General features: G+C 34.1%; 190 protein-coding genes, 6 tRNA genes and 2 pseudogenes (1 of these 198 only partly in view). 76 read left to right on the forward strand and 122 right to left on the reverse strand.

Translation table 11 applies throughout. The features are described from left to right. Positions 1-681 carry the 5' portion of an NADH:flavin oxidoreductase/NADH oxidase gene (locus tag DMB68_RS10175; RefSeq protein WP_110346583.1) on the reverse strand. 393 nt of this gene lie to the left of the window's left edge, so 681 of the gene's 1,074 nt are visible here — the first part of the coding sequence; the start codon lies at positions 679-681; its stop codon lies off the left edge, out of view. Positions 682-881: 200 nt separating this feature from the next. On the opposite strand from DMB68_RS10175, the gene rseP reads away from it, so the two are divergent. The 4 genes from rseP to DMB68_RS10195 all read left to right on the forward strand — a co-directional run bounded on the left by rseP (position 882) and on the right by DMB68_RS10195 (position 2,842). Beyond that, the gene (gene rseP / locus DMB68_RS10180; RefSeq protein ID WP_110346584.1) at positions 882-2,222 is read left to right on the forward strand and encodes an RIP metalloprotease RseP; all 1,341 of its coding nucleotides are present in this window, start codon (positions 882-884) and stop codon (positions 2,220-2,222) included. A gap of 86 nt (positions 2,223-2,308) precedes the next feature. After that, positions 2,309-2,382, forward strand: a tRNA-Asn gene (locus tag DMB68_RS10185). A 39-nt stretch (positions 2,383-2,421) separates the two neighbouring features. After that, a tRNA-Asn gene (locus tag DMB68_RS10190) sits at positions 2,422-2,495 on the forward strand. A gap of 56 nt (positions 2,496-2,551) precedes the next feature. Next, complete coding sequence (locus DMB68_RS10195; protein WP_110346585.1) at positions 2,552-2,842, forward strand: GIY-YIG nuclease family protein; 291 nt, start codon at positions 2,552-2,554, stop codon at positions 2,840-2,842. A 101-nt stretch (positions 2,843-2,943) separates the two neighbouring features. On the opposite strand, the gene DMB68_RS10200 is transcribed toward DMB68_RS10195, so the two are convergent. Continuing rightward, complete coding sequence (locus DMB68_RS10200; RefSeq protein WP_110346586.1) at positions 2,944-3,633, reverse strand: hypothetical protein; 690 nt, start codon at positions 3,631-3,633, stop codon at positions 2,944-2,946. A 265-nt stretch (positions 3,634-3,898) separates the two neighbouring features. Next, positions 3,899-3,978: transfer RNA gene (locus DMB68_RS10205), tRNA-Leu, on the reverse strand. A 294-nt stretch (positions 3,979-4,272) separates the two neighbouring features. On the opposite strand from DMB68_RS10205, the gene DMB68_RS10210 reads away from it, so the two are divergent. From DMB68_RS10210 to DMB68_RS10225, 4 genes are all read left to right on the forward strand, one after another. Continuing rightward, the gene (locus DMB68_RS10210; protein ID WP_110346587.1) at positions 4,273-5,214 is read left to right on the forward strand and encodes a ribose-phosphate pyrophosphokinase; all 942 of its coding nucleotides are present in this window, start codon (positions 4,273-4,275) and stop codon (positions 5,212-5,214) included. 52 nt (positions 5,215-5,266) lie between these two features. Further along, on the forward strand, positions 5,267-5,878 hold the full coding sequence (locus tag DMB68_RS10215; RefSeq protein ID WP_110346588.1) for a 50S ribosomal protein L25/general stress protein Ctc: 612 nt from the start codon (positions 5,267-5,269) through the stop codon (positions 5,876-5,878). Positions 5,879-6,292: 414 nt separating this feature from the next. Further along, positions 6,293-6,967, forward strand: coding sequence for an aminoacyl-tRNA hydrolase (pth, locus tag DMB68_RS10220; protein WP_110346589.1), 675 nt, complete (start codon positions 6,293-6,295; stop codon positions 6,965-6,967). Positions 6,968-7,104: 137 nt separating this feature from the next. After that, complete coding sequence (locus DMB68_RS10225) at positions 7,105-7,716, forward strand: superoxide dismutase (protein WP_035646435.1); 612 nt, start codon at positions 7,105-7,107, stop codon at positions 7,714-7,716. Between the two features lie 471 nt (positions 7,717-8,187). On the opposite strand, the gene DMB68_RS10230 is transcribed toward DMB68_RS10225, so the two are convergent. From DMB68_RS10230 to DMB68_RS10245, 4 genes are all read right to left on the reverse strand, one after another. Then, entirely contained in the window at positions 8,188-10,086 is a 1,899-nt protein-coding gene (locus tag DMB68_RS10230; RefSeq protein ID WP_110347072.1) for an amidophosphoribosyltransferase, read from the reverse strand. Between the two features lie 80 nt (positions 10,087-10,166). After that, complete coding sequence (locus tag DMB68_RS10235; RefSeq protein ID WP_110346590.1) at positions 10,167-11,090, reverse strand: PfkB family carbohydrate kinase; 924 nt, start codon at positions 11,088-11,090, stop codon at positions 10,167-10,169. 227 nt (positions 11,091-11,317) lie between these two features. Beyond that, positions 11,318-11,710, reverse strand: coding sequence for a hypothetical protein (locus tag DMB68_RS10240; protein ID WP_110346591.1), 393 nt, complete (start codon positions 11,708-11,710; stop codon positions 11,318-11,320). Continuing rightward, positions 11,694-12,281 (reverse strand): RNA polymerase sigma factor, encoded by a 588-nt coding sequence (locus DMB68_RS10245; RefSeq protein ID WP_110347073.1) that lies wholly within the window; start codon positions 12,279-12,281, stop codon positions 11,694-11,696. Before DMB68_RS10245 ends, DMB68_RS10240 begins: the two co-directional genes overlap by 17 nt. Before the next feature lie 294 nt (positions 12,282-12,575). On the opposite strand from DMB68_RS10245, the gene DMB68_RS10250 reads away from it, so the two are divergent. Beyond that, positions 12,576-12,923, forward strand: a complete 348-nt coding sequence (locus tag DMB68_RS10250) for a DUF6249 domain-containing protein (protein WP_110346592.1) — start codon at positions 12,576-12,578, stop codon at positions 12,921-12,923. Between the two features lie 58 nt (positions 12,924-12,981). Here the strand turns inward: DMB68_RS10250 and rnhA are convergent, their stop codons facing one another. Then, positions 12,982-13,461 (reverse strand): ribonuclease HI, encoded by a 480-nt coding sequence (gene rnhA, locus DMB68_RS10255; protein ID WP_110346593.1) that lies wholly within the window; start codon positions 13,459-13,461, stop codon positions 12,982-12,984. A 119-nt stretch (positions 13,462-13,580) separates the two neighbouring features. Next, entirely contained in the window at positions 13,581-14,144 is a 564-nt protein-coding gene (purN, locus tag DMB68_RS10260; protein WP_110346594.1) for a phosphoribosylglycinamide formyltransferase, read from the reverse strand. Positions 14,145-14,319: 175 nt separating this feature from the next. Between purN and DMB68_RS10265 the strand changes: the two genes are divergently transcribed. The 5 genes from DMB68_RS10265 to pyk all read left to right on the forward strand — a co-directional run bounded on the left by DMB68_RS10265 (position 14,320) and on the right by pyk (position 18,850). Next, the gene (locus tag DMB68_RS10265; protein WP_007137004.1) at positions 14,320-14,556 is read left to right on the forward strand and encodes an acyl carrier protein; all 237 of its coding nucleotides are present in this window, start codon (positions 14,320-14,322) and stop codon (positions 14,554-14,556) included. A gap of 238 nt (positions 14,557-14,794) precedes the next feature. After that, entirely contained in the window at positions 14,795-16,048 is a 1,254-nt protein-coding gene (gene fabF / locus DMB68_RS10270) for a beta-ketoacyl-ACP synthase II (RefSeq protein ID WP_110346595.1), read from the forward strand. A gap of 8 nt (positions 16,049-16,056) precedes the next feature. After that, positions 16,057-16,797: a ribonuclease III gene (gene rnc / locus DMB68_RS10275; RefSeq protein ID WP_110346596.1), complete on the forward strand. Its 741-nt coding sequence runs from the start codon at positions 16,057-16,059 to the stop codon at positions 16,795-16,797. Positions 16,798-16,922: 125 nt separating this feature from the next. After that, positions 16,923-17,411: an IPExxxVDY family protein gene (locus DMB68_RS10280; RefSeq protein ID WP_110346597.1), complete on the forward strand. Its 489-nt coding sequence runs from the start codon at positions 16,923-16,925 to the stop codon at positions 17,409-17,411. 5 nt (positions 17,412-17,416) lie between these two features. After that, positions 17,417-18,850 (forward strand): pyruvate kinase, encoded by a 1,434-nt coding sequence (gene pyk, locus DMB68_RS10285; protein ID WP_110346598.1) that lies wholly within the window; start codon positions 17,417-17,419, stop codon positions 18,848-18,850. A 155-nt stretch (positions 18,851-19,005) separates the two neighbouring features. On the opposite strand, the gene DMB68_RS10290 is transcribed toward pyk, so the two are convergent. Continuing rightward, positions 19,006-19,866, reverse strand: a complete 861-nt coding sequence (locus tag DMB68_RS10290) for a CPBP family intramembrane glutamic endopeptidase (protein ID WP_110346599.1) — start codon at positions 19,864-19,866, stop codon at positions 19,006-19,008. Between the two features lie 79 nt (positions 19,867-19,945). Continuing rightward, positions 19,946-20,743, reverse strand: coding sequence for a helix-turn-helix transcriptional regulator (locus DMB68_RS10295; RefSeq protein WP_110346600.1), 798 nt, complete (start codon positions 20,741-20,743; stop codon positions 19,946-19,948). A 241-nt stretch (positions 20,744-20,984) separates the two neighbouring features. Between DMB68_RS10295 and DMB68_RS10300 the strand changes: the two genes are divergently transcribed. The 5 genes from DMB68_RS10300 to DMB68_RS10320 all read left to right on the forward strand — a co-directional run bounded on the left by DMB68_RS10300 (position 20,985) and on the right by DMB68_RS10320 (position 30,048). Then, positions 20,985-22,181, forward strand: coding sequence for a C1 family peptidase (locus DMB68_RS10300; protein ID WP_110346601.1), 1,197 nt, complete (start codon positions 20,985-20,987; stop codon positions 22,179-22,181). Between the two features lie 159 nt (positions 22,182-22,340). Then, entirely contained in the window at positions 22,341-23,066 is a 726-nt protein-coding gene (locus DMB68_RS10305) for a metallophosphoesterase family protein (protein ID WP_110346602.1), read from the forward strand. Between the two features lie 43 nt (positions 23,067-23,109). Further along, entirely contained in the window at positions 23,110-23,640 is a 531-nt protein-coding gene (locus DMB68_RS10310; RefSeq protein WP_110346603.1) for a DUF6646 family protein, read from the forward strand. Positions 23,641-24,061: 421 nt separating this feature from the next. Further along, positions 24,062-26,830, forward strand: a complete 2,769-nt coding sequence (locus tag DMB68_RS10315; RefSeq protein ID WP_110346604.1) for a pectate lyase family protein — start codon at positions 24,062-24,064, stop codon at positions 26,828-26,830. 461 nt (positions 26,831-27,291) lie between these two features. Beyond that, positions 27,292-30,048 carry a pectate lyase family protein gene (locus tag DMB68_RS10320; RefSeq protein WP_110347074.1) on the forward strand — a complete coding sequence of 919 codons (2,757 nt, stop codon included), beginning with the start codon at positions 27,292-27,294 and terminating at the stop codon, positions 30,046-30,048. 74 nt (positions 30,049-30,122) lie between these two features. On the opposite strand, the gene amaB is transcribed toward DMB68_RS10320, so the two are convergent. Continuing rightward, entirely contained in the window at positions 30,123-31,676 is a 1,554-nt protein-coding gene (gene amaB, locus DMB68_RS10325; protein WP_110346605.1) for an L-piperidine-6-carboxylate dehydrogenase, read from the reverse strand. A 172-nt stretch (positions 31,677-31,848) separates the two neighbouring features. Between amaB and DMB68_RS10330 the strand changes: the two genes are divergently transcribed. Then, on the forward strand, positions 31,849-32,808 hold the full coding sequence (locus DMB68_RS10330; protein ID WP_110346606.1) for an MBL fold metallo-hydrolase: 960 nt from the start codon (positions 31,849-31,851) through the stop codon (positions 32,806-32,808). Positions 32,809-32,879: 71 nt separating this feature from the next. Here the strand turns inward: DMB68_RS10330 and sufD are convergent, their stop codons facing one another. The 5 genes and pseudogenes from sufD to DMB68_RS10355 form a co-directional block, all read right to left on the reverse strand. Continuing rightward, positions 32,880-34,196 carry a Fe-S cluster assembly protein SufD gene (gene sufD / locus DMB68_RS10335; protein WP_031454042.1) on the reverse strand — a complete coding sequence of 439 codons (1,317 nt, stop codon included), beginning with the start codon at positions 34,194-34,196 and terminating at the stop codon, positions 32,880-32,882. Between the two features lie 47 nt (positions 34,197-34,243). Then, positions 34,244-34,633 (reverse strand): annotated as a pseudogene (locus tag DMB68_RS10340) (four helix bundle protein). Between the two features lie 83 nt (positions 34,634-34,716). Beyond that, a complete protein-coding gene (sufC, locus tag DMB68_RS10345) occupies positions 34,717-35,463 on the reverse strand; it encodes a Fe-S cluster assembly ATPase SufC (RefSeq protein ID WP_110347075.1) in 747 nt (248 codons plus the stop codon). 156 nt (positions 35,464-35,619) lie between these two features. Further along, positions 35,620-37,068 carry a Fe-S cluster assembly protein SufB gene (sufB, locus tag DMB68_RS10350; RefSeq protein ID WP_110346607.1) on the reverse strand — a complete coding sequence of 483 codons (1,449 nt, stop codon included), beginning with the start codon at positions 37,066-37,068 and terminating at the stop codon, positions 35,620-35,622. A 94-nt stretch (positions 37,069-37,162) separates the two neighbouring features. Then, complete coding sequence (locus tag DMB68_RS10355; RefSeq protein ID WP_110305982.1) at positions 37,163-37,492, reverse strand: HesB/IscA family protein; 330 nt, start codon at positions 37,490-37,492, stop codon at positions 37,163-37,165. Positions 37,493-37,823: 331 nt separating this feature from the next. Here DMB68_RS10355 and DMB68_RS10360 point away from each other — a divergent pair, with 331 nt between their 5' ends. Then, complete coding sequence (locus DMB68_RS10360; RefSeq protein ID WP_110346608.1) at positions 37,824-38,750, forward strand: hypothetical protein; 927 nt, start codon at positions 37,824-37,826, stop codon at positions 38,748-38,750. 18 nt (positions 38,751-38,768) lie between these two features. On the opposite strand, the gene DMB68_RS10365 is transcribed toward DMB68_RS10360, so the two are convergent. The 4 genes from DMB68_RS10365 to DMB68_RS10380 form a co-directional block, all read right to left on the reverse strand. Then, positions 38,769-39,626: a hypothetical protein gene (locus DMB68_RS10365; protein WP_124019415.1), complete on the reverse strand. Its 858-nt coding sequence runs from the start codon at positions 39,624-39,626 to the stop codon at positions 38,769-38,771. Positions 39,627-39,639: 13 nt separating this feature from the next. Then, entirely contained in the window at positions 39,640-42,159 is a 2,520-nt protein-coding gene (locus DMB68_RS10370) for a T9SS type A sorting domain-containing protein (RefSeq protein ID WP_110346610.1), read from the reverse strand. Positions 42,160-42,392: 233 nt separating this feature from the next. Beyond that, positions 42,393-44,132 (reverse strand): ATP-binding protein, encoded by a 1,740-nt coding sequence (locus DMB68_RS10375; RefSeq protein WP_110346611.1) that lies wholly within the window; start codon positions 44,130-44,132, stop codon positions 42,393-42,395. A gap of 16 nt (positions 44,133-44,148) precedes the next feature. Next, positions 44,149-44,775: a response regulator gene (locus DMB68_RS10380; RefSeq protein WP_196783698.1), complete on the reverse strand. Its 627-nt coding sequence runs from the start codon at positions 44,773-44,775 to the stop codon at positions 44,149-44,151. A gap of 128 nt (positions 44,776-44,903) precedes the next feature. Here DMB68_RS10380 and DMB68_RS10385 point away from each other — a divergent pair, with 128 nt between their 5' ends. After that, the gene (locus DMB68_RS10385; RefSeq protein WP_110346613.1) at positions 44,904-45,761 is read left to right on the forward strand and encodes an MBL fold metallo-hydrolase; all 858 of its coding nucleotides are present in this window, start codon (positions 44,904-44,906) and stop codon (positions 45,759-45,761) included. Positions 45,762-45,824: 63 nt separating this feature from the next. Here DMB68_RS10385 and DMB68_RS10390 read toward each other — a convergent pair whose 3' ends face one another. From DMB68_RS10390 to DMB68_RS10405, 4 genes are all read right to left on the reverse strand, one after another. Continuing rightward, on the reverse strand, positions 45,825-46,655 hold the full coding sequence (locus tag DMB68_RS10390; protein ID WP_165830120.1) for a T9SS type A sorting domain-containing protein: 831 nt from the start codon (positions 46,653-46,655) through the stop codon (positions 45,825-45,827). Continuing rightward, entirely contained in the window at positions 46,633-47,193 is a 561-nt protein-coding gene (locus DMB68_RS10395) for a hypothetical protein (protein WP_110346615.1), read from the reverse strand. Before DMB68_RS10395 ends, DMB68_RS10390 begins: the two co-directional genes overlap by 23 nt. Positions 47,194-47,361: 168 nt before the next feature. Continuing rightward, positions 47,362-49,149, reverse strand: coding sequence for a leucine-rich repeat domain-containing protein (locus tag DMB68_RS10400; RefSeq protein ID WP_165830121.1), 1,788 nt, complete (start codon positions 49,147-49,149; stop codon positions 47,362-47,364). Positions 49,150-49,240: 91 nt separating this feature from the next. Continuing rightward, entirely contained in the window at positions 49,241-51,421 is a 2,181-nt protein-coding gene (locus DMB68_RS10405; protein ID WP_165830122.1) for a T9SS type A sorting domain-containing protein, read from the reverse strand. A 213-nt stretch (positions 51,422-51,634) separates the two neighbouring features. Here DMB68_RS10405 and DMB68_RS10410 point away from each other — a divergent pair, with 213 nt between their 5' ends. Continuing rightward, the gene (locus DMB68_RS10410) at positions 51,635-53,254 is read left to right on the forward strand and encodes a S8 family peptidase (protein WP_110346618.1); all 1,620 of its coding nucleotides are present in this window, start codon (positions 51,635-51,637) and stop codon (positions 53,252-53,254) included. 80 nt (positions 53,255-53,334) lie between these two features. Further along, a complete protein-coding gene (locus tag DMB68_RS10415) occupies positions 53,335-55,215 on the forward strand; it encodes a M1 family metallopeptidase (RefSeq protein ID WP_110346619.1) in 1,881 nt (626 codons plus the stop codon). An 80-nt stretch (positions 55,216-55,295) separates the two neighbouring features. On the opposite strand, the gene DMB68_RS10420 is transcribed toward DMB68_RS10415, so the two are convergent. Then, positions 55,296-56,234: an L-threonine 3-dehydrogenase gene (locus DMB68_RS10420; RefSeq protein WP_110346620.1), complete on the reverse strand. Its 939-nt coding sequence runs from the start codon at positions 56,232-56,234 to the stop codon at positions 55,296-55,298. A 298-nt stretch (positions 56,235-56,532) separates the two neighbouring features. Here DMB68_RS10420 and DMB68_RS10425 point away from each other — a divergent pair, with 298 nt between their 5' ends. The 4 genes from DMB68_RS10425 to DMB68_RS10440 all read left to right on the forward strand — a co-directional run bounded on the left by DMB68_RS10425 (position 56,533) and on the right by DMB68_RS10440 (position 62,981). Continuing rightward, positions 56,533-57,141, forward strand: a complete 609-nt coding sequence (locus tag DMB68_RS10425) for a hypothetical protein (RefSeq protein ID WP_110346621.1) — start codon at positions 56,533-56,535, stop codon at positions 57,139-57,141. Beyond that, positions 57,134-60,496, forward strand: a complete 3,363-nt coding sequence (gene mfd / locus DMB68_RS10430) for a transcription-repair coupling factor (protein WP_110346622.1) — start codon at positions 57,134-57,136, stop codon at positions 60,494-60,496. Before DMB68_RS10425 ends, mfd begins: the two co-directional genes overlap by 8 nt. A gap of 803 nt (positions 60,497-61,299) precedes the next feature. Next, positions 61,300-62,382, forward strand: a complete 1,083-nt coding sequence (dinB, locus tag DMB68_RS10435; RefSeq protein WP_110346623.1) for a DNA polymerase IV — start codon at positions 61,300-61,302, stop codon at positions 62,380-62,382. Between the two features lie 80 nt (positions 62,383-62,462). Then, positions 62,463-62,981: a PAS domain-containing protein gene (locus DMB68_RS10440; RefSeq protein WP_110346624.1), complete on the forward strand. Its 519-nt coding sequence runs from the start codon at positions 62,463-62,465 to the stop codon at positions 62,979-62,981. A 51-nt stretch (positions 62,982-63,032) separates the two neighbouring features. Here the strand turns inward: DMB68_RS10440 and DMB68_RS10445 are convergent, their stop codons facing one another. The 17 genes from DMB68_RS10445 to aspS all read right to left on the reverse strand — a co-directional run bounded on the left by DMB68_RS10445 (position 63,033) and on the right by aspS (position 79,894). Beyond that, on the reverse strand, positions 63,033-63,806 hold the full coding sequence (locus DMB68_RS10445; protein ID WP_110346625.1) for a Bax inhibitor-1/YccA family protein: 774 nt from the start codon (positions 63,804-63,806) through the stop codon (positions 63,033-63,035). A gap of 162 nt (positions 63,807-63,968) precedes the next feature. After that, the gene (locus DMB68_RS10450; protein ID WP_110346626.1) at positions 63,969-65,360 is read right to left on the reverse strand and encodes an NADH-quinone oxidoreductase subunit N; all 1,392 of its coding nucleotides are present in this window, start codon (positions 65,358-65,360) and stop codon (positions 63,969-63,971) included. A gap of 61 nt (positions 65,361-65,421) precedes the next feature. Beyond that, positions 65,422-66,864, reverse strand: coding sequence for a complex I subunit 4 family protein (locus DMB68_RS10455; RefSeq protein ID WP_110346627.1), 1,443 nt, complete (start codon positions 66,862-66,864; stop codon positions 65,422-65,424). 10 nt (positions 66,865-66,874) lie between these two features. Next, positions 66,875-68,764 (reverse strand): NADH-quinone oxidoreductase subunit L, encoded by a 1,890-nt coding sequence (gene nuoL, locus DMB68_RS10460; protein ID WP_110347076.1) that lies wholly within the window; start codon positions 68,762-68,764, stop codon positions 66,875-66,877. 6 nt (positions 68,765-68,770) lie between these two features. Beyond that, on the reverse strand, positions 68,771-69,091 hold the full coding sequence (nuoK, locus tag DMB68_RS10465) for an NADH-quinone oxidoreductase subunit NuoK (RefSeq protein WP_110346628.1): 321 nt from the start codon (positions 69,089-69,091) through the stop codon (positions 68,771-68,773). Beyond that, a complete protein-coding gene (locus tag DMB68_RS10470) occupies positions 69,091-69,630 on the reverse strand; it encodes an NADH-quinone oxidoreductase subunit J family protein (RefSeq protein WP_110346629.1) in 540 nt (179 codons plus the stop codon). Before DMB68_RS10470 ends, nuoK begins: the two co-directional genes overlap by 1 nt. After that, a complete protein-coding gene (locus DMB68_RS10475) occupies positions 69,631-70,176 on the reverse strand; it encodes a NuoI/complex I 23 kDa subunit family protein (protein WP_165830123.1) in 546 nt (181 codons plus the stop codon). Between the two features lie 180 nt (positions 70,177-70,356). Further along, a complete protein-coding gene (gene nuoH / locus DMB68_RS10480; protein WP_110346631.1) occupies positions 70,357-71,412 on the reverse strand; it encodes an NADH-quinone oxidoreductase subunit NuoH in 1,056 nt (351 codons plus the stop codon). A 2-nt stretch (positions 71,413-71,414) separates the two neighbouring features. Further along, positions 71,415-72,446 carry a 2Fe-2S iron-sulfur cluster-binding protein gene (locus tag DMB68_RS10485; protein WP_110346632.1) on the reverse strand — a complete coding sequence of 344 codons (1,032 nt, stop codon included), beginning with the start codon at positions 72,444-72,446 and terminating at the stop codon, positions 71,415-71,417. Positions 72,447-72,623: 177 nt separating this feature from the next. After that, positions 72,624-73,994: an NADH-quinone oxidoreductase subunit NuoF gene (gene nuoF / locus DMB68_RS10490; RefSeq protein ID WP_110346633.1), complete on the reverse strand. Its 1,371-nt coding sequence runs from the start codon at positions 73,992-73,994 to the stop codon at positions 72,624-72,626. 1 nt (position 73,995) lies between these two features. Continuing rightward, positions 73,996-74,526: a complex I 24 kDa subunit family protein gene (locus DMB68_RS10495; RefSeq protein ID WP_110346634.1), complete on the reverse strand. Its 531-nt coding sequence runs from the start codon at positions 74,524-74,526 to the stop codon at positions 73,996-73,998. An 81-nt stretch (positions 74,527-74,607) separates the two neighbouring features. Further along, the gene (locus tag DMB68_RS10500) at positions 74,608-75,846 is read right to left on the reverse strand and encodes an NADH-quinone oxidoreductase subunit D (protein WP_110346635.1); all 1,239 of its coding nucleotides are present in this window, start codon (positions 75,844-75,846) and stop codon (positions 74,608-74,610) included. A gap of 22 nt (positions 75,847-75,868) precedes the next feature. After that, positions 75,869-76,390: an NADH-quinone oxidoreductase subunit C gene (locus tag DMB68_RS10505; RefSeq protein ID WP_110346636.1), complete on the reverse strand. Its 522-nt coding sequence runs from the start codon at positions 76,388-76,390 to the stop codon at positions 75,869-75,871. A 1-nt stretch (position 76,391) separates the two neighbouring features. Further along, positions 76,392-76,940 carry an NADH-quinone oxidoreductase subunit B gene (locus DMB68_RS10510; protein WP_110346637.1) on the reverse strand — a complete coding sequence of 183 codons (549 nt, stop codon included), beginning with the start codon at positions 76,938-76,940 and terminating at the stop codon, positions 76,392-76,394. 87 nt (positions 76,941-77,027) lie between these two features. Continuing rightward, positions 77,028-77,393, reverse strand: a complete 366-nt coding sequence (locus DMB68_RS10515) for an NADH-quinone oxidoreductase subunit A (RefSeq protein WP_110346638.1) — start codon at positions 77,391-77,393, stop codon at positions 77,028-77,030. Positions 77,394-77,633: 240 nt separating this feature from the next. Beyond that, on the reverse strand, positions 77,634-77,828 hold the full coding sequence (locus DMB68_RS10520; protein ID WP_007137066.1) for a cold-shock protein: 195 nt from the start codon (positions 77,826-77,828) through the stop codon (positions 77,634-77,636). Between the two features lie 317 nt (positions 77,829-78,145). Further along, positions 78,146-79,894, reverse strand: a complete 1,749-nt coding sequence (gene aspS, locus DMB68_RS10525; RefSeq protein ID WP_110346639.1) for an aspartate--tRNA ligase — start codon at positions 79,892-79,894, stop codon at positions 78,146-78,148. 154 nt (positions 79,895-80,048) lie between these two features. Here aspS and DMB68_RS10530 point away from each other — a divergent pair, with 154 nt between their 5' ends. Together DMB68_RS10530 and DMB68_RS10535 are read left to right on the forward strand one after the other, a co-directional pair. Then, entirely contained in the window at positions 80,049-81,044 is a 996-nt protein-coding gene (locus tag DMB68_RS10530) for a TlpA family protein disulfide reductase (RefSeq protein WP_110346640.1), read from the forward strand. 211 nt (positions 81,045-81,255) lie between these two features. Continuing rightward, entirely contained in the window at positions 81,256-81,603 is a 348-nt protein-coding gene (locus DMB68_RS10535; protein ID WP_110346641.1) for a toxin-antitoxin system YwqK family antitoxin, read from the forward strand. A gap of 60 nt (positions 81,604-81,663) precedes the next feature. Here the strand turns inward: DMB68_RS10535 and DMB68_RS10540 are convergent, their stop codons facing one another. From DMB68_RS10540 to DMB68_RS10580, 9 genes are all read right to left on the reverse strand, one after another. Further along, on the reverse strand, positions 81,664-83,220 hold the full coding sequence (locus tag DMB68_RS10540) for a PepSY-associated TM helix domain-containing protein (RefSeq protein WP_110346642.1): 1,557 nt from the start codon (positions 83,218-83,220) through the stop codon (positions 81,664-81,666). 3 nt (positions 83,221-83,223) lie between these two features. Further along, positions 83,224-83,526 carry a hypothetical protein gene (locus tag DMB68_RS10545; protein ID WP_110346643.1) on the reverse strand — a complete coding sequence of 101 codons (303 nt, stop codon included), beginning with the start codon at positions 83,524-83,526 and terminating at the stop codon, positions 83,224-83,226. A gap of 2 nt (positions 83,527-83,528) precedes the next feature. After that, positions 83,529-83,861 carry a hypothetical protein gene (locus DMB68_RS10550; RefSeq protein WP_110346644.1) on the reverse strand — a complete coding sequence of 111 codons (333 nt, stop codon included), beginning with the start codon at positions 83,859-83,861 and terminating at the stop codon, positions 83,529-83,531. Positions 83,862-83,924: 63 nt separating this feature from the next. Then, on the reverse strand, positions 83,925-86,375 hold the full coding sequence (locus tag DMB68_RS10555) for a TonB-dependent receptor (RefSeq protein ID WP_110346645.1): 2,451 nt from the start codon (positions 86,373-86,375) through the stop codon (positions 83,925-83,927). Between the two features lie 225 nt (positions 86,376-86,600). Next, positions 86,601-89,777 (reverse strand): efflux RND transporter permease subunit, encoded by a 3,177-nt coding sequence (locus DMB68_RS10560; protein WP_110346646.1) that lies wholly within the window; start codon positions 89,775-89,777, stop codon positions 86,601-86,603. Positions 89,778-89,872: 95 nt separating this feature from the next. Next, a complete protein-coding gene (locus DMB68_RS10565) occupies positions 89,873-90,940 on the reverse strand; it encodes an efflux RND transporter periplasmic adaptor subunit (protein WP_110346647.1) in 1,068 nt (355 codons plus the stop codon). Positions 90,941-90,949: 9 nt separating this feature from the next. After that, positions 90,950-92,284 (reverse strand): TolC family protein, encoded by a 1,335-nt coding sequence (locus DMB68_RS10570; protein ID WP_110346648.1) that lies wholly within the window; start codon positions 92,282-92,284, stop codon positions 90,950-90,952. A 12-nt stretch (positions 92,285-92,296) separates the two neighbouring features. Then, entirely contained in the window at positions 92,297-92,896 is a 600-nt protein-coding gene (locus tag DMB68_RS10575) for a TetR/AcrR family transcriptional regulator (RefSeq protein WP_110346649.1), read from the reverse strand. 107 nt (positions 92,897-93,003) lie between these two features. After that, positions 93,004-93,525, reverse strand: a complete 522-nt coding sequence (locus tag DMB68_RS10580; RefSeq protein ID WP_110346650.1) for a YceI family protein — start codon at positions 93,523-93,525, stop codon at positions 93,004-93,006. A 258-nt stretch (positions 93,526-93,783) separates the two neighbouring features. On the opposite strand from DMB68_RS10580, the gene DMB68_RS10585 reads away from it, so the two are divergent. The 3 genes from DMB68_RS10585 to DMB68_RS10595 all read left to right on the forward strand — a co-directional run bounded on the left by DMB68_RS10585 (position 93,784) and on the right by DMB68_RS10595 (position 95,976). Then, a complete protein-coding gene (locus tag DMB68_RS10585; RefSeq protein ID WP_110346651.1) occupies positions 93,784-94,758 on the forward strand; it encodes a polyprenyl synthetase family protein in 975 nt (324 codons plus the stop codon). A 10-nt stretch (positions 94,759-94,768) separates the two neighbouring features. Beyond that, a complete protein-coding gene (locus tag DMB68_RS10590) occupies positions 94,769-95,515 on the forward strand; it encodes a hypothetical protein (RefSeq protein WP_124019416.1) in 747 nt (248 codons plus the stop codon). Between the two features lie 107 nt (positions 95,516-95,622). Beyond that, positions 95,623-95,976, forward strand: a complete 354-nt coding sequence (locus DMB68_RS10595; protein WP_110347077.1) for a hypothetical protein — start codon at positions 95,623-95,625, stop codon at positions 95,974-95,976. Positions 95,977-96,101: 125 nt separating this feature from the next. Here the strand turns inward: DMB68_RS10595 and DMB68_RS10600 are convergent, their stop codons facing one another. Together DMB68_RS10600 and DMB68_RS10605 are read right to left on the reverse strand one after the other, a co-directional pair. Further along, positions 96,102-96,308, reverse strand: coding sequence for a hypothetical protein (locus tag DMB68_RS10600; RefSeq protein WP_110346653.1), 207 nt, complete (start codon positions 96,306-96,308; stop codon positions 96,102-96,104). A 364-nt stretch (positions 96,309-96,672) separates the two neighbouring features. Continuing rightward, entirely contained in the window at positions 96,673-97,227 is a 555-nt protein-coding gene (locus tag DMB68_RS10605; RefSeq protein WP_110346654.1) for a hypothetical protein, read from the reverse strand. Between the two features lie 118 nt (positions 97,228-97,345). On the opposite strand from DMB68_RS10605, the gene DMB68_RS10610 reads away from it, so the two are divergent. The 5 genes from DMB68_RS10610 to DMB68_RS10630 all read left to right on the forward strand — a co-directional run bounded on the left by DMB68_RS10610 (position 97,346) and on the right by DMB68_RS10630 (position 104,193). Beyond that, positions 97,346-100,123: a 2-oxoglutarate dehydrogenase E1 component gene (locus tag DMB68_RS10610; RefSeq protein ID WP_110346655.1), complete on the forward strand. Its 2,778-nt coding sequence runs from the start codon at positions 97,346-97,348 to the stop codon at positions 100,121-100,123. Between the two features lie 5 nt (positions 100,124-100,128). Continuing rightward, positions 100,129-100,704: a hypothetical protein gene (locus DMB68_RS10615; RefSeq protein ID WP_110346656.1), complete on the forward strand. Its 576-nt coding sequence runs from the start codon at positions 100,129-100,131 to the stop codon at positions 100,702-100,704. 73 nt (positions 100,705-100,777) lie between these two features. Further along, on the forward strand, positions 100,778-102,019 hold the full coding sequence (odhB, locus tag DMB68_RS10620; protein WP_110346657.1) for a 2-oxoglutarate dehydrogenase complex dihydrolipoyllysine-residue succinyltransferase: 1,242 nt from the start codon (positions 100,778-100,780) through the stop codon (positions 102,017-102,019). Between the two features lie 86 nt (positions 102,020-102,105). Then, complete coding sequence (locus DMB68_RS10625; protein ID WP_110346658.1) at positions 102,106-102,891, forward strand: ThuA domain-containing protein; 786 nt, start codon at positions 102,106-102,108, stop codon at positions 102,889-102,891. A gap of 78 nt (positions 102,892-102,969) precedes the next feature. Beyond that, positions 102,970-104,193 (forward strand): TCR/Tet family MFS transporter, encoded by a 1,224-nt coding sequence (locus tag DMB68_RS10630; protein WP_110346659.1) that lies wholly within the window; start codon positions 102,970-102,972, stop codon positions 104,191-104,193. A gap of 114 nt (positions 104,194-104,307) precedes the next feature. On the opposite strand, the gene DMB68_RS10635 is transcribed toward DMB68_RS10630, so the two are convergent. The 6 genes from DMB68_RS10635 to DMB68_RS10660 form a co-directional block, all read right to left on the reverse strand. Continuing rightward, positions 104,308-105,804 (reverse strand): T9SS type A sorting domain-containing protein, encoded by a 1,497-nt coding sequence (locus DMB68_RS10635; protein WP_110346660.1) that lies wholly within the window; start codon positions 105,802-105,804, stop codon positions 104,308-104,310. 54 nt (positions 105,805-105,858) lie between these two features. Beyond that, complete coding sequence (locus DMB68_RS10640; protein ID WP_110346661.1) at positions 105,859-106,296, reverse strand: retropepsin-like aspartic protease; 438 nt, start codon at positions 106,294-106,296, stop codon at positions 105,859-105,861. Next, entirely contained in the window at positions 106,233-108,896 is a 2,664-nt protein-coding gene (locus DMB68_RS10645; RefSeq protein ID WP_110346662.1) for a CHAT domain-containing protein, read from the reverse strand. Before DMB68_RS10645 ends, DMB68_RS10640 begins: the two co-directional genes overlap by 64 nt. Before the next feature lie 122 nt (positions 108,897-109,018). Beyond that, complete coding sequence (locus DMB68_RS10650; protein ID WP_110346663.1) at positions 109,019-110,971, reverse strand: DUF7849 domain-containing protein; 1,953 nt, start codon at positions 110,969-110,971, stop codon at positions 109,019-109,021. 205 nt (positions 110,972-111,176) lie between these two features. After that, positions 111,177-112,157 (reverse strand): hypothetical protein, encoded by a 981-nt coding sequence (locus DMB68_RS10655; protein ID WP_110346664.1) that lies wholly within the window; start codon positions 112,155-112,157, stop codon positions 111,177-111,179. Between the two features lie 200 nt (positions 112,158-112,357). After that, positions 112,358-112,654: a hypothetical protein gene (locus tag DMB68_RS10660; protein ID WP_110346665.1), complete on the reverse strand. Its 297-nt coding sequence runs from the start codon at positions 112,652-112,654 to the stop codon at positions 112,358-112,360. A gap of 125 nt (positions 112,655-112,779) precedes the next feature. Between DMB68_RS10660 and DMB68_RS10665 the strand changes: the two genes are divergently transcribed. The 6 genes from DMB68_RS10665 (at position 112,780) to DMB68_RS10690 (ending at position 117,423) form a co-directional block, all read left to right on the forward strand. Beyond that, a complete protein-coding gene (locus tag DMB68_RS10665) occupies positions 112,780-113,364 on the forward strand; it encodes an RNA polymerase sigma factor (protein WP_110346666.1) in 585 nt (194 codons plus the stop codon). 2 nt (positions 113,365-113,366) lie between these two features. Beyond that, on the forward strand, positions 113,367-114,092 hold the full coding sequence (locus DMB68_RS10670) for a tetratricopeptide repeat protein (protein ID WP_110346667.1): 726 nt from the start codon (positions 113,367-113,369) through the stop codon (positions 114,090-114,092). A 142-nt stretch (positions 114,093-114,234) separates the two neighbouring features. Next, positions 114,235-115,023, forward strand: coding sequence for a TatD family hydrolase (locus DMB68_RS10675; RefSeq protein ID WP_165830124.1), 789 nt, complete (start codon positions 114,235-114,237; stop codon positions 115,021-115,023). A gap of 63 nt (positions 115,024-115,086) precedes the next feature. Then, positions 115,087-116,223, forward strand: a complete 1,137-nt coding sequence (locus DMB68_RS10680) for a 1-acyl-sn-glycerol-3-phosphate acyltransferase (RefSeq protein ID WP_110346668.1) — start codon at positions 115,087-115,089, stop codon at positions 116,221-116,223. Beyond that, positions 116,213-117,250 carry an asparaginase gene (locus DMB68_RS10685; RefSeq protein ID WP_110346669.1) on the forward strand — a complete coding sequence of 346 codons (1,038 nt, stop codon included), beginning with the start codon at positions 116,213-116,215 and terminating at the stop codon, positions 117,248-117,250. Before DMB68_RS10680 ends, DMB68_RS10685 begins: the two co-directional genes overlap by 11 nt. An 86-nt stretch (positions 117,251-117,336) precedes the next feature. Next, positions 117,337-117,423 (forward strand) — tRNA-Ser (locus DMB68_RS10690). 52 nt (positions 117,424-117,475) lie between these two features. Here DMB68_RS10690 and DMB68_RS10695 read toward each other — a convergent pair. The 8 genes from DMB68_RS10695 to DMB68_RS10730 all read right to left on the reverse strand — a co-directional run bounded on the left by DMB68_RS10695 (position 117,476) and on the right by DMB68_RS10730 (position 132,407). Continuing rightward, on the reverse strand, positions 117,476-118,435 hold the full coding sequence (locus DMB68_RS10695) for a nitrilase family protein (RefSeq protein ID WP_110346670.1): 960 nt from the start codon (positions 118,433-118,435) through the stop codon (positions 117,476-117,478). Positions 118,436-118,499: 64 nt separating this feature from the next. Further along, positions 118,500-119,324: an AraC family transcriptional regulator gene (locus tag DMB68_RS10700; protein ID WP_110346671.1), complete on the reverse strand. Its 825-nt coding sequence runs from the start codon at positions 119,322-119,324 to the stop codon at positions 118,500-118,502. Between the two features lie 449 nt (positions 119,325-119,773). Beyond that, positions 119,774-121,216, reverse strand: coding sequence for a glycoside hydrolase family 30 protein (locus DMB68_RS10705; RefSeq protein WP_231131637.1), 1,443 nt, complete (start codon positions 121,214-121,216; stop codon positions 119,774-119,776). Positions 121,217-121,228: 12 nt separating this feature from the next. Beyond that, positions 121,229-122,953, reverse strand: coding sequence for a SusE domain-containing protein (locus DMB68_RS10710; protein WP_110346672.1), 1,725 nt, complete (start codon positions 122,951-122,953; stop codon positions 121,229-121,231). Between the two features lie 10 nt (positions 122,954-122,963). Beyond that, on the reverse strand, positions 122,964-124,439 hold the full coding sequence (locus tag DMB68_RS10715) for a RagB/SusD family nutrient uptake outer membrane protein (RefSeq protein ID WP_110346673.1): 1,476 nt from the start codon (positions 124,437-124,439) through the stop codon (positions 122,964-122,966). A gap of 10 nt (positions 124,440-124,449) precedes the next feature. Next, positions 124,450-127,392 (reverse strand): SusC/RagA family TonB-linked outer membrane protein, encoded by a 2,943-nt coding sequence (locus tag DMB68_RS10720; protein ID WP_110346674.1) that lies wholly within the window; start codon positions 127,390-127,392, stop codon positions 124,450-124,452. A 260-nt stretch (positions 127,393-127,652) separates the two neighbouring features. Then, complete coding sequence (locus DMB68_RS10725; protein ID WP_110346675.1) at positions 127,653-129,296, reverse strand: DUF6377 domain-containing protein; 1,644 nt, start codon at positions 129,294-129,296, stop codon at positions 127,653-127,655. A 141-nt stretch (positions 129,297-129,437) separates the two neighbouring features. After that, positions 129,438-132,407: a GDSL-type esterase/lipase family protein gene (locus tag DMB68_RS10730; protein ID WP_110346676.1), complete on the reverse strand. Its 2,970-nt coding sequence runs from the start codon at positions 132,405-132,407 to the stop codon at positions 129,438-129,440. A 453-nt stretch (positions 132,408-132,860) separates the two neighbouring features. On the opposite strand from DMB68_RS10730, the gene DMB68_RS10735 reads away from it, so the two are divergent. Further along, entirely contained in the window at positions 132,861-133,205 is a 345-nt protein-coding gene (locus tag DMB68_RS10735; RefSeq protein ID WP_110346677.1) for a hypothetical protein, read from the forward strand. A gap of 260 nt (positions 133,206-133,465) precedes the next feature. Here DMB68_RS10735 and DMB68_RS10740 read toward each other — a convergent pair whose 3' ends face one another. From DMB68_RS10740 to DMB68_RS10750, 3 genes are read right to left on the reverse strand one after another with little or no spacing between them, the layout of a single operon-like run. After that, positions 133,466-135,994, reverse strand: a complete 2,529-nt coding sequence (locus tag DMB68_RS10740) for a TonB-dependent receptor (protein ID WP_110346678.1) — start codon at positions 135,992-135,994, stop codon at positions 133,466-133,468. A gap of 3 nt (positions 135,995-135,997) precedes the next feature. After that, on the reverse strand, positions 135,998-136,894 hold the full coding sequence (locus DMB68_RS10745; protein ID WP_110346679.1) for a FecR family protein: 897 nt from the start codon (positions 136,892-136,894) through the stop codon (positions 135,998-136,000). A gap of 23 nt (positions 136,895-136,917) precedes the next feature. Next, the gene (locus tag DMB68_RS10750) at positions 136,918-137,439 is read right to left on the reverse strand and encodes an RNA polymerase sigma factor (protein ID WP_110346680.1); all 522 of its coding nucleotides are present in this window, start codon (positions 137,437-137,439) and stop codon (positions 136,918-136,920) included. Between the two features lie 365 nt (positions 137,440-137,804). Between DMB68_RS10750 and DMB68_RS10755 the strand changes: the two genes are divergently transcribed. Beyond that, a complete protein-coding gene (locus tag DMB68_RS10755) occupies positions 137,805-138,257 on the forward strand; it encodes a hypothetical protein (protein WP_110346681.1) in 453 nt (150 codons plus the stop codon). A 241-nt stretch (positions 138,258-138,498) separates the two neighbouring features. Here DMB68_RS10755 and DMB68_RS10760 read toward each other — a convergent pair whose 3' ends face one another. The 6 genes from DMB68_RS10760 to DMB68_RS10785 form a co-directional block, all read right to left on the reverse strand. Continuing rightward, positions 138,499-139,275, reverse strand: a complete 777-nt coding sequence (locus tag DMB68_RS10760; RefSeq protein WP_110346682.1) for an SGNH/GDSL hydrolase family protein — start codon at positions 139,273-139,275, stop codon at positions 138,499-138,501. A gap of 66 nt (positions 139,276-139,341) precedes the next feature. Further along, positions 139,342-140,124, reverse strand: a complete 783-nt coding sequence (locus tag DMB68_RS10765) for a DUF3050 domain-containing protein (RefSeq protein ID WP_110346683.1) — start codon at positions 140,122-140,124, stop codon at positions 139,342-139,344. 90 nt (positions 140,125-140,214) lie between these two features. Next, positions 140,215-141,393, reverse strand: a complete 1,179-nt coding sequence (locus tag DMB68_RS10770; RefSeq protein WP_110346684.1) for an acyl-CoA dehydrogenase family protein — start codon at positions 141,391-141,393, stop codon at positions 140,215-140,217. Positions 141,394-141,565: 172 nt separating this feature from the next. Then, positions 141,566-142,273 carry a tRNA1(Val) (adenine(37)-N6)-methyltransferase gene (locus DMB68_RS10775; RefSeq protein WP_110346685.1) on the reverse strand — a complete coding sequence of 236 codons (708 nt, stop codon included), beginning with the start codon at positions 142,271-142,273 and terminating at the stop codon, positions 141,566-141,568. A 78-nt stretch (positions 142,274-142,351) separates the two neighbouring features. Beyond that, positions 142,352-142,876: a ribosome maturation factor RimM gene (gene rimM, locus DMB68_RS10780; protein WP_110346686.1), complete on the reverse strand. Its 525-nt coding sequence runs from the start codon at positions 142,874-142,876 to the stop codon at positions 142,352-142,354. Between the two features lie 15 nt (positions 142,877-142,891). Then, on the reverse strand, positions 142,892-143,464 hold the full coding sequence (locus DMB68_RS10785; RefSeq protein WP_110346687.1) for a 30S ribosomal protein S16: 573 nt from the start codon (positions 143,462-143,464) through the stop codon (positions 142,892-142,894). Between the two features lie 450 nt (positions 143,465-143,914). Here DMB68_RS10785 and DMB68_RS10790 point away from each other — a divergent pair, with 450 nt between their 5' ends. Then, a complete protein-coding gene (locus DMB68_RS10790; RefSeq protein WP_110346688.1) occupies positions 143,915-144,265 on the forward strand; it encodes an RNA recognition motif domain-containing protein in 351 nt (116 codons plus the stop codon). 122 nt (positions 144,266-144,387) lie between these two features. Here the strand turns inward: DMB68_RS10790 and leuB are convergent, their stop codons facing one another. From leuB to DMB68_RS10825, 7 genes are all read right to left on the reverse strand, one after another. Beyond that, positions 144,388-145,443, reverse strand: coding sequence for a 3-isopropylmalate dehydrogenase (leuB, locus tag DMB68_RS10795; protein ID WP_110346689.1), 1,056 nt, complete (start codon positions 145,441-145,443; stop codon positions 144,388-144,390). Between the two features lie 54 nt (positions 145,444-145,497). Beyond that, a complete protein-coding gene (locus DMB68_RS10800) occupies positions 145,498-147,021 on the reverse strand; it encodes an alpha-isopropylmalate synthase regulatory domain-containing protein (RefSeq protein WP_110346690.1) in 1,524 nt (507 codons plus the stop codon). Between the two features lie 41 nt (positions 147,022-147,062). After that, positions 147,063-147,854, reverse strand: coding sequence for a methyltransferase domain-containing protein (locus DMB68_RS10805; RefSeq protein ID WP_110346691.1), 792 nt, complete (start codon positions 147,852-147,854; stop codon positions 147,063-147,065). Positions 147,855-147,959: 105 nt separating this feature from the next. After that, positions 147,960-148,556 (reverse strand): 3-isopropylmalate dehydratase small subunit, encoded by a 597-nt coding sequence (gene leuD / locus DMB68_RS10810; RefSeq protein ID WP_110346692.1) that lies wholly within the window; start codon positions 148,554-148,556, stop codon positions 147,960-147,962. A gap of 114 nt (positions 148,557-148,670) precedes the next feature. Beyond that, a complete protein-coding gene (gene leuC, locus DMB68_RS10815) occupies positions 148,671-150,065 on the reverse strand; it encodes a 3-isopropylmalate dehydratase large subunit (RefSeq protein ID WP_110346693.1) in 1,395 nt (464 codons plus the stop codon). Between the two features lie 493 nt (positions 150,066-150,558). Continuing rightward, positions 150,559-151,479 (reverse strand): helix-turn-helix domain-containing protein, encoded by a 921-nt coding sequence (locus DMB68_RS10820; RefSeq protein ID WP_110346694.1) that lies wholly within the window; start codon positions 151,477-151,479, stop codon positions 150,559-150,561. A gap of 65 nt (positions 151,480-151,544) precedes the next feature. Continuing rightward, on the reverse strand, positions 151,545-152,348 hold the full coding sequence (locus DMB68_RS10825; protein WP_110346695.1) for an SDR family oxidoreductase: 804 nt from the start codon (positions 152,346-152,348) through the stop codon (positions 151,545-151,547). 339 nt (positions 152,349-152,687) lie between these two features. Between DMB68_RS10825 and dnaE the strand changes: the two genes are divergently transcribed. Both dnaE and DMB68_RS10835 read left to right on the forward strand, forming a co-directional pair. Further along, positions 152,688-157,223 (forward strand): DNA polymerase III subunit alpha, encoded by a 4,536-nt coding sequence (gene dnaE / locus DMB68_RS10830; RefSeq protein WP_110346696.1) that lies wholly within the window; start codon positions 152,688-152,690, stop codon positions 157,221-157,223. Between the two features lie 176 nt (positions 157,224-157,399). Next, on the forward strand, positions 157,400-158,350 hold the full coding sequence (locus DMB68_RS10835; protein ID WP_110347080.1) for an outer membrane beta-barrel protein: 951 nt from the start codon (positions 157,400-157,402) through the stop codon (positions 158,348-158,350). Positions 158,351-158,523: 173 nt separating this feature from the next. Here DMB68_RS10835 and DMB68_RS10840 read toward each other — a convergent pair whose 3' ends face one another. From DMB68_RS10840 to DMB68_RS10855, 4 genes are all read right to left on the reverse strand, one after another. Next, on the reverse strand, positions 158,524-159,516 hold the full coding sequence (locus DMB68_RS10840; protein ID WP_110346697.1) for a Gfo/Idh/MocA family protein: 993 nt from the start codon (positions 159,514-159,516) through the stop codon (positions 158,524-158,526). A 372-nt stretch (positions 159,517-159,888) separates the two neighbouring features. Beyond that, positions 159,889-161,997, reverse strand: coding sequence for a prolyl oligopeptidase family serine peptidase (locus tag DMB68_RS10845; RefSeq protein ID WP_110346698.1), 2,109 nt, complete (start codon positions 161,995-161,997; stop codon positions 159,889-159,891). Between the two features lie 144 nt (positions 161,998-162,141). After that, a complete protein-coding gene (locus DMB68_RS10850) occupies positions 162,142-164,349 on the reverse strand; it encodes a TonB-dependent receptor (RefSeq protein ID WP_110346699.1) in 2,208 nt (735 codons plus the stop codon). A gap of 147 nt (positions 164,350-164,496) precedes the next feature. After that, positions 164,497-164,850, reverse strand: a complete 354-nt coding sequence (locus DMB68_RS10855) for a hypothetical protein (RefSeq protein WP_110346700.1) — start codon at positions 164,848-164,850, stop codon at positions 164,497-164,499. Between the two features lie 208 nt (positions 164,851-165,058). On the opposite strand from DMB68_RS10855, the gene DMB68_RS10860 reads away from it, so the two are divergent. Then, positions 165,059-165,760 carry a porin family protein gene (locus tag DMB68_RS10860; RefSeq protein WP_110346701.1) on the forward strand — a complete coding sequence of 234 codons (702 nt, stop codon included), beginning with the start codon at positions 165,059-165,061 and terminating at the stop codon, positions 165,758-165,760. Here the strand turns inward: DMB68_RS10860 and DMB68_RS10865 are convergent. Next, positions 165,755-166,360 carry a hypothetical protein gene (locus DMB68_RS10865; protein ID WP_231131638.1) on the reverse strand — a complete coding sequence of 202 codons (606 nt, stop codon included), beginning with the start codon at positions 166,358-166,360 and terminating at the stop codon, positions 165,755-165,757. The two genes, DMB68_RS10860 and DMB68_RS10865, sit on opposite strands and share 6 nt — an antisense overlap. A 133-nt stretch (positions 166,361-166,493) precedes the next feature. On the opposite strand from DMB68_RS10865, the gene DMB68_RS10870 reads away from it, so the two are divergent. Beyond that, a complete protein-coding gene (locus DMB68_RS10870) occupies positions 166,494-168,962 on the forward strand; it encodes a bifunctional UDP-N-acetylmuramoyl-tripeptide:D-alanyl-D-alanine ligase/alanine racemase (protein ID WP_110346702.1) in 2,469 nt (822 codons plus the stop codon). Positions 168,963-169,031: 69 nt separating this feature from the next. Then, a complete protein-coding gene (mscL, locus tag DMB68_RS10875; RefSeq protein ID WP_110346703.1) occupies positions 169,032-169,415 on the forward strand; it encodes a large conductance mechanosensitive channel protein MscL in 384 nt (127 codons plus the stop codon). 73 nt (positions 169,416-169,488) lie between these two features. Here the strand turns inward: mscL and DMB68_RS10880 are convergent, their stop codons facing one another. Then, positions 169,489-171,057 (reverse strand): T9SS type A sorting domain-containing protein, encoded by a 1,569-nt coding sequence (locus tag DMB68_RS10880; RefSeq protein ID WP_165830125.1) that lies wholly within the window; start codon positions 171,055-171,057, stop codon positions 169,489-169,491. A gap of 328 nt (positions 171,058-171,385) precedes the next feature. Here DMB68_RS10880 and DMB68_RS10885 point away from each other — a divergent pair, with 328 nt between their 5' ends. Beyond that, positions 171,386-172,375, forward strand: coding sequence for an aspartate-semialdehyde dehydrogenase (locus DMB68_RS10885; RefSeq protein WP_110346705.1), 990 nt, complete (start codon positions 171,386-171,388; stop codon positions 172,373-172,375). Positions 172,376-172,495: 120 nt separating this feature from the next. Here DMB68_RS10885 and DMB68_RS10890 read toward each other — a convergent pair whose 3' ends face one another. From DMB68_RS10890 to DMB68_RS10920, 7 genes are all read right to left on the reverse strand, one after another. Continuing rightward, positions 172,496-172,813, reverse strand: coding sequence for a 2Fe-2S iron-sulfur cluster-binding family protein (locus tag DMB68_RS10890; RefSeq protein WP_026982672.1), 318 nt, complete (start codon positions 172,811-172,813; stop codon positions 172,496-172,498). A gap of 61 nt (positions 172,814-172,874) precedes the next feature. Continuing rightward, the gene (locus DMB68_RS10895; protein WP_110346706.1) at positions 172,875-173,360 is read right to left on the reverse strand and encodes a hypothetical protein; all 486 of its coding nucleotides are present in this window, start codon (positions 173,358-173,360) and stop codon (positions 172,875-172,877) included. A 204-nt stretch (positions 173,361-173,564) separates the two neighbouring features. Then, on the reverse strand, positions 173,565-173,804 hold the full coding sequence (locus tag DMB68_RS10900) for a NifU family protein (protein ID WP_017494691.1): 240 nt from the start codon (positions 173,802-173,804) through the stop codon (positions 173,565-173,567). A 98-nt stretch (positions 173,805-173,902) separates the two neighbouring features. After that, entirely contained in the window at positions 173,903-175,033 is a 1,131-nt protein-coding gene (locus DMB68_RS10905) for an Mrp/NBP35 family ATP-binding protein (RefSeq protein ID WP_110346707.1), read from the reverse strand. A gap of 273 nt (positions 175,034-175,306) precedes the next feature. Further along, complete coding sequence (locus tag DMB68_RS10910) at positions 175,307-177,739, reverse strand: ABC transporter permease (protein ID WP_110346708.1); 2,433 nt, start codon at positions 177,737-177,739, stop codon at positions 175,307-175,309. 115 nt (positions 177,740-177,854) lie between these two features. Continuing rightward, on the reverse strand, positions 177,855-178,562 hold the full coding sequence (locus tag DMB68_RS10915; RefSeq protein WP_110346709.1) for an ABC transporter ATP-binding protein: 708 nt from the start codon (positions 178,560-178,562) through the stop codon (positions 177,855-177,857). A gap of 70 nt (positions 178,563-178,632) precedes the next feature. After that, positions 178,633-179,886 (reverse strand): efflux RND transporter periplasmic adaptor subunit, encoded by a 1,254-nt coding sequence (locus tag DMB68_RS10920; RefSeq protein WP_110346710.1) that lies wholly within the window; start codon positions 179,884-179,886, stop codon positions 178,633-178,635. 157 nt (positions 179,887-180,043) lie between these two features. On the opposite strand from DMB68_RS10920, the gene DMB68_RS10925 reads away from it, so the two are divergent. From DMB68_RS10925 to DMB68_RS10935, 3 genes are all read left to right on the forward strand, one after another. After that, positions 180,044-181,393: a sigma-54-dependent transcriptional regulator gene (locus DMB68_RS10925; protein ID WP_110347082.1), complete on the forward strand. Its 1,350-nt coding sequence runs from the start codon at positions 180,044-180,046 to the stop codon at positions 181,391-181,393. A 149-nt stretch (positions 181,394-181,542) separates the two neighbouring features. Then, positions 181,543-182,868: a sensor histidine kinase gene (locus tag DMB68_RS10930; protein WP_110347083.1), complete on the forward strand. Its 1,326-nt coding sequence runs from the start codon at positions 181,543-181,545 to the stop codon at positions 182,866-182,868. A gap of 245 nt (positions 182,869-183,113) precedes the next feature. Next, entirely contained in the window at positions 183,114-184,328 is a 1,215-nt protein-coding gene (locus tag DMB68_RS10935) for a L,D-transpeptidase family protein (RefSeq protein WP_110346711.1), read from the forward strand. On the opposite strand, the gene DMB68_RS10940 is transcribed toward DMB68_RS10935, so the two are convergent. The 5 genes from DMB68_RS10940 to DMB68_RS10960 all read right to left on the reverse strand — a co-directional run bounded on the left by DMB68_RS10940 (position 184,329) and on the right by DMB68_RS10960 (position 188,449). Next, positions 184,329-184,655 carry an MGMT family protein gene (locus tag DMB68_RS10940; RefSeq protein WP_110346712.1) on the reverse strand — a complete coding sequence of 109 codons (327 nt, stop codon included), beginning with the start codon at positions 184,653-184,655 and terminating at the stop codon, positions 184,329-184,331. It abuts the gene before it with no gap. A gap of 116 nt (positions 184,656-184,771) precedes the next feature. Next, entirely contained in the window at positions 184,772-185,410 is a 639-nt protein-coding gene (locus DMB68_RS10945; protein WP_110346713.1) for a LysE family transporter, read from the reverse strand. Between the two features lie 40 nt (positions 185,411-185,450). Then, positions 185,451-186,128 (reverse strand): tRNA (guanosine(46)-N7)-methyltransferase TrmB, encoded by a 678-nt coding sequence (trmB, locus tag DMB68_RS10950; RefSeq protein WP_110347084.1) that lies wholly within the window; start codon positions 186,126-186,128, stop codon positions 185,451-185,453. A gap of 181 nt (positions 186,129-186,309) precedes the next feature. After that, positions 186,310-187,695: an ammonium transporter gene (locus tag DMB68_RS10955; RefSeq protein ID WP_110346714.1), complete on the reverse strand. Its 1,386-nt coding sequence runs from the start codon at positions 187,693-187,695 to the stop codon at positions 186,310-186,312. Positions 187,696-187,957: 262 nt separating this feature from the next. Continuing rightward, positions 187,958-188,449 carry a nuclear transport factor 2 family protein gene (locus tag DMB68_RS10960; RefSeq protein ID WP_110346715.1) on the reverse strand — a complete coding sequence of 164 codons (492 nt, stop codon included), beginning with the start codon at positions 188,447-188,449 and terminating at the stop codon, positions 187,958-187,960. Between the two features lie 415 nt (positions 188,450-188,864). On the opposite strand from DMB68_RS10960, the gene DMB68_RS10965 reads away from it, so the two are divergent. Beyond that, complete coding sequence (locus DMB68_RS10965; RefSeq protein WP_110346716.1) at positions 188,865-189,542, forward strand: hypothetical protein; 678 nt, start codon at positions 188,865-188,867, stop codon at positions 189,540-189,542. 190 nt (positions 189,543-189,732) lie between these two features. On the opposite strand, the gene DMB68_RS10970 is transcribed toward DMB68_RS10965, so the two are convergent. The 5 genes from DMB68_RS10970 to DMB68_RS10990 form a co-directional block, all read right to left on the reverse strand. After that, positions 189,733-190,047, reverse strand: coding sequence for an HPF/RaiA family ribosome-associated protein (locus DMB68_RS10970; protein WP_110346717.1), 315 nt, complete (start codon positions 190,045-190,047; stop codon positions 189,733-189,735). A 123-nt stretch (positions 190,048-190,170) separates the two neighbouring features. After that, on the reverse strand, positions 190,171-193,320 hold the full coding sequence (locus DMB68_RS10975) for a DEAD/DEAH box helicase (RefSeq protein WP_110346718.1): 3,150 nt from the start codon (positions 193,318-193,320) through the stop codon (positions 190,171-190,173). After that, positions 193,317-193,712, reverse strand: a complete 396-nt coding sequence (locus DMB68_RS10980) for a (deoxy)nucleoside triphosphate pyrophosphohydrolase (RefSeq protein ID WP_231131639.1) — start codon at positions 193,710-193,712, stop codon at positions 193,317-193,319. The genes DMB68_RS10975 and DMB68_RS10980 overlap by 4 nt, the downstream gene beginning before the upstream one ends. A gap of 77 nt (positions 193,713-193,789) precedes the next feature. Further along, entirely contained in the window at positions 193,790-194,263 is a 474-nt protein-coding gene (locus DMB68_RS10985) for a hypothetical protein (protein ID WP_110346719.1), read from the reverse strand. Positions 194,264-194,681: 418 nt separating this feature from the next. Next, entirely contained in the window at positions 194,682-197,135 is a 2,454-nt protein-coding gene (locus DMB68_RS10990) for an AsmA family protein (protein WP_110346720.1), read from the reverse strand. A 263-nt stretch (positions 197,136-197,398) separates the two neighbouring features. On the opposite strand from DMB68_RS10990, the gene trxA reads away from it, so the two are divergent. Next, complete coding sequence (gene trxA, locus DMB68_RS11000) at positions 197,399-197,716, forward strand: thioredoxin (protein ID WP_007805142.1); 318 nt, start codon at positions 197,399-197,401, stop codon at positions 197,714-197,716. A gap of 207 nt (positions 197,717-197,923) precedes the next feature. Here the strand turns inward: trxA and DMB68_RS11005 are convergent, their stop codons facing one another. Both DMB68_RS11005 and DMB68_RS11010 read right to left on the reverse strand, forming a co-directional pair. Next, entirely contained in the window at positions 197,924-200,002 is a 2,079-nt protein-coding gene (locus tag DMB68_RS11005) for a tetratricopeptide repeat-containing sensor histidine kinase (protein ID WP_110346722.1), read from the reverse strand. Then, complete coding sequence (locus DMB68_RS11010) at positions 200,003-200,704, reverse strand: LytR/AlgR family response regulator transcription factor (RefSeq protein WP_231131640.1); 702 nt, start codon at positions 200,702-200,704, stop codon at positions 200,003-200,005. It lies immediately after the preceding gene. 205 nt (positions 200,705-200,909) lie between these two features. Between DMB68_RS11010 and DMB68_RS11015 the strand changes: the two genes are divergently transcribed. The 4 genes from DMB68_RS11015 to DMB68_RS11030 all read left to right on the forward strand — a co-directional run bounded on the left by DMB68_RS11015 (position 200,910) and on the right by DMB68_RS11030 (position 205,888). Further along, positions 200,910-201,488 (forward strand): DUF4082 domain-containing protein, encoded by a 579-nt coding sequence (locus tag DMB68_RS11015; RefSeq protein ID WP_124019417.1) that lies wholly within the window; start codon positions 200,910-200,912, stop codon positions 201,486-201,488. A gap of 117 nt (positions 201,489-201,605) precedes the next feature. Then, the gene (locus tag DMB68_RS11020) at positions 201,606-202,079 is read left to right on the forward strand and encodes an SgcJ/EcaC family oxidoreductase (RefSeq protein ID WP_165830126.1); all 474 of its coding nucleotides are present in this window, start codon (positions 201,606-201,608) and stop codon (positions 202,077-202,079) included. Between the two features lie 157 nt (positions 202,080-202,236). Beyond that, positions 202,237-203,031, forward strand: a complete 795-nt coding sequence (locus DMB68_RS11025; protein WP_110346726.1) for a hypothetical protein — start codon at positions 202,237-202,239, stop codon at positions 203,029-203,031. 283 nt (positions 203,032-203,314) lie between these two features. Next, positions 203,315-205,888, forward strand: coding sequence for a M1 family metallopeptidase (locus DMB68_RS11030; protein ID WP_110346727.1), 2,574 nt, complete (start codon positions 203,315-203,317; stop codon positions 205,886-205,888). A gap of 71 nt (positions 205,889-205,959) precedes the next feature. Here DMB68_RS11030 and DMB68_RS23370 read toward each other — a convergent pair whose 3' ends face one another. From DMB68_RS23370 to DMB68_RS11050, 5 genes are all read right to left on the reverse strand, one after another. Then, positions 205,960-206,115 (reverse strand): hypothetical protein, encoded by a 156-nt coding sequence (locus DMB68_RS23370; RefSeq protein WP_165830127.1) that lies wholly within the window; start codon positions 206,113-206,115, stop codon positions 205,960-205,962. A 190-nt stretch (positions 206,116-206,305) separates the two neighbouring features. Beyond that, entirely contained in the window at positions 206,306-206,704 is a 399-nt protein-coding gene (locus tag DMB68_RS11035) for a hypothetical protein (protein WP_110346728.1), read from the reverse strand. Positions 206,705-206,931: 227 nt separating this feature from the next. Next, a complete protein-coding gene (locus DMB68_RS11040; RefSeq protein WP_110346729.1) occupies positions 206,932-207,168 on the reverse strand; it encodes a hypothetical protein in 237 nt (78 codons plus the stop codon). Positions 207,169-207,245: 77 nt separating this feature from the next. Beyond that, complete coding sequence (locus DMB68_RS11045) at positions 207,246-207,863, reverse strand: hypothetical protein (RefSeq protein ID WP_124019418.1); 618 nt, start codon at positions 207,861-207,863, stop codon at positions 207,246-207,248. 10 nt (positions 207,864-207,873) lie between these two features. Next, positions 207,874-209,184 carry a hypothetical protein gene (locus tag DMB68_RS11050; protein ID WP_110346731.1) on the reverse strand — a complete coding sequence of 437 codons (1,311 nt, stop codon included), beginning with the start codon at positions 209,182-209,184 and terminating at the stop codon, positions 207,874-207,876. Between the two features lie 363 nt (positions 209,185-209,547). Here DMB68_RS11050 and DMB68_RS11055 point away from each other — a divergent pair, with 363 nt between their 5' ends. From DMB68_RS11055 to DMB68_RS11070, 4 genes are all read left to right on the forward strand, one after another. Beyond that, positions 209,548-210,474: a DUF58 domain-containing protein gene (locus tag DMB68_RS11055; RefSeq protein ID WP_110346732.1), complete on the forward strand. Its 927-nt coding sequence runs from the start codon at positions 209,548-209,550 to the stop codon at positions 210,472-210,474. An 86-nt stretch (positions 210,475-210,560) separates the two neighbouring features. Continuing rightward, positions 210,561-210,634, forward strand: a tRNA-Asp gene (locus tag DMB68_RS11060). Between the two features lie 463 nt (positions 210,635-211,097). Then, positions 211,098-211,171: transfer RNA gene (locus tag DMB68_RS11065), tRNA-Asp, on the forward strand. 332 nt (positions 211,172-211,503) lie between these two features. Next, positions 211,504-212,169 (forward strand): HAD family hydrolase, encoded by a 666-nt coding sequence (locus DMB68_RS11070; RefSeq protein ID WP_110346733.1) that lies wholly within the window; start codon positions 211,504-211,506, stop codon positions 212,167-212,169. Positions 212,170-212,226: 57 nt separating this feature from the next. On the opposite strand, the gene DMB68_RS11075 is transcribed toward DMB68_RS11070, so the two are convergent. Beyond that, complete coding sequence (locus tag DMB68_RS11075; protein WP_110346734.1) at positions 212,227-212,535, reverse strand: hypothetical protein; 309 nt, start codon at positions 212,533-212,535, stop codon at positions 212,227-212,229. A gap of 275 nt (positions 212,536-212,810) precedes the next feature. Continuing rightward, complete coding sequence (locus DMB68_RS11080) at positions 212,811-213,602, reverse strand: DUF6055 domain-containing protein (RefSeq protein ID WP_110346735.1); 792 nt, start codon at positions 213,600-213,602, stop codon at positions 212,811-212,813. Positions 213,603-213,888: 286 nt separating this feature from the next. Between DMB68_RS11080 and DMB68_RS11085 the strand changes: the two genes are divergently transcribed. Both DMB68_RS11085 and DMB68_RS11090 read left to right on the forward strand, forming a co-directional pair. Beyond that, on the forward strand, positions 213,889-214,119 hold the full coding sequence (locus tag DMB68_RS11085) for a hypothetical protein (RefSeq protein ID WP_110346736.1): 231 nt from the start codon (positions 213,889-213,891) through the stop codon (positions 214,117-214,119). 605 nt (positions 214,120-214,724) lie between these two features. Next, positions 214,725-216,038, forward strand: coding sequence for a tyrosine-type recombinase/integrase (locus DMB68_RS11090; RefSeq protein ID WP_110346737.1), 1,314 nt, complete (start codon positions 214,725-214,727; stop codon positions 216,036-216,038). Positions 216,039-216,137: 99 nt separating this feature from the next. Here DMB68_RS11090 and DMB68_RS11095 read toward each other — a convergent pair whose 3' ends face one another. Then, a complete protein-coding gene (locus DMB68_RS11095) occupies positions 216,138-216,419 on the reverse strand; it encodes a helix-turn-helix domain-containing protein (RefSeq protein WP_110346738.1) in 282 nt (93 codons plus the stop codon). Positions 216,420-216,640: 221 nt separating this feature from the next. Here DMB68_RS11095 and DMB68_RS11100 point away from each other — a divergent pair, with 221 nt between their 5' ends. Next, positions 216,641-217,183, forward strand: coding sequence for a hypothetical protein (locus DMB68_RS11100; RefSeq protein WP_110346739.1), 543 nt, complete (start codon positions 216,641-216,643; stop codon positions 217,181-217,183). Positions 217,184-217,228: 45 nt separating this feature from the next. Here DMB68_RS11100 and DMB68_RS11105 read toward each other — a convergent pair whose 3' ends face one another. Together DMB68_RS11105 and DMB68_RS11110 are read right to left on the reverse strand one after the other, a co-directional pair. Beyond that, positions 217,229-217,402 carry a type I restriction enzyme endonuclease domain-containing protein gene (locus DMB68_RS11105; RefSeq protein ID WP_196783699.1) on the reverse strand — a complete coding sequence of 58 codons (174 nt, stop codon included), beginning with the start codon at positions 217,400-217,402 and terminating at the stop codon, positions 217,229-217,231. Positions 217,403-217,603: 201 nt separating this feature from the next. Then, positions 217,604-219,937, reverse strand: a complete 2,334-nt coding sequence (locus DMB68_RS11110; RefSeq protein WP_110346740.1) for an nSTAND3 domain-containing NTPase — start codon at positions 219,935-219,937, stop codon at positions 217,604-217,606. A 226-nt stretch (positions 219,938-220,163) separates the two neighbouring features. Between DMB68_RS11110 and DMB68_RS11115 the strand changes: the two genes are divergently transcribed. Genes DMB68_RS11115 through DMB68_RS11125 form a run of 3 tightly spaced genes read left to right on the forward strand, consistent with a single transcriptional unit; the run spans position 220,164 to position 224,380 of the window. Beyond that, positions 220,164-222,239: an ATP-dependent nuclease gene (locus DMB68_RS11115; RefSeq protein ID WP_231131641.1), complete on the forward strand. Its 2,076-nt coding sequence runs from the start codon at positions 220,164-220,166 to the stop codon at positions 222,237-222,239. 4 nt (positions 222,240-222,243) lie between these two features. Next, the gene (locus DMB68_RS11120; RefSeq protein ID WP_110346741.1) at positions 222,244-224,004 is read left to right on the forward strand and encodes a UvrD-helicase domain-containing protein; all 1,761 of its coding nucleotides are present in this window, start codon (positions 222,244-222,246) and stop codon (positions 224,002-224,004) included. 46 nt (positions 224,005-224,050) lie between these two features. Continuing rightward, a complete protein-coding gene (locus DMB68_RS11125) occupies positions 224,051-224,380 on the forward strand; it encodes a DUF3892 domain-containing protein (RefSeq protein WP_110346742.1) in 330 nt (109 codons plus the stop codon). A gap of 338 nt (positions 224,381-224,718) precedes the next feature. Here DMB68_RS11125 and DMB68_RS11130 read toward each other — a convergent pair whose 3' ends face one another. Then, positions 224,719-224,991: a helix-turn-helix transcriptional regulator gene (locus tag DMB68_RS11130; protein WP_110346743.1), complete on the reverse strand. Its 273-nt coding sequence runs from the start codon at positions 224,989-224,991 to the stop codon at positions 224,719-224,721. Between the two features lie 118 nt (positions 224,992-225,109). On the opposite strand from DMB68_RS11130, the gene DMB68_RS11135 reads away from it, so the two are divergent. Both DMB68_RS11135 and DMB68_RS11140 read left to right on the forward strand, forming a co-directional pair. Next, positions 225,110-225,844, forward strand: coding sequence for a hypothetical protein (locus DMB68_RS11135; RefSeq protein WP_124019419.1), 735 nt, complete (start codon positions 225,110-225,112; stop codon positions 225,842-225,844). Positions 225,845-225,867: 23 nt separating this feature from the next. Next, positions 225,868-226,542: a hypothetical protein gene (locus tag DMB68_RS11140; RefSeq protein WP_110346745.1), complete on the forward strand. Its 675-nt coding sequence runs from the start codon at positions 225,868-225,870 to the stop codon at positions 226,540-226,542. 58 nt (positions 226,543-226,600) lie between these two features. On the opposite strand, the pseudogene DMB68_RS23795 reads toward DMB68_RS11140, so the two are convergent. Next, positions 226,601-226,936, reverse strand: a pseudogene (locus tag DMB68_RS23795) (tyrosine-type recombinase/integrase); the annotation flags it as partial. Positions 226,937-227,252: 316 nt separating this feature from the next. Next, positions 227,253-228,482, reverse strand: coding sequence for a hypothetical protein (locus DMB68_RS11150; protein WP_110346747.1), 1,230 nt, complete (start codon positions 228,480-228,482; stop codon positions 227,253-227,255). Between the two features lie 655 nt (positions 228,483-229,137). Here DMB68_RS11150 and DMB68_RS11155 point away from each other — a divergent pair. Together DMB68_RS11155 and DMB68_RS11160 are read left to right on the forward strand one after the other, a co-directional pair. Next, the gene (locus DMB68_RS11155; protein WP_110346748.1) at positions 229,138-229,953 is read left to right on the forward strand and encodes a hypothetical protein; all 816 of its coding nucleotides are present in this window, start codon (positions 229,138-229,140) and stop codon (positions 229,951-229,953) included. Between the two features lie 14 nt (positions 229,954-229,967). Further along, positions 229,968-230,549, forward strand: a complete 582-nt coding sequence (locus DMB68_RS11160) for a hypothetical protein (RefSeq protein WP_110346749.1) — start codon at positions 229,968-229,970, stop codon at positions 230,547-230,549. The last annotated feature ends 137 nt before the right edge of the window (positions 230,550-230,686 follow it).

Below are 230,686 nucleotides of genomic sequence, written 5' to 3' on the forward strand. Positions count from 1 at the left end.
TGGCAAATCCGAAGGCCATTCTTTCTGAACGGCTTCTACGATTTCAAGTGTAAAACGGATCCGGTTTTCGAAACTTTCACCATATTCATCTGTTCTGATATTTGTTAAAGGAGATAGAAACTGGTGTAATAAATAACCGTGCGCGGCATGGATTTCGAGAACTTTGTAACCGGCTTCAACCGCTCTTTTGGCAGCATTTTTAAAATCAGAAATCACTTTTTGGATTCCGATTTTGTCTAAAGCCACAGGAAGATAGACTTCATTTTCATGATAAGGAACAGCGCTTGGAGCAACGGTAGTCCAGCCAATATTTGATTCGTCTAATTTTTTATTGCCTAACCAGGGTTCGGAAACACTTGCTTTTCGGCCTGCATGCGCCAATTGGATTCCGGGAACGGCATTTTGCGAAATTATAAATTCGTTGATTGTTTTTAGTTTTTCGATGTGTTCCTCTTTCCAGATTCCAAGATCAGCCGGAGAAATTCTTCCTTCAGGTGAAACAGCTGTAGCTTCCTGAATAATCAATCCGGCGCCTCCGCTGGCACGGCTTCCCAGATGAACCAGATGCCAGTCGTTTGCAAATCCGTCAACTGAAGAATACTGGCACATTGGCGAAACAACGATCCTGTTTTTTAAAGTGATATTTTTTATAGTAAGTGAAGAAAATAATAATGAAGCCATAGAATGTAACTTTTAATGTATTTTTACTACCAATTGACTGAGATAGCGTTTAAAAAGTAAAGTTACAGTATCTGCGTAAAAGTAGAAATTCAAATGTTTATTAATTAACAAACATTTAAAACCTTATGTATTATATTGCGCTCTCAAATTAAAATAGAAACGTTACTTTTGTGCGTTAAATTACGAACTAAAAATACAAAATGGATATAGTTATCAAACTCTCTCAATTTCTATTGAGTTTATCTTTACTTATTATTCTTCACGAATTAGGGCATTTTATTCCTGCTAAATTATTTAAAACAAGGGTCGAAAAATTTTACCTGTTTTTTGATGTAAAATTTTCTTTGTTTAAAAAGCAAATAGGCGAAACAGTTTACGGAATAGGATGGCTGCCATTAGGAGGTTATGTAAAAATCTCCGGAATGATTGATGAAAGTATGGACAAAGAGCAAATGGCACTACCTCCACAGCCTTGGGAATTTCGCTCTAAACCGGCATGGCAGCGTTTAATTATCATGTTGGGCGGTGTTACGGTAAACTTTATCCTGGCTTTTATTATATATATAGGTATGGCTTTTGCTTATGGAGATACCTTTGTGGCAAATGCCGATTTGAAAGATGGGGTTTTGATTGAAAATCCGGTAATGCTTAAAACAGGTTTTAAAACCGGGGATAAAATTTTGGCTATTGACGGAAAGAAAGTTGAAAATTTTGATAATGAGTTAAATATGAACATTATCATGTCTAAACAAGTTCTGATTGAAAGAAACGGTCAACAGCAAACGATAAAAATGCCGAATGATTTTGTGGACCAATTATCTAAACATGAAAAATCGGTGCTTGTAGATATGCGTGTACCTTTTGCTATTAAAGATGTTCCTGCTGAATCTCCAAATAAAGCTTTGAAATCAAAAGATTTAATTGTTTCCTTAAATGGACAGCAAGCTAGGTATTACGATCAGGTAAAAGCGATTTTAAGTAGTAATAAAGGAAAGACTATTCCGGCTGTTGTAATACGTGACTTAAAAGAAACTCCAGTTACGGTTAAGGTTTCTGCAGCTGGAAAATTAGGTGTACTTGCAGGTGGATTAGGAATCGAATCATTAGAGAAATTAGGATATTATAAAGTAAGTACTAAGCATTATAGTTTCCTGGAGTCTATTCCGGTTGGATTAACAAAAGGAAAGGACCAATTAGTAGGTTACGGAAAACAATTGAAAATGATCTTTAATCCGGAAACCAAGGCGTACAAACAAGTGGGTGGTTTTGCAGCAATTTTTAACATTTTTCCTACTTCATGGAGTTGGGAAACGTTCTGGTCAATTACCGCTTTATTGTCAATTATGCTTGGGGTAATGAATTTATTGCCAATTCCTGCCCTTGACGGAGGTCATGTGATGTTTTTATTGTATGAAATAATTAGTGGTAAAAAGCCAAGTGATAAATTCCTTGAGAACGCCCAAATGGTTGGTTTCGTAATACTTATAGCACTGCTTTTGTTTGCAAACGGAAACGATATTTATAAGGCAATTGTCAGGTAAAAAAAATATTTTTTAAAAAGAGTTAAAATATTTTTGAGAAACTAAAAAATCAATTATATTTGCACTCGCTAAAAAGAGCAACAACTTCCTCCTTAGCTCAGTTGGTTAGAGCATCTGACTGTTAATCAGAGGGTCCTTGGTTCGAGCCCAAGAGGGGGAGCAAACTTTTTTTAGCAAACATATTTACCTTTAAGGTGATTCCTCCTTAGCTCAGTTGGTTAGAGCATCTGACTGTTAATCAGAGGGTCCTTGGTTCGAGCCCAAGAGGGGGAGCTTAAAAAAAAGACTATCAGAAATGATAGTCTTTTTTTTTTTTTTAAATTAAAAATATGAATTACGTTTATATTCTTCATTCTTCTAAATTAAGTCGATTTTATACTGGCTTTACAGCAGATTTTGATGCAAGATTAGATTTTCACTTGAATTCAGAGCAAGAACGAAAATTCACTTATAAAGTAGATGACTGGATTGTTTTTCTGAAAATAGAATGCAAATCAAAGTCGCAAGCTTTGGCGATTGAAAAGCGCATTAAAAATATGAAAAGCAAAATCTACATTGAAAACCTATTGCGATATCCTGAAATCATAAATAAATTACTCGAAAAATATAAAGACTGTTAATCAGAGCCCCGAAAGCTTTCGGGGTTGGTTCGGGCCCAAGAGGGGGGCTTAAAAAAAAGACTATTATGTAAATAATGGTCTTTTTTTTTTTAGAACCGATTCTATTTTTTGGTCATTGCAAGAGCTGTATTTTTACTTTCAAACAGTTTAATCATTTCCTCAGCTTTTTCCGGCTGGTTGATTGCCTTTAAGGATTTGGCGCATCGCAAATAAAAGACAGGTTCTAAGCTTTCTTCAAGACTAAATAGCTGTAGATAACATTTAGCCGCAGCTTCGAAATCATTTTCAAAGTAATATTTATCGGCGACCTTTTTAAGCATGTCTGCGGATTTGTATCCTTTGTCTACAACATTGGCATATATGTTTAAAACATCTATGCTTACAGATTTTTTGCTGTGTTCGGGAACTGTAGTCTTAATAGTGACGGGCTGAATAACCTGCTTGGTTTCGGTGGTTGTGATTTTCGAAGGCGCTATAGGGTTAGTGGCTTTTACATATGCTTTTCGGTATATTGCGGTTACGGTTCTGGTGTTGTTTGGTCCCAGGTCGTAGGTATTGACCATGTCAAGTTTTGTAACTTCGTATGTTGTGATTCTTTTTTTTCCGGCAGCAAGATTAATTACTTCTTCGACACAGTAAGCTTCTATAACAAGATCTTCATCGGATTTGTCATCAAACTTTAATGGTGCTTTTCGAATATCTGGATTGGTAATTACCTGGCTTACCTGACCAAAAGAATTCAGCGAAAAAACACTTGCAAGTACTATAAGGTGTATTGCGTAAGTTTTCATGATAATTAAAATAAGTTGAGGCTATATTGAAATTATATAATAAAGGTATTCATTATGTTTTGTTTGTCTTTTACATTAGCGTTTAAGTACTGTTAAAGTCGTTTAAGTGCTTAATTTGGTGTGCTGAGTGTGTTCTTTTTAAAATAAAAATTGTCGAACCGCTAAATTGAATGAAATAATTGAGGTTTTGAATAGAATAACAGGACTTCCGAAGGTATTAAAAAAAAACGAAAAGCCGTCAAAAATGACAGCTTTTCAGTTAATGTACCCGGAGCCGGAGTCGAACCGGCACGGTTTCCCACAGGTGTTTGAGACCAGCGCGTCTACCAATTCCGCCATCCGGGCTTAGCAGACGAAAAAACAATCAAAAATGATTATTTTAACGCAATAGAATAAGTAATTATGAAGTCATAATGTGCTTATTCCTTTAACACGGTGCAAATGTAAAAAATAAAATTAAAAGTTCTACTAAAAATACTCGAAATTTTCCTTTCAGTCTCCAATAAATTTTCTAAATTTGCACCTCGTTAAAACGAAGCACACACAACTAACTACATCCGAGGCAGATACGCGGATTGGCTAAAAAAAAGAATTTAGCCGGACCATGTAGAAAACCAAGGAATAAAACAACAAATTATAATGTCGCACCTAGAACCAGAAGCTAAAATTTTTGCTTGTTCACAAAGTGTTTATCTTGCAGAAAAAATTGCAGAACAATACGGAATTCCGTTAGGAAAAGTAACGATGTCAACGTACAGCGATGGAGAATTTCAGCCATCTTACGAAGAATCAATAAGAGGATTGCGCGTTTTTATCGTGTGTTCAACTTTTCCAACAGCCGATAATTTGATGGAATTGTTATTAATGATCGATGCTGCAAAACGTGCATCGGCAAGACATATTACAGCTGTTATGCCTTATTTTGGATGGGCAAGACAGGATAGAAAAGATAAACCAAGAGTGCCGATTGGAGCAAAATTAGTAGCTAATTTATTAGATGCTGCCGGAGCAACAAGAGTAATGACAATGGATTTACATGCAGATCAAATCCAGGGGTTTTTCGAAAAACCTGTAGATCATTTATTTGCATCAACTATCTTTTTACCATACGTAGAAAGTTTAGGTTTAGAGAATTTAACCATTGCATCTCCGGATATGGGGGGGTCAAAAAGAGCATATGCTTACTCTAAGTTTTTAGAATCAGATGTAGTAATCTGTTACAAGCAAAGAAAAGCAGCCAACGTTATCGATACTATGGAGCTGATTGGTGAAGTAAAAGGTCGTAACGTAATATTGGTGGACGACATGATCGATACCGGTGGAACATTGGCGAAAGCAGCAGACTTAATGATCGAAAAAGGAGCATTAAGTGTTAGAGCAATTTGTACGCACGCTATTTTATCAGGTGGTGCTTACGAAAAAATTGAAAATTCGAAATTAAGCGAATTAATAGTTACAGATTCTATTCCGTTAAAGAGAGAATCAAAGAAAATCAGAGTAGTGAGTTGTGCGCCTCTTTTTGCTGAAGTTATGCACATGGTGCATCACAACAATTCCATTAGTGGAAAATTTATAATGTAGTCTAACTACATAAAGAATTAGAATATTTATTTAATAACTATATTTTTTTACAATGAAATCGATTACAATTAAAGGATCAGAAAGAGAAAGCGTGGGCAAAGTGTCAACTAAAGCCTTACGTAATGCTGGAGCGGTTCCTTGCGTGTTATACGGAGGAAATCAGGCAGTACACTTCTCAGCAGACGCTGCTGCGTTCAAAAACTTGGTTTACACTCCAAATGCACACACAGTTGTGATTGAGCTTGGAAAAGGAAAATCATTCAATGCAATTTTGCAGGATATTCAGGTTCATCCTGTATCAGACAAAATCTTACACATTGACTTCTTTCAATTATTTGATGATAAAGAAATCACTATGGAAGTTCCTGTGAAAATCGTTGGTACATCTAAAGGTGTTCTTGCGGGTGGTGTTTTACGTTTGAACCAACGTAAATTAAAAGTGAAAGCTTTACCAGGAAACCTTCCTGATTTTGTTGAAGCTGACATTACGCCACTTGAAATGGGTAACAAATTGTACGTTACTAAAGTTGGTGCTCCAGAATACAAAGTGATGCACCCTGACAATACAGTTGTAGCTCAGGTAAGAATCTCTCGTGCTGCTATGAAAGCTGCTCAAGAGGCTGCAAAAGCTGCAAAAGCTCCTGCAAAAGGAAAGAAAAAGTAATTTTTTTCAAATCATGCAAGAAAGCATCAATCGAAAGATTGGTGCTTTTTTTTTGGTTCTGAGTTGCTAAGATTCTAAGAAAAGTCTTTGTTTGGCTTTTAGTCAGGTTGAGCGGAGTCGAAGCCCTGCGAAAGAAAATTTGCAGTTTAAACAAAATTATCTAATTGCCACATTTCCAAATTATCTAATTATTTTTAGAAGCAGAAACTCCCGTTTTCATAAGACGTGATGTTCCTGCCATCCGCTAAATCTTTTCCTGGCTAAAGGAGCCAGAAAAAGGATACCACTCCTGTCAGGGCTAGCCAGAAGTTTTGTTTTTATAAAAATCCAACAATCCAATTATCCAATAGGCATATTTTCTAATTATCTAATAAACCAATTGGCATATTATCTAATTAACCCTATTTTTGCCAGATGATAAAATGGATAACAAAACTGTTTTCATCAACACAAAAAGAAGAGAACACAGATTATATGAAACCGGAGGTTCATGAAAACTCAAAAAACAATATAAAAAGCGTGAGTAAAAAATATTTAATTGTAGGGCTGGGTAATATTGGCGCAGAATACGTAAACACAAGACATAATATCGGATTTAAAGTTCTGGATTTTTTAGCCAGAAAAGAAAGTCTTTCTTTTGAAACTGTTAAACTGGGGGCATTGGCTGAATATAAATTCAAAGGAAGAGCCTTTTTTCTGCTTAAGCCAAACACCTATATGAACCTTAGCGGGAAAGCAGTTAAATACTGGATGGATAAAGAAAATATTCCATTAGAAAATGTTCTGGTAATTACAGACGATTTAAACCTGTCTTTTGGAACCATCAGAATCAAGCCAAAAGGAAGCGACGGAGGTCACAACGGACTTAAAAATATCAATCTCGTTTTAAACACACAGCAATACACCCGATTTAGATTCGGAATCAGTGATCAGTTCAAGAAAGGACAACAAGTTGACTATGTTTTAGGTGACTGGGACGAAGAAGAAAAAGCAAAATTACCGGAAAGACTCGAAGTTGCATCAGAAATTATCAAATCTTTCGGTACGGCAGGATTAGAAAATACAATGACAACTTTTAATGGAAAATAGAGATATTAAAAGGAGTTTATTGTTAAAACAACAATTATCAGTTAACTTAATTCAATTATAACGAAATAGAATTTTCTATTCCAAAGTTAAATGTATAAATTTGAATAAATTATTATAAATCATAAAAATCATATATCATGGCTTTTGAATTACCACAATTACCTTATGCATATGACGCATTAGAACCACATATTGATGCGCGTACAATGGAAATCCACCATACTAAGCATCATAATGCGTACACAACAAACCTAAATGCTGCCATTGCAGGAACAGATTTAGAAGGAAAAACAATCGAAAATATCTTAATCAACTTAGATAAATCAAACGCTGCAGTTCGTAACAATGGTGGAGGTTTTTACAACCACAATTTATTCTGGACAGTAATGTCTCCAAACGGTGGCGGATTGCCAACAGGTGATTTGTTAGCTGCAATTGAGGCTTCTTTTGGAACTTTCGAAGAGTTTAAAGCAAAATTTGCTAAAGCGGGAGCAACACAATTTGGTTCAGGATGGGCTTGGCTAACTGTTCAAAAAGGTGGAAAATTAGAAGTTGTAGGAACTCCAAATCAGGATAATCCACTAATGCCAGAAGTTGCTGGTAACGGTGGAACTCCAATCTTAGGAATGGATGTTTGGGAGCACGCTTATTATTTAAACTACCAAAACAGAAGACCGGATTATATTGAAGCTTTCTTTAGTGTAATTAACTGGACAGAAGTTGCAAGGAGATTTGCTTTAGACAAATAGTCTGGAAGAAATAGAATAAAGAGTAAAGAAAAAAGACGGATAGCTACAGGCCATCCGTCTTTTTTGTTATCATATTTTAAAGTATGTTGAGCAATCTTTATTCTTTACTCTATTTTCTTTTTCTATATATAAATAAAAAAGGCGGAATTTCTTCCGCCTTTTTTGCCCCAAATTTACCATATACTTAACCTACTTAATTTTATGGTATATCAAATGTATGGCACTATATTATTTATATCAAATATTTCAGATTAACGGCAATAATATCCGATTAACTGGTTGGTTTTGAAAAATTTAACTTTATTCCAATAAAAAAGGTGAAATTGCTTCCACCTTTTTTGCCCCAAATCTACCATAAACTTAACCTACTAATGTTATGGTTCTTCAAAGATATAGTAGCATTGCAGTTTTCCCAAAAATATAGGATGAAATGCATAAAAATCCGATGAAATGCATTTTTTAACTTTTTATTTAGTATGCTCTTGCGTTTTTTCCTTCATAAAAATTGATAAATGCTCTATTTACAACACGATTTCCACCTGGAGTTGGATAGTCTCCGGTGAAATACCAATCGCCGAGATTTTTCGGACAGGCAATATGTAAGTCTTCTACTTTTTGGAAGATAATTTTTACTTCAGCATTGATTTCGGGAGAGCTTAACATCTCAGCAATTCTGTCTGAAATCTCTTCAGGAGTAAAAGGATCGTAAATTGCAGTTACATAATTTACAACATCGGTATCTGCATAATTTTCCTGAGCTTTACATTTTGCATAGACTTCGTCTACGATATGATATAAATTTCTTTCCTTCAATAGGTCTAAAGCAGCTCTAAAGGCAACAAGCCCTTCTAATTTTGCCATATCAATTCCATAACAATCCGGGTAACGAATTTGAGGTGCCGAAGAAACAATTACAATACGTTTTGGTTTTAAACGATCCATCATTTTAATGATACTCATTTTTAATGTAGTACCACGAACAATACTGTCGTCAATAATAACCAAATTATCTTCTGGTTTAATTACGCCGTAAGTAACATCATAAACGTGAGCCACCAAATCATCACGACTGCTGTCTTCGGTAATAAAGGTTCTAAGTTTAGCATCTTTTATAGCAACTTTCTCCGTACGAATTTTTACTGCCAATAATTCCTGAAGCGTTTCGGCTGTAAGTGTATTTCTGTTTTCTAAAATATAATTGTTTTTTCTCTGGTTTAAGAAATCCTGAGCTGCTTCGACTAAACCATAAAAAGAGGTTTCTGCCGTGTTCGGGATATAAGAGAAAACAGTATTGTCTGTATCGCTGTCAATTGATTCAAGAACGGCAGGTAAAATTAATTTCCCTAAATTTTTACGTTCCTGATAAATTTCAGCATCACTTCCTCTTGAGAAATAAATTCTTTCAAAAGAACAGGCTTTTTTAACGGTTGGCTCCAGAATCTGATTCATGGTAACTTTTCCGCTTTTCTTTATAATTAAAGCGTGCCCCGGATCGATTTCCTTAACACTTTCAAACGGAACATTAAATACAGTTTGAATAACAGGTCTTTCTGAAGCTACAACAACCACTTCGTCATCCTGATAAAAATAGGCTGGACGAATACCCGCCGGATCTCTAAAAACAAATGCGTCGCCGTGCCCTAGTAAACCAGCCATTGCATAACCACCATCTAAGTTCTTTGCTGAACGTGTAAGTATTTTTGCAAGATCCAGACGTTCTGCAATTACCGGAGATGCTTCTCTTTTTGAATAGCCTTCTGCTTTACAGTCCTGATACAATTGCATCACTTCTTTGTCTAAAAAGTGACCAATTTTTTCCATTACAGTAACAGTATCGGCCATTTCTTTTGGATGTTGTCCAAGTTCAACCAGATTTTGGAAAAGCTCCTTAACATTTGTCATATTAAAGTTTCCTGCCAAAATTAAATTACGGTGCATCCAGTTACTCTGACGTAAAAATGGGTGAACGCTTTCAATACTGTTTTTTCCAAAAGTTCCGTAACGAACATGTCCTAAAAACAATTCTCCGATATAAGGAATATTTGCTTTTAATTCTTTTATGTTGTCAGCCAATTCCGGATTTTCTTTTAATTCCTCACTGATACGCTCATTGATTTGTTTAAAAACATCCTGTATTGGCTGCGAATGGTTAGAACGAACTCTGCTGATGTAACGTTCTCCCGGTTCTACATCCAGTTTAATGCTTGCAAAACCGGCACCATCCTGACCACGGTTGTGCTGTTTTTCCATCATCAGATACATTTTCTGAATTCCGTAAAAAGCCGTTCCGTATTTTTCTTTGTAATATTCAAGCGGTTTAAGAAGTCTGACTAAGGCTATACCACATTCGTGTTTTAAAGCGTCGCTCATTGTTTTTGTATTTGTGTGTTGTTGTAAGTTGTCTGTATTGTCGTAATAAAAAAGCCCCGTTTTATCGAGGCTCTTCGGCATTATATTTCTATGTCAAACTGAGTTAACGACTTAAATTGTTGTAATCGAATCGCTACTTCGGCTTTGCTTAATGTTTCCATCCTCTCAGTTCCAAATTTCTCCACACAAAATGAAGCTAAATTTGAACCGTAAATAATTGCATTTTTCATGTTTCCAAATGAAATGTTTTCGCTTTGCGCTATAAATCCTGAAAAACCACCAGCAAAGGTATCTCCTGCTCCTGTTGGATCAAAAACATCTTCTAATGGTAATGCCGGAGCAAAGAATACTTCTCTGTTGTGGAATAAAAGTGCACCGTGCTCTCCTTTTTTGATCACCACATATTTTGGTCCCATTTCCTGGATTTTAGCAGCAGCTTTTACTAATGAATATTCACCTGAAAGCTGTCTTGCCTCTTCGTCATTGATTGTGATAACATCTACACGTTTTATAACGTCCAGTAATTCCGGAAGAGCACAGTCCATCCAGAAGTTCATCGTATCTAAAACTACTAATTTTGGTTTTTTCTCTAATTGATCTAAAACACTGCTTTGTACTAACGGATGCAAGTTTCCTAACATTACAATGTCAGAATCTTTAAAGTTTTGAGGTACTTTTGGTTGAAAGTCAGCTAAAACATTTAACTCAGTTACCAAAGTGTCTCTTGAATTCAGATCGTTGTGATATAAACCGCTCCAGAAAAAGGTTTTTCCGCCTTTTACAATTTCGATACCAGAGATGTCGATATTTTTTGAAGTCAGTAAATCTAAATGTTCTTGTGGAAAATCGTCACCAACTACAGAAACTATAGCCGATTGCAGGTTGAAAAATGAGGCTGATAAACCAATATAAGTTGCAGCACCACCTAATATTTTATCTGTTTTTCCGAAAGGAGTTTCAATCGCGTCGAAAGCAACCGTTCCAACAATCAATAATTTATTCATTTTATGAATTTCGAATTAAGGTGCAAAGATACTTTATAAGTTACAATATTGCAATGGTTTGTAATCTCAAAATTTTCATAAAAAAACAATAACGATTTCGGATAAAAAGTATTGTAAATGAGATAATTAAATTGTGGTATTTTATTAGCCTATAATAAGCTTTTGGTCTTAAATAAGCAATTTTTATTTCCAAATTTTTCTGATTTCATAATAATCTAATAAGCCATTTATAATTGATATTTCTTCGCATAATAATTTTTCAGCAATGGAATTTGAATTAACATCATAACCGGAACAATTAAGATGGCATACAAAGTATATTCAGAAACATGTAACCCTGAAAATATATTAGAATATTCCTTTATATATAGGTCGTTTATTTTTAAATCATAATCATTACCAGTCGCAATTACATAAATAGAGAAAGCAATTAAAACTGCGATAATTATAAACCAGGTTTGTTTTGAAATCAAAGGCTTGTAAACTTTGAGTTTTTTTTCTTCAATAATAGAAACCTGAGCCATTATTTTTGAAGTAAAATCAATTGATGGAGACTGAAGCGTTTCTTCAGACATCATTTTTTCTATAAGATTTTCTATATTTTTATCGCTCTCCTTCATAAAATTGTATTGTTTCTGGTTCTAACTGCTTTCTCAAAATCACGGCCAGTTTCTGTCGACTCCTAAATAGTTTTACTTTGGCATTGTTGGCCGAAATATTCATTACTTTTCCAATTTCTTCCAGACTCTGATCTTCAAAATAAAATAAAGTCAGTAAGAAACTTTCATCACCTGGTAACAAATTTAAGCAATTTTGAATGGTTTGTTTGCGTTCTTTGTCTTCTAAAGCACTCAAAGCATCGTCCATTGTTTTAATTAAATGGGCTGAAAATTCATTTATCGAAATATTATTATCTTCTTTTTTGTTTTTCTTCAAACGATCCAGGCAGGTATTATAGGCTATTTTATAAATCCAGGTCGAGAATTTCGAATCGCCTTTAAATTTACTTAATGAATTATATATTTTGATAAAAGTGTCCTGAGCGACTTCTTCAGCTTCTTCTCTGTTTTTAACCATTTTGAGTGCCAAAGTAAAAATCATATTCTTATAACGATTCACCAATATAGCAAACGCATTTGTCTCGCCCTGCAGAATTTTATCGATATAATGTTGATCAGATATTGTACTCATAATTATATAGGACGGCAGAGTTTTGAAAAAGGTTACAACTAAATTAAAAAAATAAATTTTCAATTCTGAAATTCCAAATTTCAAGTTCTGGTTTTAACGGTATAAAACTTTTTCTACTGCTTTGCATTTTGTAAAAAAATGCATAAAATCCCGAATTTAAATTCCTTTATATGATTAATTTTTAATCTTAGGAATTCGGAATTTAAAAAGTTTGGAATTTATTTCTAATAATCTGTAACCTAAATAAAATTTACCTCGTCATATGGAGTATCAATCAATTAAAAATAAAATATTATGATGGCAGGAATTTTAGTACCACTTAGTTTTTTTCTAATGGTATTCGGTATTGTATATCTCGTTTATTCAACAAGAAACAGAGAGCGCCTTGCGCTTATAGAGAAAGGTGTTGATGCCAGTATTTTTTTTCTGGGTAAAGAAAAAAGTGTTGCGCTCTGGAAAATCATTGTTGTTAATTTAGCCTTTTTATTAATAGGTTGTGGCGTTGGAATCTTTTTGGCGTTACTAATCACAACTTATACTTCTTTAGAGGATGATGCAGTTTATCCGTCAATCATTTTTATAATGGCGGGAGTGGGATTGTTGGCAGGATTTAGAACAGCCAAGGATTTAGATAAGAAATAATAATTTTAAGTTAGTATTTGAATAGCGCAGCCTGAAAATATTTTAGGGTGCGTTATTTTTATTCTATTTTTGAACCAATGGTTTCATAATATTCATCAATAGAAAGCTTCAGCTGCATTGATGCCATAACAGCCAGTTGATCACAGCGTTCGTTTTGAGGATGATTGTTATGACCTTTAATCCACTTAAAATCGACTTGATGTTTACGGTATACAATTAAAAAGCGTTTCCATAAATCGGGATTTTTTCGTCCTGCAAATTTCTTTTTTTCCCAGCCCAGAACCCATTTTTTTTCAACAGAATCCACCACGTATTTAGAATCTGAAATGACGAGAACTTTCATATTTGGATTCTTAAGTTTTTCAAGACCAACGATTACTGCTAATAATTCCATACGGTTATTGGTTGTAAGGCGAAAGCCTTCGTAGAATTCTTTTTTATGCGGAGTTCCAACCAATTCCATTACTACACCATAACCGCCGTTTCCGGGATTTCCTTTTGCAGCACCGTCTGTATATATATGTACTTCGTGATTCATTTTTTTAGACTTCTTAGATTATTGGATTTTTGGACTTCTTAGATTTCAGACTTTTTAGATTTTTCTAAATGAAATAAATCTTGAAGATTTAGTTGAGAAGTCTAACAATCTAAAACAATTTATTGTTCTAAGATAGTCTGAATAATTTCTGGAAAATACTTTTGTTCCAGTTCATGAATCTTTTCTGCAACTGTTTCCGGTGTGTCATCTTCTGTTAAGGCTACATTTTTCTGAAAAATAATACCTCCTTCATCATAATGTTCGTTTACGTAATGAATAGAAATTCCGGTTTCTTTTTCTTTATTGTTCACTATAGCCCTGTGTATGTGCATTCCGTACATTCCTTTTCCTCCATAATTAGGTAAAAGAGCAGGGTGTATATTGATGATTTTATTTGGATATAATTCGATTATGTTTTCCGGGAATTTCAATAAAAAACCGGCAAGAACTATCAAATCCGGGTCGATTTCTTGTATTTTTTGCAGTAAATTTCTTTCTAAAAGTTCGTTTTTTGAGAAGATTTCTATAGGAATTTGATGATTTTTTGCTCTTTCAATAACTTTTGCATTTGGATTATTTGTAAAGACCGAAACGACCTCTGCGATTTTAGTTTCTTTAAAGTGCTTGATAATATTTTCTGCGTTACTTCCTGAACCTGAGGCAAAAACAACAATTTTTTTCATAATCAAATATATTTTGAGACTGCAAAAAACGGAATAAAAAATCAAAATAAATAGTATTAAAAGACCTTTCTTGAAATTAATTTTATAAATTAGTAACACATTTATTAACTAAATAGTTGTTTTAAAATAAAGTTTTTTATTTTTGCCAACAAATTAAATTCTAAAATTAAAGATTATGTCAGACATTGCATCAAGAGTAAAAGCGATTATCGTAGACAAATTAGGTGTTGACGAAAACGAAGTTGTAACAGAAGCAAGCTTCACTAATGATTTAGGAGCTGACTCATTAGACACTGTTGAGCTTATTATGGAATTCGAAAAAGAATTTGATATTCAAATTCCAGACGATCAAGCAGAAAACATTGCTACTGTTGGTCAAGCTATTTCTTATATCGAGGAAGCTAAAAAATAATAAATACACACCCGATTTTTAAAATTCCAATATTTTAAATTCCAAACTCCAATTTTGGAATTTGTTTTTGAAATTTAAGATTTGTTAAAAGTCGGGTGTTATTATTTTTTTGAAATTTAAATTTAGATTGGTACACAATCAAAAGATATATTTATATTGTAATGCCCATGGCTCTTAAGTAAATACTATAGTTAAGAAAGCGTGGGTTTTATTTGTTAAAGACACAAAATACATTTTTATGGCATTAAAGCGAGTTGTTGTAACAGGACTAGGTGCTCTTACTCCTATTGGGAATAATATCCAGGAATATTGGGATGCACTTATTAATGGAGTTAGCGGTGCTGCCCCTATTACGTATTATGATACAGAGAAACATAAAACTAAGTTTGCCTGCGAAGTAAAAAACTTCAATATTGAAGATTATATGGATCGCAAAGAATCGCGCAGATTAGATAAATTTGCTCAATATGCAGTTGCGGCCAGTGATGAAGCTATTAAAGATGCTGGATTAACAGACGAAAATATCGACAAACAAAGAGTTGGAGTTATTTGGGGAGCAGGAATTGGAGGTTTGGAAACTTTTCAGGATGAAGTAATGTACTATGCCAAAGGCGATGGAACTCCAAAATTCAATCCATTCTTTATTCCTAAAATGATTGCTGATATTGCACCGGCACATATTTCTATGCGTAACGGTTATATGGGGCCTAATTATACAACTGTTTCAGCTTGTGCTTCTTCTGCAAATGCCTTAATTGATGCTTTCAACTATATTCGTTTAGGAATGTGTGATGTTATTGTGTCTGGAGGTTCTGAAGCAGCAGTTACTATTGCTGGTATGGGAGGTTTTAGTTCCATGCACGCTTTGTCTACAAGAAATGAAAGTCCGGAAACAGCTTCAAGACCTTTTGATGCTACCAGAGATGGTTTCGTATTAGGAGAAGGAGCCGGAGCATTAGTTCTTGAAGAATATGAACATGCAAAAGCCAGAGGAGCAAAAATTTATTGCGAAATTGGCGGTGGCGGAATGTCATCTGATGCTTACCATTTAACAGCACCACACCCGGAAGGAATTGGTGTTATTGCAGTAATGAAAAACACACTAAGAGATGCCGGAATGAATCCTGAAGATGTTGATCATATCAACACACATGGAACTTCTACTCCTCTGGGAGATGTGGCTGAATTAAAAGCCATAAGCGCTGTTTTTGGTGATCATGCAAAAAATATCAATATTAATTCAACAAAGTCAATGACAGGACACTTGCTTGGTGCAGCTGGGGCTATTGAGGCAATTGCTTCTATTTTGGCTATGCAGCACAGTATTGTTCCTCCAACGATTAATCATACTGTTGTCGACGAAAATATTGATCCGTCACTAAACCTAACTTTGAACAAACCTCAAAAGAGAGAAGTAAATGTTGCCATGAGTAATACTTTTGGTTTTGGTGGACACAATGCTTGTGTATTGTTTAAGAAATTAGCTGACTAGTTTTGTCTATGAATATTATCAAAAAAATATTTTCAAAATCCCGTTCTCAAGAAGACGGGATTTTTTTTGACACTATTCAGAAAATTCTTGGTTTTCAGCCGATTACTATCGAATTTTACAAGAAAGCCTTTACACATCGCTCTTCTAACAAATTAGATGAATCAGGAAATCCAATTAATTATGAGCGACTTGAGTTTTTGGGAGATGCGATGTTAAGTTCTGTCATTGCAGCACATTTATACAATAAGGCACCTAACGGCGATGAAGGTTATTTAACTAAAATGCGTTCAAAAATTGTAAGTAGGGAACATTTGAACGAATTAGGTAAAGATTTAAATTTAGTACGATTTGTAGAAAGTAAAGTGCCTATTCAACATTTTGGTGAAAATATCCACGGAAATATTTTCGAGGCACTTATAGGAGCAATTTATTTAGACCGCGGGTATTCTTTTTGTGAAAAGTTTATTCAAAAAAGAGTGATTATACCGTATGTTGATATAGCAAGGCTTGAAGGAAAAGTTATTAGTTATAAAAGTTTGGTTATTGAATGGTGCCAGAAAGAAAAGAAAATCTTTCATTATGATATTTTTGAAGATAACGGAATTGATGGACAACGTTTGTTTGGTGTTAAATTGAGTATAGACGACAAAATAATTGCAAGGGCAAGAGCAACTTCAAAAAAGAAGGCAGAAGAGAAGGCATCACAACGGGCTTATTTTGCATTTCAGGAAAAAATGGATAAGAAATAACACGAAAAGTAGTGTAATATTCCTAATGCTATAACGTTTTCGTTTATAAATTAACAAAAACATACTGTTCTTAACTATTTAAGCTACGATAGAAATAGTATATTTACAGCTTGATATTTCATGATATGGCGATTCATAGATTGGATTTAGACGAATTTGACGAAATTGATTATTATTTAATGGCAATCCACACTTCTTTAGAAGACTATAGATTGGCCTATTTTATCAATAAAAAGCTTCCGATAAACTTAAGTAAGAGCAAAAACGAGATTCATGCTCAGACTAAGGAAGGTGAGACAAATTTTTCCAGATTCTATTATTATGACACCGATAAAGCCATTTCATGGAACCTGATTCAGAATAAAAATGAAATCATTTCAGTGAGAGCAAATGATTTTCAGAATTTGTTTTCCAATGAAAATAGTGAGATTTCAACAACAATTCATTTACTTCCTGAATTCAAAAAAGTAGATTTTTTCCTGAAAATAGATAATAGTGGTGAGGCTATAAACTTTTCAGAAATACAGCAAAAGCTAAATACAATTGAGAGTATCGCAGCTATTTATGCTGTAGATATCAATAAAATAAAATCAAAAAACAATTTAATTTTTTAAAAAAAATGCTTACAAACAAAAAAACCAAAATTGTAGCCACACTTGGACCTGCATGTGGAACGAAAGAGATCATTAAAGATATGATTGACGCAGGTGTAAATGTATTTAGAGTTAATTTTTCGCATGCTGATTATGAAGGTGTAAAAGAGAAAATAAACATTATTAGAGAACTAAATGAAGAATTTGGTTATACTACGGCAATTCTTGGAGACTTACAAGGACCAAAACTTAGAGTAGGTGTAATGGAAGAAGGGACAGTTGTTAAAGATGGTGATACTCTTACTTTTACAACTGCTGAAGATATTGTTGGAAATGCCCAGAGAGCGTTTATGAAATATCAGAATTTCCCTAATGATGTAAATCCGGGTGAGCGTATTTTGCTTGATGATGGTAAGCTTATTTTTGAAATCGTTTCAACTGATAAAAAAACAGAAGTTGTTGCTAAAGTTATTCAGGGCGGGGAATTAAAATCTAAAAAAGGAGTTAATCTTCCAAATACAAAGATTTCTTTGCCAGCATTAACAGAAAAAGATATTGCTGATGCTATTTTTGCTATTGAGCAAAAAGTGGATTGGATTGCGCTTTCGTTTGTAAAAACTCCTCGTGATTTACAAGACTTGCAGGAATTGATTGCAAAACATTCAGATGTTAAAATTCCAATTGTTGCTAAAATCGAAATGCCGGAAGCTTTAGAAAACATGGATAGGATTGTAGCATATTGTGACGCTTTAATGGTAGCTCGTGGGGATTTAGGAGTTGAACTTCCTGCTCATGAAGTACCATTAGTTCAAAAAGATTTAATTCGCAGAGCTAAAACTGCCAGAATTCCTGTTATCGTTGCTACTCAAATGATGGAAACAATGATTACAAGTTTAACTCCAACAAGAGCAGAAGTAAACGACGTTGCAAACTCTGTAATGGATGGAGCTGATGCGGTGATGTTGTCAGGAGAAACTGCTACAGGAAACTATCCGGTACAGGTTATTCAAAAAATGACTCAAATTTGTGAGGCTGTTGAAAATTCTCCACTAATTCATGTACCACAAAATACACCTCAAATAAAAACAAAGCGTTTTATTACGAAAACAATTTGTCAACAAGCAGCTTTAATGGCTAATACAATTCAGGCAAAAGCAATTTGTACATTGACAAATAGTGGTTACACAGCTTTTCAAATTTCGGCTTGGAGACCATCGTCAGCGCACATCTTAGTATTTACTTCAAACAGAAGAATTTTAACACAATTGAATCTGTTATGGGGAGTTAAGTCATTCTTTTATGATAATGAAAATAGTACTGATGATACTGTAACAGATGTAAACAAAATTGCAGTTGAAAAAGGCTATGCAGTAAAAGGAGATTATTTGATTAATCTTGCTGCAATGCCAATTAAAGATAAAGGAATGGTTAATACCATGAGAGTTTCTGAAATAGAATAGTTTTATAAAAAAAAACATATATGAAAATCCATCCGTAATATCGGGTGGATTTTTTTGTTTCAATTCTTATGAAATAGTACAGGTAATAAATGAAAATCCCCGACAAATAAATTGATCGGGAATTCTGGTGTAATTTATGAAATGCTTAAAAAATGTTATTTTTTCCAGTACGGCCTTATAATTCTGTTTTGTTTATGAATTAAAATTAAGAACATCATTGTTCCAAGCATACAGAAAATAATAGCCTGAATAGATCCTTCAGGGCCAAATTCGCCGCCGGTAATAATTTCTGGGCCTTGTATTTTGGCTTCAAATAAGCTGTTTGTTTTTTCGTTTCCGGATGTAATGGCGCCAAAGATTCCCGATTGTGTAAAGTTCCAGGCAAAGTGTAAAGCAATTGGAAGCCATAAATTACGGCTGTAAATAAAAGCTGCTCCAAATAAAAACCCAGCAGTGGTGATGCATAGACTTGATAGAAAAGTACTGTGGGCATTTGCCAGATGAAAAATACCAAACAGGAGTGATGAAATAGAAAGCGAAATATAGCTTCCAAGTTTTTCTTCCAAAATCCTGAATATAATTCCGCGAACCAATATTTCTTCAATAATAGCTACTGTAAACATAATTGCAAAAGGAATCACAATAAACGAGATTGGGTTGATATTTACAATACTGTAGTAACCATTCAGGTACATCACGAAAATAGTGAGCGATTGTAAAATAAAACTCATTAGGACACCGAAAGATATATTTTTGACAATTCCTTTAGTGGAAAATTCGGTTATAATTCTTTTGTCATATTTTTTAAAAAATAAAATATAGCTGAAAATGCAGGCTGATGAAACAAAAAATCCTTTGAGGAGATTTCTGTAATCTTTATCGAGAGAAGTTAATCCCAGTAATTTTGAAGCAATTTGCTGTCCAATTATAACAACTGTCATAAAAATAAGTAAGGCAAGAATCATCTTGGTTACAGGTGATTTAAATATTTTTTGTTTTCCAGTAAGGGTTTCCATTTAGATTTGGTTTTACGTATTAATTTGAAGCAAATGTAGATTGCTGTAAAACCAAAAAATAGAATGAAATTTGCCTGTCTTATAATTTTTGAAATTGTTTGGGTAAAAATCCGGTTTGGTTTTTAAAAGTTCTGATAAAATGGCTTTGATCAGCAAACCCGCATTCTAGACTAATTTCAGTTAAATTACTTTGATTAGATTGTATCAGTGAAAGGGAACGGTTTATTTTAATGCGGCGCATATATTCACCCAGGGTGCATCCAAAATACCTTGGAAAATGTTTTGATATTGTAATAGGATTAAGCTGTAAAACCTGCGCCAGATCCTTCAGATTAGGATTCTCATTCCAGCAGTCATTTAATAATTCATTTAAACTTTTTACCCAGTACGGACTTTTTTCATATTGGTTCAAGTGCTGATGGGTTTGTAATAATTGAGAAAACAACATCTTTATGTTGTCACTTGAAAAAGTATCTGCAGTAAGCGTTTCTTTAAAAATTTTGAGAATCAAAAATTTTGTAAACGTACTATTCTCAACGGATTTTTCAATTATATCTTCGGTAATTTGAAGTTCTTTAAGAAGATTTTCTTCAATTTCGATATTGATATTTCTGGATGGAAAAAGTGTGTCCTGATTCAAATGCATTTCATCGCTGTGATAAAATAGCAGCGAACCCGGTCCGACAGTTTCGTTGAAATTTTTTCGTTTTTCTGTCGTTCCGCCTTTAAGGAAAAGCGTAATATGTGCATTATTATGTGAATGCCAGCCTTCATACACCTTATTTTGATATTCTGTTTCGACTACTGCAATACCTTGTGTGGTACTAAAAATGGTTTTGGTATTGCCTAAATATTTCTCCTTTTCGAGTTCGTACATTCTTGGACTTCTAAAAGTGTTTATGGAACTAAAATACTATTTTTATTAACAAATAAATCCAAAATACTATTTGAATTTTTTACTGTTTATTTTTTACAGTATTTGTAAGTTTTGGATGCTTAATAAAAACATTGTATAAAGATTAACCAAAAAATAATAGTTTTTTTACTTATTATTTAATTGTTTTGTAACAAAATAAATTTTAGGCTACTAATTAGTCTAACTCTTTAAATCATTGATTATGTATAAAAATACGATGAAATCAGTTTTTGCTGTATCTGCTTTTTTAGTAGGTGTAAGCAGCTGTTTTGCACAAGACATTTTAGTAAATTCACTAAAGCTGAACGCTAGTGATAAAAGCAAAGAAAATTTTAAATTCACTGAAGTAATTAATTTAGGAACCACTTCAGTAAAATTGCAGGGTTCATCAGGGACTTGCTGGAGTTATTCTACCAATTCTTTTTTAGAGTCTGAAATGATTCGCTTAGGTAAACAACCAGTTGAATTGTCTCAAATTTTTTCAGCAAGAAATGTATATGTAGAAAAAGGAAAAAATTATGTACGCATGCATGGTGCTGTTACTTTAGGGGATGGCGGATCTTTGCATGATGTAATTAATATGTATAAAAAATACGGAACCGTTCCGAGAGAAGTTTATACGGGATTGAATTATGGTACTGATAAAAATAAATTTGCTGAAATGGCAGCAATTATCGAAGGGGTATTAGCAGCTGTTGTCAAGAACCCAAATGGCGAATTGACCCCGAGCTGGGAAAAAGCATATGCCTCTGTTATTGATTCTTATTTAGGAAAAGTTCCGGAAAATTTTGCTTATAAAGGAAAAAATTACACTCCTCAAAGTTTTGCAAAAGAAGTAGTGGGAATCAATCCTGATGAATATGTAGAGATGTCATCTTTTACCAGTGCTCCTTATTATCAAAAAACGTTGTTAGCAGTGCCGGATAACTGGTCATTTGATCAGGTTTATAATGTAAAAGTAAATGATATGACGGATGTTATAGACAATGCTTTAAAGAAAGGTTATACTGTTGCATGGGCAACTGATGTGAGTGAGAAAAGTTTTAGCTGGAAAAATGGTGTTGCCTATGTTTCTACTAAAAAATATGATGACATGACGGCCGAAGAAAAGGCTGATATGTTTAACGGACCAAAAACGGAGCCGGAAGTTACTGCAGAGATGCGTCAGGCAGCTTTTGATAATTACCAAACAACAGATGATCATGGAATGCATATTGTTGGTTTGGCAAAAGATCAAACAGGAAAAGAGTATTATATTGTAAAAAATTCATGGGGAGAAACAAATGATTATAAAGGATTTTTATTCGTAACCAAAAATTTTGTAAAATATAAAACTACTGCTTTAATGGTAAACAAAGGAGGCATTCCAGCAGAGATTGCAAAAAAACTTGGGGTTTAATTTCTATAAAAATTCATAATTATCCCGATAACTTATAAACAATGTTTAAAGGTTTATCGGGATTTTGTAATTATTTTAGCAATATAAATTTGATTTATAAGTTAATTGTTAAAAGCATCATTTTCTATATTTTTGTAATTCCTGATTAAATAATTATAAATGAGAACATTTGTTATAGGCGACGTTCATGGAGGTTTACTTGCCCTTGAACAAGTGATGAAAAAAGCTGAAGTTACTGAAAAAGACACTTTAATATTTCTTGGAGATTATGTTGATGGATGGAGTCAGTCGCCTCAGGTAATTGATTATTTGATTGCTCTTCAAAGTAAGCAAAACTGTATTTGTATAAGAGGAAATCATGATGAGTTATTATTAGAATGGCTTAAAAATGCAAAAAACAATGAACTATGGTATCAACATGGAGGAGAGGCTACAGTTCTGGCTTATGAAAAATTAAATAAGGGGGAAAAGCAAGTACATATAGAATTTTTGGAATCACTTGAGGACTATCATCTGGATGAACAAAATCGTTTATTTGTTCATGCCGGTTTTACGAATTTAAATGGAGTTGGCTATGAATATTTTCCAAAATTATTTTATTGGGACAGGACTTTATGGGAAACAGCACTTTCTTTAGATCCAAGTATGAAAAAAGAAGATTTGTATTATCCAAAAAGATTTACATTATACAAAGAAATTTTTATTGGACATACACCTGTTAGCCGTATCGGAGAAACAGTTCCGGTAAATAAAGCGTGTGTTTGGAACATTGATACAGGAGCCGCTTTTAAAGGGCCTTTGACAATAATGAATGTAGATACAAAAGAGTTTTGGCAAAGCGAGCCTTTAAATCAATTGTATTCTAATGAAAGAGGAAGAAATTAAGTTGTAAAATTCTATTTTTGTACTTAAAAATATTTTAAAATTTATGAAAAAAGTTATCACACTATTATTCTTGACATCATTCGGATTTACGCAAGCTCAGCAAGCTTTTAAAGGAAAAGGAGATACTAAAGTTAACCTTGGGGCTAATATACAAGATGGAGGATCAGGAATTCAGGGTTCTGTTGATTTTGGTTTGGCAGAAAACTTTTCTTATGGTTTTGTTGCTTCTTATTTATTAGGAGTTAATGAATTTTCAGGTTTTTATAACGGTGGAACAACGCAATATACTAATGAAAAACCGGATTTTAAAGATCGTTTCGATGCAAAATTCAGAATAAACGCAAACATAGGAAATGTTTTAAAAGTTGATGAAAAGCTGGATATCTATCCAGGTCTAAGTTTAGGTTTGAAAAATTTCGGAGGCCATGTTGGAGGTCGCTATTTCTTTACTGAAGGATTTGGTGTGTTCACAGAGTTAGGTTTTCCAATTGCAAAATACAGTGATGATAATGACTTATTTGATGATTTAAATAATCAGGTTACTTTTAGTTTGGGTGCTTCTTTCAATTTATAAGATAATATAGGAGCACTAATGTCTTTAAAAAGGGCGACAATTTGAAATTTCAATTGTCGCCCTTTTTATTTTCAAATTGGAAATATTAATTTTGTGCAGAAATTAAAAATCATATAGGCAATTAACGAACTTATTTAAAATAGGAATATTCTGTTGTTTGTATTTTTTTATTTTGTATTTCATTTTTTCCCAATTTAAAAACTTCATTTTTATTCCAAGTACAATATTTAAAGGTTCTCAGAGTATTTTGGCTATATCGTTATAGTTGTGATATTAATATTTTTTTATAATAATTTTTACGCTATGTATATTTTTAGCATAAATTTTTTTGTGATTAAAAAAAAATATTTACTTTCGTGTAATCGATTACATTATGTTTTTCGATAACTTAAAAAACTATCTATTTACTTAAACCACAATTATGAAAAGAATTTTACTTTACATGGCTTTGCTATTAGTTTCTCTACAACTTGGAGCACAAACCATTACAAAATCATCCGGATGGCTTGAATCTGCTTTTGTAGAATGGTCACCGGCAGCAGGAGCAGACAGTTATAATGTTTATTACACCGGCGGTGGAGAAACAAACAAAAAAATTGATGAACCGCTTATTCGCAGTTATGGGACTTACTTTCGTGCCGATGTTCCGGGTCTTGCAGCAGGATCTTATACGCTTACTGTAAAACCCGTAACGGCAAGTGTTGAAGGTACTGGTACAACAACATCTGTTTTGACAGTTTTGGCTCAGGATCGTAATGGTTTTGCTTTTCAGGGTGGCCGTATTCCGGGAGCTTATAATTTGAACGGGACATTGAAAAACAATGCTATCGTTTTATATATTACCCAAAATACAAAAAACACGATCTCTCTTGATGTTATAACGGGTTCGAATGGTACAACTAAAACTAAATACACAGGTTTACAAAGTATTTTGGATGGATATAAAAAGGGGTATGATATCCGTCCTTTGGCAATTCGGTTAATTGGAAATATTAGTGATTTAACTTATATGCTTAACGGAGATCTTGTTATTGAAAATAAACAAAATGCCTTAAGCTCAATTACAATGGAGGGTATTGGAAATGATGCTGTTGCCAACGGTTGGGGACTTCGAATTAAAAATGCTTCTAATGTTGAAGTTCGTAACATTGGGTTTATGTTAACTGATGCTGGTGAAGGTGACAATGTGGGATTGCAACAGGATAACGATCATATCTGGGTTCATAATTGTGATATGTTTTACGGGGCAGCAGGCGGCGATGCAGATCAGGCAAAGGGAGACGGTGCTTTAGACGCTAAAAAATCTACCTACATCACGTTTTCGTATAACCATTTTTGGGATTCTGGAAAATCTAATCTATTAGGATTAAGTGAAGGAACTGTGTCTGGATTGTATATTACTTATCACCACAACTGGTATGATCATTCTGATTCCCGTCATCCTCGTGTAAGATATTATTCTGCGCATGTTTATAACAACTATTACGATGGAAATTCAAAATATGGAACTGGATCAACTTTGGGTTCTTCAGTATTTATGGAGTCAAATTTTTTCCGTAACTGTAAATATCCGATGCTTACTTCTCAACAAGGTACTGATAAGTATGGAGGAGCTGAAGGTACTTTCTCCGGAGAAGCTGGAGGAACAATAAAAGCTTTTAATAATGTTATGAGTGGGCAAACTCGTTACGTGCCTTATGACGCAGTAAGTAATCCAATAGAATTTGATGCAATTGAGGTTGCGGACAAATCGCTTCCTATAAGTAACGGTATTAAGTCTAAATTAGGTGCAAATATTTATAATAATTTTGATATTGACCCTTTAATTATGTATTCCTATACAGCAGACAGCCCGGCAGATGCAAAAACAAATACGATGACGTATGCCGGACGCATTGAAGGTGGAGATTTGAAATGGACTTTTAACAACGCTGTTGATGACACGTCATCAGATGTGAATGCAGCATTAAAAACAGCACTTGCAGACTATACTACAAAAATGGTGTCTGTGCAGGGTGAAACTGTAGCTCCTGGAAACCAAACATTAGTTTTAACTACAGGAAATAATGATCAGAGTGTTTCTAGTGGAAATGCAATTGCTAGTATCGTATTTACCTGGGGAGGCGATGCTACTGATGCTTCAGTAACAGGATTACCAAATGGAATTATTGCTACAAAAAACACTACAGCTAAAACAGTAACTCTTTCAGGAACACCAACTGAAACAATGGATTATACGGTTGCTACTACCGGAAGCATTGGTTCTGCAGCTTCTATTTCAGGAACAATTACAATGCTGCCAGCAAGCAGCCAGGTAATTACTTCGACTACTAACAATAATCAGACAGTAACTCTTGGTACAGCTATCGCTCCAATTGTATTAACTTGGAGCGGAGACGCAACTGATGCTGATATTTCAGGTTTGGCTTTAGGCCTTAGTTCTGTTAAGGATGCAGTAGCAAAAACTATTACTATTTCTGGTACTCCTACTGTTGCAGGTTCTGCTACATTCACTGCAATTACAACTGGTGCTGTCGGTACTTCGGTTGCTGTTTCAGGAACGATCATGGTTAATACTGTTCCTGTAGGTGATGTAATTCACAATTATACATTGTCTGGAATGACAAGTAATTTTTATACATTTGAAGGAAGTGCAAAATCTGGCCCTGCACCAACAACATATGAGGGATTATCATTGACAAAGGCTCACAAAATGGATTCAGCTGGAAAAGTAACTTATACTACAACCGGAGTATCAACTCTAACATTAGTTATTTTAAGTGCTAAAACTTCTCCAACTATCAAACTTAACGGCACAGCTTATCCAATTCCTGCTGATGGGGTTATAGTGATCCAGAATGTTCCTGCAGGTTTAAACACCATTCTACAAGGCAATGGGGAATCGCATTTATATTACCTTAAAACCTCATACGCAACATTAGGTTTGGGGGATAATGTCCTGGCTTCAAAATTAGCTGTATATCCAAACCCTGTTTCAGATCAATTGTTTATTTCTTCTGAAGATAAAAAAGTAGAAAATGTTGTGATTTACAGCTTATCAGGGTTTGTAGTGAAAAACATTTCAAATGAGGTTGAATCGGTTGATGTTAGTGATCTTGCTTCAGGAAATTATATTGTAAAATTGACTACAGATCAAGGTACTGCTATAAAGAAAATTATTAAAAAATAATCAAGTATTTAAATTTTAGAAAGGGCTTCCAATGGGAGCCCTTTTTTATTTTTATTATTTAGAAAAGAAGTAGTTAGAAAGAGGTTTTTTGTACTTATTTATAATCTGTCAATTTTAAATAGTAATTTTTTTCTTACCAAATTTCAAACATTTAACATTTTTGAATTTATAAAACAAAAAATATAGTTAACGTTAATATTTGTTAAATCACATTTTTGAAATGATTGTCAGGCTTTATAAAATAAGGAATTTTTAATGTGTGTAATTTATTACATTTAATGCAACAAATTACATTTTAATTATTTAAATCAATTTATTTTATTCAATATGTTTTTTTATTGCAAAAATATTATGAATAATTAAAATTTATATATTTTTGCGTAATCGATTACATTTTATTAATGCATTCGATAAAAAATAAAAACCACTTTTTAAATAACTATCAATTAACCAAACCACAAATGAGAAAAAAACTATTTTTTCTGACTATTTTGTTTGTCTCTATGCAAACATGGTCACAGCAAATTAATGAGGCGTCCGGCTGGCTGGAATCTGCTTTTGTAAAATGGCAACCTGTCAGTAATGCCCAAACGTACAATGTTTACTATACCGGAAACGGTTTTACAGACAAGAAAATTGACAATCAATTAATCCGTAGCTATGGTTCTTATTATCGTGCCGATATTCCCGGTCTTAAAGCAGGAACTTATACTGTAAAAGTTAAACCGGTTATTTCAGGTGCTGAAGGAACAGGTACTACAACCGGTACTCTGAACGTTTTAGCTCAGGATCGTAACGGCTTTGCTTTTGATGGTGGCCGTGTCCCGGGAGGATATAAAGCTGATGGAACCCCAAAAGATAATGCGGTGATACTCTACATTACGCAAAATACCAAAAATACGATCTCAATGGATATTACAGGAGCCAGTACAAATCCATGTGTTGGTTTGCAAAACATTTTGTATGCCATTAAAAAAGGAAAAGATACACGGCCATTTATCATTCGTCTGTTAGGAAATATTACAGATATGACTGTTATGGAAGGTGGAGATGTCGTAATTGAAAATGCCAATAATGCATCAAGTTATGTAACATTAGAAGGTGTCGGGACAGATGCAGTTGCAAACGGCTGGGGTGTGCGTCTTAAATCTGCTTCAAATATTGAAGTTAGTAATATTGGATTTATGAATTGCAATAGTACAGCCGGTGATAATGTTGGAATGCAGCAGGATAACGATCATATTTGGGTTCATAACTGTGATTTGTTTTATGGTGATGCCGGAAGCGATGCCGATCAGATAAAAGGTGATGGGGCATTAGATAATAAATCATCAACTTATATTACATTGTCTTATAATCACTTTTGGGATAGTGGAAAAGCCAGTCTTTTGGGCTTGAGTGAAGGAACTACAACGGGTTTGTATATTACTTATCACCACAACTGGTTTGATCATTCTGATTCCCGTCATCCAAGAGTTCGTTATTATTCTGCACATATTTATAATAACTACTATGATGGAAATTCAAAATACGGAGCCGGATCAACATTAGGTTCTTCTTTATTCATAGAAGGAAATGTTTTCAGAAATTGTAAATATCCGATGCTGACTTCTAAACAGGGAACAGATATTTTTTATGATTCTGAAGGTACTTTTTCTGGCGAAGCCGGAGGAACTATTAAAGCCTTTAATAATGCTATGACTGGGCAGACACGTTATATTCCGTATAATGCGACTAATTACCCTGTAGAGTTTGATGCTATTGAAGCAACAACCAGAGGAGAAATTATCAGCAGCAGTATTAAATCAAAACTGGGTGGTAATAGTTATAATAACTTTGATACTAACACCGCATTGTATGTTAAAAATCTGGTAATCGATCAGCCGGCAACAGCGCAAAGTAAAGTAGTGCAATATTCTGGTCGTGTCTCAGGAGGCGATTTGAAATGGACTTTTGATAATTCAGTTGATGACGCCTCGTCTACAGTAATCACGGCATTAAAATCGGCTCTGACGAATTATACAGGAACATTAGTTTCAGTACAAGGAGAAACAAATGTAGTAAGCAATCAGACGCTGACTTCAACAACCAATAATAATCAAACTGTAACAAGTGGTACAGCTATTAATTCTATTGTGTTTACCTGGGGAGGAAGTGCAACAGATGCTACAGTAACAGGATTACCTGTATCAGGTATTACTTTTGTAAAAAATACGACTTCTAAAACCATTACTATTACAGGAACGCCTACCGCTACTCTTTCATATTCAATTAGTACAGTAGGAAGCGGAACAGCTGCTACAGGTTCAGGAACAATTACAGTTACATCTGCAAGTGCTCAAACCCTTACGTCAACCACGAACAATAATCAAACTGTAACAAGTGGAACAGCAATTGGTTCAATCGTTTTTACCTGGGGCGGAAGCGCTACAGATGCTACTGTAACAGGATTGCCTGCCTCAGGAATTACTTTTGTAAAAAATACTACTGCTAAAACCATTACGATTACAGGAACGCCTACAGCGACTCTTTCATACTCAATTAGCACAGTAGGATCCGGAACAGTTGCTACAGGATCCGGAACGATTACAGTTACAGGTACATCAACCGGAAACCAGATTCATAATTTTACAACATCTGGAAAAACAAGTACATTTTATACCATTACCGGAAATATGAATTCGACTGCAGGTTCTGTAACTTATGCCGGTCTAACATTGACAGCCCGTTTAAAAATAGAGTCCAGTACATCTATTACATACACAACAACTGCTGCTTCGACATTAACATTGGTATTCGATTCTAATTTTACAGGAACAGTAAAAGTGAATAATGTGTCTTATACTGCAGTTTCCGGAGTGGTTACGGTATCGCTTCCTGCAGGGGCTAATACGATAACAAAAGGCTCTGTTGCAAATCTGTATTACATAAAAACAGCATATAGTTCAACGGCACGTATGTCATCAAATAGCTCACTGGAACAAGGGTTAGCTTCAGAAAAACTGATTTTATATCCAAATCCTGTTTCTAATGAATTGAATATTGATTCAGATAAAGCAATTCAAAAAGTGGAAGTGTATAATTTAACAGGAGCATTGGTAAATACACAACAAGGAAATAACAATAGTATTGATATGAGTAATCTTGCCAATGGAAGCTATTTGGTAAAAGTTCATACAGAAGGCAATGTTACTACTAAAATTATCATTAAGAAATAATAACCAACTAACTAACCATTATTTTAAAAATAAAAGGCTTCCAAATCCGGAAGCCTTTTATGATTTATTAATAGCTACAAATCAAATTTTATTCCCTGTGCCAATGGGAGACTTGTGGTATAATTAATTGTATTAGTCTGGCGTCTCATGTAGATTTTCCAGGCATCAGAACCGGACTCTCTTCCGCCTCCGGTTTCTTTTTCTCCTCCAAAAGCACCACCAATTTCAGCTCCTGAAGTTCCAATATTTACATTTGCAATACCGCAATCAGAACCCGTAACGGATAAAAATCGTTCTGCTTCACGTAAGTTGTTTGTCATAATTGCTGACGATAATCCTTGTGCAACGCCATTTTGTTGTTCGATAGCATTATCTACTTCTCCTGAATATTTCATCAGATATAAAACGGGTGCAAAAGTTTCATGTTGAACTATTTCGAATGCGTTTTCTGCTTCTGCAATTGCAGGTTTAACATAACAGCCGCTTTCATAGCCTTCGCCAGAAAGTACGCCTCCTTCAACTATAATTGTTCCGCCTTCTGCTACAACCCTGTTTAAAGCTTTCGCATACATTTCTACAGCATGAATATCAATTAAAGGCCCAACATGATTGTTTTCGTCAAGAGGGTTTCCGATACGTAATTGTTTGTAAGCAGCAACCAGGGCTTCTTTTACTTTATCATAAATACTTTCGTGAATAATTAATCTTCGGGTTGAGGTACAACGTTGTCCGGCAGTTCCAACAGCGCCAAAGACAGCTCCGATAACAGTCATTTTAATATCTGCATCCGGAGTAACAATGATAGCATTATTTCCTCCAAGCTCTAATAAAGATTTGCCTAAACGCCCGGCAACAGCCTGAGCCACTATTTTCCCCATTCGGGTTGAACCGGTTGCAGAAATCAAAGGAATGCGAACATCAGAAGTCATTAATTCACCTATAGTATAATCACCGTTTATCAGACAAGAAATTCCTTCGGGTAAGTTATTTTCTTTAATAACCTGGGCAATTATATTTTGACAGGCAATTCCGCAGAGAGGTGTTTTTTCAGAAGGCTTCCAAATACAAACATCTCCTGAAATCCATGCTAAAGCAGTGTTCCATGACCAGACCGCAACTGGAAAATTAAAAGCTGAAATGATTCCGACAATTCCTAAAGAATGGTATTGTTCGTACATGCGATGTCCGGGTCTTTCAGAATGCATCGTTAATCCGTGTAGCTGGCGCGATAAACCAACAGCAAAATCACATATGTCAATCATTTCCTGTACTTCTCCGTAACCTTCCTGTAATGATTTACCCATTTCATAGGAAACCAATTTTCCAAGAGCTTCTTTATTTTGGCGTAATTTTTCTCCAAACTGTCGAACAATTTCCCCACGTTGCGGTGCAGGAATTAAACGAAATGTTTTAAAAGCTTCTGTAGCAGACTGCATTACTCTTTCATAATCTTCAGGAGCTGACATTTTTACGGATGCAATCAATTTTCCGTCCACTGGCGAGTAGCTGTCTAAAATTTCTCCAGATGAAAAACTTTCTATTCCTGTAGATGTTCCTTCATTTATAAATTTGATGCCCAATTTTTCCAGGGCTTCATTTATTCCAAATTGAGATGCTATTGTTGTCATTGTAACTTTTTTAGTTTAAAATGTGATATTTTAATGTAAAGATATTGTTTTAGGATTGAATTTTCCTTTGAAGGCAAAAGTAAATTTAGCGTTATTTTTTAGGATTTTCATAATTATAAGTCGCTAAATTTGTATTAATTGATGAAATTTGTAACCATAAAAAATGTTATGTATGAAAATTATAAAAATGTTTTCAGTTTGTTTGGTTTTAATATCATTGAATTCATTTTCCCAGAAACTTCAAAAATCAGCTTTTCAGGTTGTTCCTTTGGGAGTTAAGGGCGGAATTGACGAAAAAAACCTTTCGGCCTATTTACTGGCACCTGTAAACACTAAAGATTATATCTGTCTGGATGCCGGAACCATCAATGCCGGAATTGAAAAAGCCATTAAAAATAAAGTGTTCAGAGTTTCAGCAAGCCAGGTTCTGCGAAAATACATTAAAGGATATTTAATTTCGCATGCACATTTAGACCATGTTTCGGGTTTGATAATTAACTCACCGGCAGATTCCTCAAAAACGGTTTATGCCACGAATAAATGTATGGAGATGATGGAAAACCATTATTTTAATGACCAGACCTGGGCTAATTTTGGTGATGAAGGACCTGGTTTTCATATTAAGCGTTATCATTTTCAGACTTTAAATATTGGTAAAGAAACTCCAATTACGAATACGGCCATGACGGTGAAATCTTTTCCGTTAAGTCATGTAAATCCATACGAAAGCACTGCTTTTTTAATTAGAAACAATAATAATTACGTTTTATATCTTGGTGATACAGGTCCGGATGCAGTAGAAAAAAGCAATAATTTAAAAGAGTTATGGACAGCGGTTGCTCCATTAATCCGAAGTAAAGAATTAAAAGGCATTTTTATAGAAGTCTCTTTCCCAAATGAGCAGCCCGATCAGTTTTTATTTGGGCATCTTACACCAAAATATCTGATGGATGAGCTTCATAAATTAGAGGAATTAGCTGGGGAAAATTCTTTAAACGGATTTAAAATAATAATTACACATTTAAAACCACCTGCAAAAAATATTATAAAAATTAAGGAACAGTTGAAAACTCAGAATGATTTAGGATTGAAATTTATTTTTCCTGAACAGGGGAAAAGTTTTGAATTGTAATAAATCAGAGTATAAAAAAACCGACAACATACTTATTATATTGTCGGTTTTATGTTTTTTAAATTAGAATATTACAAATCAAATCCTAAATTCACGCCTAGTTTTGTGGCAATGATTTTAGTGATTCTTTGCTTTAATTCAGGTATTTTAATGCTTTCAATAACAGCATTTGAGAATGCGTACATTAATAAAGCTTTAGCTTCTTTTTGTGGAATTCCGCGAGACTGCATGTAGAACATTGCGGTTTCGTCAAGCTGTCCAATCGTACATCCGTGAGAGCATTTTACATCATCAGCAAAAATCTCTAACTGAGGTTTTGCATTGATTGTTGCTTTGTCGCTCAATAAAATATTATTGCTCTTTTGGAAAGCATTTGTTTTTTGAGCTATTTGGTTAACTAAAATTTTTCCATTGAAAACTCCTGTCGAACGATCAGAGAAAATTCCTTTATAATCCTGGAAACTTTCGCAGTTTGGCTGTGCGTGGTTTACCAAAGTATAATGATCTACGTGTTGTTTGTCATTAAGGATAGAAATTCCGTTAAGCGTACTCGTTAATCTTTCTCCGAAATGGTAAAAGTTTAAGTTGTTACGAGTTAAGTTTCCTCCAAATGAAAACGTATGAACATAAGCGTGGCTTTCTTGTTGTTGCGAAACATAAGTATTGTCTACTAAGTTTGCTTCGCTATTGTCATTTTGAATTTTATAATAATCGACAATGGCACGTTTTTGAGCGAAAATCTCTGTAACAGAATTTGTTAAAACCGGATTTTCATTCAGACTTTGGTGACGCTCGATAATTTGAACATGTGAATTTTCACCCACAATAATCAAATTTCTTGGCTGAACCATTAAAGCAGCTTCATTTCCTGTTGAGAAATACATGATCTCAATTGGTTTATCTGCTACTTTTTTCTTTGGAATATTGATAAAGGCGCCTTCAATTGCAAAAGCAGTATTCAATGAAGTTAAACTGTCATCTTTGCTTGCAATTTGATTGAAGTAGGTATCAATTACCATTTTATATTTTGGTTTGGTCAATGCCGAAGACATCAGACAAACATCGATTCCGTCGTGTGTTGTAGAAGACAAATGCGAACTGAAAACACCGTCAATAAAAACTAATTTATAAGTGTCTATTTCGTGTAAAAAGTATTTTTTTACCTGATTGAATTCGATTGCATTTTCCTGCTTTGGGAAAACCGTAAAGTCATTTTTTAAGATGGCATTTAGCGATGTGTATTTCCAGGCTTCTTCTTTTTTGGTTGGGAAACCTTTATTTTCGAAGTTTTTTAAGGCATTTGTACGTATGTCATGTAAATCTGAATGTACATCGACACGCTCTTCAAAAGCCATAAAAGACGATACTAATTTTTCTTTTAAATCCATTTTGTTTTTGTTTCCTTCGGTGTTTCAGGTTTCAAGTTTCATGTTGCCTATTGAAACTTATTCCCTTTGAAATCTTTTTTATTTAAGTAAGTGATAAAGTTTTTTATTTTACCACTTAAATTTTCATAATCTGTTTTTAAGGCTTCGAATTTTTGTTCTGAAATATATTCAAAATCAAAAACGCGATATAACTGAGATCTTGTTTCTCCGGCTGAACCTTTTGCGATAGATAAAAATTGTCAAAATTCTAAATTTCCATCTCTTTCAAAACCTTCAGCAATATTATCCATTACTGAACCCGAAGAATCTTTTATTTGATTTTTAAATCTGAGATCGGATCTTAACTCTGTATGAACTGCAATAAGATGAATTTCTTTTGCTAATCGTCGAGCTTCTTTCCAAATTTCTAAATCCTCAAATCGTGTTATTGTTGCCATAATTTCTGTCTTTATTTTTAAGTTTAAACTTACAAAATGTAGTTCAGCTTGAAACTAAAAAAACATGAAACCTGAAACAAATTTTAATTTTCTGCCTTAATCCAGTCGTATCCTTTTTCTTCTAATTCGTAAGCCAATTCTTTTCCGCCTGATTTTACGATTCTTCCGTTGTAAAGAACGTGAACGAAATCCGGAACGATATAATCTAGCAAACGCTGGTAATGAGTGATAACAATAATTGCATTTTTTTCGCTTTTAAGTTTGTTTACACCATTAGCAACAATTCTTAAAGCATCGATATCAAGACCAGAATCGGTTTCGTCAAGAATAGCTAATTTTGGCTCTAACATTGCCATTTGAAAAATCTCGTTTCTTTTTTTCTCTCCTCCGGAAAAACCTTCGTTTAGGGAACGAGACAAAAATTTACGATCGATTTCTAATAATTCAGATTTTTCACGAATTACTTTAAGCATTTCGTTTGCCGGCATTTCTTCCTGTCCGTTTGCTTTACGGGTTTCATTGATGGCAGTCTTCATAAAGTTAGTTACGCTAACTCCAGGGATTTCTACCGGATATTGAAACGAAAGGAAAACTCCTTTGTGAGCTCTTTCTTCTGGAGCAAGATCAGCAAGATCTTCTCCGTCAAGAAAAACTTCTCCGTCTGTAACTTCATAGTTTTCGTTTCCTGCAATTACAGCAGAAAGCGTACTTTTTCCGGAACCGTTTGGTCCCATGATAGCGTGAACTTCTCCAGCTTTTACTTCTATATTAATTCCTTTAAGGATTTCTTTATCACCAATCGCGGCGTGAAGGTTTTTTATTGATAACATCTTTTTTTTGTTTAAAGTTTCAGGTTTCAAGTTTTCTGTTATGCTGAAAAAGCGAAACGTTGAAAAATCTTTTTATTTTAATTGATATAAAAAATTCTTTTTTTAATAGTTGTAAAGAACAAAGTTTCAGATCAAAAACCTGAAATTTGAAACTTTTTAACCTACAGATCCTTCTAAAGAAATCTCTAATAATTTTTGAGCTTCAACTGCAAATTCCATCGGAAGTTTGTTTAGTACATCTTTACTGAAACCGTTTACAATTAAAGCAATCGCTTTTTCAGTCGGAATACCTCTTTGGTTACAATAGAAAACCTGATCTTCTCCAATTTTACTTGTAGTTGCTTCGTGTTCTATTTTTGCAGATGGATTTTTACTTTCAATATAAGGGAAAGTATGTGCTCCACAATTGTTGCCCATTAATAAGGAATCACATTGTGAAAAGTTTCTTGCGTTCTCTGCTCTTGGCGAAATCTGCACTAAACCACGGTAACTGTTTTGTGATTTTCCGGCCGAAATACCTTTAGAAATAATAGTCGATTTAGTGTTTTTGCCTAAATGGATCATTTTTGTTCCAGTATCTGCCTGTTGGTAATTATTGGTAACAGCGATAGAATAAAATTCTCCAACCGAGTTATCTCCTTTAAGCACACAGGAAGGATATTTCCAGGTTACAGCAGAACCTGTTTCAACCTGCGTCCATGAAATTTTAGCATTAGTTTCGCATAAACCTCTTTTGGTTACGAAGTTGTAAACCCCACCTTTTCCTTCTTTGTTTCCTGGGAACCAGTTTTGTACTGTTGAATATTTAATTTCAGCATCATCCAAAGCGATTAGCTCAACGACAGCAGCGTGTAATTGGTTTTCGTCACGGCTTGGTGCTGTACAGCCTTCAAGGTATGAAACATAACTTCCGGCATCAGCAATAACAAGCGTTCTTTCGAATTGTCCTGTTCCTGCCTGATTGATTCTGAAATACGTTGAAAGTTCCATTGGGCAACGAACACCTTTTGGAATATAACAGAAACTTCCATCAGAGAAAACTGCTGAGTTTAATGCTGCGTAGAAGTTGTCTTTTTGAGGAACCACAGTGCCTAAATATTTTTTTACCAATTCCGGATGTTCTTTAATGGCTTCAGAAATTGGACAGAAAATAATTCCTTTTTCTCCTAAAGTTTTTTTGAAAGTAGTAGCTACAGAAACAGAATCGACAACAATATCCATAGCGACATTGTTCATCATTTTTTGTTCATCTACAGAGATTCCTAACTTTTTGTACATTTCTAAAAGTTCAGGATCTACGTCATCCAAAGTTTTATTTGGATCAACTTGTTTTGGAGCCGAGTAGTAAGAAATGGCCTGAAAGTCTGGCTTTTCATAACGAACATTTGCCCATTCCGGCTCGATCATTTCTTTCCAGGCACGGAAAGCCTCGATGCGCCATTCGGTCATCCATTCCGGTTCTTCTTTTTTAAGCGAAATAGCTCTAACAATATCTTCGTTTAAACCAATAGGGAACGTCTCAGATTCTATATTGGTATAAAATCCGTATTCATATTCTTTGGTTTCAAGTTCGATTTTTAAATCGTCTTCGGTGTATTTTGACATTTTTTTTTATTGAAAGATTTAAAAACTGAAGGATTTAAAATTTGTGATACTTTCGTAATAATTAAATTCTTCAGTTTTTTGAATCATTTAATTATTAAAGAGAGAATGATTCTCCACAACCACAAGTTCTGCTTGCATTTGGATTATTAAAAACGAATCCTTTTCCGTTTAATCCTCCGGAAAATTCCAGAATTGTTCCGGCTAAATAAAGGAATGATTTTTTTTCAACTGCAATAGTTATGTCGTTGTCTACGAATATTTTATCGTCTTCGCCTTTGGTCTTGTCAAATTTTAAATCATATGACAAACCGGAGCAACCGCCGCTTTTTACTCCTACACGTACGTAGTCATGTGCGGCATCAAAACCATCATCATTCATCAAATCGATGATTTTCTTTTTGGCTGTATCAGAAACTTTTATCATTGTTTATTGTATTTGTATTTTTCTTTCATTTTTAATTCAGATTCAAAAAAATATCAATTTTTTAAAACGCTGTATTTCAATGATGAAATGAAATTATTTGCAAAGATACGACTTAAAAACCTTTTTCCATAGCGGTTCACATTATTATAACAAATGTTAAAATAGATGGAAGTTATTTTGATCGTAAATTATTGATAATGTAATAGATCATTCAATATGCATTTTTTATTGGTTAATTCACAACAATTTAAATAAATAGGTTAAAAAACAGTATATATACGTGCTTTAACGAGTAATTTATTAGTATTTTTGTGCGAAATTAAGAGTTTTTATGAAAAAAAAATTTGCCAGTTTGCGGATAAAAGCACTTCTTGCAGTCCTTTTGGTTTTTGGGTTAGGCGTCACATTTTATGTTTTTAGTAAAGAGACAAAAACATTTTTTTCTGTATCTAATATTGAGAAGGATAAAATGGACAGCATTAATGAATCGAATCAGGCAGTATTTGCTCAAAAAAACATATTAGATTCTTTAAATACTTTAAAGTTAGCTTATGATGTTGCGATGGTTGAAAAAACAGTTTTATCTCAAGAACTGGAATTAGAAAAGAAAAATGTGGAAAATTTAATGGAAATCATTAAAGCTTCAAAAAATCCTTCTATTTCTCAAATACTGATTTACCGTAAACAACTTTCAGATTTAAAAACTTCACTGGCATCAAAAGTAGCAGAGATTAAAAACCTTAAATCCGAGAATAAGAGTTTATTGACTGAAATTGAAAGTCAGAATGAAGTGATGTATCAGCAAAAAGTTAAGAATGATACGTTGGCATCACACCAAAAAAAGCTTGAGTCAACTTTAAAATCGGCTTCAAAATTGGATTTGAATAATTTTAAGGTTGTTGCACTTCACGATAAAAAAACCGGAGAAGAACTGGAAACGGATAAGGCAAAATCCACTAATAAACTTAAGGCGAGTTTTTATATATCAGGAAATTCGGTTGCTAAAACCGGAAAAAGAGTTTTTTATGTTCAGGTTTTAGATCAAAAAAATACTGTTTTAGGTGAAGACAAACTGATTGAATTTGGTAATAATAAAGCGTTGGTTTACAGTTTTATTGTGTCAGCTGATTTTCAGGGAAAACCTGTCAATGTTTATGGGATTTTAAATTCAGACAATGAATTTAAGAAAGGAACTTATTTTGTGAATTTTTTTGACAAACACGAAATAATGGGGAGTACTTCTATCACGCTTAAATAGTGCCTGTTTTTTATTAAATTAATTTATGCGCTGATAAACACGTTTGTTATTTCCGTAAGAAAACATCATTCGGTAGGGTTCAACATAGTAATTTACAACTTGTTCCTGATTATTTTGAGGATTCACAAAATGGAAAGCTTTACCATTTGTATACCATTGGTATTGCTGTACATTAGTACCATAACTTCCCTCGATACTAACCGCATTCGTTCCTCCGACGCTCTTACCTGTCCAGGTTATTGCAGTTCCATCTGCATTGATCCTGAGAAAATAGTCTGTAGAAAATGAGGCATAAAATTCTCCGCTACCACTGCTTAAAACTTCGGTAAAACGCCATTTTCCAATTACTTCCGGATTTCTTTTGTGATTAGAACCATTAGTACCGGATGAATTGCCGTTTGTAATTGTAGTTCCGTTTTCTATAACAATAGAATCTTCATTTCCACCAAAAGTTAAACTGCTTTTATCCAGGTTAAAAGAAAGTACCTGATTATTGAATTCCGGAAATGGTATGGTGCAATTTAGTTTTTGACCAATAAATTTGATTAGTATTGAATATTGTTTTTTGGTATCTTCTTCAGTGATTTTGCCATTACAAATTCCGTTATTTTCTGTAACTTCAATTTTGGCTTTTCTGCCATCTATTATTAAGGACCCATTCACTTTTTTTGATCCAGTTTCAGGAATCAGAGTCAAGAAAATTTCTTTTTGGTTGTGAATTCCGGTAAAATTTCCGGAAAATGTACTGGTTGGGTTCAAGATTGTTTTTGTAGGGTTCATAGGCTTTTTTTTTACTTTTGGAGTAGCATCCTGGCAGGAAAATAACATCAGAGAAAGCATAAAAACTGGGCTTAGTATAATTATTTTGTTTTTCATGGCAAGTTTTTTATTAGTTCTTAACTATTTTCTGCGTGATGGTTTTGCCATTATTTTCAAGTCCTTTTAAAATATAAATTCCATTGGGTAATGCGCTTATATCTGCTGAATCTGAAGTATGAGGAATGTTTCTTTTCTTTCCCAGTATATCGTAAACAGCAATTTCTGTAAGTTCGTGAGAAAAATAAATTTTGCTGCTGGCCGGATTTGGATAAATTGCAAAAGTATTTTTATAAGATTCGGGCAGATCAAGAGTTGTTGTCCCTGATAGTATTCTGGCCACGCGACCGACTGTAACGCCATTGTATAAAATAAAAACCCCGGAAATTAAAATTTTACCGTCTGGGAGAATGATAATATTGTCAACACTGCTGCTTATTCCCTGATTATTGGCTATTCCTGTTCCTGCAACAAATGTAGTATCATGTGTTCCGTCTGTATTGAGTCGGGCAATATTTAGAATAGGAGTTCCTCCATAAGAAGTAATAGTTCCTCCTATTATAATTTTCCCATCGGATTGTATTGCTATTGAGTAAGGATTCGTGTAGGGATTTGTTCCGGTATTGGCAAATAAGAGCTGTTGAGCTACAAAAGTAGGGTCTAATGATCCATCTGCATTAAGGCGTGCCAGTCCTGGTGGAGGACTATTCCCACCTGTAAAACCAACAAAGGTTCCAGAGATCAACAATTTTCCATCCGATTGTATTTTAACAACATCGACATTCCAGTCTATTGAAATTCCTAAATTAAATGATGTGTCAAGTGTTCCGTCACTATTAAGTCGGGTAATACATTGTTTGGGTATTCCTTTATAGTTTTTAAAATTTCCTGCAATTATGATTTTTCCGTCTGTCTGTGTAACTATTGAATAAATAACGTTATCTGGTCCGGCTCCGGGATCAAAAGCGGTATCCAACGTACCATCAGTATTAAGTCGGGCAAACCGGTTTCTTGAAACGCCGTTGTAAGAGGTAAATAGTCCTGAAATCAAAATTTTTCCGTCGGTTTGTACTGCTATTGAATAAATATTGTTATTTACTCCAGTTCCTATGCTGAAAGTGGTGTCAAGCGATCCATCAGTATTCAATCGGGCTATACCATTTCTTGCTATACCATTGTAATTGCCAAATCTTCCTCCAATTAAAATTTTCCCATCGGGTTGTGTTGTAATTGCATAAACAGAACTACTGGGTCCCGTTCCCGTATTAAAAGCGGTATCAAGCGTTCCATCAGCGTTTAGTCGAGCTAGTCTTTTTGTTGCAATACCATTGTAAGAACTGAAAAATTCTCCTGTAATTAAAATTTTCCCATCTGGCTGTACTGCCATACGGCTAATTGACTGATTTGATCCGCTTCCAAATCCTCCCGGGTTTAAGAAAGTAGCATCAATAGTTCCGTCAGTATTCAGTTGCGCAAGTCTGCCTATTAAATTGGTATTCAACGAAGTAAAGTTACCTCCGGTTAAAATTTTGCCATTAGTTTTTACAGTAATAGTAGCAACACTTTCATTTGTACCGGTTCCTGAATCAAATGTGGGATCTAATGTTCCGTCAGAATTTAGTCTTGCAATACTGTTTTTGGCTGTACCATTATAAGTTGTAAATACTCCTCCAATCAAAATTTTTCCGTCGGGCTGAATTGCTATACTTTCAACAGTAGAATTGGGTCCTGTTCCAAGATTAAAAGTGTTGTCTAGCGTTCCATCAGGATTCAGTCGTGCCAAACAGCTTCTAGGTGTAAAATTATACGTTGAAAAGTATCCTCCGATTAAGATTTTTCCATCTGCCTGTAAAGCAATCGTTTCGATTCCATTAGCTCCGTTTCCAGGATTAAAAGTAGTGTCCAGCGTTCCGTCAGCATTGAGGCGGGCTATTTTTTTTCTTGAAATTCCATTAAAGTCCAAAAAATCACCTATAACCAAAATTTTGTCATCGGGTTGTAGGACTATTTCCTTAACGGTACTATCAAGGCCAACAGCAGAACCAAACGATGTATCAAGTGTCCCGTCTGAGTTTAATCTTGCAATATGCTTTCTTGCCACACCATTGTAGGATGTAAAATACCCTCCAATCAAAAGTTTTCCGTCTGTCTCAACTGCAATTGAATTATATGAATTGAAGCCCGATCCTGGTTCAAAAGTGGTATCAAGAGTTCCGTCAGCATTAATTCTGGCAATACGATTTTTAGCCATACCATTATAGGAAGTAAATCCTCCGGCAATTAAAATTTTACTATCCGATTGTAATGCTGCGGCACTAATTGATGCATTGGCTCCGGTTCCTATATTAAAAGAGTTGTCTGTAGTTCCATCAGTATTGAGTCTTGTGATACGGTTTTTTGACTTATAATCATAACTTATAAATTCTCCTGCAATTATGATTTTTCCATCTGTTTGCTCTGTAATGCATTTTACGGTTCCATCTGCTCCTGCACCAATAACAGCATTAAAAGTCTTGTCTATCTCTCCGGATTGGGCAAAAATTCCTTTAATTAAAAAGAATAAAAAAAATATTGTGAGTAGTGTTTTTTTCATAATTCTTTGTTTTAAATCCTTTTATAATCAATTAATTATAGTTGAATGTAAAATTGAATTAAAATGAAATATCTTACAATACGCAATTAAGGGTATTCCCAAAGAAGATTATTATTTGAAAACTGAAATTAAAACTGCACGGATTCACAGTTTTGCAGATGTTCCGATTTTTAGTACTATAAAAAAATACGCTCATTGGCGTATTAGTTTCAATGTGATTTTTTAAAAGTATTTTAAAAAGGTACTTTGATGCTGATTTTCAATCCATTGTTGGATTTTATTGAGATGCTGCCTCCTAAATTGGTTATCCTTTTTTTAATATTGATTAATCCATTTCCAAATTTATTGGTTTCCTGCATTCCTTTTCCGTTATCTTCTATAACAATTAAAAATTCTTTTTTGTCAACAGCCGAAATAGTAAACATTACCTTGTCTGCATCCGAATGTTTTAATGTGTTGTTGAGTATTTCTTTAATAGAGAAAAACAAATTTTTTCGTGCATTTCCGTTTAAAATTTTGGTTGAAATACTTTCAATTTCATTCGAAAAAAGCAATTTTATGTGAGTTCCTTCCAAAAACTTATAGGCATACTGTTTCACATATTCTGAAAAATTCTGGACATTATTGTTGTCTGTATTTAAGGACCAGATAAAGGCATTGAGGCGCTGTGAAATTTCTGAACTGGTGTTGCTGATTTTATCGATCAGTACTTTCTGTTTGTCATTAGGGTCGTAATTTTTTAATAAATTACTGTTGATTAATATACTGCTTAATTCACTGCCAATATCATCGTGAAGGTCTTTGCTTATTTCGTTTTTCTGATCCAGGATTTGTTTTTGTAATTTGTTTTTTCGCCTGATAATTACAATTACCAATACTAATATTAATCCAAAAAACAGGGTTGTAAGAAGCTGTAGGATCTGAATATTTTTTTGTTTATCCAGTTCATTAATTTTGGCCTGAAGTAATTTGTTTTCGCTATTGATGTACTGATCTGTAATGTTTTGGATATAAAGATTCCCGTTTTTATTGATGTTTTTTTCAATTTCCAGTAATTTTTCCTGTGTAGACAACAACAGGCTTTTATCGGGAAGAGACTGAAACCTTGCCAGGGACTGTTCATAAAAAAGTTTTTGAAAAGCAGCATTGACATTATGGTGTTCAATTAATTTTTGACCTTTATCAAAATAATATTTTATTTTTTGAGGTTCTCCCGAAACACATTCCATCAGATTTCCGTAACCCAGTATGGCGGTATCATAAATTCTGGAATTCAGGGAAGTTGCTATACTTTTTTTGAAATAAAATTCGGCTGAATCTTTATTACTCTGCTTCAAAAATAATTCTCCAAAAGTACGTTCTACGTTTGCTATGCATCTTTTGTCGTTCAGGTTTTTAGCAAAAACGTATGCTTTTTTATTATAAATATAAGCGGAATCTAATTGTTGGGTTTTAATTTTTAATTGCGCAATGTCATTATAAATATATTCTTTATTGATCTGGTATCGTCTGTAATGGGAATCTGGTTTAACAGGGAAATGCTTTTTAGCTTTATGAAAAGATTTTTCTGCCTTTGCTATTTTTCCTATTTCATAGAAATTAATTCCTTCTATCAAAAAAGCGTTCGAAAGCCGTAAACTGTCCTTTGCCAGAACAATTGCTTTTTGAGCTTCGTGCAGGCCAAACTGATACAACCCGGAATAATAAAAAAGTTCTGACTGCAGGCTGTTTACCGCATACTGCTGCTCATTATTTGGATTTATCAGAAGTAGTTTTTTAGAATGATTCAGCCATTTTTGCGCTTCTTCAATTTGATCCAGTTCGAGGTAATATTCAGAAATAGTTATGGAGTTGGTTATTTTGCAACTGGCTGTACTGCATGTATGGAATGCCTTTTTTTTATCTGAAATTATTTTCTGTGGAAAAATAAAAGTAAAAGAAAACAGAAAAAATAAAAGACAGTATAATTTCATATTTTCTTCCTTTATATTATCGTTTCAAATATACGTTTACGGCTTCTACTCTTGTGTTTACCTGCAATTTTTCATAAATATGCTGAATGTGTTTTCGAACTGTTCCTGCACTTATTTGAAGGTTGTCAGCCACTTCTTTGTTCATTTTTCCGGTAGCCAGTAATTCTAAGATTTCGTTTTCACGGGGAGTTAATGACATCACACTTTCACTGATGGTTTCAAATTTGGAAAAACTTGCGACCACTTTCCTTGCAATGCTGCTGCTCATTGGACTACCGCCATCGAATAAATCATTGAGGGCGTCGATAATTTTTGTTGGTCCTTCAGTTTTTAAGATATAGCCGCTGGCACCTGCTTTTAAACTTTTAAAAATAATATCATCGTCTTCATAAGAGGTGCACATTAAAAAAAGAAGTTGAGGTTTTTTAGTCTTTAAAATTGATACGCATTCATATCCGCTATATCCCGGTAGATTTACATCCATAAGAACAGCATCGATTTCTAATGAAGGTACCATTTCTATTGCCGTTTCTGCATTTTCAAAAGTGCCTGCAAGTTCATATTGTTGCGTAAACTGAATCATCATTGCCATCGCTTCTCGCAAATCACGGTTGTCTTCAACAATGCCAATTCTTTTTTTCATTTTGCTATTCATTCTTAATCTAACAATATTAAAAATAATAAAACACTTCTAAAATACGCAAATAAGCGTAGTAAAATAAAATCAAACCATTAAATTGCATTGAATTTTGAATTTTAAAAAAGTAAAAAATGAAACTTTATCCCATAGAATCGGGCAATTTTAAATTAGACGGCGGTGCCATGTTTGGTGTTGTGCCCAAAACAATCTGGAATAAAACCAATCCTGCCGATGCTAATAATTTAATTGACATTGCTGCCCGTTGTCTCCTTATTGAAGATGGAAATCGTCTGATTTTAATTGACACCGGAATGGGCAATAAGCAATCAGAGAAGTTTTTCGGATATTATTCGCTTTGGGGGACTCATTCTTTGGATACTTCCTTAGCAAAATATGGTTTTCACAGAGATGATATAACCGATGTTTTTATGACGCACCTTCATTTTGATCATTGCGGAGGTAGTGTACAATGGAATTCAGATAGAACAGGTTACGAGCCGGCTTTTAAAAATGCCAAATTTTGGACAAACGAAAATCATTGGGAGTGGGCAACAAAACCAAATGCCCGTGAAAAAGCTTCTTTCTTAACCGAGAATATTTTGCCAATGCAGGAAAGTGGTCATCTTCATTTTATTGAAAGACCGGAGAGTGGCTTTGGCTTCTCAAAAGAACTGAATTTTGATATTTACTACGTTGACGGTCATACAGAGAAACAAATGATTCCGCATATTCAATATCAGGATAAAACTATCGTTTTTTGCGCTGATTTATTGGCTACTGCCGGACATATTCCGTTGCCGTACGTTATGGGATATGATACAAGACCATTACTCACGATGCCGGAAAAATCTAAACTGCTAAGTGCTGCAGCTGACAAAAATTATTATTTGTTTTTGGAACACGATGCACATAACCAAATTATAACAGTTGAGCATACCGAAAAAGGGGTTCGGTTAAAAGAGGTTTTTACTTGTGAGGAAATTTTATAAAACATAAAAAAAACCATATTTCCAATGACTGAAAATATGGTTTTAATTTTATATAACTTTAATTTATTTGACTATAATTTTTTTAACAATACTAGCTCCTTCATTTTCTAAATAAATGTAATAAATACCATTTTGTAATCCTGCTAAATTAATGTTGTTATTAGTGGTGTTTTTGGTAAACTTCGTTGTGGTCATTAGTTTTCCCAATGCATCATATACAGTTGCTTTTTCAAGAGTACTATTGTCAATATGCAATTCGCCTTTTACAGGGTTGGGATAAACAGCTATTTTGTCAAAAACTGTTTCAGATGTTCCTAGTGTAGGACAACTTAAACTAAAAATTGCTGTTGCATCTTTATATAGATTCCAGTTAGTGTTTGAATAAGAAACATCATCTACTTCAATACAACTTAAAGTAGAATTCGATTTGCAATTTAAATTTGTTAAAACAGTATTTTTTCCGTTTTTTAAATTAAGACTTGTCAATTGGTTAGAATAGCAATGTAAAGTTTCCAAAGCGATGTTTTTAGAAATATCTAATGTTGTTAATGAGTTAGAATGACAATCTAAACTTTTCAAAGCAATGTTTTTAGAAAGATCTAATGTTGTCAATGAGCCGGAATAACAAGATAAATTTTGCAAAGCAGTATTCATACTAAGATCTAATGTTGTCAATGGGCTATAAAAGCATTGTAAATGTAACAAAGCGGTGTTATTAGAAAGATCTAATGATGTTAACGGATTTGAAGAGCAGGTTAATTGTGTTAACGCAGTATTTTTAGAGGTATTTAATGTTGCTAATTGATTATAATCGCAAATTAAGGCTTTTAAAGCAGTATTTTCAGAAATATCTAATGTTGTTAATTTATTATTATCGCAATATAAATTTTTCAAATCCTTTCTTAGAAACATTTAATGTCGTTAATAAATTAAAACTACTACCTAAATCTGTCAAAACAATGTTATTAGAAAGGTCCAATGTTGTCAATGAGTTTGATTGAAAATCTAAATTTTCTAAAGCGGTGTTGTTAGAAACATCTAATGAAGTTAATTGGTTTGATCTGCAATATAAAAATTTTAAGGCTGTATTCATAGACAAATCTAATGTCGTCAATGTATTATAATGGCAATATAAATATTGCAAAGCAGTATTTTTGGAGATATCTAATGTGGCTAACGGGTTATTATTACAAATTAAAATTTTTAAAGACACAAAATTCTGAATCCCTGTTAAATCAGTGATAGAACTATTTGAAATATCAATAGAAGTTAATTTATCAATATTACTAGTCAATACCTGATTATCAGGAGTTCCGGAATCAAGGCCAAGGGCAATCAGTTTGTTTTCAAAATTATTATCCGGGATATTGGTATATTGGGCATAGATAGCAAAATTTGCGAATAATAGGAGTAACAGTAGTTTTGTTTTCATAGGTTAAAATATAATTTTTTAGGTGATACAAATATAATAACGGATATTTTCCTAATAATTTTTTAATGTGAATTTTGCTAAAACGAATTTTAAAAAAAAATATTCTTAAAAAAAATCCCATTTTCATTTAGTAGAAAATGGGATAGTTTCGTTTTTAATGAATTGTAATTATTCCACTATTACTTTTTTAACAGTAGCAGCATCTTTATTGATTAAGTATACATAATATACTCCTTTTGGTAAATCGGATAAGCTGATTGTATTATTAGAATCGCCTGAGTTCAAAGTAAAAGATTTTACCAATTGTCCTAATGTATTGTAAACTGTTGCTTTTTCTAACGAAATATTTGCAATAGTAACTTCTTCTTTTGTTGGATTTGGATAGAGTGTTACTTTATCAAAAACAGAATCTTCAATTCCTAAAGAACAACTTGTAGAATAAGTAGTTGAAGTTTCTTTAATCTTAGACCAGTTGGTGTTTGAAAAAGCGGCATCATCTACCTTAATACAAGCAAGCTGGTTGAGTCCAAGAAAAGAAGTAGCGTAGCTTGCAGCGTTTTTTCCGGTTACATTGAGTATAATCATGTTTTTATTATTTCCGTTTTGAAGATTCAAAAACACCAGAGGATTTGATACAACATATACAATTGTAAGTTTGCTGTTTTTAGATAAATCCAACGACGTAATTTGATTGGAAAACGCAATCAATCGCTCCAAAAGAAGATTATAAGAAAGATTCAGATTTGTTATTTGATTGTTACTGCAATCTAAATTTGTCAGAGATGTGAAATTTTCAATACCCGATAAATCTGTGATGTTACTGTTTGAAAGGTCTAAAGAAGTAACAGCACTTATATCTGAACTGGAAATTTTGCCGTTTAAACCATCGGTATCAATTCCTAAATCAATTAATTTTTGTTCAAATTTTTGATCAGGTAATAATGTATGTGTTGGATTAGGTGAATCACATGAAAGACTAAAATAGGCTTTTTCATCTTTTGCAATTCCCCAATTTTTATTTGAAAAATCAACATCGTCAACCTGAATGCAGGTTAAATTAGGATTATCTTTGAAATTGTCACCCATCCTGGGAAAGTTAGCATTGTTTCCATTCTTTAAATTAAGACTATTCAATTGATTTGAATTACACCATAAATAGTCCAAAGAAGTATGTTTAGATAAGTCAAGACTTGTTAAGAGGTTAAATGAACAAGTTAAACCACCCATTAATAGATTTTTGGAGATATCTAAACTTGTTAACATATTATTGTCACATTCTAATGTGTGTAATTTTACATTTTTAGAAACATCCAGGTTTGTTAATTGATTATTTTTACAAAAAATGTTGGATAATAAAGGATTGTTTGAAACATCTAAAGTGGTTAATTTATTATTGTCGGAAAATAAATGTTCTAAAAGTGTATTTTTAGAAATATCTAAAGCGCTTAATTTGTTAGATTCACAAAAGAGATGTGTTAATGCCGTGTTCTTGGAAATATCTAAACTTGTCATAAGACTTCCTGTAAAATTTAACCAAGTCAAGGCAGTATTTTTTGAAAGATCTATAGAACTGATTTGATTATCAAAAAAATATAATGCAGTTAAAGCAGTGTTTTTAGTGACATCTAAATTTGTTAAAAGGTTCTCTCCAACAGATAAATAATTCAAAGCAGTATTTTTACTGACGTCTATTTCTGTTAAAAGGTTAGAGTCACATTGAAAATTTATTAAAGATGTAAAATCCTCAATTCCGGATAAACTTTTAATCGACTTCGCATCAATAAATAAATCCGTTAAGGAAGCTATTTTTGATGTAAGGACCTGCCCATCAGGTTCTCCTGAATCAATACCCTTTTCTATTAGGGCTTTCTCAAAATTAATATCAGGAATTTTTGTGTATTGGGCATAAATAGAGCAATTAGCTAATAATAGCAGTAAAAGTAGTTTTGTTTTCATAAATTCCATTAAGAGTTTCCGTTTGCAATGATATAAAAAAGTCAGATTTTCATCAACTGAAAATCTGACTTTTAGATTAAAATAATTGTAACTATTCTATTATTACTTTTTTAACAGTAGCATCATCTTTATTGATTAAGTATACATAATATACTCCTTTTGGTAAATCGGATAAGCTGATTGTATTATTAGAATCGCCTGAGTTCAAATTAAAAGATTTTACCAATTGTCCTAATGTATTGTAAACTGTTGCTTTTTCTAACGAAATATTTGCAATAGTAACTTCGTCTTTTGTTGGATTTGGATAGAGTGTTACTTTATCAAAAACAGAATCTTCAATTCCTAAAGAACAACTTGTAGAATAAGTAGTTGAAGTTTCTTTAATCTTAGACCAGTTGGTGTTTGAAAAAGCGGCATTGTCTACTTTAATACAGGCAAGCTGGTTGAGTCCAAGAAAAGAAGTAGCGTAGCTTGCAACGTTTTTTCCGGTTACATTGAGTATAATCATGTTTGTATTATTTCCGTTTTGCAGATTCAAAAATATCAGAGGATTTGATACAACATATACAATTGTAAGTTTGCTGTTTTTAGATAAATCCAACGACGTAATTTGATTGGAAAACGCAATCAATCGCTCCAAAAGAAGATTATAAGAAAGATTCAGATTTGTTATTTGATTGTTACTGCAATCTAAATTTGTCAGAGATGTGAAATTTTCAATACCCGATAAATCTGTGATGTTACTGTTTGAAAGGTCTAAAGAAGTAACAGCACTTATATCTGAACTGGAAATTTTGCCATTTAAACCATCGGTATCAATTCCTAAATCAATTAATTTTTGTTCAAAATGACTGTCTTTTAATGTTATATATTCTACAGTGCAATTGGTATTATAGGTTGCAGTTGCATCTTTAAAAGTGGCCCAATTAGTATTTGAATATTCTGCATCGTCAACCTGAATACAACTTAGATTTGGGTTTTCTGTAAAATTTACCGAATTTCCTAAAAGTAAATTATTGCCATTTTTAAGATTTAAACTCGTCAGGTTGTTTGAGCTTACATCAAGAATTTCAAGCAATGTGTTTTCAGAAATATCTAATGTAGAAAGTTTATTGAATGAAATGTATAGGCTATGTAACTTTTTGCTCTTAGAAAGATTTAAGGTAGTTAAAAGATTTCTGTGCGCAGATATAGATTCGATTGAATCATTTTTTGTCAAATTTAAATCTGTTATTTTGTTATCAGATATTAAGAGATATTGTAGCTTTAGGTTTTTTTCTAAGTTTAATAATGAAATTTTGTTATTAGAACAATCTAAGTCTCTCAGGGAATCATTTTTAGTGAGATTAATAGTAGTCAAATTATTATTCGTACAATCTAAATATCTCAAATCTTTAAAATCTTCAATTCCTGTTAAATCAGAAATATTACTTGATGATACATTCAAAAATGGTTCATATTGGATATTCTCTTTTAAAATTTTTCCGTCAGGAATCCCTTCATCAAAGCCAAGTTCAATTAATTTATTTTCAAAATTAAGATCAGGAATTAAGGTATATAAGATTGGTTTTGGGGCATTATATATTGCAGTAATTTCCTGCGATGTTAAAACGCGATTCCAAATTCCGATGTCGTCTATTGAACCTTCAAAGTAATTATTTGATTTATTCTTTCCTATTCTAAAAAGATTTCCAAACCCATTAGTGTATAAATCGGCAGATCCACTTAACTTTAATTGATTATTTATATACAATGAAAATGTGTTAGTTTCATCATTAAAAACCATAGCAAAAAACGTCCACTCATTGTTAAAATAATCGTCCTGAGATTGAAAAGTTTTAGAGTCAAATTGTATGTCTAAATATCCTTTGCGATAAAAACTGATTTTAAACCAATAATTTGGATCAGATACATTTCCATAGTTCAAAAGACAAAAATCAAGTTCTTCTGATACATATGGGATATCAGCCTGAAACCATCCCGTAATTGTTCGTGATCCTCCTTTCAAAGGATAGTTTTTTACATCGGCCTCTATATTACTGCTTGTTCCATTGAAATAGTAGGCGCTCCTGCGCTGTCCAAATCTATCTTGGGTTTGTTCAACATCTACAGCAATTCCATGAGAACCATTTCCGCTGATATCATTTGCATTTCCATTAAATGGATAATAGGCAAGAAGGCCATCCGAAGGGATATAATCCGGAATATCTGAAGATTGTGCATAAATAGAAAAATTGGCAAGTAAGAGAATAAAAAGTAGTTTTGTTTTCATAAATTTCATTAAGAGTTTCAATTTGCAATGATACAAATTATAAGTGATTTCCTTATTTAATAAATGTTATATGTCCAGTTTATAATTGTTTAGGCTAATTTTAAAATATTTATTTCAGAAACAAAATTCATAACACATTGTTAACAGTTAGTTTTTTGTAACAAAAAAGCATAATTTAGTCCCAACTTTAACTTTTACATTATATATAGATACATGAGCCATATAAAATCACTCAATTTATCTGCTTTTGCATTACTTGTTTTAGCAGGATGCAGCGCTACTTTGCAGGCGCAAGTTTCAACTCAAAAAGAATTTATTACCGCACCTTCAGCTATTGTTAAAAAAGCACCGGTTACTGAAAATGAACTAAAAAGGTGGAGTCATCTTGATCTGATCAAAGATTCTATTCCGGGAATGAGTGTGGACAAAGCATATGCTGAATTATTACAAGGAAAAACAGGTCAAAAAGTAATTGTTGGAGTTGTAGATTCAGGAGTTGATATCGAGCATGAAGATTTAAAGGGAGTAATCTGGACAAATCCAAAGGAAATTCCCGGCAATGGAATCGATGATGACAAAAATGGTTACATTGATGATATTCACGGATGGAACTTTCTTGGAGATGTTGTTGATGAAAACCTCGAAATGACCCGTATCGTTAAAAAAGGCGATGACGGTTCACAGCAATATAAAGATGCACTGGCACAATACACTGAAAAATACGACAAAGCTTTAAAAGATAAGGAACAGGTAGATTTTTTACTGGATGTACACAAAACTATCAAAACAGCTTTAAATAAAACGACTTATAAAGTTGAAGATTTGAATACAATCACTTCTACTGATCCAAAAGTGGCAAGAAGTAAGATGGTAATGACGCAAATTTTCACAAATGCCGGGCCAACTTTTGACCCTGAAGCTGAATTAGAAGATTACAGAGAACATGTTTACAATGAATTAAATTTCAACTTAAACAAAGATTTTGACGGAAGAAAAGTTTTAGGCGATAACGCAGAAGACATTAAAAGTACTAAATACGGAAACAATATTGTGTTTGGACCGGATAAGGAAAAAGCACTTCACGGAACGCACGTTGCCGGAATTATTGCTCAGGTTCGTAACAATAATTTAGGTGGAGACGGTGTTGCCAATAATGTTGAAATACTGACTGTAAGAGCAGTTCCGGACGGAGATGAATATGACAAAGATATTGCATTGGCAATTCGTTATGCAGTAGATAATGGCGCAAAAGTGATTAACGGAAGTTTCGGAAAAAGCTTTTCTCCACAAAAAAAATGGGTATATGATGCTATAAAATATGCAAAGAAAAAAGATGTTTTAATTGTTCATGCTGCAGGTAATGACGGTTATAATATCGATGAAACAAAAAACATTAATTACCCAAATGATTCTGAAGATAACATTAAAGAATTTGCAGATAATCTGATCACAATTGGAGCTATTAATAAGGCTTATGGACAAAATGTAGTAGCAGGGTTTTCTAACTTCGGAAAATTAAATGTAGATGTTTTTGCTCCGGGTGAAGAAATTTATGCAACAATTCCAAACAATAAATATAAATATCTGCAGGGAACTTCAATGGCGTCTCCAAACGCAGCAGGAGTTGCGGCTTTGATTCGTTCATACTATCCAAAGCTAAAAGCAGCTCAGGTCAAAAAGATTTTAATGGATTCCGGAGTGGCTCTTCCTGAAAAAGTGGTTTTAGGTGAAGAGAAACCAGAAGCAGTTTCTGCCACAGAATCATCAAAAACAGCTAAAATGGTGAATGCCTATAATGCTTTATTGATGGCTGAAAAATTGTCTAAAAAATAAAATTTTATCGTTTTTAATAATCTAACTACAAGTTTACAATATCACTTTTGTAAACTTGTAGTTTTTTAAATAATACCGTAATGAAAAAAATTATCCTTCTTTCTTTTTTGAGTTTTGGTTTCCATAATTCTTTTGCTCAAAATACTTCTTATTGGCAACAACATGCCGATTATAAAATGGAGGTATCGATGGATGTAAAAAACTACCAGTACAAAGGAAAACAGGAATTGGTTTACACGAACAATTCTGCAGATACTCTGCGAAAAGTATTTTATCATTTGTTTACAAATGCTTTTCAGCCTGGAAGCGAAATGGATGCACGCCTTCATTTTATAAAAGACCCGGATGGGAGAATGGTGACTAAGGTAAAAGGAGCTGATGGAAAAGAGGTAAAACAAAGCCGAATAGAAAATCTGAAACCAAACGAAATTGGATTCTTAAAAATCACAAACTTCAAACAAGATGGGGCAGTTGCACAAACAAGGGTTTCAGGAACAATCTTAGAAGTAACTTTGGTAAAACCGATTTTACCGAATTCCAAATCGACTTTTACATTAGATTTTGACGGACAGGTTCCGGTACAGGTTCGTCGTTCAGGAAGAAATAATTCTGAGGGAGTTGAACTTTCAATGTCGCAATGGTATCCAAAATTAGCCGAATTTGATTTTGAAGGCTGGCACGCTGATCCTTACATTGCAAGGGAATTTCACGGAGTTTGGGGAAATTTTGACGTAAAAATTACCATTGATAAAGACTACACCATTGGAGGTTCAGGATATTTACAGGATAAAAATGAAATTGGTCATGGTTACGAAGATGAAGGCGTAAAAGTGGTTTATCCAAAGAAAACAAAAACGTTGACTTGGCATTTTATCGCGCCAAATGTACACGATTTTACATGGGCAGCAGACAAAGAATATACGCATGATATTGTAAAAGGGCCAAACGATGTCGATTTGCATTTCTTTTACAAAAACAATCCAAAAACTACTGAAAACTGGAAACAATTAGAACCTTTAATGGTGAAGGTGATGGATTATTACAATCAAAAAGTAGGACCTTATCCCTATAAACAATATTCCTTTATTCAGGGTGGAGATGGCGGAATGGAATATGCCATGTGTACACTAATGTTAGGCAACGGAACCCTTGAAGGAATTTTAGGAACCGCAACGCACGAATTAGGGCATTCCTGGTTTCAGCACATTCTGGCTTCAAATGAATCCAAACATCCCTGGATGGACGAAGGTTTTACAACTTACATTGAAGACATGGCATTAAATGAACTGGCTGGAGATAAAAAAGTTTCAAATCCGTTTAAAGCAAATTATGCGGCTTATTACAGCTTAGTAAATTCAGGTAAAGAACAGCCGCAAACAACACATGGTGACCGTTATGACGAAAACAGACCTTACAGTATTTCATCTTATATTAAAGGAAGTATTTTCCTTTCGCAATTAGAATATGTAATCGGAAAAGAAAATATTGATGCTGCTTTAAAAAGATATTTCAACGATTTTAAATTCAAACATCCTACTCCAAATGATATTAAAAGATCTGCAGAAAGAGTTTCAGGGGCAGAATTAGACTGGTATTTGACAGACTGGGCACAAACAACCAATACAATTGATTATGGAATTAAGGAAGTTGCCGATAATTCAGGAAAAACAACCATTACTTTAGAAAGAATCGGAAGAATGCCAATGCCGATTGATTTAAAAGTGGATTATACAGATGGGACCTCTGAAACGTTCTACATTCCGTTACGAATGATGAATTTCATTAAGCCGAATCCAAATCCAAACCAAAAAAGAACTGTTTTAGAGGATTGGGCCTGGGCACAATCCAATTACAGTTTTACAATTGATAAGAACAAAACGGCAATCAAAAAAATCACCATCGACCCAAGTGGATTAATGGCTGATGTGAAAGGGGCTAATAATGTTTTTGAAGTGAAGTAAAAACTTCAAATTAGAGTATAAAAAAGGTCCCATGTAGAAATTATTCTAAACGGGACCTTTTATTTTAGGATATTGGGTTCTTAGCTTAAATGCTCCAGCATATCTTTTGTCATCGATTCCAAATCAAACTTATAGTTCCAGTTCCAATCTTTTCTGGCATCAGAATCATCAATACTTGCCGGCCAGCTGTCAGCAATTTTCTGACGGAAATCAGGATTGTAAGTGATTTCAAATTCCGGAATGTGTTTTTTGATTTCGGCAGCAATCTCTGTTGGCGTAAAACTCATTGCCGCTAAATTGTATGAAGAATGTATTTTGATTTCTTCAACAGGAGCTTTCATAATGTTGATTGTGGCATCAATGGCATCATCCATATACATCATCGGCATTTTTGTTTCTGCTGATAAAAAACATTCATATTTTTTATCGGCAATAGCCTTATGAAAAATGTCGACAGCGTAATCTGTAGTTCCACCACCCGGCGGGGTTGACCAGCTGATCAGACCGGGATAACGTATGCTGCGTACATCAACTCCGTAAATATTATGATAGTATTCGCACCATCTTTCTCCGGCTTGTTTACTGATTCCATAAACGGTCGAAGGTTCCATAATGGTATATTGCGGTGTATTTTCTTTTGGCGTTGTGGGGCCAAAAACAGCAATACTTGATGGCCAGAATATCTTTTTTATCTTTTTTGATTTTGCCAGGTTCAAAACATGAAATAAGGAGTTCATATTCAAATCCCATGCAAAAGCAGGGTTTTTTTCAGCTGTAGCCGATAAAAGTGCGGCCATTAAATAAATGTCTGTAATGTGATGCACTTCTACAAGATGCTCAATCTGATTAAAATCCAAGGCATTAATTACTTCAAACGGACCCGAATTAACCACATCTGTATTTAATTTCCGAATATCAGAAGCAATCACATTTTCTGTTCCGTACAGTTTACGCAGTTTTACAGTCAGTTCTGTCCCAATTTGACCACAGGCTCCAATGATTAATATTTTTGGATTCATTTGAATAGATTTAAAGAACAAATATAAGGTATTCGTAAATAATGATGCTTTATATAATGTTAAATTATGAATTTAGTAAAAAATAATATCGTTTTTTATTTAATTCGTTTTCGAAAAGCTTTCTTAAATTGGAGTAAAATGGTTGTAAATCAAAATTCATAATTGTAAATTTACTTGTAACTTTGCAGCTTAATGTTTTATCAGATGAAATCGCCATTAACAAAAGTTTGCTCATACAAACGCCAATAAATAAAAAGCGATAACATATGTGAGCATTAAAAAATAAATTTTTACCTATATGAAATATAAAATAGCTCTTTTTCTGCTTTTAGTTTTTATACTGAACTCCTGTCAGAATGAAAATGAAAGACGTCTTGCAGAAAATAAAAAAGAAGCAAAAAAGAAAGAAATTATTTTTAATAATATAAATAAGGAATGGTCATTTATTGATGAGCCAATCAATGAAGTTTCAGAAAAAAACGTAACCGACTGGAAAGAATGGCGCGAATTTTTGAAAGAACTGGGCGGAAAACCAAAAAAGACGATTGGTGCTTTTCAAAAAAAATCTGATGCAATTGCTAAAAAGGCAATGGAATTAAACAATAATATTCCGGCACAATTTGATCAGCCACAAATTAAAAGCCGAATTTCGATTTTGATCACCAAAGTAAAAATGATGGATTTATTCATTCATTTGCACAAAATTCCGGATGATAAAGTCACTTTTTTAATTGGAGAAATCAACAAAGAATTGGTTTCATTACAGAGACAAATGGATAAAATTGTAGAGAAAAGCAAAATTCCACAAGAAGAAGGGGAATCCGATTTTTTAAGAATGCTGGATACTGCACGTGCAATCCCGAATTCAATGCCGCCAATAGATCAAAATTTGCCTAAAGTTGAGTAAAAACGCCTTATATACTATGTATGATAATCTGCCAAAAGCACAGCAGATTGCATCAGATTTACTGGAAGGGAACCAGATAAAAATGCATCTTAGCGGTTTGCTGGGATCTGCAGTGTCCTTTGTAATCCGTTCTGTTTTCAAAAAAACCGAACTGCCTTTTTTAATTGTTTTAGACAACAAAGAAGAAGCGGCGTATTATCTGAACGATCTCGAACAAATGATCGGCGAACAGGATGTATTGTTTTATCCTGCCTCATTTCGTCGTCCTTATCAGGTTGATGAAACGGATAATGCGAATGTTTTGCTTCGCGCTGAGGTTTTAAACCGAATCAATTCCCGTAAAAAACCGGCCATAATTGTTACCTATCCGGAAGCGCTTTTTGAAAAAGTCGTGACGCGCCAGCAATTAGATAAAAACACTTTGAAAGTTTCTTTGAACGATAAAATTTCGATTGATTTTATCAACGAAGTGTTATTCGAATACGAATTTAAAAGAGTTGATTTTATTACAGAACCGGGTGAATTTTCGGTTCGTGGAGGAATCGTCGATGTGTTCTCTTTTTCAAACGATCATCCGTACCGAATTGAATTTTTCGGCAATGAAGTGGACAGTATCAGAAGTTTTGATGTTGAAACCCAATTATCTGTAGAAACGCATAAAAAAATCACGATTATCCCGAATGTCGAAAACAAGATTTTTCAGGAAAACCGTGAAAGTTTCTTAGATTATATCGCTGAGAAAACGGTCATTTTTATCCAAAATACAGACGGGCTTTTTAGTCAGTTAGACAAACAATTCGCAAGGGCAGAAGAAGCTTTTGAGAAACTATCGAAAGAAATAAAACACACCACGCCAGAGCAATTATTTCTGAATCAGGCGTCATTTATAAAAAGATCATTAGATTTTTCGGTTGTAGAATTATCAAAACCGGTTTATAAAACAGCTAAAAAATTCGAATTCCATATTCAGCCTCAGCCATCGTTCAACAAACAATTTGATTTATTGCTGAACAATCTGAGGGACAATCATTTCAACGGATATAAAAATTATTTGTTTTGTTCGAATGAAACACAGGCAAAACGGTTTCATGATATTTTTGAAAGCTTAGACGAAGCTAATTCGGAGAATATCCGAAAGCAATATCATACCATTGTATTGCCTTTATATCAGGGCTTTATCGATGAAGAAAATCAAATAACGGCTTATACGGATCATCAGATTTTTGAGCGTTATCATAAATTCAACATCAAAAATGGTTATTCGAAAAAGCAGAATATTACGCTTAAGGAATTAACCGCGCTTTCGGTAGGCGATTATGTAACGCATATCGATCACGGAATAGGGAAGTTTGGGGGATTACAGAAAATTCAGGTGGAAGGCAAAACGCAGGAAGCCATTAAATTGGTTTATGCTGATAATGATATCGTGTATGTGAGCATTCACTCGCTTCATAAAATCTCAAAATACAACGGAAAAGACGGAACGCCTCCAAAAATTTATAAATTAGGATCGAACGCCTGGAAAATTTTAAAACAAAAAACCAAAGCGCGTGTCAAACATATTGCGTTCAATTTGATTCAGCTATATGCAAAACGCCGTCTGGAAAAAGGTTTCCAGTTTGCGCCGGATAGTTACCTTCAAAACGAATTAGAAAGTTCGTTTATTTACGAAGACACACCGGACCAGACCAAATCGACAGCAGAAGTAAAAGCAGACATGGAAAGCGATCGCCCAATGGATCGTTTAGTATGTGGTGACGTAGGTTTTGGTAAAACAGAGGTTGCGATTCGTGCTGCTTTTAAAGCGGTTGACAACAGCAAACAAGTTGCCGTTTTGGTTCCGACAACTATTTTGGCGTACCAACATTACAGAACTTTTACAGAGCGTTTAAAAGATATGCCGGTTACAATTGGGTATTTAAACCGATTTAGAACCGCCAAACAAAAAGCACAAACCTTAAAAGATTTAGCCGAAGGAAAACTGGATATAGTAATCGGAACGCACCAATTAGTCAACAAAAATGTGGTTTTTAAAGACTTAGGTTTATTGATTGTCGATGAAGAACAAAAGTTTGGAGTTAACGTAAAAGATAAACTAAAAACCATTGCGGCAAATGTCGATACATTAACATTAACAGCAACGCCAATTCCGAGAACTTTACAGTTTTCATTAATGGCGGCTAGAGATTTATCGGTAATTACAACGCCTCCGCCAAATCGATATCCTATTGAAACGAACGTTGTTGGTTTTAATGAAGAGGTTATCCGCGATGCGATTTCGTATGAAATTCAAAGAAACGGACAGGTTTTCTTTATCAATAATAGAATTGAAAATATTAAAGAAGTGGCAGGAATGATTCAGCGTTTGGTTCCAAATGCAAGGGTCGGAATTGGGCATGGACAAATGGAAGGTGCCAAATTGGAAGAATTGATGTTAGGTTTTATGAACGGAGATTTTGATGTTTTAGTAGCAACTACCATTATTGAAAGCGGTTTGGACGTTCCAAATGCGAACACTATTTTCATCAACAATGCCAATAATTTCGGACTATCAGACCTTCACCAAATGAGAGGAAGAGTAGGGAGAAGCAACAAAAAAGCGTTCTGTTATTTCATCTGTCCGCCGTATTCATCGATGACTGAAGATGCCAGAAAACGTATTCAGGCTCTGGAGCAATTCAGCGAACTCGGAAGCGGTTTCAACATTGCCATGAAAGATTTGGAGATTCGTGGTGCAGGGGATTTACTGGGCGGCGAACAAAGCGGTTTCATCAATGAAATTGGTTTTGATACCTACCAAAAAATCATGAACGAAGCCATAGAAGAATTAAAAGAAAACGAATTCAAAGAGTTGTATCCGGAAGAGAACGATATTGAAACCAAGGAATATGTAAAAGATTTACAAATCGATACCGATTTTGAGCTTTTGTTTTCTGATGAATATATCAACAATGTAACAGAACGTTTGAGTTTGTACAACGAGTTAGGTTCAGTTAAAAACGAAGAAGAATTAGTTATTTTTCAAAACAAATTAATTGACCGTTTCGGGCCAATGCCTCCGCGTGCTAATGCGCTGATGAATAGTATTCGCATCAAATGGATTGCCACAAATGTTGGTATCGAGAAACTGGTGATGAAAAAAGGCAAAATGATTGGTTATTTTGTTTCGGATCAACAATCTGATTATTATCAATCTTCGAAGTTTAGAAAGGTTTTGCAGTTTGTACAAAAACAAAGCAGTCTTTGCACCATGAAAGAAAAACAAACGCCAAACGGCTTACGACTTTTACTGACTTTTGAGAATGTAAAATCGACAAAACGAGCTTTGGAATTGATGGAGATGTTGGGTGAATAAATTTTAGAAGCAGAATAACTGAGTTTCAAACACCAACAGTCCCGCTATTCCTTTCAATCTTTTGTGCCGAACCACGGCACAAAAGGATTTCCAGTCCTATCGGGGCTAAGTTAGAGGTTTAGTAATTTTATTGACCTTCTCAAACGTCTTTTTGAAAAGTAAACATAAAAAGTAAACCCGAATGAAAATTTCATTCGGGTTTACTTTTTAAACAATATTAATTTGTGTAATTGTGAAATTTAAAAGTTTTTTACTTTAAAGCTTGCTTCATTGATTACCTGTAACAGTAATTTTCAAAAAGTAAAAAAATCACCTTGTGAAGGTGATTTTAATTGGTCAATTGGTTTTTTGGTTTAGATAGTTCATCATGAACCCAAAATACTTGCATCTATTCTATGCGAGTTTTTTGTTTTCTGATAGTATTTATAGAGATGCCGAGTCCATTATGTTATTTCTTAAGAACTCATGCCTTTCTTTCATGATATTTAATTTTTTTTTCTGCTTGTGATTTTCAATTCACTTTACCAAATGTTTGGTGTAATTCATTTGTGTATGGCAAATATATAAAAATATTTTTCTCAATTATAGATATATAAAAAAACTTATTTTATTTTTTTTATCCGTATTTTTTTTAATAATTAAAATTAATACTTAATTTATTAAGATATTTCAAATGTAGCTATTTCTTTTTTTGATCATGAAAAAACGTCGTTATCAGGAATTAAATAAAAATTTCAATTTACTAAAAAACATTTGATCAGTTTTGATAGCTCAGATTACCTGTTCTTCTTTAAATTTGTATCATGCTTGAAACTCCAATTTATCGAAAAATAATCCATATCGATATGGATGCTTTTTATGCGTCGGTAGAGCAAATGGATAATCCTGCTTTGCGCGGTAAACCTATTGCTGTTGGTGGATCGGAGAATAGAGGAGTCGTTTCTGCGGCTAGTTACGAAGCCAGAAAATTTGGTGTTAGAAGTGCCATAAGCGGTGTTTTGGCAAAAAAATATTGTCCTGAAATTATATTTGTACGGCCTCGTTTTGATCGTTACAAAGAAATCTCATCCAAGATTCATAAAATTTTTCATGAATACACCGATATGGTCGAGCCGCTTTCGCTTGATGAAGCTTATCTGGATGTCACTCAAAATAAAAAAGGGAATCCAAGTGCCTCTTTATTGGCCCAGGAAATCAGATTGCGAATTTTAAATGAAGTTGGAATCACAGCTTCTGCAGGAATTTCTGTAAATAAATTCGTTGCTAAAATAGCAAGTGATTACAATAAACCCAATGGTCAGAAAACCGTAAACCCTGATGAAGTGGTTCCTTTCTTAGAAGAATTGCCTATTAGGAAATTTTATGGAGTAGGAAAAGTTACCACAGAAAAAATGTACCAGCTAGGTATTTTTACAGGTTTGGATTTGAAAAGCAAATCGCTGGAGTTTTTAGAAAAGCACTTTGGCAAATCTGGAAAATTTTATTTCCATGTAGTAAGAGGAATTCATAATAGTGAAGTAAAACCTTCAAGAAATACTAAGTCTGTTGCATCTGAACATACTTTTGATGTTAATCTTACATCTGAAATTTTTATGTTGGAACAGCTTGAAAAAATTGCAGCTTCGTTGGAAAAACGATTAAAAAGATACAATGTTTCAGGAAAAACGGTCACACTTAAAATTAAATACAGTGATTTTACGCAACAGACCAGAAGCAAAACACTACCATATTTTATTGCTGATAAAAGCTTAATTCTTGAAACTGTGGAAGAGCTGTTGTATCAGGAACGAATGAAAGATTCTGTAAGATTATTGGGAATTTCTTTGAGTAACCTAAATACAGAACAAAAAAAAGCGGTAGTCGTACAGTTGAAATTTGCTTTTTAATGGATTTAAATAAGCCTTTAATGGACAAAAACTGAATGTTAGAATTTTTTTTTGGCTACCTTTAGGTATAAATTGTTTTTATGAATTCTGTAAATGATCATGAAGAGTTTTTCGATGAATCTGATGCAAATTTGACTTGCAATTCAGTTCCGATACTTTGTTGGGATTTTCATTATGAATCCATAAATGAACTGAAATCACTTTCTTCTGACATAAAAAAAATCAAACGTATTTCCCGTCAATTTAATTGGAATGTAACTGATTTAAATATAAATGAGCGAATGAAAGATGAGGTCGTTTTAATTACAGATTCAGAATTAAAAATAATTTTTGCTTCTGAGGGAATTTCAAAAATGACAGGTTATACAGAAAAAGAAGTCTTAGGAAAAAGACCAAAAATGTTTCAGGGATTGGAAACTTCCTCTATTATTTTGAAAGAAATCAAAACTGCAATCGAAAAACAAATTCCTTTCGAAAAAACAATTTTAAATTATAAAAAGAATGGTGAAACCTATAATTGTACTATTCATGGTTTTCCTGTTTTTAACCTGAAAGGAAATTTATCACATTTTATAGCTTTTGAAAAAGAAGCAGCATAAAAAAAGCCTTTTTGAATTTCAAAAAGGCTTTTTTTATGTGAGGAAAGAAATTTAATCTCTACTGTATAATTTTGATAATAATCTTAAAAATTCGATGTATAACCAAACTAAAGTTACCATTAATCCCATAGCACCATACCATTCCATAAACTTTGGCATTCTTTGCTGAACCCCTTTTTCAATCTGGTCAAAATCTAAAAACAAGTTTAAGGCAGCGATAATAATTACAAAAACGCTAATTCCAATACTCATCATTCCATTACCGTGATGTACAGGAGTAAAACTTGTAAACATTGAAAATAACCAGGAAATTAAATAATAAGTTGCAATCGCTAATGTTGCTGCAATAACTACCGATTTAAATTGCTCAGTAACTTTTACGATTTTAAATTTATATAATCCAAGACAAACTAAAAATGTAACCAAAGTTGCTCCAACGGCGTTGATTACAATTCCGGGATACATAGCTTCAAAAATAGCAGAAATCCCTCCAATAAACAACCCTTCAAATAAAGCATAACCTGGAGCCAGATAAGGAGAAGCCTGTGGTTTAAATGCAGAAACAATAACTAAAATAAGGGCAACAATGGCTCCACCAATGGTTGGCAGCATTGCATTCATTCCGTTAAATGCCATCCACCATGTCAACATAGCCCCAGCGCATAATAGTAAAAACAAAATAGCTGTTTTATTGATAGTTCCGGATATTGTCATATCCTGATTGTAGTCAATAATTTGTTCCTGTTGCAGGTTTCCAGCTTTTGAAACAGCATTTGATGAAAAACGCTTGTTACTTAAAAATGGATTTTTTGAATTGAAGTTCATAGTTCTAATACATTTAATTGAACTCAAATATATGGAGTTTTTTTCATGTTCAATTGTTTCTGTAAATTTTTTAACATGATTTTTTCTTCTGAATAATTCATTTTAAAACAAAAAATCCATCTTTATATGAGATGGATTTTTTATGTATTCGGGTTGGAAATTTTAATTCAATAAGTCTAAAACTAATGAAGGAAATAAGCCTAAAGCAATATTCAAAGTAATTGATACAATTGCTACGGCATAAATAAGAAACGGTTTTCCGGTACGCTCCTGATTTGGTTCTTTTGAATACATGGCCAATATCAGTTTAAAATAATAACCGACACTAATAATAGAATTAATAACCGCTACAATCACCAAAGTAATATGACCTGCCTGAATTGTTTGATTAAACAAAAATAATTTGGCAAAAAATCCTGAGAAAATCGGAATACCTGCCATTGATAAAAGCGAAGCAGTTAGTATTGCTGCCAACAACGGATTTGTTTTTCCTAAACCATGAAAGTTTGTGATATCTTCGTCATTCTGGTTTTTACATACATATAAAATAACACTGAAAGCTGCAATCCCTGCCAAAGCATAAGCTGCTGTATAATACAGTAAAACCCCTGCTGAAGTTGCTGCTGTCAAGAAAGTCATTAACATAAAACCTGCATGAGAAATTCCTGAGAAAGCCAACATACGTTTTACATTTACCTGACGCAATGCCATGATGTTACCAACTGTCATTGAAGCTATTGAAATAAATATAATAATATTTTCGAAAGTGTTTAAATGATCCTGATTTTCTAATGAAGGAATAAAATTTAATGATGAAATTAATTTGAACAGCGTTGCAATTGCTACTACTTTTGCCAGTGTGCTCATTAAAGCTGTTGTTAATGCAGGAGAACCTTCATACACGTCCGGAGCCCAAAAGTGAAAAGGAACTGCTGCAATTTTAAATAACATTCCGATTGTTACTAAAACCATACCGATTGGGAACCAGATTGGCAATTCGGCAGACAAGGAATATTCACTGATTTCAACTACGTCAAAACTTCCCATAGCACCGTAAATCAAACAAATTCCGAATAAGATAATTCCTGATGCGAATGAACCCATCAAAAAATATTTCATTCCTGCTTCGTTACTTTTAAGATTCAAACGTTCACTTGCAGCAAGTACATATAAAGCAATTGATAGAATTTCGATGCCTAAGAAAAACATGGCTAAGTTTCCAAAAGAAACCATTGCAACACCTCCGGCTAATAAGAATATTTTTATAGCAACAAAATCTGAGATTTTAGTTGGATGATTTTCATAGAAATTATGACTTAAAGCCACTAAGAAAATGGTAAGGATAATAAACAATGATGAAAAGGAAGTAGAGAACTTACTCACGGTGATCATATTGTTATAATAACTTTCTGTTGATCCAAATTCATAAAAGTTAAGTGCCAGGACACCCAATAAACCCAGGATGGTAAATGGAATAATGCCTTTTCTAAAATTTAGAATTTCAAACAATAGGCAAAAAATACCCAATCCTGTTATAGCTATTAATGTATTCATTTTTGTCTTTTTGAGTTAGGATTTCAGTTGAAAACGAATCCTAATTTATTTTTGTTTAAAATTAATTTTTATTGATAACTTGTAAAATTGTTTCGAGACTTGGTGTAATCAAATCTGTAATTGGTTTTGGATAAAATCCGAAGAACAATAAAACAGCAATAATTACGGCAAAAGAAATTCCTTCGCTAAGCGTTACATCTGCAAAAACTTTTGAGTTTGTTTGACCCAGCATTACGTGTTGGAACATTCTCAACATATAATAAGCTCCTAAAATAATAGTTGTTCCGCCTAAAACAGCGAACCAGATATTGATTTGAGATAAGCTGTATAAAACTGTAAATTCTCCAACAAAGTTAAATGTACTTGGTAAAGCAACAGAAGCTAATACTAAGATTAAAAACATGGAAGTAAATTTTGGAGATTGTGTACGAATACCACCTAATTCTGCAATTTCTCTTGTTTCAAATCTTCTGAAAATAACTTCAGCAGCAAAAAATAATCCAACAACCACAAAACCGTGAGCAATCATTTGTAAAACGGCACCACGTAAACCATCAAGAGTTAAAGTGTAAGATCCTGCAGCAATTAAACCAACGTGAGCTAAAGAAGAATACGCTAATAATTTCTTTAAATCTTTTTGTCTCAAAGCAACTATTGAACCGTAAATAACTCCGGCTATTCCAAGAGCGATAAAGATGTTCATGTACTCTTTTGCAGCAAGCGGTGCAATTGGCAATTGCCATCTGATAACGCTATAAAGCCCCATTTTTAGCATGATACCTGATAAAAGCATGGTTCCAACAGTTGGTGCTTTTTGGTACACATTTGCCTGCCATGTGTGGAAAGGAATAATTGGAATTTTGATTGCATAAGCTAAAAAGAAAGCTAAGAAAATCCAGAATTGCTCACACGCAGATAATTCAACTTTATATAAATCTTCAATTAAGAAACTTCCGTTTGCTTTTTGAGATAAATAAATAAAAGCAACAAGCATGAATAGCGAACCGGCAAGTGTGTAAATAAAGAATTTAACCACTGCTTTTCTGCGTTCATCAGCATCTCCGTTACCCCAGATAAGAGCAATGAAGTAAATTGGAATTAAAGCCAATTCCCAAAAAATATAATATAATAAACCATCAGCAGCTAAGAAAGTTCCTGTCATTGCAAATGCCATAAACAAAATCAATCCATAAAAACCTTTAGCATTTTTATACTCATTTCCGAAAGAAGAAAATATGATGATAGGAGTTAATGCCAGAGTTAATAAAACCATTGCAAGGCCAAGTCCGTCAGCATTTAAAGCGAAAGAGATTTTAGGTTGTGTAATCCAAGCGTTAATTACGCTGATATTTTCGCCGGCATTGTAATTATTCAATAGTACAATTGAACATCCTAAAGCAGCTAAACTAAAAAGCAAAGCAACTTTTGAAGCTAGTTTGTCACCGGAAAAATAAGTGGCAAAAGCACCAATTAAGAGTATAATTAATATAGTAGAAACGTTCATAGTTATAATATTATTGAGCTAAAAATATATAGGAAATAATGGCACACATCCCTAAAACAAAAACAAACAGATATAATCCGATACTTCCCGATTGTAATCTCTTTCCTTGAAAAGCAATTTCATTTGCCACTTTACCTAATCCAAAAACAAGAGCAGATAAACCGGTTTCGATATAATCTCTAAAGAATTTAGATAAAACGTTTATTGGCTGTACGAATACTGCGTCGTAGATTTCGTCTACATAGTATTTATTGTATAAAACTTTGCTTAAACCTGTAATGTTTTCATCTGATTCAGGAACATTATCTTGTTTAAAGTACTTAATGTAAGCAATTAAAATCCCTAATAATCCACCTAAAACAGCAACTCCCATTAAAGTATATTCTGTTGCTCCTAAATGATGTTCTTCGCCAGCCACTTTCGTGAAAAGGGGTGCTAAATACTCATTTAACCAGCTATGTCCAGGTAAACTGATCAATCCTCCAAAAGCTGCTAAAATAGCAAGGATGATAAGCGGAATAGTAATTAGTGAACCACTTTCATGTAAATGATGTTTTTGTTCTTCTGTTCCTCTAAATTCTTTGAAGAAAGTTAAGAACATTAAACGGAACATATAGAAAGCTGTCATGATTGAAGCTACAGATCCAACAACATATAATGGAATACTGTGGTGGAAAGCCGTCAATAAAATTTCATCTTTAGAGAAGAATCCTGAGAAAAATGGAACTCCGGAAATGGCCAATGAAGAAATCAACATGGTCCAGAACGTAATTGGCATTGCTTTACGCAACCCTCCCATTTTACGCATATCCTGCTCTCCGTGCAATCCGTGAATAACAGATCCTGAACCTAAGAATAAACAGGCTTTAAAGAAAGCATGTGTGATCACGTGAAATACAGCTACTTCATAAGCTCCAAATCCTAATGCTAAAAACATTAAACCTAATTGAGAAACTGTAGAGTAAGCCAATACTTTTTTAATATCGGTTTGAACTAGTCCAATTGTTGCGGCAACTAATGAAGTGATAGCTCCAATAACTGCAATAACAGTTTGAACATCTGTAGCAAGGTCAAAAACAAAGTTTAATCTTGTTATCATGAAGATACCAGCTGTAACCATTGTAGCTGCGTGAATCAATGCAGAAACTGGAGTTGGACCCGCCATCGCATCCGGTAACCAGGTGTATAATGGAATTTGTGCAGATTTACCACAAGCCCCTATAAACAAACATAATGCTGCAATTGATACATTCCAGGCTATTTGCGGCTCATAATGAATTGTTAGAATCGTTTGCTTTAATTCAGTATAGTCTAATGTTTTAAAAGTATATCCTAAAATAAACATTCCAATCAAAAGACCTAAATCCCCAATTCTGTTCATGATGAATGCTTTTTTTGCAGCATCGTTGTAATCCTGGTTTTTATGCCAGAATCCAATTAATAGGTAAGAACAAAGTCCAACACCTTCCCATCCAATGAACAGCACTAATAAGTTGCTTCCAATTACAAGTGTAATCATAAAGAAAACGAACAAATTCAAATAAGAAAAGAATTTGTGCATGTTTTCGTCATCATGCATGTAACTGATAGAGTATAAGTGAATCAAAGATCCGATTCCGGTTACGAAAAGCAGCCAAAGAACAGATAATTGATCTAATAAAAATCCAAGATTGATTTTTAAGTTACTAATCTGAATCCAGTCAAATAAAGTAACTTCGATTGCTTTTCCGGTTGAAGTTATTTGATCAAAAAGTACAAGAGTAACGATGAAAGAAATTACTACAGCAACAGTTCCGATAATTCCTGAAACTGTTTTTCCTAAGCTTTTTCCAAAGAAAACATTGATTAAAAATCCTAAAAAAGGAGTTAATACTAAAAGTAAAGCTAAATTGGTATCCATTTCCATTTATCCTTTTAAATTTTTTAAATTATCGATACTAATCGAACCTAAATTTCTAAAGATCGAAACTAAAATAGCCAATCCTACAGCAACTTCAGCTGCAGCAACTGCCATCGAAAAGAACACAAAAACCTGTCCCTGTGCATCCTGATGATAAGTCGAAAATGCAACAAATAAAAGGTTTACCGCATTCAGCATGATTTCGATAGACATAAAAACAATAATTGCATTTCGTCTGTACAATACACCAAAAATACCAATACAGAAAAGTACAACACTTAAAAAGATGTAATTTTCAATACCTATTTGATTTAATATATTATCCATTATTTATTTAATTTTTCTTTTTTAGACAATAGAACCGTTCCAATCATTGCAACCAAAAGTAAGATTGAAGCAAATTCAAACGGAACCATATATTCGTTCAGTAATATTTTACCTAAAACCTTAATCGATTGGAAATCTTCTCCGGTTGAGTCATATTCACCAACAATTGGTTTTGAATTAATAAAAATTGTAATTAATACAATAACAATTAAACAAAAAGAAACAATTGCCCCTAAACGTGTAATTCTTGGGCGGTGAACGTCTCGTTGTTCGTTCAGATTCATCAACATAATCGTAAACAGGAACAGAATCATAATCGCACCCGAATAGACTATAATGTGAACAATAGCTAAAAACTGAGCATTCAATAATAAATAATGACCCGCAATAGAAAAGAAACAAATCACTAAATAAATAGCAGAATGAATTGGGTTTCTGCTAAAAATGGTCAGGAACGCTGTAATGACCGTGATAAACGCTAAGAAACAAAATATTACTTGTACAGTAGTTGCGTGAGCAAAATCAGGAATATGTATCATTTAGTTAGCATTATTAAGTTGAGCATTTTTGATGGCCACATCAAGAGGCATCACTAATCTGTCTTTTCCAAAAATGAAATCTTCTCTTTCATAACTGGAAGGAACCAATACTTTCGAAGTCGTCAAATAAATAGCATCTTTTGGACAGGCTTCTTCACACAGTCCACAGAAAATACAACGCAGCATATTGATTTCGTAAATCGAAGCATATTTTTCTTCTCTGTACAAATGTTTTTCATCTGCTTTACGCTCAGCTGCTTTCATAGTAATGGCTTCAGCAGGGCATGACAAAGCACATAATCCGCAGGCAGTACAGTTTTCACGACCTTGCTCATCACGTTTTAGCTGGTGCTGACCACGATACACCGGACTCATTTCACGTACTTGTTCCGGATAATGAATAGTAGCTTTCTTTTTGAAAAAGTGTTTAATGGTAATCAATAAACCTTTAGCAATCGCCACAAGATACAATCGCTCCAAAAAAGTCATCTCCTTGTTAGAGACTAACTTTTTTCTACCCGATAATGATATAGTTTCTATTGACATTTTAATCTATATTTTGTGATTTAATTTGATCATTAAGCCAAATTCAAATCTATTTTATTTTTTATTTAGTAGCTAATCCTGCTATCCGCTGTATTCCCGCTAACAAAAACTACGGCTAAAAAGCCTTGTTTTCTAAAGCGGGAGATGCCGCTCCTATCAGGGCTAGGGGAATCCGGTATTTTAGAACCCTAAGAAAGCAGCGAGATCGTGTCTTAAAATTACGATTCCTGTCACAATAATGTTTGCAATAGAAAGCGGAATCAAAATTTTCCATCCCAAGTGCATCAATTGATCATATCTAAATCTCGGAATCGTCCAGCGAACCCACATGTAGAAAAAGATCCAGAAGCATATTTTGGCAAACAATACTACAATTCCTAATATATTAGCAATGTTTACGCCTGCATTTTCAACCATCCAGTCCATACCCGGATAATTGTATCCTCCAAAAAACAATACTGAAATAATAGTAGCCGAGATAAACATATTCGCATATTCAGCAAATAGATAGAATCCCATTTTCATAGATGAATATTCGGTATGGTAACCACCAATCAACTCAGATTCACATTCTGCTAAATCAAAAGGAGTTCTGTTGGTTTCAGCAAAAGCACAAATAAGGAAAATTAGGAAAGATAAAGGCTGGTAGAAAACATTCCAATTCATTCCGGCCTGTTGTAATGAGATTTCTTTCAAGCTCAAAGTTCCCGTCATCATCAACAAAGCAATCATGGATAATCCCATAGCAACTTCATAAGAAACCATTTGAGATGCTGCACGAACCGCTCCCATCAAAGAGAACTTATTGTTTGAAGCCCATCCGCCAATCATGATTCCGTAAACTCCAACAGAAACAACTCCAAAGAAATATAACAAAGCAATATTGATATCGGTAGCTTGTAATAAAATATCTCTTCCAAAAAGATGTAATCTGTCCCCCCACGGAATAACGGCACTTGTCATCAAAGCCGTACTCATGGCAATTGCCGGACCTACTACAAATAAAAATCGGTTTGGTGTATTTGGGAAAAATTCTTCTTTCGAAAATAATTTCAAACCATCGGCAAGAGGCTGCAATAAACCTCCCCATCCCGCACGGTTAGGTCCTACACGGTCTTGTAAAAAAGCTGCAACTTTACGTTCAGCCCAAGTTGAGTACATCGCCATAATCATGGTAATGGCAAAAACCACAACAATTACAACACTTTTTTCTATAATAAACGCACCATCTACCATCGTTAAGAATTTTGGTTGTTAGTGTTTAATGGAATTTCAGCCATACTAATTTTTTTACGGTCTTCATCTCTACCTAAAAGAATATTCTTTTCAGTATCGATTTGTACTTTTTCTAATTTTTGAGTGTAGTTGTTTTGGTTGATAACAGAATCTTTTTCAAATTCTCTTGGTCCTTCAATAACCCAGTCATTAACGTTTTTATGGTCAAAACGGCAGCTGTTGCAGATAAATTCTTCTACTTCATGATACTCATCTTTACGACCTGTTACACGCTGAATTTCGCCTCCAAACATCCAAACGGTAGTTTTACCGCAGCATCCCGGAGTTGTACATTCTCTATGTGCGTTATAAGGTTTGTTGAACCAAACTCTTGATTTAAAACGGAAAGTTTTGTCAGTTAAAGCTCCAACAGGACAAACATCAATCATGTTTCCGGAGAATTCATTGTCGATAGCTTTTGAGATTCCGGTAGAAATATTAGCGTGGTCACCACGGTCTAATACTCCGTGAACTCTGTTATCTGTCAGTTGATCTGCAACTTGTACACATCTTTGACATAAGATACAACGGTTCATATGCAGTTGAATATTAGGACCAATATCTTCTGGCTCAAATGTTCTTTTTTCTTCGATAAAACGTGATTTTGGATTTCCGTGTTCGAAACTTAAATTTTGAAGATCACATTCACCAGCCTGATCACAAACAGGGCAATCTAAAGGGTGGTTGATCAATAAAAATTCTGTTACAGATTTGCGGGCTTCAGTAACTCTGTCAGAAGATTTGCTGTTTACTTCCATTCCGTCCATACAGCCGGTTACACAAGATGCCATTAATTTTGGCATTGGTCTTGGGTCAGCTTCGCTTCCTTTAGAAACTTCAACTAAACAACAACGACATTTACCGCCGCTGCCTTTTAATTTGGAGTAATAGCACATGGCTGGCGGAACTAAATCCCCTCCAATCATACGCGCCGCCTGCAGGATGGTAGTTCCTGGTTCTACGTCAATACTTTGACCGTCTATGGTTACTTTCATCTCTTTATTATGTTTTTTTAGTTTCAGGTTTAATATTTCAGTGCCGATAGTTATCGGTATTGAAACTAGAATAACTTGAAACTTGAAACTATTTTAAATTTTTGTTGAAAGTCGGAATATTGAAAAGAATTTGCTGTCCTTTTAATATATTAACTTCGTACTTCTTTTATATTTTTATTATACGATTATTTTACCGCCAACCAGATGTTTCACTTGCGAAAACGGTTCAGCAACAAAATGATCTCTGTTTTTTATTTTTTCAGGGAAACGCACGTGGTATTCAAATTCATCTTTGAAATGACGAATAGCTGCTGCTACCGGCCACGAAGCCGCATCGCCAAGCGGACAAATCGTATTTCCTTCGATTTTACTCTGAATGCTCCATAATAATTCGATATCCTCTTCACGGCCATGACCGTTTTCAATACGATGTAATATTTTTTCCAGCCAACCAGTTCCTTCACGGCAAGGTGTACATTGTCCGCAGGATTCGTGGTGATAAAAACGGGCAAAATTCCATGTGTTTCTTACGATACATGATGTGTCGTTGTACACGATAAACCCTCCTGAACCTAACATAGATCCGGTAGCGAAACCACCATCACTTAAAGATTCATAAGACATTAAACGGTCTTCACCGTTTGCTGTTTTGAAGATCAATTCAGCTGGTAAAATTGGCACAGAAGAACCGCCCGGGACCAAAGCTTTCAGAGGTCTGTTTGATGACATTCCGCCTAAATACTCATCAGAATTCATGAATTCATCAACACTTAAGCCTAATTCGATTTCATAAACTCCTGGGTTTTTGATATGTCCTGAAGCCGAAATTAATTTAGTTCCTGTAGAACGGCCAATTCCAATTTTAGCATACTCATCACCTGAATTGTTGATAATCCATGGTACCGCAGCAATTGTTTCAACATTGTTTACAACTGTTGGATTTGCCCAAAGCCCTGAAACTGCAGGGAATGGCGGTTTGATACGAGGATTTCCTCTTTTCCCTTCCAGTGATTCTATAAGTGCAGTCTCTTCCCCGCAAATATAAGCACCGGCTCCACAGTGAACATACAAGTCTAAATCGTAACCTGTACCTAATATATTTTTTCCTAACCAACCTGCAGCTCTTGCTTCGTTGATTGCTTTTTCCAAAATTTTGAAAACCCACATATATTCTCCACGAATGTAGATATAAGATAGGTTAGCGCCCAAAGCAAAACTTGAAGTAATCATTCCCTCGATCAATAAGTGAGGAATAAATTCCATCAAATAACGATCTTTGAAAGTTCCTGGTTCAGATTCATCAGCGTTGCAAACCAAATGTCTTGGTTTTCCTGATTTTTTATCAATAAAACTCCATTTCATTCCCGCTGGGAAACCAGCTCCACCACGACCTCTGATTCCTGATTTTTTTACTTCTTCAACAACTTCGTCAGGAGTAAGGGTTTTTAAAGCTTTTTCTACAGAAGCATATCCGCCGTTTTGGCGATACACTTCGTAGGTCTTAATACCCGGAATATTGATTTTGTCTAATAATATTTTTTTTGACATCTTATTTATCGTGTAATATTATTTTATCATCTCTGCAATCAGCGATTAACTGATCGATTTTGTCTTCTGTCAATTTTTCTTTGTAGAAATCACCCAGCTGCAACATCGGAGCGTATCCGCAGGCACCTAAACATTCTACACCGGCAATGGTAAACATTCCGTCCGGAGTTGTTTCGCCCATTTTGATGCCTAATTTTTCAGAAGTGTAATCCATTAAATTTTCGGCACCATTTAAACAGCAACAAGAAGTCTGGCAGAATTCAAACATGTATTTTCCAATTGGTTTTTGGTTGTACATGGTGTAAAAAGTAACCACTTCGTAAACCTCAATTGGTTTTATGTGTAAAATTTCGGCAACTTTATTCTGCAACTCAATGCTCAGCCAGTTATCATGCGCATCCTGCACTTCGTGCAAAACAGGCAACAGAGCTGATTTTCTTTTGTCTTCAGGATAATGACTAATCAATTCATTGATGCGGGACATCAATGCTTCAGTCATGTTTATTTCTTGTTTGTAATGTTTACGTTCCATTTTTTATTATTTTGAATTTTAAATTTTAAATTCTAAATGTTTTTGGCATTTATAATTTATAACTCAAAATTTATAATTCATTTATGCGTCTAATTCTCCGGCAATAACATTTAAACTTGATAAAATAACAATTGCATCTGATAGTAATGCGCCTTTAATCATTTCAGGATAAGCCTGGTAATAAATAAAACAAGGTCTTCTGAAATGTAATCTGTATGGAGTTCTGCTTCCGTCGGTAACCAAATAGAATCCAATTTCTCCGTTTCCTCCTTCAACCGGATGATAAATTTCTGCAACTGGTACAGGAACTTCTCCCATGACAATCTTAAAGTGATAAATTAGAGATTCCATCGAAGTATAAACATCTTCTTTTGGAGGAAGGTAATAATCCGGAACTTCTGCATGATATTCATTTCCTGCCGGCATTTTATCTAAAGCCTGACGAATGATGCTTAAACTTTCCCAAACTTCTGCATTACGAACACAGAAGCGATCGTAAGTGTCACCTGATTTTCCAACAGGAACAATAAAATCAAAATCTTCGTAAGAGGAGTAAGGATGTGCAACACGGACATCATAATCAACTCCTGCCGCACGCAGGTTTGGTCCTGTAAATCCGTAAGCCATTGCTTTTTCTGCTGAAATAGCTCCTACGTTTACAGTTCTGTCAATAAAAATTCTGTTTCTTTCGAATAAGTTTTCGAATTCTTTCCATGCAATTGGAAATTCTTCAAGGAAAGCATCTATCTTTTTGAAAGCTTCCGGAGACCAGTCTCTTTCAAATCCACCAATTCTTCCCATATTGGTTGTTAAACGGGCACCACAAATTTCTTCGTAAATCTCGTAAACTTTTTCTCTAAATTGAAAAACGTATAAGAAACCGGTATAAGCACCAGTATCTACACCAAGAATCGAGTTACAGATTAAATGGTCTGTAATACGCGCCAATTCCATTACAATAACTCTTAAATATTGAGCTCTTTTTGGAACTTCAATACCTAACAATTTTTCTAAAGTCATCCACCATCCCATATTATTAATAGGAGAGGAGCAATAGTTCATACGGTCTGTAAGAGGTGTAATCTGATAAAAAGGACGGTTTTCGGCAATTTTTTCGAAAGCTCTGTGGATGTAACCAATTGTTGGTTCAGCTTCAAGAATTCTTTCACCATCCATTAATAAGATATTCTGAAAGATACCGTGAGTTGCAGGGTGAGTAGGGCCTAAATTAAGTACAGAAAGCTCGCTTCCGTCTTCGTTTAGTTTCTCCTTTATAATTTTAGCATATCGATGCTCTGGTGATAATAATAGTTCTGACATTTTATAATGTTGAATTATTTATTTAGCAATTTGTTGTTGTTCTTCCAAAGAATCGGTCATCCTTATCTGTTCTTCCGCTGTCTTCCATTGGGAATTCTTTTCTCATCGGAAAAGAAACCATTTCGTCCATATTCAAAATACGTTTTAATTGTGGGTGACCAATAAAGTTTACCCCAAAGAAATCGTATGTTTCTCTTTCCATCCAATTGGAGCTTAAGAAAATATTTGAAATTGATTTGATTTCGGGTTTTTCACCGTTAAGATATACCTTAATTCTGATACGTTTGTTTTCATACCAGTTATGAAGATGATATACTATAGCAAACTGACGTTCTGTTTCATTATCAGGATAATGAATACCACATAAGTCTGTTAAAAAATGAAAGCGTAATTCCGGATCGTTTTTAAGAAAAAGAATCAGGGCTGTAATTTTATCAGCAGACGTTTCGAATGAGTAAATATCTCTTTCCTGTTGAAAGTTAAAAACACTTGAATCAAATGTTTCGATAAGTTTATTCTGAATCAGGTTATTTTCTAAAGCCATCTTATGAAATGTTATAAGAAGCTAATAATTCTTGGTATTCCGGAGAGCTTCTTCGTCTCACAGATTCAGTTTTTACCAATTCTTGAAGTTTCATTACACCGTCAACAATTTGTTCCGGTCTTGGAGGGCATCCCGGTACATAAACATCAACTGGAATTACTTTGTCTATTCCTTGTAAAACAGAATAAGTATCAAAGATTCCACCTGATGAAGCACAGGCTCCAACTGCAATTACCCAACGTGGTTCAGACATTTGTTCGTAAACCTGTCTTAAAATGGGTGCCATTTTTTTAGAAATAGTTCCCATTACCATTAACATATCGGCCTGACGAGGAGAAAAACTCACACGCTCAGAACCAAATCTTGCTAAATCGTAATGTGAAGCCATAGTTGCCATAAATTCGATTCCGCAGCATGAAGTTGCGAAAGGCAATGGCCAAAGAGAATTCGCGCGTGCCAAACCTACAACGTCATTTAGCTTTGTGGCAAAAAAACCTTCACCAACAACGCCTTCAGGAGGGGCAACCATATTTACATTTGAATCGCTCATTTTGTATGTTATTTTGAATTTTGAATTATAAATTTTGAATGTTCAAATAATTTATAATTCAGCATTTATAATTTAAAATAAATATTTTTATTCCCAGTCCAGTGCTTTCTTTTTGATGATATAGAAAAAGCCAACTAAAAGTAAAGCCATAAAAACAATCATTTTCAGCATTCCTTCAATTCCCAGCTCTTTAAAGTTTACAGCCCATGGATAAAGGAAAATAACCTCTACATCAAACAATACAAACAAAATGGCTACAAGGAAATATTTTACTGAAAAAGGAATACGCGCATTACCAACGGATTCTATACCGCACTCAAAGTTTTTATCTTTAGTTTCTGAGGTTCTTTTTGGTCCTAATTTTCCCGAAATAATGATAGTTCCTACCACAAATCCAACAGCAAGGATAAGCTGCATTAAAATAGGAAGATAGCTGTATTGGTCAGATTGCATAAAACTTGGTTTTTTTACTTAAAAATAAGCCACAAAGATAGGTTTCAACTCTGTAAATCACAAGCTAAAAAAGGATTTAAGTATAGCGCTGAACAGGGTTTAAGTGTAATTTTTATTGATTATAAATAATAAATAAAACTTTCACATTTTTTTAACCAGAAAACAAAAAAAAACGTTTCGAAATAAATCGAAACGTTTTAAACCATTCAGAGGCAAAAAAAATAAATTGCTATATTTTTCTTAGATTACTGCTACTTTAGCAGCAACTTTCCCTTTTCTTCCTTCTTCTTCTTCGTAGCTTACACGGTCACCTTCGCGTAATTCTTCCGCGTTAATTCCTGAAGCGTGAACGAAGATGTCCTTTCCTGTTTCTTCGTCTGTAATGAATCCATAACCTTTAGATTCATTGAAAAATTTTACTGTACCTGTACGCATTGTAATTGTAATAATAATTTATAATAAAGCAAATGTAATATATAAATTCATACAAAAGACACTAAGGTGTTAATTTTTTGTAAAAATTATTGATTCACAGTGTTTTCGATATTTATTTTGCATCAAATTTAAGGTGATAATGATTAAATTAAAGATTTTTTATAGCTCTCAAGTGCTGATTATAGTCGGTTTATTGTAATAAACGGACTACTTATTAACTTCTTTATTTTTTTAATTCTTACAAATTTTTTTTTTCAAAAAAAGAGCAACAAATAATTTTATGTTGCTCTTTTGTATATAAATTTTATAAAAAATGATTATAAATCCAATTTGATAGATAATTCTTTTAATTGTGCTTCATCAATTGCTGCAGGAGCATCGATCATTACATCTCGCCCAGAATTGTTTTTAGGGAATGCTATGAAATCTCTAATTGTTTCCTGACCTCCTAAAATAGCTACCAAACGGTCTAAACCAAAAGCTAATCCTCCGTGTGGCGGCGCTCCAAACTGGAAAGCATCCATTAAGAAACCAAATTGTGCTTTTGCTTCTTCTTCTGTAAATCCTAAATATTTGAACATTAACTGCTGAGTAGCCTTATCGTGGATACGGATAGATCCTCCACCAATTTCATTACCATTAAGAACCATATCGTAAGCATTTGCGCGAACCTTTCCGGGATCTGTTTCTAACAGTGCAATATCTTCAGGCTTTGGAGATGTAAACGGGTGGTGCATAGCATGGTAACGGCCGCTTTCTTCGTCAAGTTCCAATAGTGGAAAATCTACAACCCATAATGGTGCAAATTCTTCCGGTTTGCGCAAACCTAAACGGGTTGCCAATTCCATACGAAGAGCAGATAATTGTGCACGAGTTTTATTTGCTGGTCCGGATAGTACAAAAATCATATCACCGGGTTTTGCACCTGTAATTTTTGCCCATTGTGCTAAGTCGGCCTGATCGTAAAATTTATCTACAGAAGATTTAAAAGTTCCGTCATCATTGCATTTTGAATATACCATTCCTGATGCTCCAACCTGCGGACGTTTAACCCAGTCAATTAACCCGTCAATTTCTTTTCTTGTATAATTTCCTGCGCCTGGAACAGCGATTCCGACAACTAATTCTGCTGCGTTGAATACAGGAAATTCTTTATGCTGAGCAAATTCGTTCAATTCGCCAAATTCCATTCCGAAACGAATGTCCGGTTTATCATTTCCGTATGTTTTCATGGCGTAATCGTAGGTAATTCTTGGGAATTTATCTACTTCAATACCTTTTATTTCTTTTAATAAATGTCTTGTCAGTCCTTCAAAAACATTCAAAATATCTTCCTGCTCCACAAATGCCATTTCGCAGTCAATCTGTGTGAACTCCGGCTGGCGGTCTGCACGTAAATCTTCGTCACGGAAACATTTCACAATCTGGAAATATTTATCCATTCCACCAACCATCAAAAGTTGTTTGAAAGTCTGTGGAGATTGTGGCAATGCATAAAATTGTCCTTCGTTCATACGGCTTGGAACAACGAAATCTCTTGCCCCTTCCGGAGTAGATTTGATTAGGTAAGGAGTTTCAACTTCGCAGAAATCTAAATCAGACAGATATTTACGAACTTCCATCGCTACTTTATGACGGAAGAGTAAACTGTTTTTTACCGGATTTCTTCTGATGTCTAAATAACGGTATTTCATTCTGATGTCTTCACCACCGTCAGTTTCATCTTCAATAGTAAATGGAGGTGTAAGAGCGGCATTTAAAATAGTCAATTCAGAAACTAAAATTTCGATTTCACCAGTCGGGATGTTTTTGTTTTTAGCTTCACGCTCAATAACCGTTCCTTTTACCTGAATTACAAATTCTCTTCCAAGTGTTTTTGCCAGTTCGAAAACAGTTTTATCAGTACGGCTTTCATCAAAAATAAGCTGCGTGATTCCGTAACGGTCGCGTAAATCAACCCAATTCATGAATCCTTTATCGCGAGATTTCTGAACCCAGCCTGCAAGTGTAACTTCGGTATTAATATTTGAGGCATTTAATTCGCCACAATTATGACTTCTATACATTGATCAAAATTTTAGACTGCAAAAGTAAACACAAAATTCAAATTAATGTAGAAAAGTAATAACATGATGCTTATAAATTTTAAATATTTTGTTAAGAGGTAAATTTCTCACATGGAATTTCTTTAGATTTGGTCTACTCAAAATAAAATCAATTATGAAAAAAGTTTTTCTTTTAGCTCTGATTATGTTCAGCGTTTTTAATGTTGATGCACAAACAAAAAATAAAATTAAGTTTACGGCTAAAATTGCTAACAGAAACAGTGATACTTTAGTGATACGCGGAGCAAATAATTTTACCCAGGTTATTCCTGTAGATAAAAAGGGAATTTTTGCTGCTACTTTTGAAGCACCGAAAGGGTTTTATCAATTTTCAGACGGGACAGAAGTATCCGGTTTGTATTTAAAGCCAGATTCAGAAATAAATCTGACAATGGACGCTAAACAATTTGATGAAACCATTGTTTATAAAGGTAAAGGAGTTGAGGAAAATAATTTTCTGGCTCAGTATTCTTTAAGCAATGAAAAATTTCAAAATGAGGCATTTTCAAAAGAAGAAGCCGAATTTAGAGCACTATTAGATGCAAAGACAAAGCTGGACAATGAGACTCTTGAAAAAGGAAAATTGGATCCTGAGTTTCAAATGGCTTTAAAAAATTCATTTGCACAATTTAATCAGTATGCAGTTCAGACGTATGAAAGTACTGCTAAAGCAAACAAATTAAAAGGAACAGCTTCTCCGGATTTTGATTATGAAAATTATAAAGGAGGCAAAACAAAACTTTCTGACTTAAGAGGAAAATACGTTTATATAGATCTTTGGGCAACATGGTGCGGGCCTTGCAGGGCAGAAATTCCTTTCCTGCAAAAAATAGAAGAGAAATACCATGGTAAAAATATTGAATTTGTGAGTATTTCGATTGACAAAGCAAAGGATAATGAAAAATGGAAAAAATTCGTTGCTGATAAAAATTTAGGAGGAATACAGTTGTTTGCAGACAAAGACTGGGAATCTGAATTTGTAACGAGTTATGGCGTAACCGGAATTCCGAGATTTATATTGATTGATCCAAAAGGGAATATTGTAAACCCGGATGCTGACAGACCATCATCGCCAGATCTTGAAAAACAATTAGATGCACTATTGAACTAAATTATTTATGAAATTTACAACGTTATCGTAATTTCTGTATTTTTAAAAAAAACCAGTAAAACCAATGCTTCAGCGTTGGTTTTTTTATATCCGGCTGATTTCCAATGTTAAGCTTTTACCCAATGTTATCAAATTGTTAAGCAAAAGTTTTTTTAATGTAAACTATTAATTATATTTGATAAAGATTTGATAACATTTAATACCTAAAGATATGAAAAAGTGTGTAATTTTAGTTGCAATATTGTTCTCTGGAATTTTAGTTGCACAAGAGACAAAACCGGAATTGGAAGCTGTTGGAAACAAAGTGAGAGCTACTTATTACTATGAAAATGGTAAAGTACAACAAGAAGGTTTTTTTAAAGAAGGAAAGTTAGATGGTGTTTGGGTATCTTATGATGAGAATGGCAATAAAAAAGCAATAGCAGAATACACAAACGGATTAAAAACCGGAAAATGGATTTATTTTAACGACAAAAACATTTCTCAGGTAGACTATTCAAACAGCAAAATTAATTCGGTTAAAAACTTAGAAGAAAAAGTTTTAGCTCATACAAATTAATATTTATTTAGTTAAGAAAAAAGGGAGAAAATTTCATTGAAATTTTCTCCCTTTTTGATTTTATAAAATCTTATTTGCTTCTTTTGGTTTTAATGAAAAAGCTGTATAAAGTGTAATTGAGGCTAAAACAATCCAGAAAACATCAATAAAGAAAATCTGAATCTTGTTTTGCAGAAACGAATTCCAAAACCAATTTCCGCTTATAATTCCATTAGCAATTGGAATTATAAATCCTAAAATGCTTCCCGAAATCAAACACCATTTGTTAGTGAACGCATCGTTTCTTTTAATAATAAAAAAGATAGTAAGCAACAGCCATCCGATAAAATAAATGCTGTACAAATTAGATTGGCTTAAAGGATGAAACAGTTTAACTGCAATAAAAGCCAAAGCGGTAATAGGATACATGCTTAAACAGATTGCCAGATAAATACGAACAACACCTTCATTGAAACGACGTTTCTTTTCAGGTATATTTTTCTTATCTCTTGCTATTAACCAAATCATAACTCCTGAAATAATCACAAAACAGGTTATAATTCCTAAAACAAAGCTTACTATTTTTAAAGCATATCCTCCATAATCACCAAAATGAATACGGTATAAAACATTTTTTACAACATCTAAATAATTGTTTTGCGTTTCAGGATTTTTTCTTGCAACTTCTTTTCCATCAGATATACGGTAAACTACTTTTCCTATTCCGGTAAATTTTTTGGTGCTTAACAATTCCCCTTCTACCAAAACATGCATATTGGTATCCCCGTAATTTTGAATCATGACACGGGTTATTTCAAAATCGTTCCAATTGCTTTTTGCTTTCGAAACTAATTGGTCAATACTAAAAGGTGTTGCTAATTTTTTATTGTCAAACTTAAATTCAGGATCTGTGTATTCCAGTTCTTTATATAATTTGTCCTGGTCTCCTTTATAGAGCGCCATTACAGCAGGAGCGACAATTAGAAGTTTAATCATAAAAAAAGCACCAGTCACAGCATAAACAAACTGAAAAGGCAAACCAATCATTCCTAATGCCGTATGAGCATCTGTCCATAATGTTTTAAGCTTTTCTTTCGGACGGAAAACATAAAAATTAGATACAATTTTTTTCCAGTGCAATAAAACCCCTGTTACTATTGCGAATAAGAAAAACAGCGCAATAAAACCGGAAAGATAATACCCTACAGGATAAGGAACCTGAGCAAGAAAATGCAAACGGTATAAAAACTCTCCAAGAGAATATGACTCTTCGTAAGTTGATGTTTTATAGTTTTTTGTGTCTAAATAAAAAAAGCTTCCTTCTTTTTGTTTGGCAGGAGCCAAAGTATCTTTAGTTCCTTCAGCATAAATATTAACTTTTCTTTCGTTACTGTGCTTAGAAATAGTAATATTTCGTCCGTGCAAAATATATTCTTTGTCCAGTTTTTTTAAGGCAGCGTCGTAGTTTAAATCAATTTCCCGTGAAATGGGAGCTGATTCATTTCTTTCCCAATTGATGATTTCATCCCTGAAAAAGGAAAACGATCCGGCAAAAAATATCACAAAAAGCACTACACTGATAACAATTCCGCTAACAGTATGCGTATGAAAATAAATATTATAATTACGATTGCTCATAGTTTATTGTGCGCTTGGATTATAAGTTTGTCCTAAATATATTAAAAGAGAGAAAACTAATGACAGAAATAGGTAAATCAACCAGATTTTCCATCCGTTTTTAGCTAAAAAGGCAACAACCATTAGAGCTACCCAGAGAATAAAGCCGCTAAAAGCCATTGTTATAAGAATATCAGCACGACTAAACCAGCTGGCTAAAGCCAAATGAAATGTCACAGAAACAAAATAGCCGCCCAGAATAGCCGCAGTAATTTTGGCAAATCGTTGCCATTTTGATTTTGTTAGGTATTTAGGATTTGCTGGCATGTTTAAGTGTAATAAAATTCTAATAAAGCAATTATTATAAAAAGAATCAGTAACGATAAACGGCTTACTTTTTTTAAGGGAGTTAATAATACAATTAAACTTCCTACTGCCATAAGCTGAATAAAAAATATTAAGGTTCCGCAGCCCAGAGATTGTGTAAAAAGCCAAAAACCATAAGCAGTCAAAAGTAAAACTAATCCGGTGATTTTGGTTTGTTTTGGATTTTTCTGCATCCATTTTTCAAAACCTAAATCATACGATAAAACAGCTCTTTTTGAAGTATAATATAAGGTGTAAAAAGCTAAAAAAACGATAAGACTTGCTATTGTTATCATAATTTTAAAAATTTAAAAAACACCTCTCTGTATTATTAGAAAGGTGTTTTTATGTTATTTTATTTAGAATCTGTACGTAAAACTTGCTGCAATAGTTCTAGGATCTTTAGGATGTACTGTTGACCATCCGTCATAAATTTCTTTGTTTGCAATATTGTTTAATTTAAGATTTATTCCAAATTTTTCAGCATTGTAAAATAATGAAGAATTCAGCACTACATATTCAGGGATAGTAAATGTTCCTGCAGTAGTTCTGTTCATTATGAGATTATCTCCAATATAATTTCCTCCAAAACCTAACCCGAAACCTCTCAGTACACCGTTTGTAAATTTATAACTTGCCCAAAGGTTTGCCAGATTTCTAGGACCTGCATTTTCAGATCTGTGTCCTACAAAATCAATATCACCTTTTCTTAAAATTGCTTCGTTATAGCTGTACCCTGCGATAATATTTAAGCCATTAATTGGATTGGCAACAATTTCGAATTCTATACCATTATTATCCTGTGCTCCGTCCTGATAATAAGTAACATCAGTAGCATTTGGTCTGATACCGTAAACCATATCCTCGACTTTTATTTCGTAATAACTAAAAGTTGCATATAATTTATCGTTGAAAATATTTACTTTGGTTCCAAATTCAAATTGATTAGCACGCTCAGGGCCAAATGTTCTGTTTGTTCTGATTATATCTCCGTTTCCATCAGTTTGAACATCTTGTGAAGGACTTGTATTTGTAAAACCATTCATGTAGTTTAAGAAAATCGATACTTTATCAATCACCGGCTGAAGAACTAAACCAAATTTAGGAGAAAGAGCTGTTTGATTGTATCCGTCATTTTCAGCATTCATAAAACGATCTGCACGTAAACTAACCATTGCTGATAAATTAGGAAAAAGATCTATCACATCAGAGAAATAAGCACTGTAAACTTCTTGTTTTGTTTTACTGTTACTTCTTGGGCTATTGCCTACTATTGCATCGGATCCTGCTTTAGTTAAATCACCCGTATCACCGTTAGAAGGGCCAAAAACGGCATTAAATGAAGCCAGATCATCTCCTATATAAACGTATCCGTTTCCAAAATAATTTGAACCATAATCAGCAAAAGTTCTTTTATAATAATCTAAACCAACAACTAATCTGTTTCTTAGACTTCCTATTTTAAAATCACCAATAAAATTTTGTTGGATATCAGTAGATTTGTTTTCATTATCCTGATAATTAAAGTAACGAGCAAGGACAATTCCTTCTGTAATAGTAGGAAAAAATTGCGTTCCTTCATAAAGATAGGAATAGTAACCTTTAGATTTTGCAGTACTGTTTGAGAAAATTGTTTGTGATGTCCATTGATCAGAAAGTTTATAATTCATCTGCGCCTGAACATTAAATGAAGGCGTTTTAATGGTTAGCTCATCACTGGTGTAAGAACGCTTATTGTCATATTTTAATTCATTAATATTATGAACTCTTAATGGAAACCCTCTGTCAAAAAACAACATTGTTGGGTTAGTAGTTTCATTGTTCATAAATTCTGTTTGAACAAGAAATGATAATCTGTTGTTTACTTCGTAAGATACAGAAGGTGCAATGAAGAAAGATTCTCTAAAACCGGCATCCTGAAAACTATTTTGATTATTGTATGCAGAGTTTACCCTGAAATTTAATGTTTTCTTTTCGTTTAATGAAGTATTAAGATCAACAGTTGCACGGTTCAAAGCATAGCTTCCGGCAGTATAATTTATTTCGCCCCCAAATCCTTTGTAGGGTTTTTTGGTTGTGGTGTTAATTAATCCCCCGTATGATATTAAGCTGCTACCAAATAATGTTCCGGATGGACCTCTGATAACTTCAATTCTGTCAACATTTGCAGGCTCTAAACTTCCGTTTGTTAAACCTGGAAGTCCATTAACCATTGTAGGCTGAACAGCGAATCCTCTTAAGGCATAATAACCTCCACCATCACCACCACGACCTGTAGAAGCCCAAAGTTGTGTTACTCCCGGAGCATTTTTTAAAGCATCATCAAAATTTGTTACCACTTGTTCTTTTAATACTTCACCTGTAATAGTTGTATATACCTGTGGATTTTCAAGGTTTTTAAGAGGTAATCTTGATACCTGCTGATTCTCTTTACGGGCAAAATGATTTGTTTTGCCTGCGTTGATCAGAACTTCAGTAAGTTCTTCTGAGTTTGAAGTGATGTTGAAGTTTTCAATATACTCCTTACCTTCATTTACAACGATATTTTTTTCTGTAGTTGAAAGCCCAACACCAGATACTTTTATTGTGTAAGTTCCGGGTTTAACATTTTTTATTTTATAATTTCCGGTTTCATCCGTAATTGTTCCCAGGCGGGTACCCTTTAAAACTACAGAAATATTATCTGACGATTCGTTATTGGTTAAAGTAATTTTTCCTTTAATTGTTGCTTTTTCCTGTGCTGTTGCAGTTATTGTAGTTAGCAAAATAAAGAATAAACCTAATAGTGGTATTGTAAATCTTATTTTCATCTTATTTAGAATTGTTTTTGATAGCGCAAATTTAAGTTTTGAATATTAACTGTGCAAACTATTCTTATTTATTCTAAATAAAACACTAATTAAAGGTTAAAATTTATTTTTATTTAAAAAATTAACATCTTAAGCTGATTTTAAGCAAATATTAATATTACTATAAAAAAAAACCTGTTCAAAATGAATGAACAGGCTTTCAATTTAAATCAAATCAACAATTAATTAATGCGTATGTTTAGGGTTAAAACCGTCTTCGCTTAATTCGGTATGCTCGTAATCAGCTACCATTTCAGCTTCATAATCGATTTTATCTCCTTTAGAGAATTTCTGAATTAATTTCTCCATGATATTATAAATTACCGGAACTACAATCAGGGTTAAGAATAAAGAAGAAATCAATCCTCCGATGATTACCCATGCCAAACCGTTTTTCCACTCAGCTCCTGCTCCTGATGCTAATGCAATTGGGAACATACCAAATACCATCGCAATGGTTGTCATCAAGATTGGACGTAAACGAGCGTGGTTTGCCTGAATTAATGCAGTTCTGATTGATTCTCCTGCTGCTCTTCTTTGGTTGGTATAATCGACAAGCATGATCGCATTCTTACACACCAGACCAATCAACATAATAATACCTAAGATTGTAAATATATTTAGTGAGTTGTTTGTTAATGCCAAAGCTAACATCGCTCCAATGAAAGAAAGCGGAATAGCAAACAATACAACGAATGGATGCGCAAAACTGTCATACAAACTCACCATTACAAGATAAACCAAAATAATAGCGGCTAATAAAGCGATTCCTAAAGTACCAAATCCTTCAGACTGGTTCTCCATGTCACCTCCCCAGATGTAATTTACTCCGGCCGGTTTTTTAAGTTTATCCAGTTTTTCCTGCCAAATCCCTACAATTGTTCCAGATGGTACTCCAACGTTTTGTCCTTTTACTGTTACAGAAGCCGATTTGTCTCTACGTTCTAACTGGCTAGGTCCTGATCCTTCTGTAATATCAGCAAACTGAGACAATTTAATTTGTTGACCAGCTGCGTTTATGAAAATCAAATTGCTAACGTCAGTAATACTTTTTCTGTCAAAAGCATTGTATCTGATGTTGATATCGTACTCATATTCACCTGCACGGTATTTACCATCCGTATTTCCACTAAAAGCAGTTTGCATAGTTAAACCAACTGTCTGAAGTGTCAACCCTAAAGCAGCCATTTTATCACGGTCTACTTTTACGTTAACCTCAGGGTTTCCATCTTCAACTGTTAATTTGATCTCTGTTGTTCCCGGAATAGTACGTAATTCAGCTTCAGCTAATTTTGCAAAAGCCATAGCACTTTCTGTAGATGGACCTGTAACGATCAAACCTAAAGTAGCATCTTCAGCAGTTCCTAATATACCAACCGGAACGGTTTTAACTTTTGCGCCAACTAATACTTTTTCAAGTTTACGTTTGATTTTTGCAGCATAAACATTCGCATCATCTGTACGATCTTTTTGCTCGATCATCTTTACGTCAATCTCTGCTTTGTATGCTGTTGCCTGAGATGCACCAAAACCTTCACTTGTTTGTCCTACAGTTGTAATTTGACTGTGAACATACTCTTGTTGTTTTAAGTAAGCTTCTGCTTTTTGGGTCATGAAGTTCGTTTGTTCTAAAGATGCATCTTTTGGCATTTCGATTTGAACTAAAAATTCCCCACTGTCAGATGATGCAAAGAACTCTCCACCAATAAAACCACCACCCATTAATCCGATTGTAGAAGCAAAAAATAATATAATTACAACAACGAAAGTCTTAATGTAATGATCCAGACACCAGGTCAATAAATTAGATACCCAGTTTGTAAAACGAGTTAAATAATCTTCGAAACCAAGAATGATTCTTCCAAATAAATTCTTTCCTTCAATATGCTCTAATTTTCCGAAACGAGAAGAAAGCCAAGGAATAATAGTAAACGAAGCTAATAATGATAACAACGTTGAAATAATTACCGTTACACAGAATTGTGTAATAATATTTGATACCAATCCGGAACTCATCGCGATCGGCAAGAATACTACCACAATTACCAATGTAATCGAAGTTACAGTTCCACCAATTTCGGCAGTTCCATCATAAGACGCACGAATACGGCTTTTACCCATTTCCATGTGCCTGTAAATATTCTCAAGTACCACAATCGCATCATCGACCAGAATACCTACGACGAGGGATAATCCTAATAAACTCATTAAGTTCAAAGTATATCCCATTAAATAAATACCGATAAAAGTAGCAATCAAAGATGCCGGAATCGATACCATTACAATTAATGAGTTTCTGATACTGTGAAGAAAGAACAACATTACAAAAGCTACCAGAATTACCGCAATCAATAAATCGTGAACTACAGAATCTGCAGCTTCTAATGTAAAAATGGTACTGTCCTTTGCAACTTCAAGTTTTAATTGGTTTACTTTATAATCTTTTTCAAGGGTTGCAATAGTTTTTAATAATTGCTCACTTACCGCAACGGCATTAGCATCAGATTGTTTTACGATTTGTAAAACGATTGCACTTTTTTGATCTACACGAGAAATTTTTTCAGCCACTTTTTGAGTATCCTGAACATCGGCAATATCGCTTAAACGAACCTGAATTCCGTTTTGAGAAGAAACAACCAGGTTTCTTAATTCTTCAACATTTTTATATTTACCGGCTAAACGAATTAATATTTTTTGATCACGGGTCTGGATGTTTCCTGTTGGAAAATCTAAATTCGAAGTCAGGATGTTTTGTTGTACCTGCGGAATAGATAATCCGTAACCCTGCATTTTAAGAGCATCAAGGTTTACCTGAATTTCACGCTCTGAACCACCAATGATATTTACCTGAGCAACACCTTGTACTCGGGATAAAATAGGAGCAATTTTTTTGTCAATTAAGTCATAAAATTCTGCTTCGTCCATTTTTCCATTGGCACCAAGTGTCATGATTGGTAAGTCACTCAACGAGAATTTTGTCAGTGCCGGTGTTTTCACGTCATCAGGTAAATCACTAATAATAGCGTTTATTTTTCGCTGCGCATCATTCAAAGAAAAATCGACTTTTGCATTAGATGTCAGCGTAATCGAAACGATAGACAAACTCTCGTACGATTTCGAATCGATTTTCTTTACGTTTTCTAAAGACGCGATCGCATCCTCAATTTTCTTAGTAACTGTATTTTCTACCTCACTTGGAGAAGCTCCGGGATATATCGTAGAAATTGTAATAACGTTTTGTTCAAATTTTGGGATCAGCTCATAGCCCAGTTGGCTGTAGCTGAACAATCCACCAAGGGTCAGAATTGTAAACAATACAATTACCAACGACGGACGTTTTATGGATATTTCGGCTAATTTCATATATTTCTTTTTTAAGTCCTTAGATTTTTAGTTCCTAATCCCTAGTTTTTAATATTACCCAATTCTAAGGACTAGTGACTAAGTACTAATTACTTTTATTTAATAATTTCTACTGTATTTCCGTCTTGTAAGTTAATCTGACCTGTAGTAATTACATTTTCTCCATCAGCTAATCCGTTGATAATTTCTACCTTATCACCTAAAATTCTTCCTGCAGTTACTTTTTTCAATTTAGCTTTACCATTCTCAGCAACAAAAATTTCGTTACTGCTTACACTTCCAACAAATGCATTTCTAGGTACTACCATTAAGTTTTGTTTTTGTTGTTTTGAAGCAAAATTGGCTGTTCCGTACATACCTGCTTTCAGGTCATTATTAGAATTGTTTGTGATTTCAATTTCAACAGGGAAGTTTAAAGATTCGTCCGCTTTTGCAGCTATAAAAGTAATTTTACCTGAAAATGTTTTGTCAGGATAAACACTTGCAGTTATATTAATATTATCTCCTTTTTTAAGACTTGCAACCTGATTTTCGTTAACTGTTACTGTTAATTTTAATTTAGATGTATTTACAATATCAAATAAAGCAGTAGCAGGCATTCCTGTTAGGATAGATCCCGGCTCAATGTATTTTTTATTAATAAATCCGTTGATTGGTGCTTTTACTTTTGTGTCTCCAACATTAATGTTTGCTTGTTTTAAATTAGATTCAGCATTTGTTAAAGCCAATTTTGCCTGATCTAATTGCTGTTTTGTAACTCCTCCGGTTTTAAAAGCGTTTTCGTATCTGCTGTAATCAGATTTTGCATTTTGATAAACCGCCTGAGCTTGTTGTGCACTTACATTAATTACATCACCTCTCATGGTCAATAAAGTCTGGCCTACTCTTACGTAGTCACCTTCTTTAGCCAAAACGCTGATTACTTTTCCTGATTTTTCAGCAGAGAAAGTCAATTCCTGAGTTGGTGCAAAATTTCCGTTTGCAACGAAGTCTAACGAAATTTCTTCTGTTTTTACAGGAGTAACTTTTACTGAAACTGCTGCATTTTTTTCTGCAACGATATCCGTTTTTGCTTTGTTTTCCTTTTTATTGTTGCTTAAAACATATCCAATCACACCCAAAGCTGCGATTATGATTACGATTGTTATAATAGTTTTCTTCATTGTAATTAGTTATTTAATAAGTGATTTTAGTTCGCCTTTTGATTTGATTAGTGATACTTCGGCAATTTTATAATTTAAAACTGCTCTGCTATAGTTGTTTTGAGCTTCCTGATTTGCATTTTCTGCATCTAATAAGTCAGTTAATGATGCTAATCCCTGTAAGTAATTGTTTTTGGTATTGCTTAAAATTTCACTTGCAAGGCGCATATTTTCTTTTTGGTTCTCAATAGTCACAAGATTATTGTTGATTTGCGTCATCGCATTTCTATAGTCCAGGTCAAGTGAAAGTTTGGTGTCTTTCATGTCTTCCTGAAGTGTTCTAATTTCAACATCTGCCTGTCTCACTTTGGCACGGGTTCCAAAACCTGTGAAAATTGGGATGTTTAAATTTAATCCGATAGCAGAGTAGTCAGACCAGTAGACCCCGTCTTTTGGCTTTTTAAACCAAGGCATTTCAGGTCCCTGACCAATATAATTGTAACCTGCAGTTAATGAAAGTGTCGGGTAATATCCGGCTTCAACAGCTTTTTTATTATATACTAAAAGCTCTTCTTGTTTTTTCAAAAGCAAATATTCGGTTCTGTTTTCTGCATTTGGAGTTTCTGTCAATGCTGCTGATGTAGCTTCAAACTCTTCAGAAGGAATTTCAATTTGAGTTTCGATTGGCATTCCCATATAAAACTTTAAAGCATTTTCCTGTAATTCAACCTGATTCTTAACTTGTTGACGCTCTGTATCAATGTTTGAAAGTTTTACAACGATACGGTCTAAATCTATTTTTTTTGCTAAACCATTATCAAATTGTCCTTTTACAATATTATGAACTTTTGTTGTATTAGCATAAGTGCTGTCTAACAAGGTCAATCTGTCACGTTGTACATATACTGTATAATAGTTATTTGCTACTCTTTCAATTACCTGCTCTTCTGTTAATTGATCATTAATCTGATAAAATTCACGAGTAGATCTGGCAGCTCTTAATCCTGTAAAAACAGCCTGGTCAAATATAGCCTGAGTTAAGGATAGTCCTGCAGTTGACATCCATTTTTGGCCAAATGCTGCCTGAATTGTGGTTCCCGGAGCATTAAATGCTGCTCCATCAATAACAGTTGTCTGGAGTATAGCATTATATGTTAAATTTCCGTTTGCAGATATTTGTGGCAATGCTCTTGAACGTATTTCCTGAATTTGATATTCGCTGTTTTCAATCTGCAATTTTGATTTCTTAGCCTCTGCTTTATTTTGAAGCGCATAGGTAAGGGCCTCTTTCAGGGTTAGTGTTTTGACTTGTGCGTTGACCGATAAGCCAATGGTGCACAAAAATATAAGAACGATTCTTTTCATATAGATTGATGATTAAATAATAATTTTTTTAAGTTGTTTTTCTAATTCTACAATTCCTAAAGGAGTCGACATTGCTCTGGTGTGATATTCTAAGGCTTCTAATTCTAATTTTTGCGATTCTTTGTCTGATACTGTTGTTTCATTAATGTAAAAAATTAAAGTGTAATAAAACCTTACATAAACATCAATATTCAGATCTGCTCTATACAATTTTTCACGAATTCCTTTTTCAATATTTTCTCTAAACCATTGGCTGCATTGATCTATTTCGGTAGTCATAAGTTTATGGTAGATTTCAGGATAATGTTTTTTAAGCTGATAGATTGGTGACGAATCCAAACTGTTTGTAAACATTTCGCAAAACATTTCACGGATCTCAAAATTCTCCTGAATGGCATTATTGTTTTTAGCTACAATCGTATCAATGATTTCATGTACCTGTTTATGAACTAAAGTTGTGCTTTCTTCTATTAAAATCTCTTTGTTACAGAAATACTTGTAAATTGTTTTTTTAGAAATACACATTTCTCCTGCAATATCATCCATTGTAACACTTTTAAAACCCAGTTTTAAAAATAGTTCACTTGCTTTTGAAATAATTTTCTCTTTCATTTTAATTTTCACATTGTATTGCAAAAGTAATTAGGAAACTAAAGTTACAAAAAAAGCTTCCAATACATTTGTAATAATTTTACATTAACTTATTCATTACGTAAGATTTATATGCTGAATTCTAAATTTGCAATAAGTTTTATATCTTTTCCCAACGCCAATCCTCCGTTGTGGTTATATGAATTATAGTCTAAACCAAAATCCTGGCGTTTAATATCTCCTTTAATTTCAAAAGCAACTTTTTTCTCTCCGTTATAAGTATTGACACCAATAAATTCTGCGTCAAGTTCTACAACTCGTGTAACATCTTTTATAGTTAAGTCTCCTTTAAAGAAGTTGATATTGTTATTTACTTTTTGAAAAGAAGTTGATTTGAAACTAATAATAGGATGCTCATTTACATTAAACAAATCATTCAGTTGTAAGTGCGTATCAATTTGCTGGAAATTATCAGCTTTATTATTTATGTCTAAAGAAAATTCAACAGAAGCATCTTCAATTTCATTATCATCAATGTTAACATAACCGTCAAATTTATTTGTCGTTCCTCCTAAATAAGCAATTATCGAATGCCTCATTTTAATTAAAACATCTGACTGGCTAGAATCTAAAGTCCATTTTGTTCTCATAAATTTCTGATTTTATTGAGTTTATAGATTACTCCAACTCTTAAGGAAACTTTTTTAGTGTTTTAAGTTTCCGTGTGCAAATATAAACAGGAAACTGAGAACACCAAAAAAGTTTCCATGTTTTTTTTAAAATAATTTTAACGTCTTAAAAATGAGTTAAATTCAGGTAAATTTAAATTCTGTCATCATTTAAATTTTAAAAACAATAATTCGTATTTGAATTGTATCTTTGGGCTTCGTAAATCAGAATTCCATTTTATGCACGATATTAGCCAGTACCAGGATTTTTTCATTAATTATTTAAAGAGTCAAAACATAAGCAAAGAGCCTAAAAATCTTTATGAACCTATTGAATATATTTTAGGACTTGGCGGTAAACGGATGCGTCCGGTGCTAACTCTAATGGCGGCAGAAGTTTTTGATGCCGATTATAAAATAGCACTTCCGGCGGCAATGGCTGTAGAAGTTTTTCATAATTTTTCGCTGGTTCATGATGATATTATGGACGATGCACCGTTGAGAAGAGGGCAGGTTACGGTACATGAAAAATGGAATCTGAACACCGGAATCCTGTCCGGAGATGCAATGCTTATCCTGGCGTATCAATATTTTGAACAATACGAACCAACTATTTTCAGGGACTTAGCAAAATTATTCAGTAAAACAGCACTTGAGGTTTGTGAAGGTCAGCAATGGGATGTTGATTTTGAAACGCGCTCAGATGTTACCATTCCCGAATACCTGAAAATGATTGAATATAAAACGGCTGTTTTGGTCGCAGCAGCCATGAAAATGGGAGCTATTGTAGCCAAAACTTCTGAAAAAGAAGCCGAATTCATTTATGATTTCGGACTCAATTTAGGTTTGGCTTTTCAGTTACAGGATGATTATTTAGATGCTTTTGGAGATCCTGAAACCTTTGGGAAACAAGTAGGAGGAGATATTATCGAAAATAAAAAAACCTATTTGTACTTAAAAGCAATGGAATTTTCTACACCTGAAAAAGTTTCTGAACTGCAAAAATTATTTAGCCAACAATTAGAAGACAACACAGGTAAAATAGAAAAAGCAAAGGGAATTTTTAACGAATCCGGTGCATCAGAAGCCACTCAGAAAGCTATAGAGATGTACACTTTTAAGGCTTTTGAAACGCTTGAAAAAATGAATATCCACACAGAAAAGAAAAATATCCTGAGAAATTTTGGCGAAAATCTAATGGGTAGAAAGGTTTAATATAAGATTTATGGAGGCCATAATAAATAGTCTTTTTTTTGCTGACAGCAATAGTAATGCGAGAATGCAGTTGTTTTTTGCGGCATGTTTCCCTTTTTTTACCCTTTTTGCTTTAGGAATTGATAGTGTTGCGTTTAATCAGTATTATTTTGACGGGCGACAAATTACGAATGTTTTAGCCATAATTTATTTCTCTTTTTTCTTTTGGGTTTCCGGCTCTTATTTAAGGAAACTGATGTTTGTAATGGTTTTTTTGTCTTATATAGGAGAAGTGCTTTTTTGCACTTTACTAGGAATGTACAATTACAGAACAACAGTCATTCCGCTATATGTACCTTTTGGTCATGCGATTGTGTATGCTTCAGGTTATGTTTTTGCACATACAGAATGGGCGGTTAAAAATGATAATATTCTTCGAAAATATTTTGCAGTTGGATTCGTGGTATTGTTTTTATCTGTTGGAATTTTGCTGAAAGATGTTTTTTCATTGATTTTCGGAGTGCTTTTCTTTTGGGTTTTAAAGAGAAAAAAATGGCAGAATTTATATTATTTCATTGCCCTTTGTGTTATATTTATTGAGCTTGGCGGAACTTATTTTCAATGCTGGAAATGGGTGCCGAAAACTTTCGGATTAATTCCGGCAGCCAATCCGCCAATGGGTGCAGTTTTTTTCTACGCAGGAGGAGATGTGCTTTTGTCTAAAATAGTTGATTACTGGAAATTTAAAAAAACAAGTAAAAGTTTTGATTTGCATTAATTTTTAAAATTGCCATTGTAACTGAAATTGCTTTTTGAGGTAACTATTGTCATTGAAATTGAATTTGATTTTTGCCATTGCCATTGAATTTTGAAATTGAAAAACCTATGTACGTTTCTCCCTTAAATACCGATTTGTTATTCGAAGAAGCTCAAAAAGATTCTTTATACCTGAACTTGGTTGAGCAGCTCAATAAAGATTTTAATCTGGCAAACGAGGGAATTGATTTTCCATTAAGTATTGTACCTGGAGAATTAAAAATCCAGCTTCACGAAAAAATCTACCGAATGATTCAGTATAAATTTGCTGAATACCTCAATCTGCTGTATATAATTGATGTTCCTGAAAACGAAATCAAACAGCTCGATGGGTCAGATTTGGTTGTTCTTGCTGAAGAGGTTTCTTTTTTAATACTAAAGAGAGAATGGCAGAAAGTTTGGTTTCGAAATTTTTATAAATAAGTTATTCAGTTATCGGAAGGCGGTCTTATAAAAAAATATGAAAGAGCGTATAAACGTATGCATCTGTATATTTCAATTACAGTTCATAAATTTTGTTATTAGCGCTGAATCTTTCAGATAATTACCTATCTGAACTTTTCAATACGTTTAGTGAATATGTTAGCACCAAAAATAATTGCTCCCATAATAAATGGAACAAAGTGAGAAATTTGCCAAAAAACATCAACATCCGTTTTTAATCCTTGATCTATCATTTGAAATATACCTAAACCAATAAAGAATAAGCAAATGGCAAAAAGTACAAATTGAATTTTATAATTTATTTTAATCATGGTTATGAATTTTAATTAATTATATGAGAGAGTTAGGAAAAGTGTAATTGTGGTCCATCAGTCACACCTCCATTTTTATCTAATGTAATAAAAACCTCATTCAATTTTAAAAAACTAAAGAATTCTTTTTCTTGTCAACTTCCTTTGAATTTTCACAAAATGAATGCTCAAATTCTCAGTTGAATTCGCAAAATGATCGATTTTATCCGAATCAAAAAAAGACCTTAATTCTTTTTGAAAATTTTTTGGTTTTTAATATCTGCCTTTTTAGAATTATTACAACTAAAAATAATTATAAGTTGCAATTATAAAAATATATTTCTTCAATCTTAAATAACTTAGAATCTCAGCATCTCAGAAACTTTTAGAAATACACCCTCACAAAAGGCATAAAAGCAGATCCATACAAGCTTCTGTCATCATTAAATAAAACGTCATATCGTGCACCAATAGTAACACTTCCTGTTCTGTAACCAGCTCCAAGATATAGTGCTGTGTTCCAAAAATTATCCGAATACGACGGAAAACCATTTCTGGCATCATAATCCGTATTAACACGAACTTGTTCTAATTCAGCGGATAATTGAATTTCCGGAATCGGATTTACGAGTGTAATCAGGCTTCCTCCATATACATAAGAATCATAGTAATTTTTTGAAGCTAAATAACCAAATTGAAGCCCAACTCCAACTGAAACAATTTGATTTACATTATAAATAGCACTCGGCATTACCGAAATATCTGTATATCCTGAACCAATTCCAAGACCTAATCCTCCTCCAAATTGTACTTTGTTCCAAAATTGATTATTGTTATCGATTACATTATTCTCTTCCTGTGCAATTGTAACATTTGAAAACAGACTGGCCAGAATCACAAAAAATGATTTGAAAACGATTGAAAGATGAATTTTCTTCATAGTTTAGGCTATTTTTAACAAATTTTTACGTAAAAGTACGTAAAAAAATCATTTAAATAATATCGTTTGTTGTACTTTTGCCATTCTATATAACAAAAAGTATATTCACTCAAATATTATGGATAGGTTTTCATTTTTAAATGCAGCGCATACAGAGTTTTTTGCACAATTATACGATCAATATTTAGTAAATCCAGACAGCGTTGAGCCAAGCTGGAGAAGTTTTTTTCAGGGCTTTGACTTTGGACAAACAACTTATAATGATGAAAATCCTGTGCAAACAATCGTTGAGTATGTAACGACTGGCGACAACACAGATTACAGTAAAGTTTCTGAAAAATTACAAAAAGAATTTAACGTATTGAAATTGATTGATGGCTACCGTTCACGTGGTCATTTATTCACTAAAACCAATCCCGTTCGCGACCGCAGGACATCATCTCCAACTTTGGATATTGAAAACTTCGGATTAACAACTGCCGATCTTTCTACCGTTTTTGATGCCGCTCAGGTTATTGGTGTTGCACCTTGCTCTTTACAGGATATCATTACCCGTCTTAAAGCAATTTACTGCCAGCACATTGGTGTTGAATATATGTACATCAGAAACCCTGGTGTTGTAAAATGGATTCAGGATAAATTAGGGGTTAACAACAATCAGCCTAATTTCTCTACAGAAGAAAAACAAACTATCCTTAATAAATTAAATGAAGCTGTTTCTTTTGAGAACTTTTTGCATACTAAATATGTAGGTCAAAAACGATTTTCATTAGAAGGTGGTGAAACGATTATCCCTGCTTTGGACGCTTTGATCGAAAAAGCTGCCGAAAAAGGAGTGGAGCAATTTGTAATGGGAATGGCGCACCGTGGGCGTTTGAACGTTTTGGCAAACATCTTCGGAAAATCAACTCAGGATATCTTTAGCGAATTTGACGGTAAAGATTACGATCAGGAATACTTTGATGGTGACGTAAAATACCACTTAGGTCTTACTGCCGATAAAAAAACAAGATCAGGAAAAAGCATCAATATCAATTTAGCGCCAAATCCTTCGCACTTAGAAACAGTTGGAGCTGTTATTGAAGGAATCACGAGAGCAAAACAAGATAAATATTATGCAGACGATTTCTCAAAAGTATTACCAATTGCCGTTCACGGTGATGCTGCAATTGCAGGTCAGGGTTTACTTTATGAAATCATTCAGATGGCACAATTAGACGGTTACAAAACCGGAGGTACCATTCATATTGTAATCAATAATCAGGTTGGATTTACTACCAATTATTTAGATGCACGTTCTTCTACTTATTGTACAGATGTTGCCAAAGTAACACTTTCGCCTGTATTACACGTAAATGCTGACGATGCTGAGGCTGTTGTACACGCAGTATCTTTTGCATTAGACTACAGAATGGAGTTTGGACGTGACGTATTTATCGATTTATTAGGATACAGAAAATACGGTCATAACGAAGGTGATGAGCCTCGTTTTACACAGCCGGTTTTATATAAAATTATTGCAAAACATCAAAACCCAAGAGATATTTATGCTGAAAAGCTTTTATCAGAAAGAGTTATTGATGCGAATTATGTAAACACAATTGAAAAAGAATACAAAGCAGATCTTGAACAAAATTTAGAAGCATCCCGTAAAAAGGCGTTGACAATCATTACTCCATTTATGCAAAATGAGTGGAAAGGATTCAAGCAGGTTTCTGATGATGTAATGTTGAAAAAAGTCGATACTTCTTTCGATAAAAAAGGACTGGATTCAATTATAAATACAATTTCAACTTTACCTTCTGATAAGAAATTCATCAATAAAATAAATAAAATTGTTTCTGACAGAAAAACAGGATATGATAACAACACCTTAGACTGGGGAACTGCTGAAGCTTTAGCTTATGGTTCTCTTTTAACAGAAGGATTTGATATCAGAATTTCAGGTCAGGATGTGGAGCGTGGAACTTTCTCTCACCGTCATGCGGTAGTTAAAGTGGAAGATTCTGAAGAAGAAGTAATCTTATTGAACAACATCGAAAACAAAAAAGGAAACTTTGGCGTATTCAATTCACTTTTATCAGAATACGGAGTTTTAGGATTTGATTACGGTTATGCTTTGGCAAACCCGAACGCTTTAACAATCTGGGAAGCACAATTTGGAGATTTCTCTAATGGAGCTCAGATTATGATTGACCAGTATATTTCTTGTGGTGAAGACAAATGGAACAACCAAAACGGTATTGTTTTATTATTGCCTCACGGATACGAAGGTCAGGGAGCAGAACACTCTTCAGCAAGAATGGAGCGTTATTTACAGCTTTGCGCAAGACACAATATGTATGTTGCTGATTGTACAACGCCAGCAAACTTTTTCCACTTGTTAAGAAGACAAATGAAAACGGATTTCCGTAAACCTTTGGTAGTTTTCTCTCCAAAAAGTTTACTACGTGATCCAAGATGTGTTTCTTCAGTTGAAGAATTGGCAAAAGGAAGTTTCCAGGAAACTATCGACGATACTACAGTAAACAAAAAAGACGTAAAAACACTGGTTTTCTGTACAGGTAAATTCTACTATGATATTGCTGCCGAAAGAGAAAACAACGGAAGAAAAGATGTGGCAATTGTTCGTATTGAGCAATTATTCCCTTTACCGGTTGAACAGTTAAAAGCAATCATCGCACAATATCCTAATGCTGATGATTATGTTTGGGCACAGGAAGAGCCTAAAAACATGGGAGCTTACAGCTTTATGTTAATGAACTTTGATCTTGTAAAATGGAGACTGGCTTCATTAAAAGCATATTCTGCTCCGGCCGCGGGAAGTTACACACGTGCAAAACGTCGTCACGCAGATGCAATCAGAATGGTATTCGATAAAAATTTATTCAGATAAAATTTATGAGAAAGATACTTATTCTTGCTTTTGTAATATTATCAATTACGGGTTATTCTCAGGAATTAAGAAAACCAAGTGAAGGTAAAACAATCGTTTATTTTGTGAGATCTTCAGGAATGGGAGCTTTAATAAATTTTAAATATTTTGATGGAGAAAAATATTTAGGTAAATTCAATTATGGTAAATATTTAGTTTATGAATGTGAGCCTGGCAAACATGTTTTTTGGTCCAGGTCAGAAAATACTGATTTTATTGAGGCGGATCTTGAAGCTGGAAAAATTTACATAGTTGATTCTGAAGCGCAAATGGGTGCCATAAAAGCAGGTGTAAAATTAGTTCCTTTTAATCCTAGTCCTGAAAGCTATAAAACGCCTAAGAAATTTGAAAAAAAGAAAGCAGCTATCTTAATAAAATCGATTTCAGAAAAAAAAGAATATGTTGCAACTGAATTAGATTTAAAAGAAGGTGCAGAAGAATACGCAAGCATCATTAAGAAGTCTACAGAAAAATATAATAAATTAAAAGAAAAAGGCGAAGAATTTGCAAAAGTACTTCCTGAAATGTCATACAACAATTAGATAAAAATGTTTCAAGTTTCAGTCCCGATAGCTATCGGGATTGAAACCATAAAAACCTTAAACAAAAACAAAGATGATTTTAGAAATGAAAGTCCCATCACCAGGGGAATCAATAAAAGAAGTTGAAATTGCAACTTGGTTAGTAAAAGACGGAGATTATGTAGAAAAAGATCAGGCGATTGCTGAAGTTGATTCAGATAAAGCTACTCTTGAATTACCTGCTGAAATGAGCGGTGTAATTACATTAAAAGCAGAAGAAGGTGATACAGTTGCAGTTGGCGCAGTAGTTTGTTTAATTGATACTGATGCAGCAAAACCAGCAGGTTCAGCAGCTGCACCAGCGGCAGAGGCTCCTAAGGCTGAAGCTCCAAAAGCAGAAGCAAAAGCTGAGGCTCCAAAAGCAGCTCCGGTTCAGGCTCCGGCAGCAACAAGTTATGCAGCGGGAACTCCATCTCCGGCAGCAAGAAAAATATTAGACGAGAAAAATATTGCTCCGGCTACAGTTTCAGGAACTGGTAAAGGTGGAAGAATCACTAAAGATGATGCTGTAAATGCAGTACCTTCTATGGGAACTCCAACTGGTGGAAGCCGTGGAACTGAGCGTACAAAATTATCAATGTTACGTCGTAAAGTAGCAGAAAGACTGGTTTCAGCTAAAAATGAAACGGCTATGCTTACTACTTTCAACGAAGTAAACATGACGCCAATCAACCAGATTCGTAACGAATACAAAGATGCTTTCAAAGCAAAACATGGTGGTCTTGGTTTAGGATTCATGTCATTCTTTACAAAAGCAGTTACAAGAGCTTTACAATTATATCCTGATGTTAACTCTATGATGGATGGTGATTACAAAATCGCTTATGATTTTGCTGACATCTCAATCGCAGTTTCAGGACCAAAAGGATTAATGGTTCCTGTAGTTCGTAACGCTGAACTTTTAACTTTCCGCGGAATCGAAGCTGAAATCAAAAGATTAGCTTTAAGAGCACGTGACGGGCAAATTACAGTTGATGATATGACTGGAGGAACTTTCACAATTACTAACGGTGGTGTTTTCGGAAGTATGTTATCTACTCCAATCATAAACCCTCCACAGTCAGGAATCTTAGGAATGCACAACATTATCGAGCGTCCAATCGCTGTAAACGGTAAAGTTGAGATTCACCCAATGATGTACGTAGCACTTTCTTATGACCACAGAATCATCGACGGACGTGAATCTGTTGGTTTCTTAGTTGCGGTTAAAGAAGCTTTAGAAAATCCTTTAGAATTATTGATGAACGGTGATGCTAAAAGAGCATTGGAGTTGTAATTAATAGTCCTTTTAATTATAAAAACCCCAAATGATGAAAATCGTTTGGGGTTTTCTTTTTATATTCGGAAAATAAATATCTAAGTATGAAAATAAAACTAATACTACTTACCCTTATATTGGGTTTGAATTTTGTTTGTGCAAATCCGCCAGCTAAAAAACGCATATTAGTTTATACGAAAAACGGTAAAGGATATGTGCATAAAAATATTGCAGCCAGTGTGGGGGCTTTAAAGAAAATTGGCGAAGCAAATAATTTAATTGTTGATGTTTCAGATGATCCTTCGGTAATGACTATTGAAAATTTGCTAAAGTACCGCTGTCTTGTTTTCTCAAATACGTGTAATGATATCTTTGATACTGAAGAACAAAAGCAGGCATTTGCAGATTATATCCAGCGGGGAGGCGCATTTGTAGGAATTCATAGTGCCTCTGATTCTGAACGCTCCTGGCCCTGGTATACCAAAATGATAGGAGGAAAATTTAAAAAACACCCTGCTTTTCAGTCTTTCGAAATAAAAGTAATTGATAAAAACCATCCTTCCACTTCAAAACTTCCTGAAACATGGAAAAAGGAAGACGAGTGCTACTATATGGATGAACTCAACCCCAATATTCAGATCGTATTGGCAGCCGATTTGCGAACGGTGAACGATAATGAAAAAGGAGTTTATCCGGGACGCATTTTTGGGGATTACTTTCCCTTGGCCTGGTTTCATGAATTTGAAGGTGCCAGAGTGTTTTACACCGCTTTGGGACACGATAGTAAAGATTATTCAGATCCTGTATATATTCAGCATCTTACGGGCGGAATTTTATGGGCTTTGGGGAAAAATCCAAAAGAGAAGCTTTCAAAGAAATCAATACAATAACAGGTAAAAAGAATTCTTTAGTTTTATAAAAGCTTTTTAGTTTTAATTTTTTTATTTGCCTAACTAACCAACTCATTTATGTCCTCCAACAAAAAACAAGCTGCAATCGGCTTTATCTTTATTACCATGTTAATCGACATTACCGGATGGGGAATCATTATTCCGGTTATTCCAAAACTGATTAAAGAATTAATACATGGCGATGTGAGCGAAGCAGCTAAATATGGTGGCTGGCTGACCTTTGCTTATGCGATGACACAATTTTTGTTTGCACCTTTAATTGGTAATCTGAGTGACAAATTTGGTCGAAGACCTATAATTTTAATTTCGCTTTTTGCTTTTGCGCTGGATTATATTTTGCTGGCATTTGCACCAACAATTACTTGGCTGTTTATTGGAAGAATAATTGCCGGATTAACTGGAGCCAGTATTTCAACTGCTTCCGCGTATATAGCCGATGTGAGTACACCGGAAAACAGAGCCAAAAATTTCGGAATGATCGGAGTCGCTTTTGGACTCGGATTTATAATCGGTCCTGTGCTTGGAGGTATTTTGGGACATTACGGATCGAGAATTCCGTTTTATGCCGCAGCAGTTTTGTGTTTGCTGAATTTCCTCTACGGATATTTTATTCTGCCTGAATCCTTATCAAAGGAGAACAGAAGACCGGTTAATCTAAAAAGGGCAAACCCGATTGGTGCCTTTTTGAACTTAAGGAAATATCCTTCGCTTTATGGATTGCTGATCGCCTTGTTTTTGATTTACGTTGCAGCTCATGCCGTTGAAAGTAACTGGAGTTATTTTACGATGTATAAATTTGACTGGAATGAAAAAATGGTTGGAATTTCGCTGGGTGTTGTCGGAGTTTTAGTAAGTCTCGTTCAGGGCGGTTTGATACGATGGACCAGTAAAAAAATAGGAAACGAAAAAAGTATCTATATTGGAATGTCTTTATACACTCTTGCCATGTTTTTGTTTGCTTTTGTTTCAGAAAGCTGGATGATGTTTCTCTTTTTGATTCCGTATTGTCTTGCCGGAATCGCAGGACCGTCATTGCGCGCTATAATTGCCGGGCGTGTTTTACCAACAGAGCAAGGAGAAATTCAGGGAACAATTGCGAGTTTGATGAGTGCTGCAACCATTATAGGCCCGCCGGTAATGTCGAGTCTTTTTTATTATTTCACGCATCAGGACGCACCATTTGAATTTCCGGGAATGCCTTTTATACTTGGAGGAATATTGATGATGAGCAGTGGAATTGTTTCTTATGTTTCATTGAAAAAACATTCGAATAACAATTAATCAATTTTATAAATGTTTAAAATCCCAAATTCCAATTAAGGAGTTTGGGATTTATTTATTTTTAGTAAAACTAAATTTTGGAATTTGGAATTTCAGATTTGGAATTTAAATCTTTTATTCTTTTACAATTTTGATAGTTTTGGTTTTTCCTTCAGATTTTACTTTTAGAAAATATACGCCTGTTGAGATATTTGATAAATCAATTTCAGAATGAATGTCGTTTATTTTCTTAAGTAAAACAGACTTTCCTGAAACGGCTGATAGTTCGACTTCATCAATATTAGCAGTGTTACTTAATGACAATTTATTTTTTACAGGATTTGGGTAAAATTTAAAATTTGGTAAAACAAAATCCTCATTTGAAAGTGCTCCGTTTGATTTTGCAGTAACTGCAAGACGCTGGGTACTTTCGACATTGTTGATGGTTTGAGAGGCATAATAAGTTGTCCCGTCAACCAAAACTGTTGTTAATGGCAAATCTGTTTCGGCTTTTTTACTTGTTTTTCCGGTTGAATTTTGAGAACCGTACCATTTTATGTTTTGACCATCTACAACAATATCTGCTAAAGTTTGCCCAGGAGTAAAATCAAAGTTTATTGCGTTTTTACCGTTTATTAGTGGTGATGGTGGATTTACAGAGATTTCTTTTATCAAATAACAGCCAGCATTTTTATCTAATATTACCACAGTGTAAATTCCAGGAGTTAAATTTGAGAATACACTATCTGTAAAAAACTGATTTAAGTTTGGTGAAATAGCATACATATAAGAACCACTACCACCAGCTGCATTGATTGTTATGGTTTGATTTTCTACCGCAGCAGTTGCTGATAAAATTGCGGGCTCCGATATGGTTGCCATATATGGCACAACACACCCATTATCATCTTTTATAGCTATTTTATATGTTCCAGCTGCTAAATTTAAAAAAACATTAGTAGAGACAAATGTTGCCCCTCCGTCAAGAGAGTAAGTATAAGGAGATCTTCCTCCTTTAGCATTAATAGAAATTGAGCCATCATAATCTCCATTACAATTTACATCTGTCTTTGCGTAGGTTGCTTTTAGTGGTTCATCCGTTGTTATAACAGCATTCATAGACATTTCACAGCCTAATGCATCTTTGGTATTAATTAGATATATTCCAGGAACTAAATCAATAAATACATTGATTGGAGAATATGTTCCTCTATTAATTGAATAAGTATAAGGAGCCTTGCCAGCAATACCCTGAACTGTGATTTTTCCTTTTTCATTTCGACAAGATATTTGTTCAATGGTTACTTTTTCAACTACAGAAGAGTATAAAATCAAATTAAAATAATTAGTAGTAACTACTCCATTATTATCAATTCGGGCATAGATAGTTCTAGAAGCTACATTACTGACATAATTCGCCTGGTTTGCAATGGCATTTGTGTTATTTGTAGCATCCTCAAGACTTAAATGATAAGTGACAATTGTTTCAGCAGGGTTCAAATTGCCAATCAAAAGTGTTTTTTGAGAAGTCAAGTTAAATGAAGTATCTCCTGCACAATGCTCAATATCGCTAACCTGTGCATAAAAGAGATTGGTAAATAAAAAAAGTAAAGCAAGTAGAGTTTTTTTCATACGTATAGATTTGTTAAAAACAGGCTTGGCAAATATAGCTAAAAAACTTACTTTTTATTTCAAATACAAATAATGATTATAATAATCAATAATCGCTTTTCCTTCCAGTAAAACATCAGCACCAATGATGCCGTGAACAGGTTTTGCCTTGTATTGTCTCAACGCTTCATTAACGTGCGAAAGATCAAAAATAACCAGACTAAAATCAGTATTTTTCCAGGAACCTATTTGCAGTAAATTTTGTTTGGAAATTTGCGTTTTCATTCCGGTTCCGCCGGCGCCTGCAGCTTTGGTTTTGGATTTTTTTGAAGTTAATTCAAATAGCTCAATGCTTTCATAGCCCACACAAGAGTTAGAAGCACCGGTATCTAAAATAAAATTTCCCGGAACACCATTGATTTTCACTTTAATCAATAAATGCTGCGTTTTCATGATTTTAAATTTGATCTTTTTGTATTTTTCTTTTTTAAGAACCAGGTGAAGATTTTCCATTTTCGATAATGATTGAAAACCAAAAATAAACCAATTACAGTCAATAAACTAATGATGTAATAGATATAGTTGATCGAATTTGTTTCAGTAGAAATTGAGCCATAATAGACAAACGAGCTCCAGTAATAAGGAGATTTTTTTGCGTTCGGAATTGATTTGTCATTCAAGAAATCAAGTTTTGCATTTGTATTGGCTTCAAAATAAGTTTGGTTATTTTGGATGTTTTTATAGAAGTCAGTCATAAAAACCGATGTTGTATAATCGTTTACTTTCCATAACGAAAACAACAGATTCTGCGCTCCTGCAAACTGAAAGCCTCTTGCCACACTCATGGCGCCTTCAGCTTTGTAGAGTTTTCCAATTCCGGTTTCACAGGCACTTAAAACCACTAAATCCAGATTGATGCTCAGATTATACAATTCTGAGTATAAAATTTCCTGATCATAAAATTTGATGCTTGCCGGAGTTTCAATATCGCCTGCAGCAGCATGCGTGCTTAAATGAAGGATCGAATAATCGGAAACGTTATTTTTAAAATTAGAAAAACTCGCATTCGAATTTTCTAAATACTTTCCTTTAAAATTACTGCGGATAGATTCTAATTCTTTCTTTGAATAACTCAATTCAAAAGCCGTTTTTTCGAAAACCGGAAAAACACCCAAAACGGTTTTTTCGGATTTAGAAATGGGTTTGGAATTCAAATAAATATTCGCCGAAGTATTATAAGCTATCTTGAAATCGTTCAGCAAATAATGCATTTTGGCAAAATTTGTTGTCTTAGATTCTTTTGTAATCAATGCTTCAAACGGAAGAAAATTCAAAATGCCATCAGGAACAATGATTAGGTTTTGATAAACCGAATTACCAGGCAATTGTAATAGATTATAAACATTATTTCCAGAACGATTATAACCCGAAATATCATTTATAATTGCATTAGCGTCATTGAAATAATCCAGGAAAAAAAGAATATCAGCTATTTTTCCGTCTCCAATAGGAACTCTGTTTAATGAAATCCGATTATGTTGCAAAGTAAAATAATACAATTTTTCAGAACCCATAAAATAATAAACCATCACGGCTTTGTCATTTTTTAATTTTGAAAACAGCGCTTTTAAATCACAATTTTCCGGAATATAATCTGCATTTTCAGCCTGGATTTTCTTCAGCGAAAGCGTCAATTCGTTTTGCTTTTTAATAAGATTATTTATTTTCGAAATATTTGCAGCATCTCCCTTTTGCTGTTCTTTTAAAATGCTATTGTTTAAGTTTTGAAATTGCTGCAAAAGCTGTTTTTCTTCTGCGGAAGCGTTTTTAATATTCGAACGATAATTTTTTAAAATTCCCGATTTAGTTCTTTCAGACAACTGAAAAGCTTCATTCAGATATTCAGCTTTTCCTTTCTTTTCATATAAAGTATTATAAATCCCAATACATTTTTCAGTTCGGTTTCGGGATCGCAATTGCGATATGATTTTTGAGTTTTCATAAACCAATGAATTCATTAATAAATCTTCAATGTAAAAGGAAAGTTCAAAAGCTTTTAATGCTTTTTTGAGCTGGTTCAGCTGTAGAATTTCTGCCTGCAGATCGATTGCATCTATCAAAACAGTTTCTGCATATAATTGGTTTTGATTTGGCAGAAGGTTTTTAGAATTGTAATCTGGAATTAAAACTTTAAAAACAGCCAAAATCTGCTTTGAACTTTCCTCATATCTTCTTTCATCAAAAAGCAGCAAAGCTTTTTCATAATATAATTTTGCCAATTTTCGTGGCTGTTGATTTTTGGATTCTAAAAACAGTTTTTCAGCTTTTTCTAAATAAGAATTTGCTGTTACAAAGCTTCGTCTTTGACGATTAAGCGCCGCAAGATTTCGATAAGAATTGGATAAAGTTTCGAATTGATTTTTCTCTTTCTGAAGAAATTTTATTGAGGATTCAAAAGCTTTTTCAGCTTTTTCTCTTGTTACGGGGAATAGTAAATTTCCGCCTGAACTCAGTAAATAATTATTGCCCAAATTATTCAATAAAGTTCCTTTCAGGGCATTTGACAATTTTTCAGTTTTCAAAGTGTTTTCCAAAAGTTCAATTGCCATTGAGATCTTGCCCGAACTTTGATAAACATTCGATAAATTCAGAATTGCCGCTATTTTTTGTGATTGATTTTTCTCTGTTTCAGCAATAAAATAATACTGTTTTATAGTATTTTCGGCACTGTCATAATCTCCCAAAACAGTGTATAAATTACCCAAAGGTTTCAGGCAATATTCAATAATGTCGTAATCTTTAAGTTTATATTTCTGATAGATTTGCCATGCTTTTTCATAACTCGAAATCGCATTCTGTGTCTGACCAAACTGATTCTGATAATATCCCTTGTTGCATTTTAAAACCACAATGGCAAGCAATTCGTCTTTGGTTTTTGGCTTTGGATTTTTCCAGAAAGCAGTTTCAGTATTGGTTAAATTTTGAAGCGCTTTCGCGGAAGGGTTTGCAACAAAAATATCTATGACATTGTATATTTTGTCTTCGGGATTTTGTCCAAAAACATTTATACTTAGGCAAAAGAAAATTAAAACATATAAGCGATATAAGTTCATGTAATTTGTTGTGCTTTTTATTTCACAGAGATTCACTGAGGTTTTTCACAAAGATGCACAAAGATTTAAAAATAACTTTGCGAATCTCTGTGTGGTCTTTTCGGATCTCTGCGGAATAACTTTTAAAACCTCCAAATCCCGTACAGCTGGAAATAATTAAAATCCTGTTCAAAGTTGATTACATAACGGGCACCTAAACTAGGTCCGATTCTGGCGAAACCTGCTGTTAAATCAAATAAAAGACCGGTTTTGAAATCAGTAAATGAGTTTTTGACGTTATTATTGGTTGTTTTTGTATCTATTAAAATATTTTCTTTGTCTCCTTCAAAAGTTTCTATTTTTATATCCTGATTCTGCTCTGATGCAACATTGATATTGGCCTGAATTCCGGCTCCGACTCCTATATAATTATTAATGTTGTACCGAATCAAAACAGGGATTTCCCAATTCACATTTTTATTTTCGGTTGTAGTAGTCGTACGTATTAACTGTCTCGTTCCGTTAGCATTGGTGTCAAATGCGGTTGCAATATTAACTGCACTGTTGTATTGGTTTAAAGCATTTACCCATTCTGCCTGCCAGTAAAAGCGATAGGCTTTAAAAGGCGAAATAGTAGCACCCACAAAATAACTCGTTGATTTGTCAAGCCCCGGATAAAAATTATATCCTGCTTTTGCACCAATTGAAATTCCCGGTAAGAATCGCGTAGTGACGTAGTTGGTTATGATAGGTTCATTTTTATCGAAAATAATAGAGGTTCGGCTTTTGGTTTTTACTTTATGAAAGTCTTCACCGAATTTCATCGAATAACGCACAAAACCTTTGGTACTGTCTTTTTCCTTAACGTTTTTTTGTTCGGTTCCCGGAAGGTAGATATTCTTAAACGTAAAAATGATTTGTTTTTTTGTAATGATGGTGTCCAGACAGCTTACGGTTGGTTCTTCGTCTTTTGGGCAAATCGGGCATTCGGGATACATACTTTCGATCTGGAATGTTTTTTTGTCGAACATGTCCGGAATATCGGTTTCTAAGCGAATTTTTCTTGCCGGGCCTTCACCATTGTTTTGAAAACGGGTTTTGAATTTTACTCTTTTAAACCGAACCAGTCTGTAATTCATAAAACTCCCATTCGAACCCATTTTGTTCGGGTCGTGAGAGGTTACGATTTCCATTTCGAGGTTTTTTACTTTATGGTTTTTAAAACTGCGGTTTGGTACAAAAATCCCGCGCATGGTAACCGTTGCACTGGTATCTTTGATCATTTCCGGAGTGGTTTTGAAGGTATAAAAAACATTTCGGGTTTCACTTGGATTGGCATCATCAAATTCCAGAATCGAAACATTATGATAGAGTGTGTTTGCTTCTTTTAAACTTGCCTCTAAATCTTCTTCTGTTGTGGTATTTTTATATTTTTTGAATTTTACAGCGTTGTCGGCAGAAGCAAGATAGGATTTTGTGTCGTCAAGATCATCTACAGAAGCAACTGTGTTTTCTTTTACTTCACGTTCTCCGGCATGTGTTCTGAAATCAACCAATTCGAAATTGTTGTTTTTGAACTGTTTCTCGTTGTAAAAAAGATAGAGTTTGCCATTGGCGACATAATTTTCCAGATTTTGGTAACTTACTACGACTACCATTTCCTGTTCCGGAATTGGGTCGCAGTTTTTTATGATGGCGAATCCGTTTTGGTCAGCGATGGAAGCGATGTCCTGATAAGGATCATTTTCTATTTCATTAACCGCTACTTTTTTTGGTCGTGTAGCAGGAGGTTTTCCGTTGTCGTAATTGTTGGTAACAGCTAATCGGGCGGTATAATTACCTTTGTTTTTATAAACATGTTTAGGCTCTGCCTGTTTGCTGTAATGTCCGTCACCCATTTCCCATAAATAGGAATAACTAGGTTTTGGAGCACCCGCAATTGGAATTAATGGAGGTGTTTCGGGTTTAAAAGTAACCGAATTGCCTTTTTGGATGTAGCTGATATTTGCTCTTCGGGTGATGGTGTCTTTTACTTTGGTTTGCGCCAACACCATTACTGATGATAGAAAAATGAAACAGCATAAAAGTTTTTTCATGGTCGAGGAGGTTTTTTAGCCCTGATGGCAGCGGCATCTCCCGATTTAGAAAAACAAGGCTTTTTAGCCGTAGTTTTTGTTGTCGGAATATAACGGACAGCAGGATTAGCTTCTGAAAATCATCAGAATGAATTTAAAACAGCATTAAATGTAAAAAAAAGTGGTGAGCAAATCACCACTTCTCCCTAAAAAAAGTATTTGAAAGTTACTGAATGGCATTGATTGCGGCTACTAATTGAGCTTCAGATCCTACTGTTGTTTCGGCAAGTGTAAAGCTGTAAACTGCATTTGCTGTTGTTGTTACTCCTTTTATTGCATAACGCCATTGACCATTTTCTTCTGTTGCGAAAATAATGTGACAAGCTAAACCAATTGGAATTTGTCCGTAGTGTTCGCTGAATAATCCGGCAGCTGTATAGGTGTCTAATTGAGCAAGCGCGTTTGTTCCTTCGCCATCATAAGACAGATATACGGCAGAATTAGTGTTGTCGAAACCTTCAGGAGCATCAACCAATATTGTGGTTTTTGCTCTTGGATCACTGTAAAAACGGTCTACATTTGCCCATCCAAAGTTTCCAAAAGTTACATAATAACTGTTTGCTTCTCCCTGAACACCGCCTTTTCCGCCGGCACCGTCTGCACCATCTTTAGCTTCTCTCCAAACTAAGTTATCATCTTCACCAATGTTTCCAAACCATAAAGTCATGGCATTGTCAAAACCTCCTGTTAAACCGGTTGGTACAATAAGGTACATGCCGCATCCGGTAGTTAAGTCCTGTCCGTTTTGTGTCGCTTTGATATAAAACTCACCACCTGAAATTAATAAATTTTTCTTTCCGTCAGGCATTAAACCCATTGTTGGTTTATTGGTTACCAGCATATCCCCTTTATCAAAAAGCTCTACGTATTCAATATCAATTGTTCCGGTTACCGCTACTCCTGCTTTTTTAAGACAATCTCCATTCAGGTTGATCTTAACTCCTTTTTTAGAAGTAAGAACAATATTGCCTGTACCTGCAGTTGCCGTAAAATGTTGTGTTCTTCCTGCTAAAGCTTCATCTCTTACCGCTGCAAATTCTGATGCTGATGGCGGTATAACTTTATCTTCTCCATCACTGTCATCACAGCTTGCAAAAGTTGCCAATGCTAAAAATAATAATCCGATTTTTTTAAAGTTTGTGTTCATGATTTCTAATTTTTATAAATCTGAGCTGATCGGTATCAGTTGGTTTTCAGATTTGGTTGTTAATTTAATTTTTATATTCTTATATCAATTCGGGTTTGATATTGTTACCCTTGTTTTCAAAATTTTATTTTTATTCGTTTTATATCACTATATCAACGGGCTTTAAAAATTGTTACCCCTGTTTTTATTTTTTTTTAAATTTATTTGGAAAGGCACTTTTCTTCAAAAACATTTCCGTCTTCATCGAGTGCAACCAGAATTTGTTTTTTGCGGAGACTGATTAATAAATAAATCCAGACCACTGACCAAAGTCCAAGAGTTGCCAGAACCAAAGCCAGATGAAATGAAGAATCGATTTGTTTTTTTTCTTTGGATAAAACCACATAAGGAAGTTTGTCATTTTTTTCAACTACGATAAATCCGTTGCGAATTTTTTTCGACAATGTTTGCTGGAACTTGGCAAAATCTTTCTCGGTTGTAAATTGATAACTTCCCATTTTTATGTGATTTTAATTCTAAATAACCTTCTATTGCCCTATATCAATTTGTTTTTAGGATTGTTACCCCTGTTTCTGTAATTTTTTTCAGATTCTTTTTTTTACTTTAGCTAATAATTTTCGATATGAAAAAAAGTAAAATACATCCTGACCAAAAATATATTGACGGAATTGGCGCAAATGATTCGGCCATAATTCGTTCTATCTATAAAAATTATGTTCCCAAAGTGGTTTTTTACGTTATGAATAATTCCGGTGACAAGGATCAGGCACAGGATGTGGTTCAGGAAATCATGATTTTGCTTTTTAATCAGGCCAAAGCCAATACTTTGCAACTGACCTGCCCGTTCGATGCCTATTTCTTTTTGTTGTGTAAAAGGAAATGGCTTAACGAATTGAAAAAAACTTCGAACAAAGGGGTAACAATTAATGAAGATTTTGCATCTATCAATGAATCTGCTCTCGATTTGGTTGAACAGGCCGAACAATTTGATGAGAAACAGCAGCTTTTTGACATGATGTTCCAAAAATTAGGAGATAAATGCCAGGAACTGCTTAAACTGAGTTTTGAGATCAAATCGATGGAAGAGGTTGCCGAAAAGCTAAACGTAACGTACGGCTATGTGCGTAAAAAGAAATCGTTATGCGTGGGACAGCTGACACAGTGGATTCAGGAAGCAAAAAATTTTAAATCTCTTAAAAATAATTAGCCATGAACGAAGAACGCTACATATTATTTGATCAATATCTGCAGGGAGAACTGACGATTGAAGAAAGAAATAGTTTTGAAAAGCAAGTTTCAGAAAATGAAGAATTTGCGGCTGAATTCAGGACTTTCAAAGAAGTTTTGGCGCAATTGGATAACAAGTTCGGATACGAGCAGGAAAGAGAAGCGTTCAAAGAAAATCTTTCTGCGATTTCAGATAAACATTTCAATAAAGAAAGACCAAAAGTGGTGTTGATGCGTCCGTGGTATTATGCAGCGGCGGCATCTGTGGCAATTTTATTCGGATTGTTCTTTTTTGATTACCACCAAAACCCGTCTTTTAATGATTATAACCATCCCGGACAAGCTCATTTTACAGAAAGAAGCAATACGAATGCCGATTTGATAGAGGCTGAAAAAACATTTAACAACAGAAAATTCAAGGAAGCGATTCCGTTTTTTGAAGCAGTTCTTAAGAACAAAAAAACTGCGGAAGTTCAATATTATTATGGAGTTTCTTTATTGCAAGCCAATCAATATAAAAAAGCTGAAACAGTTTTTAATGAATTGAAATCAGGAAGTGCTGTTTTCAAAGACAAATCGCTTTGGAATCTGGCTTTAATCAAATTAAAACAAAAAGATTATAACGGCTGTAAACATATCCTGCAGACTATTTCTCAGGAATATGAAGACTATGATGAAGTTCAGGAACTTTTGCGTGCTTTGGATTAATTGTTTCACAGCCATACACAGAGAATTTACACAGAAATTCGCAGAGCTTTAAAATGCTTTGCGAATTTTTTTTTACGAAACTTTGTGATACTGTCCACAATTGCTATTCTTTTAATATTGTCGTAATTTTGACAGCTTTAAAATGATACCCTTGAATTCAACACCTATTATTACCGATACACACACGCATTTATATTCTGAAGAGTTTGATCAGGATCGTGACGAAATGATACAAAGAGCGATAGATGCCGGAGTAACACGTTTTTTTATTCCAGCCATTGATGCCGCTGCCACACAATCGATGTACGATTTGGAGCAAAATTATCCGGATTATGTTTTCCTGATGATGGGCTTGCATCCCACTTACGTGAAAGATAATTATCTGGACGAGCTGAAACATGTGGAAACAGAACTTTCAAAACGAAAATTTTATGCCGTTGGCGAAATCGGAATTGATTTGTACTGGGATAAAACACATTTGAAAGAACAGCAAATCGCTTTTAGAAAACAAATTCAATTGGCAAAGCAGTACAAACTTCCCATTGTGATTCATTGCCGTGAAGCTTTTGATGAAATTTTTGAAATTCTGGAAGAAGAGAAATCAGCTGATTTGTTTGGAATTTTTCACTGTTTTACAGGGACATATGAGCAGGCACTTCAGGCCATTTCCTATAACATGAAATTGGGAATCGGAGGCGTAGTGACTTTTAAAAACGGAAAAATCGACCAATTCTTACACCAAATTGATTTAAAACATATTGTTTTAGAAACCGATTCGCCTTATCTGGCGCCAATTCCATACAGAGGTAAACGCAACGAAAGCAGTTATTTAACGAATGTAATTGCAAAACTGGCCGAAATTTACGACCTTTCAGATACAGAAATTGCAGAAGCAACAACGCAAAACTCTAAAGACGTTTTCGGGATTTAATATCCGGATTACAAAACTTTAATTTTTTTTTTGTTCTTTTGCCCACCTAAATTGATATTTATAATGCAGAAATTTGACGCTATTCGACCATTTTATGATTCTGAAGTAAATGAAGCACTTCATGGAGTTGCCAATCATCCGATGATGAAAACCATGATGAATTTTACTTTTCCGGAATTAAATGATGAAGTTTGGAAAGAACAATTGAAGAAAACTCACTCGATTCGTGATTTTCAATGCAATTTTATTTATCAGACGATTCAAAAGGTACTCGATAAAAGTTCGGAAGGACTTACAACTTCGGGTTTTGAAAAGTTAGAAAAAAACACTCCTTATTTATTTATATCCAATCACCGCGATATTTTACTTGATACGACTTTACTGAATGTTTGTCTTTTCGAACACGGTTTGGTGATGACGGCATCAGCGATTGGTGATAATCTGGTAAAAAAAGCATTTTTAAGCACACTGGCAAAACTAAACAGAAACTTTTTGGTTTTAAGAGGGTTGACGCCTCGCGAAATGCTGCAAAGCTCTAAATTACTGGCAGAATATATGGGGCAGTTACTGCTTCGCGAAAATCGTTCGGTTTGGATTGCACAAAGAGAAGGCCGTACCAAAGACGGAAATGACGAAACCAATCCAGGTGTTTTAAAAATGATCGGAATGGGTTCCGATGAAACCAATATTATGGACTACTTTAAGAAATTAAAGATTGTTCCTGTATCCATTTCATATGAATACGACCCGACGGATGTTTTAAAAATGCCGCAATTAATGGCTGAAGCCAATAATGAAGTGTATGTAAAAGATAAAAACGAGGATTTCATGACCATTTTAAGCGGTATCATGGGAACTAAAAAAAGAATCCATATTTCTGTTGGAGATGTTCTGGATTCTGAAATTGATCAGATTGTTGCTGAAAACGATAATTCCAACAAACAGATTCAGGCTTTGGCTCAGGTAATTGATGATTCCATTTTACAGAATTACCAATTATGGCCAACCAATTTTATTGCCTACGACATTTTAAACGAAACCAATCAATACGCTCATTTGTATAAAGAAAGTGAAAAACAGCTTTTTGAGCGTCGTTTAGAAAAGAGAATAGGAACTGATAATGGTGTTGCAAGACAAGGATTTTTGGCGATGTATGCCAATCCTGTTGTGAGTAAATTAAAATACCAAAATGTCATCTAAAGCTAAAATACTCTTAATTTATACCGGTGGAACCATCGGAATGAGTAAAGATTTTGAAACAGGGGCGCTTAAAGCTTTTGATTTTGGAAAACTGCTCAAAAATATCCCTGAAATAAAACAGCTGGATTGCGAAATCGAAACGGTTTCGTTTGAAAATCCAATTGATTCTTCGAATATGAATCCTCAAATGTGGGCCAAAATTGCCACAATCATTGAGGAAAATTATCATACGTTTGACGGATTTGTAGTGCTTCACGGTTCAGATACCATGTCGTATTCCGCATCGGCATTGAGTTTTATGCTCGAAAATTTAGCCAAACCTGTTGTGTTTACGGGCTCGCAATTGCCAATTGGAGATTTGCGTACCGATGCCAAAGAAAACCTGATTACAGCCATTCAGATTGCGTCGCTTCAGGAAGAAGGAAAACCTGTTATAACTGAAGTTTGTCTGTATTTTGAATACAAATTATACCGCGGAAACCGTTCTTCAAAAGTAAACGCTGAACACTTTAGGGCTTTTACAGCGCCGAATTATCCTGAATTGGTAGAATCAGGGGTGCATCTTAAACTAAACCGACATTTATTTCTTCCAATAAAAACCGATGCAAAACTGATTGTCCACAAAAACCTGAACAATCATGTAGCCATTATAAAAATGTTTCCGGGAATGAGTGAGACTGTTCTGGCTTCAATTTTGGCAACTAAAGATTTAAAAGGAATTGTTCTGGAAACCTACGGCTCCGGAAACGCACCTACCGAAGACTGGTTTTTAAATTTGATTGAAAAAGCGATTAAAAATGGCTTGCATATCGTTAATGTAACACAATGTTCAGGCGGAAGCGTGAATATGGGGCAATATGAAACCAGTACGGCCTTGAAATCTCTGGGCGTGATTTCCGGCAAAGATATTACGACTGAAGCGGCCATCACCAAGTTAATGTATTTATTGGGACACACGGTTACGATTCCGCAAACGGAGTTTAAAACGATTTTTGAAACCGCCTTGCGTGGCGAAATTTCGCTTTAGTAAATAAATAACAGCAAGTATTGAAAGGAATTTTTTAAAAATGCTTTTCTAACTCATTTTTTTTCATGTTATTTGCAAACCAAAATAGAGAGGTGTCCGAGTGGTTGAAGGAGCTAGCCTGGAAAGCTAGTATATGGGTAACTGTATCGAGGGTTCGAATCCCTTCCTCTCTGCGAAAACCTTGTGAAATTATTCACAAGGTTTTTTTATGAGAAATTTTTAGTTTTAACTTTTTCCTTTAGAGTTTAACCACACAACATTTTGTTCAGATTTGTGATCCTGACCAATGATATCCCGATATAATTCTGGTCTTCTTGCTTTAATGTAACGACTGCCTCCGGCCTGAATACACTGTTCAGAAGTGATTATTGCTGTAGTAAAAGAGTCGTCAAAAGAGCGGCATTCGGCTATGATATCTCCAAAAGGATCAACAATCATAGAGCAGCCATTTTTTAAATGATCGTCGTCCATACCAATTGGGTTTGAAAACACAGCATAAATGGCATTATCATAAGCTCTTGCCGGGAGCCATTTCATCAACCAGTCCCGACCTTTCATTCCGTCGAATTCTAATCGTAGTGAAGTGGGGTCTGCTTCACGATTTTCCCAAAGCTGAGGTGCAACAAAACCAGCGCCAGGTCGGGTAGAAGGGGTGCACATCGTTACGTGTGGCATGAAAACGATATCAGCGCCTAAAAGTTTTGTAGCCCGGACATTTTCGATAATATTATTGTCATAGCAAATTAAAATTCCGCATTTCCAGCCGTCAATTTCAAAAATACAATAACGATCTCCCGGTGTGAGATAAGGATTTATAAAAGGATGCAGTTTTCTGTATTTGGCTACTAAACCATTTTTATCCACACAAACATAAGCCTTGAATAAATTGTTGTTTTCATCTTTTTCAAACAATCCTGCCAGAATAACTATATTATTGTTTTTAGCAATTTCGGTGAGTTTTAAAATACTTTCTCCACCCGGAATATTTTCTGCTAAATCCAACATTTGTTCTTTTGACAATTTTCTTGCAAAAGTATATCCGGTGACAGAACATTCATGAAACGAAATTACATCGCAGCCTGCATCAGCCGCTTTTTGAGAAAGTTTTTCAATTACCGATAAATTATAGTTTTTATCTCCACTTTTATTCTCAAACTGAGCTGTGGCTATTTTTAGATTTTTCATTTGCTATTAATTTTAGTCAAAAATAGCGTTCGAAATATTCTGTAAATTGTACAAAACCGACATTCTAAAGTGAACTGCCGGAAAAGGTTTTGATCAGATTATTGGTTAATTTTCCCGTACTGTGTAAATAGGCTGTTGGAGTTAGCCCGGTATGTTTTTTAAATTCCTTAATAAGATGCGATTGATCAGCAAACCCCGTATCATAACAAATGGCTGTAAGATTGGTTTCGTCAGCTTTTTCTTTTAACAGTTTTAGAAAATGATGTAGTCGTATAATATTACCAAATTTTTTAGGATTCAGTCCGACACATTCTTTAAATTTTCTCTCCAGATGTCTTTCAGTGTAGCCGGTGTAATCAACTAGTTGTTTTATGGAGAAATGTCCTTTATTGGCAATAATAAAATTCAATGAATTGTTTATTATTTGATAATTTGAAATCACTTTTTCAGCCGCTAAGGTTCTAAAAAAATGATTTAGAATTTCAATTCTTGCCGGATTATTGTGTTCGGACAATTTCTCTTTAAGAATGGAAGCTTTTTCCCCAAATACATCTTCAACCGTAATGATAGCATCCTGAAATTCATAGGCAGGAATTCCTAATAACTGGTGAATTCCGTGAGGTTGGAAAACGATAATTATTAAAGATATTTCATTGTCAGAATAAATATCCTTAAAACCATTGAGTTGTCCGTATAAAAAAGAATGGGGCAAATATTTTTTTTCTGCGTAATTACCAAAGCCGGATATAAGTTTGTTTTTTAAAGAAAATACAACGCCTGTATTGCCATCAGAAAACAAACGAAGTTGTTGAATAGCAGTTTCTTTATTATCTAAAAAAAGATAATGTTTGATGAAAGGTGATAATTCTTTTGATGGAGAAACTTGCATAAAACGGCCAGGGAATTTATAACAAATCTATAAAATCTTATTTGTTAATACACCACTTCGCTTTAAATTCTACTAATAGAGATTTTTCAAAACCTAAAACTTCTAACTTAGCCCCGATAGTAATGATATCCTTTTGTGGCGGGGTTCGCCATAAAAGATAAAATGGATAGCGGGACTAAGCGTGTTTTGAAAACGGGTTTTCTGCTTCTAAAAAATATAGAGGATAATTATGAAATAAGAATGAAGTGATTTTAAAATCAAACTTTTGACCCCTTCCTCTCTGCAAAACAAAAACCGCAATTTCATCATAAATGAAATTGCGGTTTTTTGCTTTTGTCATTATTATTAGCAGCTTTTAATACTAAAGCTGCTGATTAATTTGATTTGGAACAAGTTATTTACTTTACAGCCAAAAATGACACAGGATGTAAAGCATTTTTATAATTTAATTACCAAACGTAAGTTCCAACTGATCCTGCTGAAAGCATGGTAGAAACGGGTTTACCGCCGGCATTGATATTAAATGATTTTTGTGCTCCGGTATTATTCAAAACGATTACAACAATTTTATTGTCAGGGGTTTTGAAAGCTACATTAGGAAGCTCTACGGATGTATTCGATTCTATACGGGTAGAACCGGTTGGTACAAATTTAGAAGCATGAGCAATGATATAATATGCTGAATTTCTAACTACAGTACTTCCGTTGATTGTAATGGCTCCAAGACATTCTGTACAACCGCCAGGCGTATGAGGATTGTTGTTTGGATCTGCAGCTAAATTCCATTCTAAAACGGTTTTACTCCAGTTTCTTGGTGCACCGATTACTAATTCCCTGAAATGCCATTTGATATCATCCGGAAAGTTTCCGGGTGCCTGAACCCATTGTTCTGTGAAATAAACATTTTTATCCGGATGTGCATTGTGAACCTGACTCATATTTTCAATCTGTCCGGCATACAGGTGGAACGCTGAACCGTCAATAAAGGCTTTAGCAGCAGGATCATTAAGAATAGAAATGGCGTAATTTACATTGTCAAGATTGTGATCAAATAAGATGATTTTCGTAGTAATATTATTAGCCTTAAAAACCGGTCCTAAATTATTTTTGATGAAATCCCTTTGCTCCGGAGCAGTCATAACCATACTTGGATTGTTATGCGGATTTTCCGGCTCGTTCTGAATCGTTATGGCATCAATCGCAATTCCGTTTGCCTGCATCGCCTGAATATATTTTACAAAATAATTCGCATACGATGCATAGTAAGCTGTTGCTAATGATCCTCCAATACTCGATACGTTCGTTTTCATCCAGGATGGTGCTGTCCATGGTGTAGCCAGTAAGATCACATTTGGATTGATTGCTTTAATTTCTTTTAAAACTGGAATTAAATGCGTTAAATCCGGTGCAATTGAAAAATTGGCCTGATTTACATCCGTTTGACCTGCAGGCAGATCATTGTAGGTAAACACAGAAGCATCCAGATCTGAAGCCCCAATACTAATTCTTAAATAACTTACGCCAATACTGTTTTCACCCTGACCAAATAATTCCTGCAATAAACTATTTTTAGCAGATTGCGACATATTGTTAATCAACATGGCACTTCCGCCTGTCAGGGTATAACCAAATCCGTCCATTTTCTGGTAGGTTGTGCCCTCATTAACATTAATAGTGAAATTATTGTTTGTGGTCAAAGGTGTTATTCCGTTAGTCTGCAATTGCAGTAAACTACTTTTTGACGGGGTTGTAAGATAAAATTTTGCCTCTGTAGTCCCAACAACTGGCGGGGCATAATTCGGCATGTCCTTGCTATCGCAGCTATTTTGTAAATAGATGAAGGAAGCGAATAATATAATTTTTAAAGATGTCATTACTTTATTTGATATCATGGTTATGTATATTTATTGTGAAATGAATTCGTACGTTCCAGCCTGATAGGTGTTATTCAATGTTATAGTAACTTTATAACTTCCTGTTGTCGTTACACTTTTAAGATTGGAACCGCCCGAACCGTTAACAAGATTTCCTGTCATTGTATTAGGAGTTGAAGAACCCAAATCAAAATCCCACGGACTGATGAACTTCATGTCATAATTGGCATTTATAGTTCTTGTTGTCGTGTATTTATTTGGATGCTGGTACGTCATCGTATATTCATCACGGGTATCGTAATTTTGCCAATGGAATAATTTAAAGTTATAATAAGTCCAGTTAATTCTGGCCTGACTGAAATCAATACTCAATTTCAAACCTCTGTCACTTCCTACTTTTATTGCGGTATTAGTGGTGTTTAAAGCATTTAATCCTGTAACCTTATCTCCATCTGGCGAACTTGCTACTCCAAGCTGTCCGTTAACAGAATAACTTGTTCCGGAACCATTTGCCTGTGTGTTCAACGTATAATTGACAGAGGACTGCAGCGGAATAAAGTTGGGAGAACTAAATGTATCACCGTCTTTAGTAAACTGCTGTATTGAAACTCCGTTTGCCAAAAGGTAAAGTTCATTTGGAGTAGGAATGTTAACAGGAACAGTATTGTCAATTTCTACGGTGTACGTGTATCCTGTAGCAGAAAGATTTAGTGTTACAAAGTAGTTTCCAACAACTGTAGAATTTAAATCCTGAACCGATGCACCTTGCGATGCAGCTTGTGTTTCCATGATTACTTTATTTGTAGAACCCACTACCTTTTTAAGTAAATAATCCCAGTTTCCGTTCGCTCTGAAAACAAAATTTCCAGGATTTATAAGAGTAAGTGAAGCCTTCCAGATTCCGCCACCCTGATACGTTAATGGCTGATCGCCGCCCCAGCCGCCACTGATTGGGTCTCCTACAACGCTCCATTTGTCAATTTTTAATAAATTGTAAGTATTGTTGTCAAGGTTTACTGATATTCTGTATTGTCCTGATTCTTTAACCGTAATCGGATTTCCGGATTTTACTAATTTATTATTATCAGAACCTCCATACTGATGACAAGGAAGTGCTTTTTCGCTGTAGAATTTATAAGTGTTTCCGGCAGTTAAACTCGTATATATTTCATGAATATTAGATAATGCACCACCTGAGTTTTTAAGACGCTGCATTTCAATAGCATTGCTTAAAACGTTGTTGTTTTCAGTTGCTGTTCCGGAAATGTACAATTTTTTCGGAATCAGTTCTGTCGGGAATCTTTTAAATGAAATTTCGTTTTCGGCGTAAGCCAGTTTATCTAAACTTTTGGCTTTTACAGCCCAGGCTAAAGTGGATAAATCGTTTACAGGATAGCCGCTGTAAGATAAAAATTCATTTATTTTTTCGTAAGAAAGCGATACTGATAAATCTTTTCCACCATTACTGGAAGGGATCTCTATGATCGGTGTATCAAAATCAGCTGAACCAATCGTGTCAAAAACGATTGAGTAGGTGATGGCATAACCCGCCGTAGATTTTGCCGGAAGCCAGCTGAATGTTACTGTTTCATGTGGTTTTGTCTCATCTAAAACAACACTCGTTTCATTTGCCGGCTGTTCAATAACAGCAGGAATCAAATCCCACTTCCCCAAAGCGTCAAGATTATCCTTTTCACAGGAGAAAATGGTAAATGCCAGTATTAGAATGGCAACTATATTTTTAATGTTTTTCATAACTATCTTATTAAAGTGGATTTGGGACTAAAGCTGGATTTCTGTCTAATTCTTGTTGCGGAATCGGAAGCAGGATTTTTGCAGTCGTCATGTTATAGTTAATTTGATTTCCGTTTCTTAAGTCGGTTTCGATAAGGCTGTTCATGGTGGTAACCAATAGATTAAAACGGGCTAAATCATCCCAACGGTGCCCTTCCTGAAATAATTCCAGTCTTCTTTCTTTCAGGATTGTTTGTCTCATTACTTCTTTAGAACTTGTCTGGGCAGCAGTTAATTTTGGAAGTATAACTCTTTCTCTGATTCGGTTAACTTCAGTTGCAGCAGATCCGATATCGTTCAATTCATTATAAGCTTCAGCTTTTAATAAAACCAAATCACCATATCGTAATAAATACTGACGGTTTGTACTTGCAAAACCACTGGCACTTTTCCATTTGTATGCAAAAGGAATTACACTACCCGTAGCATTTCCCCAATATTCATCCACCCACGGAGCCGATTCGTATTTTATAGAAGCATTTTTTCTCACATTATCTGATTGTTCGTCAAATGCTGCAATTAAGTTTTTAGAAGGAGTAACAAATTTTCTCCAGCTGTCTCCCGATACTGATGGGGGCAAAAGCAATTGTGGTCCGTAATTACCTTCGTTTGCTCCTGTATATTGTACTTCGATTATGGATTCGGCATTGTTGTAATCGCTTCCGCTAAAAAGATTATTATAGTTGATTAAAGTATAATGTGCAGTACTTTTTTCCAATGCTATAATATTGTCTAAAACTTTTTGGTAATCCGGATTTGGCTTTTGTGCATAGACTTTTGCCAATAGGGCATGTGCTGCTCCTGAAGTGGCTCTTGCTTTATTGACAGCGGCGTTATCTCCGTAAGTGTCAGGAAGAAATGTTGCGGCTAATTCTAAATCCTCAATTATTTTAGCATATACTTCATCAACAGTATTTCTTGGAATCTTCACACTTGCCGGATCTGCTGAGGTACTGTATTTGGTAACAAGTGGCACTCCGCCCCAAAGTTTTACCAATGAAAAGTAGTGGTAAGATCTTAAGAATAAAGCTTCCCCTTTTATTTGTTTTCTTCTTTCTTCTGTAAAATTTACATCGTTTACTCCATCCACTTTTAGTAAAACTAAATTTGCTTTTGAAATCGCATTGTAAAGATTGCTCCAGTTTTTATACAGTCTTGAACTTGTAGGTGTAATTAGCAATTTATCAACTGCAAAAAGTTCAGGGTTATCTCCTCCGGCATAAGCATTGTCTGCTCTTACATCAGAATAATTAATGTTGTCCCAAACGTAATATTCGGCAGATTGAAATGATTCATACGAACCTGTTAAAGCAGCCTCAATCTGACTTGCTGTATTGTAACCATTAGCACTTGTTTCTTCTGAAATGGGTTGTAAATCCAGAAAATCATCACAGGATGTCAGTGAAAAAAGGGAAACAGTTACAAGTAAAATATATATTTTTTTCATGATTGTTTTATTAGAATGATACGTTAAAACCAAAGATTATAGTTCTGGATTGCGGATAAGTACCGTAGTCAATACCTCTTTCTGTATTGCTCCCGCCAAAAGCGTTTACTTCCGGGTCAAATCCGGAATATTTGGTAATGGTTATTAAATTTTCACCCGTTACGTAAAATCTTAAGTTTTCTAAATTCAGCTTATCGGTGATATTTTTACTAAAATTGTAGCTTAAAGAAACAGCCTTGAATCTTAAATAGGAGGCATCTTCAATAAAACGGGTAGAAATTCTTGAGTTATCCGTATTTCCAAAAGAAGCTCTTGGAATATAAGTGATATCTCCGGGCTGTCTCCAACGGTCTAATACTGCTGTACTCTGGTTTTTTGCATCAATCATACCTTCTGTTTCTATTCGGGTTGCATTTAGCATATCATTTCCATACGAACCTTCAAGAAAGACTTGTAAGCTTAATGATTTATAAGAAAAAGTGTTGTTTACCGAGAAATTGAAATCAGGATTGGCATCACCAATTATTCTTCTGTCATCTTCTGACGGAGTAAAAGTTGATACTCCATTTTTATCGATGTAATAACTGTTTCCGGTAGCCGGATCAACACCTCCGAAAACATATCCGAAGAAACTTCCCAATGGCAATCCTTTTTTAACTAAAACAGCTTCGCCTCTTCCGGAAATTGCTCCCAGATATAATTCTTCTCCGGACAAATTTCCAACCTCATTTCTGTTAAAGGAGATATTAAAACCAGATTCCCATTTAAAGGCAGAATCAAAGTTTACTGTTTTTAATCCTACTTCAAAACCTCTGTTTTGGACTTCTCCAACATTCTGAATTGCTTTATCAAATCCTGATGTTGTAGGAAGAGGGGCATTAAGTAATAAATCAGTTGTCTTTTTTGCATAAGCATCAGCCGTTAATCGTATTCTACCGTTGAATAATTCAAAATCGACACCTACGTTTGCCTGTGTTGATTCTTCCCATTTTAAACTTAGATTTTCTATTGTAGAAGGATAAGTACCTGGTTGTGTTGTTCCGCCAATTGGATAGTTGGCACCTGAACCAATTCTTCCTAAATAAGCATAGTTTGTAATCTGGTCATTACCTACAATTCCGTAACTCATTCTTAATTTTAAGTCACTGATGTATTTGTTGTCCTGAAGAAATTTTTCTTTAGAAATTTTCCACCCCACAGAAACGGATGGAAAATAACCCCATCTGTTGTTAGGACCAAAAACACTTGAACCGTCAGCTCTAAAGTTGGCAGTCAATAAATATTTATCATTAAAACTATAATTTACCCTGCTGATAAATGCCGTGTTTGATTTTTCAGATTTGTCTGCTTTTGCGGCAAAAAGCTCAGAACCGTTATTAGGTGTTTTTATTGATGCACTTGCAAAATTTCGGGTTTCAATACTGGAATTTTCATATTCAAATTTCTGCATTACAGTTCCAAGCAAGGCATCGAATTTATGCTTTTTCAGTGTTTTTGCGTAAGTCAGCGTGTTGTCAAAGATGAAATAATCAGTTTGGTTTGAATTTCTGATTGCCTGTCCTTTAAGTGCTTTTCCGTAACCGGTTCTAAATGGGTCAAGGAACGATTCATAAACTCCGCTTGAATTATCTATTCCGTAATTTGTTTTGAAAGTCAAATCCTTTGAAAGTTTAGCCTGCAAAAACAGATTAGCTAAAAATCGGGTGCTTTTATAACCTCTGTCTAAACCATCTGTACTGGCATATGGATTTTCCCAGTTTTGGAATGGATTATTTGTGAAACTTCCGTCTGCATTATAAATCCCTATTACCGATGGTGTAGTTAATGATCCAAGAAGTACACCGCCGGAATTTACACTGGTGTTGTCTTTAATATCAACATCCGAATATTTGGTATAGGAAATTCTGGTTCCTGCAGAAAGCCAGTTGTTTATCTTTTGGTCTAAATTGATTTTATAATTTATACGTTTCATTTCTGAGCTTCTTACTGCTCCATCCTGAGATAAATAACCTGCTGAAAGGTAGTAATTGGTATCATTGCTTTTTCCTGCAATTGACATTTGATGACTGGTTGAATTACCTGTCTGGAAGATTTCTTTTTGCCAGTCTGTATTTTTGTTATAAAGGTTCCAGTTCGTTGTAAGGCCTAATTCTTCTACTAAATCCCTGTATTGTTCTCCATTTAAAACCGGTAATGTTTTCCATGCCTGAGAAAATCCTGTATAGGTTTCGTACGTAATTCTTGGTTTAGATGAAGTTCCTTTTTTAGTGGTAAGTAATACAACACCATTGGCACCACTTGCTCCATAAATTGCTGCAGAAGCCGCATCTTTAAGAATTGTGATGCTTTCTACGTCTGCCGGATTTATTGATCTTGTGTCAGTTGTTGGTACACCGTCAACCACATATAAAGGTTCGCTGCCTGATAATATTGAACTTGTACCTCTGATGCGGATACTTAATCCCTGCCCGGGTTTTCCGGAACTGTTTAATACCTGGACTCCGGTTGCCTGTCCCTGAATTAAATTTCCAATTTGCGTGTTGGTTCTGTTTTTTAAATCATCACTTTTAATTAGCGATACGGAGCCTGTTAGGTCCTTCTTCTTTTGTGTTCCGTAACCAATAACAACCACATCGTTTAATTTTTCAATATTCTCAACAAGATTGATGTTTACTACGTTTTTACCATTTACGGGTATTTCTATAGTTTTCATTCCAATATAGGAGAAAACTAAAATGGCATTTTTGTCATCAACTTTTAGTGCATAGCTTCCGTCGACATCGGTTCTTGCTCCAAACTGAGTGTTTTTAATCAGGACAGAAGCGCCGGGAATCGGCATTCCAGTTTCATCTTTAACTGTGCCTTTAACTGTCTTTTCCTGTGAAGACATCGTAAAGCTTACCAATGTAAATAATACAGATAAAAATTTAATTTTTTGGGTGGTTAAATTCATAAAAATAATGTGTAAAATTCGGTTGTAGAACTGTTAGTTTTATGTTAACTAAATCATTTAGTTATTACAATTCCAAAAATACATATTGTTAGTGCTGATGAATTTAGGTGGTAATTAAAAAGTGGATTTTTGAGTTGGTTTTTTTTATTTAAAAAACTGTTTAACAATGCTTTGAGTAATTTTATTGTAAAAAAATAAGTGGTTAAAAGTATACTTTTTTTGACTTCTCAACAGGTTAATAGAATGTTAATGTAATAATTTTAGGCTATTTTTTTTACCTGATTCTCAAATTCTTCTCTGTTGATAGCGCTATTCTTAATTTTAACCCTGAAATTATAAATAGTGTTGACCGAGTAACGTAATATTTTTGATATTTTAGAACTATTAGTAATACCCAATCTGATGAGGGCATAAATCCTTAATTCGGTGTTTAAGATCTCATCATTGTTCTTTAATACGATTTGATCTTCTTCTTTTAATAATTTATTGAATTCTGTAATAAAGTTGGGATAGATCTGTAGGAAAGATTCATCGAAGTTTTTATAGAATAATTTTAATTCAGTATCAATTACCTGTTTAGATTTGGTTAAATCTAATAAATCGCGGGACTTGTTGGCTGTGATATATTTGGTAACCAGCTTTCGATACACATCCAGTTTGTCAATGTATTCAGAGTATAAGTTTAAGAAAGTTCCAATATAATGCACTTTTATATCATTAGACTTAGATAACAGCATGTAGAGATTATTCAAATCATCATTTTTGATATTCAGTTCTTTGTTTAATGAATTCAGTTGTTCATTAGCTTCTTTTAAATTGTTTCGGGCAAGAGAAATTTTGTTTTTTTGTTTGTACACATATACAACGACTGCCAGCAATAGCAATCCCAGTAAACTTATTAAAATAAGGAAAGTTTTTAATTTGAATTTTTGTTCGCTGCTTCTTAAATCATACGCTTTTGTAATAGATGTCAGGACGTTGGAAATGTTAACATACCGCAATTGCGAGTTGTAGAACTTCGCATCTTCCATAGAGAAGGAAATGAATTGATGTGCCTGGTCAATATCCTTTTCAGAATATAAAATCATGGCCAGATTAGATAAGGAGGCATTATCCTTTACGTTTGATTTTATGTCTGAAATGGCAGAAAGTATTAAAAACTTCTTCTGATTATCAACATCAGAAAGAAGCTCATAAAGTATGGATCGTTCAAATGTTACCATAGAATATTCTCTGGTGCCAATCTTTGTGTTTTTCAGGCGTTGCGTATTTATTTCCAATGCTTTAGGCAGCTTTCTCTCATCACGATATTTCTTTTCCAGAAGCGCCATGCTTTCTGCAGAACTAAGAGCAATTCTTTTAGAAAGTGAATCCTCATATTTATAATAAAGTTCTCTGTATTCGTTTTTGTTGATTTTTACCATCGTGTAAAAATTCAGGCCCGAATAGGCTTCTTTCTGATTGAAATAGTAAATATTCAGTAAATTGTCGTTGAGATTGGAGCGTTTGATATCTTTGAGAATATCCAGTGCTTCCTTGTATCGCCCTGAATCAACAAGAAGTCTGCTTAACTTTAATTGTGATTCAGATATCTTGTATTTATCCTTAAGTTTCTTCGCTATATCAAGATTTTTTTCAGTGAAAAGTAGTGCCCTGTCAAAACTGTAATATTGGTATTCGTCAATTATTTTGTTGATTATAAAGTACTGATTGTTTAAACTCGCTTTTTCATCTGTCAGCAATGATTTTAGATTTGCGATTTTATCTTCCTTCGTTTTTATATATATTTTGCTGTTACTGATTTCTTTTTGAAGTACGTTTATCAAAGAATCTACTTCGCTGTTAGCATAACCGGTATTCAGCGCAAGAATCAGGATAAGGGCAAAGAGTGATTTGTATTTCATGATGTGGTTATTGAGTCAGAAAGTCTATTTGTTTTAAACTTTTCAAAGTTAATTTTTTTTACTTTTTGAACTATAAAAATAGGCTATAATAAAAAAAAGGAAGTACAATGACTCCCTTTTTTTAACTGAATTATAAAGTTACTATTCTTTAATTATTTTGATGGTTGTATTGCCTTTATCCGAATAAATCTTCACAAAATAGATGCCTGAAGACAGCGAATGAGTGTTTATCGAATTGGAGTTCTTAACCGATTTTACAAGTATTCCGGTTGGGCTATACAATTCTAATTTTTCAATAGTTATATTGCCCGGATGGATTGTCAGTACTTCCTTTACCGGATTTATGTATTGCACTTCCGATTTCAAATGGAATTCGGGATTACCAAGCGTAAAACCCGAACTGTCAATAGTATTCGTGCTTTGGGCAAGATTGGTAAATGGTGTTGCATTTGTTCCGTCTAAAGGAGCGTATAATTCCAAACTGGATTTCAGCATTTGACTGTTGTTCAGGGCGGTAATTTCTTCTGCATTCATTCCCGAACGGTAGAAAAACCAGTTTCTGTATTGCAATGCCACAGGAGCATTAGCCGGATTTATCGAGAATGTTTTTGCTTCCAGATTTTCATCCAATGATCCTGAAAGTGTGTTGTCTGTATACAAAAATGATTTTCCACGGGCATAAAAATGGGTCAGCGTAATTTTGTGCCATTGATTGTTGTTTACTACTGCAGAGCTGGTAATGGTATTTCCAGAAGGCGATGTATACGTTACAGTTCCGTTAGCATTTACTGCTAATGTTCCGACTGCCGTTGTTGGTGTTGTAAATCTGGCAATTGTTCCTGCAGCAGTTAATTTCACGTCAAACGATACCGTAAAGGGATGAATGATATTCTCCGGCGTGAATTTTATAGGACCATAAGACGATGCATTGTTAATCGTTAATGTTGTTGCAGTAGTGATTTGCGGTTGTGGTTTTGACTGATCCAAAGCATCGAATAATGACGGAACCATTGCGTAGAAAAACTCAGTATGTCCGGCATCATTTGGATGTAAGTCATCACTCTTGTAACCTGTTGCCCATTGTCCTGCGCCATTGTCTATTGCACCAAGCATATTAACACTTGGAGCATTCCATTGGTGAATCAGCATATTAATCTGTTTGATATAGTTATAATCCGCAGTATTGTAATCTGCTCTTGTATAGTTGTTCATGATAACCGGAATCTTACCGTTTTGAATTGCTTTGTCAATCAGCAGAAGCATATTATCCCTGAATTGGTCATAGCTTGGCTGACCGTTTTCGTGAATACCTTCGTTACCAAGAGAAAGAGCATAAATAACATATTTGCTGCAGTTTCCTATCAGATCTTTTTCCCATCTGTTTAAAACAGCAACGGTGTTGTTTCCATTTACAGCAAGGTTAGAAGTCGACCAGTTTAGCCCGTCTCCAGATGTGAACCTGCTGTTAAGAAGCTGGCCGTATTTGTATGCATAACCCTGGTTAGAAGTCGCACCCTGACCATTGGAAACTGATGAACCCATAACTGAAATCTTAAGATTGTCAATTTGTGTACACTGAATGTCGTACGTATAATTTCTTAAGTTTAATGTAATCACGAAAGTATTGTACCCTAATCCAATATCCTGAACCGGAATGTTGTAGGTTGTGGCTTGTGATTCCATTATAACACTATTTGCCGAATTTTGTACCTTTTTCAGAATATAATTCCACGATGCATTTGCCTTGAATACAAAACGCGGACTTGTATCAGTATTTACAACATTCATATTTAAAGTTGCTGACCAGATTCCATTTCCCTTATAGCTTAGAGGCTCGTCACCGTCCCAGCTATTGGTAATTGTACTTCCCACAACGCTCCAGTTGATTGGAAGAATCGTGTAGGTATTGGTGTTAAGATTCACCGTAATAAGAACCGGACCAGTTTCTGCGGGATCAATCGCAGGTGCATTTAATGTTAGTGTTCCTGCCGAATTACTTCCGTAAACAGCTCCTGAAATATCCTGCGAAGTATAGAAATTAAATGTTCCTGAAGCCTTTAATGAAGTATAAATCTCATACACATTTGAAACCGCTCCGGACGTTCCGGTAACCATCTTCATTGGAATTGCCGTCGCGATGTTCGTCCCATTTTCCGTCGCTGTTCCGGAGAAATAAAGTGCCGTTCTCTGGTTGGAAACAGTAATTGTTTTTGAATTCGAAACTCCAGAATTCTGAGTGCTTGTCGCTGTTACGGTAACGGTTCCGTTTGTAATGGGCGTAAGAAGGCCATTTGTGCTTATTGTAGCAACATTGATATTGTCTACTGACCAGTTTACATTGGTAATCGTTGCATTTGATGGCGTAACGGCAACCGACATTTGTGAGGTTTGTCCGCTGACATTAATATCATTTCCATTTACAGTAAGTCCGGTGATGTTAACATTTGAGGCTGAATATTCCTCAATACGCATGCAGTTGAGATAGGCAAATCCTCCTGAGATAATTGACATGTTAATTGTTATTACTCCGGATGCATTTGGCGTAAGCAGGGGAGTAGCAAGAATTGTATTCAGGTTTCCTGTTCCTCCGTCACTCGTTTGTAATTGTCCGGTAAAGGTATTTGCTCCTGCAAATGCATATCCTGAAACCCTTACAGCGTTTGTAGGCCTTGACCCGAAGATGTTGAACTTATAGCTCTTTGAAGGATTCAGGTTTGAAATCGTAAGCTGTCCTGTCGTGTTGGCTGAACCTCCGGTTTCCAGATAAAAATAATCCTGTGTTGCTGAGCCAATTGCCAGATCTCCTAAATTGGCTTGTGTAGGCGCTGTCGGTCCATAATTATTAGCGGTATTGATTACAAAATTATCTGTAACCGTCATGGTATAACCTGTGTTTGCGTTTGCGGAATTGACCAGGGAAAGACTCGCTGCCAAAGCTCCGTTTGTAGCATTGTTCCAATAGTTCGCATTAGCATCCGGATTTGCGGTTATTCCTCCACCTGTTCCTCCGGTGGGACCAAAGTCAATGTACATTTTCTGATCTAAAGTCTGTGCATTAATCTGGAAAAAGCCCAGGCATAAACTTACTAGTAAAAGTAATTTTTGTTTCATGGTTATGGTATTTAGTTAGTAAATGAAATCAGATTTAAAACCTGAAATTTCATTTGCTAAGAAAGTTCATAATCCAACCGTAATTATTTTGAGTGGAAAAAAAGTAGTTATTAATGATATTTTTTAAAAGTCAAAATATTGATTAAATGAAAGTTATGTTTTTTTAAGCTTGTCAAAAAAGTATATCTGTTATCATAAAGATTTAACTATATAAAATTTATGAAACAGAAATTATTTGTTAAATGCCTCAATATAGATACTCGTTTTTAGGAATCATTTCTTTGAACTGCAGCCTTATTTCCGAAAATAGAGATACATTTTTCATTTACGTTACGATAGAATTTATGTTGGATTTCAGATATAATAAAATGGTTTTTGTATTTTGTTGTCTTATTACATGCCTGCGAAGTACATCTTGTGTTTCTTTTCGTGCATTTTAAATAATTCTGAACAATGAATAAAAGATACAGTTATCATTTTCGACCGGGTTATCAGTCCAAAGATCTTTTGATTGCTATTTTTGATGGTGCAGAAAATGAAACTTTCAATTCGGATTTTCTAAATGCAATTGCCGAAATCCGGCCAAAAATGATCGATATTCTTGATTTATGGATGAACAATGAAGTTTTAATGACTTTTGATTCTGATGCCGGGCAGTTTACAATTTCAAAAGATATCTGGGGTTTTGCTTTTATCATGGCCGAAAATAATCAGGAGGGTTTGCATCGTATCAATTCGATTTTAGAGCATTCAGTTTTGTTTGAAAAAGTTGAAGTTGATTTTGAAAATTATAAATAGGAAACCCAAACCTCTAATTTAGCCCCGATAGAAATGATATCCTTTTGTGGTCTCGTTTTTTTTACGAGATTACAAAAGATAAAATGGATAGCGGGACTAATGGTGTTTTGAAAACATATTTTCTGCTTCTTAAATTTTAAAACAAAAAGAGAATTGGGTATGAAATAATCATTTTCCAAATTACTTCAAGAAACACTTTTTGACAATAGACAGTAATTTTACACCTGTTTTCCAGATAAAAAACATGGCAATCATCGAAATTACAAAAAGTAAACTCGTACAAAAGCATTAAATGTATTTTCCAGGGCATTGATATTTACCTCTTCGATGGTTGAGTTTTGTGAGTTGATTCGGTAGCTTCGGTTTATGGTTTCTGAGGAATCAAGAAGGTTTTGTACAGAAATTCCAGCCTTGCATTTCATCTTCTCCGATAGCTTACTGGTGAAACTTATTGAGGCATTCAGCTGTAAATAGTCATTGAGCTGGCTGCTGTTTGGGTTTCGATATACAATCATTGGATTTTGGTTTTCATCAAATTCCGGAACACGGGAAGCAGGCTGAGTGTAGAATCTGCCTGACATCCAGCTTCCTCCTAAGGCAAATTGCCAGCGTTTGTTGTCGTAAATAAATCCACTTCTAACCGCATGTGGAACTTCCTGATTGCTTGTAAAGTCCTGATCGTGTAAGCGGTCAAACTCATATTCATTATTGTTGTACTGGTAGGTTACCCAGCCGGTAAAATTGCGCCATTGTTTTTGTACGAGCGTTTCGATACCATAAACGGTATATTTTCCCAAAGTATTGGCAAACTCAAACTCTCCCTGAAATCCCTGGCTTATACTATTGATCCCGCTTACTTTTTTAATAAAGGGCTCTGCAGTAAACAACCATTTACGCTTTTGGAAGTGTGCTGCAAAGGAGAGCTGTGAACTTTTGGTAACCGGAAGATTATCGCCGTTAGAAAGTGTCCATCTTCTTTTTTCCAGACCAAAGAAATTTTCCTGAAAATCAACAATCTGTTGTGTCGTCTGGCTTTTCATTTCGCCCTGTAATTCCAATGCAAAATCTTCAGTAAGATTGTAACGTATTAAAAAACGGGGTTCTGTGCGAAAGGTATGAAGGGTTTGAAAATAATTTTGGCGGATCCCGGCAGTCAGGAAAAATTGCTTATAGTTTGTATCAGCCTGAGCATACACAGCGTGGGAGAGGAGATGTTCTTTACTGTTTTGAAGTTCAAAAGTATTATCGTTATTGGTGTTGTCAATATTCGTATGATTAAGCTGATAGCCCAGCTGGAGTGAGAAATTTTTGCTTCCTGCAATGCTGTGATGTATTCGGAGGCCTTTATCCAGTATTCTATTCTCCTGTTTAAGAATTCGGTTACTTTCTATAAACATATCACGTGAATCAATACTGTAATTGGTGTAATGCAATGTTAATTCAGTTGCATCACCCGATTCCCATTTGGTAGAAAAACAGGCATTTCCGGCTATTGTCTGCTGGTCCAGTTTGCTTCTTTCATCGATAGGTCCATTACTGTCTGCAATACTTTGGTTAACGTTAAGTTCGTTGGAGATTAGGATGGAATTTATCCGAAGTTCGGAACGCTTGCCTATTTTTTGCCTGTACTGACCGGTAATGTCATAGAAATAGAAATCCTCGGAACTTTTATAATCGATATCCTCATCAATAAACAAGTTGGTGATTTTAGTATTCTGGAAAATACGTTTAAAATAACTCTTATATGTGGGCGAAGCAAAATAATCGGTTATGGATCTTCGGGCGCTAAATTGCCAGTCTGCCTTTTCGGAAGTTTTAAATGAAGTATTGAAATCGATATTCAGCATATTGATACCTAAGGAACTTTCGTAGAAATCGCCTGATTCAGGCAGCGTTTCTATAATTACGGTGCCGGATACTGCCTGTCCGTATTGAGCAGGACTTGCATTTTTATAGACAGTAAAGGACTGCGAAAGATTCGGATTTAAGGCAGAGATTAGACCAAAAAAATGTCCTGTCTGGTACAATCGTATACCATTCCAAAGAAACAGGTTCTGGTCGTGTGTGCCTCCTCGGAAACTGATGTTTGAAACGGTTTCATCAAGGCTTACGGCACCGGGTAATTGCTGAATGGTCTGAAACACATCCGGTTCTGTCATGCCCGGAAGTATCCCGGTATTTTTAGATTCGATTTTGTAGCTTCCATCTCCATCTTTTTTAATACCGCGTGTTAATAAATGCATAATCTGTACTTCAGAGAGCTGGGCGATATGAACAGACAGTTCAATTGTAGTTGTTCCTTCTTTTGCAAAGTTGCTTATCGCTACGGTTTTATCATTGTAACCTACATGCGAGATGTGCAGGTTTTTGTCATTGGAACTAAAGAAACAAAAACGACCCTCTGCATCTGATTGTGTGGATTGTTTCGGCCCTAATGCTATCGTAGCAAAGGGAATGGGTTCTTTTGTATCGGCATCTAATAAAAGGCCGCACAATTGTGAAGATTTGACCTTTGCCGGTTTGATAACAATATAATGATCAGAAATGCGATTAAAAACAAGGCCTGTTTCTAAGGCAAGTTTGGCAATGATTTCCTGTGTACTGCCCTGAGGGATAGCAGTAACCGTTGCATTTGCAATATCGTGCTCAATATAATTAAACTTTATATGGTATCTGGACTCAATAGATTGTAAAGCTTCGCGTAAAGATATGCGAGTCCTGTCCTGCTGGGCATTTGATATCCAACAGGTTAAAAATAAGACACATAATAATAAAGCTTTTTTAGACAATTTTTACTTATTCATTAATTCATAACTGCCATTTGCGAGTTGGGTTCTCTTAAGGTTAAAGGTCTCTTCAATAATCTGGAGGGCTATATCTAAATTATCTGCGGGTACAGTTCCAGTATATTCTTTGTTGGTGTGCACTTTATTTGCTTTAATTGTAACATTATATTTGCGTTCTAATTCAGCAGTAACTTCATTGAACAAATCAGCACGAAAAACAATTTGATTGGCTGTCCATTCAGGCTGGCTTACATTTACTTTGTTTACAAGCCAGCTGCCTTTATTTATGGTAACTATTTTGCCAGGGGTAACTATTTCTTCCTTATTTTTTTCACTAACCCTTACCTTGCCTTCATAACAGGCTACATCCATTCTCTTGCTGCGTGACCGCACATTAAATTGTGTTCCTAAAACCTGAACCATTCCGTTTGGTGTTATGACACTGAATTTACTCCCTTTTACAACTTTAAAATAGGCTTCTCCTGTTAGACTAAGCGTTCGGTTTTCTTTCCAGTCTGATTTATCAAAATTGATTTCCGAATCAGAATTCAGGCTGACCTGAGATCCGTCGGGCAATAAAAATGCTTTCTCTGTTCCTCTGGCTGCATAAATGGATGTTTTGGAATCTTTTAAGAATAAAAATCCAATTCCTGTGAATAATAGCAGCATTGCCGCCGCCGCTATCCATTGAAAAGAATGCTTTTGGAACAATGATTTCTTTTTAGGCGCGGCTAAAACGGTTTGCAGCATATTACCTGGTTCTCTCTGCAATACACTCAGTTGTGCGGAATGTTCTTTTATTTTTTCAAACATTTGCCAGTCAATATCTTTGCCCAAAGCCTGTTTTTCTTCTTCAGACAAATCATTGCTAAGCAAACGTGATAAATAATGATCCTCTTTCATAACGTACTATTTTTTGTTTTCAGTTACCTGAAATTTTCTATGTTTTTCTTTAAGGCAAGCATGGCCAGATGAAGCCTTTTTTCTACTGCTTTTACGCTAATTCCTAATGTGGCTGCAATTTCTTTTTGAGGAATCTTATCAATACGGTGCATTAAAAACGCTACTTTTTGTGTTTCGTTAAGATCATCAATTGCTTTTAACAGTTTTTGTCTGAATTGTTCTTCTTCCAATACAAACTCAGGGCTTTCGTTGGTCGCTATAACAGGCTGTGATTGCTGCACATAGTTAAGAACTACTTTTTGATGGGCGACCACTTTTAGCGATTTGTTAAATGCTACCGTGTAGAGATAAGATTTTGCCTTTTCCCATGGAACACTGCTGCAGTTTTGCCATAATTTGATAAAAGCTTCCTGTGCAGTATCATACGCCTGTTCTTCGTTGCCAAATTTATAGTATAGAAAATTACGGAGCGCTCTTTCGTGGCTTTTAAAAAATAGGGAAAAATGATTTTCGCTGCAGGTATTGTAAATTTCTTTTTTAGACATAAATGTATCCTTGATATACCTATAACCTCCGGTCCGGTTAAATCCCTACCAGAAAATTAAATAAATATTTTTGGGTTGGGATGCTGGTATAAATTGGGGGTTAAATTGAGATGCAAAGATAAGGGAACGCTGATTAGCTTTGTTTAATAAAACGAATTCAATAATTAATTTGCCTGATAAGTCTAAAGAGATTTCCACTATTTAAAAGGCTTTCGTAACGATTTTTATTACCGATGAAAAAAAAATAATATTTTTTGGTAGGGATGAGAATAAGCCAGGGGTTATAGATACAGAAGCACGCAAAGACAACGAAACAGTCTTTGTGAATTTAAAAAAAACAGAATATTAAATTAAATTATTTTATCATGACAAAAAAAATTTTTGCATTAGCCCTTTTAGCTGTAAGTGTTTTAACCACTTCTTGTGACAATGAAGATGACAAATCACTTAATACAGATCCTACGCCTGCGACTTCTGTTCTTTCAGTTGGTACCTGGAGAGTTACAAAATTTGAAGATCGCGGAGTTAACAAAACTGCCGATTTTGCCGGCTATAACTTTACTTTTAGCAATGGAAATGTATTAGCTGTAAACGGAAATGACCAAAGCTATTCAGGATCATGGTCGGTTACATCAGATGATGAACGCGATACGCCGCCGGATACAGATCTGGATCTGAATCTTTATTTTGCCAACCCGCAAAGTTTTAGAATTCTTAACGAAGATTGGGATATTATTAGCATTAGTGATACAAAGGTTGAAGTTGCTGATATAGATGATGATGGACCTTCAGACTATTTAGTGTTTGAAAGGAACTAATTTATAATAAGGATTGCAATTTTAATTCTCAAACTCCCGTCGATGATGGGAGTTTTTGCTTTTTCAGATATATCATTAAAAGTATAAATGATTATTTGTAAATTAATGAATAGAATTTCTATATAAGCCCCAATAGAAATGATATCCTTTTGTGGCGGGTTTCGCCACAAAAGATAAAATGGATAGCGGGACTAAAGGTGTTTTGGAAACAGATTGTCTGCTTCCTAAAATTAATAAATATCTAATCCTGCAATGCTATTTTGACTTTAGGTAAAATACGTTCAACAAACGCAGCATAAGCAGATTCCGAAGGATGTAAGCCATCTGAAGCAACTAAATTTGGATTGCTCAGTCCTTGTCTGGTAATGTCAGTAATGTTTACAAAAACTATTGCATTTGCCTTGCAATAATTCTCAGCAAAGGCGTTGTACTGATTTATTTCTGTGGAGATTTTTGTTTTTTGGCTATCGCTTAAATTTTTAGCATAAGGGGTGTAAGCATAGTCAGGAATCGAAACTACGATTACGTTTTTTTTATCGCCTTTTGCCAATGAAATTGCTTTGGTTGCTAATTCCGGAAATTCTTTTTCATACAGCGAAAAATCTCTTCCCTGATATTGATTGTTAACCCCAATTAATAAAGTAACCAAATCATAATTTGATTCGGGTTTCTGAGTGTTTATGGCTGAAATTAAATTTGTGGTAGTCCAGCCTGTAGTGGCAATTACTTTTAATGAAAGGTTAGTATCGGTATAAAACATTTTTAAGCTCGTTTTGAGCTGTTCGGGAAATCGGCAGGTTTCGCAGACGCTTTGACCAATAGTATAACTGTCGCCTAAGGCTAAATAGTTTATTGATTTAGCAATTGGTACAGTTGGAATTTCCGGGTTCGGGACTGTTGTTGGAGGCGTAACAGGCTCGCGCGTAACAGCCGTTTCTGAAGGTGTTTCTTCTGTACTGCAGCTTAAAAGGAATATGGATAGAATAACGACAACTATTTGTTTAAAATGTGGTTTCATAATTTGTTTAAAATTAGATTCGGACTTCTTTAAACAAATAGTTACGTTAAAAGGTGTATTTTGGTTTTAAACCATCTCAGTTTTCATAAGAATTTCTTCTTCAATGGCATTCCAGAGTCCGATGCGTTTTTCTAAAGCCAAAATGGAAACTTCTTCCACATCTGACCATTTTTGAGCATCATCTTCGCATAAATCCGTAATCATTTGCATGGCCATTGGTCCGTGCTCATCTGCATCCAATTCAATATGTCTTTCGAAATAATAAAGTAACTTGCTTAAATCAGTTTCAGGCAGGTTTTTTTGAAAGTTTTTCAGGATTTCCGTAAACATACTTGGAATTAAATCTTCTCTTCCAAAAGTAAACGCAGCAGCAATTTCATGAGGCTTTCCTTGTTCAATAACCCGAAAGGTGAAATCTAAAAATGATTTAATATCCGGATGCAATGAACTTTGTTTTATGGCAACAAAAATATTATGCAGCGAATTTACTTCAGATAAAAACTTGTTGATTCCTGTAGTATCAGCACCACAATCTTCCATAGCCTCAAGATACATTTCGTAATGGCTTTGCCTTCTTCCGTCAATAGTCAAATCAGTTTCTTCAGCAAGAACAATTTCGTTGATTAAATATCTGGTTTCAGGATTTTTTGTTGGAAACCAAGGTGTAGTTGTACAGGTAAGTTTAGCCTGCAAAGCCTTCAATAATGACATAAAGTCCCACACTGCAAAAACATGACTTTCTAAAAAACGGTGTAAGTCATCAATGCTTTGAATTTTATTATACAAAGAATGCTGCAAAAGCACATCCTTTTGAGGCTGAATGCGATTGTTGATGGTTTCAATATTCATAAAAGGTGGTATTTTTTGTAAATATAAAAAAGCTTCCCGATTAGAAGAAGCTTTTTGTATTGATTTTCAATATATTTTAATAGAGACTTATTATTTGAATGCTGAAATTCCGGTTACATCCATTCCGGTTATCAATAAGTGAATGTCGTGAGTACCTTCATAAGTAATCACGCTTTCCAGATTCATCATGTGTCGCATTATCGAATATTCGCCTGTAATTCCCATTCCGCCTAACATTTGTCTGGCTTCACGTGCAATATGAATCGCCATGTCGACATTATTTCTTTTTGCCATCGAGATTTGTGCGGTAGTTGCTTTTCCTTCGTTTCTTAAAACTCCTAAACGCCAGGTTAATAATTGCGCTTTAGTGATTTCGGTAATCATTTCGGCTAATTTTTTTTGCTGTAATTGCGTTCCTCCGATAGGTTTTCCAAACTGGATTCTTTCTTTGGCATAACGTAAAGCTGTGTCGTAACAGTCCATTGCAGCACCAATCGCTCCCCAGGCAATTCCGTAACGTGCCGAATCTAAACAGCCAAGAGGTGCGCCTAATCCGGATTTATTAGGCAATAAGTTCTCTTTAGGAACTTTTACGTTGTCAAAAATCAGTTCACCGGTAGATGATGCACGAAGTGACCATTTGTTATGAGTTTCGGGAGTTGAAAATCCTTCCATACCGCGTTCTACGATTAATCCATGAATTCTGCCTTCTTCATTTTTAGCCCAAACTACCGCAATATCTGCAAACGGAGCATTCGAAATCCACATTTTGGCACCATTTAAAAGATAATGGTCTCCCATATCCTTGAAATTGGTAATCATACTTCCGGGATCAGAACCGTGATCCGGCTCGGTTAAACCAAAACAGCCCATAAATTCACCAGTTGCCAGTTTGGGTAAATATTTCATTCGTTGTTCTTCATTTCCGTATTTCCAGATAGGATACATTACTAAAGAAGATTGTACTGATGAGGTAGATCGTACGCCGGAATCTCCGCGCTCAATTTCCTGCATAATCAAACCGTATGAAATCTGGTCTAATCCCGCACCTCCATATTCAATCGGAATGTAAGGACCAAATCCGCCAATTTCTCCAAGGCCTTTTATAATCTGTTTTGGAAATTCGGCTTTTTGAGCATATTCTTCAATAATAGGAGAAACTTCCCTTTTAACCCATGCACGTGCAGACTCGCGAACCAGTTTGTGTTCATCTGTTAGTAAATCATCAAGATTGTAATAATCCGGGGCTTGAAATAAATCAGGTTTCATGGTACGATAGTTTTATTGTTACAAATCTACATAAAGAAATATAACAAAACTAATAGTTAATGTTGTAAAAATTAATTTAAAATAAAACTATCCAACTTCTTTAGAGGTTGACAAGTAAGTAAATAAGATTTTTTAATGGATTTTGAATCACATGGCGATTAAAAATGAAGGATTACATTTTGAGGTAAAAATCTTTTGTCAATTCAATATATTCCGGTGTATACACATGTCGGTCGATTTCAATAACCAATTCATTGATTTCAGCTTCCTGATTTTCATTTCTGCTAAAAGCGAGTAAACTTCTTTTAATTTCTGAAGTTGGAGTTCCCTTTACGCGTGTAATTTTGGCTGGATATAATTCAGATTCTTTGGCTAAAGCAATAAAGCTTTTTTCTTCTTTGAATGGAAGAATTATAGCAAATATTCCGTTTTCAGATAGGAATAAATCAGCAGCTTCAATCAAATCTTCAAAAGGCATAGCGTCCTGAAAACGTGCCAAATCACGTTGTTCGTTTGATGTTTTATAATCTTCGGAATAAAAGGGCGGATTGGAAACAATCAAATCGTATTCGTCTTCCGGTTCGTCAATAAATTCATCTAATCCTGCATGAAAGCAGAATAAACGATCCCCCCAGGGAGAATTTTCAAAATTTTCTACTGCTTGTTCGTAGGCATCTTCATCAATTTCAAGTGCATCGATTTGCTCTGCATGCGTTCGCTGAGCAAGCATTAGAGCAATAATTCCAGTTCCTGCGCCAATGTCTAAAATACTAAACGGATTATTAGAAATTGGAGCCCACGCACCCAATAAAACACCATCTGTTCCAACTTTCATAGCGGTTTTATCTTGTTTAACAGAAAATTGTTTGAACTGGAACATTTTTTATTGTTTGAATTTAATATAGAGGATTTTTAATTTGTCTAAAAATACCAACAATCTAAGAAGTCTAAAATCTAATTATAAGTACATTTCCACCAATCCTTCTGGCAGATTCATGATAACTTTTTTATTGTCACGATCAATTTTTACCAGAAAATGGTCAATCATCGGAACTAGTATTTCAACTTCACCATTCAGAACTTCAAAAAGTGGCTGGGCAGAAGAATCATTAACAGAAGTTATTTTTCCGAAAACGCCTAAACGCTGATCTTCGATTTCGAAACCGATAACTTCGTGGAAATAGAATTTGTTGCCCGAAAGTTTTGGCAACATGGTTAAAGGAAGATAAACAGCATTGCCAATTAAAGCATCTGCATCTTCTTCAGTATTAGTATCTTCAAAACGAACTCTGAGAAAGTCGTTTTTGTGCAATGAACTTGTTTCAATAAAAAAAGGAACCAGATGTTTGTTGTGATCAACAAACACTGATTCCAGATTTTCGTATAACTCAGGTTCGTCTGTGTCTAAATAGATCAGAACTTCACCTTTGAAACTAAATTTTTTAGCGATTTTACCTAAATAAAAACATTCTTCTTTACGCATTATCGCTAGCTAAAATTATGCTTCAGTTGTTTCGTTATTCTCTTCAGCAGCAGGAGCTTCTTCAGTAGCAGCTTCCGCTTCAACCTCAGCAACTTCTTCTTCAACTGCAGGAGTTGCAGCAGCGATAGCGTCAGCTTCAGCCTGAGCTGCAGCAGCTAAACGTTTAGCATTAACTTCTTGCTCAGCTTTAAAAGCTTTAGCTTTAGCATCAGCTTGCGCTTTTGTTAAACCGTCTTTTTTAGCATCAACTTTTCCAGCTTTAGCTTCTAACCAGGCAGCTAATTTTGCATCAGCTTGTTCCTGAGTTAAAGCTCCTTTACGAATACCTCCATCAAGGTGGTGTTTCAATAAAGCTCCTTTGTAAGAAAGGATAGCTCTGGCAGTATCAGTTGGTTGTGCACCATTGTGTAACCATTTTACAGCGCTATCAAGGTTTAAGTCGATAGTTGCAGGGTTAGTGTTTGGATTGTAAGTACCGATTTTCTCTAAGTATTTACCATCTCTTTTTGAGCGTGCATCTGCAGCTACAACCCAGTAAAAAGGTTTTCCTTTTTTACCGTGTCTTTGTAATCTAATTTTTACTGACATAATCGTATGATTAAATTTTGAGGTACTCGACCTCTGTTAATTAAGGGCGCAAAGATAAACTTTTTTTGTCAATTGTACGTTGAAAACCATATTAAATATGTTTAAGATGATTTTTTCTTAAAGTTTCGTTTTTTGATTTCAATAATTTGCTAAAATAAGATCTGTCCTTCAATTTTATTTATGAAATTATTGCAGTGACTTTTAAATTCAGTGCTGTAAATAAAGGTAAAAGCGATCCAATAACACCAAAAGTAGTTTTTACAGAAAATGTTTTTTATAAAGTGATGGGTAAGTATGTTTAGGCAATCTCTAATAACTTTTAGAATTTGTTGGACTCTGGTTCTGTTGATTCTTTTGAAAAAAATCAAAATAAAAGCATAAATAAACTAATATATAGTAGATTACAGAAAAATAAGACTACATTTGCTACATTATCATAAATAAGTACATATGAACATTTTTGTTGGAAGCCTTCCATTCAGTATTGAGGAAGCAGATTTAAGAGAGTCTTTCGAGGCTTACGGAGCAGTAGATTCAGTTAAAATCATAACTGATAAATTTACTGGAAGAAGCAAAGGATTTGGTTTTGTTGAAATGCCAAATGATGCGGAAGCTCAAAAAGCAATTGATGAATTGAACGGAGCAACTGTTCAGGGTCGTACAATTGTGGTTAATAAATCTGAACCAAAACCTGAAGGTGAAAGAAGAAGCTTCAATAACAACCGTGGAGGTGATTCTCGCGGAGGTTACGGAAACAGCCGTGGTGGAAATGACCGTGGTGGAAACAGAGGAGGATATTAATATTTTTTTCTAAATATAACAAAAGGGATCAACGAAAGTTGATCCCTTTTTTGTTTAAAGTTTTATTTGTTTCAGGTTTCACGTTCCAACAACCTGAAACTTGAAATCTGAAACAAAATAAATTATATGTTAGCAGCCAACCAGTCACCTACTTCTTTGGTACCGTATGCTTTGCCGCCATCAGCCAAATCTTCAGTAACTACTCCGGCTTCTAAAGCTTTGTTTACAGCATCTCTCATTGCTTTTCCTTCTTCCATCAATCCGAAGTTTTCGAACATCATAGCAGCAGATAAAACAGTAGCCATTGGGTTAGCAATATTCAATCCTGTAGCTTGTGGGTAAGAACCGTGGATAGGCTCAAACAAAGATACTTCAGCTCCCATGGATGCAGAAGGCATTAATCCCATTGAACCGGAAATTACAGAAGCTTCATCTGTTAAGATATCTCCAAATAAGTTTTCAGTAATCAATACATCATAAGAGTTTGGCCATTGTACCAAACGCATCGCTACAGCATCAACAAATTCGTAAGAAACCGTAACTTCAGGATAATCTTTTTCCATTGCCTGAACAGTTTCTCTCCACAAACGTGAAGTTTCCATAACGTTTGCTTTGTCAACGCAACATAATTTTTTTGAACGTGTCATGGCTAATTCGAAACCTTTTTTAGCTAAACGCTGTACTTCTGCTCTTGTGTAAACACAGTTGTCAAAAGCAGTGTCGCCATTGTCTTTTCTTCCTTTTTCGCCAAAGTAAATTCCGCCAGTTAATTCTCTTAAGAAAACTAAATCAGTTCCTTCGATTCTTTCTCTTTTTAATGGAGATTTATCCAATAAAGACGGGAATGTAAAAGTTGGTCTTACGTTTGCGAACAAACCTAATGCTTTACGCATTTTTAACAAACCTTGTTCTGGTCTTACTGGTGCAGAAGGATCGTTATCGTATTTTGGGTGGCCAATTGCTCCAAAAAGAACTGCATCAGCATTTTTACAAATTTCATGTGTCGCATCCGGATAAGGTTCACCTACTGCATCAATTGCAGCAGCACCGGTTAAAGCTGGTTTCCATGTAATTTCATGTCCAAATTTTTGTGCAACAGCATCTGATACTTTTACTGCCTGATCAATTACTTCTGGTCCGATTCCGTCTCCGGCTAAAAGGGCTATGTTAAATTTCATTTTATTGATATTATGGGTTTATTTACTATTTTGATTGTTTATTTTATTTCAGTTTTACTGCGTAATAACATTAAGCATTTTTTGAGTTGCAATAATGGCTGCAACAGTCTGATCCGAATCTAATCCGCGGGTTTTGAATTCTTTTCCGTTGTTTACCCATGTAATGATGGTTTCGCATAAAGCATCTGAACTACTTCCGGGAGGAATTCTAACGGCGTAATCAATTAATTTTGGAAGCGTTAATTTTTTGCTCTTGTAAATTTTAGTAAGTGCATTCATGAAAGCATCAAACTGACCATCACCTTGCGCATTTTCTTCAATTATTTCTCCATCAAACTTTAAACACAAAGTAGTTGATGGGCGCATTCCTTTTGAATGGACTAATATATAAGATTCGATTTTAATTTTCTCTTCGTAGGTGTGACTGTCCAAAACATCCGAAATAATGTATGGAAGATCTTCTTTGGTAACAGTTTCTTTTTTATCACCCAATTCAATAATTCTTTGGGTAACCAATTTCAAATCTTCCTGATTTAATTTCAATCCTAACTCCTGAAGATTTTTTTCGATATTGGCTTTTCCGGAAGTTTTTCCAAGGGCATATTTTCTTTTTCTTCCGAAACGTTCCGGAAGTAAGTCATTAAAATATAAATTATTTTTGTTGTCACCATCTGCGTGAATTCCGGCTGTCTGCGTAAAAACATTATCACCTACAATTGGTTTATTGGCTGGAATTCTATAGCCTGTAAATGTTTCAACCAATTTGCTTACAGAGTATAATGAGGTTTCTTTAATATTGATTGTAAAATCCGGCATAAAATCATTTATAACGGCAACTGTGCTTTCAAGTGGTGCATTTCCGGCGCGTTCTCCCATTCCGTTCACTGTTACGTGAAGACCTTTTATGCCTGCTTTTATGGCTTCCATAACATTGGCTACACTTAAGTCGTAATCGTTATGAGCGTGAAAGTCAAAATGAGTATTTGGATATTTTGCTGTGATGGTCGAAATAAATTCAAAAGCCTGTGAAGGAATCAATACGCCAAGTGTGTCCGGAAGTAATATTCTTTTTACAGGTTGCTGCGTTAAAAAATCTAGATATTGAAAAACATATTCTGGGGAATTACGCATTCCGTTACTCCAGTCTTCCAGATAAACATTGGTTTCAATGTTATTCTCTTTTGCTAATGCAATAGCCTGAGCGATTTCAGAAAAGTGTTGTTCCGGTGTTTTTTTTAACTGATGTGTCAGGTGATTCAGAGAGCCTTTCGTTAGTAAATTCTGAACTTTAGCTCCTGATTTTTTCATCCATTCAATAGAAAGACCGCCATCAACAAAAGTCAAAACTTCTATTCGGCTGGTGTATCCTTTTTCTTCGGCCCAGGCCATAATTCCTTTTACGCCTTGAAATTCGCCTTCGCTGACACGTGCCGAAGCAATTTCGATTCTATCAATATTTAATTCTTCCAACAATAATTGCGCAATGGTCAGTTTTTCTGCAGCAGAAAAAGATACTCCAGACGTTTGTTCACCGTCACGGAGTGTTGTATCCATTATTTCAATTTTTCTTTTTTCCATATTGATTTTTCTATATTTCTTTTGAAATTATAGTTGTTATTTTATAGTTTTCCTCTAACTTCATTTAATTTCATCGTCATTGAAAGGGCTGAATTTTCTATCCAGTTATTGTATTCTTCAATTGCCTTTAATCTTAATGTTTCTTCCAGATAGCCTTCTTCGACCATTTGTTTGGAACCGGCAACTTTTGACCAGATTGCTATTTTTGATTTAAAATCCGAATCTGTATTAGTATAAACTTCATCCGAATTTATTTTTTCAATCGAATGAAAACCTGTTTCTTTTAATAATTGAGGTAAATCCTCGGCAATTTTATTATTCATTCCGGCATCTGCTCTCCACTTTAAAAAAGTTTTATAAAACTCCTGCATGCTTTGCGGAGGCAACGGATTCCAGATTAAATTGGTATGATCATAATCTAAAATTGAAATTTGTCCATTTGGCTTTAGTAATGATTTCATTTTTATTAAAGCTGCTTTCGGATTGCTTAACCATTGCAATGTTCTGGCAGAAATAATAAGGTCAAATTTTATCTCAGGATTAAAATCAAATAAATCGACAGCAATTAATTCTAAGCTTGAAACAGATTGATACGATTCTTTGCCGCTATTTATAGTGTTCTCGGTATTGTCTATTCCGACAACTTTACCTTCTTTACCAATATAGTTTGCAATATCTTTAGAAATTGAACCTGTTCCGCATCCAATATCCAGTACGGTAATTCCCGGTTCTAAAATTTGAACTAAATTTCTATAGTCTTTAGCTAAACTTCTGCTGTCAAATATTTTGGTGGCATTTTGTCCGTCTCTTTCAATGTGTTTATTGCCTTTCATCTCGATGAATTATTGAACTGCCGAAATTCATAAAATTGTAAAAAGCAGTTACGAAGCTCAACTTTAGAATTGAAGCTTGCGTAACTGCTTTTGAGTTGGTTGTGTTTAGTAAGGAAGTTTCTCAGCAAATGCCTGAATGTCTTCCTTAATATTTTGTAAATAATCAATGTCATCAAAGCCATTGATCATGTTGTTCTTTTTGTATCCGTTGATGTCAAAAGATTCTTTTTGGCCAGTAGCCAATAAAGTAATAGTTTGTGCAGGAAGATTGATTTCTAATTCTGTTTTAGGATCAGCTTCGATTGCTTTGAAAATAGTTTCTGCAAATTCCGGGCTAACCTGAACCGGTAAAACACCAATGTTTAAACAGTTTCCTTTAAAGATATCGGCAAAAAAAGAAGAAACTACAGCACGGAATCCGTAATCGTAAACTGCCCATGCAGCATGCTCACGAGAAGATCCTGAGCCAAAGTTTTTTCCTCCAACAAGTATTTTTCCTGAATAAGTAGAGTCGTTTAAAACGAAATCTGCTTTTGGAGTATCGTCCCCATTGTATCTCCAGTCTCTAAAAAGATTGTCTCCAAAACCTTCACGTTTTGTAGCTTTTAAGAAACGAGCCGGGATAATTTGATCTGTATCTACGTTCTCAATTGGCAACGGCACTGCGCTGCTGGTAAGTATGTTAAATTTATCGTATGCCATTTTAATTTTAGATTTTTGGATTTTAGATTTTAGATTTCACGAAAAAGAGAATCTATTTTAAACCTAAAAGCAATTTTGTTGAATTTTTGAAATTGTTATTGCAATTGTCATTGACTAGAACAGCTCTCTTGGATCTGTCAGTTTTCCTGTAACGGCAGCTGCAGCAGCCATAATTGGACTTGCAAGAAGCGTTCTTGAACCAGGACCCTGGCGGCCTTCAAAGTTTCTGTTTGAAGTACTTACTGCATATTTTCCGGCAGGAACTTTATCATCGTTCATTGCTAAACATGCAGAACATCCCGGCTGACGCAATACGAAACCTGCTTCAGTTAAAATATCCAAAATACCTTCTTCTTTAATCTGAGCTTCAACAACGTGAGAACCCGGAACTAACCAAGCAGTAACATTGTCTGCTTTTTTTCTTCCTTTTACAATTTCAGCAAAAGCTCTAAAATCTTCAATACGTCCGTTTGTACAGCTTCCTAAGAAAACATAGTCAATTGGTTTTCCAATCATAACGTCGTCTTCTTCAAAGCCCATATAAGCTAACGATTTTTTATACGTTTCTTCACCGCCTTCAACCTGGTCAGCACTTGGAATATGTTTAGAGATACCGATTCCCATACCCGGGTTAGTACCATAAGTAATCATTGGTTCAATATCTTCTGCTTTGATGTTTAATTCAGCATCAAAAACAGCATCAGCATCAGTTTTTAAAGTTTTCCAGTATTCAACTGCTTTAGTCCATGTTTCCCCTTTTGGAGCGTAAAGTCTTCCTTCAAGGAAATCAAAAGTAGTCTGGTCAGGAGCAATCATTCCTCCACGAGCACCCATTTCGATACTTAGGTTACAAACAGTCATACGGCCTTCCATTGTCATTTCTTCAAATACATTTCCTGCATATTCAGCAAAATATCCTGTACCTCCGGAAGTAGTCAATTGAGCGATAATGTAAAGAGCAACGTCTTTTGGTCCAACACCTTTGCTTAATTTACCATTTACATTGATACGCATTTTCTTTGGTTTAGGCTGCATAATACATTGAGTAGAAAGCACCATTTCAACCTCAGAAGTTCCGATACCAAAGGCAATCGCTCCAAAAGCACCGTGAGTAGATGTGTGTGAATCTCCGCAAACAATAGTAGCACCTGGCAAAGTAATTCCATTTTCTGGACCAACTACGTGTACAATTCCATTTTTTTGATGACCTAATCCCCAGTGAGAAATTCCGTATTCTGCTGAATTGTCTTCTAATGCCTGCAATTGATTAGCAGAAAGCGCATCGGCAACTGGTAAATGCTGGTTTATTGTTGGTGTATTGTGATCTGCAGTTGCAAAAGTACGCTCAGGGTATAAAACCTTAACGCCTCTGGCTTTTAATCCTAAAAAAGCAACAGGACTTGTAACTTCGTGAATGAAATGACGGTCAATAAAAAACACATCCGGTCCATCTTCAATTTTACGCACAACGTGTGCATCCCATACTTTGTCAAATAATGTCTTACTCATTTTTTATTTTTTTTAATTGTAATTTCTATAATCACAGCATTATCCTGTTCATTATAATAGCAAAACAAAAGTAAAAAAAGATACAAAGTCGTCAATTTCAATATTTCATTATATACGATACCCAAACTAATTACAAATTGCGAATATGCTTTTATACAATCAATTCATATCAAAAAAATGAAAAGAGAACAGGTTTTGTTTTTCTTTTTCAGCTTAAATTTTGCTTAACTGTTTTTTGTTTTAATAGTTTGCAAATTTATCTCAAAATAGGTATAAAATAGGCTTTTTATTTTGAAAAAATGTAACAAATCGAATAAAAATAGTAATAATTGATAGTTTTCTATTCTATAATGTATAGATGCTTTTGTTGTTTTTTGATTCTTTTTCAGGTATTTTTTACAGGTTATTTAGATTTAATAAACGGTTTAAATACTACGACATCCAAGAAGTGAATTTTTATCAAATTTTAATTGTTTTTAAAAGATTTTAGAAACTAATTTAATGCGTTTTTAAATTCTAACGGGGTAAGACTGGTTTTCTTTTTGAATAGTTTGCTGAAAGATTGAGGATATTCAAAACCCAATTGATAAGCTATTTCAGCTACCGAAAGATTGGTAGTGATCAGGAAATCTTTTGATTTTTCAATTAGTTTGGAATGAATATGCTGTTGCGCATTTTGCCCCGTTAAATTTCGAAGCATATCACTTAAATAATGCGAAGAAACATTGATTTGTGAAGCAAGAAATTCTACAGAGGGTAATCCTTTTTTTAAGGTTTCGGTATTATTTAAATAATTGTCCAGCGTTTCTTCAACTTTCTGCAATAAATCATGGCTGATTGTTTTTCGGGTAATGAACTGGCGCTTATAAAAACGATTGCTGTAATTGAGCAAAACGTCAATATAAGAAACAATTACGTCCTGCGTCATTTCGTCAATCGCAGTGTGAAGTTCGTTGTCGATACTGGTTAATAATCCAATAATAATGGTTTTTTCCCTGTCGGAAAGATGTAGTGCTTCGTTGGTATCGTAAGAAAAGAATCCGTACTTTTTGATGGCTTTCCCTAAAGGATAATTTCGAATAAAATCGGGATGAAAAAGCAAGGTAAAACCTCCATATTTGGCACCTTCTTCGTTATCAGTAAAAATCAGCTGATTGGGAGAAGCAAACATTAATCCACCTTCGTTAAAATCATAATAACCCTGACCGTAGCCCATTTTTCCGTTAGTCGAAAATTTATAGGATATTTTATAAAAGTCAAGCAAAAATGAGCTGTTGTCCAAATCACCATTTATAACAAGCTGTGTATTATCAACCAGACTAATCATCGGATTAAGTGGTTTTGGGAGATTCAATAAACTATGAAATTGCGATATTGAAGAAATTTTTGCAGGAGGGTTATTTTTCTTTTCCATAATATAAATGTATAAAAATTTGAAATACCTTTCAGGTTGCCGAATCTGAAAGGTATTAGAATAAATTATGCTCCTAAAAACTGTTTGCCAAATGCAGCACGAAAAACTTCGTCTCCTTGCTCCAGTCTCTGTTGGTAAAGTGCTTTTGCATCTTCACCAGCTACATATCTCAGTTTGTTTTTTCCGTCTGTAGCAGCTTCGTAAACTACATCGGCAATTTGTTCGGGAGTTGATGCCATTTCAAACATTACTTCGACATTTTCATACAGTTTATTTGTCATCGCTTCATACTCAGGCTGAGCTCCTGTGTCAAGAGAGCCGTGAAGGAACTCTGTTTTGATTCCGCCCGGAGAAACCGTTTTAATATTTATACCAAACGGATTCAATTCGTAAGCCATACTTTCGCTCCAGCCTTCCAGTCCCCATTTTGTGGCGTGATAAACCGATCCTAAAGGAAAAGCAATCAATCCGCCAATAGAAGTTGTTGATATAAACAAACCGCTTTTTCGTTCTCTGAAATACGGAATAAACGCATTCGTAACACGAATTACACCTAATAAATTAGTATCAAGCTGTTTGGTGATTTGTGTGTCGCTGAGACTTTCTAAAGGGCCAATTAAACCATAACCGGCATTATTAAAAACGATATCAATATCGCTTAATTCAATTGCTTTTTCAACCGTAGTTTGTATTTGGTCGTAATTCGTAACGTCCAATGGTAAAAGGGTTACATTTTTTAAACCAGCAAGTTCAGTTTCCTTTTCAGGATTTCTCATCGTTGCAATTACATTCCAGCCTTTTGCCTGAAATAATTTTGCTGTTGCTTTTCCTAAACCTGATGATGCTCCTGTGATAAAAATTGTTTTCATGATTATTATTTTTTTAATTGTTATAATTTGATGAAGCAAAGTTCAGGATACACTACAGTTTAAAAGTGTTCATTTTGGTCTGATGAGTATCCAAAATGAATAATCGGAGTTTTTTAAGATAAAAAAAACGAAATTCAGCTGTTTTTTGAGTTTAGAAAATTAAGATGTTAATTATGCTTTTGTTGATAACTTCGTTTTTCATTCGCTTAAAAAAAAGCGTAAATTTGACTTCCTTCCATTTTTCATAGCGTATTTATTTATGTTTCATGTTGTCAAATGTTTACAATGTGGAAGACTTGGAATTTGGAACTTTAAAATTTGACTTTTCTATAAAAATATATGTATTTAATATTCGATACCGAAACAACCGGATTACCAAAACGCTGGGATGCGCCAATTACCGATTCTGATAACTGGCCTCGCTGTATACAGATTGCCTGGCAATTGCATGACGAAATGGGACAGCTTATCGAGCATCAGGATTATTTGGTGAAACCAGATGGATTTAATATTCCGTATGATGCTGAACGAATTCACGGAATTTCGACTGAATTGGCCGAAGCCGAAGGAATCACACTGGCCGAAGTTTTAGAGAAATTTAATATAGCTTTAAGCAAAACCAAATTTATTGTTGGTCAGAATTTAGGTTTTGACGTGAATATTATGGGTGCCGAATTCCATAGAATGGGAGTAGAGTCTCAAATGAGTTCGATGCCGGTTTTGGATACCTGTACCGAAGTTACTGCTTCGTTATTACAACTTCCCGGAGGTCGTGGAGGGAAATTCAAACTTCCGACTTTAACAGAATTACACAGCTATCTTTTTGATAAACCTTTCGCTGAAGCGCACAACGCAACTGCCGACGTTGAGGCAACTACACGTTGTTTCCTTGAATTGGTAAGAAGAGAAGTTTTTACCAAAGAAGAACTTGATGTTCCTAAAGAATATTTTAAGGAATTTAAAGAAAGAAATCCACAGGAATTTCCTTTAATTGGTCTTAAACACATCAATTTAAAAGCCGCTTCTGATAAAATCAGAGAGCAAATCAAGGCTTTACGAGTTGATGATACCCCAACTGAAGTCTCAGAATCTGCTAAAGCCGATTTTAAAGCGGCAAAATTTGCGCATTTACACAATCATACGCAGTTTTCGGTTCTTCAATCCACAATCGGAATAGGAAATATTGTTTCGGCTACAGCCAAAAATGGAATGCCGGCCGTTGCCATGACCGATACCGGAAACATGATGGGAGCTTTCCACTTTGTAAGCGCTGTTATGAACCACAATAAAGGAGCTTCTGCAAAAAATAAAGCTTTAGTTGAAGCCGGAGAAGAGCCAACGGAAACGGAAGTAAAACCAATCGTAGGATGTGAATTTAATATTTGCGAGAATCATTTAGATAAAACCAAAAAAGACAACGGTTATCAGGTTGTTTTAATGGCTAAAAATAAAGCGGGTTACCACAATTTAGCAAAAATGGCTTCGATTGCCTATACCGAAGGATTTTATTATGTGCCGAGAATTGACAAAAATATAGTCGAAAAATATAAGGGCGATATCATGGTTTTGTCCGGGAATTTATACGGAGAAATTCCGAGTAAAATCCTAAATATTGGTGAAAATCAGGCAGAAGAAGCTTTAGTATGGTGGAAAGATCAATTCGGAGAAGACTTCTATCTGGAAGTAATGCGCCACAATCAGGAAGATGAAAATCGTGTCAATAAAACCCTGATTGAGTTTTCTCAAAAGCATAATGTCAAATTAATTGCAACTAATAATACCTATTATTTAAATAAAGAAGATGCCAATGCACACGATATTTTATTGTGCGTAAAAGATGGTGAAAAACAGGCAACACCAATTGGCCGTGGCCGTGGTTATCGCTACGGACTTCCAAATCAGGAATATTATTATAAGTCGGAAGAAGAGATGAAAAAACTCTTTGCCGATTTGCCCGAAGCGATTATCAACATTCAGGAAATTGTCGATAAAGTAGAAATTTATTCACTTTACCGTGATGTATTGCTTCCAAAGTTTGATATTCCCGAAGAATTTTTTGTTGCCGAAGATGAAGAAGACGGAGGCGTTCGTGGTGAAAATAAATACCTGAGACACTTAACAATGGAAGGTGCTAAAAGACGATATGGAGAAATTACCGAATCGATTCAGGAACGTTTGGATTTTGAATTATTAACAATTTCAAATTCAGGATATCCGGGTTACTTTTTGATTGTTCAGGATTTCATTGCCGAGGCCAGAAAAATGGACGTATCGGTAGGACCCGGACGTGGCTCTGCAGCGGGTTCAGCTGTTGCCTATTGTCTCGGAATTACCAATATTGACCCCATTAAATACGATTTACTTTTTGAGCGTTTCCTAAATCCTGACCGTGTATCGATGCCCGATATTGATATCGACTTTGATGACGAGGGTCGTGGACGTGTAATGGATTATGTAATCAACAAGTACGGTCAAAAACAGGTGGCTCAGATTATCACGTATGGTAAAATGGCAACCAAATCGGCAATTCGTGATACAGCTCGTGTACTGGATTTACCATTGTTTGAAGCCGATAGAATTGCCAAACTGATTCCGGGAATGATGCCGTCAAAATGGAATCTGGCGCGTTTTATTTCAGAAAGTGAAGATGAGGTAAAAAAAGCCCTTCGTTCTGACGAATTTGATAATGTAAAAGAATTAATCGCCATTGCACACGAAGGTGATTTGGCAGGAGAAACCATTCAACAGGCAAAAATCCTCGAAGGATCGATGCGTAACACGGGAATTCACGCCTGTGGGGTAATTATTACACCATCGGATATTACGAATTACGTTCCCGTTACAACCGCAAAAGATTCGGATTTATATGTAACGCAGTTCGATAACTCGGTGGCAGAAAGCGCCGGACTGTTGAAAATGGACTTCCTGGGTCTGAAGACCCTTACACTGATAAAAGATACCGTAAAACTGGTAAAATACAGAACCAATATTGATCTTGATCCCGATACTTTTCCTATTGATGATCCTGAAACATATGCGCTTTTCCAAAGAGGTGAAACAGTTGGAATCTTCCAATACGAGTCACCCGGAATGCAGAAATACATGAAAGATCTTAAACCAACAGTTTTCGGAGATTTAATTGCCATGAACGCATTGTATCGTCCGGGACCTTTGGAGTATATTCCGTCTTTCGTTCGAAGAAAAAATGGGGACGAAGAAATCAAATACGATTTAGATGCGTGTGCGGAATATTTATCAGAAACCTATGGAATTACAGTTTACCAGGAGCAGGTAATGCTTTTGTCTCAGTCTTTGGCAGGATTTACAAAGGGTGAGGCCGACGTTTTGCGTAAGGCGATGGGTAAGAAACAAAAGGACGTACTGGATAAAATGAAGCCGAAGTTTGTGGAACAGGCTTCCGCAAAAGGTCATGATGCTAAAATTCTCGAAAAAATCTGGAAAGACTGGGAAGCTTTTGCAAGTTACGCCTTCAACAAATCGCACTCAACTTGTTATGCGTGGATTGCCTATCAAACTGCATATTTGAAAGCGCATTATCCTGCAGAATATATGGCAGCGGTACTTTCGAATAACATGAACGATATCAAACAGGTTTCTTTCTTTATGGAAGAATGTAAACGAATGGGATTACAGGTTTTAGGTCCTTGTGTCAATGAGTCGTATTATAAATTTACCGTAAATGATGATTACGCTGTTCGTTTCGGAATGGGGGCGATAAAAGGAGTGGGTTCAGGAGCGGTTGCCACAATTGTTGAAAGCAGAAAAGACGGAAGATATAAGTCGATTTTTGATTTGGCGAAACGAATTGATTTGCGTGCAGCCAATAAAAAAGCGATTGAGAATTTAGCTTTAGCCGGAGGTTTTGATTCGTTTGAAGGAACAACCAGAGCACAGTATTTTCATGATGATGGCGACGGAATTACATTCTATGAAAAAGCAATGCGTTACGGAAATAAGTTTCAGGAAAATGAAAATTCATCGCAAGTGAGTTTGTTTGGAGAAGCGAGCGAAGTACAGATTGCTGAACCTGTTGTACCGCCATGCGAAGACTGGAGTACAATGGAAAAACTGGCGAAAGAAAAAGAAGTTGTCGGAATTTATATTTCCGGACACCCGCTGGATGATTTTAGGTTCGAAATGAAATATTTCTGCAACGCAAGACTTGAAGCGTTAAAAAGTATGAATGAGTATGTGGGGAAAAATCTAACATTTGCCGGAATCATTAATAACGTACAGCATCGTGTAGCTAAGAACGGAAAAGGCTGGGCAGCTTTCAATTTAGAAGGCTATGATGAAAGTTATGAGTTTAAGATTTTTGGCGAAGAGTATTTAAAGTTCCGCCATTTCCTGATTCAGAATAATTTTGCTTATCTGAAAATACTAATAAAAGACGGTTGGGTAAATCATGATACAGGCAAAAAAACAGATCCAAGGATGCAGTTTGTTGAGGTGAGGCAATTGCAGGATGTTTTGGAAGCATTTGCAAAAAAGCTAATTCTGTTACTTAATATTAAAGATTTACAGACTGATTTTATTCATAGATTAAGTCAGTTGTTCAATGCGTATAAAGGAGATAACTCAGTTACTTTTGAAATCATGGAATTAGAAAAGATAAAACGTTTGGTCGAGGTCGAAACCCCAACAGATTTTGAAGAAACTGAAGATGCTGTTTTTGAAGAAGAAAATGATTCTGAAGACACTGTTCAGGAAACCAAAATTCAGCAAGTAAATGAAGTAGAAGAAATAAAAGTAGTGACAAAATTAACGATGCCAAGCCGCAGATTAAAAGTCAGAATATCTAATGAATTATTGGATGAGCTAGAAAAAATGCAGATTAATTTCAAACTCAACTAAAATTTAACAGTTAAAATTTAATTGATAATGTATTTTTCAGGTTAAAATTATGCATGCATAGTAATTTTACACTCATTTGGCTTTTATATCAATAATAATGATAATCTGAATGGGAATGTTGTAAAATAAGAAACGCTAATTATTATAATTTTGTATCAAAATTAACTATGAAAATTATGAAAAAGCATCTATTATTAATTGGATTGATGATTTGCTCTATGACCACAATAGCGCAGACAGAAAGTGCGGATAAACCGGAGAGCTGGTATTTTAAATTAGGAGGTTCCTACTTCATTCAGACTGCTGCAACGGAGTTTCCAATCGTAAACGGTCAGGCACCTAATACGGATGTATATGCTGCTAACGGAACTACTTTAATTTCAAGAGAAACAAATCATGGTTCATTTGGAGAAGGTTTTCGTTCCGGATTAACTGCAGGTTACCGTATTTCAACGCGTTTAGGAGTTGAAATGGGGATTAACTATTATTCTAGTGCAGATAAATTGATGGTTGAAACTACAAATCGTTTAATTGCTACTTCGCCAACAAATATTTTTGTAACCGGTGATGCTGTTGGAAAAATCAGAGCCTGGGATTTATCACCTTCATTAGTGTTATTTTTGGGAGAAAATAAAGGTTTTGAGCCTTACACAAAAGTGGGTGTTATTGTTCCGATCCATGGAGATTTGACTATTGAGACTAATCGTGAGTATTATACTGTAGCACCAACCAGAACAACAGTAGCAAAAACATATGCTGAAGATGTAGTAAAACCTAATCCAACTCTTGGTTTTATGGCTGCGATTGGAACTTCATATAAATTAGGTAAAAAACTGGCATTATTTGCTGAAATTGAATACAGAAACTTTACGGTTCACGGAGATACAAAAGAAACTACTGTGTTTACTGAAAACGGAGTAGATAAATTGCATACAGCCTCTACTTTCAGACCAGATGCTTCGTATTCTGCAATTCATACTAATTATGTAGATAAATTAACTACAAGTTCTAATAGTAAAGTAACTAATTCAGCTGGTTTTGACAATACAAAAGCGACTGATGATATTAGTTCTTATGTTGGAATTAGTGGTGTAGGTTTGACTTTTGGACTACGATACAGCCTGTAATTCTACAGAATTTTATAATTTAAAAGAGGATATTTCTACATGAAAATATCCTCTTTTTTTGTTCTTATGAAAACTGAAGCCCTAGCCCTGATGGGAGCGGCATCCTTTTATGCCGGGGTTCGGCATAAAAGATACAGCGGACAGCAGGATACAGCTCCTCATTATAATTATGATTATTTCGAGTTTCTAAATTCTTTTAAAACTTCATCAATAACCCATGAGGTTCTTGCACCGGATGTTCCTTTTGAAGGAGAAATTCCTTCATTGCCCAAAAGCTCCTCTATAACAGTTTCAATAAAAGGCTGCTGAATATGAAGCGGGTTTTCAATTTCGATAGTTTGCTTGTCACCATTTGCATATTCAATTTTAATGGGATCGTCCCCAAAAGTTGAAAATGCTATTTTGCCTTTGTCGCCTACAATTTCGGTAACATCATAACGCTCAAAACTGGCGAAATTCCATATTCCGGTACCGTGAATTCCGTTTTCGAATAAAAAGGACATTGAAACCGAATCTTCGGCAGGGTAAGCCATGAGTTGAGAAGTCGCATGTCCGCGAACGGATTTTATCGGACCTAAAACAAAATCCAAAAAGTCTAAGGTGTGGCATGCCAGATCAACGAAAATTCCTCCACCTGAAATATGTGGTAAAACGGTCCATGGAAGATTGATTTCATCGTCATAACGTTCCTCAAAAGGATGGTATAAAACACAGTTTACATGTCTGATAGCCCCTAATTTTCCTTCGTCAATTATTTCTTTTATTTTTAAAAAACGAGGCAGACTTCTTCTGTAATACGCAACAAACAAAGGAACGTTGTGTTCTTTACAAACGCTGATCATTTCATTACATTCTTCAAAAGTCAGGGCCATTGGTTTTTCAACATAAACCGGTTTTCCTGCTTTGGCACACAAAATCGTATATTCTTTATGTGAAGATGGAGGAGTGGCGATATAAACGGCATCAACTTCGGGGTCGTTGATTAAATCGACAGCATTTGAATACCATTTTGGAACGTTATGGCGTTTGGCGTAATCTTCGGCAAGTGCTGCATCTCTTCGCATTACGGCTACCAAAGCTGAATTTGGTGCTTTTTGAAATGCCGGGCCGCTTTTAACCTCGGTTACGTTTCCGCAGCCAATAATTCCCCATTTTATGATTTTCATTGTTTGTTTTTTTAGTTTTTCAAATTTAAGGCTATTTGAAAAAGTTAGCCACGAATTCACGAATTTATTTTAATCTATTGTCTAAAAATGCTGTGCTGAATTGTCTGAATTACGAATTTATTTCACGCAGATTTAAAATGATTTAAGCAGATGCACACAGATTTTTTATTTTTAATCTGCTTGATCTGCGGGAGTAAAAATTAGTACGATAAAAAGTCATCAATTATTCTTTCTCGCAGATCTAGCGGATTGCACAGATTTTTTTAACCAGAATCTGCTATATCTGCAAAATCTGCGGGAACAATAAAAACAAAGCCACGGATTCACAAAAATAATTCGTGAATTCGTGGCTAAAAAAATACTTTTTAGATCTTACTTTTTAGGTAAAGCTTTAAAACCCATATTGTAAAGCGTGAACGCCTGAATATCTACACTTTCCTGAATAGTTGCAGCAACTGATTTTCCTGCTCCATGACCTGCTTTTACATCAATACGAATCAAAACCGGATTGTCACCAGTTTGTTTGTCCTGTAGTTCGGCAGCAAATTTAAAACTGTGAGCCGGAACTACACGGTCATCATGATCTCCTGTGGTAACCATAGTTGCCGGATACTGAACGCCTTTTTTAACGTTTTGAACCGGAGAATAGCCTTTTAGGTATTCGAACATTTCTTTGTTGTCCTGAGCTGTTCCGTAATCGTACGCCCAGCCAGCTCCTGCTGTAAAAGTATGATAGCGCAGCATGTCCATAACACCAACAGCCGGCAATGCTACTTTAAACAAATCAGGGCGTTGTGTCATAGCGGCACCTACTAATAAACCTCCGTTAGAACCTCCGCGAATCGCTAAGAAATCGGATGAGGTATATTTTTGAGCGATTAAATATTCGGCAGCAGCGATAAAATCGTCAAATACATTTTGTTTTTGCAATTTGGTTCCTGCATCGTGCCATTTTTTACCATATTCTCCACCGCCTCTTAAATTGGCAACGGCATAAACGCCCCCATTTTCCATCCATACAGCGTTTGCAATGCTGAAAGCCGGAGTTAAACTAATATTGAAACCACCATAACCGTAAAGGATTGTCGGGTTTTTACCGTCAAGTTTTGTTCCTTTTTTATAGGTGATAATCATCGGAATTTTTGTTCCGTCTTTTGAAGTATAGAAAACTTGTTTGGATTCGAAATCATCGCTTTTGAAATCTACTTTGGGTTTTTGGTATATTTCAGACTTACCTGATTTTGGCTCAAATGAAAAGATAGTTCCCGGAGTGGTGTAATTGGTAAAGCTGTAGTACAAAGTTTTTTCTTTTTTCTTTCCGCCAAAGCCGCCTGCAGTTCCAACAGCAGGAAGTTTGATTTCACGTACTAATTTTCCGCTGTAATCATATTGCTGAACCAATGAAACAGCGTCTTTTGTATAATTGGCAAAAAAGTAACCGCCACCAGTGGAAGGAGATAAAATATTTTGGGTTTCAGCAATAAAATCTTTCCAGTTTTCCGGTTTCGGATTATTTACATCAACGGTTACTACACGCTTGTTTGGTGCATTTAAATCAGTATCAATAAACAATTTGCTGCCTTCATTTTCTATGATGTTATTGTCGCTGTTAAAATTGTCAACAATAGTAATTATCGGACTGTTTGGTTTGGTTAAATCTTTAATATATAACTCATTTCCGTAGGTAGAATTGGCAGCAGTAATCACTAAATAATGATTGTCTTCGGTAACTGACCCTCCAACATATCTTCTTTTTTGATCTGCTCCAAAAATGACCTTATCCTCTTTTTGTGAAGTTCCTAATTTGTGAAAGTACAATTTATGCTGATCTGTTTTCGCAGATAACTCGCTTCCTTTTGGTTTTTCATAACTTGAATAATAAAAACCTTCATTTTCATACCAGGAAATACCGCTAAATTTTACATCAACCAGAGTGTCTTCCAAAACTTTTTTAGAAATAGCATCAATAATAATAACTTTTCTCCAGTCGCTTCCGCCTTCAGAAATCGAGTAAGCCGCTTTCGATCCGTCTTTCGAAAAATCCAGTCCGCCAAGTGAAGTGGTTCCGTCTTTAGAAAATGTGTTCGGATCTAAAAAAACTTCTTCTTTGCCGTTCTGATCTTTTCTATAAACAACAGATTGATTCTGAAGTCCGTTATTCTTGAAATAATATGTAAATTTTCCTTCTGTAAAAGGAGCGCCTATTTTTTCGTAATTCCAAAGTTTTTCCATTCGCTCTTTTAAGGCATCGCGAAACGGAATTTTATTCAGATAAGCATAAGTAACTTCATTTTCTGCTTTTACCCAGGCACCTGTTTCATCAGATTTGTCATCTTCAAGCCAGCGGTAAGGATCGGCTACTTTTGTGTTAAAGTATACATCAACAGTTTCGCCTTTTTTCGTCTCCGGATATTGAATTTTATTTTGCCCGAATGAAATTCCTGCAGTAGTCATTGCCATTATAAAAATTGTTTTTTTCATAGTTTAAGTTTGTGATTTCTAACAAAAATATAAATTTTTGTTAGAAAAACATTATCTCAAAATGTTAAACCATATAAGTTATATAAGTAAATGTAAGCAAAGCAAACTTAATTCTATTTATATAAATTATATGGTTTTGAATTGTTATAAATTGAAATTTACACCTAAAACAATATTTCTTCCAATGTTCGGGATTCCGTCTGTTTTTAGTCGTGAAAGATGGGCAATATATTCTTTATCGAATAAATTGTTTCCGTTCAGGTTTACATCAAAAGCGGTTTTGCCCAGTTTTACGGTTCCTCCAAAACCAAGATTTACTAAAGTGTAACCTTTTGAAGCGGTTTCAAAACCACTCACATTATCCTGGTCCAAGGTTGAGGAAACATTTATAGAAGCATATCCTTCTTTGAGCCAGTTTTTAATGTTGAATTCGGTTCTAAGTGTGTTGTTCCAGTTGTTGGCAGGGATTAACGGCAAATAATCATCGTTGTCTTTTTTACCTGTTACGGTTTCAAAACTGGTTTCAAAATGCAGCCAGTCTAACGGATGCGGGTGAAAATGCAATCCAATTTCACCACCAAATAATTTTGCATTATCCTGCACGTAGGCAAAAACATCATTATCGTCTAAAACATCTCCGGTTGGCGAAGTGTAAATGTAATTGTTGATGTGATTATAAAATCCGTTTACGAAAAACTCAAAATGTGAATTTTTATATTCTAAATTCAGATCGGTCTGTACGTTTTGTTCGGTTTTCAAATTACTATTTCCAATTTCGTAACGATTGGTACCTTCGTGAACACCGTTTGAAGTTAGTTCTGCTAAATTTGGAGCTCTGAATCCGGTAGCTACATTCAATCGAAGTGTTAATGGTTCTGCCAATTTGGTTTTGTATCCTAAAGAAGCATTGAAACTGTCGAATGATTTGTCCAGAGCTTCAAAATAGCCTTCTTCGCCTTCAGTTCCATGCACTTCAGAAGTAACATTTCGGTTGTCAAAACGCAAACCGGCTTGCAGCACGCTATTGTTCCATTCGTAATTTGCAGTTCCGAAAACACCAAAATCATTTGTAGTCGCATTCGGGATTAAATATTCTTCACCTGAATTTTTATTGGTTTGATGCATTCCCTGAACTCCCAAAATGGTTTCAATTTTACCGAATTTAGGAAAATGGTATTTTGCATTGTAATTAAAAGTATTCAGTTTCATTCTGAGAGCCGCATCGTTGCTGTCTTCAAATTCGCTTCTGTCATTTGAGATATAACCCAAATCAACATCCAGTTTTGAGTTTTCAAAAAAGATTACATTGTTTAAACTAAACAAATGATTGAAAATTCCCTGTCGTGGAAACTGTGTGTCCTTGCTTGAAGATTGTTCAGCGATTCCGTCTTCCGGAATTCCGATATCCAGTTTGTTGTAATTGTATCTAAAAACACTTGAAAAAGTGGAGTTGCTGTACCCGATTCCGGTTTTAAAATCAGTTTCATTGTAACGTGAATTGGTTACGCGATCGCCATCAGCAATTTTATAGTCAGAATGGGTGTTGAAACTTCCGCGTGCTAAAAATTTCCAGTTGTCTGTAGAAGTTTTTAGTCCGATAGAAGAATTGCTTCCTTGTGTATTGGTAAAATATTTTTGACTGAAATTGGCTTTGAAAGTTCCGGCGTCAGCAAATTTTTCAGGATTGAAATATAAAACACCTCCCAACGCATCAGAACCGTACAATAAAGAAGCTGGTCCTTTGATTACTTCGACACTCTCAATTCCGGCATCATTTAAACCTAAACCATGTTCGTCTCCAAATTGCTGGTTTTCGATGCGAACACCCTGAGAATAGACTAAAACACGATTTCCGCTCAATCCGCGAATCACGGGTTTTCCAATCGAAGTTCCCGTAGAAATCTGAGAAACTCCCGGAATTGTCGCCAGACCTTCAATCAAAGTTGAAGTTCCTTTTTGCTGTAATGTTTTAATACTTTCGTGATCAATTTTCATTACGTTTTGCGATTGCAGTTTGTTAAAAGGAGTAGAAACCACAACTTCATCCATTTCTAAAATGGATTCTAAAAGTGTAACATCGAGTGTGTTTTCTTTGGTTAATTTAGCGATGGTTTTATTCTGATTAGAATATCCAACATAAGAAAAAGCAAGGCGTAAAGTTCCGTTTGGAAGATTTTTTAGTTCGTATTTTCCGTTTTCGTCTGTTGTAGTTCCTTTGTGTAATTCGGGAGTGTAAACAGAAACACCCGGTAATGGCTGATTTTGATTGTCGGTAACAGTTCCTGAAACCGAATTTTGAGCAGAAAGAATGCCCGAAAACCCCAAAATAAGGGCTATTATTATTTTTTTCATTTGAAAATGATTGCTATAATTAATTGATTTTTCTTTTAAATCAAATCAAAGAAACGTGAAGTCTGCTGAATTTTCACAGAATGAAAATCAGTAAACCTGACTGAGTTTTGAATTCAATAAAAGTGTTTTGTTTCGGATAATCGAAACTTAAGAAACTATAGCGGAAGGAGGTCCCCGAAGCGCGTATAAACTTCCTGAAAAGGAAATAATACTTTCAGAAAAGCCAAAGTAATAAGGGATTTCCTGATGATTGCTGAAAAATTGAAATGAAAAATTTTCAGGTGTAATGTAACTTCCAAAAGAAAAATGACAAACAAAACAAGAATCATCGTTATGATGCTGATGTGTAATTTCGCCATTTGCATCATTATAATTATGATGGCATTTTTTTTCTGAAAGCTGTTGCGAGATATGTTCATAACTGTGGATGGACTGAAACAGTATTGAGAACAATACCATCAATCCCAAAGAAAAACCGGTTATGAGCTGTCTTCTTTTCATTATACGGCAAAGGTATAAAAGGGAAATGTAAAAATCTTTGGTTTTTGGGCTTTTTATTGAAAATAGTGCAACAAAATATTTTTATAAAGAATGAAAACAGAATAATTGTATTATAATCGCCTCATCAAATATCATTATATTATATTTGTGTGTCCAATAAATGAACCTCAAAAACGTTTATCTGAAATCTCTTTAACTCAAACACACTATGCGATTATTATTTAGTTGTTTATTTCTAATATCGTTTTTCAATGTTTTTTCACAAGAAGAAAAACCTGAAATTAAACCTGTGGTTAAAATTGACTCTTTATACCGGGAAGATCAGTTTTATGTTTCTGTTACTTACAATCTGTTGGCAGACGCACCAGAAGGCATCAAACGTGATAAATTTTCAGCCGGAATTTCAGCAGGCTTTTTGAGAGATATGCCTATTAATAAAAAAAGAACATTTGCTATTGCAGCCGGTTTAGGATTAACGTATCAGAATTATTTTCAAAATTTAACCATTTCAAAAGATGGTTCCGGAGCATTAATTTACGGTGTTAACGATTATAATGAATTTGTTTCAAACAGATTCAGGCAATATTTAGTAGATGTTCCAATTGAGTTCCGATGGAGGAATTCGACTTATGAAAGTTACAAGTTTTGGAGAATTTATACCGGTTTAAAATTTAGTTATGTTATCTCCAGCAGATCTGTCTTGGATGATGGTGAAAACACGTATAAAATCAACAATAATCCGGATGTCAATAAGTTTCAGTACGGGGCTTATATTTCTGCGGGTTACAATACCTGGAATATTTATTTTTATTATGGTCTGAATCCTTTGTTTAAAGATGTTAAAACGGTTTTAGGAGAAGATGTAAAGATGAAAACTATGAGCCTGGGCCTTATTTTTTATATCTTATAGCCACAAATACAGAAATAAAACCTGTGGAAGAATTCCGATTATAAATCCAATAAACAATTCTTTGTAAGTATGTGCATTCATTTCTAAACGTGATGATGCAGTAATTCCGGTCAGTAAAATCAAAAGAGCAGGCCAATAGGGGTTGTGCATTTGCAAATGCATATTCATTCCAATTACAAAAACGGTAAAACCGCTAATAGCCATCATATGCAGGCTTGCTTTTATTTTAAAAAGCGAATAAATCAAAGCTATAATGGTACTGAATAATCCAGCCAGGAAAAAGAAATGCAGCTCAGGGTAACGATCAATAAGAATGCTTCTTTTTACCAGTAATATAAATAAAAAACACTGTAAAATTAAAGGTATTATTCGTTGGGAAGTCTCATGTATCATGACCGATTTTACATTACCAGTTGTTCGAAGCAGTAAGAAAAACAATAGCGGAACGATAACGGTAATAATCAGAATTTGAAATAAAACAAAGTATTTTTCCTGAATGGTGAATACATCATCCTTGTAAAAAAGATAGAATAAAGTGGCATACATCGATATAAAAATCGGATGCAATATATAGGAAAATAGAGGAAGTATTTTTTTCAAAACGCAGTAATTTGAGGTGTTAAACAAATATAATTGAAATATAAATACGTTTTTGTAAACGCTTTGTTTTTTAAGAAAATCACAACTTTTTTTCGGTCTTTAATGTTTAAATTTGAAAAAAAGAAACTTCTAAATGAGTGTAAACTTAAAAAGCCTTGTTTCGGTTCTTCACGCCGAATGGAACGGCTCAGATACAGCTGTTTTTATTGATCATATTTCGATAGACAGCCGTTCACTGCAAAACGGTTCGCAAACTTTGTTTTTTGCATTGTCGGGTGTCAATAATGACGCACATTCTTATATTTCAGAATTGATGGAAAAAGGAGTGCAGAATTTTGCAGTTGAATATATTCCTGAAAATTGTGAAGGCAAAGCTAATTTCTTAGTCGTAAAATCGACTTTAGAAGCGCTGCAGAAATTTGCGGCTCATCACCGAAATCTTTTTGATTTTCCTGTTATTGGATTAACGGGAAGTAATGGTAAAACAATTGTAAAAGAATGGCTTAACTTCTTATTAAGCCCTGATTATAATATTATCAGAAGTCCTAAAAGTTATAATTCACAGGTTGGAGTGCCGCTTTCGGTGATTGCGATTAATGAAAAACATAATTTGGGTATTTTTGAAGCGGGAATTTCGACGGTCAATGAAATGGACAAATTGGAAGAAATTATCAAACCCACCATCGGAGTACTCACCAATATTGGAACTGCACATGATGAAGGTTTTTTAAATTTAGTACAAAAGATTGATGAAAAATTGCTGCTGTTCAAAGAATCTCCTGTAATAGTTTACCAGAAAAATGAAATAGTAGATTCCTGTTTATCCCAATTTGCGGCCGAATATATGCTGCATCCCCGAAAACTTTTTTCATGGAGTTATACAGATCATACGGCCGATGTTTTTATTTCGAAAAAAGAAAATAAAAGTGAAATAACAAACATTCAGTATCAATATAAAAACGCAAAATATGATTTAAGAATTCCTTTTAGCGATTCGGCTTCAATAGAAAATGCGATTTCGTGTTTATTGGTTTTGCTTTATTTTGAATACGATGTTGAAACGATTCAAAATCGCATACAGGGTTTGTATCCGGTCGAAATGCGCCTGGAAGTCAAAAACGGAATCCATAACTGCAGTATTATTGATGATAGTTACAGTTCCGATTTTCAGTCCCTTAAAATAGCGTTGGATTTTCTCGAAAGCCAAAAAAAGAACGCCTCTAAAACGGTTATTTTATCAGATATTTTTCAAAGCGGATTTTCAAACGAAGAATTGTATTCTAAAGTTTCACACTTAATTGCAGCTAATAAAGTCAATCGTGTTATTGGAATTGGTTCAACCATTTCATTATTTAAAGACAAATTTTCAAATTGTATTACCTATCAAAATACGGCCGAATTTATCCATGATTTTGAGAACCTGAATTTTGTTAATGAAACCATTTTAATAAAAGGAGCAAGGTCGTTTCAGTTTGAAGAAATAGTATCTTTACTGGAAGAGAAAACCCATGAAACCATTCTTGAAATCAATCTCAATTCGATTAGCCATAATTTAAATTTCTTTAAATCTAAATTAGCCAATGATGTTAAGATCATGGTCATGGTAAAAGCATTTGGTTACGGAAACGGAGGATTGGAAATTGCCAAATTATTGGAACATCATAAAGTGGATTATTTAGGGGTGGCTTTTGCCGATGAAGGAATTTCACTGAAAAGTGGTGGAATAAAATTACCCATCATGGTTCTAAATCCCGAATCAACCAGTTTTTTATCAATTATTCAGTATCAGTTAGAGCCTGAAATTTACAGCTTAAAAGGCTTAAATGCTTTTTTGAAAATTGCCCGTGAAAAGAATTTAAAAGACTTTCCTATTCATATCAAACTCGACACCGGTATGCATCGTCTGGGTTTTGAAGAAAATACAATTAATGAATTGATTGAAACTTTAAAAGGAAATTCAACCGTTCGTATTCAGAGTATTTTATCGCACATGGCCACAAGTGATGATATGAAACATTATGAATTTGCACTTTCTCAGATTCGATTGTTCGAAAAACTGTCTTCAAAATTAATGAATGAATTAGGTGTAAATCCAATTCGTCATATACTGAATACTTCCGGAATTAGTAATTTTCCGGATGCACAATATAATATGGTGCGACTGGGGATTGGACTTTATGGGGTCTCCAATGACTCTTCAGAACAAAAATATCTGGAAAATGTTGGAACCTTAAAATCGATTATTTCTCAGGTTCGAACAATTCCAGCCGGAGACAGCGTTGGTTACGGACGCAGATTTATGGCTGAAAAAGAAACTAAAATTGCGACTATCCCGATTGGTTACGCAGACGGAATCTCAAGATTATGGGGTAATGAAGTAGGTTATGTAACGATTAAAAATCAAAAAGCATCCATTGTAGGAAGTGTTTGCATGGATATGCTGATGGTAGATGTAAGCAAAATTGATTGCAAAGAAGGGGATTCGGTTATTATTTTTGGAGAAAGTCCAACTGTAACAGAGATTGCAGATGCTTTAAAAACCATTCCTTATGAAATTCTGACCAGTATTTCGCAACGTGTCAAAAGGGTATTTTTTAGATAGAATTAAGGAATTTTGAAGAAAATTACGTATTTTCGATATTCATTTATTTAAAAACTAAACAAATCAGATATGGGATTTTTTTCAGAATTTAAGGCATTTGCAATGAAAGGCAATGTAGTTGACCTTGCTGTTGCTGTAATTATCGGAGCTGCTTTTGGTAAGATTGTAAGTTCATTAATTGATGATGTAATTACGCCATTGATATTAAAACCTGCTTTAGAGGCTGCTCATTTGTCAAGTATTGAGCAATTAACCGCTTTCGGAGGTGTAAAATACGGAATGTTTCTTTCGGCGGTAATTAACTTTGTAATTGTGGCATTTGTTTTATTCCTGATTATTAAAGGATTAAATAATCTTAAAAAGAAAGAAGAGCCAGCACCGAATCAACCAGCGGCGCCTACTCAGGAAGAACTGCTTACTCAGATTAGAGATCTTTTGAAAAATAAACAATAATACAATATACCGCTACACTAAGTCTAACTTAACCGCTTCTTGATTGAGCGGTTTTTTTATTAATAAAGTTTCTTTATTCTAATATTATTTTCTTAACCACCGTAGCTCCCTCTCTTTCAAGATAAATATAATAAATACCGCTTGGTGAACCAGCTAAATTGATAGTGTTATTGTTTGAATCTCCTACGAATTTTGTTGTTTTTACTAATTTTCCTAAGGCATCGTAAATCGTTGCTTTTTCAAGTGTGATATTGTCAATGTAGACTTCTCCTTTTGAAGGATTGGGGTAAAGGGCTATTGTATTAAAAACTGATTCTGAAATATCTAATGATGGGCAGTTGAGGCTGTAACTTGCTGTTGCGTCTTTTGCTGTGGACCAATTGGTATTAGAGTAAGCAACATCATCTACTTGGATACAACTTAAATTTGGGTTATAAAAAATCTTTATTTTACCTGTTCCAATTAGTGTGTTTTTTCCATTCTTTAAGTTTAGACTATTTAATAATGGATTATTTGAACAATGCAAACTAGTCAGAGCTGTATTTTTAGAAACATCCAAACTAGTAAATTTATTGGTATTGCAACGTAAATTAGTCAAAGACGCATTTTTAGAAACATCCAAACTAGTTAATTCATTAAGTGTACAATACAAAGTAGTAAGAGCTGTATTTTTAGAAACATCTAAGCTACTTAATTTATTATCACCGCAAATCAAAGAAGTTAAAGCAATGTTTTTTGATATATCTAAATTTGTTAATAGATTATTTTCGCAATCTAAAGTTTTTAAAGCTGTATTTTTAGAAACATTAAGAATGTTTAATAGATTACCCCCACATTCTAAGGAAATCAAAGCAGTATTTGTAGTAATATCCAAATTGTTTAATTCGTTAAAACCGCAATTTAAAGAAGTTAAAGCTATATTTTTAGCAAAATCCAGATTAGTTAAACGATTGGAACTACAGTCTAAAGAAGTCAAAGCAATATTTTTAGTAATGTTCAAACCAATCAATTCGTTAACACGACAATTTAAAGAAGTCAAAGCGGTGTTTGTAGAGACATTTAAATTGGTTAATATATTTTGATGACACTCTAAAGTTTTTAAAGCTGTATTTGAAGCAATATTCAAACTAGTTAATTGATTAATGCCACACGACAGATAAATCAAAGACGTGTTTTTAGTAACATCCAAACTAGTTATTGCATTTTGTCCGCAAGCTAAGTATGTCAAGGCTGTATTTAGAACAACATTCAAACCGCTCAATTGATTCAAATAACAATATAGAAGGGTCAAAGAAGTATTTTTAGAAACATCTAAATTGCTCAATTTATTGTAGCTGCAATCTAAAGAGGTCAAAGCTGTGTTTTTAGAAACATCTAAACTGAGTAATTGATTTTTATTACAATTCAAATAAGTCAACGCCGAAAAATTCTGAATACCGGTTAGATCAGAAATAGAACTTGATGAAACATCCAAGGAAGTTAAAGTATTTATTTTTGCAGTCAAAACTTTGCCATCGGGAACACCAGAATCAATGCCAAGAGCAATTAATTTATTCTCAAAATTTATATCCGGAATAAATGTGTCTTGACCAAAAGAAGATAAACTAGCTAGGAAAAGTAATAAGAGTAATTTTATTTTCATAAGTAAATTAGTGGTCATTTCAAGATGGGCAAATGTATTAAATATAGTTTATTTCACTATGGTTACCTACAATATTAATTTCCAAGTCTTTTAATTTTGGTTTAAATAAGTGAGATAAAAGTTCTTGTTTTCAAAACTAATTTATATTTAATAGTTTCAAAATCTTTAGTGCAATTTATTCTATGTTGTACTAAAGATTGATGTTAGGTATAATACAAAATGTTTCGTTTGTAACAATTTGTTGTTTTTTGTGAATTGAATTGTATTAGTGTTTATTATCCTTACTTTTGCAATCTAAATTAGAACATTCATAATAAAAAATATAAAAATGAGAATAGCGGTTGTAGGCGCCACCGGTATGGTAGGCGAGATAATGTTAAAAGTTTTAGCAGAAAGAAATTTTCCGGTTACAGAATTAATTCCTGTTGCTTCAGAGAAATCTGTTGGTAAAGAAATCGAATATAAAGGACAAAAATATAAAGTTGTTGGTTTGCAGACTGCGGTTGATTTAAAAGCAGATATTGCTGTTTTCTCTGCGGGTGGTGATACTTCTCTGGAATGGGCACCAAAATTTGCTGCTGCAGGAACAACTGTTATTGACAATTCATCTGCATGGAGAATGGATCCGACAAAAAAACTGATCGTTCCTGAAATCAACGCAGAGTCTTTAACTAAAGAAGATAAAATCATTGCAAATCCAAACTGCTCTACGATTCAGATGGTATTGACTTTGGCTCCTTTGCATAGAAAATACAACATTAAAAGAATTATTGTTTCGACTTACCAATCGATTACCGGTACTGGTGTAAAAGCGGTTAGACAGTTAGAAAATGAATACGCAGGAATAGAAGGTGATATGGCGTACAAATATCCAATTCACAGAAATGCAATTCCACAATGCGATAGTTTCGAAGCAAATGGATACACGAAAGAAGAAATGAAATTAGTTCGTGAAACTCAAAAAATCCTTGCAGATAATACGATCAGAGTTACGGCTACTGCAGTTCGCGTTCCTGTTGTTGGAGGTCATAGTGAGGCTGTAAATGTTGAGTTTACCAATGATTTTGAAGTGAATGAAGTTCGCGAAATTTTACAAAATACTGATGGAGTAGTGGTTCAGGATGACCTTGATGCGTTTTCTTATCCAATGCCATTATTTGCTGAAGGTAAAAATGAAGTTTTTGTTGGAAGAATCCGTCGTGACGAAAGCCAGCCAAATACTCTTAACATGTGGATCGTTGCTGATAACTTAAGAAAAGGTGCTGCGACAAACACAATCCAAATTGCTGAATATTTAATTCAGGCTGGGTTGGTATAAACTGAGGTTACAAAAATTGTTATAAAGAGAAAACCGTAATTACGAAAAGTGATTACGGTTTTTTTATTGGTATAAGTAAATAAAAAAGCGAGAAACTTAAATTCTCGCTTTTTTTATATTTTAATATTCCGGAGCCAGTTCAAGTTCCAGTCCTTCTAATTCAGTAGTAATTGGAATCTGACATCCTAAACGGCTGTTAGACTTAACATAAAATGCTTCTGAGAGCATGGCTTCCTCTTCATCTCCCATTTCCGGTAATGCAACATCATTTAGAACGTAACACTGGCAGGAAGCACACATCGCCATTCCGCCACAAGTTCCTTCTACAGGAAGTTCGTAGGCTTTGCATAACTCCATTATATTCATTGCCATATCCGTTGGAGCCTGTAATTCGTGTATTACTCCTTCACGGTCTTTAATCTTTATTAATACATCCATTTTAAATTATTGGAATTTATTGCTTAGAATTTGATAACGTGAACAAACCCTAAAATTTATATTAACTATTTGGTTTTAAGCTAAAAGCGTATTCTTTTGTACTACTGTCTTTAATGTGCATTTTTAATCCAATTAAATTGCCTCCTTTTTCCAGTAATGTTACTATAGCAATTACAGAGTAATAATCATTATCAGACTGAAAAATCAAAGTTCCTTCATATGTTGAATTTAGGACACCCTGCTTATCACTCTGAGCAGCTAATTTTCTTGGATGAGAAAAATCTGCTGTGCTGTAAGTCGCTTTATTGGAGAACTTTGCTTTTCCTTCGCAAAAATCATATAAAAAATCGTAATTACCAATTCTAAGGCTGCCTTCTTCATTTTTGCTATTGACAGAAAATACAATTTTCCCTGAATAACTGTAATCAGACCATTCTTCAGATTCATTTAGCCAGGCTTTATCTACAATTAATGTTTCCGTCCCTTGCTGAGCATAATTTGGAGCAACTGAAAATAAAAGCAATAACAATATGTAATATTTTTTCATGATTTAAGATTTTAAGGGGTTCTGTTACAAATTTAAGTTAAATGTGTAACAATTTCTTAACAAAATGTCTTAAATCTTTGTGCTATTTTTTATTGGAATCGCAAAAAATATTGTCTTTTGATTGTTTTGTTGAAAAATATCTATTAAAACAAGTCAAATATCCATTATTCTTGTTAAATATTCAAACTCAAAAAAGGGAGCTTATTACATGATATTTACCACAGTTTCTATTTGCGGAGCATATTTTTTAATAGTTGTTTCTACGCCTGCTTTTAAGGTCATCTGATTAACGCTGCAGCTAATGCATGCTCCTTCAAGACGCACTTTTACATGCTTATCGTCTTCTATTGAAATCAGCGTAATGTCCCCACCATCAGAATTTAAAAAAGGTCTGATTTCATCAAGAGCCAATAATACGTTGCTTGTTAATTCTTCTGTTGTCATAATGTTTTTCAATTAGAAAATTAGTCAATTAGAAAATTAGATAATGAGTTAGATTGACAATTATCTAATTTTCTAATTATCTCATTGTCTCATTTATATTAATTCTTTTTAACTGCTGAACAACCCGCCATTGTTGTAATTTTTATGGCTTCTGTTGCAGGCAGGCTTTCATTTCTGTTTACTGTTTCCTGAACTACTTTTCGGGTAATTTCTTCAAATACAGTTTCAATTGCTGAAGCTGTTTGTAAAGCCGCCGGACGTCCATAATCTCCAGCTTCACGAATAGATTGTACAATTGGAACTTCTCCTAAAAATGGGACATTTAAATCTTCTGCAAGATTTTTTGCTCCTTCCTGTCCAAAAATATAATATTTATTGTCAGGCAATTCTTCTGGTGTAAAGTACGCCATATTTTCGATAATTCCCAAAACAGGGACATTAATATTGTCCTGCATAAACATTGCCACTCCTTTTTTAGCATCTGCTAAAGCCACAGCTTGTGGTGTACTCACGACAACAGCTCCTGTTATAGGTAGTGACTGCATGATTGATAAATGGATATCTCCTGTTCCCGGAGGCAGGTCAATAAGCATGAAATCTAATTCTCCCCAATCTGCATCAAAAATCATTTGGTTCAATGCTTTTGCAGCCATTGGACCTCTCCATATTACAGCCTGGCTGGGTGCTGTAAAAAATCCGATTGAAAGCATTTTGATTTCATAACTTTCAACGGGTTTCATTTTAGATTTTCCGTCAACAGTAATCGAAATTGGTTTTTCATTTTCAACATCAAACATAATTGGCATTGACGGACCATAAATATCAGCATCAAGAACACCAACTGAAAAACCCATTTTTGCCAGTGTTACGGCTAAATTTGCTGTAACAGTAGATTTTCCAACACCGCCTTTTCCAGAGGCAACAGCTACAATATTTTTGATTCCCGGAATAGCACGCCCTTTAATTTCGTTTTTTTCCGGAGTTTCTACCTTAATGTTTACTTTAATTTTTGCTTCTGGCGATATTAATTCATGAATTGTTTTTTTAATATCATCTTCAGCTCTTTTTTTAATGTGCATAGCAGGTGTATGAAGTACTAAATCTACCACAACCTCATCGCCAAATGTAATAACGTTGGCAACAGCACCGCTTTCAACCATATTTTTACCTTCTCCTGCTATGGTTATCGTTTCCAGAGCTTTAAGGATTTCTTTTCTATCTAATTTCATTTTTGATATAATATTTTCTAATGAGTGAAATTAATTTTTAAGTGCTATTTTATTTAAACTAATTTCAGTTTGCAAAGATAACGCATTATGTTTGGATTTTTATGGTTTTGAATTGTATTTGTTGATATTACAATTATTCAAAATGATAAAGTGTGTTTTTTAAAAGAGATTCTGACTTTTTTAACCACAAGAAATATAAAAATGAGTGAGAAACAAAAATAAACCCGCCAGGATTCTGATTTGGCGGGTTACTTAAAAAAAATGGTCTACAAGTTATTCGTATTTTAGGTATTTAAGAATATCAATTTTTGTTACCTGATATGCTTTTGCTAAGACAATTATCAAAGTTAATGCCAATAATGAAATTAGTGATATCGAAAACGGAACAACCGAAATATTAATTCTAAAAGCAAAATCTTCAAGCCATTTTTCTAATAGAATATACGCTGGTACAATTCCGACTGCAAATCCCATTAAGCAGAAAATGATGTATTGTTTTGATAATTCTTTAAGCAGTATATCTGTTTCGGCACCAAGGGTTTTTCTTATGGCGATTTCTTTCAGTCTTCTTTCCATAGAAAAAGATGCTAAAGCAAATAATCCAAAAACAGCAATAATGATTACAACTAAATTTAAAATAAAAAACAGATTCTTTTGCTTAACCTGTTCTTCATAGGTTTTTGCAAATTGTTTGTTCACGAATTCGTAATCAAAAGGATAATCCGGATTTACATTTTTCTCCCAATAGCTTTTTAATCCTTTTAGGGTTTCAGATAAATTATTTGGTGATACTTTTACCAAAACTCTAGAGAAATTATTCCATTTCAGGGTTTTTAGATTGATAAAAACCATTGGAGAAACCTTATTTTGCAAATCAGTTAAATTAAAATCTTTTACAACGCCCACAATTTTAAATTTCAAATTATCACCATTATCAATACTCCAGCCTGATGTTATCATGGTATTGATCGGGTTTTTAAGATTTAGGGTTTTTACGAGCGTTTCATTAATAAGCATTCCGTTTACAGTGTCTGAAGCAAATTGAGGAGACAAGTCACGTCCTTCAAGGATCTTAATTTTCATCATGTCAAGAAAACCGTAATCCATTTCGATGTTCTTTGGCTGTACAAAAATTCCATTATGATTAAATCCTGAACTTGAACCTTCATTACCTCCAAAAGTACCGGCAAATGTAGTAACATCGACAACTCCGGGTATTTTTTTGATTTCTTGTTTAGCGGTAAAATAATCCTGCGTTTTTGTCAGTCTGTTTTTGGTATTGTACGTAATCGAAAGTACCTGGTCACCGTTAAAACCAAGATCTTTATTCATCATATAATTAACCTGCGAATTAACAATTAATGCACCAATGATGAAAAATGCAGCAATTCCAAACTGAAAAATAAGCATCGAATTGCGAATCCAGATTCCGCTTTTACTTCTCGAGAAATTACCTTTTAAAACCTTTAATGTTTCAAAATTTGAGATATAAACAGCAGGGAAAATACCCGCAAAAATGAGTACTAATCCAAATATTAAAATGAGCTGCAGGTAAAATTCACCGCCATTCATAGTCAAAGTTTTTCTCAAAAAGGTGTTATAGTAGGGTAATGAAAGCTCTACAATAGCAAGTGCAAAAGCAATGGCAACCAAAGTAATTAAAGCCGTTTCAAAAATAAACTGCATTATAATTTGCTTTTTTGTTGCGCCTACAATCTTGCGAACGCCTACTTCTTTGGCACGTTTGATAGCTGATGCGGTCGCCAGATTGATGTAGTTTACCATAGATAAAACTAAAATCAAAACGGATAAACCGCCCATAATATAAAGCAATTTCAAGTTACCTTGTCCTTCAGGAAGATTTTGTCCCCCTGAGCTTTTTGTGCCATGCAAACGAGACGTTTTCAATTGGTTCAGTATTACTTTAATCTCGCCATTTTCTTTTAAATACTGTTCTACGGTCTGACCAGCTGCTTTCGCATCCTTTACAGTTCTGTTGACATAATTTACATTTTGCATTTTCTTTAAAACTTCAGAAGCATCAGTGCCTCTTTTAGTTTTAACCATTAGAGCATAATTAAAATTTCCCCATTGATCCTTGTCGCCATCGCGTTTTATGCCGCTAAAAATATAATTTGGTTCGATCGAAGAAGGTTTGGTTACACGGTAAACTGCTTTTACAGTATAATCTTTATTATTATACGAAATGGATTTTCCAATTGGATCATCATTTTTGAAAATCAGCTGCGCTTGTTCTTCAGATATAGCAGCACTGTTTTTTTCTTTCAAAATGTTCTTTTTGGCACCTTTTATAATTTCAAAAGGGAAAAAATCAAAAAAGTTCTCATCTGTGAGTGTAATTTTTTTATCCAGTATTTTTTGATCCTGAAATTTAATAACGCTCTCGTCGTACCAATTATAAAGAAAACACACTTTATCAATTTCCGGAATAGTGGCTTTACAAGTCTCGCCAAAAGGGATTGAACTAGTAGCCCAAGTATCCCCCGTTGTGCCAATTTTGTTTAGTACAACGTAAACGTTTTCTTTTTCAGGATTCCATTGATCGTATGCATTCTCATTATTCCAATATAAGATAGCAAAAATCACACTGGCAATTCCGATGCTTAATCCTAAAACATTTAAAAACGAAAACAGTTTGTTTTGCTTCAAATGATAAATAAATATTTTAAACCAGTTCAAAATCATGGGATGTGTTGTTATAGTTATTCAGCGTGGACTGATTTTAAATAATTGCGAATATTTTGCAGACAAACTCTACCAGAATTATGATTGCAGTTACAATGAATTTTAGCATCTTTTCTTATTTAGCGTCCATAAAAACATCAACATTTCGTTGATTTAATTTTTCAGAAAATACAACACCGTCTTTCATATGAATGGTTCTTTGCGAAAAGGAAGCATCATAATCAGAATGGGTAACCATCAAAATGGTGGAGCCTTTAGCATGCAGATCGGTCAGGAGTTCCATGACTTCGTTACCGTTTTTACTATCCAGATTTCCGGTTGGCTCATCGGCCAAAATGATTTTTGGATCATTTACCAAAGCTCTGGCAACGGCAACTCTTTGCTGCTGACCGCCTGAAAGCTGTTGTGGAAAATGTTTCAGGCGATGTGAAATATTTAGCCTTTCGGCAATAGCTTCAATTTTTTTTCTTCTGTCTGCTGCTTTTACATTATTATAAAGCAAAGGCAACTCGATATTGTCATAAACAGAAAGCTCGTCGATTAAGTTGAAATTCTGAAAAATGAATCCGATATTTTCTTTGCGAACCTGAGCTCTTCCTTTTTCTTTAAGGCCAATCATTTCCTGGTCTAATAATTTGTAGCTTCCTTCAGAAGCACTGTCCAGAAGACCGATTATATTCAACAAAGTAGATTTCCCACAGCCAGAAGGTCCCATGATAGTTAAAAAATCCCCTTTTTTAATTTCTAAAGAAATGCCGCTCAATGCTGCTGTTTCTACTTCTTCTGTCCTGAAAACTTTCGTTAAATTTTGAATTTTTATCATTTTGTAAAGGTGTTAAATGTTATTGACTGTGTTTTTTGATTGATGATTGATGTTTTATAATTGTGAATGATTAATTGTGAATTGCAGACTGAATAGAAAGTTCTTCAATATCCTTATAATCTGAATAGGATGATGTAATTACAGATTCTCCTTCCTTTAATCCTTCGAGTACTTCATAGTAAGATGGATTTTCCCGTCCTAATTTTATGTTTCTTCTTTCGGCTTTGTTTCCTTTTACTACAAAGATCCATTTTCCTGCCGCTTCCTGATTGAAGCTTCCTTTTGGCAAAACCAGTATTTTGTTTCTTTCAGATAAAATCAGTTTTACGCCAAAACTTAATCCGTCCTGCAGTGCGATATTTTCTTTAGATGTAAAAGCCAGTTCTACTGTAAAATGCCCGCTTTTAACTTCCGGGATTACTTTTGTTACCAAAACTTCGAGTATTTTTCCTTTATATTCGACCTGACCTTTTAAGCCTTCGCTAACTTTCTCCAGATAAAATTCATCTACATCTGCAGCCAGTTTATAACCTCGCTTTGAATCGATTTTTCCAATGCTTTCTCCAGCCTGAAATGTTTTTCCTAAAACCGGTTCAAAAGAAGTTAATCTTCCTGATTCTGGAGCAGTGATCAGGAAATTTTTTTTGTTGTTTCGAAGGATTTCCAGACTTTTCTCCATGGTCTGAATCGAACGGTTAATTTGTGAAATCTGTAACTGATTGGACTGTTTTTCTTTTTGAATACTCTGCTGAATTGTTTTTTTGCGTTCTTCCTGAAAACGTAAGCTTTCCTTAAAAGTATTCCAGTCATTTTTCGAAATAACATCTTTTTCAAACAATTTCGAGTTCATATCGTACAATCTTTTGGCGTCGTTGTAATCATGTTCAATTAAAACCAAATCTTTGTTTAAATTCAACTCCTGATTTCGGATATTCAGTTTTCCGGTATTCAAATTGTTGATTTGTTCAATTATTGCTGTTTCCTGAGTCAGGTAATTTAATTCGGTATTCGGATTATACAAACGTGCCAGTGACTGACCTTTTGTAACCATTGCGCCGTTTTCTACAAAAATCTCTTTCACAGATCCGCCTTCAGTAACGTTCACCAGCATAACATTCAGTGGTTCAACCTTGGCCTGAAAAACAACGAAATCTTCAAAAAAAGCTTTTTCGACTTTTTGAACTGAAATTTCTTCTGCTTTGACATTTAAGGTTCTTTTTGAATTGAAAGAAAAAAAGATCAGAACAGCCAAAACTAAAAAAACTCCAATTGCTATTGTGAGATATCTAATTTTTTTATTTTTACGAGGAATTACCTTGTCCATTTGTTAAATAATTTACTGATAATCAATAGGTAAATACTGTGCCATTAAATTTATTATTTGTAAAGCGCTGATTTAAAAGGAGCTTTCAGAATCATCAGAAAAACCAGTGTCCGATAATGAACAGTTGACCGTTCGAAAATGGACAAAAAAACACAACATGAGAAAAAAACAGGCCCAAATATTAATTGTCGACGATCAGGAAGAAATTCTTTTTTCGGCAAAAATGATTCTCAAGAAGCATTTTGAAACCATTTTTACGACAAATAATCCAAAAAAAATCATTTCTCTTCTCAGTGAAAATGAAATAAATGTGGTTTTGCTCGATATGAATTACCGAATTGGTTTTGAAGACGGGCGCGAAGGAATTCATTGGCTGAAAGAAATTAAAACACTCTCGCCTCAGACTATCGTGATCTTGATGACAGCTTTCGGAAAAATAGAAACTGCAGTAGAAGGAATAAAAATAGGGGCTTTTGATTATGTTTTAAAACCGTGGCACAACGAAAAATTACTGGAAACAATTGATAAGGCTGTCGCCGAAAGCAGAAAAAATAACAAAAAACCAATTGTAGAAAAAACAGATAAACAGTATTTTACCGGTACTTCCCAAAAAATAAAACAAGCCTATTCAATTGCTGAAAAAGTAGCAAAAACCGATGCGAATGTTTTGATTTTAGGTGAAAACGGAACAGGGAAATATGTTTGTGCAGAATTTATCCATCAAAATTCAGAACGAAAAAGCCAGTCTTTTGTTCATGTCGATTTAGGTTCTCTAAGTGATAATTTATTCGAAAGTGAACTTTTTGGATATGCTAAAGGTGCTTTTACAGATGCCAAAACCGATACGCCAGGAAGATTCGAAAGTGCACAAAACGGAACTATTTTTCTGGATGAAATTGGTAATATTCCGCTTCATCTGCAATCTAAATTACTGCATGTTTTACAGACTAAAACAGTAACACGTTTGGGCGAAAGCAAACCAAGACCATTGAATGTCCGAATAATTTCGGCTACGAATAATGATATTAAAGCAGAAGTAAAAAACAAAACCTTTCGTGAAGATTTGCTGTATCGGATCAACACAATGGAAATAAATCTGCCGCCTTTACGGGAGCGAAAAGGAGATATTGTTCCGATGGCGCATTTTATTTTAGAAAATATTGCCGAAAAATACAATCAGGAAAACTGGCATTTTGAAGAAAATGTAGCGCCGTATTTAGAACGATATCCATGGAAAGGAAACATCCGTGAAATGCAAAATAAAATCGAACGTGCTTTGATTCTGGCTGATAGCCATACAATTTCTGTTCATGATCTTGATATTCTGGATTTTGAGGGAATTCAGGAAAATGATGAAAATCCGTTGTCAGAAATGGAAAAAACGGCCATTGAAAAAGCACTTTTAAAACACCACGGCAATATCAGTAAAACTGCTGATGAATTAGGTTTATCGAGAGCTGCTTTGTACAGAAGAATTGAAAAATACGATTTAAAAAATATAGGGTAATAATTTTTTTTCTCGCAGGTTCTGCAGATCTCACAGATAAAAATGATTCAATTTTAAAAATGCGCGAAATCTGCAGAATCTGCGGGAAACTTAAATTTAAAGATTTTGAAAAATCATTTTTTTAATCTGTGGCAATAAAAAATAAATTAATGAAAAACTGGAAATTTCATAACGCATTATTCATCAGGGCTGTATTTGTAATGCTGCTCTTTTTTTTCTGTGTTTTTTTAATCTTTAAAATGTTTTATTTCAACGCTATTCTGGTTACTGCTTTTGCTTTCGTAATGCTGGGCGAAATGTATTTTTATGTTCGAAATCAATCTCAGTTTTACGACCGGACTTTACTTTCGATTCTGCATAATGATTTTTCAAACCACTTTCCCGAAGGAAGTAAAAAAGATAATTTTAAAAACCTGCATCTTTTATATGAGACTTTAAAAGTACAGCAGCAGGAACAAACTTCAAAAGAACTGATTTATCGTTCACTTTTAAATAATATCGATACCGCAGCCTTAATTTTGGAAAAAGAAAATGAAGACTGGAATATTTTTTTGATGAACGATTGTTTTTCGGATTTATTTAAAGTTCCAAAAGTCAGTCATTGGCAATACCTTAAAAATTATCTTCCATCATTATGCAATGAAATCGAGAAAACAGATTTCGCCGAATTAAAATCGGCAATCTCTATTAAGATTGAAGAGCAGGATTTGCAGACCTTTATATTACAAACTTCACATACCCAAACTTACAATAAAGAATATTTTATCATTTTACTGGACAGTATACAGCGCGTTATTGAAAAGAAAGAAAAAGAAGCGTGGATTAACCTGATGAAAATTATTTCACACGAATTAATGAATTCTTTAACGCCAATTCGGGCGCTTTCGCAGAATTTACTTCAGATTGTCGATCAGGAAAAGTTGGAAGAAGATGATTTTGAAGACATCAAAAGCAGTATTTCGACAATTATAAACAGAAGCGATCATTTGCAGGTATTTGTAGAAAACTATCGTAAACTGGCGATGCTGCCGACTCCAACCAAAGAAAAGGTTCTCATAAATTCACTTTTTGAAGACTGTCTGCGTGTTATGAATCCAATTCTGAAAGCAGAAAATATTGAATTAATCAATAATATTCACAGCTCAAGATCAATCCTGATTGATAAAAATCAAATAGAGCAGGTAATTATCAATTTAATTACCAACAGTATTTATGCATTAAAAGAAAAACCCCGGAAAAAACTGTTTGTATCTAGCTACACGGATAATAATCGATTTTTTATAACCATTTCGGACAACGGAAAAGGAATCGATCCTGAAATTCAGGACAAAGTATTTTTACCTTTCTTCACTACCAGAAAAGACGGAGCCGGAATAGGCTTAACGCTTTCTAAAAACATCATCGAAGCCCATGGCGGTTATTTAAGTTATCAGACTGATAAAGACAAAACAAGTTTTATTATTTGCCTGATTTAATTGTAATAAAATTCTGCATATCAATGTGTTAAGTGTTATTTTGGCATGATGTGAATTTTAAAATATGTTCTAAAGATTCTATAAAACGATTCTTGATGTTGCGTCGTAAATTTGAAATACCCTAAATTTTTGATTTTCAATATTTAAAAAATATAGTGAAAAATCGTTTTGAAGGTTTCAAATTTTTAATATGGTTGCGCTATTTTTTTAAATAAATAATTTAAAATATTTAAAAAGATAACATCATGAAACAATTACATAAATCCCTCCTAATTATAGCAATAGCTTTTGTATTAACTTCATTTGGTTTTAAGACTAAAGATATAAAGCCAGTGGATAATTTGTACACAAAAGAAAATCCGGAAGTTCAAAAGAATTCTGATTCTACTAATAATTTGTCTAAAAAATCTTCAAAAGAAGTGTATCTTTTATCCAGACAGTATGATCGTCTTCAGATAGCTTTGGACAAATACGAAAAAATTCAAAGAAAAAAACTGTGGAAAAAAATTGATATTGACAGTGCCACCTACAAAGATTTAAAACCTTTTGACAGTGGTGTTGCGGTGAAACAAATCCGTGAGCGTTTGTATATTGATGGGGATTTAAAAAAAGATTCAAAAAGCAGTTTGTATGATGAAGAACTCATGGCCGGCGTTTTAAATTATAAAAAGAGATATGGTCTTGCTTTAAATTATAAACTGACATTTGATCACATTAAACAAATGAATGAGCCTGTATCTGAAAGAATCAGAACCATAAAACTAAATATGGAGCGCTGTCGTTTGATTCCGGAAAATTTAATAGAGGCAAGAGATTATATTATGGTCAATATTCCGTCTTATAAACTGTTGTATGTTAAAAATGGAGCAAACGAATTTACCTCTGATGTTTTTGTGGGAACTACATGGGCAGAAACGGAAATTTTTAGCAGTACGATGGATAGAATAGTCTTCAGCCCATATTGGAATGTTCCGCAGAGTATTATTGATAATGAATTAAAACTGAACATGGCCAAAGACAAAAATTATCTGGAGGAAAATAACATGGAATGGAATGGAGGCAGGGTAAGACAAAAACCAGGACCAAAAAATTCTTTGGGATTAGTGAAGTTTTTGTTTCCAAATCCTTTCGACATTTACATGCACGATACACCGGCCAAAAGTTTGTTTCAGTTTGAAAAACGTACATTTAGTCACGGATGTATCAACATAAAAGAGGCCAAAAAACTGGCTCATGTTATTTTGAAAGACGATCCGGACTGGACTGATGAAAAAATAGACAGTGCAATGGATGGCGTAAATGAAACAACCTGTATCCTGAAAACTAAAATTCCAATATACATAGGCTATTTTACTTCCTGGGTAAATGAAGAAACAGGTGAAGTTTATTTCCTTCCGGATGTGTATCAGAAAGATAAGGAAAAAGTGTTAGATAGTACTAATGGTTTGGTAATGGAATAATTACAATTGAATTTCAGGCTGCCAGAAGTGTTTATCAAAATCAACGATTTGATTGTTAACGACTTTAATGCCTTCGTTTTCTAAAAGCTGCTGCATTAAATTAGTTCCGTCAAAATGATGTTTTCCGGTCAAAAGCCCTTTTCGGTTTACAACTCTGTGCGCCGGGACGTCATCCATATTGTGACAGGCGTTCATGGCCCAGCCTACCATTCTGGCCGAACGAGCTGTACCTAAGGCTTTTGCGATTGCGCCATAAGATGTTACTTTTCCGTATGGGATTTGTCTGGCGATTGCATACACTCTTTCGAAAAAATTTTCCTCAGCCATAGTTTGGTTGTTTGCCACAGATTAAAGAATAAAATTCGGTTTTATTAACGATTGAAACACCTTTTTTGCCCTATTGCCAAAGAAGCCAATTTAATCTTTTAATCTGTGGTTTATTATTATCCGAAATAATAATTCAGAATATTAAAAAGCGTTACAAGAGCGACCAAACCCGTAATGCTTCCAATAATGGTGTTCATATTCCGCATTAAGTAATCGGTTTTCTGTTCTATTTTGCCGAAGAAGGCAATATAGCTGTACAAAGCGGCAAATGAACCCAGAACTGATCCTAATACAAAGGTGAATATAATATTGTTTTCAAATGCAAAAAGATGATAAGAAGACAATGTCACACTTACAACTACATAATAAGGAATAGGAAAAAAGTTCAAACCCGAAAGCAGCATCCCTAAAAAGAAGCGGCTTTTTTTACTGCTTTTCTTAATCTTTGATTTTTTCTTGCCAGTTGGTTTTTTAGCAATAAATAAAAAGTAAATCGTTAAAATAGAAAAGGTCACAAAACCAATTTCGCGTAACAGTGTAACAATGTCCGGGCGATTGTCGATTACCCGTGCGAATAAAACGGCTACCGTAACCTGAAAAAGGATTACGAGGACAGCACCAATTACAAACCACAACGCATTTTTTTTACCTTCTTTCAGGTTTATTTTGGCAGCTGTCATATTGAGTAAACCTGGCGGAATAATCCCAATGACAGCGGCAATAAAACCTGAAATTAGTGGAGTAAATAATGCCATTCTGTTATTTAATGGTTCTAAAAAAATGTTTTAAACTAAATTAGTCTTTAATTTTAAAACGAATATACGTAATTGCCTTATTAATTTCTAAATATTGTTTTTCGTAAAAGGTCTGAATTGAAGTTACTACTTCAGGACTCCCTTCATTTTTATACACATTATGATTCGCATATAAAACTTCGTGTCCTTCGCCGTGCAACAATCCAAGGGTATATCCATGCATAAATTCGCTGTCGGTTTTTAGGTTTACGACACCGTCTTTTTTAAGGATTTTTTTATACAATTGTAAAAACTCAGAATTGGTCATTCTGTGTTTGGTTCTTTTGTATTTGATCTGTGGATCCGGAAAAGTAATCCAGATTTCATCTACTTCGCCTTCAGTAAAAATATGATTGATTAATTCGATCTGAGTTCTTATAAAAGCCACATTGTGTAATCCTGTGTCAACAGCAGTTTTTGCGCCTCTCCAGAAGCGGGCACCTTTAATGTCAATTCCAATAAAATTTTTGTCCGGGTATTTTTCTGCCAGTCCAACAGAATATTCTCCTTTACCGCATCCTAATTCTAAAACTAACGGATTGTCATTTTTAAAGAAATCAGTATTCCATTTTCCTCTTAACGGAAACGAATCACTTACAACTTCTTCTCTGGTTGGCTGGAAAACGTTTTCAAATGTTTCGTTTTCCCTGAATCTTTTTAGTTTATTTTTACTTCCCACTTTTACAAAAATTTTCCGCAAAATTAAGGAATATAAACGAATGAATCGGGCGAAACGGTTAAAAACAAGAATATTATTGCTCAAAAAGAAAATCAAACTTGTTCTAAACAAAAATTGCACAGATTCTCAAGATTTATTTCAATCTTTTAGAATCTGTGCAATCGTGTTATTGTTTTTATATTTAGTTACCGTAATGTGGCTCAGTTATAGCACCGGAATTTGGATCTAAAGTTTCATCGTGCTGAGACAAATCCAGTCCGATGTGTTCTGATTCTTCTGAAACTCGTAACGGAATAATGAAATTGGTTACTTTGAACAAGAAATAAGCTCCGAAGAAGGTAAATATTGAAACCAGTACTAATGCCATCATGTGATGTCCGAAAACATTCCATCCTCCGTGCAGTAAACTTGCATCTTCACCATGGGCAAAAATAGCTGTTAAGATCATTCCCATAATTCCGCCCACACCGTGACAGGCAAAAACATCCAGTGTATCGTCAAATCTTTTTGAAAAACTACAGTTTACAGCTGTGTTTGAAACCAAGGCTGTTATGAATCCGAAAAACATACTTTCAGGAACCGATACGAAACCTGCAGCAGGAGTAATGGCTACTAAACCTACAACAGCTCCGATACATGCCCCAAGAGCAGAAACTTTTCTTCCGTTCATTCGGTCAAAGAAAATCCACGTTAACATGGCTGCAGCCGATGAAGTTGTGGTTGTCGCAAAAGCCATGGCAGCAGTTCCGTTCGCAGCAAGAGCAGATCCGGCGTTGAATCCGAACCATCCAAACCATAACATTCCGGTTCCTAATAAAACAAACGGAATATTGGTTGGAATATGCTGACTGTTTTTTCTTTTTCCTAAAACGATAACCCCGGCCAAAGCAGCAAATCCGGAACTCATATGTACTACGGTTCCTCCGGCGAAATCTTTTACACCAAAATAGCTTCCCAAAACACCCGTTGGATACCAAACGGAATGACATAAAGGAGCGTATATAAAAATGGTAAATAAGCTGATGAAAATTAAATAGGAGATAAAACGTACACGTTCCGCAAATGATCCTGTAATAATAGCAGGACAGATAATCGCAAATTTCATCTGAAATAAAGCAAAAAGCATAAACGGAATCGTAGTAGCCAATTGTTTATGAGGCAGGACGCCTACATAGTCCATAAAAGCAAAAGTTGTAGGGTTTCCGAAGAAACTGTAAAAATGATCCCCTGAACCAAAACCAACAGGCTCTCCAAACGCAAGGCTAAAAGCCACTACAGCCCATAAAAGCGTAACAACTCCTAAACAAATAAAACTTTGTAACATCGTTGAAATCACGTTTTTCTTGCCCACCATTCCGCCGTAAAAGAAAGATAATCCCGGGGTCATGATTAAAACCAGACAAGAGGATGTCAGCATCCAGGCAACGTCTGCGGGTACAATGTGATCAATGGTGCCAAATGCAGATAATACATAATCATTTTCTGTAACAGTAGGCCAAAAAGCACCCGTGATACAAACAATACTTATCATAATAAAGGAGATGATCCAGCGTTTTTCTATTTTCATTTTTCAAATACTTTATTTAACCCTATTTTTTTTGGGGGCAAAGTTAAAAAAAAATAAATATTTTAATTTTAAGGGGTGACAAAATAGAGGCTTGATTTTTATTTTAGTAAATTTTATAAAATTCAGCTTGTTTTTTTGAGAGTATCTTATTTTGTGCTTCTAAATTTACGCTATTATTGTCAAATATATTATAATAGAATTGATATCCTGAGTTCTAAAGTGCCCGAAAGCTGATGATTGCAAACAGAATGACAGATATTGCTTATTTTTTTTGAAGTTTGGCAATCAAAATATCTTCGATGGGCCCTTTTATTTTTACTACTGAATCCACTTCGTCATTCGGAATCGTCATGGATAAAACATAATGTTGAATCTTCCATTCTTTTCCTATTTTGACCAAAACTCCTGAACCACGGCAAATTTTCATCTGTGTATTGAGTAATTCGTCGAACCAGGCAATTTTTCCGGATTTGTCAAAAAAGATGTGGCGTTCCAATGCCGTAAAATTCCAGGTTGTTCCTTTGTCGAAATAGGGTTTCGCCCAGGCTTTAAAATCAGGTTTAATCCAGTTTTCGGTAGCGTCTGTTCCGATGTAAATCGCGTCTTCGGTCATGGCATTAAAATAAGCGTCGAATTTCACATCGGCAGCTGCTTTGTGCCAGGCGTCAAGAGTCTGGTTGATTTTGTCTTTTTCGGCATTTTGGGCATTTGCAAAAACAGTTGCGAATAAAAGTAATAGTATGGTCTTTTTCATGTATAAAGTATTTAAGTTTAAAGGTATTATTTTTTACCATATAAGTGATATAAGTTCATTTTAGTATTGTGTCTAGTATTGTGAAATTTAAATTTTACTAATTGTTGTTGAGTTCATAAAAGTTTATTCTAACACATAGAAAAACATAGTTTTATGTAGTAAAAAGAGTTGAATAAAGAAATACATTTCTTTACACATAGCTATGTGTTTTCAAATTAGTGAAACGCCTTTTTTCAGCGCTCCGAGACTATGTTTCTATGTGTTAAATAATTACAAAGCGATGAGATTTGTTCATTTTGATTTTCTTATATGTCTTTCAAAGGCTATTAACAAAGTAACTCAAAACTTAAATTGTCTTATATCACTTATATGGTAGAAAAAAATTATATTTGATAGCTTTTTAAACACCTCGATCATGAATTCAAAAATCTACATAAGTTCGATCATTATTGCCTCTTTAGCTTTTATTTCCTGTAAAAAAGAATTAGAAGTCCAGGAGAATACTTCAACATCTGAACTGATCCGATTAGGACTTGCAAAAGACACTTCTAAAACAGCCGTTCCGGTGGCACAGGCTCCTGCTACAAACCCGAATACGGTTTTAGGAGAAACAAAAGGACTGAATCCTGCTCACGGACAACCGGGACATCGTTGTGATATTGCCGTTGGAGCACCATTGAATTCGGCACCAACACAACAAGGTCAGGTTACCGCTCAGGTACCGCAAACAGTTCAGGTAAATTCTGGTCAGCCCAATATGGTTACTACAAAAACGGTAACTGCTGCTCCGGTAAAAGTAGGCAAAGGCATGAATCCGTCGCATGGTCAGCCGGGCCATAGATGCGATATTCCGGTAGGAGCGCCTTTAAATTCTCCGGTTACAAAACCAGCGACCACAACAACAGCTGCGACTCAAAGCGGAACAGTCGAAAAAGCATTTACGGTAACACCGCCAGCAAACAATACCGTTCCTGCTTTATTAAGTACCGAAACCGCAAAACCCGTAACCACAGCCGAAGGAACGAATCCGGTACACGGACAGCCGGGACACCGATGCGATATTGCCGTGGGAGCGCCATTGCCAAAATCTTAAATTAGTCGAAATTCAACGGATAAAAAAAATCCAATTTTTAAATTCCAAATTCCAAGTCTTTATTTTGGAACTTGGAATTTAAAAACTTAAGTATTCTAAGTTTGAAGTATTAGAATTATTTCAAAAAAATTCCAAATCCCACTGTTTAGTTTGGAATTTGGAATTTAAAACTTGGAATTTAAATATTCTATTAATGTGCTTTCATTTTTTCGAAAGTAGTAGTCAATGATTTTTTGGCTTTTGCCAAAGCACCGCTAAACGCTTTTTCCAGTGTATCGGCGTGTTCTGTAACGGTAAGCGGCTGTAAATTGGCGATACGGACTTCAAGAACGCATTTTTTATCGTTTAAGCCGAATTTTTCTCCATTTTCATCTCCGAAATGTACTTCTATGCGTGTAATTTTATCTTCAAAACGCGCTAAACTTTTTTCGAGTTCTCCTGAAAAATAATTTTCTAATCTTGCGTGTCCTTCAATGTTTTTGTCGGTATTGATTTGAATTTTCATAACGGTTTGTATTTAATGATTGTTTCTCAAAGCTATTTTTTTTTAAATGAAAAGGCAAGTGAGTTAAGGAAAGATTATGAAATATTTTTGGTAGTTTTTGAAATCAAATAGGTCATTTTAAAATTAACCAATCGACATTTTTGCAGATTCTTTCCAAAGATAGTTTGGCATTGGTTCTTTTAATTCCCATTTAATATTCATTGGTTTTGATCCTTCATTTTCTTTAAAATTTCCTTCTCCTATAAAAACATATCCCATTGTATTTCCAAATTCATTTTTTGATTTTTCTCTAATAAATAAAAGTATATTTTTCTTCAATTCTTTATGATTTATATAAGTCAACCCTTTTCCTTTATCATCTCTTGTTTGATTTTGTGACTGCCAATGGAACAATGTTTCACTTATTGCAAAGTCATTGTACAAAGTAGTTGGTGAATAATCTTCTTCGGACTTAATTAAATCTATAAATAGTATTTCTGTATTTAATTCTTTATTTTCAGCTACACCAACTCCTATCGCGTTTGAGGATTTTTTTTCAAATGTAGACATTCTGAATGCAACTAAAATTTGATCTCTTGTATATCTAGCGTGTAATTTCAAAGGTTGATTATAAGGTAATTGAATTTCTGTTTCTTTAAAATCAACTTTATCGATTAATATTTCTAATACTTCAATAATTTCATTAATCAAGATTTTATTCTTTCCGATGGTTCTAATACTTTCTTCTAAAGACTCATAGCCACCCGCATTTTGCCAAATGTCATAATGTAACATTAGTAGCATTGCCTTTTCGTTCTCATCAAAATCCCCAATGTTTATGTTGAAGTTTAATTTTGCTATTTTAAGAATAAAATTAAAATAACTTGTTGAGTTTGTAGAAAGCCACTTATTGCTTATTGCAGAATAAATTTGTTTTTCATTTGTACTATCAAAATCATTAAATACACCTGCTCTCTGACATAACCTAGACCAAGTTTCTTTTTTTGAATAGATTGTTTCAATTGAAATATGGTTTAGTGCTATGAAATTATTTAATGTTAAAGGCAATTTAGTTTGTTCATGAAAACCTCTAATTTTATTTATCAATTGAGTCACATTTAATGAGGTTGCTTTTTGGATGTTTTCTAAAATTGTTTCTTTTGCCTTTTTCTCTAATACAACGGAACAGCCCAATGGCAAATGTGGAAAATCATCTTCTATTTCTTTTTGAACTGAAGTTGTAGTTTTTCCAATCAACGCCCTGAATTTACTTTCAAAATCATATTCAGGTCTTGAATTCCCAACAAAATCCAATACAGTCAAACACTCTTTTCCCTCAAATAAACGTAACCCTCTTCCAAGTTGCTGTAGAAAAATTGTTAAGCTTTCAGTAGGTCTTAAAAACAAAACAGTATCAATTTCAGGAATATCTATTCCTTCATTAAAAATATCAACAACAAATAGATAATTGATTTTTTTATTTTTAAATTCATTTCTAATAACTTCTCTTTCGTTTTTATTATTAGTAGTCAAATACTTTGCGTTTAATTTTGCTAGATTGAACTTTTCGGTCATATATTCTGCATGCTTGATTGAAACGCAAAATCCAATTGCACAAACATCATGAATATCATTTGTGTATTTATTTAAACTGTTAATTATTTCACCAACTCGTACATCATTTTTAGTATAAACGTTGGTTAATTCACTTGCTAAATACTTTCCGTTTGCCCAACTTATATTTTTTAAATCTATACTGTCAGAAATTCCAAAATATTGAAATGGACATAGTAAACCTTTATTCATTGCTTCAGGCAATCTAATTTCAGCTGCTATTCTATTACAGAAATCTTCTAATATATTTTTATTATCCATTCTTTCAGGTGTGGCAGTCAAACCAAGTAAAATTTTTGGTTTAAAATAATCTAGAATGGGGCGATAACTAAACGCTTTCTGATGATGTGCTTCATCAATAATTATAAAATCATAATAATCTGGTGAAAGTTTTATTTCTTTTAATCTATTTTTTAAAGTTTGAATTGAGGCAAAAATATATTCGTTATTCGTTGGCTCAATACCATCTACCCATAATTGCCCAAAATCATTATCTTTTAAAACTCCCCTAAATTTTGATAATGACTGCTCTAAAATTTCTTTTCTATGTGCAATAAAAAGTAATTTCGAAGATTTGTTATTACTCTGGAATTTTTTATAATCGAATGCAGAAATTACTGTTTTTCCTGTCCCAGTTGCTGCAACTAAAAGATTTCTATTTCTATTATGAACTGTTCTTTCAACTTCTAATTTTTCAAGAATTTCATTTTGATAAGAATAAGGTTTTATGTCAAAATAGGCTGTTGTAAAAGTATTTTCTTTTGAAAACCTCCCTTGCTTTAGGGCAATTACTAATTTTTCAGAGTGAATTTTTTGGTCATACAATTCAAAATCTGAATTTTGCCAATAAGCTTCAAATGTTTTCTTGAATTTATCAATAATGTGACCAACTTCTTTAGTTGTTACTTTCAAGTTCCATTCTAAACCGTCTGTTAATGCTGAACGAGAAAAATTAGACGAACCAATATATGCAGTATGAAAGCCTGTGTTTCTTTCGAATAAATAAGCTTTTGCATGTAATCTTTCATTACTTATATTGTAAGAGACTTTTACCTCTGTATTTTCTAAAGAAGCCAAAAACTCAACTGCTTTTGAATCTGTTGCACCAATATATGTTGTTGTAATTATTCTAAGTTTTCCACCTCTTTCTGTAAATTCTCTCAGTTCACGTTCGAGAATCCTAATTCCTTTCCATTTAATGAAAGAAACCAATAAATCGATTTTATCTGATGACAATATTTCTTTTCGTAATTCACTTTCTAAAGTTGTTCCAGAATTCCCGCCAGTAAAAAGTTCACTATGAATTAATCTTGTGTAAGGGGTAATTTCTTTTAAATGCAAATCTAAATCCGTGAAATGGGAATCAACTTTTGTAAAGACAGCTTTTAAAATTTTTCCCTCTGTTTCAATTAAATCATCCTCAAATTCTTCTTTTTTAAGTTCTTCTTTTAGAAATAAAATGATCTTATTTGAAATTTCGATTTGTGTTTCAATCGCGTCTTCCCCTTTTATTAAAGTGAAAGCATGTTTAATAGTTTTGCCAATATGCTGAGATAACAATTGAGATGCTTCTGCTTTGTCTATTGTAGTTTTTTTTACTTGAAAAGTTTCTTTATCAAGCTCATTTATTTTGTAATTGATTAGTTTCGTTACTAATTCTTCATAGAGTCCTTGATTCATATTCCAATTTTTAAAAATTCCTCAACAATTGGCAAATCCGCTTCTGCCCAATCTAAGTTTAATAATTCTGATTTTTCTAACAACTTAAAACAATTATGTTCTGCTAAATTAATCTCACCTGATATATAATTAGCCAGAAAAGGAATTAAATTTATTTTAAAGGTTCCATAATCATAAATACTATTTGAAAGCTTTTTTAAAACATCAATTTCAATATTTATTTCTTCTTTAATTTCTCTTTTAATACATTCTATTTCATTTTCATTATTTTCAACTTTCCCACCTGGAAACTCCCATTTTAAAGGTAATTTCATTTTTTCACTGCGTTGTGTTACTAAGATTTTTTTATCTTTTAAAATAATTGCGCATGTGACGTTTATGATTTTAGTCATTTTATTAGAGTGATGAACAATTTATTAACGAAGCCTAATATTAGTAAAATATAATCATATTAACTATTTTTCTTGTTTTAGATGTTATCATTTTCAGGATACATTATATTAAAGTAATTTTCAAAAGCTTTACAAAGTAATTCTTTATTTATTGCAAATAATTCGTATCTAATATCCATATGTTTAATGTATTCTTCACCACTTTCGCTAATTTCTTCACCATTAAGTTTTCGAGTTAATATAACGCTTAACAAAACGTTATCGCATTGATGAAATTTTGGGTAATATCTATAAATGAAGGACCAATAATCGAATATATCTATACTTTCTTTTTCTTCTTTATGGTCTTCCTCTTCGAATTCATTAATTACTAGAAACTCTAGCCAACTTATTGCTTCTCCAATTCCTTTGTAAAAAGAATTTCTTTCCAATCGAGTTTCAAAAGTGTATTTCTTTAAGTTTATTATCTTTTCATAATCAGTCAGAACTTCATTATTATGATACTTCATTATTTGCTCTTTACCGAAAATTATTTTTACTATATATTTCATTTTTTGATTATGGATTTTGATATTATTCTAAAAAATATTTTAAATCTAGATTATTCAAATGTAACATTGAAATGAAAATCGACCCGCTTACAATTGACCTCATTAGATAATAATTTTCAACTCTAATTTTTATTTTTTTTTCTCATAAAAAGCGCCAATCATTTCTGACTGGCGTTTAAAATATTTCTAAAAAGTTCTTATGAAAACCAACTGCCCTAGCCCTGATCGAAGCGGCATCCTTTTGTGTCTCGTTTTTAGGACGAGATCATAAAAGATAGAGTGGAGAGCAGGACACGAGCGATAGCGAACTGACGAAGTAAATAGCTTCTAAAATTTAAATTCCAAATTCCAATCTTTGTCGAGTTTCTTATGAAGATTCCTCGTACCTCGGAATGACAAAATGCGTTTTATTTATTTACTATTTATCCTTCTTTCCCCATTTAATTTTCATCTTTCCATTATCATCTACGGCGAGTAAATGCAGGACGATTCCGCGTTGGCGAACGGCGTCGCGCTCTGCTTTGGTGGCGAGCTGGGCGTCGTCTTTGGAGTTTCGGAGCGGGACGGTGAGGGCTAAATTCGTGCCTCGACCAAAGGAATAAACGCCCTGGGCATCGAGGTTGAGAACGCTGGAACTAATGGTGAGTTGATTAACGTCGATTTGCTCGCCACGAAGTTTGAAGTTGCCGGATAAATCGCTGAAGGTGATGTTTTCGACATCGCGAAACGGAAAGGCAAATTTGCCGATTTTCATAATGGGTTCAAAGTTGAGTAAAGCACCCTGAGTGACATTGAAAGTGAGGTTTCCGTGTGAAGAATTGGTGATCAGTTCACCATTGCTGTTGATTAAACCGGTTATATTGACGTTGCTGGAGAGTTTTCCGCGGATGTTGCCGGGCGAAAATGAAGTGACTCCGAAGTTATTGAACGATTTTAAAAAACTCGCAATATCAACCTGATTGACCTGCGCGGTTGAAGTGAAATTATAGTTTTTGCCATTGGGCGAAACGGTCGAACTGAAATTGATGCTTCCGCCGGAAGTCTGCAGGGAACCATTTTTGATGACAAGCCGTGAATCAATCATCTGAATTTGTGCTTTGGTGTTGGTTGCGGTGAGTTTATTGTACGTTATTTTGTCGGCTTTGATGCTGATATCGACAATACATTTTTCAATCGCAGTCCGCAGCTGATTTGACATGGAAGGTTTTTTGGCAGTAATTTTCTTTTTTTGTGAAGAGGCCAAAACGCCCAGAAATTGCCTGATGTCGATACTCGGGCAATAAATATTCCAGTTTACGACCATTTTTTCGGGTGCGTCATAATATAAATTCAGGAAATTATCGATTCTTCCGTCGATAAAAATCGTGTTTTTTTGGTGTTTGTAGGCGATTTTTTTAATGAGCAGTGCTTCTTGTGTGAATTCGAGCTGTACGTTGATTTTTTCAGCACGAACATTTTTCGGAATAAAATGAAAAGAGGCATTTTGGATGTTTACATTGCCAATAAAACGAGGTTTGGTAATGTACAAATCGACAATATCAAACTGAAATTTCAGGTTGGCCGAGGCGTGGCCTTCGGTAAAATTAATCCATTTTTCGGTGTTTTCTTCGTTGAGGTTTTCGATGTCAAAATCAGAATTTACGATTCCGGTTGCCAATGGTTTGTCCAGATTATTGATGGATAATTGCGGAATTGTAAGTGGAATGTTTTTGTATTTTCCGGAAAGGCGTGTTAAAATCACAGCCGAATTTGCATCGTTGAAACCTGCTGTCGGCCTGAAATTATTTGTAAAAATGCCTTTGAAACCGCAATCGGTAATTGATCCGTCGGGGGTGCTGAGTTCGTTGTCATGAACTTCGGCCTGAACAACAATTCGGGGATCTCCTTCGGCATTAAAATCGCCTTTGATGTCGCAATTCACATCGATTTCTTCCTTTAGATTGAAGCGATTGAGCTTAGAACTGATGTTTGCCGAAAGTAAATTGGAAGCATTTTGCCATAAAATAGTAGTGCCGATATTGATTCCGAAAAGCGCGCTGCCTTTGGCTAAATTGAAAAAAGCAACAATGTCAAAAGCATCTTTTCCGATTTTAAGATTCTCGGTTTTGACGTCTATTTTTTCTTTTTCGGCAGAATAGGAAACGGCAAAAGTACCCTGAAGCAATTTTTGTTTGGCAAAACTTCCGTGAACGGTATTAAAAGCAAGACTTTTGATGTTGGTTCTCAGAAATACATCGGTCTGCCAATTTTCGTCATCATATTTTACTTTCGATTTTAAACTGGCAATATCAATATCAAATAATTTATGTCCGATGCGATTGTCCAATACAAAATGAACATCGTTGAGGTCAACTTGATCGATTGTGGTTCCAGATTCAGAAGTCGTTTCAGGCGTTTTTTTCTTTTTGGGTTTAAAAATATTAGCGTTCGAATAGCCGTTTTCGGCTTTATAGACATAAATCTGAGCGTCGTTGATCAGGATTTTGTGAATGTTGATTTCGTTCTGAATCAAACTCCAAATGTTTAAACGTACTTCGATTTCGTTTGCCTTCAGTAAAGTGTGTTTGTGGGTAGTCCATTGATTGTCTTTAAGTTCGACATCTTTTAGGGCGAGAGTAAAATTCGGGAAACCGGTTAGAAATTTATACTGAAAATCGCCAATATGAAATTTTCCGTTGATGTTCTCATTGATTTTAGTGTTGATTTTGGCTATGATTTCAGTTTTATTCTGATTGAAATAAAATGATAACGCTCCGGAAGCGATTACAATAAGTGTAATGCATCCTAAAATAAAGAAGCCAAGACGTTTGACGAACTTTTTAAAACGAACCGATTGTAAAAAGGTTTTGACTGAATGTAACGTCTTTTGCATCAGAAACGGTTTTGATTTATTAAAGATACGTTAAAAAAATGAGTCGATTTAAAAAATTGGTTTTCAACTGATTAAACAATAAATACTTGTAAATAAGCGCTTTACTATTCATATAATTATTGGCAATACATTTATAATCAAAACTAATTTGCGGATGACGTTTGATTGATTTAAAATTTCTAAATTTGTACTCAAGTTTAAAACTTATTAAAAAATTGTTTCCCTGAACAAAAGCCGAAGGGATAATCTTAAAATAAATTATTATGGCATTAGCAATCACAGATGCTACTTTTGATGAAGTAGTTTTGAAATCAGATAAACCGGTAATGGTAGATTTTTGGGCAGCATGGTGCGGTCCTTGTAGAATGGTTGGTCCAATCATTGACGAATTAAGCAGCGAATACGAAGGTAAAGTAGTTGTTGGAAAAGTTGATGTTGATGCAAACCAGGAATTCGCTGCAAAATATGGGGTGCGTAACATTCCAACCGTTTTGGTTTTTCATAACGGTGAAGTAGTAGGAAAACAAGTAGGAGTGGCTCCGAAACAAACCTACGCAGACAGCTTAGACGCTTTGTTGTAATCGTAAGATTATGATTTTACATAAGGAAGGTTTGACGAAAGTCAGGCCTTTTTTATTGGAATAAGTATACCTTTTAAACACATAGAAACATAGCCATTCTTTGAGAATAAAAGGCGTGTCACTTTTCCATCAAAACACATAGCTATGCGTTTTTAAAACAAATGGAATGCCTTTTAATGAGTTTACAAAATCTATGTCTCTATGTGTTTAAAATAAAATAGTAAATGTAGTTCCGAAATTAGGTTTTGAATCTACTTCGATTTTACAATTAATAGCCGTTGCCAAATCCCGAATCAGGTGCAAACCCAATCCTGATTTGATTCCGATGACTTCTGAATCATCATAAAGAGCTTTAAATTTTTCCAGACTTTCTCCCGGGCCATTGTCTGTTATTGAAAGTAAGGTTTGATTATGCTCCTGCCAGGCTTTCCAGATTATTTTTCCGTTTTTGTTTTTATCCAGTGCTTTTACAGCATTTCCTGTAAGGTTTCTGATAATCGTTTTCAGATAATTTTCATCGGTATTTAAAATAATGTTTTCGGAATTTTCAAATGAAATTTCGATATTTTCTACAGCTGAAAAATGCTTCTTTGTGTCTTCGAATATAACTTCGACTGGAATATTTTTAAAATGCGGTTTGAAATTTTCCATCTGGCCTTTGCTCCAAAGTAAAATATCTTCCATAGAGGATAGTAAATTTTCGGCTCCGGAAATTATTTTCGCCTGCATTCTCAAAGCGGTTTCTTCGTCAATGAGTTCAGGATTTTCTTTTTGAAGATGTAAAAAATGAATCAGATTTGAAATCGGGCTTCTCAAATCGTGATTTAAAATTCCAAAAAATCGTGCCTTAATTTTATTGGCTTCATCAAGTTCCTGATTCAGGAGCTGTAATTTTTGATTTGTTTTTTTACGGTTTTGGTTTTGTCTGAACAACAATAATCCAATGATTCCAACTAATAGTATTCCTGAAATTAAAAACAAGCGTTGTTCTCTGGCATCTTCAATCTGAATGTTTTTGATGGTATTTTGAGCCGAAAGGTTTTTTATTTCCTGTTTTTTAGTGTTGTTCTGATAACGCGCTTCGGCATTGGCAATACTTTGTTTAGCCGACTCGTGCATCATCTCGTCATTGTATTTGGCATAGATTTCTTTGTAATGAAAAGCTTCTTTCCAAAGTCCGAGAGCCGCGTAGCTTTGAGATAGTTTCTGATTGATGATAACAAAGAATTCCTTGTCGTAATTTAATGCATTTTTTGATGCTTCCTTAAGTGTTATAATGGCATTTTTATAATCTCCCTTTTCATATAAAACCCTGCCCATTATGGTATTCGCCTCCATAAGAATTTCTTCGTCGGTTGACTTATGTCCAAATAAAACAGCTTTTTTGGCATAATGATAAGCCTTGTTAACCTGTCCTTCATCGGCATAATATTTAGACATGCTTTGGTTTGCAAAACTTAAATTAAGAAAGAGGGAATCTTTCGCTGTGGGAAAGGTGTAGATTAATTTATAATATTTTTTAATGCTGTCCGGCTGTTTTTTGGCAACGTAACACTGTAATAAATAATTGCATGAAAAAGCACTTACGTAGGGAGATGTTTTAATGTAAGGTTTTGATTCGTTTAAATACTCAATCGCTTTATCAAATTGTTTCATTTTAACGTAAGCACTCGCAATTTGGCAATAGGAGACACCTATGTTTTCTGTATTTGGTTCATTTTTATCAAGCTGTTTTTTGTAATTGATTGCTTTTAACTGATAGCCAATAAAATTTTCATATTCAGAGGTATTCAAATAATATTCACCGAGACTACCGTAAAGAACCGCGCGTGCATAATTACTTTTCGTAGTGTCAAGCACTTTTTTAATGGTTTCAATTAATGCTTTGCCTTTTCTGTTTTCGTTTAAAGAGTAATAGATATAATTAAGCCGCATCAAAGAAGAAGTCTGATTTTCGATATGACGGACTTTTTGCGCATATTTCAGAGCATTTTCATAATTGATCAACGCTTTTTTATATTGGTTGTTACTGAATTCATAAGCAATCCCCTGATGCAGATAAAATGTACTTAAATACTTATGGTAGTTTTTTGAAAGTTCAATACCTTTTTGCGAAACGATGATAAGTTTAGAATACTCTTCTTTGTCTAAAACAGCCTGAGAATATTTAAGCCAGGCATTCAGTTTCTGTTCCTTAGTTTTATATTGTGCTAACTCAGGCTGCTGCTGTGTATAAACAGAAACAGTTAGAAAAAAAAGCAAAAACAAAAAACCGGCTTTTCTCATTTAAATCAGGTTTAAGTTGTCTTTGTAACTTCTGCCAACCGGAATGGAAACGTTATTGTTTAAAATAATTTCGGTCGAATTCATTTTCTGAATAAATTGTTTCTGAACAGCAAAACTTCTGTGGATCCGGATAAAAGACTGAAAATGACTTTCTTTTAAAAGATTTCCGATACTCGACAAAACACAATGTCTTTTTCTTTCTGTAACGACTAAGGTATAATCTTTTAAAGCTTCGAGATACAGAATCTCATGCAGTTTTACTTTGGTCTGCTCGTGGCCTTCCTTAATATAAATGGTATCTCCGCCTATGCTGGCCTCAAAGAGAGAAGCTTTGAGTTTGATTTCCATAAATTCCTCAATGCGTTTCATGGTTTGTGTAAAACGATCGAGTTTTAATGGCTTTACAATAAAATCTAAGGTTTCAATCTGAAAACTTTCGACAGCATGTTCAGGATGTGCGGTAATGAAAATACAAATGGGAATTTCGAGGGTATTTTTTCTGAATTCGATTCCGTTTAAACCCGGCATATCAATGTCCAGAAATAAAATATCTACTTTTTGTTTTTGTATAAACGGAAGTGCTTCTTCAGCAGATTCGAAAACACCTAAAATATCCAGAACCGGAAATTTTTTGACAAAAGATAGCACCGTCAGTCTGTCTATTTCATCATCATCAACGATAATACAAGAGTATTTCTTCATTATTCCAGCCTGTTTGGTGTTGTCTGTCTATTTAAAACGTTGTTTGTCTATTGGGTGTTTTTAACGAGATTTTATTGATTGAAATTTGTCCCGTAATTCAGTTGAAAGCAAAAATAAATCATTTTTTCTGACTTTGAACTTTACAAAAATAAATGTTATTGAATTAAATAAGAATCATTTGACCAATTTTAAAACTAAAATTATTATGAAAACGCTTAAAACTATTTTTGCCATTTTATCAATTGCAATATTTACTGTTTCATGCAGTAATGATGATGATAATTCACCAAAATTTCAGACAGAAAATCCGTTAGCCGCTTATTATACCCAAACCGGTTTTACAACTTCAACCAATTTTATCAATTCAGGGGATTACGAATTCGGATTGGTATTTACGCCAACAGTTAAAGGAAAAATAAAAGCGATTACCTTAAAACTTCCGGCTACAAATCCTTCTTTACGTGTTACCATTTGGGATTATACAACAAAAACAGTTTTACGTTCTGAAACCTTAAATGTCGCGACTGCTGATGTTGAGGTTAAAAAAGTAATCAGTGAACTTGACTTGGAGAAAGACAAAAAATACCTGATCTCTATGAATTCTAATGACTGGTATAAAAAGAATAAAGCCGATAATTCTGCTACTACATATCCTATTGTTGCCGGAAATATCACTTTTAATGAGTACAGATGGCTTTCGGGCACAGCGCAGACTTTTCCGACCACCATTTCATCAACGTATAATGCCGGAGATTTAAGTTTCGATTTTCAGCAGACAGAATAATTTTGGATAGTTTGAATTAGTAAGCAAAAAGGTTTGATAAAAATCAGGCCTTTTTTAATTTTAGCGTACATTTGAATAATAAGATTTCAAAAAATTAAACAACTTAAACTAATGAAGATGAAAGTAATATGTTTATTATTGACTGCCTTGTTTACCTCGGCAGTTGCTATCGCCCAGAATGATGACCTGAAAAAAATTATTCAGCAGCAAGAGTTGGATTGGAATAAAAATGATATGAAATCATTTTCGAATGCCTTTAGCGAAGATGCTGTTTTAATCAATTTTCTGGGAATGTACTGGCAAGGCAAAGAAAATATAATTACCCAGTTTTCTCATATTAACGATTGCTGCATCAAACCAACGTCCGTAAAATTTGACTGGATTGATTCTAATATTCTATCTGAAAATGCAGCGGTTGCCCATATCAAGGAAACTTTGACGGCAAAAGAAGATTATGCTGTTCCGGGAGGCGTCGTTAAAAAAGGAGCTGTCAATACTAAATTTATAACAGCAGTTTTTGAAAAGAAAAACAACATCTGGAAAATTGTGAGCATGCAGGTAACTCAGGTAAATGCTCCGCCGAGATTATAAAATGTAAACTTTGATTTAAGGAAAAGGTCTGACGCAAGTCGGACCTTTTTTGTGTTTTGGAGTCTTCGTCTATTTAAAATGGCGTTCGTCTATTAGTGGTTTTTTAAGCTGCAATAGTGCTGCATCTTTGTTCCATAATAATTCAAACCCAAAAACTATGAAAACAAGAATAAACAAACTGACGCTTTTACTTTTGGCGGTATTTGCAATTTCATGCAGTAATGATAGTGATAACGAAGCGCCAGAAGAAATCACACCGTCTTATTTATTGACAAAATTAAACAGTACTTCGGCATTCAATACTTATACGTACAATGATGCTGACAAATTAATTGAGATAGACGGCGCAGATGGCTCTTTTACATCAACTTTCAACAGTACGTTGACCTATAATGGCAGTGGTAAAATTCAGGAGGAACTTAAAATCGTTTCCGCTCTTTTTTCAACGCCATCATATAACAGAATAATTTATAATTATGACGCCCAGGGCAGACTTACAGAAAAAAAATATACGCAAAATTCTTCTGCAACTCCGGCGGTATACGATCACAAACAAAGTCTGATTTTTGAATATAACGGGAGTACGGTTACTCAAAAACTACTGATAAAAGGAAATGCATTGCCAAGTAATAAAGCTGTTTTTGAGTATGACAAAAGAGGAAATGTGTCAAAAATTACCTATTACAACAAAATAGACGCCAATACTCCTGAAGGAGTGTTTTTTTACTCTCATACTTATACGTATGATACGAAACCAAATCCGGAATCTTCTTTACCATTAGAATACAGGTTTCCAAATACGTCAAAAAATAACCCAATAAAAGTGATAGAAACGTATAACTCAGGTTCTCCAACAACTGCAGATATTGTTGTGGAATATAATGAAGGCGGCTATCCCACAAAAAAATCACAATCTGGTATAGTAAGTACTTATGAATATAAAAAATTGTAAAATTCCGATACAATTAAAAAAACTACAATTAAATTGGAGTTTTTAATCCAATGTAAAGGTCTGGCGAAAGTCAGGCCTTTTTTATAATAAAGTGAGCTTAATTATTTAAAACACATAGAAGCATAGTTCTTCTTTGATAATAAAAGGCGTTTCACTTTTGCATCAAAACAGATAGCTATGTGTTTTCAAACAAATGAAATGCCTTCTTTTTGAGCTTGCAAAATCTATGTCTCTATGTGTTTAAATATTTTTTATTTTTAACGAATCTTATATTCTCCTAAAAATGAAAATTATCTACAGCTTTCTTAGTTTTTTTGCAATGATTACAGTTGGTTTTTCTCAATCAAAACAAAAAGAAAGTGTTCTTTTAGAAAATGGCGTTTCCGAGCAGCTGGCTATTTTTCGGAAACATCAAATTTCTGATGTGAATTATGAGCTTTTATTCGAAATCCCAAATCAGAAAAGTGAAAACATCGATTCTCAATTGACTTTAAATTTGAATTTGTCTGATTTGAGTCAGCCTTTACTTTTGGATTTTAAAGAGAAAACTTCAAATATAAAATCAGTTTCAGCAAACGGAAAAAATATTGCCATTGTTCATGAAAAAGGGCATATTGTGCTTCCTGTTGGAAGTTTGGTTTCAGGGAAAAATACAATTACCATTTCCTTCATCGCCGGAAATCTATCTTTAAACCGAAACGATGATTTTCTGTACACTTTGTTAGTTCCGGATCGGGCGAGTACATTGTTTCCGTGTTTTGATCAGCCGGACATCAAAGCAACTTATAAATTGAGTCTTTCGGTTCCAAAAGACTGGAAGGTTTTGGCAGGAGCCGATGTAAAAGAGACTGTTGAAAAAGGCAATTTTACTTTGTACGCTTTTGCGGAATCAGACAAAATGAGTACCTATTTGTTTTCTTTCGTAGCAGGAAAATTCAATAGTGTTACGAAAAAACCGGGTTTAGAAATGACTTTTTTATACCGGGAAAATGATAAAGGCAAAATAGAAAGCAGCACCGATACGATTTTCAGTTTGCACCAGCAGTCGTTGGATTTTTTAGAAAAGTATACGAATTATAAATTTCCGTTTCAGAAGCTGGATTTTGCTTCAATTCCGGGTTTTCAATATGGCGGAATGGAGCATGTTGGTGCGATTCAGTACCGCGAATCGACTTTGTTTTTGGATAACAGCGCTACTGACAGCGAAAAGTTAAACCGCGCAAAATTGATTGCTCATGAAACCTCGCATATGTGGTTTGGCGATTTGGTTACAATGAAATGGTTTGATGATGTGTGGATGAAAGAAGTGTTTGCGAATTTTATGGCAGATAAAATCATGAACCCGATTTTTCCGAAAGTGAATCATAATCTGCAGTTTTTTACAGCGCATTATGGCAGCGCTTACGCGGAAGACCGCTCTTTGGGAACCCATCCGATAAAACAGCATTTAGCCAATTTAAAAGACGCCGGCTCGCTTTACGGAAGTATTATTTATAACAAAGCACCTATTATGATGCGCCAGCTGGAAGCTTCGATGGGAAAAGACGCTTTCCAAAAAGGGATTCAAAAATACATTCAAAAATATGCCAATGACAATGCCGACTGGAATAATCTCATAGAAATTCTCGATGCAGAAACGCCTTTGGATATGAAGAAATGGAGTGAAGTCTGGGTCAATAAATCCGGTAGGGCGATTTTTTCTGATAAAATAGAATTAGATAAAAACAACAAGATTAAAAACTTCGAAATTAGCCAGAAAGCAGAAGATGACTCGGCAAATATCTGGCCACAGATTTTCCAGATTGGTTTGGTTTATAAAGGTGAAATAAAAGTACTAAATGCTCAGATTCAGGATAAAAATATCCAGTTAAAAGAAGCTTTAGGACTTAAAAAACCACTTGCTGTCATTTATAATTATAATGGTTTTGGATACGGTGTTTTTCCGCTTGACGGGAATAATTTAAATTATATTTCAGGTTTAAAAGATGAGGTTGCAAGAGCATCGTCTTACAGTAATCTTTATGAAAATATGCTGGTTGGAAGTGTTGCTGTCGACGAGGCTTTTAATTGTTTTTTGAAAGGTATTAAATCGGAAGAAAATGAACTGGTGTTGCGAATTATATCAGGAAATCTAAACACGATTTATTGGAGATTTTTGACACAAAAGCAACAAGATAAAGTTCAAAAACAGGTTACGGATATTTTATACGAGCGTTTGCAGGCTAATTTATCTTCTAATGTCAAAAAGACCTTATTCGGATTATTCAGTTCAATTGCTTATTCAGATTCGGCGAAAGCCAGATTATTTCAGATTTGGAACAAAGAAGTGGTGATTTCAAATTTGAAATTAAACGAAGATGATTATACTAATATGGCGATGAATCTGGCGATTTTTAAACACGAAAAAGCCAATCAGATTTTGATAATTGCAAAAAAGGCAATGACGAATCCTGATAAAATAAAACGATTTGAATTTCTGATGCCCTCGCTTTCTCAGGACGAAAAAGTTAGAAATGCTTTTATGGAATCCTTAAAAGATGATGCCAATCGGGAGAAAGAATCGTGGGTTTCGGTTGGTTTGGCGAATATAAATCATCCGCTTCGTCAGGAAAGTGCGCAAAAATATATTTGGTTTTCATTAGATTTGACAGAAGAAATCCAGCGTACCGGAGATATTTTCTTTCCCAAAGACTGGCTTGATAATACCATTGGGAAATATTCTTCAAAATATGCTTTTGATGAAATACAGCGATTCTTAAAAGAAAACCCTAATTTTAGTCCGATTCTAAAGCGTAAATTATTCATGGCGACAGATTTGCTTTATAAAGCGCAAAATAGTAAAAAAGAAACCGAATGAAAATCGAATCAGAAATAGAGAAAGTCTCCAGTTTTCAGCACCTTGAAATGCTTGGGAATTTTCATAGTGTCTTAATTACAAGGTTTTCCAATTGTTTTTTGACCGTTTACAGTTGTGTTAACTTTACTCTCAGCATCATATCTTCCTTTTATTCGAAGATAATCCGCACTGCCTACCGGGAATTTCTCTGCAAATGTCGGAGCCTCCTGCAAACCATCCCATGCCAAATCGGAATATTCTAATAGTAGCTCTTGATTAGCAGGACGAGGAAGTGGAATATTATTTACTTAGTGTTCTGATGAAATATCAGTTATTCATTCGTAGATGTTGTTAAAGTATTATTCAATTTCAAGTTTCCTTCATTGGATCTGGAGTTTATACTTTTTAAGATTCTGCAGCTTCTTTCAGAGCCAACTTTCATTCAATTGTAAATTCTGCACTTACTTGGATATATTCTGTTTTTTTATTTTTTTTATTTACCAAAACTATTATATAACTATCTGTTAGATTCATCACTTTAACATCATTAAGTTTTTTATTGTCTTTTAATTTAAATAATCTTGAAGTATGAGCAAACTTTTTAAAGCAAATAATTTTTTTTGGTTTAGAAGTGTTTATGATTTTTTTCTGTACAAAATATATAGCTCCTTCACTTGTGTCATAATTGTCTTTTATAATGTATTTTTTAGGATTAGATTCAGACTGATATAAATACTTATCTAATTTAAAAAATAGAGTATCTTTTGTTTTTTCCTGAGCTTTTAGACTGTTTATAAAAAGGATTGAAATTATAGTAATTATAATGTGTGTTTTCATTGTAATAATTTATATGTTTTATGGACAGCCATTGTGCCATGTTGACTACCATATTTCTCATAAGTAACATTAAAATCTTGTGTTGCTGGTATCAACCTAGTCAGTGCTAATATAAATTGTATAATTATTAACTGATTCCTTTTTTGTGGCATCAGGAGCCATCGTAGAAGGTACTTGAGAGATTATATTTATATTGTAAATTGAATTTGATTTTTTAAATCTTTCAATCAACGTTTTAATATCACATACTGTAGCATTTTCAATTTTTCTAACACAGCCTTTGGATATGGGTCAAGACTATCCTTTATTCGAAGATAATCCGCACTGCCTACCGGGAATTTCTCTGCAAATATCGGAGCCTCCTGCAAACCACCCCATGCCAAATCCGTATATATTTGTAGTGGTTCCTGATTAGCAGGAACAGGCACTCCTTCCTGTTTGAAATTCTTGTAAAGCTGCTCCAATTGTTTTTACATATTTTAATTAGCTATTTGATGACGAATTTGGTTTTTATCTAAAAGCTAATAATAAACCCCCATTCTTAATTATATGTACCATCTTCAAAATTAGCAGATTTATACCATTTTCCTTTTTCTTTTTTCATAAGAACAGTTGTGTGTATTATAGGGTTAAATCCTAATTTGCTATTCCCAATATCATAACTTAAAAGAGCATTGTTTTTATTTATAATTAATGGTTTTGATAGATAAATTATAAGTTGGCTTGGCAAGTCTATGTATTTGTTGGTTCTTATTATTTGACGTAATGAATCATATTTTAAAAGATGAATACTTGAGTTATCAAAATTTTCTTTTTCCCAATAATGTTGTTTTTCATCTTCTAATTTAGATTTTATTTTTTCGATTTGAATATGATTTAATACCCAATAGTCTTTGTCTTTTTCACTTTCATATAAATAATTATATGTATATTCGTAGGAATTAATTGATTTTTGGCTTTTTAAAGCCTCTTCAATTATTGTAATTCCAAAATTACTATATGACTTATATCTTTCAGAATTTAATTCAGAATTTAAAAAATGATTGATTATTTCTCTTTCTGTTTTACTTAAGTGTTCTGATTGTTTTTGTATTATAGTGTTTGTTGAAAAACAACAAATAAAAACAAAAAGCATTCCCATAAATATTGAATTTTTCATAAAAATAAAATTAATTACATTTTTTACCTATTGGTGTTTGTGCATTTTTTCCCTCTCCAGCAGAATGTCCAGTTTGTTCAGATGAATATCGGTTAATAATTCTTTCTCTATCATCATCTGTTAAAACATCTGTATTAAAAACGGGGGCATCTGACAATCCTCCCCATGCTAAATCACTATATATTTGGTTTGGTTTGGAAGTAGAAGGAACAGCAATCCCTGTTTGATATTCTTCTAAAGAACGGGCTATGGCATCAACATAATCAGTAGCCATTTGCTGATGATGCACATCATAAGAATTAACCGATTCAGGTATGTTTTTGGTTACATAAAAATTAAATAAATAAACATAATCATTATAAATGTTAGAATTAGAAGGAGTGCCATTATGATACTCGTCAAAAAGACTCATAAAATAAGCATGTATTGTTTCATGAAGAATTGATGCTGCAATAAATAAATTTGTCTTATCAACATAGTCAGTGCTAATATAAATTGTATAATTATTAACTGATTCCTTTTTTGTGGCAGCAGGAGCCATAGTAGAAGGTACTTGAGAGATTATATTTATATTGTAAATTGAATTTGATTTTTTAAATCTTTCAATCAACATTTTAATATCACATACTGTAGCATTTTTCAATTTTTCTAATACAGCCTTTGGACATGGGTCAAGACTATCCTTTATTCTTTCTTCGATAACGCTGGCTATAGAAACACATTTTCCTAATTTTTTAATATATCCTTTACCGCAATTCTCAGTATTACTACTATTATTTGTGTTATTACTTCCACCGCCACCACCATATGTGACAAAAGAATTAGTATAATTGCCATTATATGAACTCCCGCCTCCACTAAAAGATAAATTCTCATACCCATTATTTCCGCCTGCATTACTATTACTACTGCTTTTAATAATTACCTCTCTAAGCGGCACTGGATCGCTATCTCCCCCACCGGCACAATTGCCTTCTTCATCAAAACAAGGAGGGGTAAGGTTTTTCATTTTACCTGTTGCTTTAGATTTTACTGTTATACCTCCACTCTGAACAATCTGATTATTTTTAAATTCAGCAGCTCTTATTAAACCCGTTTTTAAATCCCAGGTACTTATAAAGCCAGTAAAGTCGTTACCTTCAATTGATTGTTGCGCAACTGATGCATTTCTGTCAGGATATATTTCAAATACTAAGGCTTTGTAATTATTTGTTCCCTGATTGTATATATATAATTTTTGCTCCCAAATTTCTGACTGACTCTTTTTTAATCCAATAACAGGTACAATAATTGTCTGAGTTCCATCTTCTAAAGATACCAATTTTGCTGAGTTCCAATTGTATTCTAAATTTTGGAAGAGATAAAAATTTGGGCTTTCAGCTTCGTACTTTTTAAACTATGTTTGAGCCTGTAAAGTTTGATTCGATACAGTTTCTTCAGTGCTGCATGAACAAATAAAAAGGAGAAATAGAGTAAATGTGTAGTTTAATAACTTAAATGTATTTTTTTTCATGTTAATATCAGTAGTTTTCAATTTGCAATATAAGAATTTGTTCACTAATTAAATGTTAATTTTGTATGATAGAATATCACTTAAACCTAATTTTAGTCCGATTCTAAAGCGTAAATTATTCATGGCGACAGATTTGCTTTATAAAGCGCAAAATAGTAAAAAAGAAACCGAATGAAAATCGAATCAGAAATAGAGAAAGTCTCCAGTTTTCAGCATCTCGAAATGCTGGCAAATCAGGTTGTCGAAGGTTTTATATCCGGAATGCACAAGAGTCCGTTTCATGGATTTTCTGCCGAATTCTCGGAGCATAAAGTGTATAATGCAGGCGAAAGCACCAAACATATTGACTGGAAATTATTTGCTAAAACGGATCGTTTATATACGAAACGTTTTGAGGAAGAAACCAATATGCGCTGTCATATTATTGTTGATAATTCGTCGTCGATGCATTATCCTGAACTGAAATTGAATCAGCCTTTTTATGAAAAAAAGATTGGTTTTGCGGTTCTGGCTTCGGCGGTTTTGATGAATATTTTAAAGAAACAGCGTGATGCCGTTGGTTTAAGCGTTTTTTCGGATAATTACGAATATTATGCTCCTGAAAAAGGAAGCGATCGTCATCACAGAATGCTTTTGAACAAGCTGGAGCAATTATTAGAACAGCCAAAAATCAAAAAAAGCACAGACACGATTACGTATCTGCATCAGATTGCAGAGAAAATGCACCGTCGTTCGATGATTATTCTGTTTACGGATATGTTTCAGTCTGAAGATGACGAAAAGTTGTTTAATGCGCTGCAGCATTTAAAACACAATAAACACAAAGTCGTTTTATTTCACGTAGTCGATCATGAAACCGAGCTTAAATTTGATTTTGATAACACGCCAAGAAAGTTTATCGACTTAGAATCAGGCGAAGAAGTATCCATTTTTGCAGATAATGTAAAGCTGGAATATGAAAAAAGGGCAGAAGCCTACTTTAAAAATCTGGCTTTAACGTGTGCAAAGAACCAGATTAAGTACGTTCCGGTCAATGTAGGCGATAATTTCGAAAAAATATTGACGACATATTTGGTTGAAAAACAAAACTTTGGCTAGTAATTTTAAATTATATTCAAAATTTTTCATCAAAACGCTTGCAGAAACGAAATTCTGTACTATCTTTGCAACCGCAATAACGCAGAGGTTTGGTAGTTCAGTTGGTTAGAATACATGCCTGTCACGCATGGGGTCGCGGGTTCGAGTCCCGTCCAGACCGCAATATTGGGAGAAGCCTTTCTTAACGGAAAGGCTTTTTTGCCCAAATACGGTATCTAAGATTAGTTGTGTTGTTTGCTACGACTTTGTAACTCGTAGCTTGGTTTAGTAGTTAGACCAATGAAAAGCTTTCCACTTTTGTGGATGGCTTTTTTGATTTAAGACATTTGGCTTTTTAACCATATAAGTTATGTAAGCTCATTTAAGTTTAACCGCAAAGAGCACTAAGATTTACGAAAAAGGTTCGCAGAGTTTATAATAAACTTTGCGAACCTTTTTCTCTTTTAACCTTGTGTGCTTTGTGGTTAATTAAACGTATTTTGTAGAAAATGAGTTTCAAAAAAATGGAATTTGGAATTTTAAAATATTGGAATTTAGCTAATTAAAATTTTCTGAATTTTAATTTACAAAAACCCTTGCAGAATCAAAGTTCTATTGTATTTTTGCAGTCACAATAAGCAGTGGGTTTGGTAGTTCAGTTGGTTAGAATACATGCCTGTCACGCATGGGGTCGCGGGTTCGAGTCCCGTCCAGACCGCTTTAAAAAAGAAGCCTTTCTTAACGGAAAGGCTTTTTTGTTTTTAGTTCGATTCTTTGTTCTAAACACAATCACCTCATAAATTAATCTCGTAATACAGATAGCCATCAGATCTAATAGCTTTAAAATATTTTCTCGCAGATTTACAGATTTAATTTTTAAGATTTAGAAATAATTAATCTCCTGCATCTGCTTAATTTTTTTTTAAATCTGCGAGAAAAAAAATTGCGACTCTGCGAGATTCAAAAAAACTTCGCGTATCTCTGCGAAAAATCTCCGTGCATCTCTGTGGAAAAACCTATCTTGCGACCTTTAAAACAACAAAAAACACTATGAGCCAAAAATGTGTAATCTTTGATATGGACGGCGTGATCTGCCACACCAATCCACATCATGTAGTCGCTTTCGAAGCCTTTTTCAATAAATATCAAATTCCGTATACGCATGAAGAATTTGAAGAACATATGTACGGAAAACATAATGGATACATCATGACGCATTTCTTTAAACGTCCGGTTGCAGGAGAAGAATTAGCTAAACTCGAATTCGAAAAAGAAGCTATGTTCCGTGAAATATATAAAGACAAAGTAGAAACAATTCCGCATTATCTGAAGTTTTTAGAAGAACTGAAATCTAAAGGATTCAAAACAGCTGTTGCAACCTCTGCTCCACGTGCAAACCTTGATTTAATTATAAGTGCTTTACAAATAGAAGATAAAATGAATTCGATGATGTCCAGCGAAGACGTAAAACACCATAAACCGGATCCGGAAGTATATCTAAAATCAGCAGAGCGTGTTGGCGTTTCCCCGTCTGATTGTGTGGTTTTCGAAGATTCTTTTTCGGGAGCTTCAGCAGCTATAAATGCCGGAATGAAAGTTGTTGGTGTTTTGAGTACGCATACAAAAGAACAACTGCCTCCGTGTGATTTTTATATTAATGATTACAGTGAAGTGAATGTGGATAAGATTATTGAATTATTAAATTTCAATAAATAAATTCCAAACTTTTACGCGAGACCTTTGTGAAAGTTTAAAAACTTTTACAAAGGTTTTTCATTCCTTCAATTTCAAATACTCACGCGGCACATTTAGCATTTCCTGATAACACCAACTGTTCGGGCAATCATTATTTAATTTAGAATGTTCGGCTATTCTGATTTCTATAGTTTCCTTTCCGTTGTCAGTGCCTTTAAAAGTCTCTCCCGTCTTAAAAGTTCTGTTGCTTACACCTACGAAACCTCCAACAGTTATTTGCGTTGTGTATTCTGTAGTAAATTCAAAATCTTTTGGCGCTTTATCTTCATCCGCAGAACATCCAAGAATCCCTAAAGCCAGAATCAAAAAGTAAATCTTTTTTTTCATAACGTTCTTTTTGTTATTAGATGGATGAATATCACACTGGTTGCGTAAATGCAAGCCAAAATATTATTTACTGATGTAATCAACATGAAAGATATGGCAAAATCATTAGAGAAGGAGAACTAAAAACAGTAAAAACCAAATTTAAGATTGATTTCCGTAATTCTTTAATGTGTACAAACTGTTAGTAATGTTGAAAATCTCTTTTTATAAGAATTAATTATACGCAGTTTGTCATTTCAAGGTTAATCAATTATCCCATGTTATCTGAATACTATTTAATACTTCTCATTCAAAAAAGCAATCCATCCTTTTTCGAATTCCTGAGTAGAAATATTCAATGTTTTTTCGATGTTACCAAATGAAGCAATCAATTTTGGCAGCATATCTTTTCCCCATTTTTGGGTAATATATTCGATTATCGTGTAGCCAATATTGTAAATCTGATTGCTGTGATTTAGTTCTTCTAAAGTCAGGTTTTTGCTTTTGGCATATTTTACGCTTAGCGAATTTACTTCTCCCGCTTCAAAAATACTGATCGATTCCCAAAACCAGCGCGGATATTCGGCGGCAAACTTTTTATCAAATTCTTTGTCAAAATTAAGTCGGTCTTGTGTGATGATCGTTTCTTTTGCTTTCTCGATTAATATATTTAACTGAACGCAATGCGTAAATTCATGAACAGCAGTTTTTAGCGGATCGTCCGGAAAAACAGAATTGAACCAGTTCGTCCAGACAAAATGAAATTCATTTGGCCCACGGCTTGTGCCGTTTACATTTCCGATTAGACCAGTCGCAAGACTAAATTTTTGATGGGAACCGTAAACAAAAACTTTAACCGGTTCGTGCTTTACATCTTTTAAATTGGTTCTGATTTTCGAATAATTATGCTCAAGATTTTGGCTGATTTTTTCAGCATCACTTTTATAAATTCCGCCGTAGGAAATAACAAAATGTTCCGATTTAAGAGTTTGAATTTCCTGCTCAACCGTAAAGTTTCTTATCATTTTTGAAAAGAAGAAAACAGCAATAATTCCTAAAATTAAAACTAAGAATTTCTTTTTTTTCATGTGTTTCAATTGGATTTTAATGCGATTTAAAACAATTAAAACACTAACAATTAATATTTTATGATTTCAAAAATAAGGATATTTTAAATGATAAAGCAGAAATTTTTTTAGGTGTTGTTTTAAATTGCCTCCTGCTTTCGATGGAGGTTTTTTTATGTTTGAAAGGGAAAGGCTTTAGCCGAAAATTAATTTCCATATAAAAATAATAATTAACGTTGAACTCATATATGAGTCCAAATAAAATAAAGTTTAGATGATTTTTGCGATATTATAAAAATCTAAAATTATGAGTACAAATCATCTTTCAAAAGAAACTGAAACCAGACTTATAGATTTTTTCACAAATAGCATTAACCCCAAAGACATGGCAAAGACAATACGGCAAATAAACTACATTCTTTCTTTACAGGTAATGAAAGACTTCGAAACCATGCCTGGAAAAAACAATATTGAATATAATTTTTATTGCATGAACAGATTAGCTGAAGCTTTAGATCCTTATTTGGAGGATCAATAGAATATAGCAATCTCAAAAGTTTGTTCATTTTAACAGGCATAGTAAATCTCCAAGAGTAACTCTATTAGCAAAATAATCCCCAGCTTTGCAGAGTTTCTTACGGGGATTTTCATATGTTAAAATTTTAAATTCATTAAGTGCTAAATAAAATTAGCGCTGCACTCAAAAAAAGTAAATATAACCCAGACATGCTCTGGGTTTTTTTATTTCTAAAACTGAAATAAAAAAGATATTTTACATACATATACATTTATACTAAATGATGTATGCTAAAATTATAAAACGTACTACATTTCAAAAAGATCAATATAAATTCACTAATATCTTGAATTATTTCAAATTGCAATAGATTTCAAGAACTAATCTAAAAAAAAAAAGCTCCTGAATTATCTTCAGAAGCTTTTTTTAGTGCGGATAATAGTAGTCAAACCCTAGTATAGGAAGAATAAAAGGTATTAATATTTTTTACTTAAAGCTAACAAATACAGTGGATTTAACTCTACTTAATTAAATGGAATTCTATTGAATAAACTCAAATTAAATGATAATGGGGTATTTATTGGGGGAATATAATTTATTACTATCTTTGAAAAAAGAAACATATCATGGCAACTGGCAGTTATCGCATTAAAACGGCAAATGATCAAAATAGCATTTATTACCGGTTCAAACAGGGTGCCCAGTTTGATGTGGAAATCTCTACAGATATACAAGTGCCTGATGGAAGATGGAGTTCAACAAAACAACAAGTTTTACCGACGATAGATGTTGATTATAAAAACATCAACTTAAAATTAAAGGAACTTGATGTTTTTGTAAATAAAGAGTTCAATGATTCAAAAATTTCAGGGAAGAAGATTTTGATCACAGGTAAGTGGCTTAAAGAAAAAATGGCCTTTTATTTTAAAAATGGTTCCAAATCAAAAAAGATAAACGAACAGATATTTTTCGCGGATTTTATTAAGAAATTTATTGAAGATGCACCTAAAAGAAAGACTAAAAATAATACACCAATTAAGAGACGCACAATTCAAGATTATCAGACAACGTTAAATAAGATTGAAGATTTTGAGAAGTTTATGGGGGAGAAAGTAAATTTAGACTCGGTTGATCTCAATTTTCATAGTAATTTTATACACTATTTAGAAACTGTAGCTGCTTTAAATGATAATACCATTGGGGGATATATTAATAATGTCAAATTATTTTGCAGATCCGCAATACTTAAAAGACACGTTATATCTATGGACTTTAAGGAGAAGCAATTTTATAGTCCCTCAAATACCACACATGACATTTACCTTCAAGAAGAAGAAATAATAAAGATTTACAATACAGCCTACCCGCAGGATTATCTTGACAATGCTAGAGATTGGCTAATTATAGGCCTAAGAACAGGTTTAAGGGTTTCAGATTTACTTACTCTTACACGGAAAAGTATCAATGACGGTTTTATAGAACTGCGTAATAAAAAAACGGATTATCCTGTAATAATCCCCTTACATCGAAACGTTAGTGAAATCCTTGAAAAAAGAGATGGATCATTTCCAAGGAAGATAAGTGACACTAATTTCAACGTTTACATTAAAGAGGTTGCAAAGATTGCCGGATTAATTGAAATGACAACTGGAGGTAAGATTTCAGAAAGGACAATTGAAATAAATGGAAAAAAAGAGACCATACATCGTAAAGTTATAGGGGAATATCCAAAACATGAATTAGTATCTAGTCACATTTGCCGACGAACATTTGCGACTCTATTATATGGTAAAATTGATACATTGACTATTATGAAGATAACGGGGCATCAAACGGAAAGACAATTTCTCGCCTACGTCAAAATTACACCAAAAGAGTATGCTGAAAAGTTAAAAGCTTACTGGAAGCTAATGGGGCAATTAGAAATTTCAAATAATTAGAATAAAGTGGTGTTAATTTTTCATTACTGAATAGAAATCTAAGAAATAAGATTTGTTATCAAAAATAAGAAAGAATGAATTTATTCCGGATTAATGATTTTAACGTAATTGCCTCATTACATCGTCTTTATTATAAAACACTTTCTTACCCATTTTCTGGGCTCTCAAAATGCCACTGTTGTTCCATGCCCATAAAGTGGGATATGACACCTTTAAAAGGGCTGAGACCTCTTGTCTTGTTAAAAGTATATCTGATTCTGTTTCATCATCAATCATTACTGATTTTTGATGTTGTTTAAGACCTAGTATAACAGCATTACTAATTATTTCCTGTAATTGATCAACAGTCAGCTGTACCACCATTGTATTATTATGTTGCATTTTTAAACTATTTATAAGCTTATACTGAGAAACAGAATAAAAGTTTAGAAATTTGGTAAAGAATTTATTTAGTAGCAGTCAGTATAAGTGCTGAAAATTCATTCCACAATGAATAAATGTTTCATATACTTTCTTCTTCCATAATATGTTGAACCTTTTTTTAGCTTTAAGTAAACTTTCTACTTGTTTTTTGATATAATAAAAAATTTAAAACAGTTTATATGTACGGAAGAACTATTAGCGAGGAGATCGCTATACTAGAAAAAAATAGTATTAATATTGAAATTAAAAATATTGAAGGTTTTGTAGTTAAGAGAAATAGTATGACTGATGGAATGATGGAGTTATATGGTCGTAGTAAAAAGATAATAACGAAATGTATACGATCAGGATTGCATTACCGATTTTTTGCGTATCCAAAAGGTAGTAAATGTTGTGTTTTTACCGAGTTTCCTGTAAATTATAGACATAAATTGCCGAAAGGTGCAGCTTCAGGAGATTATGTAATAGTGACTATTTATCCATCGCCAGAAAATTTTATGGCCAGCCCACTAGCGTTCTTCTATCGTGATAAAAAAGTTGGAGCAGCAGACAAAAGTAAATGGGATGAATTTGGATATTTCGAGACAAGTAGTAGTAGATACAATCTTATTCCGATCGTTGCGGCTACCAATAAGCTATGTAGAAATAAGTTGATTAAACGAAATCCACCACCACCACCACCGCAAGAACCAAATGGTTTATTACTTACGCTATTTGGCTAAAAAGATTGAATAAAAAAGAATGATTCTTTAGTGACTCATTCTTTTTTATTTCTGATATTTCTTAAAATTTTCAGCTTGCTCAAAAATCTCTTTATAAACTTCATCTCGATCAACAACTGGCGGATAGCCGTTTTCGGCTAATAAAATGATTAGATCAACTTTCAATTCAACTTTGACATCTTCTCTTTTGGACCAGTCAGTATTATTTTGCTTTATCATCAACGACAATCTTAAATTTTGAGTTGACCTAGGATAACTGCATTGCTAATTATCGTGTCATTGAATAACATGCAATTGTACGACTGTTATTTTTCATTTGTAAACTATTTGTAAGCTGAAGTGAAAAATATGGAAATTGTTTAGAAATATGGAAATCAATTAAAGTGAAGAATTAAGAAAGACCTAAAAGGCCTAAACCTCTTATCGTTCAAATAAACGATCTATTTCAGAATTCTCATCAATTGTTCGATTGCGAGTAATTCTACCACTTGGATCATAATCATCATCCCTGCTTCCGTAATCATCAACTAAAGAACTCAATACGCTAGACGAATCAATGTCTGCATAATCGTAAAATTCTTCATAATAATTAGAAAGATCACAATTATTCAGAAAATTTAAATAATCATTTGACAATCCTTGCTGAACAAGAGATAGAGCCTCATCTGTATAACCTCTATGATAGTTAGTAATAATGTCATCTTGTTCTTTTGAAAAATCGGCATCACCTGCGGAATAAAGTTGGTTTACCCTTAATTGGACTGCTGACATAAAATCTTCGTCTTTTGACCAATCGTCTTCATTTAACTCATAATATCCAAACATCCCTAAAATACTACTTATATCATAACTTTCTTTGGCGGCTTCTATAGCTACAGTAAAATATTCTTGCCAATGTGATTTAATATAACTATTAGTAGTATTATATTCATCAATTTTGCGTAAAACAAAATTAATTTCATTATAATCGACATATTGACATGATTTAAGATCAGTTGTACTTAGAATTTGTAATAATCTTTCCTCTGTTACTATATCAGGAAAATATTGAAGAAGTATGTACAATAAAGTAATATTTCCCGACATTTTATCTCTACATGAGTCAAGTAATTTTGGTAGTAATTTGTTAAATCGGAAATAATAGTTTTTTAATAATGTTTCACTTAGTTTAATACCGGTTGTTGAATCTGATCGAAAATATGTAGTGATTTGCTTAAAATAAGCAACGGAATATAATATTCGTTTGACTTCGGTCGTATGATCTTTTAAAAAATTAATTACAAAATCTGCTACTGATGGATTAAGAAAACTGAATGTTAATCTTCCGGTATTGAGATTCTTTTCACTTTTAATAAAGCCGTCTAACAACTTTTTAAGTGACTGCTGAAAAGAATTACTATGCAAAATAAATCCATTTTCCCTTATTTCATACTCGTATCTTGCATCAAATGCCTTGTGTAATTCAGCACTTCCAATATTATACCCCCCCAAACTAAACAATGTCATTAAGAGAAATTTCTCTTCTTCATTTAATTGTTGATCGTAAGCAAAATGCCATATCTCTTGAGGATTGTCAAGACTATTAAATATAAATGTTTCTGTTTCCTTTACTGGTATTTTGTTCAGTTGATTTGTCGAGGTTATAAATTCTATCAAGCGTGGAAAATAGTTTCGGTGGTTAATTATTTTTAAATAATTCTGAGATTTAAAAAACATATCATATTGTTCTGCTATCATACCCGAATGAAACATGTGATTATAAAGTATCCTCGCCTTGTCCAATTTTGAGTACGATTTGATTTCTAACTCATATTTTGATAAATCAGCTAATCCTGAACGATTAAACTTTTCAAAACGGTACTGCGCCTGTTTTAAGATAGTTGTTCTTGTCGTCATTACAAGAAATTTATTGGTACTTGTTTGAATACGCTCTATAAAACTCAATATTTTTCCTTCGGAATTTCTTGGGTTGATAATTTCTGATAAATTAGCGCCGAAAAAATCATCAAAAAATACAACTTGTTTTACATCCGCAGATTTGCTTAAAAGATCTTCAGCGTCTTTTAGATGATCATCAACATAAATCAATTCGTATCCATCTGCTAACATGTCACATATTAAAAGATAGGATATTGTAGTTTTGCCAATGCCAGGTTCCCCAGAAATTATCAAAAAATGGTTTTCTTTTAATTTATTAACAGCAACATTAAAGTTTAGTGTGGGAACATAAAAACTTGCTTTTTTAATAATTTTCTCTTTTACAAATTCAGACCTTCCATTCACACCATTATGCAAAATCAGATTCAGTACATTCGTGCTCGTTATCCAGAGTTTATAATATTTCTTTTCAATTTCAGGATATTTTTCTATCAAATTCATTATCCGATCTCTACTGTAAATATCCTGAGAGTTTTTTACAATTGGCTTTAGTTGCAATACAACCTCGTCTACTTGCCCCAAACTTAGATCAAAAGCAGTCATCAAAATGTAGCGTTTGGGTTTTGAAGTGAGTTTATTAATACTTATTATTTCTTTTTTTATTTCAGTTTTGAGATTTGAATATGTAGACCTTCCAAAACGCTTAGCTTGAACTATAATTTCATTTTCGACATTATTTGCATAGCGAAGATCAATACCTTTATCCCTTCCGGTCTTAAAAATTTGAAATGAAATATTGAGTTCTTTTTCTAAAAGGTCTTTGCATAATTCTTCAAATTCCTTATCGTTCAGGACTTCCAGGTTATATAATGCCATGAGTTTATATTAAATAATAATTTTCATTAGTGGATGTTTACCAACAAAGCTAAATAAAAGTCGCAAACTAAAACCAGTATTACTACGTATTGTATATAATTTTGAAAATCATTTCTTTGTTATGGTTTTCCGTAATTATACAAAAGAACTTTTGTTGTTATTTGTGTCTGTATTAAAAATAGGCAATTAATAGCAGTTACTTATTTATAATTCATTATAAAATATAATGAAAACTATTATCATTAAAGCCATAGAAATGAAAATTAAAACTATTGAAATAACCAATTTTCGATTATTAAAACATGTGATACTTTCTTTGGAAGATCACACAACAGTTATCGTTGGAAGAAATAACTCAGGCAAAACATCATTGACGGAAATTTTTCGCCGATTAATTGGAGATAAAAATCCATCATTCTCAATTTATGATTTTAGTCTTTCAGCAATGGATGGTTTTCTTAAAGCATTAAATGCAAAGTTGAATGGAAAAGATGATGATGAGATACGAGCCAATCTTCCATTTATTGAAATTCGAATTACGATACAATATCCAGTTGATATAGACGATCTAGGATTATTAGGAGATTTTATAATCGACCTTGATCCCGCAAGTAATATTGTTATTATAGCTGTCCGATACTCTCTTAAAAATGGCAAAATTGATTCACTTTTCGATGGTATAGCGGATGAAAGTGAAGATAGCATAAAAATATTTATGAAGTCACTTAAAGAGAGAATTCCTAGCCTTTTTGAAACTCATATTACAGCTGTAGATCCTACTGATCCGGAAAACACAGCTACAATTGATTACTCGAAATTCAGATTATTATTAGGGGCTAGCTTTATAAATGCACAAAGAGGACTTGATGACGTTACTCACTCTGAGAAAGATGTGTTAGGAAAAGTTTTAGCGCAGCTTTTTAAAACATCCCAATCTAATGCTGCACCTGAAGACATGAAAGATAGTTCAGCAGCGTTGCAGTTAGTGATTGATGACATTCAACAAAAAGTAGACACTGATTTTAATAGTCAGTTAAATAAGCTATTGCCTGCTCTAGGGCTGTTTGGTTATCCAGGTCTTTCGGATCCTAATTTGAGTACTGAAACCACAATCGATGTATCAAATATTTTAGAGAGTCATACAAAAATTCGATATGGACAAGGGAATAATCTTTTCCTGCCTGAAACATATAATGGATTAGGTTCTAGAAATTTGATTTACATTTTATTTCAACTTTTTGAGTTCTTTCGCAGGTACCAAAGTAGGCAAATTTCCAACAGTTTAGATATTATTTTTATTGAAGAACCTGAAGCACATCTACATCCGCAAATGCAACAGATTTTTATTAGAAAACTGTATGAAATTGCAAATGAATTTTCAAACACATTAAATGATGGTAAACCTTGGCCTGTTCAGTTTGTGGTTACTACACATTCTACACATATGGCGAATGAAGCCGAGTTTGAAGCAATTAGATATTTTTTAACATCAAGAGAACCACAACGGCAGACTATAGTGAAAGATTTGAGAAAAGAATTCACAGCTAATGATCTGAAAGAAGATAAAGAGTTCCTTCATAAATATTTGACTTTAACTAAGTGTGACTTATATTTTGCCGATAAAGCTATTCTTATTGAGGGGCCAGCGGAAAGATTAATGATGCCATTACTTATAGCAAAATGTGATGCAACAGATGCGACTAAGCCGCAACTTGGTTTGCAATATGTAACAACGATAGAGGTAGGTGGTGCATTTGCTCATCATTTTTATAAATTTTTAGATTTTCTTGAATTGCAATGTTTGGTTATTACTGACTTAGATTCGGTACTTATGACACATGGTGAGAAAACTACTTATCCAGGCTCATTTGTAAAAAATGGCTCTCATACTTCAAATGCTGGAATAAAAAACTGGTTTGCTAAAGACAGTCAAGGCTATTATCAGCTTGCAGATTGTCTTGCTCTTACGTCAGAGAATAAAGTTTCTGGCTCGAGAAGAATTGCATTTCAAATTACAGAAGATGGAAAGACGGCAATTGGCAGAAGCTTTGAAGAAGCATTTATATTGGCTAATAGAGAACATTTTGGAATTTTAGAAATTGCAGAAGATGAAGCAGAAGCAAGCGCCGAAGCACTAGCACCAGACAACAAGAAAAAAACTGAATTTGCTTTGAAATATGCACTTGAAGAAACCAAATGGATTGTGCCAAAATATATCCATGAAGGTCTAGAGTGGCTGGCAAGTAAGCCTGTAGCCCCAGCTATAGATGCAGTTGAAGTTATTAATGGAGTAGTAGAATAAAATCATGGCAGAAAAAGTAGATATAAGTCCTGCAGAGAAGGCATCAATTGAGTGTTTAGCTAATGTATTTAAAGCAATTGATGATAAAAAGCACTTTCTTGTTGAAGCTGGTGCAGGTGCAGGTAAGACTTACACATTAATTAAAGCTTTAAAATACCTTATAGAAAAAAATGATGCAGAGTATTTAAAATCAAGTAAAAAAATCGCATGTATTACGTATACAAACGTGGCAAAAGATGAAATCCGTTCAAGAACAGATAATCATCCCATAGTATTAGCGGATACAATACACGCTTTCGCATGGGAAGCTATACAAAATTTTCAGAAGGGACTTCGTGACTTGATGGTAGAATTAGGAGATAAATGGCAAGAAAGGATTGAAGATGCAGGGGGTATAAAATCACAAAAGGTCATTTATAGTTTAGGATATCCAAAGATTACAGGCGAAGAAATATTTTTGCATCATAATGATGTTATAAAGCTATTTACTTCACTTTTGTCGGATAATAAATTTAAAAAGATCTTTACAAGTAAATATCCGATTATTCTAATTGACGAATATCAGGACACAAACAAAGCTTTAGCAGACGCATTGGTAGCTAATTTTATTGAGGTAGAATCTAATCTTATTTTAGGATTTTTTGGTGATCATTGGCAGAAGATTTACGGCACAGAATCTTGTGGTTTAATTGAGACAAGTGTAGGTAAAATGGAAATTATTGGTAAACAGGCCAATTTTCGTTCAGATAAAAATATTGTTTCTGTGTTAAATCGTATGCGACCAGAACTTAAACAGTTTGAGTATGATCCCGGCTCTAAAGGGGAAATAGTTGTTTTCCATAGTAATAACTGGAAAGGGGAAAGAAGAACAGGTGCACATTGGAATGGTGATCTTCCAGAAAATGTTGCGCATGATTATTTAGAATGGACTAAACAGGAATTAAACAAAAATGATTGGAATATTAGTTCGGAAAATACTAAAATCCTGATGTTAACTAATAATGTTCTCGCTTCTGAACAAGGATATCAGAATGTTGCAAAAGCATTTTCTGATAATGATGATTTTCTTAAAAAGAATAATGAGTATATGTCATTTCTTATGGATGTGGTAGAAATAGGTTCTGAAGCATTTCAAAATAAAAAGTATGGGGAAATGATTCATGCTTTTAACATAGGTACTGCTAGGATTAGAAAGCATGCTGACAAAAAGGTTTGGTTTGACGATATGACCAAACTTCTCAAACTTTGTCAAACCGGTACAGTAGGTAATGTATTAGATTTACTAAAAACTACTAACAAACCTAAAGTACCAAGGAAAATTGAAGAAAAAGAACAGCGTTTTTCACAAATTATAGCTACTAAAGAAGAAGAGAGAGAAGAAGATGATAACAACTTTGCTACGAAAATCGAACTAATAAGATTAATTCCATATTCTGAAATTTCCAATGTAACAAAATACATCGACGATAAAACTTTATATTCTACAAAACATGGTGTTAAAGGTGCTGAGTTTGAAAATGTGATTATTGTTTTAGGTCGGGGTTGGAACCAATATAATTGGAATCAATTTCTGGAATGGATCAATTCAGATAAAGTTCCTGCTGATAAAAATGACACCTACGAAAGAAATAGAAATTTGTTTTATGTAGCGTGTTCAAGACCACAAAAGAGATTATGTCTGCTCTTCACGCAAGAGTTGTCAAACAATGCTTTAGCAGGTTTAAAAAAGATATTTGGTGATGTGATTTATGAGATAAATAACTAATCACGAATTTAATAAAATAACTAAAATAATCTATATCAAATAATAAATGGCAAATTACACAATTTCAGGAGTGTGGAAGAATAGCAACAATGTTATTACCCATTATGCAATCCATCATTTTAATGATAAGGAAAACACGATTAGCTTAGCTACAAAAACAACGAAATCAGACGCTGTTTGCTTATTAGATAATAATCAAAATTCTGCAATAACAATTTTATGGAATTACAATACAGAAGCATGGAATAGAGGTGCTATTGTTTCAGTAGTAGGAAGCTATCCAAATAAGTATTTAAGGACTAATCAAGATGGTACAGTTATAGACAATTTAAGTAATTTGATAAATTATGGTTTAGTGGCTACTAATTTTTCATAAACACTGGTAATATCTTTTAATCAATATAACCTTTCCATTATGACTTAATGAAAATCCGATAGTTTGTATATCATCAACTTTAGCACTTTCCATGTCTATAAGATCTTGATCAAAAAGAATTTTGGATATTGACAGATTGTTTCACGATCATAATTTTTTTGATAATCCAGTCCTAAATTTCCTGAATAATTCATATGTTGAAATTACGGGGAATAATATTCTTGGAATACCGTTAAATAATTTTCAATATCAATCTCATTTTCTCATTTTAATTCAACCATATTTCTGACTTAAATAGCTGAACCTGATCATTATGTTTTTTGCTTATGCATACGACTTTATTTATCTGAAAGTAAAGATAATTCAAAATTAAATAGTTCGCTAAGCGGAACTTCTAAGGTTCTTGCAATTTTGAAAATAGTACTTACAGTAGGATTAATTCTTACAGTCTCAATTCTAGCTATTTGTGATAATGTAATTTCTGATCGATATGCAAGTTCTTCCTGAGTTAAGCCTTTTTCCGAACGTATTTCTTTTAGTCGCCTAGCCAGCATCTGTAAACCTTCTTCATCGAAGATTAATTTTCTTTGTTTTATATCTTTTTTTTCCACTTATCAAAATGAATACATATAAAACAAAATCATTATAGCACTTGTGCTATAATTTGTATATTTGTAAAGATTCTAGTACTGAATCAATCAAATATTAACTAATTAATCAAATTCAATTATGAATAATTTTACTAAAAGTAAGTGCGTGTTGCTACTTTCCATGATGTTTTTAAGTTGTTCAGGGGAAGAAGAATCAAAAGAGGATTCACCTGAGAATGCAAAAGAGGTTTTTGAACTTCAAACTTTACAAGCAAGTGATATTAGGGCAACAACAGTATTGGTTCCTTCTTCAGTTGAATCAAGTATAGAGAAGTCAGTACAGTCTCGGGGCATTTGTTATAATACTATTGGAAATCCGAATATTAAAGATCTAAAAGTTCAAAACAGTGAAAATATGCTCGGTATTTATGGCACTCTATTAATAGACCTTCAACAAAACACTAAGTTTTACGCAAAAGCTTACGCAGTATCAAATTCAGGATCAACTTATTACGGAAACGAAATTAGCTTTCAAACTTCTAAAATGACAATTCCTCCGACCGAATTTATCACTTACGATGCAGCGAATATAACTTTTAATTCTGCTATATTAAGTGGTGTTATCTTCAAAAACGGTAATATAAGGTGGGATGATTTGAAAATGGGATTTTGTTATTCTGCAACAAATAGATCACCAAATATTACCGATAGCATTGTTTATGCAAATAGTGAAGTTACCGAACCGTTTCGAGTGTCTGCAAAAAATCTTAATTCAAAAACTACATATTATTTTCGACCATTTGCATCAAATTTCTCTGGTACTGAAATATATTATGGTGATATTAAAACATTTACAACCACAAATTCTAACTAATAATCATTTTATAATCACAGAAGATGAAGAAAATTACATTAAACTTACTGCTAGCCATATTAACAATCGTACTGTTTGCAAATTGCGAAGGGAAAAAGAACTCTAAAGCAGAAAAAACTGAAGATGGACAACAACTAGACTCACAAACTATTCATACTGATGAAGAAATTAGTGTCGATAGTAATAAGCCGGAAGATAATATTACTTATGATTCTTATGAATTTGCTACAAACTTAAAGAATGATTCATTTTTCGAATCTGATAATATAGATAAAACGATCGATTTGAAAAATGTAGGTATCACTACCTATTTTATTTCCGGGGACGAGGTTTCATTACTTGGTATATTCTATTCTACTGAAAAAAACATTGCAATTCCACGATTTGAAAATAATCCACCAAATAGAAGTTTCGTTCCTGATTACTTCGATAAGAAAGAAATTAAGTATGATGAAAAATATAAAAGTACTTACTCGGCCACATTACGTATATCGCTCAAAAACCCAAAAGACGTTAAGAAATTGAAGATGTTTGTTTCAAGTGAACCAGTATTGAATTATGAATATAAAGTGCCAGGAACAATTGATGAGTACCGATCAGGTTTTATTGATTTAGTAAATGTAAAAGGAACTTTCAAGGGGGTAAATCCTGATAGTCCTAATAAGAATTACGAAATTATCGATGCCGAAATTAATTAGACAACATCAAAAACCCGAATTTTCATTCGGGTTTTTTTATATTCCAAATTGTACACTGCTAAAGATTAACATAGATATTATCTAATTCTTCTTGACGAATGCCCAAGTAAATTCGGGTTATGATAATGCTTGAATGCTGAAATAATTCTGATAAATAAATTAAACTGCGCACACTTTGATTATAATTTTCCCAAACTCTGCGACCGAATGATTTTCTTAAACTGTGAGTACTGATTTTTCCTTTTTTGAAGTATTTTTTTAAAAGCCGGTTAACATGTTGAGGGGAATAAACAGTATTCTTTTGGCTTTTAAAAGCATACCCATTGTAATCTTTTTCAAATAAAGCTAAAGCATTATGAATGTTATCATTAATGATTAATGTACGCTTTTTACCCGTTTTCCTTCGACAATACTCACAGTTTCACTTCTTAGATCCTCAAATGTAAATTGTAGTAAATTTTCAATCCTTAATCCAAGGTTAATTCCAGTAATAATTAGTAATCCTAAATTTGAATTCTCTTTAGTTTTGATTAATCTCATTCCAGTATTTAATGCTTTGTCAAATCAATAAAATCATTTCCCGTCATACTTTTCTGTCTTTTAATATTACAAATGTATTTTCTTAAGCGTTCATATACCTCATAAAAGAACATTATTTTTGTAAATTCTACCATCACCCCCATAAAACATTTTATATTTCATTAGAATACTTAATTTATTCCATGCTCAACAGCTACTTCCAATCCTAAATCATCGAAAAACTTTGTAATGTTGCATTCTAATTCTGCAGCATCACGCACATCATCAAAATAAATAGCGTCAAATAGGGTAAAGAAATGTTTTGATTCGGCTGGAATCAACACGTTAAACAATTCACTTTCCAAATTTTGCAGTTTTGATGCCAATGATATATCTGTTTTAGATAGTTGATGCAGATATTCCCAGGTAGCCGGATATAGTTTTTTAAAATGTTGATTAATTTTTTTATTTGGCTTAAAACCAAAAAACACATGGCGATATAATAATCTTTTTGTGGTTCCTTTATCATTATTTCCAAAACACTTAAACTGGTCATAAAAAAATGCCCACTCACAATCTAACCTATATTCGAGATCGAAGTCATGACCATCTTTAATCATCAACGCACATAAAAGTAAAGGCTGACAGTTCTTTACATCAAGAAAAATAAATGGTATATTCAAGTGTTTACGTGAAATCTTTGATATGTTTGTTAAAGAGTGATAAATCCGGTTAACATTTTTACCTTTTTTGATTTTTCGTCTTCGCTGTAATTGTAAAATACGATGTAATCTGCATTTAAGTTGATTAAAGTTAATGTTACCCGTTCTAAATTCAGTTATTTCGTCGTTAAATGCAGCTAGTAAATTGATTTGTACCTTCTCTATCGTTTTAACGAATCTCTTATCCAACCATTTCAATTCATTGCTTATAGGCAGGATTTTCTTTTTTTGGTCCGGAATAATCAATGAAAGTGCTTTCATATTCATATAATTGTAGCTAACCTGATATATTTTGCATTTAGCTTTTACAACCGGTCCTTCTTTATCTTTCCAGTTACAGGTATAAAATGATCCATCAGGATGAGTAGTAACTTTTATGATATTCAGTTTCGCAAATATTTCCTGATAAGAAATATAATGGTGTGAGGTGAAATAATTTTCAAAAACTGATTTTGGGATTTTTATTTTAGCATCATAACTTTTTTGCAGTTTGATATCTACATATTCCAAGAATTCTAAAATATTAGTAATTGCAAGCTTTTTATTGATTGGATAATTTTCATATGATAATAGCTGATTAAAAACTGTAGTGTTAGCAACAAAAGATTTTGTGGCTTTTTTTAAACGGTTGATTTCTTTTTTAGAAATCTGATTGAAAACCGATCGGTTTAAGGTGTTAATTGGAATTTGTGTGAACATTTTATTCGCTTATTTTTTATGTGCTTCAGGTTTAAGAGGGAAGCGATCCAGCCGCTGCTAAACGGCTGGAAACCTCTATCAGTACTTATATCATTTCTTCAATGATTTGTTCTGATATTCTATATATTTATTTTTTAAAGCGATTATTGAACAGGTGGATTGTTTATGTAAATACATCAATTGGCGGGGTGCTGATTTTTTACTGTAGGGAAAATTATATTATGACAATATTTTAAATACTCTGTTAGCATCAGTTTTTATAAGGGTTAACAGAGAAAGTGTCTTTTTCTCAGCATATCATGTATTCTTTTATTATACTCTTATATAATATTTAATCTCATTGTATGCTTTTGCTTATTTATATATTATATGTATTTAATGTTCTTTAATTCTTTTATTTCATTATTGATTCTTATGCTTGTTTTCGTTTGACCGCCCAAACGGTCAAACAGGATAATTTAGGATCGAGTCATTTGTTAAAGACTTCTATTCAATTGAATAAAAGAATATACCTTAAAGATATGTGTGGAACATATTTATATTGATCAAATGAGATGTTTAAAAGCTGAAGACACTGAAAAATAATTAAATACTTCTCTTAAATGCTGGTGTATGTAGATTCGGCAGCATATCTTAGCTTGAGAATCAAGTGATTATGAGACAGGAAAAGATAATAACAAAAGAACAGCTTAAGCATATAATAAAAAAATTCAATATCAATGTACAAATTAATCATTGTATCATTCTTGAAAACGGTATGATAGATGTTGACGGTAGTGTGAAAATTACCAATACATCGCTAAAAAAACTACCACTTCGGTTTCGGAAAGTAAATGGTGATTTTTATTGCCATGCAAACAAATTAGAAATGTTAAAAGGTGTGCCCGATTCTGTTACCGGTGATTTTAATTGTTCCAATAATCAATTAACATCCTTGAATGGTGCACCTGGTTTTGTAGGACGTGATTTTGCCTGCCATGAAAATTTATTAACATCTTTAAAAGGATGCCCACAACATATTAAAGGAAATTTTAATGCATTCTTGAACCAAATTACAACACTAAATGGATCGCCGCAAATAATCGAGGGAAATTGTTCTCTGTTTAAAAATCGATTGATTTCATTAGAATCCGGCCCTAAATATGTTGGGGGATCATTACATGTGACTGGAAACCTACTACGCAATTTAGTCGGGATACCCAGTTACATCGGAAATACTGTGTCAATAGATAGTGGAATCTCAGTTGACATGGGAAATAAAAGCTGCAATGTGCAAAGAGTTACAATTGAAATACAAAATAAACGAAATAAAACAGATCTATCTTCACCACATTTATTGATCGAAAAACATAGGAACTTGCTGCATATCGTTTTTCGATATATGAATTACTTAGATATTTTCACTAACGGCAATTTTAACCAAGCAAATTTTGAAGATATCATATATGATATTAAATCTGGTTTGCGTTAAAATAATTATAGCATATGGATTTAGCATACGTTTTTCCGGATGATTTATTAGCAGAACAAAATGATGTTCACACAATTATACGTGACCATTGGTTAGTGCTTAATTATACGGTAAATAAGGACAAAAGTGTAAATGTCCAAGGCGATGTCAGATTTCCGGATTTCGCATCTTTTTTAACAAAACTACCACTACAGTTCAATAAGGTCTCAGGTAATTTTGATATTTCTACCTTAGTTAACCTGACGACTTTGAAAGGTTCCCCTGTTGAAGTTGGTGGTGTTTTTAATTGTTCCTATACTAACATAAATTCATTACAACATGCCCCTAAAAAAGCTTCAAAATTAATATTCGACAATAATCTTCGATCATTATCCACTGGCAATTTAAACTGTAATTTTGATGAAGTTTCTATTCTATTTGTGAATAGTGATCCAGTTGACGGCCTTCCAAGCATGATCATAAAGTACAGTGACTTCTTGCCAACAATTGTAAAGTATCAAAGCTATTTTGATGTGTGGGGTGATAATAATAAGGATCCATTTAACCAAGATGGATTCGCAGAATTAATTACAGAAATAAGTGAGGGTTTAAAATAAAGTATTTGTTAAGATGATAAAATTTCAGTTAAAACCGAGTAAGTATTTCTAAAATTTCTAGTACGCATTTTTTGTGAAGTAAAAAAACCTATTGGAAGATTTTTCCCTTAAAGATTCTCTTTTCTTTAATAACACTG

The organism is Flavobacterium hydrophilum, assembly GCF_003202405.1.
GTDB lineage: Bacteria > Bacteroidota > Bacteroidia > Flavobacteriales > Flavobacteriaceae > Flavobacterium > Flavobacterium hydrophilum.

Excerpts from the sequence above, each read along its gene's own strand:
- rseP (WP_110346584.1), top strand. The coding sequence starts at position 882 with ATGGATATAGTTATCAAACTCTCTCAATTTCTATTGAGTTTATCTTTA.
- DMB68_RS10195 (WP_110346585.1), top strand. The coding sequence starts at position 2,552 with ATGAATTACGTTTATATTCTTCATTCTTCTAAATTAAGTCGATTTTAT.
- DMB68_RS10200 (WP_110346586.1), bottom strand. The coding sequence starts at position 3,633 with ATGAAAACTTACGCAATACACCTTATAGTACTTGCAAGTGTTTTTTCG.
- DMB68_RS10210 (WP_110346587.1), top strand. The coding sequence starts at position 4,273 with ATGTCGCACCTAGAACCAGAAGCTAAAATTTTTGCTTGTTCACAAAGT.
- DMB68_RS10215 (WP_110346588.1), top strand. The coding sequence starts at position 5,267 with ATGAAATCGATTACAATTAAAGGATCAGAAAGAGAAAGCGTGGGCAAA.
- pth (WP_110346589.1), top strand. The coding sequence starts at position 6,293 with ATGATAAAATGGATAACAAAACTGTTTTCATCAACACAAAAAGAAGAG.
- DMB68_RS10225 (WP_035646435.1), top strand. The coding sequence starts at position 7,105 with ATGGCTTTTGAATTACCACAATTACCTTATGCATATGACGCATTAGAA.
- DMB68_RS10230 (WP_110347072.1), bottom strand. The coding sequence starts at position 10,086 with ATGAGCGACGCTTTAAAACACGAATGTGGTATAGCCTTAGTCAGACTT.
- DMB68_RS10235 (WP_110346590.1), bottom strand. The coding sequence starts at position 11,090 with ATGAATAAATTATTGATTGTTGGAACGGTTGCTTTCGACGCGATTGAA.
- DMB68_RS10240 (WP_110346591.1), bottom strand. The coding sequence starts at position 11,710 with ATGAAGGAGAGCGATAAAAATATAGAAAATCTTATAGAAAAAATGATG.
- DMB68_RS10245 (WP_110347073.1), bottom strand. The coding sequence starts at position 12,281 with ATGAGTACAATATCTGATCAACATTATATCGATAAAATTCTGCAGGGC.
- DMB68_RS10250 (WP_110346592.1), top strand. The coding sequence starts at position 12,576 with ATGATGGCAGGAATTTTAGTACCACTTAGTTTTTTTCTAATGGTATTC.
- rnhA (WP_110346593.1), bottom strand. The coding sequence starts at position 13,461 with ATGAATCACGAAGTACATATATATACAGACGGTGCTGCAAAAGGAAAT.
- purN (WP_110346594.1), bottom strand. The coding sequence starts at position 14,144 with ATGAAAAAAATTGTTGTTTTTGCCTCAGGTTCAGGAAGTAACGCAGAA.
- DMB68_RS10265 (WP_007137004.1), top strand. The coding sequence starts at position 14,320 with ATGTCAGACATTGCATCAAGAGTAAAAGCGATTATCGTAGACAAATTA.
- fabF (WP_110346595.1), top strand. The coding sequence starts at position 14,795 with ATGGCATTAAAGCGAGTTGTTGTAACAGGACTAGGTGCTCTTACTCCT.
- rnc (WP_110346596.1), top strand. The coding sequence starts at position 16,057 with ATGAATATTATCAAAAAAATATTTTCAAAATCCCGTTCTCAAGAAGAC.
- DMB68_RS10280 (WP_110346597.1), top strand. The coding sequence starts at position 16,923 with ATGGCGATTCATAGATTGGATTTAGACGAATTTGACGAAATTGATTAT.
- pyk (WP_110346598.1), top strand. The coding sequence starts at position 17,417 with ATGCTTACAAACAAAAAAACCAAAATTGTAGCCACACTTGGACCTGCA.
- DMB68_RS10290 (WP_110346599.1), bottom strand. The coding sequence starts at position 19,866 with ATGGAAACCCTTACTGGAAAACAAAAAATATTTAAATCACCTGTAACC.
- DMB68_RS10295 (WP_110346600.1), bottom strand. The coding sequence starts at position 20,743 with ATGTACGAACTCGAAAAGGAGAAATATTTAGGCAATACCAAAACCATT.
- DMB68_RS10300 (WP_110346601.1), top strand. The coding sequence starts at position 20,985 with ATGTATAAAAATACGATGAAATCAGTTTTTGCTGTATCTGCTTTTTTA.
- DMB68_RS10305 (WP_110346602.1), top strand. The coding sequence starts at position 22,341 with ATGAGAACATTTGTTATAGGCGACGTTCATGGAGGTTTACTTGCCCTT.
- DMB68_RS10310 (WP_110346603.1), top strand. The coding sequence starts at position 23,110 with ATGAAAAAAGTTATCACACTATTATTCTTGACATCATTCGGATTTACG.
- DMB68_RS10315 (WP_110346604.1), top strand. The coding sequence starts at position 24,062 with ATGAAAAGAATTTTACTTTACATGGCTTTGCTATTAGTTTCTCTACAA.
- DMB68_RS10320 (WP_110347074.1), top strand. The coding sequence starts at position 27,292 with ATGAGAAAAAAACTATTTTTTCTGACTATTTTGTTTGTCTCTATGCAA.
- amaB (WP_110346605.1), bottom strand. The coding sequence starts at position 31,676 with ATGACAACAATAGCATCTCAATTTGGAATAAATGAAGCCCTGGAAAAA.
- DMB68_RS10330 (WP_110346606.1), top strand. The coding sequence starts at position 31,849 with ATGAAAATTATAAAAATGTTTTCAGTTTGTTTGGTTTTAATATCATTG.
- sufD (WP_031454042.1), bottom strand. The coding sequence starts at position 34,196 with ATGGATTTAAAAGAAAAATTAGTATCGTCTTTTATGGCTTTTGAAGAG.
- sufC (WP_110347075.1), bottom strand. The coding sequence starts at position 35,463 with ATGTTATCAATAAAAAACCTTCACGCCGCGATTGGTGATAAAGAAATC.
- sufB (WP_110346607.1), bottom strand. The coding sequence starts at position 37,068 with ATGTCAAAATACACCGAAGACGATTTAAAAATCGAACTTGAAACCAAA.
- DMB68_RS10355 (WP_110305982.1), bottom strand. The coding sequence starts at position 37,492 with ATGATAAAAGTTTCTGATACAGCCAAAAAGAAAATCATCGATTTGATG.
- DMB68_RS10360 (WP_110346608.1), top strand. The coding sequence starts at position 37,824 with ATGAAAAAAAAATTTGCCAGTTTGCGGATAAAAGCACTTCTTGCAGTC.
- DMB68_RS10365 (WP_124019415.1), bottom strand. The coding sequence starts at position 39,626 with ATGAAAAACAAAATAATTATACTAAGCCCAGTTTTTATGCTTTCTCTG.
- DMB68_RS10370 (WP_110346610.1), bottom strand. The coding sequence starts at position 42,159 with ATGAAAAAAACACTACTCACAATATTTTTTTTATTCTTTTTAATTAAA.
- DMB68_RS10375 (WP_110346611.1), bottom strand. The coding sequence starts at position 44,132 with ATGAAATTATACTGTCTTTTATTTTTTCTGTTTTCTTTTACTTTTATT.
- DMB68_RS10380 (WP_196783698.1), bottom strand. The coding sequence starts at position 44,775 with ATGAAAAAAAGAATTGGCATTGTTGAAGACAACCGTGATTTGCGAGAA.
- DMB68_RS10385 (WP_110346613.1), top strand. The coding sequence starts at position 44,904 with ATGAAACTTTATCCCATAGAATCGGGCAATTTTAAATTAGACGGCGGT.
- DMB68_RS10395 (WP_110346615.1), bottom strand. The coding sequence starts at position 47,193 with ATGAAAACAAAACTACTGTTACTCCTATTATTCGCAAATTTTGCTATC.
- DMB68_RS10400 (WP_165830121.1), bottom strand. The coding sequence starts at position 49,149 with ATGAAAACAAAACTACTTTTACTGCTATTATTAGCTAATTGCTCTATT.
- DMB68_RS10405 (WP_165830122.1), bottom strand. The coding sequence starts at position 51,421 with ATGAAAACAAAACTACTTTTTATTCTCTTACTTGCCAATTTTTCTATT.
- DMB68_RS10410 (WP_110346618.1), top strand. The coding sequence starts at position 51,635 with ATGAGCCATATAAAATCACTCAATTTATCTGCTTTTGCATTACTTGTT.
- DMB68_RS10415 (WP_110346619.1), top strand. The coding sequence starts at position 53,335 with ATGAAAAAAATTATCCTTCTTTCTTTTTTGAGTTTTGGTTTCCATAAT.
- DMB68_RS10420 (WP_110346620.1), bottom strand. The coding sequence starts at position 56,234 with ATGAATCCAAAAATATTAATCATTGGAGCCTGTGGTCAAATTGGGACA.
- DMB68_RS10425 (WP_110346621.1), top strand. The coding sequence starts at position 56,533 with ATGAAATATAAAATAGCTCTTTTTCTGCTTTTAGTTTTTATACTGAAC.
- dinB (WP_110346623.1), top strand. The coding sequence starts at position 61,300 with ATGCTTGAAACTCCAATTTATCGAAAAATAATCCATATCGATATGGAT.
- DMB68_RS10440 (WP_110346624.1), top strand. The coding sequence starts at position 62,463 with ATGAATTCTGTAAATGATCATGAAGAGTTTTTCGATGAATCTGATGCA.
- DMB68_RS10445 (WP_110346625.1), bottom strand. The coding sequence starts at position 63,806 with ATGAACTTCAATTCAAAAAATCCATTTTTAAGTAACAAGCGTTTTTCA.
- DMB68_RS10450 (WP_110346626.1), bottom strand. The coding sequence starts at position 65,360 with ATGAATACATTAATAGCTATAACAGGATTGGGTATTTTTTGCCTATTG.
- DMB68_RS10455 (WP_110346627.1), bottom strand. The coding sequence starts at position 66,864 with ATGAACGTTTCTACTATATTAATTATACTCTTAATTGGTGCTTTTGCC.
- nuoL (WP_110347076.1), bottom strand. The coding sequence starts at position 68,764 with ATGGATACCAATTTAGCTTTACTTTTAGTATTAACTCCTTTTTTAGGA.
- nuoK (WP_110346628.1), bottom strand. The coding sequence starts at position 69,091 with ATGGATAATATATTAAATCAAATAGGTATTGAAAATTACATCTTTTTA.
- DMB68_RS10470 (WP_110346629.1), bottom strand. The coding sequence starts at position 69,630 with ATGATACATATTCCTGATTTTGCTCACGCAACTACTGTACAAGTAATA.
- DMB68_RS10475 (WP_165830123.1), bottom strand. The coding sequence starts at position 70,176 with ATGTCAATAGAAACTATATCATTATCGGGTAGAAAAAAGTTAGTCTCT.
- nuoH (WP_110346631.1), bottom strand. The coding sequence starts at position 71,412 with ATGGTAGATGGTGCGTTTATTATAGAAAAAAGTGTTGTAATTGTTGTG.
- DMB68_RS10485 (WP_110346632.1), bottom strand. The coding sequence starts at position 72,446 with ATGAAAGTAACCATAGACGGTCAAAGTATTGACGTAGAACCAGGAACT.
- nuoF (WP_110346633.1), bottom strand. The coding sequence starts at position 73,994 with ATGTCAAAAAAAATATTATTAGACAAAATCAATATTCCGGGTATTAAG.
- DMB68_RS10495 (WP_110346634.1), bottom strand. The coding sequence starts at position 74,526 with ATGGAACGTAAACATTACAAACAAGAAATAAACATGACTGAAGCATTG.
- DMB68_RS10500 (WP_110346635.1), bottom strand. The coding sequence starts at position 75,846 with ATGTCAGAACTATTATTATCACCAGAGCATCGATATGCTAAAATTATA.
- DMB68_RS10505 (WP_110346636.1), bottom strand. The coding sequence starts at position 76,390 with ATGGCTTTAGAAAATAACCTGATTCAGAATAAACTTATCGAAACATTT.
- DMB68_RS10510 (WP_110346637.1), bottom strand. The coding sequence starts at position 76,940 with ATGAGCGATTCAAATGTAAATATGGTTGCCCCTCCTGAAGGCGTTGTT.
- DMB68_RS10515 (WP_110346638.1), bottom strand. The coding sequence starts at position 77,393 with ATGCAATCTGACCAATACAGCTATCTTCCTATTTTAATGCAGCTTATC.
- DMB68_RS10520 (WP_007137066.1), bottom strand. The coding sequence starts at position 77,828 with ATGCGTACAGGTACAGTAAAATTTTTCAATGAATCTAAAGGTTATGGA.
- aspS (WP_110346639.1), bottom strand. The coding sequence starts at position 79,894 with ATGTATAGAAGTCATAATTGTGGCGAATTAAATGCCTCAAATATTAAT.
- DMB68_RS10530 (WP_110346640.1), top strand. The coding sequence starts at position 80,049 with ATGAAAAAAGTTTTTCTTTTAGCTCTGATTATGTTCAGCGTTTTTAAT.
- DMB68_RS10535 (WP_110346641.1), top strand. The coding sequence starts at position 81,256 with ATGAAAAAGTGTGTAATTTTAGTTGCAATATTGTTCTCTGGAATTTTA.
- DMB68_RS10540 (WP_110346642.1), bottom strand. The coding sequence starts at position 83,220 with ATGAGCAATCGTAATTATAATATTTATTTTCATACGCATACTGTTAGC.
- DMB68_RS10545 (WP_110346643.1), bottom strand. The coding sequence starts at position 83,526 with ATGCCAGCAAATCCTAAATACCTAACAAAATCAAAATGGCAACGATTT.
- DMB68_RS10550 (WP_110346644.1), bottom strand. The coding sequence starts at position 83,861 with ATGATAACAATAGCAAGTCTTATCGTTTTTTTAGCTTTTTACACCTTA.
- DMB68_RS10555 (WP_110346645.1), bottom strand. The coding sequence starts at position 86,375 with ATGAAAATAAGATTTACAATACCACTATTAGGTTTATTCTTTATTTTG.
- DMB68_RS10560 (WP_110346646.1), bottom strand. The coding sequence starts at position 89,777 with ATGAAATTAGCCGAAATATCCATAAAACGTCCGTCGTTGGTAATTGTA.
- DMB68_RS10565 (WP_110346647.1), bottom strand. The coding sequence starts at position 90,940 with ATGAAGAAAACTATTATAACAATCGTAATCATAATCGCAGCTTTGGGT.
- DMB68_RS10570 (WP_110346648.1), bottom strand. The coding sequence starts at position 92,284 with ATGAAAAGAATCGTTCTTATATTTTTGTGCACCATTGGCTTATCGGTC.
- DMB68_RS10575 (WP_110346649.1), bottom strand. The coding sequence starts at position 92,896 with ATGAAAGAGAAAATTATTTCAAAAGCAAGTGAACTATTTTTAAAACTG.
- DMB68_RS10580 (WP_110346650.1), bottom strand. The coding sequence starts at position 93,525 with ATGAGAACAAAATGGACTTTAGATTCTAGCCAGTCAGATGTTTTAATT.
- DMB68_RS10585 (WP_110346651.1), top strand. The coding sequence starts at position 93,784 with ATGCACGATATTAGCCAGTACCAGGATTTTTTCATTAATTATTTAAAG.
- DMB68_RS10590 (WP_124019416.1), top strand. The coding sequence starts at position 94,769 with ATGGAGGCCATAATAAATAGTCTTTTTTTTGCTGACAGCAATAGTAAT.
- DMB68_RS10595 (WP_110347077.1), top strand. The coding sequence starts at position 95,623 with ATGTACGTTTCTCCCTTAAATACCGATTTGTTATTCGAAGAAGCTCAA.
- DMB68_RS10600 (WP_110346653.1), bottom strand. The coding sequence starts at position 96,308 with ATGATTAAAATAAATTATAAAATTCAATTTGTACTTTTTGCCATTTGC.
- DMB68_RS10605 (WP_110346654.1), bottom strand. The coding sequence starts at position 97,227 with ATGAAGAAAATTCATCTTTCAATCGTTTTCAAATCATTTTTTGTGATT.
- DMB68_RS10610 (WP_110346655.1), top strand. The coding sequence starts at position 97,346 with ATGGATAGGTTTTCATTTTTAAATGCAGCGCATACAGAGTTTTTTGCA.
- DMB68_RS10615 (WP_110346656.1), top strand. The coding sequence starts at position 100,129 with ATGAGAAAGATACTTATTCTTGCTTTTGTAATATTATCAATTACGGGT.
- odhB (WP_110346657.1), top strand. The coding sequence starts at position 100,778 with ATGATTTTAGAAATGAAAGTCCCATCACCAGGGGAATCAATAAAAGAA.
- DMB68_RS10625 (WP_110346658.1), top strand. The coding sequence starts at position 102,106 with ATGAAAATAAAACTAATACTACTTACCCTTATATTGGGTTTGAATTTT.
- DMB68_RS10630 (WP_110346659.1), top strand. The coding sequence starts at position 102,970 with ATGTCCTCCAACAAAAAACAAGCTGCAATCGGCTTTATCTTTATTACC.
- DMB68_RS10635 (WP_110346660.1), bottom strand. The coding sequence starts at position 105,804 with ATGAAAAAAACTCTACTTGCTTTACTTTTTTTATTTACCAATCTCTTT.
- DMB68_RS10640 (WP_110346661.1), bottom strand. The coding sequence starts at position 106,296 with ATGGAAAATCTTCACCTGGTTCTTAAAAAAGAAAAATACAAAAAGATC.
- DMB68_RS10645 (WP_110346662.1), bottom strand. The coding sequence starts at position 108,896 with ATGAACTTATATCGCTTATATGTTTTAATTTTCTTTTGCCTAAGTATA.
- DMB68_RS10650 (WP_110346663.1), bottom strand. The coding sequence starts at position 110,971 with ATGAAAAAACTTTTATGCTGTTTCATTTTTCTATCATCAGTAATGGTG.
- DMB68_RS10655 (WP_110346664.1), bottom strand. The coding sequence starts at position 112,157 with ATGAACACAAACTTTAAAAAAATCGGATTATTATTTTTAGCATTGGCA.
- DMB68_RS10660 (WP_110346665.1), bottom strand. The coding sequence starts at position 112,654 with ATGGGAAGTTATCAATTTACAACCGAGAAAGATTTTGCCAAGTTCCAG.
- DMB68_RS10665 (WP_110346666.1), top strand. The coding sequence starts at position 112,780 with ATGAAAAAAAGTAAAATACATCCTGACCAAAAATATATTGACGGAATT.
- DMB68_RS10670 (WP_110346667.1), top strand. The coding sequence starts at position 113,367 with ATGAACGAAGAACGCTACATATTATTTGATCAATATCTGCAGGGAGAA.
- DMB68_RS10675 (WP_165830124.1), top strand. The coding sequence starts at position 114,235 with ATGATACCCTTGAATTCAACACCTATTATTACCGATACACACACGCAT.
- DMB68_RS10680 (WP_110346668.1), top strand. The coding sequence starts at position 115,087 with ATGCAGAAATTTGACGCTATTCGACCATTTTATGATTCTGAAGTAAAT.
- DMB68_RS10685 (WP_110346669.1), top strand. The coding sequence starts at position 116,213 with ATGTCATCTAAAGCTAAAATACTCTTAATTTATACCGGTGGAACCATC.
- DMB68_RS10695 (WP_110346670.1), bottom strand. The coding sequence starts at position 118,435 with ATGAAAAATCTAAAAATAGCCACAGCTCAGTTTGAGAATAAAAGTGGA.
- DMB68_RS10700 (WP_110346671.1), bottom strand. The coding sequence starts at position 119,324 with ATGCAAGTTTCTCCATCAAAAGAATTATCACCTTTCATCAAACATTAT.
- DMB68_RS10705 (WP_231131637.1), bottom strand. The coding sequence starts at position 121,216 with ATGATATCAAATAAAGTAATGACATCTTTAAAAATTATATTATTCGCT.
- DMB68_RS10710 (WP_110346672.1), bottom strand. The coding sequence starts at position 122,953 with ATGAAAAACATTAAAAATATAGTTGCCATTCTAATACTGGCATTTACC.
- DMB68_RS10715 (WP_110346673.1), bottom strand. The coding sequence starts at position 124,439 with ATGAAAAAAATATATATTTTACTTGTAACTGTTTCCCTTTTTTCACTG.
- DMB68_RS10720 (WP_110346674.1), bottom strand. The coding sequence starts at position 127,392 with ATGAATTTAACCACCCAAAAAATTAAATTTTTATCTGTATTATTTACA.
- DMB68_RS10725 (WP_110346675.1), bottom strand. The coding sequence starts at position 129,296 with ATGAAATACAAATCACTCTTTGCCCTTATCCTGATTCTTGCGCTGAAT.
- DMB68_RS10730 (WP_110346676.1), bottom strand. The coding sequence starts at position 132,407 with ATGAAACAAAAATTACTTTTACTAGTAAGTTTATGCCTGGGCTTTTTC.
- DMB68_RS10735 (WP_110346677.1), top strand. The coding sequence starts at position 132,861 with ATGAATAAAAGATACAGTTATCATTTTCGACCGGGTTATCAGTCCAAA.
- DMB68_RS10745 (WP_110346679.1), bottom strand. The coding sequence starts at position 136,894 with ATGAAAGAGGATCATTATTTATCACGTTTGCTTAGCAATGATTTGTCT.
- DMB68_RS10750 (WP_110346680.1), bottom strand. The coding sequence starts at position 137,439 with ATGTCTAAAAAAGAAATTTACAATACCTGCAGCGAAAATCATTTTTCC.
- DMB68_RS10755 (WP_110346681.1), top strand. The coding sequence starts at position 137,805 with ATGACAAAAAAAATTTTTGCATTAGCCCTTTTAGCTGTAAGTGTTTTA.
- DMB68_RS10760 (WP_110346682.1), bottom strand. The coding sequence starts at position 139,275 with ATGAAACCACATTTTAAACAAATAGTTGTCGTTATTCTATCCATATTC.
- DMB68_RS10765 (WP_110346683.1), bottom strand. The coding sequence starts at position 140,124 with ATGAATATTGAAACCATCAACAATCGCATTCAGCCTCAAAAGGATGTG.
- DMB68_RS10770 (WP_110346684.1), bottom strand. The coding sequence starts at position 141,393 with ATGAAACCTGATTTATTTCAAGCCCCGGATTATTACAATCTTGATGAT.
- DMB68_RS10775 (WP_110346685.1), bottom strand. The coding sequence starts at position 142,273 with ATGTTCCAGTTCAAACAATTTTCTGTTAAACAAGATAAAACCGCTATG.
- rimM (WP_110346686.1), bottom strand. The coding sequence starts at position 142,876 with ATGCGTAAAGAAGAATGTTTTTATTTAGGTAAAATCGCTAAAAAATTT.
- DMB68_RS10785 (WP_110346687.1), bottom strand. The coding sequence starts at position 143,464 with ATGTCAGTAAAAATTAGATTACAAAGACACGGTAAAAAAGGAAAACCT.
- DMB68_RS10790 (WP_110346688.1), top strand. The coding sequence starts at position 143,915 with ATGAACATTTTTGTTGGAAGCCTTCCATTCAGTATTGAGGAAGCAGAT.
- leuB (WP_110346689.1), bottom strand. The coding sequence starts at position 145,443 with ATGAAATTTAACATAGCCCTTTTAGCCGGAGACGGAATCGGACCAGAA.
- DMB68_RS10800 (WP_110346690.1), bottom strand. The coding sequence starts at position 147,021 with ATGGAAAAAAGAAAAATTGAAATAATGGATACAACACTCCGTGACGGT.
- DMB68_RS10805 (WP_110346691.1), bottom strand. The coding sequence starts at position 147,854 with ATGAAAGGCAATAAACACATTGAAAGAGACGGACAAAATGCCACCAAA.
- leuD (WP_110346692.1), bottom strand. The coding sequence starts at position 148,556 with ATGGCATACGATAAATTTAACATACTTACCAGCAGCGCAGTGCCGTTG.
- leuC (WP_110346693.1), bottom strand. The coding sequence starts at position 150,065 with ATGAGTAAGACATTATTTGACAAAGTATGGGATGCACACGTTGTGCGT.
- DMB68_RS10820 (WP_110346694.1), bottom strand. The coding sequence starts at position 151,479 with ATGGAAAAGAAAAATAACCCTCCTGCAAAAATTTCTTCAATATCGCAA.
- DMB68_RS10825 (WP_110346695.1), bottom strand. The coding sequence starts at position 152,348 with ATGAAAACAATTTTTATCACAGGAGCATCATCAGGTTTAGGAAAAGCA.
- dnaE (WP_110346696.1), top strand. The coding sequence starts at position 152,688 with ATGTATTTAATATTCGATACCGAAACAACCGGATTACCAAAACGCTGG.
- DMB68_RS10835 (WP_110347080.1), top strand. The coding sequence starts at position 157,400 with ATGAAAAAGCATCTATTATTAATTGGATTGATGATTTGCTCTATGACC.
- DMB68_RS10840 (WP_110346697.1), bottom strand. The coding sequence starts at position 159,516 with ATGAAAATCATAAAATGGGGAATTATTGGCTGCGGAAACGTAACCGAG.
- DMB68_RS10845 (WP_110346698.1), bottom strand. The coding sequence starts at position 161,997 with ATGAAAAAAACAATTTTTATAATGGCAATGACTACTGCAGGAATTTCA.
- DMB68_RS10850 (WP_110346699.1), bottom strand. The coding sequence starts at position 164,349 with ATGAAAAAAATAATAATAGCCCTTATTTTGGGGTTTTCGGGCATTCTT.
- DMB68_RS10855 (WP_110346700.1), bottom strand. The coding sequence starts at position 164,850 with ATGAAAAGAAGACAGCTCATAACCGGTTTTTCTTTGGGATTGATGGTA.
- DMB68_RS10860 (WP_110346701.1), top strand. The coding sequence starts at position 165,059 with ATGCGATTATTATTTAGTTGTTTATTTCTAATATCGTTTTTCAATGTT.
- DMB68_RS10870 (WP_110346702.1), top strand. The coding sequence starts at position 166,494 with ATGAGTGTAAACTTAAAAAGCCTTGTTTCGGTTCTTCACGCCGAATGG.
- mscL (WP_110346703.1), top strand. The coding sequence starts at position 169,032 with ATGGGATTTTTTTCAGAATTTAAGGCATTTGCAATGAAAGGCAATGTA.
- DMB68_RS10880 (WP_165830125.1), bottom strand. The coding sequence starts at position 171,057 with ATGAAAATAAAATTACTCTTATTACTTTTCCTAGCTAGTTTATCTTCT.
- DMB68_RS10885 (WP_110346705.1), top strand. The coding sequence starts at position 171,386 with ATGAGAATAGCGGTTGTAGGCGCCACCGGTATGGTAGGCGAGATAATG.
- DMB68_RS10890 (WP_026982672.1), bottom strand. The coding sequence starts at position 172,813 with ATGGATGTATTAATAAAGATTAAAGACCGTGAAGGAGTAATACACGAA.
- DMB68_RS10895 (WP_110346706.1), bottom strand. The coding sequence starts at position 173,360 with ATGAAAAAATATTACATATTGTTATTGCTTTTATTTTCAGTTGCTCCA.
- DMB68_RS10900 (WP_017494691.1), bottom strand. The coding sequence starts at position 173,804 with ATGACAACAGAAGAATTAACAAGCAACGTATTATTGGCTCTTGATGAA.
- DMB68_RS10905 (WP_110346707.1), bottom strand. The coding sequence starts at position 175,033 with ATGAAATTAGATAGAAAAGAAATCCTTAAAGCTCTGGAAACGATAACC.
- DMB68_RS10910 (WP_110346708.1), bottom strand. The coding sequence starts at position 177,739 with ATGATTTTGAACTGGTTTAAAATATTTATTTATCATTTGAAGCAAAAC.
- DMB68_RS10915 (WP_110346709.1), bottom strand. The coding sequence starts at position 178,562 with ATGATAAAAATTCAAAATTTAACGAAAGTTTTCAGGACAGAAGAAGTA.
- DMB68_RS10920 (WP_110346710.1), bottom strand. The coding sequence starts at position 179,886 with ATGGACAAGGTAATTCCTCGTAAAAATAAAAAAATTAGATATCTCACA.
- DMB68_RS10925 (WP_110347082.1), top strand. The coding sequence starts at position 180,044 with ATGAGAAAAAAACAGGCCCAAATATTAATTGTCGACGATCAGGAAGAA.
- DMB68_RS10930 (WP_110347083.1), top strand. The coding sequence starts at position 181,543 with ATGAAAAACTGGAAATTTCATAACGCATTATTCATCAGGGCTGTATTT.
- DMB68_RS10935 (WP_110346711.1), top strand. The coding sequence starts at position 183,114 with ATGAAACAATTACATAAATCCCTCCTAATTATAGCAATAGCTTTTGTA.
- DMB68_RS10940 (WP_110346712.1), bottom strand. The coding sequence starts at position 184,655 with ATGGCTGAGGAAAATTTTTTCGAAAGAGTGTATGCAATCGCCAGACAA.
- DMB68_RS10945 (WP_110346713.1), bottom strand. The coding sequence starts at position 185,410 with ATGGCATTATTTACTCCACTAATTTCAGGTTTTATTGCCGCTGTCATT.
- DMB68_RS10955 (WP_110346714.1), bottom strand. The coding sequence starts at position 187,695 with ATGAAAATAGAAAAACGCTGGATCATCTCCTTTATTATGATAAGTATT.
- DMB68_RS10960 (WP_110346715.1), bottom strand. The coding sequence starts at position 188,449 with ATGAAAAAGACCATACTATTACTTTTATTCGCAACTGTTTTTGCAAAT.
- DMB68_RS10965 (WP_110346716.1), top strand. The coding sequence starts at position 188,865 with ATGAATTCAAAAATCTACATAAGTTCGATCATTATTGCCTCTTTAGCT.
- DMB68_RS10970 (WP_110346717.1), bottom strand. The coding sequence starts at position 190,047 with ATGAAAATTCAAATCAATACCGACAAAAACATTGAAGGACACGCAAGA.
- DMB68_RS10975 (WP_110346718.1), bottom strand. The coding sequence starts at position 193,320 with ATGAATCAAGGACTCTATGAAGAATTAGTAACGAAACTAATCAATTAC.
- DMB68_RS10980 (WP_231131639.1), bottom strand. The coding sequence starts at position 193,712 with ATGACTAAAATCATAAACGTCACATGCGCAATTATTTTAAAAGATAAA.
- DMB68_RS10985 (WP_110346719.1), bottom strand. The coding sequence starts at position 194,263 with ATGAAATATATAGTAAAAATAATTTTCGGTAAAGAGCAAATAATGAAG.
- DMB68_RS10990 (WP_110346720.1), bottom strand. The coding sequence starts at position 197,135 with ATGCAAAAGACGTTACATTCAGTCAAAACCTTTTTACAATCGGTTCGT.
- trxA (WP_007805142.1), top strand. The coding sequence starts at position 197,399 with ATGGCATTAGCAATCACAGATGCTACTTTTGATGAAGTAGTTTTGAAA.
- DMB68_RS11005 (WP_110346722.1), bottom strand. The coding sequence starts at position 200,002 with ATGAGAAAAGCCGGTTTTTTGTTTTTGCTTTTTTTTCTAACTGTTTCT.
- DMB68_RS11010 (WP_231131640.1), bottom strand. The coding sequence starts at position 200,704 with ATGAAGAAATACTCTTGTATTATCGTTGATGATGATGAAATAGACAGA.
- DMB68_RS11015 (WP_124019417.1), top strand. The coding sequence starts at position 200,910 with ATGAAAACGCTTAAAACTATTTTTGCCATTTTATCAATTGCAATATTT.
- DMB68_RS11020 (WP_165830126.1), top strand. The coding sequence starts at position 201,606 with ATGAAAGTAATATGTTTATTATTGACTGCCTTGTTTACCTCGGCAGTT.
- DMB68_RS11025 (WP_110346726.1), top strand. The coding sequence starts at position 202,237 with ATGAAAACAAGAATAAACAAACTGACGCTTTTACTTTTGGCGGTATTT.
- DMB68_RS11030 (WP_110346727.1), top strand. The coding sequence starts at position 203,315 with ATGAAAATTATCTACAGCTTTCTTAGTTTTTTTGCAATGATTACAGTT.
- DMB68_RS11035 (WP_110346728.1), bottom strand. The coding sequence starts at position 206,704 with ATGAAAACACACATTATAATTACTATAATTTCAATCCTTTTTATAAAC.
- DMB68_RS11045 (WP_124019418.1), bottom strand. The coding sequence starts at position 207,863 with ATGAAAAATTCAATATTTATGGGAATGCTTTTTGTTTTTATTTGTTGT.
- DMB68_RS11055 (WP_110346732.1), top strand. The coding sequence starts at position 209,548 with ATGAAAATCGAATCAGAAATAGAGAAAGTCTCCAGTTTTCAGCATCTC.
- DMB68_RS11070 (WP_110346733.1), top strand. The coding sequence starts at position 211,504 with ATGAGCCAAAAATGTGTAATCTTTGATATGGACGGCGTGATCTGCCAC.
- DMB68_RS11075 (WP_110346734.1), bottom strand. The coding sequence starts at position 212,535 with ATGAAAAAAAAGATTTACTTTTTGATTCTGGCTTTAGGGATTCTTGGA.
- DMB68_RS11080 (WP_110346735.1), bottom strand. The coding sequence starts at position 213,602 with ATGAAAAAAAAGAAATTCTTAGTTTTAATTTTAGGAATTATTGCTGTT.
- DMB68_RS11085 (WP_110346736.1), top strand. The coding sequence starts at position 213,889 with ATGAGTACAAATCATCTTTCAAAAGAAACTGAAACCAGACTTATAGAT.
- DMB68_RS11090 (WP_110346737.1), top strand. The coding sequence starts at position 214,725 with ATGGCAACTGGCAGTTATCGCATTAAAACGGCAAATGATCAAAATAGC.
- DMB68_RS11095 (WP_110346738.1), bottom strand. The coding sequence starts at position 216,419 with ATGCAACATAATAATACAATGGTGGTACAGCTGACTGTTGATCAATTA.
- DMB68_RS11100 (WP_110346739.1), top strand. The coding sequence starts at position 216,641 with ATGTACGGAAGAACTATTAGCGAGGAGATCGCTATACTAGAAAAAAAT.
- DMB68_RS11105 (WP_196783699.1), bottom strand. The coding sequence starts at position 217,402 with ATGATAAAGCAAAATAATACTGACTGGTCCAAAAGAGAAGATGTCAAA.
- DMB68_RS11110 (WP_110346740.1), bottom strand. The coding sequence starts at position 219,937 with ATGGCATTATATAACCTGGAAGTCCTGAACGATAAGGAATTTGAAGAA.
- DMB68_RS11115 (WP_231131641.1), top strand. The coding sequence starts at position 220,164 with ATGAAAACTATTATCATTAAAGCCATAGAAATGAAAATTAAAACTATT.
- DMB68_RS11120 (WP_110346741.1), top strand. The coding sequence starts at position 222,244 with ATGGCAGAAAAAGTAGATATAAGTCCTGCAGAGAAGGCATCAATTGAG.
- DMB68_RS11125 (WP_110346742.1), top strand. The coding sequence starts at position 224,051 with ATGGCAAATTACACAATTTCAGGAGTGTGGAAGAATAGCAACAATGTT.
- DMB68_RS11135 (WP_124019419.1), top strand. The coding sequence starts at position 225,110 with ATGAATAATTTTACTAAAAGTAAGTGCGTGTTGCTACTTTCCATGATG.
- DMB68_RS11140 (WP_110346745.1), top strand. The coding sequence starts at position 225,868 with ATGAAGAAAATTACATTAAACTTACTGCTAGCCATATTAACAATCGTA.
- DMB68_RS11150 (WP_110346747.1), bottom strand. The coding sequence starts at position 228,482 with ATGTTCACACAAATTCCAATTAACACCTTAAACCGATCGGTTTTCAAT.
- DMB68_RS11155 (WP_110346748.1), top strand. The coding sequence starts at position 229,138 with ATGAGACAGGAAAAGATAATAACAAAAGAACAGCTTAAGCATATAATA.
- DMB68_RS11160 (WP_110346749.1), top strand. The coding sequence starts at position 229,968 with ATGGATTTAGCATACGTTTTTCCGGATGATTTATTAGCAGAACAAAAT.